General features: G+C 40.7%; 183 protein-coding genes (2 of these 183 running past the window's edge). 79 read left to right on the plus strand and 104 right to left on the minus strand.

Annotation, left to right across the window (positions count from 1 at the left end; genetic code table 11):
* A protein-coding gene (locus AC59IL_RS14145; RefSeq protein WP_496552795.1) for a LytR/AlgR family response regulator transcription factor crosses the window boundary here: on the plus strand, nucleotides 1–499 show its 3' portion. 188 nt of this gene lie to the left of the window's left edge; the window shows 499 of its 687 coding nt (coding positions 189–687); the start codon falls outside the window, past its left edge; its stop codon occupies nucleotides 497–499.
* 106 nt (nucleotides 500–605) lie between these two features.
* Here AC59IL_RS14145 and AC59IL_RS14150 read toward each other — a convergent pair whose 3' ends face one another.
* A complete protein-coding gene (locus tag AC59IL_RS14150) occupies nucleotides 606–1,292 on the minus strand; it encodes a LytR/AlgR family response regulator transcription factor (RefSeq protein ID WP_496552796.1) in 687 nt (228 codons plus the stop codon).
* 28 nt (nucleotides 1,293–1,320) lie between these two features.
* On the minus strand, nucleotides 1,321–2,907 hold the full coding sequence (locus tag AC59IL_RS14155) for a sensor histidine kinase (protein WP_496552797.1): 1,587 nt from the start codon (nucleotides 2,905–2,907) through the stop codon (nucleotides 1,321–1,323).
* Nucleotides 2,908–3,250: 343 nt separating this feature from the next.
* On the opposite strand from AC59IL_RS14155, the gene AC59IL_RS14160 reads away from it, so the two are divergent.
* The 3 genes from AC59IL_RS14160 to AC59IL_RS14170 all read left to right on the plus strand — a co-directional run bounded on the left by AC59IL_RS14160 (nucleotide 3,251) and on the right by AC59IL_RS14170 (nucleotide 7,263).
* Nucleotides 3,251–4,840: a flavin monoamine oxidase family protein gene (locus tag AC59IL_RS14160; RefSeq protein WP_496552798.1), complete on the plus strand. Its 1,590-nt coding sequence runs from the start codon at nucleotides 3,251–3,253 to the stop codon at nucleotides 4,838–4,840.
* A 167-nt stretch (nucleotides 4,841–5,007) separates the two neighbouring features.
* A complete protein-coding gene (locus tag AC59IL_RS14165; protein WP_496552799.1) occupies nucleotides 5,008–6,177 on the plus strand; it encodes a pyridoxal phosphate-dependent aminotransferase in 1,170 nt (389 codons plus the stop codon).
* Nucleotides 6,178–6,267: 90 nt separating this feature from the next.
* Nucleotides 6,268–7,263 carry a Hint domain-containing protein gene (locus tag AC59IL_RS14170; RefSeq protein ID WP_496552800.1) on the plus strand — a complete coding sequence of 332 codons (996 nt, stop codon included), beginning with the start codon at nucleotides 6,268–6,270 and terminating at the stop codon, nucleotides 7,261–7,263.
* Nucleotides 7,264–7,425: 162 nt separating this feature from the next.
* On the opposite strand, the gene rbp is transcribed toward AC59IL_RS14170, so the two are convergent.
* Entirely contained in the window at nucleotides 7,426–7,758 is a 333-nt protein-coding gene (gene rbp / locus AC59IL_RS14175) for an RNA-binding regulator (protein ID WP_496552801.1), read from the minus strand.
* 310 nt (nucleotides 7,759–8,068) lie between these two features.
* Here rbp and AC59IL_RS14180 point away from each other — a divergent pair, with 310 nt between their 5' ends.
* Nucleotides 8,069–8,320, plus strand: coding sequence for a hypothetical protein (locus AC59IL_RS14180; protein ID WP_496552802.1), 252 nt, complete (start codon nucleotides 8,069–8,071; stop codon nucleotides 8,318–8,320).
* 102 nt (nucleotides 8,321–8,422) lie between these two features.
* Nucleotides 8,423–8,860 carry a DUF3592 domain-containing protein gene (locus AC59IL_RS14185; RefSeq protein ID WP_496552803.1) on the plus strand — a complete coding sequence of 146 codons (438 nt, stop codon included), beginning with the start codon at nucleotides 8,423–8,425 and terminating at the stop codon, nucleotides 8,858–8,860.
* Between the two features lie 58 nt (nucleotides 8,861–8,918).
* Here AC59IL_RS14185 and AC59IL_RS14190 read toward each other — a convergent pair whose 3' ends face one another.
* Entirely contained in the window at nucleotides 8,919–10,415 is a 1,497-nt protein-coding gene (locus AC59IL_RS14190) for a M28 family metallopeptidase (protein WP_496552804.1), read from the minus strand.
* A 195-nt stretch (nucleotides 10,416–10,610) separates the two neighbouring features.
* On the minus strand, nucleotides 10,611–12,221 hold the full coding sequence (locus AC59IL_RS14195) for an OmpA family protein (RefSeq protein WP_496552805.1): 1,611 nt from the start codon (nucleotides 12,219–12,221) through the stop codon (nucleotides 10,611–10,613).
* A 271-nt stretch (nucleotides 12,222–12,492) separates the two neighbouring features.
* Between AC59IL_RS14195 and AC59IL_RS14200 the strand changes: the two genes are divergently transcribed.
* From AC59IL_RS14200 to AC59IL_RS14210, 3 genes are all read left to right on the plus strand, one after another.
* Entirely contained in the window at nucleotides 12,493–13,701 is a 1,209-nt protein-coding gene (locus tag AC59IL_RS14200; protein WP_496552806.1) for an acetyltransferase domain-containing protein, read from the plus strand.
* 601 nt (nucleotides 13,702–14,302) lie between these two features.
* Nucleotides 14,303–17,479, plus strand: a complete 3,177-nt coding sequence (locus AC59IL_RS14205; protein WP_496552807.1) for a SusC/RagA family TonB-linked outer membrane protein — start codon at nucleotides 14,303–14,305, stop codon at nucleotides 17,477–17,479.
* A 17-nt stretch (nucleotides 17,480–17,496) separates the two neighbouring features.
* A complete protein-coding gene (locus tag AC59IL_RS14210; RefSeq protein ID WP_496552808.1) occupies nucleotides 17,497–19,125 on the plus strand; it encodes a RagB/SusD family nutrient uptake outer membrane protein in 1,629 nt (542 codons plus the stop codon).
* Nucleotides 19,126–19,357: 232 nt separating this feature from the next.
* Here the strand turns inward: AC59IL_RS14210 and AC59IL_RS14215 are convergent, their stop codons facing one another.
* The gene (locus AC59IL_RS14215; RefSeq protein WP_496552809.1) at nucleotides 19,358–19,717 is read right to left on the minus strand and encodes a response regulator; all 360 of its coding nucleotides are present in this window, start codon (nucleotides 19,715–19,717) and stop codon (nucleotides 19,358–19,360) included.
* Nucleotides 19,718–19,948: 231 nt separating this feature from the next.
* On the minus strand, nucleotides 19,949–20,638 hold the full coding sequence (locus AC59IL_RS14220; RefSeq protein ID WP_496552810.1) for a S24 family peptidase: 690 nt from the start codon (nucleotides 20,636–20,638) through the stop codon (nucleotides 19,949–19,951).
* A gap of 104 nt (nucleotides 20,639–20,742) precedes the next feature.
* On the opposite strand from AC59IL_RS14220, the gene AC59IL_RS14225 reads away from it, so the two are divergent.
* A complete protein-coding gene (locus tag AC59IL_RS14225; RefSeq protein ID WP_496552811.1) occupies nucleotides 20,743–20,949 on the plus strand; it encodes a hypothetical protein in 207 nt (68 codons plus the stop codon).
* A gap of 843 nt (nucleotides 20,950–21,792) precedes the next feature.
* Here AC59IL_RS14225 and AC59IL_RS14230 read toward each other — a convergent pair.
* Nucleotides 21,793–22,116, minus strand: coding sequence for a hypothetical protein (locus tag AC59IL_RS14230; protein ID WP_496552812.1), 324 nt, complete (start codon nucleotides 22,114–22,116; stop codon nucleotides 21,793–21,795).
* A gap of 329 nt (nucleotides 22,117–22,445) precedes the next feature.
* Here AC59IL_RS14230 and AC59IL_RS14235 point away from each other — a divergent pair, with 329 nt between their 5' ends.
* The 5 genes from AC59IL_RS14235 (at nucleotide 22,446) to AC59IL_RS14255 (ending at nucleotide 27,535) form a co-directional block, all read left to right on the plus strand.
* On the plus strand, nucleotides 22,446–23,117 hold the full coding sequence (locus AC59IL_RS14235; protein WP_496552813.1) for a LexA family transcriptional regulator: 672 nt from the start codon (nucleotides 22,446–22,448) through the stop codon (nucleotides 23,115–23,117).
* Nucleotides 23,118–23,526: 409 nt separating this feature from the next.
* Nucleotides 23,527–23,925, plus strand: coding sequence for a helix-turn-helix domain-containing protein (locus AC59IL_RS14240; RefSeq protein ID WP_496552814.1), 399 nt, complete (start codon nucleotides 23,527–23,529; stop codon nucleotides 23,923–23,925).
* Between the two features lie 1,241 nt (nucleotides 23,926–25,166).
* Complete coding sequence (locus AC59IL_RS14245; RefSeq protein ID WP_496552815.1) at nucleotides 25,167–25,667, plus strand: MauE/DoxX family redox-associated membrane protein; 501 nt, start codon at nucleotides 25,167–25,169, stop codon at nucleotides 25,665–25,667.
* A 141-nt stretch (nucleotides 25,668–25,808) separates the two neighbouring features.
* A complete protein-coding gene (locus tag AC59IL_RS14250; RefSeq protein WP_496552816.1) occupies nucleotides 25,809–26,069 on the plus strand; it encodes a DUF6520 family protein in 261 nt (86 codons plus the stop codon).
* Nucleotides 26,070–26,491: 422 nt separating this feature from the next.
* On the plus strand, nucleotides 26,492–27,535 hold the full coding sequence (locus tag AC59IL_RS14255; protein WP_496552817.1) for a hypothetical protein: 1,044 nt from the start codon (nucleotides 26,492–26,494) through the stop codon (nucleotides 27,533–27,535).
* 47 nt (nucleotides 27,536–27,582) lie between these two features.
* Here the strand turns inward: AC59IL_RS14255 and AC59IL_RS14260 are convergent, their stop codons facing one another.
* The 7 genes from AC59IL_RS14260 to AC59IL_RS14290 all read right to left on the minus strand — a co-directional run bounded on the left by AC59IL_RS14260 (nucleotide 27,583) and on the right by AC59IL_RS14290 (nucleotide 37,558).
* Nucleotides 27,583–29,085, minus strand: coding sequence for a TlpA family protein disulfide reductase (locus AC59IL_RS14260; protein WP_496552818.1), 1,503 nt, complete (start codon nucleotides 29,083–29,085; stop codon nucleotides 27,583–27,585).
* A 154-nt stretch (nucleotides 29,086–29,239) separates the two neighbouring features.
* A complete protein-coding gene (locus AC59IL_RS14265; RefSeq protein ID WP_496552819.1) occupies nucleotides 29,240–30,628 on the minus strand; it encodes a RagB/SusD family nutrient uptake outer membrane protein in 1,389 nt (462 codons plus the stop codon).
* Between the two features lie 11 nt (nucleotides 30,629–30,639).
* Complete coding sequence (locus AC59IL_RS14270) at nucleotides 30,640–33,645, minus strand: SusC/RagA family TonB-linked outer membrane protein (protein WP_496552820.1); 3,006 nt, start codon at nucleotides 33,643–33,645, stop codon at nucleotides 30,640–30,642.
* Between the two features lie 590 nt (nucleotides 33,646–34,235).
* Nucleotides 34,236–34,565, minus strand: coding sequence for a hypothetical protein (locus AC59IL_RS14275; RefSeq protein ID WP_496552821.1), 330 nt, complete (start codon nucleotides 34,563–34,565; stop codon nucleotides 34,236–34,238).
* Between the two features lie 100 nt (nucleotides 34,566–34,665).
* Entirely contained in the window at nucleotides 34,666–35,262 is a 597-nt protein-coding gene (locus AC59IL_RS14280; protein ID WP_496552822.1) for an RNA polymerase sigma factor, read from the minus strand.
* A 267-nt stretch (nucleotides 35,263–35,529) separates the two neighbouring features.
* The gene (locus AC59IL_RS14285) at nucleotides 35,530–36,753 is read right to left on the minus strand and encodes a FecR family protein (protein ID WP_496552823.1); all 1,224 of its coding nucleotides are present in this window, start codon (nucleotides 36,751–36,753) and stop codon (nucleotides 35,530–35,532) included.
* Between the two features lie 214 nt (nucleotides 36,754–36,967).
* A complete protein-coding gene (locus tag AC59IL_RS14290) occupies nucleotides 36,968–37,558 on the minus strand; it encodes an RNA polymerase sigma factor (RefSeq protein ID WP_496552824.1) in 591 nt (196 codons plus the stop codon).
* 1,476 nt (nucleotides 37,559–39,034) lie between these two features.
* Between AC59IL_RS14290 and AC59IL_RS14295 the strand changes: the two genes are divergently transcribed.
* Nucleotides 39,035–39,643: a fibronectin type III domain-containing protein gene (locus AC59IL_RS14295; protein WP_496552825.1), complete on the plus strand. Its 609-nt coding sequence runs from the start codon at nucleotides 39,035–39,037 to the stop codon at nucleotides 39,641–39,643.
* A 228-nt stretch (nucleotides 39,644–39,871) separates the two neighbouring features.
* Nucleotides 39,872–40,306, plus strand: a complete 435-nt coding sequence (locus AC59IL_RS14300; RefSeq protein WP_496552826.1) for a hypothetical protein — start codon at nucleotides 39,872–39,874, stop codon at nucleotides 40,304–40,306.
* Nucleotides 40,307–41,796: 1,490 nt separating this feature from the next.
* On the opposite strand, the gene AC59IL_RS14305 is transcribed toward AC59IL_RS14300, so the two are convergent.
* From AC59IL_RS14305 to sufB, 7 genes are all read right to left on the minus strand, one after another.
* Nucleotides 41,797–42,300 carry an RrF2 family transcriptional regulator gene (locus AC59IL_RS14305; RefSeq protein ID WP_496552827.1) on the minus strand — a complete coding sequence of 168 codons (504 nt, stop codon included), beginning with the start codon at nucleotides 42,298–42,300 and terminating at the stop codon, nucleotides 41,797–41,799.
* 88 nt (nucleotides 42,301–42,388) lie between these two features.
* On the minus strand, nucleotides 42,389–42,700 hold the full coding sequence (locus tag AC59IL_RS14310; protein ID WP_496552828.1) for an iron-sulfur cluster assembly protein: 312 nt from the start codon (nucleotides 42,698–42,700) through the stop codon (nucleotides 42,389–42,391).
* Nucleotides 42,666–43,139, minus strand: a complete 474-nt coding sequence (locus tag AC59IL_RS14315) for a SufE family protein (RefSeq protein ID WP_496552829.1) — start codon at nucleotides 43,137–43,139, stop codon at nucleotides 42,666–42,668. Before AC59IL_RS14315 ends, AC59IL_RS14310 begins: the two co-directional genes overlap by 35 nt.
* Nucleotides 43,140–43,141: 2 nt before the next feature.
* A complete protein-coding gene (locus AC59IL_RS14320) occupies nucleotides 43,142–44,374 on the minus strand; it encodes a SufS family cysteine desulfurase (RefSeq protein WP_496552830.1) in 1,233 nt (410 codons plus the stop codon).
* Entirely contained in the window at nucleotides 44,371–45,681 is a 1,311-nt protein-coding gene (gene sufD / locus AC59IL_RS14325; protein ID WP_496552831.1) for a Fe-S cluster assembly protein SufD, read from the minus strand. Before sufD ends, AC59IL_RS14320 begins: the two co-directional genes overlap by 4 nt.
* A gap of 78 nt (nucleotides 45,682–45,759) precedes the next feature.
* Nucleotides 45,760–46,515 carry a Fe-S cluster assembly ATPase SufC gene (gene sufC / locus AC59IL_RS14330; protein ID WP_496552832.1) on the minus strand — a complete coding sequence of 252 codons (756 nt, stop codon included), beginning with the start codon at nucleotides 46,513–46,515 and terminating at the stop codon, nucleotides 45,760–45,762.
* Nucleotides 46,516–46,727: 212 nt separating this feature from the next.
* Nucleotides 46,728–48,173: a Fe-S cluster assembly protein SufB gene (gene sufB, locus AC59IL_RS14335; RefSeq protein WP_496552833.1), complete on the minus strand. Its 1,446-nt coding sequence runs from the start codon at nucleotides 48,171–48,173 to the stop codon at nucleotides 46,728–46,730.
* Nucleotides 48,174–48,894: 721 nt separating this feature from the next.
* Between sufB and AC59IL_RS14340 the strand changes: the two genes are divergently transcribed.
* From AC59IL_RS14340 to AC59IL_RS14390, 11 genes are all read left to right on the plus strand, one after another.
* Nucleotides 48,895–49,437 carry a phage tail protein gene (locus AC59IL_RS14340; RefSeq protein ID WP_496552834.1) on the plus strand — a complete coding sequence of 181 codons (543 nt, stop codon included), beginning with the start codon at nucleotides 48,895–48,897 and terminating at the stop codon, nucleotides 49,435–49,437.
* A gap of 23 nt (nucleotides 49,438–49,460) precedes the next feature.
* Nucleotides 49,461–49,997: a phage tail protein gene (locus AC59IL_RS14345; RefSeq protein WP_496552835.1), complete on the plus strand. Its 537-nt coding sequence runs from the start codon at nucleotides 49,461–49,463 to the stop codon at nucleotides 49,995–49,997.
* 6 nt (nucleotides 49,998–50,003) lie between these two features.
* Nucleotides 50,004–50,552 carry a phage tail protein gene (locus AC59IL_RS14350; protein WP_496552836.1) on the plus strand — a complete coding sequence of 183 codons (549 nt, stop codon included), beginning with the start codon at nucleotides 50,004–50,006 and terminating at the stop codon, nucleotides 50,550–50,552.
* 66 nt (nucleotides 50,553–50,618) lie between these two features.
* On the plus strand, nucleotides 50,619–51,764 hold the full coding sequence (locus tag AC59IL_RS14355; RefSeq protein ID WP_496552837.1) for an ABC transporter substrate-binding protein: 1,146 nt from the start codon (nucleotides 50,619–50,621) through the stop codon (nucleotides 51,762–51,764).
* Between the two features lie 190 nt (nucleotides 51,765–51,954).
* On the plus strand, nucleotides 51,955–54,210 hold the full coding sequence (locus AC59IL_RS14360) for a T9SS type A sorting domain-containing protein (RefSeq protein ID WP_496552838.1): 2,256 nt from the start codon (nucleotides 51,955–51,957) through the stop codon (nucleotides 54,208–54,210).
* 75 nt (nucleotides 54,211–54,285) lie between these two features.
* Nucleotides 54,286–54,774, plus strand: a complete 489-nt coding sequence (locus AC59IL_RS14365; protein WP_496552839.1) for a hypothetical protein — start codon at nucleotides 54,286–54,288, stop codon at nucleotides 54,772–54,774.
* A 284-nt stretch (nucleotides 54,775–55,058) separates the two neighbouring features.
* The gene (locus AC59IL_RS14370) at nucleotides 55,059–58,412 is read left to right on the plus strand and encodes a VCBS repeat-containing protein (protein ID WP_496552840.1); all 3,354 of its coding nucleotides are present in this window, start codon (nucleotides 55,059–55,061) and stop codon (nucleotides 58,410–58,412) included.
* 113 nt (nucleotides 58,413–58,525) lie between these two features.
* A complete protein-coding gene (locus AC59IL_RS14375) occupies nucleotides 58,526–59,131 on the plus strand; it encodes an RNA polymerase sigma factor (RefSeq protein ID WP_496552841.1) in 606 nt (201 codons plus the stop codon).
* 130 nt (nucleotides 59,132–59,261) lie between these two features.
* Nucleotides 59,262–60,539 (plus strand): FecR family protein, encoded by a 1,278-nt coding sequence (locus AC59IL_RS14380; RefSeq protein ID WP_496552842.1) that lies wholly within the window; start codon nucleotides 59,262–59,264, stop codon nucleotides 60,537–60,539.
* A gap of 198 nt (nucleotides 60,540–60,737) precedes the next feature.
* Nucleotides 60,738–64,289: a TonB-dependent receptor gene (locus AC59IL_RS14385; RefSeq protein WP_496552843.1), complete on the plus strand. Its 3,552-nt coding sequence runs from the start codon at nucleotides 60,738–60,740 to the stop codon at nucleotides 64,287–64,289.
* An 18-nt stretch (nucleotides 64,290–64,307) separates the two neighbouring features.
* Nucleotides 64,308–65,864 (plus strand): RagB/SusD family nutrient uptake outer membrane protein, encoded by a 1,557-nt coding sequence (locus AC59IL_RS14390; protein ID WP_496552844.1) that lies wholly within the window; start codon nucleotides 64,308–64,310, stop codon nucleotides 65,862–65,864.
* A gap of 534 nt (nucleotides 65,865–66,398) precedes the next feature.
* On the opposite strand, the gene AC59IL_RS14395 is transcribed toward AC59IL_RS14390, so the two are convergent.
* Nucleotides 66,399–69,071, minus strand: a complete 2,673-nt coding sequence (locus AC59IL_RS14395; protein WP_496552845.1) for a T9SS type A sorting domain-containing protein — start codon at nucleotides 69,069–69,071, stop codon at nucleotides 66,399–66,401.
* A 178-nt stretch (nucleotides 69,072–69,249) separates the two neighbouring features.
* Nucleotides 69,250–69,966: a GDSL-type esterase/lipase family protein gene (locus AC59IL_RS14400; protein ID WP_496552846.1), complete on the minus strand. Its 717-nt coding sequence runs from the start codon at nucleotides 69,964–69,966 to the stop codon at nucleotides 69,250–69,252.
* A 261-nt stretch (nucleotides 69,967–70,227) separates the two neighbouring features.
* Between AC59IL_RS14400 and AC59IL_RS14405 the strand changes: the two genes are divergently transcribed.
* On the plus strand, nucleotides 70,228–70,908 hold the full coding sequence (locus AC59IL_RS14405; protein WP_496552847.1) for an ABC transporter ATP-binding protein: 681 nt from the start codon (nucleotides 70,228–70,230) through the stop codon (nucleotides 70,906–70,908).
* 104 nt (nucleotides 70,909–71,012) lie between these two features.
* A complete protein-coding gene (locus tag AC59IL_RS14410; RefSeq protein WP_496552848.1) occupies nucleotides 71,013–73,568 on the plus strand; it encodes an ABC transporter permease in 2,556 nt (851 codons plus the stop codon).
* A gap of 197 nt (nucleotides 73,569–73,765) precedes the next feature.
* Here the strand turns inward: AC59IL_RS14410 and AC59IL_RS14415 are convergent, their stop codons facing one another.
* Entirely contained in the window at nucleotides 73,766–73,969 is a 204-nt protein-coding gene (locus AC59IL_RS14415; protein WP_496552849.1) for a hypothetical protein, read from the minus strand.
* A gap of 248 nt (nucleotides 73,970–74,217) precedes the next feature.
* Here AC59IL_RS14415 and ligD point away from each other — a divergent pair, with 248 nt between their 5' ends.
* Together ligD and AC59IL_RS14425 are read left to right on the plus strand one after the other, a co-directional pair.
* Nucleotides 74,218–76,368 (plus strand): DNA ligase D, encoded by a 2,151-nt coding sequence (gene ligD, locus AC59IL_RS14420; protein ID WP_496552850.1) that lies wholly within the window; start codon nucleotides 74,218–74,220, stop codon nucleotides 76,366–76,368.
* Nucleotides 76,369–76,726: 358 nt separating this feature from the next.
* Nucleotides 76,727–77,050, plus strand: coding sequence for a hypothetical protein (locus AC59IL_RS14425; protein ID WP_496552851.1), 324 nt, complete (start codon nucleotides 76,727–76,729; stop codon nucleotides 77,048–77,050).
* Nucleotides 77,051–77,096: 46 nt separating this feature from the next.
* Here the strand turns inward: AC59IL_RS14425 and AC59IL_RS14430 are convergent, their stop codons facing one another.
* Both AC59IL_RS14430 and AC59IL_RS14435 read right to left on the minus strand, forming a co-directional pair.
* Nucleotides 77,097–77,597 carry a DUF488 domain-containing protein gene (locus AC59IL_RS14430; RefSeq protein WP_496552852.1) on the minus strand — a complete coding sequence of 167 codons (501 nt, stop codon included), beginning with the start codon at nucleotides 77,595–77,597 and terminating at the stop codon, nucleotides 77,097–77,099.
* A gap of 36 nt (nucleotides 77,598–77,633) precedes the next feature.
* On the minus strand, nucleotides 77,634–78,302 hold the full coding sequence (locus AC59IL_RS14435; RefSeq protein ID WP_496552853.1) for a hypothetical protein: 669 nt from the start codon (nucleotides 78,300–78,302) through the stop codon (nucleotides 77,634–77,636).
* Nucleotides 78,303–78,535: 233 nt separating this feature from the next.
* Between AC59IL_RS14435 and AC59IL_RS14440 the strand changes: the two genes are divergently transcribed.
* From AC59IL_RS14440 to AC59IL_RS14455, 4 genes are all read left to right on the plus strand, one after another.
* Nucleotides 78,536–78,796: a hypothetical protein gene (locus AC59IL_RS14440; protein ID WP_496552854.1), complete on the plus strand. Its 261-nt coding sequence runs from the start codon at nucleotides 78,536–78,538 to the stop codon at nucleotides 78,794–78,796.
* Nucleotides 78,797–78,801: 5 nt separating this feature from the next.
* Nucleotides 78,802–79,443: an ATPase gene (locus AC59IL_RS14445; protein WP_496552855.1), complete on the plus strand. Its 642-nt coding sequence runs from the start codon at nucleotides 78,802–78,804 to the stop codon at nucleotides 79,441–79,443.
* Between the two features lie 282 nt (nucleotides 79,444–79,725).
* Nucleotides 79,726–84,816, plus strand: a complete 5,091-nt coding sequence (locus tag AC59IL_RS14450; protein ID WP_496552856.1) for a PKD domain-containing protein — start codon at nucleotides 79,726–79,728, stop codon at nucleotides 84,814–84,816.
* A gap of 220 nt (nucleotides 84,817–85,036) precedes the next feature.
* On the plus strand, nucleotides 85,037–86,110 hold the full coding sequence (locus AC59IL_RS14455) for a PorP/SprF family type IX secretion system membrane protein (protein ID WP_496552857.1): 1,074 nt from the start codon (nucleotides 85,037–85,039) through the stop codon (nucleotides 86,108–86,110).
* A 68-nt stretch (nucleotides 86,111–86,178) separates the two neighbouring features.
* Here the strand turns inward: AC59IL_RS14455 and AC59IL_RS14460 are convergent, their stop codons facing one another.
* Nucleotides 86,179–86,976, minus strand: a complete 798-nt coding sequence (locus tag AC59IL_RS14460) for an MOSC domain-containing protein (RefSeq protein WP_496552858.1) — start codon at nucleotides 86,974–86,976, stop codon at nucleotides 86,179–86,181.
* A gap of 297 nt (nucleotides 86,977–87,273) precedes the next feature.
* Nucleotides 87,274–87,693: a response regulator gene (locus AC59IL_RS14465; RefSeq protein ID WP_496552859.1), complete on the minus strand. Its 420-nt coding sequence runs from the start codon at nucleotides 87,691–87,693 to the stop codon at nucleotides 87,274–87,276.
* A 418-nt stretch (nucleotides 87,694–88,111) separates the two neighbouring features.
* Between AC59IL_RS14465 and AC59IL_RS14470 the strand changes: the two genes are divergently transcribed.
* The 5 genes from AC59IL_RS14470 (at nucleotide 88,112) to AC59IL_RS14490 (ending at nucleotide 96,608) form a co-directional block, all read left to right on the plus strand.
* Nucleotides 88,112–88,921: an MBL fold metallo-hydrolase gene (locus AC59IL_RS14470; RefSeq protein ID WP_496552860.1), complete on the plus strand. Its 810-nt coding sequence runs from the start codon at nucleotides 88,112–88,114 to the stop codon at nucleotides 88,919–88,921.
* 373 nt (nucleotides 88,922–89,294) lie between these two features.
* Nucleotides 89,295–89,939: an RNA polymerase sigma-70 factor gene (locus tag AC59IL_RS14475; RefSeq protein WP_496552861.1), complete on the plus strand. Its 645-nt coding sequence runs from the start codon at nucleotides 89,295–89,297 to the stop codon at nucleotides 89,937–89,939.
* Nucleotides 89,940–90,067: 128 nt separating this feature from the next.
* Nucleotides 90,068–91,336, plus strand: coding sequence for a FecR family protein (locus AC59IL_RS14480; RefSeq protein ID WP_496552862.1), 1,269 nt, complete (start codon nucleotides 90,068–90,070; stop codon nucleotides 91,334–91,336).
* Between the two features lie 397 nt (nucleotides 91,337–91,733).
* Entirely contained in the window at nucleotides 91,734–95,198 is a 3,465-nt protein-coding gene (locus AC59IL_RS14485; RefSeq protein ID WP_496552863.1) for a SusC/RagA family TonB-linked outer membrane protein, read from the plus strand.
* Nucleotides 95,199–95,219: 21 nt separating this feature from the next.
* Entirely contained in the window at nucleotides 95,220–96,608 is a 1,389-nt protein-coding gene (locus AC59IL_RS14490; RefSeq protein WP_496552864.1) for a RagB/SusD family nutrient uptake outer membrane protein, read from the plus strand.
* 84 nt (nucleotides 96,609–96,692) lie between these two features.
* Here the strand turns inward: AC59IL_RS14490 and AC59IL_RS14495 are convergent, their stop codons facing one another.
* From AC59IL_RS14495 to AC59IL_RS14505, 3 genes are all read right to left on the minus strand, one after another.
* Nucleotides 96,693–96,947 carry a hypothetical protein gene (locus tag AC59IL_RS14495; RefSeq protein WP_496552865.1) on the minus strand — a complete coding sequence of 85 codons (255 nt, stop codon included), beginning with the start codon at nucleotides 96,945–96,947 and terminating at the stop codon, nucleotides 96,693–96,695.
* 156 nt (nucleotides 96,948–97,103) lie between these two features.
* The gene (locus tag AC59IL_RS14500; protein ID WP_496552866.1) at nucleotides 97,104–97,535 is read right to left on the minus strand and encodes a MauE/DoxX family redox-associated membrane protein; all 432 of its coding nucleotides are present in this window, start codon (nucleotides 97,533–97,535) and stop codon (nucleotides 97,104–97,106) included.
* Nucleotides 97,536–98,385: 850 nt separating this feature from the next.
* Entirely contained in the window at nucleotides 98,386–98,652 is a 267-nt protein-coding gene (locus AC59IL_RS14505) for a DUF6520 family protein (RefSeq protein ID WP_496552867.1), read from the minus strand.
* A gap of 1,439 nt (nucleotides 98,653–100,091) precedes the next feature.
* Between AC59IL_RS14505 and AC59IL_RS14510 the strand changes: the two genes are divergently transcribed.
* Complete coding sequence (locus tag AC59IL_RS14510) at nucleotides 100,092–101,132, plus strand: response regulator (RefSeq protein ID WP_496552868.1); 1,041 nt, start codon at nucleotides 100,092–100,094, stop codon at nucleotides 101,130–101,132.
* 349 nt (nucleotides 101,133–101,481) lie between these two features.
* On the opposite strand, the gene AC59IL_RS14515 is transcribed toward AC59IL_RS14510, so the two are convergent.
* Together AC59IL_RS14515 and AC59IL_RS14520 are read right to left on the minus strand one after the other, a co-directional pair.
* The gene (locus tag AC59IL_RS14515; RefSeq protein WP_496552869.1) at nucleotides 101,482–101,856 is read right to left on the minus strand and encodes a phage holin family protein; all 375 of its coding nucleotides are present in this window, start codon (nucleotides 101,854–101,856) and stop codon (nucleotides 101,482–101,484) included.
* Between the two features lie 27 nt (nucleotides 101,857–101,883).
* Nucleotides 101,884–102,105: a YtxH domain-containing protein gene (locus tag AC59IL_RS14520; RefSeq protein WP_496552870.1), complete on the minus strand. Its 222-nt coding sequence runs from the start codon at nucleotides 102,103–102,105 to the stop codon at nucleotides 101,884–101,886.
* 141 nt (nucleotides 102,106–102,246) lie between these two features.
* Between AC59IL_RS14520 and AC59IL_RS14525 the strand changes: the two genes are divergently transcribed.
* Nucleotides 102,247–102,717, plus strand: a complete 471-nt coding sequence (locus AC59IL_RS14525; protein WP_496552871.1) for an NUDIX hydrolase — start codon at nucleotides 102,247–102,249, stop codon at nucleotides 102,715–102,717.
* Nucleotides 102,718–102,722: 5 nt separating this feature from the next.
* Here the strand turns inward: AC59IL_RS14525 and AC59IL_RS14530 are convergent, their stop codons facing one another.
* Nucleotides 102,723–103,115 (minus strand): DUF2784 family protein, encoded by a 393-nt coding sequence (locus AC59IL_RS14530; RefSeq protein WP_496552872.1) that lies wholly within the window; start codon nucleotides 103,113–103,115, stop codon nucleotides 102,723–102,725.
* A gap of 198 nt (nucleotides 103,116–103,313) precedes the next feature.
* Between AC59IL_RS14530 and AC59IL_RS14535 the strand changes: the two genes are divergently transcribed.
* A complete protein-coding gene (locus AC59IL_RS14535; RefSeq protein ID WP_496552873.1) occupies nucleotides 103,314–106,151 on the plus strand; it encodes a PAS domain S-box protein in 2,838 nt (945 codons plus the stop codon).
* Between the two features lie 12 nt (nucleotides 106,152–106,163).
* Here the strand turns inward: AC59IL_RS14535 and AC59IL_RS14540 are convergent, their stop codons facing one another.
* The 4 genes from AC59IL_RS14540 to AC59IL_RS14555 form a co-directional block, all read right to left on the minus strand.
* Nucleotides 106,164–107,180: a LacI family DNA-binding transcriptional regulator gene (locus AC59IL_RS14540; protein WP_496552874.1), complete on the minus strand. Its 1,017-nt coding sequence runs from the start codon at nucleotides 107,178–107,180 to the stop codon at nucleotides 106,164–106,166.
* Nucleotides 107,181–107,239: 59 nt separating this feature from the next.
* Complete coding sequence (locus tag AC59IL_RS14545; RefSeq protein WP_496552875.1) at nucleotides 107,240–109,534, minus strand: GH92 family glycosyl hydrolase; 2,295 nt, start codon at nucleotides 109,532–109,534, stop codon at nucleotides 107,240–107,242.
* A 640-nt stretch (nucleotides 109,535–110,174) separates the two neighbouring features.
* On the minus strand, nucleotides 110,175–111,284 hold the full coding sequence (locus AC59IL_RS14550) for a formylglycine-generating enzyme family protein (protein WP_496552876.1): 1,110 nt from the start codon (nucleotides 111,282–111,284) through the stop codon (nucleotides 110,175–110,177).
* Nucleotides 111,285–111,293: 9 nt separating this feature from the next.
* Nucleotides 111,294–112,712 carry an arylsulfatase gene (locus AC59IL_RS14555; RefSeq protein ID WP_496552877.1) on the minus strand — a complete coding sequence of 473 codons (1,419 nt, stop codon included), beginning with the start codon at nucleotides 112,710–112,712 and terminating at the stop codon, nucleotides 111,294–111,296.
* Nucleotides 112,713–112,898: 186 nt separating this feature from the next.
* Here AC59IL_RS14555 and AC59IL_RS14560 point away from each other — a divergent pair, with 186 nt between their 5' ends.
* The gene (locus AC59IL_RS14560; protein ID WP_496552878.1) at nucleotides 112,899–113,720 is read left to right on the plus strand and encodes a purine-nucleoside phosphorylase; all 822 of its coding nucleotides are present in this window, start codon (nucleotides 112,899–112,901) and stop codon (nucleotides 113,718–113,720) included.
* Nucleotides 113,721–113,791: 71 nt separating this feature from the next.
* On the opposite strand, the gene AC59IL_RS14565 is transcribed toward AC59IL_RS14560, so the two are convergent.
* Together AC59IL_RS14565 and AC59IL_RS14570 are read right to left on the minus strand one after the other, a co-directional pair.
* Complete coding sequence (locus tag AC59IL_RS14565; protein ID WP_496552879.1) at nucleotides 113,792–114,046, minus strand: hypothetical protein; 255 nt, start codon at nucleotides 114,044–114,046, stop codon at nucleotides 113,792–113,794.
* A gap of 161 nt (nucleotides 114,047–114,207) precedes the next feature.
* The gene (locus AC59IL_RS14570) at nucleotides 114,208–114,591 is read right to left on the minus strand and encodes a response regulator (protein ID WP_496552880.1); all 384 of its coding nucleotides are present in this window, start codon (nucleotides 114,589–114,591) and stop codon (nucleotides 114,208–114,210) included.
* A gap of 133 nt (nucleotides 114,592–114,724) precedes the next feature.
* Between AC59IL_RS14570 and AC59IL_RS14575 the strand changes: the two genes are divergently transcribed.
* On the plus strand, nucleotides 114,725–115,624 hold the full coding sequence (locus AC59IL_RS14575; protein WP_496552881.1) for a serine hydrolase: 900 nt from the start codon (nucleotides 114,725–114,727) through the stop codon (nucleotides 115,622–115,624).
* Nucleotides 115,625–115,758: 134 nt separating this feature from the next.
* On the opposite strand, the gene AC59IL_RS14580 is transcribed toward AC59IL_RS14575, so the two are convergent.
* From AC59IL_RS14580 to AC59IL_RS14610, 7 genes are all read right to left on the minus strand, one after another.
* Complete coding sequence (locus tag AC59IL_RS14580; RefSeq protein WP_496552882.1) at nucleotides 115,759–116,727, minus strand: cation diffusion facilitator family transporter; 969 nt, start codon at nucleotides 116,725–116,727, stop codon at nucleotides 115,759–115,761.
* Between the two features lie 699 nt (nucleotides 116,728–117,426).
* Nucleotides 117,427–118,116 (minus strand): hypothetical protein, encoded by a 690-nt coding sequence (locus tag AC59IL_RS14585; protein WP_496552883.1) that lies wholly within the window; start codon nucleotides 118,114–118,116, stop codon nucleotides 117,427–117,429.
* 176 nt (nucleotides 118,117–118,292) lie between these two features.
* Nucleotides 118,293–120,359 carry an alpha-ketoacid dehydrogenase subunit alpha/beta gene (locus AC59IL_RS14590; RefSeq protein WP_496552884.1) on the minus strand — a complete coding sequence of 689 codons (2,067 nt, stop codon included), beginning with the start codon at nucleotides 120,357–120,359 and terminating at the stop codon, nucleotides 118,293–118,295.
* Nucleotides 120,360–120,585: 226 nt separating this feature from the next.
* A complete protein-coding gene (locus AC59IL_RS14595; RefSeq protein ID WP_496552885.1) occupies nucleotides 120,586–121,197 on the minus strand; it encodes a fumarylacetoacetate hydrolase family protein in 612 nt (203 codons plus the stop codon).
* Nucleotides 121,198–121,345: 148 nt separating this feature from the next.
* Nucleotides 121,346–121,921: an aminoacyl-tRNA hydrolase gene (gene pth, locus AC59IL_RS14600; protein ID WP_496552886.1), complete on the minus strand. Its 576-nt coding sequence runs from the start codon at nucleotides 121,919–121,921 to the stop codon at nucleotides 121,346–121,348.
* A 194-nt stretch (nucleotides 121,922–122,115) separates the two neighbouring features.
* Nucleotides 122,116–122,769: a 50S ribosomal protein L25 gene (locus tag AC59IL_RS14605; protein WP_496552887.1), complete on the minus strand. Its 654-nt coding sequence runs from the start codon at nucleotides 122,767–122,769 to the stop codon at nucleotides 122,116–122,118.
* A 142-nt stretch (nucleotides 122,770–122,911) separates the two neighbouring features.
* On the minus strand, nucleotides 122,912–123,856 hold the full coding sequence (locus tag AC59IL_RS14610; RefSeq protein ID WP_496552888.1) for a ribose-phosphate diphosphokinase: 945 nt from the start codon (nucleotides 123,854–123,856) through the stop codon (nucleotides 122,912–122,914).
* A 499-nt stretch (nucleotides 123,857–124,355) separates the two neighbouring features.
* Here AC59IL_RS14610 and radC point away from each other — a divergent pair, with 499 nt between their 5' ends.
* Entirely contained in the window at nucleotides 124,356–125,048 is a 693-nt protein-coding gene (gene radC / locus AC59IL_RS14615; protein WP_496552889.1) for a RadC family protein, read from the plus strand.
* Nucleotides 125,049–125,385: 337 nt separating this feature from the next.
* Here the strand turns inward: radC and AC59IL_RS14620 are convergent, their stop codons facing one another.
* The 4 genes from AC59IL_RS14620 to AC59IL_RS14635 all read right to left on the minus strand — a co-directional run bounded on the left by AC59IL_RS14620 (nucleotide 125,386) and on the right by AC59IL_RS14635 (nucleotide 131,643).
* The gene (locus tag AC59IL_RS14620) at nucleotides 125,386–125,700 is read right to left on the minus strand and encodes a DUF3467 domain-containing protein (protein ID WP_496552890.1); all 315 of its coding nucleotides are present in this window, start codon (nucleotides 125,698–125,700) and stop codon (nucleotides 125,386–125,388) included.
* A 109-nt stretch (nucleotides 125,701–125,809) separates the two neighbouring features.
* Nucleotides 125,810–126,799 carry a DUF1735 domain-containing protein gene (locus AC59IL_RS14625; protein WP_496552891.1) on the minus strand — a complete coding sequence of 330 codons (990 nt, stop codon included), beginning with the start codon at nucleotides 126,797–126,799 and terminating at the stop codon, nucleotides 125,810–125,812.
* A gap of 22 nt (nucleotides 126,800–126,821) precedes the next feature.
* Nucleotides 126,822–128,411, minus strand: a complete 1,590-nt coding sequence (locus AC59IL_RS14630) for a SusD/RagB family nutrient-binding outer membrane lipoprotein (RefSeq protein WP_496552892.1) — start codon at nucleotides 128,409–128,411, stop codon at nucleotides 126,822–126,824.
* A gap of 100 nt (nucleotides 128,412–128,511) precedes the next feature.
* Nucleotides 128,512–131,643 (minus strand): SusC/RagA family TonB-linked outer membrane protein, encoded by a 3,132-nt coding sequence (locus AC59IL_RS14635; RefSeq protein WP_496552893.1) that lies wholly within the window; start codon nucleotides 131,641–131,643, stop codon nucleotides 128,512–128,514.
* Between the two features lie 1,036 nt (nucleotides 131,644–132,679).
* On the opposite strand from AC59IL_RS14635, the gene AC59IL_RS14640 reads away from it, so the two are divergent.
* Nucleotides 132,680–133,474, plus strand: a complete 795-nt coding sequence (locus tag AC59IL_RS14640; RefSeq protein ID WP_496552894.1) for a hypothetical protein — start codon at nucleotides 132,680–132,682, stop codon at nucleotides 133,472–133,474.
* A gap of 80 nt (nucleotides 133,475–133,554) precedes the next feature.
* Here AC59IL_RS14640 and AC59IL_RS14645 read toward each other — a convergent pair whose 3' ends face one another.
* From AC59IL_RS14645 to AC59IL_RS14695, 11 genes are all read right to left on the minus strand, one after another.
* Entirely contained in the window at nucleotides 133,555–133,854 is a 300-nt protein-coding gene (locus tag AC59IL_RS14645; protein ID WP_496552895.1) for a hypothetical protein, read from the minus strand.
* A 43-nt stretch (nucleotides 133,855–133,897) separates the two neighbouring features.
* Nucleotides 133,898–134,197, minus strand: coding sequence for a DUF7683 domain-containing protein (locus tag AC59IL_RS14650; protein ID WP_496552896.1), 300 nt, complete (start codon nucleotides 134,195–134,197; stop codon nucleotides 133,898–133,900).
* 10 nt (nucleotides 134,198–134,207) lie between these two features.
* Nucleotides 134,208–138,293, minus strand: a complete 4,086-nt coding sequence (locus AC59IL_RS14655) for a DUF6443 domain-containing protein (RefSeq protein ID WP_496552897.1) — start codon at nucleotides 138,291–138,293, stop codon at nucleotides 134,208–134,210.
* 231 nt (nucleotides 138,294–138,524) lie between these two features.
* Nucleotides 138,525–139,037 (minus strand): glutathione peroxidase, encoded by a 513-nt coding sequence (locus tag AC59IL_RS14660; protein ID WP_496552898.1) that lies wholly within the window; start codon nucleotides 139,035–139,037, stop codon nucleotides 138,525–138,527.
* Nucleotides 139,038–139,066: 29 nt separating this feature from the next.
* Nucleotides 139,067–142,768 carry a hypothetical protein gene (locus AC59IL_RS14665; protein ID WP_496552899.1) on the minus strand — a complete coding sequence of 1,234 codons (3,702 nt, stop codon included), beginning with the start codon at nucleotides 142,766–142,768 and terminating at the stop codon, nucleotides 139,067–139,069.
* 251 nt (nucleotides 142,769–143,019) lie between these two features.
* Entirely contained in the window at nucleotides 143,020–144,420 is a 1,401-nt protein-coding gene (locus AC59IL_RS14670) for a hypothetical protein (protein WP_496552900.1), read from the minus strand.
* A 525-nt stretch (nucleotides 144,421–144,945) separates the two neighbouring features.
* Nucleotides 144,946–145,872 carry a BT_3987 domain-containing protein gene (locus tag AC59IL_RS14675; RefSeq protein WP_496552901.1) on the minus strand — a complete coding sequence of 309 codons (927 nt, stop codon included), beginning with the start codon at nucleotides 145,870–145,872 and terminating at the stop codon, nucleotides 144,946–144,948.
* A gap of 22 nt (nucleotides 145,873–145,894) precedes the next feature.
* Nucleotides 145,895–147,394, minus strand: coding sequence for a SusD/RagB family nutrient-binding outer membrane lipoprotein (locus AC59IL_RS14680; RefSeq protein WP_496552902.1), 1,500 nt, complete (start codon nucleotides 147,392–147,394; stop codon nucleotides 145,895–145,897).
* Nucleotides 147,395–147,414: 20 nt separating this feature from the next.
* The gene (locus AC59IL_RS14685; protein ID WP_496552903.1) at nucleotides 147,415–150,621 is read right to left on the minus strand and encodes a SusC/RagA family TonB-linked outer membrane protein; all 3,207 of its coding nucleotides are present in this window, start codon (nucleotides 150,619–150,621) and stop codon (nucleotides 147,415–147,417) included.
* A gap of 744 nt (nucleotides 150,622–151,365) precedes the next feature.
* Nucleotides 151,366–153,450, minus strand: coding sequence for a ComEA family DNA-binding protein (locus tag AC59IL_RS14690; protein WP_496552904.1), 2,085 nt, complete (start codon nucleotides 153,448–153,450; stop codon nucleotides 151,366–151,368).
* A complete protein-coding gene (locus tag AC59IL_RS14695; protein WP_496552905.1) occupies nucleotides 153,447–154,271 on the minus strand; it encodes a hypothetical protein in 825 nt (274 codons plus the stop codon). The genes AC59IL_RS14690 and AC59IL_RS14695 overlap by 4 nt, the downstream gene beginning before the upstream one ends.
* A 105-nt stretch (nucleotides 154,272–154,376) precedes the next feature.
* On the opposite strand from AC59IL_RS14695, the gene folD reads away from it, so the two are divergent.
* The 5 genes from folD (at nucleotide 154,377) to AC59IL_RS14720 (ending at nucleotide 159,491) form a co-directional block, all read left to right on the plus strand.
* Nucleotides 154,377–155,252: a bifunctional methylenetetrahydrofolate dehydrogenase/methenyltetrahydrofolate cyclohydrolase FolD gene (folD, locus tag AC59IL_RS14700; protein ID WP_496552906.1), complete on the plus strand. Its 876-nt coding sequence runs from the start codon at nucleotides 154,377–154,379 to the stop codon at nucleotides 155,250–155,252.
* Between the two features lie 129 nt (nucleotides 155,253–155,381).
* A complete protein-coding gene (locus AC59IL_RS14705) occupies nucleotides 155,382–155,963 on the plus strand; it encodes a 7-carboxy-7-deazaguanine synthase QueE (protein ID WP_496552907.1) in 582 nt (193 codons plus the stop codon).
* Between the two features lie 266 nt (nucleotides 155,964–156,229).
* A complete protein-coding gene (locus tag AC59IL_RS14710; protein WP_496552908.1) occupies nucleotides 156,230–158,140 on the plus strand; it encodes an OmpA family protein in 1,911 nt (636 codons plus the stop codon).
* Between the two features lie 158 nt (nucleotides 158,141–158,298).
* Entirely contained in the window at nucleotides 158,299–159,027 is a 729-nt protein-coding gene (locus tag AC59IL_RS14715; RefSeq protein ID WP_496552909.1) for a DNA-processing protein DprA, read from the plus strand.
* Between the two features lie 101 nt (nucleotides 159,028–159,128).
* On the plus strand, nucleotides 159,129–159,491 hold the full coding sequence (locus tag AC59IL_RS14720; RefSeq protein ID WP_496552910.1) for a hypothetical protein: 363 nt from the start codon (nucleotides 159,129–159,131) through the stop codon (nucleotides 159,489–159,491).
* Nucleotides 159,492–159,511: 20 nt separating this feature from the next.
* Here AC59IL_RS14720 and AC59IL_RS14725 read toward each other — a convergent pair whose 3' ends face one another.
* Nucleotides 159,512–159,829, minus strand: a complete 318-nt coding sequence (locus tag AC59IL_RS14725; RefSeq protein ID WP_496552911.1) for a hypothetical protein — start codon at nucleotides 159,827–159,829, stop codon at nucleotides 159,512–159,514.
* A 134-nt stretch (nucleotides 159,830–159,963) separates the two neighbouring features.
* A complete protein-coding gene (locus AC59IL_RS14730) occupies nucleotides 159,964–160,233 on the minus strand; it encodes a hypothetical protein (RefSeq protein WP_496552912.1) in 270 nt (89 codons plus the stop codon).
* Nucleotides 160,234–160,773: 540 nt separating this feature from the next.
* Between AC59IL_RS14730 and AC59IL_RS14735 the strand changes: the two genes are divergently transcribed.
* Both AC59IL_RS14735 and AC59IL_RS14740 read left to right on the plus strand, forming a co-directional pair.
* The gene (locus AC59IL_RS14735; protein WP_496552913.1) at nucleotides 160,774–161,610 is read left to right on the plus strand and encodes a toxin-antitoxin system YwqK family antitoxin; all 837 of its coding nucleotides are present in this window, start codon (nucleotides 160,774–160,776) and stop codon (nucleotides 161,608–161,610) included.
* Nucleotides 161,611–161,664: 54 nt separating this feature from the next.
* Nucleotides 161,665–162,093: a hypothetical protein gene (locus tag AC59IL_RS14740; RefSeq protein ID WP_496552914.1), complete on the plus strand. Its 429-nt coding sequence runs from the start codon at nucleotides 161,665–161,667 to the stop codon at nucleotides 162,091–162,093.
* Between the two features lie 67 nt (nucleotides 162,094–162,160).
* On the opposite strand, the gene AC59IL_RS14745 is transcribed toward AC59IL_RS14740, so the two are convergent.
* From AC59IL_RS14745 to AC59IL_RS14870, 26 genes are all read right to left on the minus strand, one after another.
* The gene (locus AC59IL_RS14745) at nucleotides 162,161–162,637 is read right to left on the minus strand and encodes a phage holin family protein (protein WP_496552915.1); all 477 of its coding nucleotides are present in this window, start codon (nucleotides 162,635–162,637) and stop codon (nucleotides 162,161–162,163) included.
* A gap of 31 nt (nucleotides 162,638–162,668) precedes the next feature.
* The gene (locus tag AC59IL_RS14750; RefSeq protein WP_496552916.1) at nucleotides 162,669–164,411 is read right to left on the minus strand and encodes a hypothetical protein; all 1,743 of its coding nucleotides are present in this window, start codon (nucleotides 164,409–164,411) and stop codon (nucleotides 162,669–162,671) included.
* Between the two features lie 7 nt (nucleotides 164,412–164,418).
* Nucleotides 164,419–164,868 (minus strand): hypothetical protein, encoded by a 450-nt coding sequence (locus tag AC59IL_RS14755; RefSeq protein WP_496552917.1) that lies wholly within the window; start codon nucleotides 164,866–164,868, stop codon nucleotides 164,419–164,421.
* A 15-nt stretch (nucleotides 164,869–164,883) separates the two neighbouring features.
* Complete coding sequence (locus AC59IL_RS14760) at nucleotides 164,884–165,507, minus strand: DUF6712 family protein (RefSeq protein WP_496552918.1); 624 nt, start codon at nucleotides 165,505–165,507, stop codon at nucleotides 164,884–164,886.
* A gap of 7 nt (nucleotides 165,508–165,514) precedes the next feature.
* Entirely contained in the window at nucleotides 165,515–166,819 is a 1,305-nt protein-coding gene (locus AC59IL_RS14765; RefSeq protein WP_496552919.1) for a phage portal family protein, read from the minus strand.
* A 12-nt stretch (nucleotides 166,820–166,831) separates the two neighbouring features.
* Nucleotides 166,832–167,497, minus strand: coding sequence for an NUMOD3 domain-containing DNA-binding protein (locus tag AC59IL_RS14770; protein WP_496552920.1), 666 nt, complete (start codon nucleotides 167,495–167,497; stop codon nucleotides 166,832–166,834).
* The gene (locus tag AC59IL_RS14775) at nucleotides 167,494–167,901 is read right to left on the minus strand and encodes a hypothetical protein (protein WP_496552921.1); all 408 of its coding nucleotides are present in this window, start codon (nucleotides 167,899–167,901) and stop codon (nucleotides 167,494–167,496) included. Before AC59IL_RS14775 ends, AC59IL_RS14770 begins: the two co-directional genes overlap by 4 nt.
* Nucleotides 167,902–167,973: 72 nt before the next feature.
* Nucleotides 167,974–168,504, minus strand: a complete 531-nt coding sequence (locus AC59IL_RS14780) for a hypothetical protein (RefSeq protein WP_496552922.1) — start codon at nucleotides 168,502–168,504, stop codon at nucleotides 167,974–167,976.
* Nucleotides 168,505–168,565: 61 nt separating this feature from the next.
* Entirely contained in the window at nucleotides 168,566–169,513 is a 948-nt protein-coding gene (locus AC59IL_RS14785) for a hypothetical protein (RefSeq protein WP_496552923.1), read from the minus strand.
* A gap of 42 nt (nucleotides 169,514–169,555) precedes the next feature.
* On the minus strand, nucleotides 169,556–170,437 hold the full coding sequence (locus AC59IL_RS14790; protein ID WP_496552924.1) for a hypothetical protein: 882 nt from the start codon (nucleotides 170,435–170,437) through the stop codon (nucleotides 169,556–169,558).
* A gap of 139 nt (nucleotides 170,438–170,576) precedes the next feature.
* A complete protein-coding gene (locus tag AC59IL_RS14795) occupies nucleotides 170,577–171,182 on the minus strand; it encodes an XkdF-like putative serine protease domain-containing protein (RefSeq protein ID WP_496552925.1) in 606 nt (201 codons plus the stop codon).
* A gap of 22 nt (nucleotides 171,183–171,204) precedes the next feature.
* Nucleotides 171,205–173,160: a hypothetical protein gene (locus tag AC59IL_RS14800; RefSeq protein ID WP_496552926.1), complete on the minus strand. Its 1,956-nt coding sequence runs from the start codon at nucleotides 173,158–173,160 to the stop codon at nucleotides 171,205–171,207.
* Nucleotides 173,161–173,236: 76 nt separating this feature from the next.
* Nucleotides 173,237–176,224: a hypothetical protein gene (locus AC59IL_RS14805; RefSeq protein ID WP_496552927.1), complete on the minus strand. Its 2,988-nt coding sequence runs from the start codon at nucleotides 176,222–176,224 to the stop codon at nucleotides 173,237–173,239.
* 2 nt (nucleotides 176,225–176,226) lie between these two features.
* Nucleotides 176,227–177,534 carry a hypothetical protein gene (locus AC59IL_RS14810; RefSeq protein ID WP_496552928.1) on the minus strand — a complete coding sequence of 436 codons (1,308 nt, stop codon included), beginning with the start codon at nucleotides 177,532–177,534 and terminating at the stop codon, nucleotides 176,227–176,229.
* Nucleotides 177,531–178,064, minus strand: coding sequence for a hypothetical protein (locus AC59IL_RS14815; RefSeq protein WP_496552929.1), 534 nt, complete (start codon nucleotides 178,062–178,064; stop codon nucleotides 177,531–177,533). Before AC59IL_RS14815 ends, AC59IL_RS14810 begins: the two co-directional genes overlap by 4 nt.
* A 187-nt stretch (nucleotides 178,065–178,251) precedes the next feature.
* Nucleotides 178,252–179,013, minus strand: coding sequence for a hypothetical protein (locus AC59IL_RS14820; RefSeq protein WP_496552930.1), 762 nt, complete (start codon nucleotides 179,011–179,013; stop codon nucleotides 178,252–178,254).
* Nucleotides 179,014–179,068: 55 nt separating this feature from the next.
* Nucleotides 179,069–180,760 (minus strand): hypothetical protein, encoded by a 1,692-nt coding sequence (locus tag AC59IL_RS14825; RefSeq protein WP_496552931.1) that lies wholly within the window; start codon nucleotides 180,758–180,760, stop codon nucleotides 179,069–179,071.
* Between the two features lie 210 nt (nucleotides 180,761–180,970).
* Nucleotides 180,971–181,552: a hypothetical protein gene (locus AC59IL_RS14830; protein ID WP_496552932.1), complete on the minus strand. Its 582-nt coding sequence runs from the start codon at nucleotides 181,550–181,552 to the stop codon at nucleotides 180,971–180,973.
* 18 nt (nucleotides 181,553–181,570) lie between these two features.
* Entirely contained in the window at nucleotides 181,571–181,816 is a 246-nt protein-coding gene (locus AC59IL_RS14835) for a hypothetical protein (RefSeq protein WP_496552933.1), read from the minus strand.
* 227 nt (nucleotides 181,817–182,043) lie between these two features.
* Nucleotides 182,044–182,814: a class I SAM-dependent methyltransferase gene (locus tag AC59IL_RS14840; protein ID WP_496552934.1), complete on the minus strand. Its 771-nt coding sequence runs from the start codon at nucleotides 182,812–182,814 to the stop codon at nucleotides 182,044–182,046.
* 41 nt (nucleotides 182,815–182,855) lie between these two features.
* A complete protein-coding gene (locus tag AC59IL_RS14845) occupies nucleotides 182,856–183,323 on the minus strand; it encodes a hypothetical protein (protein WP_496552935.1) in 468 nt (155 codons plus the stop codon).
* An 86-nt stretch (nucleotides 183,324–183,409) separates the two neighbouring features.
* Nucleotides 183,410–183,799: a hypothetical protein gene (locus AC59IL_RS14850; RefSeq protein WP_496552936.1), complete on the minus strand. Its 390-nt coding sequence runs from the start codon at nucleotides 183,797–183,799 to the stop codon at nucleotides 183,410–183,412.
* 65 nt (nucleotides 183,800–183,864) lie between these two features.
* Complete coding sequence (locus tag AC59IL_RS14855; RefSeq protein ID WP_496552937.1) at nucleotides 183,865–184,365, minus strand: M15 family metallopeptidase; 501 nt, start codon at nucleotides 184,363–184,365, stop codon at nucleotides 183,865–183,867.
* Between the two features lie 94 nt (nucleotides 184,366–184,459).
* Nucleotides 184,460–185,116 carry a hypothetical protein gene (locus AC59IL_RS14860; protein WP_496552938.1) on the minus strand — a complete coding sequence of 219 codons (657 nt, stop codon included), beginning with the start codon at nucleotides 185,114–185,116 and terminating at the stop codon, nucleotides 184,460–184,462.
* Between the two features lie 23 nt (nucleotides 185,117–185,139).
* Nucleotides 185,140–185,988 carry a hypothetical protein gene (locus AC59IL_RS14865; protein ID WP_496552939.1) on the minus strand — a complete coding sequence of 283 codons (849 nt, stop codon included), beginning with the start codon at nucleotides 185,986–185,988 and terminating at the stop codon, nucleotides 185,140–185,142.
* 55 nt (nucleotides 185,989–186,043) lie between these two features.
* The gene (locus AC59IL_RS14870; protein ID WP_496552940.1) at nucleotides 186,044–186,670 is read right to left on the minus strand and encodes a hypothetical protein; all 627 of its coding nucleotides are present in this window, start codon (nucleotides 186,668–186,670) and stop codon (nucleotides 186,044–186,046) included.
* Between the two features lie 448 nt (nucleotides 186,671–187,118).
* Between AC59IL_RS14870 and AC59IL_RS14875 the strand changes: the two genes are divergently transcribed.
* From AC59IL_RS14875 to AC59IL_RS14900, 6 genes are all read left to right on the plus strand, one after another.
* A complete protein-coding gene (locus AC59IL_RS14875) occupies nucleotides 187,119–188,528 on the plus strand; it encodes a hypothetical protein (RefSeq protein WP_496552941.1) in 1,410 nt (469 codons plus the stop codon).
* Nucleotides 188,518–188,742, plus strand: a complete 225-nt coding sequence (locus AC59IL_RS14880; protein ID WP_496552942.1) for a hypothetical protein — start codon at nucleotides 188,518–188,520, stop codon at nucleotides 188,740–188,742. The genes AC59IL_RS14875 and AC59IL_RS14880 overlap by 11 nt, the downstream gene beginning before the upstream one ends.
* Before the next feature lie 37 nt (nucleotides 188,743–188,779).
* Complete coding sequence (locus AC59IL_RS14885) at nucleotides 188,780–189,046, plus strand: hypothetical protein (protein ID WP_496552943.1); 267 nt, start codon at nucleotides 188,780–188,782, stop codon at nucleotides 189,044–189,046.
* A 255-nt stretch (nucleotides 189,047–189,301) separates the two neighbouring features.
* Nucleotides 189,302–189,742 carry a hypothetical protein gene (locus tag AC59IL_RS14890; RefSeq protein ID WP_496552944.1) on the plus strand — a complete coding sequence of 147 codons (441 nt, stop codon included), beginning with the start codon at nucleotides 189,302–189,304 and terminating at the stop codon, nucleotides 189,740–189,742.
* Between the two features lie 111 nt (nucleotides 189,743–189,853).
* Nucleotides 189,854–190,504, plus strand: coding sequence for an HNH endonuclease (locus tag AC59IL_RS14895; RefSeq protein ID WP_496552945.1), 651 nt, complete (start codon nucleotides 189,854–189,856; stop codon nucleotides 190,502–190,504).
* Between the two features lie 4 nt (nucleotides 190,505–190,508).
* Nucleotides 190,509–191,090 (plus strand): sigma-70 RNA polymerase sigma factor region 4 domain-containing protein, encoded by a 582-nt coding sequence (locus AC59IL_RS14900; RefSeq protein ID WP_496552946.1) that lies wholly within the window; start codon nucleotides 190,509–190,511, stop codon nucleotides 191,088–191,090.
* A gap of 272 nt (nucleotides 191,091–191,362) precedes the next feature.
* Here AC59IL_RS14900 and AC59IL_RS14905 read toward each other — a convergent pair whose 3' ends face one another.
* Nucleotides 191,363–193,141, minus strand: coding sequence for a recombinase family protein (locus AC59IL_RS14905; protein WP_496552947.1), 1,779 nt, complete (start codon nucleotides 193,139–193,141; stop codon nucleotides 191,363–191,365).
* Between the two features lie 45 nt (nucleotides 193,142–193,186).
* Here AC59IL_RS14905 and AC59IL_RS14910 point away from each other — a divergent pair, with 45 nt between their 5' ends.
* From AC59IL_RS14910 to AC59IL_RS14945, 8 genes are all read left to right on the plus strand, one after another.
* Nucleotides 193,187–193,603 (plus strand): DNA-processing protein DprA, encoded by a 417-nt coding sequence (locus AC59IL_RS14910; RefSeq protein ID WP_496553090.1) that lies wholly within the window; start codon nucleotides 193,187–193,189, stop codon nucleotides 193,601–193,603.
* A gap of 748 nt (nucleotides 193,604–194,351) precedes the next feature.
* Nucleotides 194,352–197,675, plus strand: coding sequence for a preprotein translocase subunit SecA (gene secA / locus AC59IL_RS14915; protein WP_496552948.1), 3,324 nt, complete (start codon nucleotides 194,352–194,354; stop codon nucleotides 197,673–197,675).
* Nucleotides 197,676–197,837: 162 nt separating this feature from the next.
* Nucleotides 197,838–198,239, plus strand: a complete 402-nt coding sequence (locus AC59IL_RS14920; protein WP_496552949.1) for a hypothetical protein — start codon at nucleotides 197,838–197,840, stop codon at nucleotides 198,237–198,239.
* A 20-nt stretch (nucleotides 198,240–198,259) separates the two neighbouring features.
* Nucleotides 198,260–199,237: a nitrilase family protein gene (locus AC59IL_RS14925; protein ID WP_496552950.1), complete on the plus strand. Its 978-nt coding sequence runs from the start codon at nucleotides 198,260–198,262 to the stop codon at nucleotides 199,235–199,237.
* A 58-nt stretch (nucleotides 199,238–199,295) separates the two neighbouring features.
* Entirely contained in the window at nucleotides 199,296–199,892 is a 597-nt protein-coding gene (locus tag AC59IL_RS14930) for a Crp/Fnr family transcriptional regulator (protein ID WP_496552951.1), read from the plus strand.
* Between the two features lie 94 nt (nucleotides 199,893–199,986).
* Entirely contained in the window at nucleotides 199,987–200,697 is a 711-nt protein-coding gene (locus AC59IL_RS14935) for a DUF8737 domain-containing protein (protein ID WP_496552952.1), read from the plus strand.
* 321 nt (nucleotides 200,698–201,018) lie between these two features.
* Nucleotides 201,019–201,891, plus strand: coding sequence for a class I SAM-dependent methyltransferase (locus tag AC59IL_RS14940; protein ID WP_496552953.1), 873 nt, complete (start codon nucleotides 201,019–201,021; stop codon nucleotides 201,889–201,891).
* Nucleotides 201,892–201,905: 14 nt separating this feature from the next.
* On the plus strand, nucleotides 201,906–202,415 hold the full coding sequence (locus AC59IL_RS14945) for a methyltransferase family protein (protein WP_496552954.1): 510 nt from the start codon (nucleotides 201,906–201,908) through the stop codon (nucleotides 202,413–202,415).
* Nucleotides 202,416–202,541: 126 nt separating this feature from the next.
* On the opposite strand, the gene AC59IL_RS14950 is transcribed toward AC59IL_RS14945, so the two are convergent.
* The 3 genes from AC59IL_RS14950 to AC59IL_RS14960 all read right to left on the minus strand — a co-directional run bounded on the left by AC59IL_RS14950 (nucleotide 202,542) and on the right by AC59IL_RS14960 (nucleotide 207,936).
* The gene (locus AC59IL_RS14950; RefSeq protein WP_496552955.1) at nucleotides 202,542–203,366 is read right to left on the minus strand and encodes a 3-keto-disaccharide hydrolase; all 825 of its coding nucleotides are present in this window, start codon (nucleotides 203,364–203,366) and stop codon (nucleotides 202,542–202,544) included.
* Nucleotides 203,367–203,507: 141 nt separating this feature from the next.
* Nucleotides 203,508–204,818 carry an amidohydrolase family protein gene (locus AC59IL_RS14955; protein ID WP_496552956.1) on the minus strand — a complete coding sequence of 437 codons (1,311 nt, stop codon included), beginning with the start codon at nucleotides 204,816–204,818 and terminating at the stop codon, nucleotides 203,508–203,510.
* A gap of 31 nt (nucleotides 204,819–204,849) precedes the next feature.
* Nucleotides 204,850–207,936, minus strand: coding sequence for an amidohydrolase family protein (locus tag AC59IL_RS14960; RefSeq protein WP_496552957.1), 3,087 nt, complete (start codon nucleotides 207,934–207,936; stop codon nucleotides 204,850–204,852).
* Nucleotides 207,937–208,030: 94 nt separating this feature from the next.
* Here AC59IL_RS14960 and deoC point away from each other — a divergent pair, with 94 nt between their 5' ends.
* From deoC to AC59IL_RS14975, 3 genes are all read left to right on the plus strand, one after another.
* A complete protein-coding gene (gene deoC, locus AC59IL_RS14965; protein ID WP_496552958.1) occupies nucleotides 208,031–208,711 on the plus strand; it encodes a deoxyribose-phosphate aldolase in 681 nt (226 codons plus the stop codon).
* A gap of 142 nt (nucleotides 208,712–208,853) precedes the next feature.
* On the plus strand, nucleotides 208,854–209,279 hold the full coding sequence (locus AC59IL_RS14970; protein ID WP_496552959.1) for an SPOR domain-containing protein: 426 nt from the start codon (nucleotides 208,854–208,856) through the stop codon (nucleotides 209,277–209,279).
* Between the two features lie 85 nt (nucleotides 209,280–209,364).
* Nucleotides 209,365–210,552, plus strand: coding sequence for a M20 metallopeptidase family protein (locus tag AC59IL_RS14975; protein ID WP_496552960.1), 1,188 nt, complete (start codon nucleotides 209,365–209,367; stop codon nucleotides 210,550–210,552).
* Nucleotides 210,553–210,588: 36 nt separating this feature from the next.
* Here the strand turns inward: AC59IL_RS14975 and AC59IL_RS14980 are convergent, their stop codons facing one another.
* From AC59IL_RS14980 to AC59IL_RS15010, 7 genes are all read right to left on the minus strand, one after another.
* A complete protein-coding gene (locus tag AC59IL_RS14980) occupies nucleotides 210,589–210,798 on the minus strand; it encodes a hypothetical protein (protein ID WP_496552961.1) in 210 nt (69 codons plus the stop codon).
* A 61-nt stretch (nucleotides 210,799–210,859) separates the two neighbouring features.
* Nucleotides 210,860–211,636, minus strand: a complete 777-nt coding sequence (locus AC59IL_RS14985) for an ABC transporter permease (RefSeq protein WP_496552962.1) — start codon at nucleotides 211,634–211,636, stop codon at nucleotides 210,860–210,862.
* Between the two features lies 1 nt (nucleotide 211,637).
* On the minus strand, nucleotides 211,638–212,549 hold the full coding sequence (locus tag AC59IL_RS14990; protein WP_496552963.1) for an ATP-binding cassette domain-containing protein: 912 nt from the start codon (nucleotides 212,547–212,549) through the stop codon (nucleotides 211,638–211,640).
* 2 nt (nucleotides 212,550–212,551) lie between these two features.
* Nucleotides 212,552–213,265: a hypothetical protein gene (locus tag AC59IL_RS14995; protein ID WP_496552964.1), complete on the minus strand. Its 714-nt coding sequence runs from the start codon at nucleotides 213,263–213,265 to the stop codon at nucleotides 212,552–212,554.
* A 95-nt stretch (nucleotides 213,266–213,360) separates the two neighbouring features.
* Nucleotides 213,361–213,732 (minus strand): GntR family transcriptional regulator, encoded by a 372-nt coding sequence (locus tag AC59IL_RS15000; protein ID WP_496552965.1) that lies wholly within the window; start codon nucleotides 213,730–213,732, stop codon nucleotides 213,361–213,363.
* Between the two features lie 17 nt (nucleotides 213,733–213,749).
* Nucleotides 213,750–214,580: a hypothetical protein gene (locus tag AC59IL_RS15005; RefSeq protein ID WP_496552966.1), complete on the minus strand. Its 831-nt coding sequence runs from the start codon at nucleotides 214,578–214,580 to the stop codon at nucleotides 213,750–213,752.
* A 9-nt stretch (nucleotides 214,581–214,589) separates the two neighbouring features.
* Nucleotides 214,590–215,423, minus strand: coding sequence for an ABC transporter ATP-binding protein (locus AC59IL_RS15010; protein WP_496552967.1), 834 nt, complete (start codon nucleotides 215,421–215,423; stop codon nucleotides 214,590–214,592).
* Between the two features lie 248 nt (nucleotides 215,424–215,671).
* Between AC59IL_RS15010 and AC59IL_RS15015 the strand changes: the two genes are divergently transcribed.
* The 4 genes from AC59IL_RS15015 (at nucleotide 215,672) to sucD (ending at nucleotide 221,023) form a co-directional block, all read left to right on the plus strand.
* On the plus strand, nucleotides 215,672–218,002 hold the full coding sequence (locus AC59IL_RS15015; protein ID WP_496552968.1) for an NADP-dependent malic enzyme: 2,331 nt from the start codon (nucleotides 215,672–215,674) through the stop codon (nucleotides 218,000–218,002).
* Nucleotides 218,003–218,263: 261 nt separating this feature from the next.
* Entirely contained in the window at nucleotides 218,264–219,004 is a 741-nt protein-coding gene (locus AC59IL_RS15020) for an MlaE family ABC transporter permease (protein WP_496552969.1), read from the plus strand.
* 33 nt (nucleotides 219,005–219,037) lie between these two features.
* Entirely contained in the window at nucleotides 219,038–219,856 is an 819-nt protein-coding gene (locus tag AC59IL_RS15025) for an ABC transporter ATP-binding protein (RefSeq protein WP_496552970.1), read from the plus strand.
* A 294-nt stretch (nucleotides 219,857–220,150) separates the two neighbouring features.
* Nucleotides 220,151–221,023 (plus strand): succinate--CoA ligase subunit alpha, encoded by an 873-nt coding sequence (sucD, locus tag AC59IL_RS15030; protein ID WP_496552971.1) that lies wholly within the window; start codon nucleotides 220,151–220,153, stop codon nucleotides 221,021–221,023.
* 119 nt (nucleotides 221,024–221,142) lie between these two features.
* Here sucD and AC59IL_RS15035 read toward each other — a convergent pair whose 3' ends face one another.
* Together AC59IL_RS15035 and AC59IL_RS15040 are read right to left on the minus strand one after the other, a co-directional pair.
* Nucleotides 221,143–222,003, minus strand: a complete 861-nt coding sequence (locus AC59IL_RS15035) for a hypothetical protein (RefSeq protein ID WP_496552972.1) — start codon at nucleotides 222,001–222,003, stop codon at nucleotides 221,143–221,145.
* Nucleotides 222,004–222,029: 26 nt separating this feature from the next.
* Nucleotides 222,030–222,716 (minus strand): proline and serine-rich protein 1 family protein, encoded by a 687-nt coding sequence (locus AC59IL_RS15040; RefSeq protein ID WP_496552973.1) that lies wholly within the window; start codon nucleotides 222,714–222,716, stop codon nucleotides 222,030–222,032.
* A gap of 311 nt (nucleotides 222,717–223,027) precedes the next feature.
* Here AC59IL_RS15040 and AC59IL_RS15045 point away from each other — a divergent pair, with 311 nt between their 5' ends.
* From AC59IL_RS15045 to AC59IL_RS15055, 3 genes are all read left to right on the plus strand, one after another.
* The gene (locus AC59IL_RS15045; protein ID WP_496552974.1) at nucleotides 223,028–229,144 is read left to right on the plus strand and encodes an alpha-2-macroglobulin family protein; all 6,117 of its coding nucleotides are present in this window, start codon (nucleotides 223,028–223,030) and stop codon (nucleotides 229,142–229,144) included.
* A 220-nt stretch (nucleotides 229,145–229,364) separates the two neighbouring features.
* A complete protein-coding gene (locus AC59IL_RS15050) occupies nucleotides 229,365–230,420 on the plus strand; it encodes an NAD(P)/FAD-dependent oxidoreductase (RefSeq protein WP_496552975.1) in 1,056 nt (351 codons plus the stop codon).
* A 131-nt stretch (nucleotides 230,421–230,551) separates the two neighbouring features.
* Nucleotides 230,552–230,686, plus strand: partial view of a hypothetical protein gene (locus tag AC59IL_RS15055; protein ID WP_496552976.1) — the 5' portion only. It continues 273 nt past the right edge of the window; only the first 135 of its 408 coding nucleotides appear in the window; it begins with the start codon at nucleotides 230,552–230,554; its stop codon lies beyond the right edge, outside the window.

Here is a 230,686-nt window from a genome sequence, read left to right on the forward strand (position 1 = left end):
AGGAATGGCTTTTTTAAAAACGCTCACTCATTTACCGGCAGTAATTGTTACCACCGCTTATCATCAGTATGCGGTAGAAGGGTTCGATTTAAACGTAACCGATTACCTGTTAAAGCCATTTGAATTTGAGCGCTTCCTGATAGCGGTAAACAAAGTGAAGCCTGCGCAAAAACCGGTATCCACCGAAAGCCCTGAAACAAAAGACTACCTGTTCCTGAATGTTCAAAAAAAGAAGGTTAAAATTCTGTTTTCCGAAATTGTATACGTCGAAAGTCAGCGCGAATACATTCGCATCGTTACCACCAAAACCGCTTATTTGTCGAAGATAAGCACACACGAAATTGAAGAATTGCTGCCTACCAGTTTGTTCAGGCGCATTCACCGGTCGTTCATCGTTTCGGTAAATAAAATTGATTCGTATACAGCCGACACAGTTGAAGTAAATGGCGTTTCTATTCCTATTGGCAGAGGTTACAGGGATATTTTAGAAAACCTGTAGCGTTTTGGTGTGATAAACACAGACATTCTTTTTATTTTATCCGGGTAAAATTATTGCTGGTAAGCTGAACAATAGCTGTGTTTCCGCGGCCCGATTACAACCGGGGTTAAATTATCTTCGCCACTTCACCCGCATAGCTGGCCCCAACAGGCAGTTCTGTTTGTTGTATCCACACACTGTTTTTTTCGAGTTTTGTTATATGTTTTTTCGCAACGATATAAGAGCGATGTATGCGCACAAAAAACAGTTGGGGCAATAATGCTTCCGCTTCACTCATGGTTAATCGGGAAATTATTTTTTTGTCGGCCAGCACAAACTGAACGTAATTGCCATTGCTTTCGGCGTACAAAATATCTTTTAACTCAACTCGTACCTGGCCATAACCACTTTTTATAAAAACAGTGCCCGGCTCAGCCAAATAACTATTGTGCTGCCTTAATTCAAACTGCTCTCTTGCTTTGTTACAGGCTTTTAAAAAACGGGTAAGCGAAAAGGGTTTTAACAGGTAATCAATAGCATCCAGCTCAAAGCTCTGCACCGCATGTTCGCTGTAGGCAGTGGTAAAAATCACCATGGGTGGGTTGGCTATCGATTTCAAAAAATCAATACCTGTAATGTCGGGCATCTTTATATCAAGAAATATCAGATCGATCTTTTCTTTATGTAAATAATCAGCCGCTTCAAATGCATTGGTGAAAAACGCCTTCATATTCAAAAAAGGAATTTTTGCGGCAAGATTTTTTACCACCTCCAGGGCAATTGGCTCATCGTCTATAGCGATAGCTGCAAGCATGTATTATTTATTAAAGTACAAATATCGCTTATGGTTCAATAGAAATCTGTACAAAAAATTCTTTCCCATCTCCGTTCACTGATATTTGAAATTTACCAGGGTACATCAACTTTAAACGTTCCATCACATTCTTTAGCCCAATGCCCGATCTTTCGTTCTCGGTATCATCGGCTTTTTTATCATGCATGCTGTTACGTACTTCAAACAATATATTTTTTTCGGTACAGGTAAGTGCAATACTGATCCACGATCTTTCTTTCATGCTGATACCATGCTTGAACGCATTTTCAACCAATGGGATCAATAACATGGGCGCGATTTTATGAGGACAGCTTTGATCGTTGATATTATCCTCAATAATGATATCGGGCGAAGATTTTGTGCGTAGCTTCTGTAATGCAATATAATTTTTGAGGTAGTCTATTTCTTTATTCATTTCAATATAATCGAGGTTATTTTCGTGCAGCATAAACCGCATCATATCACCCAGCTTTTGAATACCACCGGCGGTAATGGCAGCATTTTCCTGTAAAGCCGTACCATACAGCGTGTTCAGCACATTAAACAAAAAATGCGGATTGATCTGCGACCTCAGGAACTGCAAATCTGTTCTCGACTTTACCAGTGCTTTTTCTACAACTTTTAACTGTAGTATTTTATCTTTTTTTGTTTGATAATACCACCAGGTAACCGGTGTTACAATAAATAACTGAATGGCCCATCCATATAAAAAAAAGAGGGGTGTTGGTTTTCGGTCGGTAATAGAAACCAGGGGCATGGCATATATAAAAGAAGCAGACAATAACCTTATGATTATTTTTTTACTAAAGAAACGATTATCGCCTTTCATAGGAAACAGGTAGTAAACGTTATTTATGAACATGGCAAAAATGGCAGAAACCGCCAAAACATACATGGCATAAAAATGATTCCCCTCAACAATTTTGAAAGTAGCCATCAATAGCGCCACAACAATCAATTGCAGTACAAATGCAGTAATCTTATTACAAATTAAAGTATTGAACGCCCGTTGTTTTGATCTTTCAATCAGGTTGATTATCACTTCTCTCGCACCTGCATACAAAGCGTATAGCAAGAGCATTGAAATGGCATCGAAAAAACCTTTAAATACGTTTAGCTGCGCCGGATGTTCATTGAACTGCCACTCGCCTTTGAAATAAGAGGCGATATCAATAGCACCGGCCAGTATAAGCACAATAAGCGTTACCAGCATAAAAAGCCAGGCGTATTCTTTAAATATTTTTTTGGCGAAGGGCTGAAACGATTCCTTCAACATTGTTATTTCCACTTTTTTGGGGAACAGTATGCGGGGCACAGCATAAAGGCTCAGCAATAAATAAGAAAGATATATAAGTAACCCGGGTATCACATCGGGCAATATCACATTCCTGTATAAACTGAATGGAACATGCCTGTCATTAAAAGGGCCGGCAAATCGCATACTGATCTCGCTGTTTGAAAGATGGTATACAGTCCACAGGTAATTCGACAATTTTGCAACGGCTAATATGGTAACCAGTATAAGCTCATGTTGCCGCCATCTTATTTTCAAATCATTACCTGGTTGCTTTTGATCGGGAAAGCCAGTTGTCATACTACTTATTTTACCGGCAAAATAGCCATCAAACCACAGCCTGTTTTTGAAATGTGATAAAACTGCCGGCAAATGTGATAAAACCTGCATAATGCCGCCTGCATCAGAAATGCAGTGGCTTTAAAAGATCCTTCGACTATGTTCAGGAGAAAAAATCCATTAATTATTTTTCATTTTTATGCCGCTAATCCTGCATAAACAACATTCTTACCTATTCCATCCCACACATATGCGCAGTTTTTTGTAAATTTATCTAGTTTGTAAAGCGAAAGCACCATATACCATTTTTTGCAATATGTTTAGCAAATTGTATATGTTACGAATTACGACCTAAGCAACTGCTATGAATGAATGTTTGACCCGTCGAAATTTTCTCACCAAAATAGGTGTGCTCACTGGTGCTGCTTATCCGGGTATGATGGCTATGGGCATGCTAAAAGCGGCCCCTGTTCATCCGTTCGATCTGCAGGGCCAGGGCAACGGTAAAAAAGTAATTATTCTGGGCGCGGGACTGGCAGGCATGGCCGCAGCTTACGAACTTACCAAATTGGGTTATGTATGCACCCTGCTCGAAGCCCGTGAAAGAGCCGGCGGCAGGGTGTTTTCTATCAGAAAAGGCGCCGCTACCGAAGAAGTGCAAAACGGCAAAGCCATTGCCGACTTTGATGAAGGCGTTTATTACAATGCTGGTCCCTCACGCATTCCTCATCACCACGCCTTAACATTACATTACTGCAAAGAGCTGGGCGTTCCATTACAGGTATACAATAATACCAACGAATCGGCTTATTTTTTCAGCGAAGGTACCGGCAGCTTATCAAATAAAAAGATCCGCAAACGTGAAATTCATAACGATATGCGCGGTTATATGGCTGAGTTATTATGCAAAGCCATTGACACCAAACAATTAGATAGCAGTTTGAATAAAGAAGATGGCGAAAAGCTGCTTGAATACCTGCGTGCTGAAGGCGGATTGAATATCGATGCCTTATATAAAGCCTCTGCCCGCAGAGGTTATATTGAACCGCCGGGTGCGGGTGAAAAAACCGGTAAAATTGCCGACCCGTATAAACTCGCTGATATCATTGCCTCTGGCCTCACCAGTCCTGAATTTTATAATGTGGCTGAATATGTTTACGAACTGCAGGCAACCATGTTTCAGGCAGTAGGCGGTAACGACAGCATCGCCAAAGCATTTGAAAAAAAAGTAGGGCATCTTATCAGGTTTAATACCGAAGTAACCACCATTAATAATACAGCAACCGGCGTACAAATTACCTGTAAAACCAAAGGCGCCGAACAACAGCTGCAGGCAGATTTTTGTATTTGCACCATTCCTTTGCCTGTACTAAGCAATATCGATCATAATTTTTCTTCCGATGTAAGCAGGGCCATCGACAAAATAGTATACATACCCACCGGTAAAATGGGCATGCAGTTCAGGCGTCGTTTTTGGGAAGAAGATGAAATGATCTATGGCGGCATCACCCATACCAATAATATATTGTACCAGCTTTTTTACCCGAGCAACGATTATCTGGGCAAAAAAGGTATGCTGATCACCTATTACAATTTTAACGACAGGGCTAAAACAATTGGCGACATGTCGTATAAAGACCGCGAAAAGGTGGCTTTGGAAAAAGGAGTACTCATACATCCGCAATATGAGCAGGAGTATGATCACAAATATTTTTCTGTTAGCTGGCACAAAACAAAATATTCGCTCGGCGGCTGGGGAATTTATTCAGAAGAAGAAAGACAAACACACTACAAAAAACTGTTAGCGCCCGATAAGCAGGTATATTTTGCCGGCGAGCATTTAACCTATTTAAACGGATGGATGGCCGGCGCTTTGGAATCGGCGCGTACAGTATCAACGGCGTTACATGCACGGGTAACCGGGCAGCGGGTGAGTTATCCTGCAGTAAGTTGAATTGACTTTACAATCTATATATCCTTGTAATCCGATTTGCTTCGTCATTTAGTCTGCCTTCGATACGGGGTATGGCAGACACAGGCATTTGCACATTTGCATATTTGCACATTGACACATTTGTATTTGACATTTTCAAATTTGCTAATTTTCAAATTGATAATCTTATGGCAACAACATTCATGCGCCGCGCTTTTTTGAAAAAAAGCGCCCTGTTAACCGGGGGACTTATTTCTTTACCTGCTGTGTTCAATAATGTAAATGCAGCGCCGGAGGCTGCAGGCAACATGCAGGATGCTCGTTTTTATCATCCTGATCAGCTGGCGTTCGAAACAACGCCTCCCGATATTGTTGCAAGATTACTCGCCAATGAAAATCCTTTTGGTCCATCGGCAAAAGCCAAAAAAGCTATTATCGAATCGATCGATCTCGCCTATCAGTATCCCATGCAAAGTGTAAATGAGCTTGAACAAAAGATTACCGAATACGAAGGTCTTGGGAAAAACCAGATATTGCTGGGCTCAGGATCATCGCCGCTGCTGGCTGCAGCCGCATTACTTTTTGGTAAGGGAACTATTGTTTCGGCTAATCCCACCTACGATGCGCTGCTGGTACAAGCCGAAAGACTGGGTACCAAAGTAATAAAAGTACCGTTGACTGCTGAATATGCCTTCGACCTCGATGCCATGGAAAAAGCCATCGACAGCAGCACGTCGCTCGTATATATCTGTAATCCCAACAATCCCACAGCAACGGTTACCGATAATGCCAAGTTGAAGGCTTTCTGTGAACGGGTGTCGAAAAAAACAACCGTGTTTGTAGATGAAGCCTATATCGATTACCTCGATAATCCGCAGGAGGTTACGCTGATAGGTAATGTAAAAAAAGGCCAGAATATTATTGTAGCCAGAACCTTTTCGAAGTTATACGGCTTTGCCGGTTTACGGTTAGGATATATTATAGCATTACCCGAAATGATCAATAAGCTAAGCCTGTACACGGCAGGGCCCTGGTGCATATCGTCTCTTGCCCTGAATGCAGCCATAGTGGCTTACCAGGACAAAGAATTTTTACAAAGCGCTTTCAATAAAACCATGGAATCGAAAAAATTCCTGTACGAAACTTTAAAGGCCGAAGGTTATGAATACATTCCTTCTTCTGCCAACTTTGTGATGTTCCCGTTAAAAATGGACGGGCCGCGTTTTGCAGAGGAAATGATGAAACGAGGTGTGGGCATACGTTCCTGGAAATTCAACGGCAAAGACTGGTGCCGCGTAAGCATTGGTAAAATGGAAGAAATGCAGGCCTTTGCAAAAGCGTTTAAAGAACTTTCCTGATAGAGTGAATGTTGAATGCCCGCCCGGATGACCAGGTCGGACGGGGTCAACAATTTTTGAATTTGGTTATTAAACTCAAATATATCGTCAATGAATAAATTGATTGTGATTTGTGCGCTGTTTATATGCTCATTACAATTTGTACAGGCTCAAACATCGAAAGGCATTAGCATTGAACAATACGAAAAATCAAAAACCTTCCAGATCAAAGATCTCGATAACGACACTTATATAAAGTTCGATAACAACACCTATGTATTAGACCGCTACGAAGGAAAGAAACCGTATTTTATTACGGGCGATGACAGTTTGAAAAAAAGGATTGACCTGTATACTTTGATCGCAAAGGCCGAAGGTAAAGAACTGGGCACCATCATTTATTACACCAACGAAAAAGGCAAAAGATATACCACCTGCCTGCCCAATCTGTTCGCCGATCGCGCCGTGTGGGAAAAGTATTTCGAAGACATACATGCCATTGATAAAGAAGAAAAGAACTATGTGTTGAAATTATCGTACGTGTTGTCGAAAGAGTACAGCTATCAAACCTACAAATCATCTTTAAAAGGCAAGGAAATCGACCGGTCAGAAGCCGGCACCTATGGTAACGATATTTGCTTCCCGGGCGATGAAGAAATCACCATGGCAGGCGGACAAAAAAAATCGCTCAGAGAAATACAACCCGGAGATGAAATTGTAACCGTTAACCCAATTACACATCAACCGGCAACGGTTACTGTAAAGCAGCTGATTGCGCATGAAGCAAAGAATTATGCCATTACACATTTAACATTAATAGCCGTTAAAACCAGGATCACAAAACGTGGTTACGAAGTACAATTAAATGTAAAGGAAATGGAAGCCACGCCCAATCATCCCATGCTCACCGGAACAGGCGTTAAAAAAATGGGTGCGATAAACGAAGGTGAAGCAGTGCTGTGTTTGAACGATGCAACCGGAAAATATGAAACCTATACCGTATTCAATAAAGAAGAAAAAGCCAACGGCGTACAAAAAGTATATAACATTGATGCCGCCGGCGGAAAAACATTAATTGTAAATGGCGTGCTGGTGATGCAGAAATAACCGGAGAAGATACAAGGTTCAAGGCACAAGGTTCAAGATTCAAGTTTTAAGATGCAGCAATACACAAATTATTAGCCCTTACTATTGACGCCCCTTTGGGGATGGGGGTAAAAAAAGAAACCTCCCGATGCATCGGGAGGTTTACTGTAAAATAGCAATATTTTACCACCTGTTGTTTTTCTTGTAACCGCCGCCGCCGCCGCCATAATCACTTTTGAAGGGGCTTTTACCAGCACCACGAGCAGGTCTGTCTTCTTTCGGTTTTGCTTCTACCACTTTAATGGTTCTGCCATCCACTTCAGCCTGGTCTAATTCAGCGATAGCTTTTTTTGCTGCTTCATCATCAGGCATTTCAACAAATGCAAATCCACGTGATTGACCAGTGAATTTATCATTGATTACTTTGGCAGATGATACTTCTCCATAAGGAGCAAAAGCTTCTCTTAGGTCTGCATCTGTTATATTGAAGCCTAAGTTTGAAACGTAAATGTTCATTTCGTTATGATTAAATAATTAAAAATATCTGAGAAGGCAACAAGTAAGGACTTAATAAAAATGCAGATTGTAAAAACTGATTAATTAACATTACTAAATGCGAAGCTCAAATTTGACACCGCAAAGGTAGTCAATATATTACCAATAACCTATTATTTCCTTCTTTAAATGATTTTTTAACAAAATATAGTGGCAATTTCAGGCGGGTTTATACGAAAATACAGCACATTTCATGGGTAAAACCTTACCTTGCCTGCACCAGCGAATTACAATAACCGTTTAGCCATTATTCAAGCCATATCAATTTCATATGAACAACAACACTGTTAAAAGCAATTATTACGGGCATCACGAAGAGAAATTGTTTCCCGAGCAGAAGCAATTAATCACTTACAGCTATAACCAAAAAGAGCATACGATAATCGGAATAATAGAAGAAAAGAATGGTTTTTATTATCTGTACGAGTACAGAGGCAAATATGTAGGCATTGAATTTTACATTTCTTTTGCTAAAGATTCAAGCGTGTATAAGCTTATTAAGGTTGATGATTACAAAAGCTGATATCCGGATGTTTTTTACAATTTTTTAACTATATACTGCATACGAAATAATCCCCTGATAGCGTAATATTCTTTACCGGGAATTAACCTCCGATTAAAGAATATGGTAATAACCCGAACAAATTTCTTCCTGAGCCTTTTCCTGCTATTGATAATTCCATTACTGGCAAACAAAATTGTTTGGCTGATACAGTCACATAAAACGAAGGGCATTTATGCCTTCCACTCACCCGGTAACGCGCTTGATCAAATCAGAATAACTTACTCGGTCATTTATTTCAAACACGGAAGGGATACGATTTGGATCAAAGGACCGGCCAATCTTTTTTTAAAACCCGGCACCATTGTTCCTGTAAGATACCGGCCGCAAAACCCTTCCGATGCAAAAATCGATAGTTTCTTTGGCATTTGGTTCGCTACTATCATTTATGGTGGTGTACCCTCTCTGATACTACTCGTTATTTTTTTAACTCCGGGAATAGTTCCCTGGCAATCAAAGCTGCGATTAACTATCAAAAATCCTTTTATACAAATTGTATAGCGCAGGCCATAAGGTCCGGGAAAGGGGTAGTATAGCACCGGCCTTAAGGCCCGGGTTATCATCGCTCCAGCTTAAATCCCGGCTCCAGCTTCGGGCGTTGCTGATTGTTAGCAACGGTAAAACCGGTGGCATACATCCAGCGGGCAATTTTGGTAACCTTTTCTACATTGATCGATGAGGCTTCATCGGCGGGTGTATGGTATAAAGGATGCGGCAGCGTACTGAAGAACAGGGCGGGAATATTCTTTTTCGCATATGGAAAATGATCGCTGCGAAAATACCAGCCTTCGGGATGTGATGCATTGTCCCACGCCGTGTCTAACTTAAACTTCGGGCCCTTTGCATTTTCCTGCAACGCTATATTTACCAGGTCGCCTGAACTGCGATGCGGCGGAATAACGCCCAGCAGTGCTGCACTATCGGGTGCATTGGCGCCAATCATATCTCCGTTTAATACGGCTACGATCGATTCGCGCGAAACGGTAGGATGATCGGCAAACCAGGTGCTGCCAAACAACCCTCTTTCTTCTGACCCATGCCACACAAATAAGGCAGAACGTTTGCCCGGCTTTTGATGAAAGGCCCTGCCAATGGCCAGTAATGCCACACTTACGGTTGCATTGTCATCGGCTCCATTTAAAATAGAATCCTGGCCCGGTTGAATGTTGCGTACGCCATCATGATCCTGGTGGCCGCTGAACAACACATACTCTTTCGATAGCACCGGATCGCTGCCTTTTATTTTCGCTACCACATTCACTGAAGGATACGTAAACGATTCGCTTACGATCTGCACCTGCAGCCGTGCGTTAGATTTTACCAGGTCAAGCGCTTCTTTTTTTAACCAGATGATGGGAATATCTTTCAACTGCTGGCGCTGCTGAAATAAACTGCCTTCGATCTGATACGATCCTCTGCTGTTGTATTGCGTTGCCCGTGGCCATGCCTGTTCGGCCAGGTTATCCGATACAAAAATAATGGCCTTCACGCCTTTGGCGCCCAGCTTTCGGGCCCAGGCATTTACAACAAAACCTGTATATCGCCAGGGAATGGTTTTTCGCGGATCGCTGATACCTTTTGATGAAAACTGCAACGCCACCACTTTGCCTTTGATGGTTTCTTCTGCCACCGTATCGGGATCTTCGATAAATACTACCGGCGCATCTATGGTTGCAAACGACGGTTCGTATACAATGGCATCTCTCCATAAATCAAATGAACGCATTCCTATTTTTATGGTACTGCGACTGCTTACGCGCTCGCGTATTAGTGAAAAAAACTGAAAGTACGATCCGTCGTCGCCGGCCGGTTCCAGACCGGCTTTCCGTGCTTCTTCGGCCAGCCAGGCCGATGCCTTTAACTCATCGAGCGTGCCGGCTTCGCGACCGCGAAAATGATCATCAGCCAGAAGGTAGAGGTCTCTTTTAATATCGTCCTGACGAATGGCATCTATCGGCGCTTTTTTTGTTTGTGCATACAGGGTATAGCCGGTTATAAATAATATAATGATCGCTGTAATAATTGTTTTTAAAACAGATAATACACTTCGCCACATATTGAATGATTTGGGTGCAAAAATAAGTCAGGTTTGTACCGGTGTGACAAAATATTGGTAGAATATATAAATCAGAGGGTTTTCTGTGCCGTAAGGCACAAAACATTCCTTTCCTACTTAAAAAAATGAGGTGAGCCCCTTTACAGAGACTCACCTCATTAGCACATTAGCAAATTAGCTAATTATCACATTGATTTAATTCTTCATTATCTTAAACTCAACGCGTCTGTTCAGCTGCCTGTTTTCATCGGTATCGTTGGGCGCTATAGGTTTCGATTCACCGTATCCTTTAGAAGTAATTCTGTTCGGCGCTATGCCTTTCGACAGAATATATTCCATACAGCTTCTTGCACGGTTATCACTGAGTTTGAAGTTGTATTCATCGGTACCATAACTATCGGTGTGCGCGCTCATTTCAATTTCAATAGCCGGATTTTCTTTCAACAGTTTTACCACGCGATCTAATTCAACAAACGACTCCGGACGCAGATCCCATTTATCAAAGTCGAAGAACACATTGTTCAGACGAACGATCTGTCCTATTTCAATGGGCACCAGGTACAGGTCTTTATGAATTTCCTTGTAACCGGCCTTTATCATCGAATCGAGGTTCAGGTTTTCTGAAATAGCAAAGAATTTATCGGCTGTTGCACGAATGCTATAGTTCTTATCGTAAGGCAATACAATTTTAAACGAACCATCGGTAGGGCTCGATAAACCGTTGCCGGCTTCGGCGCCATCGGGCAGGGTTTCGTAAATAAGTGATGCACTAAGCGGTTCTTTTGTTTTGGCATTGAATACATTGCCACTTACCAGTATAACCGGATTTGGTTTTTCGCGCTCCAGCAGTTTCACGCGAACGATGTCGCTTTCGCCATAGGTGTCTTTGTTGCTGGTTAAATACGCATACTCACCACCGGCATCGAGGGTAAAAAACGCATCCCAGCCGTCGGTATTAATAGGGGCGCCCAGGTTTACGGGTTCGCTCCATTTGGTCCAGGTTTTATCGAGGCGGGTGGTCATCCAGATATCGTTATCGCCTAACCCACCGGGGCGGTTGCTGCTATAATACATGGTAATGCCATCGGCGGCAATGTATGGCGTCATTTCATCGCCGGGTAAATTAATCGTTTTGCCCATGCTTTTGGGTTCTGTCCAGCTTCCATCGGGTTGCAAAAAGCACACCCATAAATCGTTGTTGGCGCCGCCGGGTTCGGGCGTCATATATAATATTAATGTTTTACAATCGTGCGTCATGGTAGCGCCCGATGTAGTACCCCGATCGTATTTTGAGTAATTTTTGATACGCAACTCCTCAGGATCGCTCCAGCGGCCATTGGCCTTGCGAACGCACATACTTACCCCTTTTCCAAAATAAGCACCGCCATTTCCAAATGCACCACGTATTAAAATTCGGTTATTGTCGGGCGATATCCAATACACGGCGTTATACTGTACCGTGTTCAATGGATATTTTAAATGGCGTGCTTCCTGCCATACGCCGGCGCTATCGCGCTCGGCATACCATATATCCTGCGAATTGGGCACAGAATTGTATTTGGTGTTGGCCGGATGGTTTTCACAAATAAAAAATAACAGGTTGCCATCGGCCGATACGGTTGGCCGTAACTCAGGCAGATCAGAATTGATGTTGGTTCCTAAATTTTCGATTTTAAGGACCGTGTTCGCGGTAATAATATTATCCTTTTGCGCTATTAACTTGCCGGTATCACTAACGCTGGTTAATTGAGCGGTTGCCTGCTGCAGACACGCCACCAGGGTAAAAAAGGCTATGACTCTTTTCACAAGGTTGGATTTTATTAAAGTAATAACGTACAAACGGGCTGCTGATTGCGCGAATCGCATTGAGTATGATCATCTTCGGCAACCGGCAAACCGGCGGCGAATATATAAAATCAGTGAATTTGTTGTTATTGCAACTAAATCGCAGAATAAAATTCTAAATAAATAATTTTAAATGAATTTAATTCTGAAATTACATATATTCGCAGAACAAAGTACCAGACGAAGGCCCAAAGCTGTCCCCTTTTTATAATCAACAATATTTCAACATTTTATGGTAACCTTAGCCACTGCCGCACCGGTAACACCGGTGATAAGTAAACGCATTCATTCAATCGACCTGTTACGGGGTACCGTAATGATCATTATGGCGCTGGACCATGTGCGGGATTACTTTCATAATGCAGCTTTTTTGTACGATCCAACCGATCTTTCCCAAACCAGTACTACCCTGTTTTTTACCCGGTGGATCACCCATTTTTGCGCCCCCATATTTACTTTTCTGGCCGGCGCATCGGCTTATCTGAACGGCGCTAAGAAAAGTAAAAAGGAGTTATCGATGTTCCTTTTCACAAGGGGATTGTGGCTGGTGCTGGCCGAAGTATTGATCATTACGCTTGGCTGGACCTTCAACCCGGTATATCCCGTATTGATTCTGCAGGTGATATGGTCTATCGGTTTTAGTATGATGGTATTATCGGTAATGATCTTTTTGCCCGAAATACTGATTCTTATTACAGGCCTTGTATTGATTTTCGGTCATAATCTGCTCGATGTCTTTCATGCAACAGGCAACAGTGGCGGCGATTTTGTTTTTTCGGCCCTGCATGAGCAGCATTTTTTCGCGGCACAGCCATTTTCAGTTATGCTTGGCTATCCTGTAATTCCCTGGATCGGCATCATGCTCACCGGTTATGTATTTGGTAAAATGTATCTGCCGTTATTCGATGCCGCCAAAAGAAAAAAATTATTGATTGGGCTCGGCCTGGGCGCCATCGCGCTTTTTATCATCCTTCGGTTTATAAATATATATGGCGATCGTTCGCATTGGTCGGTACAAAAATCACCGGTTTATACCCTGCTTTCATTTTTAAATACCACCAAGTATCCGCCTTCTTTATTATATATTCTAATGACGTTAGGGCCCGCCATGCTGTTTCTGGCCTTTGCCGAAAAACCATTGAACCGGCTTACGGAAAAATTAGTGGTATTCGGTCGCGTACCCATGTTCTATTACATCGTTCACATTTATTTAATTCATGTACTGGCCGTACTGGCAGCAGTTATGTCGGGGTATAAATGGAGCGATATGGTTTTAACCGGCTGGGTAAGCATGAATGCGCAACTGAAAGGCTTTGGCTATAGTTTATGGCTGGTGTATGCATTATGGGCATTATTAATTATTGCTTTATATCCCTTATGCAAATGGTACGATAACTATAAAAGAGCGCATAGAGACAAGTGGTGGTTAAGTTATATTTGATATGTTTGTTGTTTGAGGTTTGTAGTTTATGGTTTGTGGTTGCTACCGCACTTTGGAAAATCATTATTACCCCGCGGCGCCCTTAAATTGTAACAGGATCAAAATCGCACAGTATGATTCACCGAAAGAACCACAAACCTCAAACCACAAACCAGAAACAAAATTTAGTTATAAATGGCCGTCAATTCGCGCTTTTCGTACAATTTATTGTACAGAAAAACGCGCTCCTGGTGCACCCTCCATGGCTTTTTACTTTTTACCTAAAATATTAATAAATAATTCATTACCCCATTAAAGTACCATACTTCCCCATAGCTTCTGAATTTATAACACACAGTTTACAGAACAAAAAAACATAAAAGCAGCAAATACGAACAACTGTTTGTCTTGAAAATATACCCCTGCACCCCGCCAGCAACTACCGCAATCTGCCCCATTCAAAACACGTCCGGCCTATACCTTTAAATCCCTGATCTACACAATCCGCCCCCTCACCTTCGCAAATTGAATCACATACCCCGAAAATGATAGTGATAATGGTGTGCCGTCTCCCGGCAGATCATTACTGGGCATTATTTTGTTCACCCTCAACATGAGATTTATGAAGAATGTATTATCCCTGATCTTCTTCTTATGCATGCTATGCTCAGCATACGCACAAACCAAACCGGTAACCGGCAAGGTTACCGATGCTTCCGGAAATCCCGTTCCGGGCATTTCAGTAACAATCAAAGGAACTTCATCGGGCACCACCACTAACCCTGATGGTACATTTAAACTGAACGTTCCTGAAAGCGCTACGCTTGTATTTTCAGGTGTTGGTTACGAGGCATCGGAAATGGCTGTACGAAACAGGGCCGTATTTGATGTACAGCTTGCCACCGAAGTAAAAGCCCTCAGTGAAGTGATCATTACAGGTACCGGTGTAGCCACCGAAAAGAAAAAATTGTCCATCGATGTAGCGAGTGTAGCGAACAAAGACCTTACCAAATCGGCTTTTTTGTCAATTGACCAGGCGCTTATAGGTAAAGTAGCCGGTGCGCAAATTCAAACCACTTCGGGCGAACCCGGTCAAAAAGCGAACATCATTCTGCGTGGGGTTAACTCGTTAGGATCAACCAACCCCATTATACTGGTTGATGGTGTTCAGGTAACAGATATCAACGGGCTCGACGTTGCGAACGTTGACCGTGTTGAAATTGCCAAGGGACCTTCAGCTGGTATGTTATACGGAGCTCAGGGGGCCAACGGCGTTATTCAGATCTTTACCAAAAAAGGAAGCCGTAATAAACCCATCTCCATTTCACTGGTTTCAAAAGTAAGTATCGATAAAGCCATATTGGGCAAAGACAAACGTTTAAGTGCCAAATACCATCACTTTCAGCAGGATGGCAGCGGCAATATTCTCGACCGCAACGGCGATGTGCTGCAACCCGATAGCAATGGCATGTGGCCCGAACCGGCTGAAGAAGATTTTAATACCGATTTCAATTTAAAGAATGACAAAACGTATCCTTCGAATTTGCCTTTATATAATCACCTTGAACAGGCATATCAAACGGCTGTTTCAACAACCAACTCCATTGGCATTTCAGGAGGCGGCAATAAATCTGACTACTCATTTACCCTGTCGCATCTCGACCAGGAAAATGTATTGGCCAATCACCTGCGGCGCACCAACCTGTCGGCCAACCTGGGCTTTGAATTGTTTAAAGGATTTACTGCACGCAACGCAACACAAGTAATATTGCAGGATGAAAACCTGTTATCGGGAACCTACAATGTTACCGATCGCATTAAATATAATGTCGACGCACTGTTTGAAGGCACCAATAACAACCGGTTCGAAATGGTCAACTCCTATCCCTGGATTGATTTTAAATCGAAATACAAAGGAACCGATCTTATTGTAGTACGGCCACGGGATGAAAACCAGCTGAACGTGTTGTCAGAACCCGACTGGCATAAAAGATATAGTAAAGACACCCGTATCATCAACAATTCGAACCTGAATTATAAGTTTCCGAAATTTCTTGAATTAGATTTTAAATATGGCATTGAATTATGGAATTCGGAATATCAGGACCTGTATAAAAACCAGGAATTAGCCCCACAGGTAGCATTAGGATTTTGGGGCGCCACACCGCAGGGATCTGTCAGAGACGACCATGCGAAATCAATTTATCAGAATGCGTTGTCGACTATTTATCTAAGAACAGATTTCAGGAAAGATTTCAAAATAGATATTCCTATCTCTACAACTACACAACTTTCCTACGACTGGAGAAAGTTGCAGTATACTTCCTTCTTTTCACAGGGCCTTAATTTGCCACAATATCCACCCGCCAATATTTCATCAGCTGCTCTCAAAACCAGTGGTGATGGCAGTTTTGACTACATCACCTATGGATATTTAGTAAACCAAACGATTGATTTCGGTAACTTATTTGGTGTTACAGGAGGCTTCAGATCAGATTATAACTCACAGTTTGGCGATCAGAAAAAGGCATTCACATTTGGTAGGGGAACGGCTTATTTCAGGTTGTCGGAACTGCTGAAAGCCAATAAGCTTACTGAGTGGAAACTGCGTGGCGCATATGGTGCTGCCGGTATTCCGCCAAATGAATTTGATGGAGAATATTATTCACGCCAAACAACGCTCGGCTCAATACAATTGGGCGAAGGGGTTGGGCTGTACGTGCCAAACATTCTCGGAAACCCCAAACTGAAAGTACAGGAAGTACGTGAGCTTGAAGTAGGAACAGATGTAGTTGTTATACCCGGTGATAAAAACTGGGTGAACCGGGTTAGCTTATCTTTCAGTTACTGGAAAAAGAATAATAAAAACAACATTCAATACGTAGATCTGCCTGCATCAAGTGGTACTCAGCAAATCAGAGATAACCTCATAGATCTGAGTGTAAAGGGCGCCGATGTTAGCCTGGATGCCAATATGTATACCAATAAAATGATCGACTGGACCCTTGGTGTTCGCTTTGGCACCTTTAAAACCAAAGTGCTGAAAGTTGCCAACGGGCGCAATTTTGTAAGCGGCTTATTTGTGGTAAAAGAAGGCGAATCGCTGGGTAATTTTTATACAGTTACTCCACTAACCAGCATCGACCAAATACGGCCCGATAAATCGAGATACATTCCCGAAGCCAATGCATCGCAATATGAATTAGTGAATGGCATTGTGGTAAATAAAGTAACCAAGCGCGCAACGCTTACAGATGCTACTGATCAGCGTATAACAGGTAATGCTTATCCTGATTTTACCATGTCGTTTATCAATAGCGTAACGTTATGGCAAAAACTAAATATTTCATTTCAGTGGGATTGGTCGCATGGCAATGAAATTTACAACCTTACCAGGCAATGGATGTACCGCGACAGGCTGCACAAAGATTTTGATAAGCCAATAACAGTTAACGGCGAAACGGGGGCCTTTGTTAATTTCTACAATAGTTTATACAATAGTGTGCAGCGTACCGGCTGGTTTGTTGAAGACGGATCATACTGGCGCTTACGTGATCTTACACTTACCTATCAGTTAGGAAGTTTATTGAATGTGCCATGGGTAAAAGGATTTGCCATTACAGCATCGGGAAGAAACCTGATAACGATCACCGATTATGAAGGGCTCGATCCTGAAGCAACATCTGCACAGGACAGCCAGGGTAACCGCACATTCGGGGCCGGTTCAAATATAGGAGCAGATTATTTTGCCATTCCCAACCTGCGCTCTTTTCAGTTTGGTATTAATATTCAGTTCTAAATATTAATAAGAAATTTATGAAACGATATCTCATATATATATTAACAACCGTGCTGATTGTACAGGGTTGCAAAAAAACGACTCTCGAATTAAATAATCCGAATCAGCCGCTGCCACAGTTTGCACTGGCTACCGAAGCAGGGTTGAAAAATTTTTCTTTGGGCATTTTACAAAAAATGATGGCGAATGTTCCCGACGAAGGAAACACCAACATATTTCATATTGCATTAACAAATCATAGCATACTGGGCGATGAAGCCTATTGCCCCTATGGCAACTATGGATTTCGTTGGGTTGACCAGGTGTATAAAATAACATTACCAAGCGGGCAGGTGGTAGTTAATCCCAATACGAATGATCAAAAAACGCAGTTAAAAGGATTTGATTCACGCGATGCAGGTGAAAGAAATGCCTTTCAGTACGAATGGTCGGTAAGCTATTATCTCATTGCACAGGCCAACCAGCTATTACAGGCACTAAAAAGCCCCACCCTTTCATTAACCGGCGATGCGGCCAATAAGATCAATGTATTTAAAGCATGGGCATTATGGTGGAAAGGATATGCCTATTCGCGCATTGGCTCCATGTATCTTGGCGGTGTAATTACCGATTCATTCGGTTTGGTGAACCACAACTTTATAGATCATACCGCTATTTTAGCAGAAGCCGATAAGGTATTGAATGAGTGTCTTACAACATTAGATGCCATCAGTGAAGGAGACGATTACGATAACATCATGACGGCCATTGTGGCTTCATTTGATAACAATAAAAATATTGTTACACCAGCCATGTGGAAAAGGCAGATATACACCCTGAAGGCACGCAACTTACTGGTAAATAAAAAAGTCGCAGATATGACAACTGCCGACTGGCAACAAATAATGACGCTTACCGACCAGGGTATACAGTCGGCCGATAACATCTTTTGGTTTGGTATGGACCCCAGCGGTACCAATGATGTATCATTAGGTCAATTTCATCCCTATGCATTTATTGGTGAAGTAGTTCAATTCACCTTTGTTAGTGAACGACTGATACAGGAATTTAAGCCCAATGATAACAGAATGAAAAAAGGTTTTGTACCCTTCACTGTACCAAAGGTAAATGAAAGAGGTCGCGGCTTACAGTTTGGCACACGCTGGAACCCTGTTTTTATTGAAGATGGCGGCCTGTATGCAACCGGTAATAACCAGGGCCTGGTTCCATTTGCCTGCAGCTTTGAAGAAAATCAATTGATGAAAGCCGAAGCATTGATTCGTTCAGGCAGTACCGAAGCCGGGTTACAGATCGTTGATGCCATTCGCGATCGTCAGGGATCGGGACTTGCACATGTTGCAGGTACAGGATTGAATGCAACACAGGCGTTCGAAGAATACCGGCGCGAAAGAAGGGTTGCCCTGTTTTTGTGGGGTACTGCATTTTATGATGCACGCCGGTGGGGAATTACCCAACCAGCATCAGCAGGCGGCGGAAGAGCCAATGCTATTGTTGTTGTGCCGGGAAATTTACTGGTTCCTGCACAAACAGGTTCAGCAGCCGTTCCCTGCTTTATGGAATATAATTATATGGACTACTGGGACGTACCGCAAAATGAACTTGACTTTAATACGCCCGCCAGTGGATCAGTACCGCTTAAGAATTGATTTAAAATTATAGTTCACAAAGTGAGGTGGATTTAAGATTGTTTGCGAAGGCCGGCTCTTCTGCCACTCCCGCACAAATACTTTGGGAGATAAGGTGGAAGAGCCTTTTTTTGTGGAGATGGCACTAATAACCCGCCTTCGGCGGGTGTTCATCGGGCAGCAGCATAAGCTGTTCCATTTCAGCAATGAGTTCAAGCGCCTCTTCGGTGTATTTGGCTTCGAACGGGGTCATTTAACCGATCATTTGTTTTACGGTTGAAATCAGCTTTTCGCTCAACATGTCTTTCGACAGCAAGGCAGTAGCGCCCGATTGTTCGATATATTCTTTATCATCGGCATTGTGCGAATCGAATAATACAATAGGTATATTCTTATAAACGGGTTGTAACCTGATGTTGCTGATGAGGTGCAGACCATCCATATTAGGCATGTTCAAATCAGTGATCATGAGATCAATGGGCTGGCCGTCGAAGTGCTTCAGCGCGTCCACGCCATCGGTACCTTCGAGGGTAGCATATCCCTCCTGCTCAAGCGTAAACCGGAGCATTTGAAGAACAAAGTCTGAATCATCAACAATAAGAACTGTTTTCATAAAATACCGTTTATACGTTACAGAGAAACCATTACTGCACCAGCCGCTCTGCGTTCACGGGTATGAAACGCTGTTCATGGCCGCATTACCTATTCGCAATGGGTCAAATTTTCAGGTGTTAGTAGAAATTGCTTAGCGGGGGTTGGGTAAATATGGAGGGGAACATCAAGTTGAACAGCTCGTGTATATAATACAGGGGTTTCAACAAGTTACAGACATCATTTGAAGAGATTACTTAATAACCACTGCCTTTACACTAAATATGGCTAAGATATCGTCCATACTACGGGTGATAGCTGGATAAACTGCATCGTTTTCAGATAATAAGGTAATGCTATTGTTTTCACCGCTGGTACGCACTTTTCGCAGGAGCGCTTCATTATTTTTGTCGATGATGTAGTAATAGAACCCCGCGTTGATGATACGGGTGTATTTCAGTTTTTTTATGGCAATCCAGGAACCACTTTTGTACCGCGGTTCCATACTTTCGTCGGGAACGCTGATCAATCCATCAACTTCACCAATCAAAGGCAGGTTATTGCCGTAGGCAATGAGTGCGGGTTTTCCGTTGATAGTAATTACAGAACCCGGAACAGCTTTTTCATCGGTGTAAGCAGTACCGTCGTCTTCATCTGACAAATGAATACTTACCAGCAAAGGTTTTGCGGGTTGTGCATCACTTTTGGATTGGGTAATATAATTTCTGCGGGGATCTTCGGACCTGGTTTCAGATGTACCAGCCAATAAATCATCCAGCTTTTTGACCATCATTTCATATTCCTTATGATCACGAGGATTGGAGGCATCTTTCCATTTATACATATTATTACTCGAAACTTCCAACTCTTTGGCCAGACGTTTATAATTCCACCCTGTTTTAGCAATTACACTTTTTATTTTTTGCTGTAGCGTTTCGTCCATTGACTACAATCAATTTATTATAAAACAATACAATATTTTATCCTATTTTACAATTTGTTCGTCTATCTTTGTAAAGCAAATTTGCTGCACCAAATTAAGCAATAATGAAACTCAGCCAAAAAGCATTAAAGGCAATAAACAATCCAGCTACCCGGCGGCGCCTGATGGATGTACTTGGTTGTACTGAATTTACCATTGCCCGATATATTCAAAAGAACAGCGATAACCTTACAAAAGCGGCTGCCATGCAGATTATTCGCGAAGCAACCGGATTATCTGATAGTGAAATACTTAACAAAGAAGGAAACTAACACCCGCGAAAAATCAACTTTTACAATTGTATTCAGAGGGTAAAAGAATTGATTTCTACCAATCGTATAAAAAGATAAAACAGGCTCAAGTATTGCATTGAACCTGTTTTACAATTACACTAAAAAATAGAAATGAGAAGTTCGCAACTGCACTTCACCAGGTAGTGGCATTGTCCGGCGAGGGATTTTTGCCAAAACTGAAGATGTACACTATTAAAACAGTTCAGCAGTATTGCTGTACTAAAAGAGTGCAAAAAAAAGTTGTGCATTTTTAGGGTTTTTCATTTGACCTAAAGCATCCAACGAAAACTGACTTTCCCAATCAATTAATTTCGATCAATAAATTATAACTTGTTCCACAATATTTACAATAAAGTATATTTTTTATAATTTTATATGATACCTTTATAGCCAGAAATAGAAAAGTGGTAAGGACAAGGAGTAATTTGTTTCCTATTTTTTAAGAAGTAATACAGAATGAGGATGAGGATCCAAATTATAATGTTTACTTGTTTATAAATTTCGACATCGGGGCCACCGGAAAAGTTATAAATGTTCATGGTGTTTATATTTGCGATTTAAAATTTGATTTTACAATATGCATTCTGATAATGACGACTTCCGCCTGTTTTTATCAGCGTTAGCATACCTTCCACATAGCGTGAAATACCGCAAATACCCCTTTCGGGAATTTTGTTTAGATAAGAGAAACATCTAAACAAAAATTATCTTTAGTAACCTGAAAGATATCAGATTTAACCTGAGATTAAAATTTTAAAAGGTCCATTTATTTTTTCTTGATTTAAATAAAGAAAATCCTGAATTACTTTTAAGATGATCTTATCAGGGATTAATTTCAACACTTTTCAGGTAACCCCAAATTTTATTTTCTTTCAAACGAAATATTACGTCATCGACAATTTGTTTTGGGATATCTGATCCTTGGGATATTTTAAAAACTTTTTCGATTTCACGGGACGCTTCTGCGTCAATCGTGAGTAAAACCCTGAAAATATTATATAGATCAGTGGGATCCCTTGACATTACCAAAATAGACCACATAATCGGCCGTAGCTCTTTTGATAACAAACAATAGCCCTGGATAATCATATGAAAATCATCAGGAAGTCGAATGTTCTCATTTTCAAAATTCTGATTTTCAACCATGACAGGTAATTAATTAATATAAAACTAAGATTTATTTTATAAAATTTTACATTAATATGGAAATATTTAAAATAAATAAATCCTGATCGAATAAAACTGGCTTTTTGATAGAAAGATTTAAACTTTTTTTTGGATGTTCTCAGCATACATCGCTAAACGTAATAAGTACACAACATTATATAAATCAATTATTTACCGACAATTTTATGAATAAACCACTGATATTCAGCTATTCGTTATAACTATTTCGATTATGAAATAAAGATAAGATTAAAATGTAACTATTTACATCCATTTGTAATACTCTACAACTAAATTGATTTAGGTCAATGGACGATACACTTCAGAAAAAAATAAAAGAGGTTATAAAAAAAACCGGTATGTCTGTGATACAAATCGCTAAAGCTACTGGTGTGCCTAAAGAGAACATGTATAAATGGTTCAAGGGCACGCGACCAAGTGATGCTGCGGTTTATAATAAACTAATGAATTACCTGGACAAATTCCTTTTAAATGTTCCAGAGAATGCTTTGCCGGAAAAATCACCTGAAGAAGATATTCTGAGGCATCAATCATTAAAAGTAAGGATACCACTAAAAAAATACGTCAAAACTGTATTCCAAACGAATGAAAAAGCGGTTGCGGGAACTGTTTTGATAATTGACGATGAACCTCAATTGATTGCAGAGCGTATCGATCTACCATTTCTGGGATACATAGATGGAGCTATTGAAATACCCGATGATAGTATGGAACCAGTATTTAAACGCGGCTGCAGAGTAGCAATTACAAGATTAGCAGATTACCGGATTATCAACTGGGGTAAATATTTTTTTACTATTGACAAAAACTGGAATGGCATAATAAGACGAATTTATCCTGGTCAGACAGAAGACACAATTCAATTAGTATCAGAAAATGTACACTACCCACACATTATCAGACAATGGGATCAGTTGGAAGCAATTTTTGAAGTAAAAGCTGCTATATTAAAGCATTAAGACGGATAGGCTGTTTCCCTTATATAACTCCGTTATGCACTGCATGTGTCAAAGTGCAGTGCCAGTGTGCATTGCACCGCAAACAGGTTCTACATAAAACATATATTAAAAATGCGCATTCCTATACGGTTTACAGTGAGTGTGTTTCACCGTTATTTAACAGATCCCACAAAATAACAACAGTCAAATCCTAAGCAGAAGCATGTATAACCTGAAAATTCCGTAACAATTTTTTAGATTTTAACCTTTATTGGTAAAAAGAAAAAAACTAAATTTGATACAGATACAGCAACTCCTCCTCCAAGCGTCATCCGTCCTATAAAACATCTTCGATTTTTGTGTTGATATAGTAATAGCGAGTAGACCATTTTGTTCTGTAGCAATTCAGTAATTACAAACCTTATCCATTATGACCAGAAAATCAGCCCAGACGAACATTATTTTCGACGCAGCCTCCACTATCAGAAATGCCATCGACGCCACTCCCCTAAGCAGAAAAAATATTCACGACCTGGTTCCCGACATCCACATTGGCCGTAATCAATTACAACGGGTATTTAAGGAGATCACCGGCATGACGGTAAAGCACTACCGCCTGCAGAAACGCATGGAAGCCGCGCGGGATATACTCATGACGGGCGTATCGGTTAAACAGGTAGCCTCGAAATGCGGTTATAAAAAACAGAACAATTTTACCAGGGATTATAAATCTGTTTTTTTCATGACGCCATTGGAATGGATTCGTCAACATTATGCTAATGATATAACGGTTATACAAATAGGCACTGAAAAGAAAGTGCAGTTTTGATAAAAAAATGTGCAAATACGATAAATAGGAGGTATTAACTTGCATACAGGTTCACAACAAAAAAGAGCTGAGACAGCAGAAAGAAAAAAAAGTGCAGAAATGATAAGAAGTTGTGCAAATACGATAAATGCGAGGTAGTAACTTAGATAAAGATTAAGGCACAAGAGACAATAAACAAAGGAACAAGGCTCAAGGAACAATGAACAAGAAAGAATTAAGCTCATTAATATATAAGAATTTCAGACTGATGAGTATTCAGTTTGTTGACAACCTACCGTAACGCCTTTTCTTTTTAGTAAGGGCAGCTGCGGTAAGCTTACAAAAAAAGTTTACCCGTACTTTGATAAATACACGTGCCATTATTTCAATTTTTGACCATTATCTGACCAATGAAAACACTACAGCAGGAAAGGGATGCCTGCAAACTCCACCTAATTCACTATAAAGGACAAGACATTTTTTTTTGATGGATTGATTTTTATTACGATTACACAGCAATACATTAGGCTATAACCCGGGTTGACCGGTGATGTGTTGTGTATTGTATGAAGGGATTTACCTTAAACATAGTGGGGGTCAAATTCGCTATACAATACAATGCTACACACGTGGTACAACACATGATGAATTAAACCGCTGCTTTTCGCTCGGGCAGACGGTACCAGGCAAAGTATAGAATGATTTTCACCGGCGTCCGGCTTATGGCTGCAATAAGATTTTTGAACATATTCAACTTATGCCGGTATCTGACAGGCATAGATCAGACCGGCTAATTGCCCGAGAGGGCAATTTACAAGGTTGTTATTATACTGCCTTTTCTGTTTAGTTGAGGCACTATAATAGCTTATCACAGGAATACAGTAAACGGACGGTTATACTCATATGGGACTTCCGGTTTTAGCCAACCAGTAAACATTGGAGGTGCTCTAATTACAACAGTAGATAGAGGCTGTGCTGCCTTGTTTATTTAAGCAGGGCGGCCAACAGCCGAATAAAAAAACAGAACGGTTGTAAGTGTATTGATGATGAGAATCAACAATGGCCTTTCTTGATCTATTATAGAAGGTTTTTAACAGTGGCTTGCTGTCTGCCTTACTTGTCTAAGCGGAGGCAGTTTACAGTAAGCTTTTTACCCAGGCATTTGTCCATGCCCTCAAACATATATACATTTCATATTTACATTTATCAAGTTACCGGGAGCATGATGTAGCGTGTTCCCGGGTTTTAAAACCTTGTTCGTTATGAAAAGCCATGTTTTGTCAGCTAAGCTTCGAGGAAATAACCCACATGAAAAAAGAAACACTTTCACGACGATAAAAAAAAATACAATCGTTGAGATTATTTGCTTCTTGCTGATTCTACTTTTCGTATATGCGGCAATCAGTAAATTGCTCGATTATCAAAAATTTACGGTACAGGTTAGCAAATCACCAATACTTACAAAGTTTACCAGTATCATTACCTGGGCAATACCAGTCGTTGAAATTCTGATATCACTATTGCTGGCGATTGCGAGATTTCGATTAGCTGGTCTATATGCAGGTTTCTGCCTGATGCTGATTTTTACTTTTTACATCGTGGATATTACGCAGTTTAGTGATGGCAACATTCCCTGCTCGTGTGGTGGTGTGTTGCAGAATATGAACTGGGATCAGCATTTGGTGTTTAATATAATTTTCTCACTGCTAGGTTTATCAGGTATTTTCTTATACAATCCCGGAACAGACAACAAATCCAGGTAGTGCGTCATCCACATAGCAAATTTGATCGGCCCAACTTATTAAGGGCTTTATAAATGAAAAATTATTTATTGCGGCAATAAACAGGGGTAGCTGAAAACCTGTAACAGAGTAAGCAGTTCATTAATCATTTAAACATTTTTTATGAAAAAGTCAGTAATTCTTATGTCTGTAGCTTTTGTATTAGCCATCGGTAGCGCATTTACAACCAAGTTAGTAAATCCAACAGGTTATGCTAATGTTGGTGGTACTATCTTCAGTGGAGAAACAAACAATTCTGGTTGCGTGGTTAAATCTACCGGCACTGATTGTACGATTCTTGTTGCGGGTTCTCCAGTTTCTCCGGTTTATGAAACCTCAAACGATGCGACAAATCAAACTTCCAGCAAAATTCTGAGATTCTAATCTTTGGTGTAGAAATTGGAGGCGAATGCCTCCAATTTCTCTATTTGAAGGTTCATTGATCATTAAACATTTTTTATGAAAGAGTCGACACTACTAATATCTGCAGCGCTTATATTAGCACCAGTGCCAGTGCTTTTTCGACCAAAGTTAGTAACCCCAACAGGATATGCTAATGTTAGCGGCACTGTTTTTAACGGCGAATGCGATAATCCTAATTGTGGGGTTAAAGCAACCGGACAGATTGCTCAATTTTAGTTAATGGTTCGCCAGTTTCACTCGTTTATGCAACGGCAGAAGATGCAGCGGATCAGATTTCATTTAAAAGATTGAGGCACTAATCTTTTAAATGAAACCGGAAGCGGTTATTTGCCATTTGTTTACTTACGGTCTTTCATTATAGTTAACAGGTATTGAAAACAGTTATGAAAAGGAAGCTAATCTATGTTTCGGTTGTTTGTATTTTTAGTTTCACCATTATTGCGGGGTTGCATTTTGTATCAGACATAATGACCATGCAACCGAATAATTTTAACCGTTCACTGCGCAGCGATTTTATTCAACTAATCAAAGCCCGGGAGCTACCTTCCAGTGGTTATAGGATAGTTGGAGGGTCAGAGAAGAACGTTTATTTGTCAGACGAAGGGAAACCATTCACTGTAATAGTCGCAGATAAAGCATCTTCCGAAATAGAACAAAGAATTATCGTCAATAAAACGGGAAGGAAGATCGTTCTGGGACTGCTCCGGGTTGATTCGCCACGGGTATATCTTTCAGATCCGTTTTCGCACTCATTGTTTATGGGGAATCTGGAAAACATGCAAATAGATAAACTCCTGTTTAAAGATGACACCTGTGACTTTATTTTGCCCATAACCCCGTCGACATTTGCCATAAGAGCGTTCGATAATAAAAAAATGGAATACAATCTTGGAAGGAAAAATAAAGACTCAGTCATAAAATGCTTTTCAAACCTCCTAAAAAAGCAGGTTGACGGGATCTTTAGTGTTGATGGAATGCTTAATTATAATCCTCATTTATCCCGCATTACATATCTGTATCGATACCGGAATCAATTTCTTTGCCTGGATACCAACTTCAATTTAATTTATGAAGGAAAGACGATTGACACGACGACAACGGCGAAGCTCAAAATTGCGAAAGTAAAATCCGATAATACAATTACGCTTTCTGAGCCGCCGCCAATTATAAATAGAAACTGCTGTACGGATGGCAACTATTTATTCGTGCAATCGGAGCTAAAGGCAGACAACGAAACGCAAAGTAATTTCCGTAAATCAAATGTGATTGATGTTTATAATCTCCTAAATGGCCAGTATACATTTAGTTTTTATATTGGACGTTACAAATCGACGAAGGTGAATGAGTTCAAGGTTTTTGGAAACACACTATACGTAGTGGCCGACGAGTTCCTACTTACATACAAGTTAGCCAAAAGCTTATTATAAAAAAACCTCCCGCAAGTTAGCAGGAGGTTTTTTATAATGTAAAATGGTCAGTTTCCCTTTTTGGAGTCTTTGATAATGATGACCTTCATTAACTTTTCACCTTTTACCAAGTCAAGACCCAACCCATGCAAAAACTGTATAGCCCTGTCCCAAGTGGCAAATGCCCGTGCATCTGCAAGGGTAATATCATAATCAAAATCATCGGTGAAACCTGTAGCATCAATAAATGGCGCCTCTTCCTTTGGCGTTTGATCAAAAGTCTTATTGCTATAGCTGAAACTCAGAATGAGCCTCATTAAAATATCCCGTGTGATGGCGTTGCTTATATGAAACAGGGTGTCATTCATAGCCATGCCCTTAAATTTCGCTCCTGGTTCCTTTGCTTTTAGCAATGTCTTAGCTTTTTCTGTGGTTACCAGTTTCCAGCATGGCATCATTTTATCCTCTACCACGACTTCATAACCAAAATAACCTTTCAGATCCTGACGCATTATCTCCTGTAATTTGGTTGCCGTAACATGATCCTCTGTTGTAAGCAAACTATAGATGTACTTGTTTTCAATTGAATTCGACGAGGTTTGGAATGGCGTTTTATCACTTACTTCAAGTATAGGCCGATACCAGTATCTCCCGTAAAAACTTCGAGTGTGGGGCCGGGCTATTGTATCCGGATATTCCGCGGTTTGAAGCTCCCTTGTAAAAACGGTTCTTCCGAGTGTATCTTCATAGGCCATAAAGTAAAGATTTGCCAACGAAACCCCTACTTCCTGAACTCCTTTTAATGATTTTCCTGACGATGTAATAATCCAAGGGATAGTATGAACATAATTGTAACCGCTCCGGTTTTTTTCGCCCTTATATTTAGAAATGACGGAACGATACAGAAAATCGTTTTCACTGCCGTTACCATCTGTGAAAAGGACCTTGGATTCATCCAAAGATGGCTTCTCGTAAGCCTTCTTCATTTCACTTCCAATAATGGCATCCTTTATATCATATGAATCGCTCTTTACCAAGTCAAGCACCTGGGTCAGCATCTTTTCATCGGGAGTTCCGATCCATGCTATAATGCCGTTCCTGTCAATAACAAAGGACTGTGGAATCCCGTTTAATCCAGCGGCTTTTAGCCAGTCAGTTTCGATGCTTCCTTCCGGTTTATCGACCGCGACATTGTACTTCATGGCATCACCTTTCTGCCTTACATATTGTTCTACTCTTGATATATACGAAAGGTCTTTTACGTCTTTTTTGGCCTCCATAACAAAAACACCTATTACCTCAACGTCATTTTTAAAGCTCGCTGCAATGTCGGTCAGATGTGGAATGGCCTGAGCGCAGGGCACGCACCAGGTTGCACCAAAATCCACCAGATAGACCTTTCCTTTTTTAAATTCAGGCACAGCGGAACCTTTTACCCATTTAAATGCATCGAGAGAAGGCGCTTTGTCGCCGACTTTCAATACCGTTTTTACACTTGTCTGGGCAAAATTAGCACATGACACGGATAGCAGTACGCTCGTCATCAGTATCCTTTTTAATTGCTGCATCATCTTTAAATCGTTTAATGTTTAAGTTACCCTTACTGTCTTCGAATCTTAATACGTCTGAACAATGGATAGGCAAATCGGTTAATAGTAAATCCGTTCCCCGGAGGGCTTTCAAAGGGATGTATTCTCTACGATCTTCAGCATAGGGATAGTATAGTTAGTATCCGTCGTTTTGGATAATATTTTTATCGTTGGTTATTTCTGTTAGTGGTATGGGGTATAGGTTTTGATAACTGTTCCAGGTTCCACCCTTTTGAGGCGCTATCACAGTCATTACAGGGTTTATCATTTGGGTTCTTTTAAGGTCTAGCCATCGGTGTCCCCATTCGGTAAACAGTTCAACTTTTCGTTCCTGTGCAATAGCGGCAAGGAGGTTATCTTTATCGGCCGCGCTTGTATTGCCGAGTCCCGCCCTGTTGCGAATGGCATTCAGATCGCTCTGTGCACCTGTCAGATTGGTATTTTGCTGAGCCCTTGCCTCCGCCCTGATCAAATATTGTTCAGCAAGGCGCAACACCATAGAGTATTCGGTCAGATTGGTCCCTGTTTGCACTTTGTATTTATTGGGATAATAATACACGCTTGTTCCACTTGTAAATGTGCCTACCCATTTTGTTTTCCTGTTATCTCCGGTTTCAAAGGAATTGTATAATGGCAGGCTGAGGGAAGCATTACTGGGTACAGTAGTAAGTACGAATACATTGCCCTCGCTGGTATTATAGGCTGTTCCGGCAGGTTTCAATTGGAGGATGGTTTCGCTGCTGTTTTTCAGAAAAACGGCATCCAGATCGGTTGGCAAACTGAAATTTGGATTGGATATAACAGTGGAGGCCTGTGCTTCGGCCTTTGCCCATTCGCCTGTAAACAAATATACCCTGGCGAGCAAGGCGGTTGCAGCCCATTTATTGGGCTGATCCCTTTCGTTTTTTGAAAATGAATAATCGGATGCAAGGAGGTTTTGGGCATCTGTAAGATCAGCTATGATTTGTTGATACACTTCAGTCTTTGGCGTTTTAGATAGTATAGCATTGACGCGATAATCTGTAGTGGTTACCAGAGGAACGTCGCCGAAAAGATTAACGAGATAAAAATGACAAAACGCGCGGATGAACTTTGCTTCACCTAAAAGTTGATTCTTTGTAGCGGTCGTCACACCTGATGACCCATTTAAACCTTCAATGACAGCGTTGGCATTATTGATAAATTTATAGGGGGTTGACCACAATGTCGAGTTGATATTAGTCGATGTAAGGGAATTTGTATAATAGGGCAGATATCCGGATGAATAGGCGATTAATTCATCTGCTGACAACCCTGCGACAAATGTGACGCTCGAAATCGTGCCGCTTGCGAATCCGCCGCCATTGATCATATCGCTATAAATACCCCGAATTACAGCGGTTGCAGTCGCATCGTTTTCGTATACAGTGGATGCATCAATCAAATTTTTGGGTGAGCCAACATCGATAAATTTTTTACATGAGCTGGCAAGTAAGAGTAACCCGCCGAATAACAATAACGATGGTATATATTTAAAGCTTTTCATTGCAGTATATTTTATAAGGTTATCTGAATTCCGGCTGTCAGCATTTTTAATGGAGGAATGGACTGAAAGCTTTGGGTTTCGGGATCTAGCCCTAAATAGTTTGTGATCGTGATCAGGTTCTGTCCCTGAATAAATAGTTTAGCTGATTGTGCTTTTATGCGAGATAGCCATGCAGCTGGGATTTGATAGGATAAATAAATGTTTTTGAGCCGGATGAACGATGCATCGGATACGATAGCGTCGCTGGACAGAAGACTGGAGTATGCTGCAGATGCAGCCGTTCCGGAAAAAGCCTGGGTATATTTCTGAATGTCGGTGCTGGTTTGCGTGGCTTGCCATCTATCCAGCACATAATTAGGCTGGTTTCTGATCACACCAGGTGAGCTAAATGATTTCAGATAATTAAGCCCGGTCTGTTTCACAAATTGAAAGAAAACATCGAGTTGAAAATTTTTATACTTGAAATTATTGGCAAATCCACCATAGAATTTTCTCTCAACTGATTTATACGCTTGCAGATCGTCGGGGTAAGTGATTTTGGTATCCTTGTTTACGTCCTCAAAAGTATAGACGCCGGTTTGGGGATCAACTCCGAGAAAGTGATAAGCTTTCAGGAGATAAAGCGATTTACCTACGACATAAGTGTTGGCATAGGACGATTTTTCGATACCGGGGTATGAGATGAGTTTATTCCTGGGAAGTGTCACATTAACCGAGGTCGTCCAGGTAAAGTGTTTTCCATTGAAGTTGACGGTTCTCACATCAAATTCCCAACCAGTATTTTGTACAGTTGCAGGCAAATTGAAATACTGCAGGGACGACTGACCGGTTATAGTTGGAAGTGGATATCCGACCAACTGATTTGATGAACGGTTGCGATAAAAGCTGGTGGTAAGTAATATTCTGTCGTTTATGAATCCCAATTCGATACCTGCTTCGGCTTTCTTGTTCGTTTCCCAGGCAAAGTTTGCATTAAACAAACCATTTACCAGTAATCCACCGGTGCCATTGTAGGGATTTGATGTAGATGAATATGTATTCAGGTACCCATAATCCGGAAGTTGGTCGTTTCCTGTTGTTCCGTAGCTGACCCTGATTTTACCATAGCTCATCGCAGGCAAAAAATGTTCGATAAATTGTTCATTTGTGAATATCCAGCCAAGCCCCACGGCGCCGAAATTGGCAAACTGTTTTCCAGGGCCAAATCTGCTAGAGCCATCGCGTCTTCCGGTCAGGTTGACCAGGTACTTATTATCCCAGTTATAGTTAATACGCCCGAATATCGCATTGTAACGATATTTGATATAGGTTAGGTTACCAGGTGATATGGTAGGTGCCGAGCCTGGGTTATTCAGAAGAGCGTCACTGGTGAATCCCCTTGCAGTATATGCCTGAGCATCGGTTAGATTCTGCTGAAAGGTGGTTCCAATCAGCACATTCAAATTACCTTTTGAAATTCCGCGTTGATATTCTAATTGCGGTTCGACTATCCAGCTCGTATAGCTTTGATGGCTGAAGGCAGCCTGGCCTGTAGGATTAAACGCAGGGTTTTGCGAACTGATAGGTGTAAGCTTGGTTTGATCCATCTGCATCTTGTTGTAGCCAAAGCTGGTTCTTAGTTGCAGGCCAGATATAATCTGATAGCTTAATGTACTATTAGCGATTAGATTATTTGTATTGGCATCGTAGGGCCTCAGAAAAGTTGCGTATGGATTATTGAAATTGGGCCATGACAGGTTAGCCCAGTTGAGGGTGCCGTCAGGATTAAACATAGATGGGGCAACGGGAGCCAATATCAGCGCTGCATTCGTTGGGTCTTGCGTGGGTAAATTGTTTTTATCCAAAATATAGTTTACAGTCAGCGAAGAATTAAAGCGTTTATTTTCTGAAGAGTGGTTTAAATTGAAATGTACAGACGCTTTCTTATCAGCAAAGTCGCCTGGGAATACAGTGCTTTGGCGGAAATAACCAGCGCCTAGTAAAAATTGCGTGCGCTGGTTGCCGCCAGATAAATTAACGTCGGCACGTGTTGTATGCGAGGTGCCGCCGATTAACGTTTTCTGCCAGTCAGTGTAGCGTGTCGAATCCCAATAACCATTCAGGTCATATGCAAACGAAGGAATGCTGGTAACGGCATCATTGGAAAATGCTTCATGGCGCATTTTCAAATATTGTTCGGTATTCAGCAAATCCATTTTATTGGAAATTTTACCTGCACCCGTATACAGGTTAAATTCAACCTTGGTTTTACCAGCTTTTCCTTTTTTGGTGGTGATGATGACAACGCCGTTGGCACCACGGGAACCGTAAATGGCCGTGGCATCGGCGTCTTTAAGTATTTCGATGCTCTCGATGTCGGAAGGGCTTATCGTATTCAACGGACTTATTAAGGGTGTGACCTGGCCCGCAATGCCGTTGTACTGATCGAGAGAAGATGATGTAATTTGAACGCCATCCACAATAAACAATGGCAGGTTGCCATTATTGCCACCGAGTGTCTGCCGCAAACTGTTTAGGCCGCGGATCTCAATATTGAAACCACCGCCGGAAACGCCGGTGGTTTGTTGTATGTAAACGCCGGCCATTCTGCCAGATATGGCCTCAAGCGGGTTAGATACCGGCTGTTTCTGGATATCCACCGCCCTGACAGTGCTGACGTTGCCCGTATTGAGGCGTTTGGTCGTTGTGCCGTAGGCGATAACCTGTAACTCGTCCAGGGCGCTGACTTTTGATTTAAGACTAATAGCAAGTTCGGTTTTTCCACTCACCTTCAACTCAAAACTCTCCATGCTCACATGCGTAAACACCAACACCGCATCTTGCTCTACCGTTGCCAGTGAAAACTCACCATTTTTATCAGTCATCGTATTTTTTGAACTCCCTTTCACTGTCACCGTAACCCCTTCCACCGGATCTCCATTTTCATTCACTACCCTACCCCTTACATCAATTAATGGCGGAGCCACGCCCCCAAAACCTTCTGTTGAAATAACAGCCAACGCCCTCTCCTTCACCACTATCACCTGGTTAACAATCGAAAATGAAAATGGCTGGTCCCTGAAGCAGACATTGAGGGCTACTTCCAGTTCGGCATCGGTAACCTGAATGGAAACCGGTTTCGATTTGCTTAATTGTTCCTGGTTGTAAAAAAAGCGATAACCTGTTTGCTTAGTGATTGATTCAAAGACTTTTATCAAAGGAGCATTCTTTGCCGAAAGAGTAACCTTTTGTGAATACCCATTGGCACTTACCTGCATACAGGCCGCTAACAATATGAATGCAGTCATCTTCATAATTCGCAGAATAGGCAGTTTTGGTTTAGCAACCCCATACCCGGGCGCTTTGCCAAGATCGAAATCTTGCATAGTTTTGCTTTGTTAGGTTAATAATGAAATAATTACGCTTAACGTTATTTTAGTTAACCTTCCCGGCCGGTAGTGCTCCAACACTTCCGGCTTTTGTTTGCCTATCGGTGGCAAAAATGGTCAACACTGCGAATAATGGTTATAATGGGTAATGGTCCTTTTTTATATGGTTCGCAAAAGTGTTAGCGAAGGATAAGTATTACGAACAAAGTAACCAGATGGTATTTCAAACGGATATTTCTTTACATAGATAAAAGCCGGTAGCTTGCCCGGCTTGTTTTATTGGTAAGTCCCTGTTCAAAATATATTGATGCCTGTATATTATTCTTATTGCTGATGTCTTGTTTAAATGCAAAAACCACTTTACCAATGGTAAGTGGTCGTGTTATATAAAGCAAATTATTTAAAACTGTTGCAGAGAGATTACAAGTGGCTTTCGTCAGTTTGCATGCTGAAGAAGTTAAACTACCAATTAATACCAAACAACCTAAAGCAACGCTTTCAGGCATGCGAAGTACTGCACCAATCATAGCAAGAAGTTTTTCAATTTGTTGACAATAGATGCTTTGCATCCAACCTTAAATAACGCCCGTACCAGGGGCGTGGACAAGGGTTTTAATGTGTAACCAACTATCGAATAAGCTTACGTGTAATATAAGCAATAATCATGTATCAGTCAACCGACAATAAGGAACTTTTTTTAACAGTCATTTCTAACCGCTCACAAACATAAGTCCGCATTCTTCTTCGTGCATCATTCAGAATATTACTAACCGTTGTATAGGTTATACCCAATCTTTCTGAAATAGCATCCCTTTTTATACCGTAATAATTTAATAAGTAAATTTCGCTCTGCCGTTGTGTTAAATCATTGAATGCCTTCGTAAATAACACCTCACATTCTTTCTCCAGCAGGGCATCGTGGTTCCACATCATACTTACACTTCTGAAGTAACCGGTTTTACTTTTCACTTCCCTGCCCTGCTTTCTTTTATAGTTCAACGCTTCATTCTTTGCCATTATAAACAGATAGTTCTCCCACCCCTTCCAGTTTTCGATCTTTGCGGTTAAGCGATCTATCTGATTCCACACTTTCATAAATACATTCTGTGTAAGATCTTTGGCCGTTTCTTCGGTTCCACAAACCTTATAAGCCGACATGCAAACCCTGTCGAACAAACCGGTGTAAAGACAATTAAAGATCTTTTCTCTGTCGGTTTCCTTTTTCAACCCTCGCTCAATGGCAGTATGGTAGTTTTGGTTTAGCATACAATCGCAGGCTAATGTTGCTGTTAATGTTTACCATTTCAGTTTCCCCCAGCTCATGCATCCCGAACGGACCATCGGGATACATGACCGGCAAAATCGTGAACCATATAGGCAAGGTGGTAATCGGCTAATAGTAACGGGCACGCAGTAACACAGGGTTTTTCACTTTAATAAGGTATCGTACTACATGAAAAAACCAAACTCACATCAAAACATGTTACTATTATTTATACAAATGAATTACACTTTTTTCATAGCTATACTTTACTACTGTGGCTGCGTAACGGTAACCTTATTTCCTGCAACGGTAAAACGCAGCCTGCTGTTGAGCTCAATGATCTTCAGTACATCGCTCAAATTCACCGTACGTGGTATTTCGCCAAAGAACTCCGGTACTTTTATATCGCTTGTGTATTCTATATCAACATCGTACCACCGGCTCACCTGTCGCAACACTTCTTTTATATCGGCAGAACTAAATACGATCAATCCGTTCTTCCAGGCAAGTGCCGCATTAACATCAGCATTTTTCACCACATCAATCCTACTCTCTTTTACCTGCGCCTGCTGACCAGGCATTAATATTACTGGTTGCTGATTGCCCGTAGTTGCTGTTTCCTTTCGCGCATTGCCTATTCTCACCTTTCCTTCTACCAGTGTTGTTTTTACAGCCGACTCATCATTATATGCATTCACATTAAAATGCGTACCCAACACTTCTATCTGTGTACCATTGGCCAATACCCGAAATGGTTTGGTGGCATCTTTTTTCACTTCAAAATAAGCTTCGCCTGAAATTGTTACCTCGCGGCTGCTTTCGGTGAATGCCGTTGGAAATTTTATTGTTGATGCTGCATTAAGCCATACATGACTGCCATCGGGCAACGCCAGCTGAAACTGCCTGCCACGGGGTGTACTTAATGTATTGTAAAGAACTTCGGTACTTTTTCCCTGGCTATTGTATGCCAGCAACCCACCTTGTTTGGTGATTTGTGTGCTTCCCTGTTTTGTAAGATTTCCGTTGGCCGCTTCATCAAGCACTATCTCTTCGCCGTTAGATAGCTTTAAAATGGCGCCATCACGCCCCGGCGCTTTGTCGGTAACAGCTGCATGGGTTTCGGTTTTTACAATCTCTTTGGGGGTGTTACTTTTAAACCATAAATACCCTGCTGCCCCTATTACAATCATTACCGCGGCGGCTGCCGGTATCATTTTAAACCAAACTAATTTGCGCATTGGTACCACCGGGGCTGTACCTAACAGTGCTAATTCGGGATGTTTTTCACGAATTAACCTGGCTATCTTCTCTTCGGCAATGGCCGACTCTTCTTTTAATTCAAAAAGCTGTTTTCCATCTGTTAACCGGTCAAATAATTTACGGTTATGCTCCGATTCGTTTACCCACTGGTCAAGCTCAACCCTTTCGCTGTTGTTCAGTTCCTGAGCTAAATATTTTTCTATTAAATCTTTTATTCTTTGTACGTCATTCATAAAGCAAATTGTTAGGGATATAAAACATTCCATCCTCAGGCATCATTACTTCCCCCTGTTTTAAACCAGACTATGATTCGCGGCGCTGGTTTTTAGAATCCCCCTTTATATTAAAACAGGCAAGGGGTTTCATTTGTCCCGAAATGTTCAAAAAAAAATAATACAATCTTAATATGGCGAAAAACAAGGAAGTATTGTAGTATAGTTCAGCTCTTTAGTACAATCTGTACAAAAAAATGGCAATAAAGCTGATCTGCATGTTCTTATCAATGAATATAGCTTTTAATGATTTGAGCGCGAGCGATTTGAGGTTGCGCACGGTTTTTTCGCTCATACCCAGCATGGTAGCTATTTCCTGGTTGGCATAGCCGTCGTAATACGACAGCTTGAGGATTCTTTTATGCTGATCGGGCAGTTTTTCTACTTCTTCCCGTATGCGGGTAATAATATCGGCTTCTATTTCAGCATTTCTGATAAAGATCTCTTCGTTGGTCAGTTCACTGATCTCCTTTTCTTTCTGAGATCTTACTTTTATATGGTTCAGGTAATTCAGGCAATTGTTGCGGGCGGTTATAAAAAGAAAAGCCTGTATATTTTCCTTCGTATTGAATTGCGTATGCATTAACCACAATTTCGAAAAGCAGTTGGCCGTAATGTCAATGGCTTCGTCGGCGCCCACCAGATTTTTACAAAAGAAGTAAATACGCTGATGCATCCTTTTGTACACCTCGTTAAACGCGTGTACATCTCCCGCCGAAAATCGGGACATAAGATCATTGTCCTGGTATTGCATCAAGCTTTTCAATTTGGGTAATTTTACCTATATAACAAACAGGAATAAGGTGTTATGCGATGAAACTGTTGAGGATATAGGTTTCGGATAAGTTTCGGATAAGAGTGTGAGGCAGGAAAATATGAGTACTATAAATATAATAAAAAGAATGGAATCTTTTCATGCAGGTACATGCAATACCTGTTACAGTATGTTAACTGCTGTTGATGGAGGTCATTGGTTGAGTTGCTATTTCCGCCACTAAAATAATTGCTTTTAAAAATATAAACCAAATTGTTATCGATTTTTCACAGTCGTAGTGGATAAGATTAGCTATATTATAGTTGCCTTTACGAGGCAAAAGGTAATCAAATTAGTTATATATTTTTTTTACCGACGTGTAACGTGATGCTAACGAAGTTCATCGAAAAAGAAATAAAAGCCGCCGGCAAACCATCTTCGGCAACGAAATTTATATACGCGGAATAAACCTTTTTTTGTTGAAACAGCGTAAAGGACAACAGCATTTTTGCTGTTGTAGGATTAATTGAAGGCATCCGTTTTCAGGAATTTTTAAAACGAATTAATTGATAGCCATTTTTTGTTTCGATTTCCCAAAACGAAGTACAGGGTCTTCAAAAGGCTTCTATATTATAGCAAAAGGAAATTACTTTCGGTCAAAAGGAAACAACTTACAGCCATTACTTTGTTCGATTTCCCAAAACGAAGTTTCCCGTCGCTCTCTTTAATTTCAAATTCAGAAAAGGAACTTACTCATGGCGGGCAGTGATTACATTTTCAGAAAAATGAAATAACGGATGGCCATCTTTTTTTTCAAACTGCCGATACGAAGATCCTTTTCGCCTGCCGTAGTTTCAAATTATAAACACGAATTTTCCCGTGACCATCCCGAATTACCTTTTCATCAAAATGAAACAACCGGCGCCTCCGGGGAAACAACTTATCGCCATCCTTATTTTCAAATTCATAAAACGAAATAACTTTTCGGCATTTTTAATTTCAAATTCCGAAATCGAAAGTACCGGTTGCCATCGAATGTTTCTGGTTTGTGGTTTGTAGTTGCTCAAACTATAAACTGCTTTGCCTTTGCGCGAAACACTCATATGTAAGTCATACACGAAACACCCCTTTACAGCCCTTAATTGCCCCGTATCCGCAGGGTTATAACTCAAATTTCTGCCAATTCCGCCAATACTGCCACAAATTTGGATTTGGGCCAACAGCCACCCTACATTTGTATCGAACAAGGGAACTAACATGTATAACCGATTTTAACGGCACTGCACAAGTTTAAAGTTTATAGTTACAGTTAGTAATAAAAACTGATCGCAAACTATAAACCACAACCTCAAACGTAGTAAGGATCCAACCGGTAAAACCGGCAACTCAAATCGGTAACCTTGTATGCAATACTATTGGCCAATAGTTTGTAAGCGATGTTTAGTAGCACGTTCATTAACCAATTTGTTCACTTAAAAAATTCATTTTATGAATAGAATAGTTTTGGCATTCAAAGAAAGCCGCGACAGCGAGCTGGCGAAAAAAGGAAATCACATACTCAGCAGTATAAAAGGCAATTCCTTTTTTCCCGATACCACCCTTGTACAGGCGCTTGAAAAGAGCCTGCAGGAATACCAGGCAGCATTAGATGCTGCCGGCGATGGAAGCAGAAAATTAATTTCCATCAAAGACGACAAGCGAATGGCCCTCGAGGAAGTTTTAACCGAAGTGGCCTTCTATGTATCCCGAATTAGCAAAGGAGATAAATCGATGTTATTAAGCAGCGGTTTTGATCTTGCAAAAGAAAGGGGTATATCGGCTCCCTTGTTGCCCTTCAGGCAGGTAGCGGTACAAACCAACCAGCCGGGCGAAGCCAGCATTATCGCAAGCAGAGTTGCAGGCGCCAGGGCGTACATACACCAGTACACCACCGACCTACCCAACGCTAACACCGTTTGGGTGAGCGAAACAACAGCCCATCGAAAGCATACCTTTAAAGGTTTGAAGTCGGCTGTTGCGTACTGGTTCCGCGTTGTAGCCATTGGCCTGTACGGACAATCTGTTACGTCGGACCCGGTTCCACGGTTAGTTAAATAACCAGGCATCGGTTATTGAAATCCCGCCTCCGGCGGGATTTCGTTTTGCACCTATAGCCGCATAAAATCATAAACCCATCATTTTTCCTTATTTTTATGCTGCTCCATCTTTCATGTAAAACCATAAATTACCAGTCTTCCCTCTCATAACTACAATCGAAAGCAACCAACATCGCCTGCGCTATGTACCGGCGATTTTTCTGTTCATTAATCAAAACCGGGGATTCTGATGAAAAAACTTGTACCAACGCCGCTGGCGGCAACCGCTGCTATTGCTATTATTTTAACTGCCACGACGCTCTTATTTTCTGCCTGCAAAAAAAACTCCACACCGTCTGTAACAGAAAGATTGATGCACAAATGGAGCGTAGTGCAAATGATCGACTCGGTGTATACTTCCGGCTCCTCTCCGCAGGTTATTCCTTACACCGGTATAGCAGCCGATTATGTTGATTTCAGAACCGATGGCAAAGTGTATTCTTTCGTAAACAGTAAGTACGATACGGCCAATTACACATACTCTGAAATCAATTTACAGGTGTATACCAACGGGCACACTTATAATATGCTCATATTAACGGATGAAAGCCTCATACTTCATGAACCGCATTATACCAACTCAACATCGGGTTATTCGGCGTATAAAATCACTTTGAAAAGATAAATACAAAAGGCACAAGGCTCAAGATTGAAGACACAAGCCCTCAAGGCACAATAAAAAAGGCTCAAGGAACAAGGCACAAGGAGCAGGTGGCCCTCTACGAATAATTATTGCTGTTAACTTTCCTCACAGCAAGGGAAACAGGTGATTTACTGTACCAATGAATAATAAAAAATACATATACTAAAAAAGCGTAATTCCCGTTAATAGTAAGCTATTCCATAATCTGTTTTCCAATAACCTGAAAAACAGGTTAAAGTACACCCTAAAAATCTGAACCTCATGAATTCCAAATCAATAGTTACGATATGGTCGTATACAGGTATCGTAATTTTACTAATTGCCTGCCATTCTACCCAAACTGTCGTTTATACCAACGCACCTCCACCAACCAGGGTAATTGTAGTAAAAGAGCAGCCTAAAATAATTGTGGTGAAACAGCAACCCCAGGTAGTTGTTGTTAAAGAACAGCCTAAAACGATCATCGTAAGGGAGCAACCCCGTGATACCCGTGTGGTAACAGTGAGCAATACGCAACAAACTACTACCAACAATACCAAAACAAACACAACCACAAATACAACTACCAATAAAACCAATAACACAACTACCAATACAACCATAAATACAACTACAACCCAAACTAATACACCGCCTCCCGGCGATAAAGACCATTTACCAAAAGGAAATGCCTGGGGTACACATAGAGGGCTTCCGGGTAACACTTCTGTTGAAAATGTATTTAAGGAGAAAGTAGACCGTGACGACAAAGAACGCATTGCCAAAGAACAGAAGGACCGTGACGACAAAGATCGCGCTGCCAAAGATCAAAAAGATCGTGACGATAGAGATCGCGAAGAAAAAGATCGCGTTGCCAAAGAACAAAAAGACCGCGACGATAAAGATCGCGCAGATAAAGAGCAAAAAGATCGTGCAGAAAAAGATCGTATAGCTAAAGAACAAAAGGATCGTGACGANAGATAAAGAAGAAGAAGATCGTATAGCTAAAGAGCAAAAAGATAAGGAAGATAAAGAACGCGCTGATAAAGAACAGAAAGATCGTGAGGAAAAAGATCGCATTGCCAAAGAGCAAAAGGATCGCGAGGACAAAGAACGTGCAGCTAAAGAACAAAAAGATAAGGAAGATAAAGATCGCGCCGCTAAGGAACAAAAAGACAAAGAAGATAAAGAGCGCGCCGACAAAGAGAAAAAAGATAAGGAAGAGAAAGATAAAAAGGACGCTGATGACAAGAACAAAAACGACAAAGACAGCGGCGCAGAAAAAGATAAAAAAGGACCCGATAAGAAAGATAAATAATTGCGAGCCTTCTTCTATTGCACCTTATTCCACCAAAAGAATAGTCCCGCCGGTTGGCGGGGCTTTTTTTATGCTAAGTTGGAAGCGTCAGGGAGCAAAATAAAAATGCGAGACTTCACGTCTCGCAAAATACATTCAAATCTTTTTGCGCCTTAGCGCCTCTGCGCGAACTTATTTATTGCCCCGGAGAAACAATGCTCATAATACTTCTCTTCAACGCAGGATCGGGTTCCAGCATCTTGTACAACAGCCGGGCCGATTCCTCTTCAGAATTAACCAGGTCGTGCAGGGTAACTTTATCCAATAACTGATCGAGCGTATATTGTATCATCTGCCACAATGAACGGGCGCTGCAATCAACCGAATTGGTGCACAGCTTCATTGTTCCGGTATGCGAACCACAAAAGGTATTATTGAACATGGGACCGCCCAATGCCTTCAACGCTTCGTTTATAATAATTTCTTTTGCCGGTTTGGCCAGCACATATCCGCCTTTATAACCGGGTGTGCTGTTTATAAATCCTTTCAGGCGCAAAATACGGGTGAGCTTCGCTACATAAGTACCGGTAAGCCCTTCCGCTTCACTTAACTGCGGAATGCTCATTCCATTCGTATCCTTGCAGGCCGCAAGGCGAATTAATATGCGTAAGCCGTATTCTTCCTGTGCAGTAATTTTCATGTTTTGTTTTTGTGGTCAATCGTGAATGGTCAATGCTGAATTTGTCTGACTTTTTTCTATTGCCTATTGCCCATTGCCTATTGCCTTTTTATAAAAATCCCAGTTGCAGCTGCGCTGCTTCCGACATCATGCTTTTGTCCCAGGCCGGTGTCCAGGTTACAGCAACATGTACGTCGTTCACCCCTTCAATTTCCCGCACTTTCTGATCAACTTCAACCGGTAACGACTGCGCAGCCGGACAACCCGGCGCCGTTAATGTCATTACGATCTGAACGTTGTTGATCGGCAGTATATTTATTTCATATATCAATCCCAGTTCCCAGATGCTAACCGGTATTTCGGGATCGAAAATGGTTTGTAAAACCTCAGTTACTTTTTGTTTCAGCGCTTCGTTCTCCATGCTGCATCGAGTTTTTGATTTTATAAGCCAGCGCAAAATTTTTCATTTGCTTTACCATGGCCAGCAATCCGTTCGAACGGGTTTGCGCCAGGTGCGTGGTCATTCCAATCTGTTGAATAAATCCCAGGTTAGTTTGTATTATTTCATCCGGCGTATGGCCGCTCAGCACCCTGATCAACATACTGATCAGTCCTTTTACAATCACAGCATCACTATCGGCTTTAAAAAATACTTTTCCATCGTTATAATCAGCTACCAGCCAAACGGTGCTCTGGCAGCCCCTCACCTTGTTCTCATCTAACTTATGCTTGTCTTCCAGCACAGGCAATTTCTTTCCCAGGTCAATGATATATTCGTACTTATCATCCCACGAATCGAACAGAGAAAATTCTTCTACTATTTCGTTCTCAATTTCCTGTATGGTTTTATGATCGCTCATGCTTATAATAACATTTTAATGGCCTTTTGCAATCCCGTTATCAACTGGTCAATTTCTTCTTTGGTGTTGTACATCGCAAAGGAAGCCCTGATGGTTCCGGGTATTCCAAAACAATGCATCAGCGGCTGGGCGCAATGGTGACCGGTTCTTACGGCAATGCCGCGATTATCTAACAAAATGCCAATATCCTGCGGATGTATTTTATCAATCACAAATGAAACCACGCTCACTTTACGGGCTGCATTACCAATGATTTTCAATCCGGGTATATGCTGCAGTTGTTCTGTAGCATATGCCAGCAATTCATTTTCGTGATTGCGTATTTTTTCTTTTCCAATCTTAGTTACGAAATCCAACGCTGTTTTCAATACTACCGCATCGCCAATATTAGGCGTACCGGCTTCATATTTATAAGGAAGGTCGTTAAAGGTGGTTTTTTCAAACGTTACTTCTTTAATCATCTCTCCCCCACCCTGAAATACAGGCATTGCTTCGAGCAATTGTTTTTTGCCATACAAAATGCCTATACCGGTTGGTCCATATACTTTGTGCGATGAAAAGGCAAAGAAATCGCAATCCATTGCCTGCACATCTATATCAAGGTGTACCGAAGACTGCGCCCCGTCGATCAACACCACAGCGCCCACCTTATGAGCGGCTTCAATGATCTGCTCAACCGGGTTTACAGTGCCCAGTGCATTGGATACATGTACAATTGAAACCAGTTTGGTTTTCGGGCTCAGCAGCTTCCGGTATTCATCCATCAGCAGTTCGCCGTTTTGCTGCGGCACTACTTTTAATAAAGCTCCTTTTTCTTCGCACAGTATCTGCCAGGGAACAATATTCGAGTGATGTTCCATTTCAGATATGATGATCTCGTCACCTGCTGTAATATTTTTACGCCCCCAGGTATATGCTACCAGGTTAATGCCTTCGGTTGTTCCCCGGGTGAAAATGATCTCTTCGCGTGAAGCGGCATTGATAAATTGGCGGGCCGTATCGCGACTGGCTTCAAAAGCAGCTGTAGCTTCTTCGGCCAGTGTATGAATACCCCGATGCACATTCGCATTAATGTTGGTATAATAATCTATCAGCGCATCAATTACCACCTGCGGCTTTTGCGAAGTAGCGGCATTATCTAAATATACCAGCGGATGGCCTTTTACCAGCCGGTTCAACGCAGGAAACTGCCGGCGTATGGCATAAACATCCAGGTCTTTTGATAGTGTTATCATGCTATATCAAATTCCAAACGTTCTGAAATCAGTTTATCAACATACTCTCTGATGGGTGCGGGCTTAATCTGATCAAGAATATCAACAGCAAAGCCATGTAACAATAATGAACGTGCTGTTTCTTCCTGAATACCTCTCGAACGCAGATAAAATAAACTTTCTTCGTCGAGGCGGCCGATTGTACAACCGTGCGAGCACTTTACGTCATCGGCAAAGATCTCGAGCTGCGGTTTGGTATTTACACTGGCGCCTTCGCCCAGCAATACATTTTTATTGCTTTGATAGGCGTTGGTTTTTTGCGCATCGGGCTTTACAAATATCTTTCCATTGAAAACTCCCGTACTTTGATCACCCATAATTCCCTTATACAATTCATTGCTTTCGCAATTGGGTTTGGCATGATCAACGATAGTATGGTTATCGATATGGCTTTGTCCCTGTTGTAAATAAAAACCATACAAATGGGCTTCACAATGCTGATCGTCGAGCACAATATTCAGGTTGTTACGAACCAAACCGGCGTTTAACGAAACAGTTACCGTGTGCGTATAGCTTTTGCCAATTTGCTGAATATGGGTAGTAGCTACCTGGCTGGCGTGCGACGCGTCGTTTTGTATTTTGTAATACTCGGTTACGGCATCTCTTTCAACCACAATTTCAATCACCCGGTTGGTAAAGCTTTCCTGTGTGCCCAGTGTGTTAAAGGTTTCAACAAACTGTACCTGTGCTGCCTGCCCAACATAAACCAGTGTACGCGGTTGCGCCAGAATGCTGGCCTGCCGTGAATCGGTAATATTATAAATGTAAACGGGATGCTCAATTACCTGGCCCTTTTTCACATGTACAAATACACCGTCCTGTGCAAACGCGGTGCTCAGGGCATTGATACCGTCTTTTAAATAATTGCTGCTATGACCAAGATGTTTGCTAACGATTTCGGCGTACTCATTTTTTGCAGCCTCCTGTAATGGCTGAACGGTCAATCCTTTTGAGCGAACAACCGAAAACTCATTCGAGTAACGGCCGTTTATAAAAAACAGTTCATTGGCCTGTTCATAACCCGGTAAGCGAAGCGCGTTTATATCGGCAGCGCTTATCGAAGCTATTTTTTGATTTACCGGGTATTCGTATTCTTTATTAAAGAAGCTACCTATGCGGGTATATTTCCACTCTTCGTGCCTGGTAGTAGGAATACCCATTTTGTTTAACGCCTCAAATGCTTTCTGACGTATAACGCCCAATCCATTCAGGCCGTTTACAGAAGGTAACTGATTATACTGCTCTTTTAAATATTCTAAATTGTTCATTGTTAACAGTTCAAAATGAGGTGTTCCTCTTTTTTTTACTCGTTTTACTCAGCATGTAACAATCCTGCACTTCAATGCTTATGCCTCAACATTCTCGCTTTTAATAAAATCATATCCTCTTTCTTCCAGCTCAAACGCCAGTTCTTTGGGACCCGATTTTACTATCCGTCCATTATACAGTACATGTACAAAATCAGGAACGATATAATCTAACAGGCGCTGATAGTGAGTAACTAACAGTACTGCATTGTCTTTTTTGCGTAATTTATTTACCCCGTTGGCTACAATGCGAATGGCATCGATATCCAAACCTGAGTCGGTTTCATCGAGGATGGCGAGCTTGGGTTGCAGCATGGCCATCTGAAAAATTTCATTGCGCTTTTTTTCACCGCCCGAAAAACCTTCGTTCAGGGAGCGGCTCAGTAAAGATTGGTCGATGTTCACCAATGCCATTTTTTCTTTCATGAGTTTCAGAAAGGCAACGGCATCCAGCGATTCTTCACCACGATACTTGCGTACCTGGTTAACGGCTGTTTTTATAAAGTTGGTGGTAGTTAAACCTGGTATTTCAACAGGGTATTGAAAAGCCAGAAACAATCCTTCAGCGGCTCTGTCTTCGGGCGACAGTTCAAGCAGGTCTTTTCCTAAAAACTCAACAGAACCATTGGTCACTTCATAGTTTTCGCGGCCGGCCAGTACCGATGCCAGCGTGCTTTTGCCTGATCCGTTCGGGCCCATGATAGCATGCACTTCGCCGGCTTTTATTTCGAGATTAATCCCTTTTAAAATTTTCTTTTCTTCAATACCTGCGTGCAGGTTGCTAATTGATAACATAACTTGATTATATATATTTAAAACGTCTTATAAGCAAATTCATTCCTGTATTCAATTGATCGATTGTCTGATTGTTCGATGGTTATGTCTCAAACTTCAGGCTTGTTTTCCATCGGCTGAGTATCCGAATATCAACGCCCCAACCATCAAACCATCTAACAATTGAACCATTGTATTTCATTTTCAAATTTTCAAATTGGCTAATTTTCAAATTATCCAACGCTTCCTTCAAGGCTAATGGCCAGCAGCTTCTGTGCTTCTACAGCAAACTCCATTGGCAACTGGTTCATTACTTCTTTGGCAAAGCCGTTAATGATCAGTGCTACGGCAGTTTCGGTATCAATACCGCGCTGGTTGCAATAGAATATCTGGTCTTCACCAATTTTCGAAGTGGTGGCTTCGTGTTCAACAACAGCGGTGCTATTTTTTACTTCAATGTATGGGAAAGTATGCGCGCCGCATTTATCGCCCAGCAACAATGAGTCGCATTGCGAAAAGTTACGGGCATTGGCTGCGTTTTTACCTACATGCACCAAACCGCGATAACTGTTGTTGCTAACACCGGCCGATATACCTTTCGATACAATGCGGCTACGGGTGTTTTTTCCGAGGTGCATCATTTTGGTACCGGTATCGGCCTGCTGGTGGTTATTGGTTACGGCAACTGAATAAAATTCACCTACCGAATAATCGCCTTTTAATATTACGCTGGGGTATTTCCAGGTAATGGCTGAGCCGGTTTCTACCTGCGTCCACGAAATTTTTGCATGAGCACCCTGGCAAATACCGCGCTTGGTTACAAAGTTGTAAATACCGCCTACACCATCTTTATCACCGGGATACCAGTTTTGAACGGTGCTATATTTTATTTCGGCATTTTCCATGGCGATCAGCTCAACCACAGCGGCATGCAGCTGGTTTTCGTCGCGAATGGGGGCAGTACAACCTTCGAGGTAGCTCACATAGCTGCCTTCGTCGGCAACGAGTAGCGTACGTTCAAACTGACCGGTATTCTCTGCATTGATACGGAAATAGGTACTTAATTCCATGGGGCAACGAACGCCTTTTGGAATGTAGCAGAAAGAGCCATCGCTGAAAACGGCAGAATTCAGTGCCGAAAAATAATTATCGGTAATAGGTACTACAGAACCTATATATTTTCTCACCAGTTCGGGGTGTTCCTGAATGGCTTCGCTCATTGAGCAGAAAATGATGCCCAGTTCTCCCAGTTGCTCTTTAAAGGTGGTACCTATTGATACACTGTCAATTACCGCATCGATGGCAACACCAGAAAGGCGTTTTTGCTCGTCGAGCGAAATGCCCAGTTTTTCGAATGTTTTTCTTAATTCAGGATCAATTTCGTCGAGGCTATTAACAGTCTTTTTCTGTTTGGGGGCAGAATAATAGATAATATCCTGATAATTAATTGGTTCATACTTAACATTGGCCCAGGTTGGTTCTTCCATTTTCAGCCAATGGGCATAAGCTTTCAGCCTCCACTCCAGCATCCACTCCGGTTCTTTCTTTTTGGCCGAAATAAAGCGGATCGTATCCTCATTTAGGCCGGGAGGCGCCTCATCCGTTTCGATTTCAGTTACAAAACCGTATTTATAATCACTAAGAACCGTTTTTTCAATAGCACTAAGCTCATTATTCATAGCAAAATCTTTTATTCTTATTTAAGCAGGCACAAAGGTACAACAATCTATACTAAAAAGTATAAACAGTGTTATATCATTTATGTTTATGACGGGATAAATTCTTTTTATAAAGGCATTTTGTTGAAGGTGACCATCCCCCCTCTGGCGGGAGTCCTGTAAGTTTATTCAGCTGATGGGAGTTTGCCTGTTTTCGGGCGCAAATGTAGGACAGAATTGTGATTTGGGGGGTTAACAAGGTAAATATTATAGGATTTTTGGGGGTTAGGTGATTATCTAACCAATAAAATATAGAGTCTCAGGCTGTTAACGGAAATTAATTGTAAAATGTCTTATCCTGGGTAATAGGTTATTTTTATAAAAATGATCACTCTTTGCTTTGCCGAAACCAGACCAACATATAAAAACTTCCAACATACGTAATTGCTATAAAAATTTCTCACACGTCCATTCTGCGTTTATCTGCAACAGTTGTTTTACCTATGGGTTTTGGGTATTTTGTTAAACCAACAATTATTTTTTTTACCAACTCCCTATCACGTTTTTCACATACAAAATGCTGTAGTTCACCCATAAAGCCTGGGTAGACAAAAGGGGTATTAGTATTTTTATCAATTGTATAGTAGCTGATGATGCAACACCTACACATGTCGTTTATAAAATATGATAATTAAAAGTATACATTTGCATTTACGTATCCCTAATCATAACTGCTTATTCTATGGATGGATTTATCGCTGAGATTCGCCTTTTCGCTGCCAATTTTGCTCCCAAATACTGGGCCTATTGCCAGGGTCAGCTTTTAGCAATTAATCAAAACCAGGCTTTATTTTCATTACTCGGTACCATGTATGGTGGCGACGGCCGTGTCAACTTTGCCCTACCCGATCTGAGAGGAAGAACAGCCATCGGTGAAGGCACCGGATCTGGTCTTTCCGGTTATACCATAGGTCAGGTAACGGGCAGCGCCACCAACACATTAAATATTAATCAGCTTCCTTCCCACAATCATACAGTTACCGGTACCATTACCATGCGCGCCACCAGCACGGCTGCCAATCAACAAAGCCCTTCCGGCAATTATTTCGCGAACGACGGCAGCCAAAAATACGATGTACAAAACGACGGCGTAACCATGCAACCGGCCAATCTGAATCTTATTGTTGCCAATACCGGATCGGGTACAGCCTTTACTAATATGATGCCCTATCTGGTACTTAACCACATTATTTGTATGCAGGGTATTTTTCCATCAAGAAATTAATATTACTCTTTTAAAAAATTATCATGTCTGATTATATTGGAGAGATCCGCACGTTCGGCGGCAATTTCGCCCCGGCTAGCTGGTTGTTTTGTAATGGCCAGCTACTGCCAATTTCCGAATACGAAACGTTGTTTAATTTAATAGGCACTACTTACGGGGGCGATGGGGTTGAGACTTTTGCACTTCCCGACCTTCAAAGCCGGGTGCCTGTTGGTGCAGGTACAAGCGGTGGTGTCACTTATAATTTAGGCGATGTAGGGGGCACCGAAACAAATACACTAATTACCGGCAATCTGCCTGCGCATAACCACGCCATTAGCGGTACAGCGGCGTTGCTCGTATCGGGCGAAGATGGTCATAAAACAACTCCGGGCAATAATTATCCGGCTGTAAACGGTAAGAATATTTATTCAACCACAACCGATAACAGCCTGATGCCGGCAACGGCCGCTTTAACTACAGGAAGCACAGGTGCAGCGTTGCCTATCGACAATACTCAACCTTACCTCGCAGTTTCTTACATTATTTGTGCATTTGGAATTTTTCCAACATCCAATTAAATTATTATGAACGAATATATAGGTATAATACGATGGTTCGCAAGCAACTTTGCTCCAACAGGCTGGGCGCTATGCTATGGACAACTGCTTTCGATAAGCTCAAATACCGCTTTGTTCTCGCTTTTAGGTACTACGTATGGCGGTGATGGAAGAACCAATTTTGCATTACCCGATTTTCGGGGCCGTGTTGCAGTTGGTTCAGGACAGGGAACGGGTTTATCGCAATATGTTTTAGGACAAACCGGAGGAAGCGAAAGCAATACACTCCTCACAAACAACCTGCCGCCACATACTCATGCAATAACAGGAACTGTAACCCTGAATGCTAATGCAGGCGCAGGAAATACCGATACACCGTATAATAATTATCCGGCTGCATTATCAGGCACATCAACATATAACAATGCCAATGATGGCAGCGCTTTGCAAAATCTGCAGCACAACCTGAGTTTAGCCAATACAGGAGGTAGTGGAACGCCGGTAAATAACATTCAACCGGTGCTGGCGCTTACCTGCCTCATTTGCACACAGGGCGTTTTTCCGCCACGTTTTTAAGCAGTTGAAGTTATAAGATAAAACTTTGTAAATATTTCATTCATAAGCACCCAACCAATTTAAAGTATGCCCGCTATCGGAATGCTGTTACCTGGTTCAACGCTCTATCCGTCTATCGGCATAGATTTTTTGCAGGGTATCCGTGCGTGTTTTAAATACTATGAGGCTGCCGATATCACGTTGCATAATTTTCCTGTAGGATTTGGGTTAAATGAGGAAGAAATATATAAAGAGACAGAAAAATTTTTACTGGTGAACGACGTGGATGTGGTGATTGCCTATGCAGATGATCGTTTGGCAAAAACACTGTCGCCCCTCGTTACGGCAGCAAATAAATTATTGATCATTACCAATGCCGGAGCCCACTACCCCACTACAGGCGCCGATTTCACAAATACCATTTTTCATTCACTGAACGACTGCCTGTATTCGTACATGACCGGGCAATTATGCGGCCGGTTAACAGGCGATAAAAAAGCAATTGCCGCTACTTCGTATTACGATGGCGGTTATCAGCATGGCCATGCCATGACGAATGCTTTTATATCAGAAGGCGGGGAAATACAATTCAATTTCATCAGTCATTTTAAAAAGCAGGAGTTCAATATTAATCCGCTGGCTGCTTTTATTCAAAATAATCCGGCGGTAAATACATTGCTTTGTTTGTATTGCGGTGATATGGCGCGGTGTTTTTATGAACAGATAGCTCCCCTGCAGGAAAAATATGATCTGCAGTTATACGGATCGCCTATGCTGTTCGACAACACACCCGGCGATTTTACCGAAACAAATCCATATGTAAAACACATAAAAGGCTATACAGGGTACACAGCTTCGTTACAAAATGAGCAGAACCTGAATTTTATGGCCTTTTTGAAAAAAGAAGGTAATAAAGAAGCAAACCTGTTCTCATTACAGGGATGGGAAACTGCTTTGCTGATAATAAATTATTTACAACAACTAACTGCCGGCGCCACGGTAACAGCAGGGATAGAACTATTGAAAAAACAACCGGTACACAGTCCGAGGGGAACGTTACGGATAAACAACAACATGATTACCGGCCCTGCTTACTTAGTGAATGCCACAGGAATGTTGAACGTACAGGTTGAAGAAGTGATAGAAGATACCATACAGGTACATAACGAAATGATGGCTCAGATACCTGACACCGTATTTTCGACCTGGCAAAACACGTATTTGTGTATTTAGATGAAAGACCTCTTTGTTCAGAATTCAATATTTTATAATTAACCCGGGGGTTCGACTGCGCGCAATGCCTGCACCGGTGTTTTCGCACAAATTGCGGAACTCAGGACCGGAAGCATGTTGCCGTTAGCCGATTCACGTTTCATACCGCCATAGCGGAAACGATTCACCATTCACGTATAAATCCTCATACATGCAAAAATTTTACAGGATAGTCAGCTCCTGCATGCTTATCTTATTGTGCACGGCAACAACCAGCCATGCCCAAAACAACCTGTCGGCCGGTGATATTGCCATCGCAAGTTACCAAAGCGATAAAGATCTCAGCAATAGTGATCTTGGCGGTACAACCCGCTATACCGATCGTTTTTCAATCGTTGTATTAAAAAGCGGCGGACTCGCAGCCGGTACCGTTATTTATTTTACCGATAACGGTTGGAACGGTAATACCGGCAATTTCATTTCGGGACTTACAGAAGGCTTTATAAAGTGGGTAGTGCCCACAGGCGGCATTCCCTTAGGTACCGAAGTATATTTTATCAGCAGCTATAACGACCCCGTTACAAGCTGGGCAGCTTATTTAAATGAAAACGGTTCTTCATCTGCAGGTACTGTTACTACCGAAAGCGGCAGTAATTACATGGAGCTGAGTTCGGGCGGCGATCAGTTGTTCGCATACCAAACCGGCCCAACCGCCGGACCTGAAGCAGCATATAACAATGCCACCCGTCGTTTTATTACGGGTGTGCATGCCAATGTAGAAACAAATGTTACCACCTATGCCGCATGGGATGGCAACACACCCGCCGGTCCCCATCAAAGCAGTGTTCCTGCCGATTTAACCGTTGGCGTTAATGCTTTTCTGTTATCACAGTCAGCATTACCCGTAAGTACAGTCGGTGCAGGCGAATGGGACAATGGAAAATACAATGGTACCGGATCAACCGCCTGCAGTACCACCGCTTTATCTACGGCTGTTAATACTGCCGCCAATAATGTGCTCAGCAATACGGCCTTTGCTATTGGCTCCACTTCGGGCCACAATACGTTTACGCTTAATAATCCTGTTACTTTTTCTATAAACCCGATAAATGCATCGGTTTGTAATGGTTTAACAGCTGCTTATATTGTGTTGGCCTCCGGTACCGGACCATTAACGTATCAATGGCAGGAAAGCACCAATTCATCATTTACATCGCCTGTAACGCTTGGCAACACCGGGGTTTACAGCGGCGTTAATACTTCTACTTTAAGTATCTCTGATAATACAGGTTTGGGAGGACGATATTACCGTGCTGTTGTTACCGGTACCTGTGGTCCGGTTAACAGCAATACAGCATCACTTTCATTGAATGCCACTTTGCCGGCAACAACAGCTTCCATTACCCAGGCTGTTAACACCAAAAATAACCTGTATTATAGTTCACCCTGCGAACTGGTGGCAAAGATTGTTCCTTCAGGCGCCAGTCAGTTGACCGGCAATGTTACCAGCAAAGTATGGATCGAAGGCAGTGTACCCACTTACAGCAGCCAGCCGTTTGTGGCAAGGCATTACCAGATTACGCCTGCTACCAATGCAACTACTGCAACCGGAACAGTTACCCTGTATTTTACACAGGCTGAATTTACCGCCTTCAATGCGGCAGCCGGCAGTACGCTCGATTTGCCAACAGGACCATCTGATAACGCAGGTAAAAGCAATTTGCGCATAGGAAAATATTCAGGCAGCAGCAACAATGGCACCGGATTACCGGGCACATATACTTCCGGCGCTATAGTGATTGACCCATCGGATGCCAATATTGTATGGAATTCGACCTTCAGCCGCTGGGAAATCACGTTCGATGTTACCGGCTTCAGCGGGTTTATTGTACAAACTTCTGCCAGCGTATTACCGGTTAATTTAACTGCTTTTGATGTTCAGTTAAACAACAGCGACGCGTTGCTTCAATGGAAAACAGCACTTGAAGTAAACAACGATTATTTTGAAGTGGAAAGAAGCACCAACGGACAAACCTATACACCCATCGGTAAAGTAGCCGGCAACAACGGAACCGGTATTCAGAATTATACGTATACCGATAAAAATGTTGCATTGTTATCTATCCCCAAAGTATACTACCGCCTTAAAATAGTAAGTACAACAGGCGAAGTTGAATATAGCAGCATTATTACGCTCCCGTTAAGCGAATCTGCTTCACCGGTTGTGGCTGTAACACCTAATCCGTTTACCAGCAATTTAAAGGTTACGGTGCAAATGCCCGAAGCAGCAAAGCTGGCCATCAGGCTCAGTGATATTACCGGCCAGGTGTTGAAAACCGACTATGTGAAAGTACCCAAAGGACAAACCATTGTTCCTGTTACGGGAGTTGGTAACCTGGTTCAGGGCATATATATCCTTTCTGTTCAATTGAACGGACAGGTGTATACCTATAAAATAGTAAAATAAAAATACAGGCATTGTGCCCCAATGCGAGCATTTGCGGTACAATGCCATTCAACCTTAACAGCTTAAATATATACCATGCGCCGTCGCGATTTTTTATATAATACCGGTTTATTGTTTCCCGCCCTGCTGGCATCGCCTGCACTGGCTTTGGCGTCACAAAAAACCATTAACGCCGAACTGCTGATCGTTCACGATGAAGAAACAACTCCTGCTCATGTATCGGCTGTTTTCAATGATACGTCACTGAATGCCCGTCAGCTGAACAGCAGGGAAATCAGTTCCCTCAGCTATTCAAAAAATGGTTTTGTGGTTACCACTTCCGATAATACCACTTTCGTGGCGCAAAAAATTGTGGTGAATACATCGCACAAAATAAACACGCCGCAATCGTCTGTTGCCATCAATACAGGCAACAGAACCTTTCATATTGAATATGTTTCGGAAAATGAAAGCAAGGCCACGCCCGAGTTCTGGTTCTTCAAAACGAAGCAATTTCATATAAACAGCATACAACCATTCATAAACCGCAACAGGCATGCTGTATTATGCCTGTCGGGTTCGTAACAGATTATAAAGCAGTTAACTACAAGGTGAGTCACTCTTTCCGGGGTGGCTCACCTTTTTTAATGTGAGCCCATGCCGCTTAAGGGAAGGCCACCCCGGAAAGGTGATCCCCCACCCGCCCCTTACGAAACCGTTTTCGTAAATAAAAAACAATTACTTAATATGTAGGGGCTCTAAAAATGTGCAACTTCAGTGATCGGCAAAATATTGCACTATAAACCCATACATATAAAAACCTGCCTGTAAAGATTTTTAACCTGGTTACATTGCCATAATTAACTGCCATGAGGTCTAAAAAGATCTGGTTTTCGCTACAGATATTGTATTTGCTCGCACTTTCCTGCAAACAGGAACCAAATACCTTATTTACCGAAGTAGCCCCATCCCATTCCCACATCGATTTCACCAACACCATTAAGGAAAATAAAGACTACAACGTTCTTACGTATGAGTATATATATAATGGTGCAGGCGTGGCGGTTGGCGATCTGAACAACGACGGATTGCCCGACGTAATGCTTACCGGTAACATGACGCCCAATAAACTCTATTTGAATAAAGGCAACCTGCAGTTTGAAGATATTACCGAAAAAGCCGGCGTTCAGGGACGGCCCAAATGGAAGACCGGCGTTGTTATGGCCGATGTAAACGGCGATGGACTGCTCGATATATATGTATGCTACTCAGGCCCCGGTACCGATGAAGAAAGGGCTAATGAACTATACATCAATACCGGCGTACAGAACGGCATTCCTGTTTTTAAAGAACAGGCCAAACAATACGGAATAGATGCGCCCGGCACCTTTACCACCACCGCTTCGTTTTTTGATATGGATAACGACGGCGACCTCGACATGTTTATGGTGAACCATGCCGACATGTTCTTTAATCCGTTCTTTAATTCAACCAAACTGCGTAGCACCCGCCACCCTAAATTCGGCAACCGGCTTTACCGGAACGACAATGGCGTATTTTCAGATATCAGCGAACAGGCTGGTATCGATGGCAGTGGTTTGAACTTTGGATTGAGTGTGGCAGTAAGTGATATCAATAACGACGGATGGCCCGACATTTATGTAACCAATGATTACGATGAACGCGACTTTCTATACCTGAACAATCACAACGGCACATTTCGCGAAGTGCTTACCAAAGCAGCGGGCCATATGTCGGAATTTGCTATGGGGTCAGACATTGCCGACTTTAACAATGATAACAGGCCCGATATTATGGTGCTGGATATGTTGCCCGAAGACAACCATCGCCAGAAACTATTAAAAGGCCCCGATGCATACGACCGGTATTCGATGCGCGTACAAAATGGATACCATTACCAGCAAATGCGCAATACCTTACAACTGAACAATGGCACCGACAGCAGCGGCATTCCTATATTCAGCGAAATGGCACAAATGGCGGGCGTATCAAATACCGACTGGAGCTGGGCGCCCCTGTTTGCCGATTTTGATAATGATGGATGGAAAGACCTTTTTATATCGAACGGAATATTTAAAGATATCAATGACCTCGACTTTGTAAAATTCACCTCGGGCTATTCGCAAAACCCCAATGTTGGCAAAATAAACGATAAGGATGCCATGTGGCAGCTGATACAACAAATGCCATCGACCAAACTCAACAACTACCTGTTTAAAAATAATCAGAACCTGGGTTTCACCAACGTTACAGCCAGTTGGGGACTTACCAAAAAAACAGTGAGCAATGGCGCTGCCTATGCCGACCTCGATAACGATGGCGACCTTGACCTCGTTATAAACTCGCTGAACGATAAGGTATCGGTGTATCGTAACAACAGCCGCGAAACATCCCCGGCACATTATATAAAGCTCCGGTTAAAAGCATTGGGCAAAAACACCTATGGCGTAGGCGCTAAAGTGTTTATTAAAACAGCGCATAATAAGCAATTTCAGGAGCAATATATAACACGCGGTTTTCAATCGAGTGTTGACCCCATAATGCACATTGGTTTGGGTGCCGATAGTATTATTGAATCGCTAACTATAAAATGGCCGCAGGGCAATACAACCAATATACAACAAATAAAAGCCGATACGCTGCTTGTTATAACTGAAACTGCAACTGCGCCGGAAGGCCCAGGCCACAGCGAATATCCTGCAGCGCCTTTGTTTCAGGATGTTACACAAACATCAGGGTTAAATTACGTTCACAAACCATTGGGGTTTGTTGATTTTAAAATATTCCCCCTTCTCCCCTACCAGTTATCAAAAACAGGACCGTGTATAGCTAAAGCCGATGTAAATGGCGACGGCCTTGAAGATGTGTTTATTGGCGCATCTAACGGTTCGGCCAGTGTATTATATCTGCAAACCAAAGCAGGCACCTTTACACCCGCAGCAAACCAACCATGGAATAACAATACAAACATCACCAATACCGACGCCCTGTTCTTTGATGCCGATAACGATAAAGACATGGACCTGTATATCGTGAGCGGCGGCACCGAATACAATCCGGGTAATAAAAACTATCAGGACCGTTTTTTTGAAAATGACGGCCATGGAAACTTTGTGTTACGGGAAGAGGCGCTACCTGCCGAAACTGCCAGCGGCGCCTGTGTTCGCGTATCAGATATCGATCACGATGGACGGCCCGATCTGTTTATCGGAAATAAAATATCACCGGGCTCTTTTCCGCAGGCGCCCGAAAGTTTTATTCTTAAAAACAAAAGCGCCAACGCTCATATTCAATTTGTAAAAGACGTACAAAAAGATACTACACTGGCACATGCCGGTATGGTTACCGATGCTGCATGGGTTGATCTTAATAAAGACGGTTGGGATGATTTGATTGCCGTAGGTGAATTTATGCCCATTACCATTTTTGAAAATCACCAGGGACAACTGGTAAACGAAACAACCGATTATGGCCTTGCCAATACCGAAGGCTGGTGGTGCCGCCTGTTGACCGGCGATTTCGATAACGACGGAAATACCGACCTCGTTATTGGTAATATGGGTACCAATACCCAATTCAAAGTATCTGCAGAACAACCACTAAGCATCGTGTACAAAGATTTTTTCAGCAATGGCAGCATTGATCCTGTTTTATGCTATTATAATGGCGGCAAACAATGGCCCTATTACTCGCGCGATGAAATGGCCGAACAAATTCCGAGCATCAATAAAAAATTCCTGCATTATAATGATTATGCCGACGCACAGTTAACCGACCTGTTTTCGGAAGATCAGTTGCAGGATGCACACACGGTTAATATCAAAACACTTACTTCGGTGTTTGTAAAAAATACGGGTAACAAAAAATTCATATTGCAGCCATTGCCTCAATATGCACAAATGAGCGCCGTAACAGGCATGGCTGCAACCGACATTGACGGTGATGGCAACAGGGATATTATAGTAGCCGGTAATTTTTATCCTTTCAGGGTACAGTTAGGTCCGCTCGATGCCGGTATTGGCCTCGTATTGAAAAACAATGGCAAAGGCCAGTTCACGCCATTATTGTATGAACAAACCGGTTTATGCATCCGGGGCGATGTTCGCAACCTGATTGCAGTGCAGGGGGGCAACAATCACTTTATTATAGCAGCTAAAAATAACGGACAGTTACAAATATTGCAACAAAGGCACTTTAATTAGAGAGAATTAAGGGATTTATTGATTTAGAGATTTAGGGATTTTGAGATTTTGTCGGAGAATCTGCTACGACAGAAATCTCAAAATCAAAAAATCACAAAATCGCAAAATCAGCAATGACGGCCAGCAATGACATATTGCCCACTATTTCGGTTAAAGCACTTTTTGAAGCTATTGCTCAAAACGATGAGCAGGCATTCAAAATGTTGTTCAACATATACAAGTCACGCACCTATGCGGTGGCTTTTAAGTTAACCAAGCTGGCTTATGCATCGGAAGAGATCACGCAGGACGTGTTCATCAGTATTTGGGTAAGCAGGGCACAGCTGGCCCATGTAAAAAATGCCGAAGCATATATTTACACCGTCATATACAATAAAGTAAGCAGGTATTTAAAAAAGGAATCCAACCAGGCACGCATACTGCAGTTATCAATATGGAATACCAAACCATTCAGCAATGAAACCGAAGAAACTGTTTTTGTGCATGACCAGCAAAAGCTACTTAGTGAAGCTGTACAACAACTATCGCCGCAAAAAAAGCTGATGTATGAATTGCACGAGGTGCAGGGAAAAAGCTACGATGAAATTGCCAAAACACTCAATCTTTCTCCACATACCGTAAAAAGTCATGTATTACAGGCTATAAAATTTATTCGTAATTGCCTCAAAGACCGGGTGTTGTTCATTTTGATACTGCTGGCTGTTTTACTTACCCGATAATTTTTTTATTTCCACTCATCCGTTTTACGCTAAGCTTACTCTATATGTGTAAGGAGTATAGGTGTGCCACATCAGCGGCTGATTACTGCCGGTTATTATGGTGTGGCGCACCTGAATTTCCGATCTGTTTATGAGTAAAGAAAGAATACAACATTTACTACAGCTATATGCCGCCAACCAGGCCAGCCGCGAAGAAGTGGAAGAACTATTCGAATGGCTGAAAGAGCAGGAAGGCGAAGACTTATTAAAGAAGTTCATATTTGATTCTTCACATAAAGAAGCTCACAGCACACCCCTTCTTCAAAGCGATTGGGATAGAATATGGCATTCGGTTGAATCAGCTACTACAACAGATAATGCACCCGCTAAAATTGTTCGCCCTTTTTGGTCACGCGTTTCACGCGTGATGGCAGCGGCCGTATTGCTGTTAGTGATATCGGGCAGTGCCTGGTTCTATTTTTCACGCTCAAAAACATATTCAAAACCTGGTATTTCTTCGGTATCTATTAAGAAAGATATATCTCCCGGCGGTAATAAAGCCCTTCTTACGCTGGCCGATGGCACCACCATTGAGCTCGATACCGTACAAACCGGTTTGCTGGCATTGCAGGGCCAAACCAAAATCATAAAGGAAAATACAGCACAGCTTATTTATAATTCTCTTTCTACATCAGAGCAAAAGGCCGGGGAAGTATTGTACAACACTGTTACTACTCCACATGGCGGTCAGTTTCAGTTGGTATTACCCGACGGTACCAAAGTATGGTTGAACGCAGGTTCGTCACTATGCTTTCCGGCCACTTTTTCATCTCCCACAAGAACGGTGCAATTAACAGGTGAAGCCTATTTTGAAGTTGCGAAACTACCCTTATCTTCTGCCAAAGGCGAAAAAAGAAAAAGGCCGTTCATCGTATCTGTGCTAACGGCCAAAGGAGCAGTGCCACGCGGACAAATCGAAGTATTGGGCACCCACTTCAATGTGAATGCTTATAGCAATGAAGCAGTAATAAAAACCACATTGCTCGAAGGCTCGATAAAAGTTACCAGAGATGCGGCATCAGCTGTACTGAAACCTGGTCAGCAGGCATTCCTATCCCAATCATCCCAAAAATCCAATGTCATCCCAGTCAAGACAGCCAATACCGAACAGGCTGTTGCGTGGAAGAACGGATACTTCCGCTTTAAAGACACAGACATTCATGATTTGATGCGGCAGGTTGAAAGATGGTACGATGTGGATGTTGAATACAAAACCGATCGCACCGATCAGTATTATACCGGAGTGGTATCGCGCTCACAAAATATTTCGGCCCTTTTACAAACGCTGGAGTTAACCGGAACCGTGCATTTTCAGATCGATAACCATCCGGAGCAGGGAAAAAAGGGAAAGATTATAGTGTTGCCGTGAATAGTCAATGGTGAATGGTGAATAAGAACCTCGTTTTTGCCAATACCCATTGCTTTTGACGATTCACTATTGACCATTGACCATTCACCGAAAAAAAACCGGAAGCGTTGGAGCCGCTCCCGGTAACATTAAGGTGTTTCAAAACAAGTCAGACTGTTGAACCGACATTGAATTGTTAAACCAAAACTTTACAAAAGTATGAAATTGACAATTTACTGCGCACCATGGCAATCGAACAGGGTGCCATGCAGTAATGAACATGTATCCGGCGAAACCCGATCGGCCAACCGGTGGCTGCCGGCCAAAATGCTGCTAATTATGAAATTAACTGCTTTTCTGTTACTTGTAATTTCCCTGCATGTGAGTGCCAGGGGCTTATCGCAGAAAATCACCATCGTTAAAAAGAACGCTACGCTTGAACAGATCTTTGAACTGATTCAGCAACAGGGTGGTTACGATTTTTTAGTCAGTAGCCAGGTGCTTGCCAAAGCGCATCGGGTCGACGTCGAAGCACGCAATGCCACCGTAAAGGAAGTACTTGACCAGTGCTTTAAAAATCAGCCCCTCGTTTACATTCTGCACGAAAGGACCATCATCGTAAAAGAAAAGAAAGAAGAAAAATCCACAGTACAGACAGTAACCATTGACGCTGCACCTGACCCAAAACCAAACAGCTCAGGCAATGTAACAACAGCCTTTGCCATAACTACACAGCCCATTTCGGGAACGGTGAAGGATGAAAAGAATCAGCCTATCGAAGGAGCTGCTGTTTCTATCAAAAAATTAAACATCGGCACCGTTACCGACCGTAACGGTAAATTTCAGTTCACAGTGCCCGATGGCACCTGGGAAATAGAAATTTCTTCAGTAGGATTTCAGTCAATTACAACAACCATAACTGTTGGCGAGTCAGCCGTACCCGCTTTGAATGTGAGTATGAAACTGGCCGCTACCGGTTTGGCCGATGTGGTAGTAGTGGGCTATGGCACCCAACGCAAAAGGGATGTAACAGGAACCATCAGCCGCGTTAAAGGCGAAGACTTTCAAAACCTGCCGGTTACCAATGCAGCCCAGGCATTACAGGGCCGTGCATCGGGCGTTGATATTGTAAGCGGCGATGGCGCTCCCAACAGCACACCCGCCATACGTATTCGTGGTACCGGTACCATCAACAGTTCCGATCCGCTGGTAGTAATTGATGGTGTACCTGCCGGCAGCCTTACCGATGTAAATCCCAACGACATCGCATCCATTGAAGTGTTGAAAGATGCCTCTTCATCGGCTATTTATGGTACCAGGGCCGCCAATGGCGTAATACTCATTACCACCAAAAGGGGAAATTACGAAGAGAAATTAAAGACCAACATAAACGCCTATACCGGTCAATCGAAAGTTTTAAAGAAACTCGATCTGCTAACAGCACCCGACCTGGTAACATTAAAGAAAGAAGAATTTACCAACGATGGCTCTCCTATTCCGGCCATCTGGAACGATCCCTATTATGCCGTGCAACGCACCAACTGGCAGGATGCCCTGTTTGGTACCGGTAAAGTAAATAATGTAGATGCGTCGCTGAGAGGAGGTAATAAAAATTCCAACTTTAGCTTATCGGGCAATTACTACGATAACAAAGGGATGATACAAAACTCTTTCTTTCGCCGTTACAGCGCCCGCTTTAATTCAGAACATAAGATCGGCAGTCGCATTAAAGTAGGTGAAAACCTTTTGTACTCATCAACCAATGATGCCGGCCCCAATACACGTTCGGCACAGGATGGCCTTGTATGGAGCGCCCTGCGCTTTAACCCTGCTATTCCGGTTAAAAAAGACGATGGCACCTGGGGCAGCTCAAAGGCCGATAACGAACTGGGCGACATCAATAACCCGGTATTTACGGCCGCCAACATCGACCAGTCGAACAGAAATTCACGCGTGCTGGCCAATGCCTATGCTGAAATAGAAATTTTAAAGAACCTGAAGTTCAGGGCGAATTATGGCTTCGACCAAACGCTGAATAATTTTTATAATTTCTCCATTGCCACTCCCGATCAAACAAGGGTAAACTCGCTGGCCATATTAACACAAACATCTTCGAAAAAAACTTCTTTGCTGGAAGAATATTACCTTACCTGGGACGGCAAATTTGGTAAAGACCATAATCTTTCCGTAGTGGGCGGTTATTCGGCGCAGAACCTGAAAAGCAACTGGTTCACGGCCGAACGCAGAGGATACGACGATGCCAACCCCGACCAGCGGGTATTAAATAGCGGTAGCAGCGGTAACCAGTTTTCGAGCGGCAACAATAATCCCGACGAAGGACTGGTATCTTATTTCGCACGGGCCAACTATGGTTTCAAAGGAAAGTATCTGTTAACCGCCACCATGCGCGCCGATGGATCGAGCAAATTTCCAAAGGGAAAACAGTGGGGCTACTTCCCGGCCTTCTCAGCCGGCTGGCGCATTTCGGATGAAAACTTCTTCAAAGACAATATTTCATCCATCAATACATTAAAGATCACCGGCGGCTGGGGTCAGCTGGGTAACCAAAACGTTCCCGCTTATCAATACCTGGGTATTATAACGCGTGGAGGCTCATCAACCATTTACGCCATTGGTACCGGTACCAATGTAGTCGACGGTGCATTTATTACCAGTCTTGCCAATCCTGATATTACCTGGGAACGTGCTGAAATGACCAACATCAGCCTTGAATTTGGCGCTTTAAATAATAAGCTAACCGGTACCGTTACCTGGTTCAATAAAAATACAAAGGACATGCTGATCCCCTACCCGCTGGTTGAAACCTATGGCGCCGGAAACGGCTACATACCCGGCGGTGTAGTGACCGTTCCCAATCAAAACATCGGCACCTTAAATAACAAAGGGGTTGAAGTTGAGCTTGGCTACCAGGATAAAGTGGGTGAACTGGGTTACTCTGTTAGTGTAAATGCAGCCTTCATTAAAAATAGAGTGACCCGGCTGTATGGTAATAACAAAGATTATATAGGCGCTGCTTTTTACGGACGTGAGTCGCTCGAAACTTCGCGCACCTACGAAGGACAGCCCCTTGCTTCGTTCTACGGATTTAAAACCGGCGGTTTGTATCAGAACCAGAGCGACATTGATAAAGATCCCAATATTACCAACGATCCCAACAAAACGAATATTAAACCCGGTGATGTAAAATTCCTTGATCAGAACGGCGATGGAATTATTGACGATAAAGACCGGGTGAATCTGGGCAATCCCAATCCACGTGCTACTTATGGCATCAACGGCAGCGCCTGGTACAAAGGATTCGATCTTAGCTTTTCTTTTTCCGGTGTAATGGGTGTACACCTGTACAATGCCGATCGCATGGCCGGGTTGGATGCCACACAGGTATTTAACATGTACCACGACGCATTGGGTCGCTGGCATGGCGAAGGCACCAGCAACAGCATTCCACGTTTAAGCCGCACCAATGCCAACTTAAACTACCGGTCGAGCGATTTATGGATCGAAAAAGGAAATTACCTGGCCCTTAAAAACATTTCATTAGGATATACTTTTCGTAAACTAAAAATAGCCGACGCATCATTACCCGATACCAGAGTGTATGTAAGTTGCTACAACGCATTCATTCTTACTCCGTACAGCGGTTATACACCTGAGTTGGGTTATACCGATGGCAACAAACAAAGAGGGGTTGATGTGGCGCAATACCCGCCTTCGCGAACACTGATGATAGGCGCCTCTTTTAATTTTTAGTTTTAAAACAACAGTATTATGAAACTTAATCTGGTATATATATTTTTTACAGGCTGCATACTTTTTATTCTGGTAGCAGGATGTATAAAAAAACCGTTGGACAGTGATCCCACCGGCTCTTATACAACAGCCAACTACTGGCGTAATCAAAGCGATGTAATTGCCGGCGTTAATGGTATATACAATGTGCTTACCCAGGAAGAAGGTGTAGGCCATAACAATTACGCATTCGACGATGCAAGCGACGATATTTCGGTTGACGGCGACCACCCCGATTTTTGGGAAATAGAACGGTTTACGGCAACGCCAACCACCTATCAGCTGCGTCCTACCTGGTCATGGTCGTACGAACAGATAGCCCGTGCCAACAATGCCATTATGTATATTCCCAAAGTGCCCACTATGGACGAAGCCATTCGCAACCGTTCGCTGGGTGAAGCCTACTTTTTACGCGCTTACGGATATTACATACTGAACCAGATCTTTGGCAGCGTGCCATTGATACTGGAAGATAATGTTGCAGCCGGTAACTACAACGTTCCCAAAGACTCGGTAACGGTGATACGTGCACAGATTGAAGCCGATCTGATAAAAGCGGCCAACCTGTTGCCCGAAACATACGGCGATGAAGATAAAGGACGCGTGCCTAAGGGCGCCGCCTGGGGTATGCTTTGCAAGTTGTATATGATGGAAGACAACGTAGACAAGGCCATCGAATATGGATCAAAAGTGATCACCAATTCAAACTATGCACTGGCCGCCAGTTACCGCGATAACTTTACACTCGGAAGCCAGGAAAGCAATTCGGAACTTCTTTTTGCCGTATGGAATAAAAACAATTTCAACAACGCTCCTATTAATATTTACTTCACACCACGTGCATGGAATGGATGGGGTTTTCATCATCCCACGCAGAACTTTGCCGATGAGTTTGAAACAGCCGATTCGATTCGCAAAAAAACTACGTTGCTCGCAGTGGGTGATTCAATTCCTTATCAAACCACACTGATCGAAATAACCGATAAAGATGCTTATCAGATGTTTGCCGGTAAAACAGGTCAGGTAACAGGAAGAATGTTGCCGAGCAATTCGCTCACAACAGGTTATTGCCTTAGAAAATATACCGCTTACAATCCTGATGGCTCAGGCAGTTTGGATGGCGATTTAAAACAACCCCTGTTACGTACTGCCGATATTTATTTGCTGGTAGCCGAAGCCAAGATCAGAAAAAATGGCGCCGGCGCCGGTGATGCCGAAATTAATGTAGTTAGAAAAAGAGCAGGACTTACCACCATAAGCGGTGCAGGTATAAAACAACTGATACATGAACGTCGTGTTGAGCTGGGGGGAGAAAATGTTCGCTTCCAGGACCTGTTGCGCTGGGATAAAGCCGGTCTGGTTAACCTGGATACCATTTTCAACAAACCCAAAAAAGCTTCTCCGTTGCAACCGTACAATGGAGCAGTAGTGGTACCTGCGCGTGTGTTTCAGCGGCCAAAGAATTATTATGTGCCCATTCCGCAGGTTGTAATCGATGAAAGCAAGGGCATTATAACACAGAACCCGAATTATTAACCAATAAGCAATACGCAATAGATAATTGGCAATGAACCCCATTTTTTGTTTTGCCTATTGCCTATTGCTTATTGCCAATTGTTTTCTCATAGGTTTTAACAAGTGTTAGTTCGTCGTTTAGTTTGCAGTTTTAGCTTGGTGTTCCGGTTCATTTATGAGCCGGAACCTTTTTTTCATATTGAAATGATTTTGTATATTGCTTACCCCACTACCACATTGACCATTCACCATTGAACATTGCCTATCGACCTGATAAACCCAAAGTATAGTTATGTTACCTCTGAACATGATGTTATTCGAAACAGTTTTGTTTCGTACCACTTTGGAGTTTTATCATGGAACCTTGAACAATCCCTAAATCACGCAATGATGGGGCCTGTAAAACTTCTCTTAACCGTCGTTTGGTGAATAGCCGAACGGCGGTTCTTTTTTACCCATCCCCTTCACCTAAAGGGGTGTATACAAAGCGGTGCCACGATCCCGGGCGAAGTCGAGGGGGAAACCGTGGCACCGCTTAAATTTTAAAGGCTGCTATTATTGTTTAATCAGCATGACTTGTTTATTAACCGAACTACCTTTTATATCTAAATAGTACAATCCTTTCGGCAGGCCGCTCATATCGAATGATAACGAGTTGTTGCCCGAACTCAGATTCCATTGTTGCGATTTCATTACCATTCCTGTATTATCAATAATGCGCACCTGCACTTGTTGCGGTTTATTGACTGTTACAGTAAAGTTTGCCTCGCTGTGAACAGGATTACCATACAAAACAACCATGTTGGCCTGTTTGTTAACCGGCAATGCTACAATGCGCGAATAAGTAAACTTACCATCGATATCTTTCTGTTTGAGACGATAGTATACAACCGAAGCGCCCAATGAAGCAATGTTATCATCGGTAAAATTGTATTGCTGAACACCTGTTGCATTTATAGCAGCAACAGAACCTGCTGTTGTATACTTATGGCCATCAATACTTCTTTCTACAATAAACTCTTTTGTGTTTTCTTCATTATCGGTTTTCCACGCAAGCAGGGCGTTGTTTTTGAGCAATTGACCTGCAAATTCAACGAAATGCAACGGAAGCGTAGATTCAATAATTGTTTTGGCAAAAGCATCATCGCTGCTGTAAACAACTACCGGATTGTCGTTTGAACCGATCGCAATAGAAGTATAATCGGCCTCGCCAGTCGAAAAACCCGGCGTTCCTACATCGATCCAGTTTGTACCGTTGAATTTTTTTACGGAGGCTTTACCAGTGTTGAGCCAATCTTTATATGTTACATAAGGCACATTATTACTATTGAACGCTATAGAAATATATTCAGCACTACTATTTGTTGCAATAGTACCTACATCATTCCAGCTATTGTTAACAAACTTTTTTACAGTAGGTATTGCTTCATTTCCATTTTCATCATCGAATGCTACATACGGAATATCATTGCCATCAAATGCTATAGAAACATCTAAAGCAGTTCCCGACGAAAACCCTTCTGTGCCTACCGTTACCCAATCATTGCCGTCGATTTTTTTAACAGTTAACTTATTACTATTAGCCACATCCTGGTAGGCTACATACGGAGTGCCATCGCTTTGAAGGGCTATAGATGTGTAATTAACAGCGCCGGCCGAAAAACCAGGTGTGCCCACATCTACCCAGGTTGTACCATTGTATTTTTTTACGGTTACCTTTTTATTCCTTGATCCATCCAGATACGCTACATAAGGTGTGCTGCCAACTATCGCTATAGTGGTAAATTCAACGTATCCATCTGAAAAACCTGCGGCGCCCACTATTTCCCAGCTGCTTCCATTAAATTTTTGCACAGTAGCTTTACCACTATTCACTGTACCATCCCGGTATACAACATAGGGAGCACCAGTTGCGTCAATGGTCAAAGAAGGCGAACCGATAGTTCCTGTTGAAAAACCGGCAGTTCCTACATCTGCCCATGTATTGTTATTATATTTTTTTACGGTGACTTTACTACTGTTTTGGTTTTGGTTGTCCTGATACACTACATAAGGTGTGTTGTTAGCATCAATCTTTACTGAAATATCATTAGCGCCTGAAGAAGTAAAGCCAGGAACTCCAACCGGGGCCCAACTGCCGGCATTGAGCTTTTTCACAACACCCTTATTTCCCAGGTAGTTGTCACTATATGCTATGTATGGTATATCGCTCGAATTTGTAACAAGGGCCATGGTTTCAGCTGACCCTAAAAGGGTTCCTGTTCCTGCATCTATCCAACTGCTGCCGGATAGTTTTTTAACTACTGGTGAGCCATCGATGCCATCATTATAGGCGAGATAAATAATGCCGTGAACACTAATAGCCATTTTAAGCAGATAAGGAAACAACGACGACAAGCCGGTTGTGGGCATTGTTACCCAGGTACTGCCATTAAATCTTTTTACAGCTGCATTAGCCCCGTCCAAATACGATGCATAAAGCGTATTACTATGTGCCCGGTCGAATGCAATGGTAATATCATCGACACTATTTGTTGAAAAACCAGCCGTCCCCACGGTTGTCCAACTGCCGTTATTAAACTTTTTAACTGTTATTTTATCACTATTTGCCGGATCACCGTAGGCTACATAAGGAATATTGGATGGATCGATGGCTAACGAAGTATAATAAGTGTTTGAGATAAAACCAGGCGTTCCAACATCTGTCCAGTTCCCATTGTCAAATTTTTTTACAGTGACATTATTACTATTCTCTGCATCATCGTACAATACATATGGGATATTATTGCCGTCGATTGCTATATTGAATCCACTGGAATTACCTGCTGAAATGCCGGCCGTTCCCACATCTTCCCAGATGCTGCCGTTTAATTTTTTAACCGTTGCTTTATAGCTATTCAATCTGTCGCGGTACACTACATAAGGAATACTGTTTCCGTCTACAGCAATGCAAGGTTCAGCACCATGTCCGGCGCCAAAACCAGGTGTACCTACGAACGTCCAGGTACCGTTTTCAAATTTTCTTACCGATAAGGCGTTATCATTCATTACATCCTCAAATACCACATAGGGAACTCCGTTACTGTTCATTGCGATTGAGATGTAATTATGGCCATAAAATGTTGGCTGATTGTCGTCATTGGGCCCTAAAGGTTGCCAGCTTTGGGCGTTGATTTGAAAGGAAAATAAAATCAATGCAAGGGTGCATAAGACCTGACATTTTTTCATAAGAGGAATTACTGTTTTCGATTAGGTATTTTGGTATCAGGCGCAAAGAAAGTGAAAGAAAAAGAAGGGAGGAAACCTGCAGGTATTAATATTTTTCACGAATGACCGTCCTGGTATGGTTAATAGCCAAACCGAAAACTATCAGTTATCAATATTCTAAAGTGCTACTTACAACTTATTACTTAATAATTACGAATTGCTGCAGCACCTTCCACACATTTTCTGCAACAATTTTATGTCCTTCGGGATTGGGATGTATGCCATCGCCCTGGTTCAGCGATGCAATACCGCCTACATGCTCTAATAAAAATGGAATGAGCGTAATATTATTTTTGGCAGCCAGTTGCTGAAATACTTCGCGAAATGCCGTAGTATACTTTTTACCCATATTGGGCGGTATTTGCATGCCAGCCAATATGATCGTAGCGTTGGGATATTTGGCTTTCACTTTATCGATGATCGCCTGCAGGTTTTTTTCTGTTTCTGAAATCGGAATGCCGCGCAAGCCGTCGTTACCACCCAGCTCAAGCACAAATACGTTCACCGGCTGGCGAAGTATCCAGTCGATCCGGCTTCTGCCACCAGCCGTGGTTTCGCCGCTTAAACCGGCATTGATAACTTTATATGGCAGTTGCAGTGAATCTATTTTTGTTTGAACGATGGCCGGAAATGCTTCTGAAGGGTCTACGCCGTATCCGGCCGTCAGACTATTTCCGTAAAACACAATTGTTTTTGCTTTTTCCTTATCAGGCGATGGGGTGGTTTTTTCCCTTTTTTGTTCGGCGGGAGTATTGGGTTTTTCAGAATTATTTGCACAACCGGCCAGTAAGGCAATTACCAGCAACCAACCCAAAACATTTATTTTCATATTGTAATTACCTGTTAATTGTTCCATCCTTATCCTGTTTTTCGTGCGTCTAACAAAATAACATTAATTTAAGCAACTTTATTACCACAAAAATGTAATAAAAGTTTGTGTGCGCTACTATTGTGCAGGAACAGAAATTATGTTAAATTCTTACCGTGAATGGTGAGTGGTCAATGGTGAGTAAAACCCATTGCCCAATAACAACCTGTGTGCCGGCAGTCAGGTTCACTATTGATCATCGACTATTCACCACTGACCATTCACCACTGACCATTCACCACTGACAACATGGATACAATTCTGAACGTACAAAACGTAAGTAAAACCTACCAGGGCGCCGGTCAAACATTAACCGTGCTCGATAACGTTAATTTTTCTGTTGAGGCCGGTTCTACCGTTTCAATAGTTGGGCCATCGGGCAGCGGCAAAACCACTTTGCTGGGTTTGTGCGCCGGGCTCGATCGCGCCTCGAATGGTTCGGTTGAATTAAATAATATACGGCTCGATCAGCTGACCGAAGACGAGCGGGCACAGATTCGCAACCGCTATGTTGGTTTTATTTTTCAAAACTTTCAGTTGCTGCCTACATTAACCGCACTTGAAAATGTAATGGTACCGCTTGAATTGAGAGGCGAAAAAAATGTGCGCGCCCGTTCGGTGAGCCTGTTAGATAAAGTAGGGCTCAATAACCGCCTGCATCACTATCCGGCGCAGTTATCGGGTGGCGAACAGCAACGCGTTTCCCTCGCACGCGCATTTGCAAACAATCCGCGCATTTTATTTGCCGATGAACCAACCGGCAACCTCGATGTTGAAACCAGCGATAAGGTGATCAGGTTATTATTCGACCTGAACCAGGAAGCAGGTACCACCTTAATTATTGTAACACACAACCTGGAGCTGGCTTCGCAAACCAAACGCATAATAAAGCTCAAAGGGGGTCATGTAGTAGCTGATGAGAACAATTAAAGGATTTAGAGATTTTGAGATTTATTGATTTTGGGATTTATTTCATTCAGAGCTGCATTTAAATCGCAAAATCCCAAAATCCCTAAATCAAGAAATTCAAAAGAATGGACAAAACAATATTCAAATATAAAAGGCATCTCCGTTTTGGCTGGCTGTTACGAATGGCCTGGCGCGATAGCCGCCGTAACCGGTCACGACTTTTTTTATTTGTTTCGTCGATTGTACTGGGCATTGCCGCACTGGTGGCTATTTTTTCACTGGGCGATAATGTGCGTAGCGACATAGACCGGCAGGCAAAAACACTGGTAGGCGCCGACCTGGTTATTGAAAGCAATAAAAGAGTAAGCTCCCGCATTCGCCCCCTGCTCGATTCACTGGGCGATGAACGTTCTGTTGAACGCACCTTCGCCTCCATGATCTATTTTACCAAAAACGATGGAACCCGATTGGTACAGGTACGCGCACTCGAAGGCGATTATCCATATTACGGCTCTATCGAAACCACGCCTGCTCACGCAGCCCGAACATTTCGCAAAGAACGGCAGGCGCTGGTAGATAAAACGCTGATGCTGCAGTACAATGCCAAAGTGGGCGACTCCATTCAAATAGGCGACGTAACCTTTGCCATTGCCGGCGTTATTACCAAAGCGCCGGGCCGCACCGGTTTATCAACCACCGTTGCCCCACCCGTGTATATTCCGTTGAAATACCTCGATTCAACCGGACTTATTCAACGCGGCAGCCGCATTGCCACCACCTATTATTACAAATACAACCGGCCGGCAGAAATTGATAAAGTGATTTCGGATATTGAACCCCGTTTAGATAAAGAAGGGCTTGATTATGATACCGTAGAAGAACGAAAAAGAAATACCGGGCGCGCTTTTGAAGATTTCAACCAGTTTTTAACCCTCATCAGCTTTATTGCACTGTTGCTGGGCTGTATAGGTGTGGCCAGCGCCATTCATATTTATATCCGCGAAAAAATTGCGTCTATCGCCATCCTGCGTTGTTTGGGTGTAAACTCGTCGCAGGCATTTTTGATTTATCTGATTCAAATTACCGGCATTGGCCTCATAGGATCGATATTGGGCGCCGTTTCGGGTATTTTAATTCAGCAGCAATTGCCTGCCGTGCTAAAAGATTTTTTGCCGGTTGAAGTAACCACAATCATTTCATGGAAAGCGGTGAGCCAGGGTATTGTATCGGGCATTGTTATTTCATTATTGTTTGCCCTGCTGCCGTTGGTCACTGTTCGAAATATTTCACCCCTGTATACGCTGCGATTATCGGTTGAACAGATACGCTTTCGCGATCCGCTGAAATGGCTGGTATATGCGCTGATACTGTTTTTTGTGGCGGGATTTACCTGGTGGCAAATTCATAACTGGCGACAGTCGATCATATTTACTGTAAGTATTCTCGTTGCATTTTTATTACTGGCCTCTGTAGCGTTGCTGTTGCGATGGCTGGTACGGCGCTTTTTTCCATCATCATGGAATTATTTATGGCGGCAGGGCTTTGCCAATTTATACAGGCCCAATAATCAAACCCTTATTCTGATTGTTACCATCGGATTAGGTGCGGCCTTTATTGGTACCCTGTATTTTATTCAGAACATTCTGATCAGCCGGGTTACGTTATCGGGCAGCGGCAATCAGCCAAATATGGTTTTGTTCGATATTCAGAACAACCAGAAAGACAGTGTAGCAGCGCTGGCCACTACATACCATTTACCGGTGATGCAACAGGTGCCCATTGTTACCATGCGCGTTGAAGAAATCAATCATCAAACAGCAGCACAGGTTAAACAGGATTCGGTAGGTTACCGTTCCGAAGCTTTTGAATGGGAATTTCGGGTTACCTACCGCGATACATTAACCAGTTCAGAAAAATTAACGGCCGGTAAGTTATACGGTCCGGTAAAATCGGTTGAGGATGTTATTTATATTTCCATGGAAGACCGGTATGCCAAACGCATTCATGTAAACCTGGGCGATCATATCATATTCAATGTACAGGGAACTTTGATCCCTACGGTGGTGGGTAGTTTTCGTCAGGTCGACTGGCAACGGGTACAAACCAACTTCAGGGTTATTTTTCCCACAGGTGTGCTCGAAGATGCGCCGCAGTTTCATGTATTGGTAACCAGGGTGCCCTCGCCCGAAGTATCGGCCCGCTTTCAGCAGGCTGTTGTAAAAAAATATCCCAACGTATCTGTTATTGATCTGAACTTAATATTAACGGTGCTTGATGAAGTGCTGGATAAAATAGGTTTTGTGATCCGCTTCATGGCCGGGTTTAGCATAATAACCGGTATTATTGTACTGATCGCATCGGTGCTTATTAGTAAATATCAGCGCATGCAGGAAAGTATTTTGCTGCGCACCCTCGGCGCCAGCCGTAAACAGATCCTTGTGATCACTGCTCTTGAATATTTCTTTCTGGGAGCGCTGGCAGCGGCAACCGGCATTCTGCTTTCTTTGGCAGCCAGCTGGGCACTGGCCAAATACAGTTTCAATGCGCCCTTTACTCCTCAATGGATTCCTGTTTTGCTGTTATTTGGCGCTATTTCTTTACTAACAGTGATCATTGGGGTTTTCAACAGCTGGAGCGTATTGAACAAACCACCGTTGGAAGTGCTAAGGAAGGAAGTGTAATAATTAAAAATCTCGCTAAGGCGCAAATGTATTTGTTTCTGGTTTCTGGTTTGTAGTTTGTGGTTGCTGCCGCACTTTGGAGTTTCATTATTAAGATCAAACACCTTAGCCTGTTTAACAGGATCAAATTATACGGCAAAGATTCACCTAAAAAACCACAAACCATAAACCACAAACTTCAAACTGAATTAACTGAATTACCCGTCTTCTCCATCAGTTATCTCACTCCCTGTTTTACCCTGATTCTTACTATCAGGAATATTCGTTTTCTTTTCATTTATCTGAGAGGGATCTACATGTATGGTAATCGGCTCTTTTTTATCGGGTTTCTTTTTCTGATCACCTGCTTTGGCGGTATCATCAGCAGGCGGTGGTTCAACATGTACCTTATCGTGTTTCATAACAACTCTTTATGAAAACCGGTAAAAACCCTGTGCCACATTATAAATCAGTAAGGTAGCATGGTTACTGAGGAATTTTATCGGCAGGTAATAACGCTATCGAAGAACAAGGTTAATGTACCCAATGTTCCGTGCCTACGGCACGATAAAACAATCACACATCGATTTTCTACCAACATATTGTACCTGACGGCACTAAGGTTTAGGCCCGGCACATATTTTTTACTCATTCAGCCGGGGATTTAGTTATGAGTATCGCAACCACACGAAAAAAACGGGCAGGCAAAAGCAGCACCGAAAAACGTAATAGAATTAAACAGGCACTGCGCACCATTACTGAAGGCAGGCCGGTTAAACCAACCGGTTCACGGGTAAAAAAAGTGTCACCGGCAGCCGGTAAAAAAGCGCCGATGCCAACGGATCTGGCGCCTATGCTGGCCACACTGGTTGATAAACCGTTTGATGACCCGGGATGGATCTATGAAATAAAATGGGATGGCTACCGGGCCCTCGCTTATCTGCAAAACGGGAAGGTTGATCTGCGATCGCGTAACAACAAATCGTTCAATGAAAAATTTTATCCGGTTTATGAAGCGTTGAAGAAGTGGAAGATCAATGCTGTTTTAGATGGTGAGATCATTGTGGTAAATGAAAAAGGCATTTCCGACTTCAGCACTTTGCAAACCTGGCGTAGCGAGGCCGACGGTCAGCTGATGTTCTATTTATTCGATGTATTATGGATGAACGGGTACAACGTCACGAATTTACCACTTGTTGAACGGCGTGCATTGCTGCGATCGGTGCTGCCTGCCAAAGAAAACATCTTTTTATTAAGTGAGAATTTCGAAACATCGGGCACTGAATTTTTTGAAGCGGCCGGCAATATGGAGCTCGAAGGCATCATTGCCAAAAAAGCCGACAGCGTGTATACACCAGCACTTCGTTCAAAAGATTGGGTGAAGATCAAAACCGAAAAACGACAGGAAGCCATTATTTGTGGCTATACGCGTAATGAAACAACCCACCGTTTATTCAGCGCCCTGCTGATGGGCGTATACGAAAATGACGAGTTGCAGTTTATTGGTCCGGTTGGAACCGGTTTTTCTGATCAGTTCCAGGCCGAACTGCTCAAAAAGCTGAAGCCCCTCAAAACGGCAAAATGTCCGTTTCGCGAAGTGCCCGATTATAATAAGCCATCGCGGTTTCGTCCGAATCCGCCGAAGGCTGAGGTTACCTGGGTAAAACCCAAACTGGTGGCCGAAATCAGTTACCGCGCACTTAGCGGCGATGGCGCCATGCGCCAGCCCTCGTTTAAAGGATTGCGTGAAGATAAAGAGCCGCATGAAGTAGTGCTTGAAAAACCAATGCATACCGAACAGGTGGTGAACAAAGAACATGCAAAAGAACATGCATGGGTAAGCAGCAAATTAACGAAGCGGGGTAACCGAAAGGAACGCAAAACATTATTAAATCCGAAAGACGAAACACAGGTACGCACCATCGGCGGACATGAACTGAAATTTACCAACCTGAGTAAAATATACTGGCCGAAAGAAAAGGTTACCAAGCGCGATATGCTGAACTATTATTACCAGGTGGCGCCTTTTATGCTGCCTTATATGAAAGACAGACCGCAAACGCTTAACCGTTTTCCGAATGGTATTAATCAGGAAAGTTTTTATCAGAAAGATATTACCGGCAAAGTACCCGACTGGATCACTGGTTTTCCCTATTACAGCGAAACCGATGAACGTGAAAAGAATTTTCTGGTATGTAACAGCGAAGCCAGTCTGCTGTACATTGCATCACTGGGTTGTATTGAAATAAATCCCTGGAGCAGCCGCATACAATCGCCCGATCACCCCGACTGGTGCATCATTGATCTTGACCCGCATAAAAAGAACACTTTTGAACAGGTTATTGAGGCAGCGCAGGTAACCAAACAAATACTCGATACCTACAACATTACCGCCAGTTGCAAAACATCGGGATCAACAGGTTTGCACATTTACATTCCGCTTGGCGCCCGGTACACTTATGAACAATCGAAAGAGTTCGGCCGGCTGATCGCCAAACTGATACATGCCGAACTGCCTTCCTTTACCAGTATTGAACGGTATACCGATAAACGAAAAGGAAAATTATATATCGACTTTCTGCAAAACCGCCCACAGGCAACAGTGGCTGGTCCTTATTCGTTACGCCCCAAACCGGGTGCGCCGGTATCGGCGCCCTTACATTGGGAAGAAGTAAAAAAGGGATTGCAGATTCTTGATTTCACCATCTTTAACATGATTGACCGCCTGAAAAATGAAGGCGATCTGTTTAAGCCGGTATTAGGCAAGGGTATTAATTTGCCGAAAATGATGAAACAGCTGCAACAGGCAATAGCGCAATAGGCAATGGGCAATAAGCAATTGGCAATGGGCAATTGCAAAGCCGTACCACGGTTTTTACTGGCGGCATTAAACTAACCGTGGCACAGGTATCTGTAAGGCAATTGGCATTCATGATAACTACTCAAAAAGGTGTACCGCATATTACCATCATAGTGTAATCTACCTCTCTGCTACCTCTTTTGATCCTCGCATCCTTGGGTCATCTTAGGGTCTTCTTAGGTTATTCTCAGGATTATCTCAGGTTGAAAAACCAACAATGAACCTGAGATAAACCTAAAATCACCCAAAAAGAGGAGGTATCAAAGAGGTTCCTCATAGTACCTTTAGTATATCATTTCATCATTGTAAAAAGGTTATTATGGCTATCAGTGAAAATATATTGCTAAAAAAACTGTCGGGACAAATAGGCAGGCAACTTGTAATTAAACAATATGGCGACAAAACAGTGGTATGCAAATACCCCCATATGAAAAAACGCAAACCAAGCCGTAAACAATTGCGCAACCAGGAAATTATGGAAACTGCCAATTATGAGGCGAAGTATATTTTGGCCGATGATGAACTCAGAAAAGAAGCGCAGGTACGCCTGAACGTAACCCGCAATAAATTGTATCATGCGCTTATACGGGAATACTTTGCAGCAACGAAACAGGCCGATATATTGAAGAAGAATGAAGGTTGAAGTACAAGGTAAGAAGTAAGAGAATATCTCTAAGAAAAAGATTGTTTTAAAACAACCCACCACTTTGAATTTCATTCATCACATCTGCCTGATCTTTCAGTGTTCCTTTTTCCGTAATATGCTTAACAGGAATTTTATCGTCGAACAGAACGCGCCCGATCAGCCGCGTCCGGTGGCATTCGGCAGGATTTCGCTCACTGCACATAATGGCTACCGGCAAATCTTTTGCAAAGGCGGCTTTTAACCGTTCGATGCCGATTTTAAAGAAGTCTTTTGTTTTCACGATATCATAATCAACCTGCCCCTGTTTGTAGCAGGTTGGATCAGTAGGCCTGCCGCCCAGTGTATCGCCCATAAACACATACCTGATATTATGGCTTTCGAGAAAATGCTGCAGGTTGTTTTTACTAAACTGCGGATGATAGCGTGAATACGGCACAGAACGTACATCAATTAAATACTGAATGCCGTATTTGTCAAGAAGTTCCAGCAACTCTTCGGCCCTTCGGTTTCCATGTCCAATAGTGTATATTGGCCTCTTCTCCATATGGCAATTTACTAATCGTATGCAAATTTCGTATGACTACAAAATTCTAAATACCAATCTGGCACCTGCCGGAAAAGCAGGTGCACCTTCTCCGTTAAAATCATTAATTCTGAAAATGCGGTTCCTGTTTTCATTTTTGTAAATGCTGTTCGAAGGAAATTCGAGATGTTGCCATTTGAAATGCATGCCCACCCCCCAATAAAATTCTAACCAAAATCGCCGTTTCTTATCCATGGGTAATTTAATACCTCCCATGGCATGTGCACCGATCACCTTTCGGTCGAACCGGTTCTGTGTACGTTCACCATAAGCCGGGGTGGTAGCCGTTGCTTCATAAGTAAGTGAATCTGATAACAGGTAGGTTACATTTTTATAATGAAACTGTAATTCAATAAAAAAATTTTCTGAGTCGTTCAGGTAGCAACGTATAGAAGGCCTTAGGATTATACCCGAAGTGCTGGAAGTATGAGGTGCGTAAAAAGAATAAAAAATCCGCGCTGCTTCCATGTTTATTGACCAGTTTTTAAGAAAGCAGTATTCGGCACCAAACGACAAATTACCATCGAAAGGATTGATGATACCCAATGGACTAAACTTAACAAATACGTCGCCTTTAGCCATTGAAGGCCAGGTTGCAGTCTGTTGCGCCATGCCTGTGGTACCGGCAAGCAGTACCAGCATGCCTAAAAAAATCCTTTTTTGCATGTAGTTAGTTTTGAAATAGTATGACGCAGCAGCGGTTGTTTGACACTTTGATGCCTGGTTCCGTTGCAACCTTTTATTTTAATTGGCTGTTTGGCGAGCCTTTAACAGTAATGCAAGTAAAATATTGAATAATATGTAGTTATATCTACCCAATGGAAGACTCGCCTTTGACACATTCGGGTAAATTCAGTATATTTGAGTATACAAAGATTGAAACATACCAGCTATTTATTATGCCAACAAACGAATTGAAAATAATGGAAGCGAAGGGGAATGATGCAGTTAAAGAACTACGCAAGGCAAAGTTTCAAAAGGGATTGCCTTTTATGATCAACTCTTTGGATTTACCTGACAACCAATGTTACCTCGAATATGCTGATGGGCGAATAGTACTTGTATATTTAAAATCTACTAATTCACGTGATTTCACTCTTATACGGGAACTAACAGATCCGGAGAAAGATGTAGTCCGTAAAAAGTTTCATTTAGCATAAGAGTTATGCCCGAACTTTATATTATTACCGGTTCAAATGGTGCGGGCAAATCAACAATAGGGTCAATCTATTTACCTCAACATATTCAGGAATCCTGTTCAATATTTGATGGTGATAAGCTTTTTGTGAATAAAAGAAATGAGCTGTGGCAAACTATAAAAGCTCCTAAAGAAGTTAGAAAATTAGCATATGAATTTACGGTTGAAACCTTCGAAAAACAGGTAGCAGAAGCATTATCTTCACGAAGTAACTATGTATATGAAGGTCATTTCACAAACGATAGTACCTGGGATATTCCGAGAAAGTTTAAATCGCATGGATATTTAGTTAACTTATTGTATTTGGGTTTAGCCAGCCCGAATGTATCTGAATTACGGGTAAACGATCGATCTAAAGAAGGAGGGCACTGGGTAGATCGCGCCACAATCGAAGATAATTTTTATGGTAATCTTCAAAAATTAGAGCAACATATTGATGCAGTAGACAACATTCGAATAATTGATACAACTGAATTTCATATTGCCCTCGCGCATTTTACTAATGGTGAAGTAGTCTCCGCAATTCCTTATGCTGAATTACCGGAATGGTTTACCAAATATCTGCCCGATTTATCGCGGAAAATCGAAGAGTGGTCTCCACCCCAATAGCCACTCATTGTAAATTGCCCACATTCTATTGCCCATTGCCTTTTGCCTTCTGCCTTTTATTATTGCCCATTGCCCCTTTTTGTTTATATTAGCGCCCATCTTTATCTATTACCTCCACCTCCACAAAAAGTAACCGGTTAAGCGAATGTAATTGCTTAAGCGAGGCAGTACAATATGCCTGCGCGAAAAGTGTTTCAGACATGCTTTGGCTTACAGGCATAACCGCAAGGGTATAGCACCACAAACCTTTCCAAACCCTTAATCATCTAACCCGGAGAAACTATGCGACAGACCTGTAAGCCGTCTGCCTTGTTATTCAGTTTATTTATTCTTGCCTGCCTGCCGTCATTTGCACAGGTAACCGCAGGTATCAGAGCCAATGGCAACATCGTTAGCAACGGCGATACTGTACGGGTATGCGAGGGCAGTTCTGTGTTATACCAAAGCGCGGCACAGGGCTCCATGACTATCAGCTGGCGGTTTAATAACGGATCGCAATCAACAGGCACTGGTTTAGGCCCCATCCCTATCAATTACGCAACTGCCGGATTTTATACTACATCGCAAACGATCACATCGGGTAACATGATGGATTCAATGTCAATTGTAGTACATGTATCCAACAGTAAACCGGTAGCCGGCTTCAGCTTCTCGCCCGATAATGTTTGTGGAAATATAAATATTCAGTTTGCCAATCAGTCAACCGGTAATAGCTTATCGTATTTCTGGGATTTTGGCGATGGCAGCACCAGTACGGCTGCTAATCCTTCGCACCAGTTTTTAAATGCAGTAGGATTGCCGGGTACAACTACCTACCCCGTAAAGCTGGTTGTTACGAATATGTTTGGCTGTAAAGATTCTCTGGCCCGAAATGTAACCATTAAGAAAGTGCCCGACGCAGCTGTAGGAAATGCCGATAATTTGATAACATACGGCACATTCAATGGCGTACCAACCTTTAAACGCTGCTCCAATATTGCGCACTACGTTTTTAGTTTCATCAATCAGTCAACCACCACCTCAATTAATACCAGCTATGCCATTCAATGGGGCGATGGTTCGCCGGATACTGTTTTTACTTCATGGCCCGCCGCTACCATTATAAAACATATTTTTCCGCTGGGCAGCAGCACTATGACGGTGAGTGTAACGGGCTCGGATGGTTGCATTGGTATCAAAAAATACATCGTTTTCCTGGGTTCTACACCGGCCGGTGGCTTATCGAGCCTGGGGAATACCGACATCTGCGCATCTGATTCTTTACGATTTGCCATTAACAACATATCGGGCAATCCGCCGGGCACCCAGTACTCATTTATGATCAATGATAACTCGGCTCCGGAAGTTTTTCAGCATCCGCCTCCATCAGTTGCAGCGCATTTCTTTTCACAAGGCTCCTGCTCCTTTAACAGCAGCAGCGGTAATAATACGTTCGCCAATGCTTTTGGCGCCTATTTAACTATTGAAAATCCCTGTGGTACCACCAGTCCGTCGGTAGTGCCCATATACGTTTCGGGTAAGCCGAGGGCAAGCATGTATATCTATCCTTCCGAAACAGTTTGTACCAACACCACCGTTTCGGTGCTCAGTACCTCAGCTTACGGATCGGTTATTACCCCAACCGGAGGCTCCGGTTCGGTTTGCACCAACTCGGGCAAACAGGTATGGACCATTTCACCTGCAACCGGTTATTCTATTGTTTCGGGTAATACCGGGTCGTTAAACGGCAGCTCATCGAACGGCCTTATATGGACAACAGGCACCAACAACCTTGATATCAATTTCACAGCAACGGGAACCTATACGGTAAAACTGTATGTATTTAACGACCGCTGTGGGTTAGACAGCACGGTAAAAGTAATCTGTGTACGCAATCCACCGCAGGCGCAATTTAACATGAGCCGCACAAGCAGTTGTGGCCCCGGAAATGCCGTATTTACCAATACCTCGCCCGCGAACGGATGCCAGGGCGATAGTTACAAATGGAAGGTAACCTTCAACGATCCGCTGGGATGCGGCGGCACCACCCAGTCGCCACGCTATCAGTTCATCAACGGATCAACCGACACCACGGCGTCGCCCGATATTCAATTCAATACACCCGGACAATACATCGTTCGCTTAACTGTAACGGCCGTATTCGCCGGTTTGGCATGTCCTGAATCGTATAAAGAAGACACCTTTTACGTAAGAGGATTACCAAAGGCAGCCATCAATGCCATCAATGCCGTTTGTATCACCAACGGACTTACACCAACAGCCACTGCAGCTACCTGTTATTCGCCTGGTCCGCTGGGCTATCAGTGGACGTTCACCAACGGCACGCCTTCCACATCTGCATTGCTTAATCCGGGTAATATTCATTACACGGCTACCGGCACGCAGGCTGTTCAGTTAATTGTAACCGACAGCAGCTGCAATACCACTACCATCGTAAATACAACGGTTACCATTACCGATAAACCAATCGCCGATGCGGGAGCCGATAAAATCATTTGCAGTAAAGAAGCAGTTACCATCGGCGCTGCTCCGGTAACAGGTGTAACCTATCTATGGTCGCCCGCAACTGGCCTCAGCAACCCGGCTATTGCCAACCCGGTGGCACAACCGGTATACAATGGTACCGGGGCCGATACAACTTTCGGATATATGGTTACCGCATCGATAGGCGCCAACTGCGCTACCGAAGATTCGGTTTACATCACAGTTAAGCGCCGCCCTTCGGTGTCGGTATCGGCCACGGCATCAACGATATGCATAGGCAACAACACACAACTAACTGCCACCGGGGCTGATATGTACACATGGAAGCCTCTTGCTTCATTAACTGCAGTTACGCCCGACACCATGATCGCAACACCTGCAGATACTACCTTGTACAGTGTTGCAGGCACTTTATCGAACGGCTGTTCCGATACTACTACCATACAAATCATCGTAAACCCCGATGCGAAAGCACAGTTTACCGCCACAGGCACCACCAAATGCGCACCGGTAAATCTTGATTCGGTAATAAAAACAGTTCCCTTTCCAAAAGGTAACGGAACCTATAACTGGTATGCCAACGGAACACTCATCGGTTCCAATACCACCGGTCAGTTTCCTTCGTACCCCATGAACGGGCAGTCGCAAACTGCTATTATAAAGTTGGTTACCACCAGCGCAGCCGGCTGTAAGGCCGACAGTATGCAAATGACCTTTAACACGGTTACCGGTGTAACGGCAGGCTTTACCAAAGATGTGACCAACGGTTGCGGGCCGCTTGCTGTTACGTTTACCAATACATCGACCCAGTTGAATGGCGTGCAGTTTTTCTGGAATTTCGGCAACGGAACAGGCAGTACCCTCCCCGCTCCTGCCCCGGTTACCTACAACGCCAATGCAGCCTGGCGCGACACTACTTACTACATTACCTTAAAAGCCTATAACGGTTGCGATACTACGTACTGGCGCGACAGCGTACGTGTATACCCCAACGCCAAAGCCCGCTTTAGTGTTGATACCACAAAAGGCTGTTCGCCGTTTGATGTTACCATCACCAACAAATCGGCAGGCAACAACTTTGCCTGTTACTGGAATTTTGGCGATGGCTTTGCCGATACCACTTACACCAACAATACCTTTGTTCACGTTTATCATACCGGCGTAATCAGCACTTTCGATATCAGGCTGATTGCCCAAAACCAGTGCGGGCGCGATACCCAAACCATTAGTTTGCTCGTATTGCCCAATACCATCGACGCACAGGTTGCCATAAACGGTAACCAGTTGCAGGGCTGTGCACCACATACTGTTACCTTTAACAACAGCAGCACCGGCGCTTCGCAGCTCACCTGGAACTTTGGCGATGGCACTTCACCGGTGATAACGCCCAACTCACAAAATACCCTTAGCCATACTTTTACCACCGGCGGTGTGTACTCAATTAGCATCAAACTCGAAAATGAGTGCAGCGATACCATCATTTATCGCCAGGTAACTGTATTCAGTAAACCGGTTGCCGCATTCAATATCAGTAATGCGCTTATTTGTACCGGCAGCAATGTGCTTACAACCAATACAGCGCAAAATGCAACAGCCTGGGAATGGTTGTGGGGCGATGGGTTGTCGTCGGCTGCAGTAAACGATGCACATAGTTATTCATCGGCGGGCACCTACACCATCAGGCAAGTTGCCAAAAAAATAAACAATGCAGGTCTGGTATGTACCGACACAGCATCACGCACCATTGTAGTAACCGATAAAATCAAATCGCAGATTACCGTTCGCCCCGGCAAAAGCTGTATACCCTATACGCTGCAAACAACAGCGCAGGGCGCTGCCGGTGCCATGCTGGTTGAATGGACGTTTTACGACAGCAGCCAGGCGCCCTATATCTTTAATGGCACAGGTGTTTCGGCAGCACATATTTATAACAAGCCCGGTAACTATTCGGTAAAGCTCAAAGTGCATACGGCAGCAGATTGTATTGATAGTTCAACCTATTTGTTTGAGGTGCATAATACGCCGGTTGTGCCTGTACAGGCCAGCGGCATGAGCACCTGTAACCACGATACCACTATTACATTCAATGCCCTGGTACGATATACAGGCAATGATCCAATACATGTGAAATGGTTTATAAACAACCAGCTCGAAGGGATGGACAATCCGTTTACTTACCGGTTCAAAGCGCCGGTAACGGCTACCAGTACCACTTCTTATGCTATTTCGGTACTTCCCGAAAATGAAGCGGGCTGCGGCGATACCATGGCAGCTGGTACGTTAATGATACAACCATTGCCACGCCCGCGTATAGAAGTATCTCCGTCGAAAGTGTTGCAACAACCCGACTACACATTTACTTTTTGGGATACCATGCCCACCAATGCCAATAAAATTTACACCTGGGATATGGGTGACCGTACGCGACAGCAACGGTCGGGACAAAAGATCAGTTACCAGTATGCCGATACAGGCGCCTACAAAGTACAGTTACTGGTGCAGGATTATGGAACTGGTTGCAGCGGGTACGATACCGTTCACGTACGCATATTGTATTCACCGGGTTATTTGTATGTACCGAATGCTATCTGTCCCGGTTGCAGCAATCATTCGTTGCGGCAGTTCTTGCCTATGGGCAAAGGGCTGGCGCAATACCGCCTGCGCATATTCAATGCCTGGGGGCAAAAGATTTTTGAAACCACCAGGCTCGATGCCAACGGGTCGCCCAGCGAACCCTGGGATGCCCGGTTTAACGGACAGAGCCTGCAACAGGATACCTATGGCTGGCAGATAGAAGCAAAATATATCAACGGTACCGAATGGAAAGGCATGCAATATCCCAACAGTGATAAATATGTAAAAGCCGGGTTTATTACTGTAGTTAAATAATGAATATCGAATGATGAATGTTGAATGTTGAAGGAAATACAGAAATGAAGAATTAAAAATGAAAAACAGAGAAATGAGAAAGTGAAGTAAGAAGGCGTTAACAAGTTGACAAGTTAACAGGTTGACAAGTTAACAGGTTGACAAAGTTGATAAGTTAAAAAGAGCAGAGGGCTTTGGATATTGCCTACTGCCCATTGCCTATTAGCCCAAATTACAGCTTATGCTTAAAAATATACTTTTATCTATATTGACAATACTCGCCACCCTGCCATCACTGGCGCAGGACCCGGTATTTTCGCAACCATTTTTATCACCCGTTTACCTGAACCCCGCAGCCACCGGCGCAGGCGATTACGATCTTCGCTTTAGCGCCATTTATCGCCGGCAGTGGTGGTCGATCCCTTCACAAATTTCCTACAGCGCGGTTTCGGTCGATAAATACATGCCTTCGCTGCACGGAGGTTTCGGCTTACTGGGAACGCATTCAACCGAAGGATATTTAAAAAAAACAGGCATATACGGTTCCTATGCCTATACCATTTGTTCAGGCACCCTTTCCCCTGCCGAAAACGGCGATGAGCCCAGGTGGTTTGCCAGCGGCGGTTTACAATTTGGCGTTGTACAACGACGCATCGATTACAGTAAATTGGTTTTTGCCGATCAGATCGATGTGGGTGGCGTAATGCCGGGCAGTGTATCGGCTGCCGACCGGGCGGTGAACAATGGCAAATGGTATCCCGATTTTTCGGCCGGATTATTTTTCAATTATAACCACAACGATAACAACCGTATACTCATCGGCGGTAGCGCCCATCATATAAACCGGCCCGATGAATCGCTCACCAACACAGCCGATACGTTTCGCAGCCAGTTACCGGTTCGGTGGACGGGTAATGTAATGTACACCTACACCAATCCCGAACAAACATGGTCGTATAGCGTGGCGGGCATTGTATATAACCAGGCGCAGCACAACTCATTGCAGGTAGGGACCGAAATAACGCAGAACCGGTACGATATAAGTTTGGGTATGTGGTATCGAGGCAGCATCAACTTTCAAAATTACGATGCCTTTACGGTTACACTATCCATTAATCTCGCAGGCCGCAACAACGATAACTATAAACTCAGGGCCGGCATTTCGCACGATGCCCCGCTGGGTCAAAACCGCTATTCCTATACCACCGGCAGTTCGGAACTGGGTTTTGTATGGGACCAAAGCACATACAACCAGGATGCCGGCAATGCCTGCAAACCACGCATCAACAGCAAAAGCGCCTGCCCCATTCAATAGACAATGGGCAAGCCGAAAACAATTAACTCACGGGAAATAGAAGAACCTGCGGTAATAAATGAGTGATTTTAAATTAAGGTAATCGTGTCGCCGATCCGTACAGTGCCATTACCTTGAAACAACAAATTCTGACCAAAATAAATGTTGTTGTTCCCCGACCTGTACGTACTGAGGGTTTTTAAAGGCTCTTTTGCTTTTTCACCGGTTTGCTGATCGATGGTGGTTATCAAACAGCGTGCGCACGGTTTAACCCCAAAGAACTTTATATCGCCAATGCTGAACTGTTTCATATCATCTTCCTGAAAAGGATACCCTCCGGTAAACACCATATTGGGTCTGAACCGGTTCATGTGTAATGGAGTTGATAACCGGCTGTTCAGGTCATCGAGCGAGGCCTGTCCGATGATCAGTAAAGGATATCCATCCGAAAAACTGGTAATTTCTTTATTGTGGGCATACCGGCCATCTACATAACGGTGGGTATTATCGGGCATATACACCAATCTGCATGCAATACCCAGTTGTTCACTGAACCAGGCATCGGCTTCAGGGCTTACCCATTTCGCACGGCAGCGATCGCTCCATACCGAAACCATAGTAGTTTCAGTAGCGGCAGTTTGAAAGGGAATTATAAAAGAAGAATTGGAGTTGCTGATATTTTGAACCAACAGCCCATCGGTATGTATGCTTATTTTTAATAAAGCCATGGTGGCCACTTCGCGTTGCGATAAAAAACGGTTATTTTCATCAACAAGCATCCACCGGCGGTCGTATTCAAACCCGCGGTCAGTAAGCGAGGCTTCGTTTAACGCAATTCCTCCAAGAGATTTTACAGGATATATATATAATTCGCTGACAGTTAACATAGGCAGGTAATTATAGGCATTCAGTCTTTTTCATAAACCGCAAAGGTATGAAATACAGATGGCCCCGGTCTGTTCCACTTTTGGTATTGTAAGTAGGCCACAATAAAAAAGCCACCTGTTTAAAACGGGTGGCCCTCCGACTTTTCGTCGGAGCAGATATTTTGATGGATCATACTCCGGTTAGGCGATACCAACCGAAAGTGTCCATGAATGATCTGTAGATTTCATGAATACCTCCTTTTCTTTGGTGAAAAACGAATATACGCAAAAATTGCCAGTGAAAGTAAAGGCAAACTGTCAACTATCGGGATGTTTGCACCTGCCCCAGTATTCAAGCATCAGCCGAACGCTTTCTTCTATTTCTTTGAGGGTATTTTCCTTAACAAAAAAGCCCTGTACCGTCATTTCATAGGCTTTATCAACCACTATTCTGTTTGCGGTAGTGCTTAAAAAAATAAAAGGAATGCTTTTCCTTCGTAATGTGGGGTTGTTAAAAATGGCCTCTCTTAACTCAAGGCCATTCATCAAAGGCAAATTAATATCGCTGATGATTATAAAAGGTTTTTGGGTTGTGGTGATCAGGTAATCGAGAATCTGCCGTCCGTTTTCAAAAAACTTTAGTTCATTTTGAATACCCAGCCTTTGAAAAACAAGTTGCAATATTTCCTGTTCTTCCTGATCATCTTCTGCAATTATTATGGGTCCTTTGGAGTTCATACCGGAAATCCTTAAATATTTGTACCACCCTGTTATTCAAATAACTATGTGCTAACCTTGTGTATCCTCGTGTTAACCCAATTTCCTGTTGTATTATTTGTAGAATATTCACCACGCAACATTTATTGCCCGCCTTTGGCAATAGAAGATTTGCTTTCGCGAAAAGTTCTTTTTCTTATAAAACCCCACACGGTTTTTCTGGTATCAACTTTGCATTATCAGTAGGCCTGGTATGATTGTAACATTGGGGAAGCATGCCGGCAAAAGAGTGTGCACCCTGAAAACTATTCATGCACATACTCACTCGTTGTGATTAAATTAAATATCCCGGGAATCTGATTTATAATAATTCAGCTGTTCAATGCTGGTAAAAAGGCTTGATTAATTTATTGCCCGAAATCTACGCAAACACATTTCTATGATCCTTTCGCCTTCTGCAAAAAATATTTGCAGCACCTGTGGTGCGCGCTATGGTACTTCATTTCTTCCTGCTATTTGCGAAATATGTGCAGATGAACGGCAATACGTAGGTTTTAGCGGGCAGGTATGGACGAGCTATACCGAGCTTGCAGCCAAAAGCACCATTCGTTTTTCGAGGTTACAGTCTACTATATACGATTTGCGCATAGCGCCAACTTTTGCCATTGCGCAAAAGGCGCATCTGATATTATCGTCATCGGGTAATGTGCTGTGGGATTGTATTCCTTTTATCGACGATCCTACCATTGCGTTTATCAGGTCGCTGGGAGGAATCAGCGCTATTGCCATTTCGCATCCGCATTATTACAGTCTGATGCAGGATTGGGCCACCGCATTCGACTGCCCTATTTATTTGCACGAAAAAGATAAAGAATGGATTAAAGATCCGGGCGGATATATTAAGTTATGGTCGGGCGCTTCAAAAAAACTGTGGGATAATATCAGCATTATTCATGTAGGCGGCCATTTTGCCGGCAGCACTATATTGCACTTACCCGATCATGGAAGATCGGGCTGCCTGCTTACAGGCGATAGCATTTACATTGCCCCCAGCCGTAAGCACATGACCTTTATGTACAGCTATCCCAATCATATTCCTTTACCAAAAAACGATATCGAATTTATAAATGAAAGGGTGCAACCTCTGAATTTTGATGCCATGTACGGCGCTTTTGAATGGATGAATATACCGGAAGGCGCCCGTTCGGTATTTGAAAAATCAATTAGCCGTTATCTTTCGATATTCTGATACTTCCAGCCAACAAAATTTTACGGTTTAATGACATTTTAAATTGGTTATTTTCTGTCCCGGAAAATAGGTGGAATACTTATGCCTGTTAGAAAAAACACTTAAGCAGATTTTTAATATATTTTTGTAAACTTGCATCCGCCAGATAGCTGCTGTTCACACAAAGGCAGCTACCCGTTTTTTTCAGGATCTACGCTACCCGGTATCATTGCAACCTCCGTTATCTGAACCGGATTTTTTAATCCTGTACTGATGGCTTTTTTATGTGACTACTACCATTATCTTTATAAAGTTTACGTGTAAAAACAAGACTTTTGTAAAGGTAAATCAGCGATACATGGTTCCCGTTCATGGATGAATTAAATTAAACCCGATGAAGAAGAAAATTCTGGATAAGGACGATTGGCTTTCAGCATTCAATGAAGGGAATAATAGTGCCTTTCGAACCATTTTTGAAATTTACAACAAGGTTCTGTTTACCTGTGCCATACAACTGGTAAAGGAAAAGGAGCAGGCCGAAGACATTGTGTCGGAAACTTTCGCCAAACTATGGCAGCGCCACGAAAATTTTCAAACAGAAGATCATGTTAAGGCCTTTTTATTTGTTACTACCCGTAATGCCTGTTTGAATTATCTGCGGCACATTCAACGTAAAACGGCTTCGCAAAGTGAACTATCGTATTTGCAAAAGGATAAAGACGATCAGGATGTGATAACCGACATGATCGAGGGTGAGCTGTTAAGAAAAATATATCCGTTGATCGAAAAGCTGCCGGGTAAGTGCAAAATGATCTTTAAGCTGATTTATTTTGAAGATGCCAGCACCGATGAAGTAGCAACCAGGCTAAAAATTTCGCCCCGGAATGTTTTGAACCAGAAAAGGCGCGCCATTCAACTACTTAAAAAGAAGTTGCTGGTTGCTGCATTGATTAGCCTTTGTTTGAATAAATCGATTATTTCGCACAAAGACATTGCAGATTATTATTATAATGAAGCCTATTTTTCGGTTTCTGACTAAAAAACACCCACTTCCCATTATTTTTTAAAAATTCTTTTGTCAAAAACGACCACCGATTGTTTTTATAATAAACAAGGTCTTAAAGGCTAAGGGAGTTGATAAACTTTCAAGTTTTAATACCACGTACTATGCAGGAAAAGGTAAATAGAATAACAAGTCTGATTGAGAAGTTCCTGGAGGAGCAGTTGCCGCCTGAGGAGGAAAGGGAGCTTAATGAATGGCTGGCAGAGGATGATCAGAACCGTGTATTTTTCCAGCAGATCACAGATAAATCAATTTTACGCGAAAAACTGAAGATATATCAAAGCACCAACAGCGAAGCCATCTGGCAAAAAACGGTTCAAAAAATTGATGGCGGAAAGCTGATAAATCTTTATCCCGAAAAGAAAGTATACAGAATACCATACGCCAAAATCGCCGCCGCTGCAGCAGTTATATTATTCATTTCTGCCGGCACATGGTATTATTTCGGTCAACCTGCACAAAAACAAACAGCCAAAACTGATAATAATACAGTTTCACCGGTAAGCAATCTGATCGTACCGGGAAGCACCAAAGCTATATTGACCCTTGCAGACGGATCAACCATTGATCTAAACGGTGTACAAAACGGAGCGCTGACAAACCAGGGTCAAACACAGGTAACCAAAACTGACGGACGGTTAATATATAACAGGGAGCCGAATTCAAATGGCCCTCAAGACAGCCAGAACGTATACAATACAGTTACCACCCCAAAAGGTGGCGAGTACCAGATAACTTTACCTGACGGAAGTAAAGTTTGGTTGAATGCGGCTTCATCATTGCGTTTTCCTATAGCCTTCGCCGGGAACGAGCGAATTGTTGAACTCACCGGCGAAGCTTATTTTGAGGTAAACCCTCAACACCAAACAGTTACAACTACCTCAATTCAAAAAAATACCAAAACTCCCTTCATTGTAAAAATCACCACGCCATCCGGCAACCTCAATGAAGTAGAAGTATTGGGCACCCACTTTAACGTAATGGCATATACTGAAGAAAATGCCGTTAAAACCACCCTTGTAGAGGGAAAAGTAAAAGTAACATCCGGAAATAGTGTCCAAACCATTAAACCCGGTGAACAGGCCAAACTGAAAGATGGTGGTATAACCGTAAGAAATGTAGATGCCTCTGAAGTTATATCCTGGACGAAAGGTTATATCCCTGTCGGAGGTCCCGATCTTGATTATACCATGCGCCAGATTGGCCGTTGGTATGATGTAAATATTATATATAAGGGAAAAAAGCCCGAAGTATCATTTGAGGGTAAGCTTTCCCGTACGGCCAGCATTAAAGGTGTAATAGAACTGTTGAACGCCAATAATATAAAGGCCGAATTAAACGAAAAAGAGCGGGCGATAGTAATAACATCATAACTGTCAATCAGTTGAAACCATAAAAATAAAAATCACCTCCCCCGGTTACAATATTTTTTTCCGTTAATCATTAAACCACATCTGACGCTGTTCTTCCATGAAATATTTACGGGCAGCGTTGAGCTACCCTGCGACCATGAGCTATTCGGCTCATGGTTCGCAGTTAGGTGGCTTAAATCTTTTTAGTAACCTTCATCCTGCCATCAATTTGAAAGTGTAATTTTATTGATAGGATGTTACATGTGGTGCCCTCAAGTAAAAAAAATGCTGTATTTAGTCAACTTTTTTCCGCATATGCGGGATTGATGTTGGCTATTTTTATTTTTACAAAAAATCAGCATATATAATCTAAAGGGAAACTGCATATTTGTGTTCGCATTTGGAGGAGGTTCTGATTATGAAAAAAACAACTGCTTTTCTAATCATTGCTTGTTTGCTGCTGAGTGTAACAACTTATGCGCAACAACTTTCATTCTCCAAAAAGAATGCAACGATTGAGGATTTACAAAAAGTCATAGAAGAAAAAACCGAATACACGCTCTTTTACCAACGCCAGTATTTACCCCTGCTAAAACCCGTTTCCATTCACATAACCAATGGCACTTTAGAGCAACTGCTCAATGAATACTTTAAATATCAGGCATTTACATATTCATTTATTGAAAAAACAATTACAATAAAACCCCGCGAAACGCAGGCTTCGGGAGCTAAACTTGTAAATATAAAAGGTAAAATATCCAACGAAAAAGGCGAGCCCATACCCAATGCTACCGTTACAGTAAACGGTAACAAACAGGTTATTACCAACGATAATGGCGAATTTGTACTGAATGGGGTAAATAATACCAATTTAAATATTGTAGTTACCAGCGTTAATTATGAACCTGAAGAAATTAACCTGCAGGGACAGGAAGAATTAGATATACGTTTAAAACAACATATCAGTGAACTGAGCAAGGTTTCGGTTTATTCTACCGGTTACCAAAAACTGGTAAAAGAAAGAACACCGGGTTCTTTTACAAAAATTGATAATGAACTGCTGAACCGCCGCGTATCTACCAATATTCTCGACAGACTTGAAGGAATTACCAGCGGACTGGTGTTTAACAAAAATATCAACCCCGATGTAAATCAATCTTCTATAACCATTCGAACCAGAAGCACCATTTACGCCAATCCCAACCCTTTAATTATTGTTGACAATTTCCCCTATACCGGCGATATTAATAATATAAACCCCAACGATGTTGAAAGCATTACGGTATTAAAAGATGCCGATGCCGCATCTATCTGGGGTGCTTATTCGGGTAATGGTGTAATAGTGATAACCACCAAAAAAGGAAAATACGGCCAGCCCCTGAAAGTAGCGTTTAACAGCAATGTAACCCTTGGCCGGAAACCCGATTTATATTATACCCCAATATTAAGCTCAAAGGATTATGTTGATGTTGAACAATACCTGTTCGACAATAATTTTTATAAAACGATAGAGAATAACCCAGGCCACCCTGTACTATCTCCCGCAGTGGAAATAATGATCAAAAAAAGAGACGGGAAGATATCTGCCGCGGAAGCCGATGCACAGCTGGATGCATTAAAAAACCAGGACAAACGAAAAGACTTTGATAAGTATTTTTACCGTACTCTGGTTAACCAGCAATATAACATTAGCGCCACAGGTGGCAGCTATTATAACAACTACTATTTTTCGGCAGGGTATGATAAAAACCTCGATAACCTCGTAGGAAACCAGTTTAACCGTATTACCCTAACCGCCAACAATTCCTTTGCCATGCTTAAAAAGAAGCTGGAATTAAATACAGGAATTGTTTATACTGAAACTGCCATAAAAAACAATAATAACCCGGGCAATCTGCCTGTACGTTATCCTTATCTGAAGCTGGCAGATGATAACGGCAATCCCCTGACAGCCAATGTTGATCTCAGGCAACCGTATAAAGACACGGCAGGCAGCAAATCCTTGATGTCAGACCGGTTATTAGACTGGAATTACAGGCCATTAGACGAATTACGGCTGAGCGACAATACTACGAATGCATCTGACTATCGCATAAATGCAGATATTAAATACTCTATTATAAAGGGGTTAGACCTTACCGCGTTATATCAATACAACCGGGGATTAAGTGAGCAACAGGATTATAAAAGCCTTCAAACCTATTATACCCGTAATCTGATAAACCAATATACCCAAGTCGATTCAACTGGCAAAGTTTTCAGGCCGGTACCATTGGGTGGCATATTGGACCAGGTAACGAAGCGATACGAGGCCAATAATACCCGTGTTCAGTTAAACTATAATTATAGCTGGTACAATACCAATCATACCAAAAACCATTCAATTACCGCCATCGCCGGTTCTGAAGTAAGAAGTTTCGAAACACATACCGAAACACTTCGTTATTATGGCTATAACAGAGACCAGCAATCAAATACCGAGGTGAATTACAACAGAGCTTATAAACTATACAATGACCCGCTGAGCCCTCCCAAAAAGATTGAGTATAAAAATAAAAACAATAGCACAACCGACCGCTATATTTCGTATTACGTGAATGCCAAATATATTTTCCAAAAGAAATACATTTTGTCGGCCAGCGCACGCAAAGATGAAAGCAACCTGTTTGGCGTTGACGCTAATCGAAAAGGCGTACCGCTGTGGTCAGTTGGCGCCAGTTGGGATATAAGCCAGGAAAATTTTTATCATATTGCATGGCTGCCCTATATGAGAGTACGGGTAACCAACGGGTATAATGGTAATGTTGATAAATCAATATCTGCTTATACAACGGCTTATATTAACACGCAAAACTCATGGGGAGTTCCTTTCGGCACCATTAATAATCCCCCGAATCCTATGTTACGCTGGGAAAAAAATCATACGATCAACATAGGCGCCGATTTCGCCGTAAAGAAAAATATTATAGAAGGCAGTCTTGAATATTACCTGCGTAAAAGCACCGACCTGATTGGTAATAGTTCATTAGACCCCACCACAGGAACCTCCACTATCAAAAGCAACACGGCCAATATGAAAGGCAAGGGAGTTGATATTACCTTACGCACCAAAAATATAAACAGGCAACTGAAATGGAATACCAATATATTGTTTAGCTATGCTGCCGACAAAGTAACTAATTACAAACTTAAAGAAAGTGCGATCTGGCATTATACCGATCCCCAATACTTTTACCCTTTAGAGAGCAAACCGGTTTACTCCATATCAGGTTTAAAATGGATGGGGCTCGATCCGCAAAGCGGTGATCCGCAAGGATACCTGGATAATCATATTAGTACGGCATACAGCGACATTGTTAATTCATCCAACTTCGATAACCTTGTTTACAAAGGAGCTGCCAACCCTACTTTTTTTGGCAGCCTCAGGAATGTGTTCGACTATAAGCAATTTGAATTATCATTCAACATTACCTGGAAAATGGGGTACTATTTCAGAAGGAATTCCATCCGTTATTATAACTTATTCTATGGAGCAGCCGGGCATTCCGATTATGAAAAGCGCTGGCAGAACCCCGGTGATGAAAAATTTACCTCGGTTCCTTCCCGTATATATCCTGCTAATCAGACAAGGGACGATTTTTATTCCTACTCAGAAATTTTAATTGAAAAAGGAGATCATATCAGGTTACAGGATATTCAGTTCAGTTACGATCTGTTGAAAGATAATTATAAAAAACTGCCCGTTCAGACGATGCGGTTTTATGTATATGCCAATAATATCGGGCTTATCTGGAAAGCAAATAAAAAAGGCATCGATCCGGATTATATTTTTGATACACCACAACCCCGAACCGTGGCCGCAGGCATTAAAATAAATTTTTAAAAAAATAAACAGTTGAAGGTTATGGTAAGATTAGTACTGTATATTACTTTTCTTGTTTGTGCAGGCTGTTTATTAGGTTGCAATAAAAAAGAGTTCCTGGATGAAAAGCCCAACTCAGAATTATTCATACCCACTACACTGGATGATTTTCAAAAACTGCTCGACAATGATAATGTTATGAGCGAAACGCCCGTATTGGGCGAATTGTCGGCCGACAATTATTATATTACCGATACATACTGGGAATCGCAATTTCTCACCGTCAAAGAGCACAATGCCTACGTTTGGGCAATAGATATTTACAATGGCGAAGGAAATGTGGATGACTGGAATTTACCTTATAAACAGGTTTTGTATGCTAATGTAATATTAGATGGGTTGAAAAAGATAACCATTACAGCCGATAATGCACAAACGTATAGTACGATAAAAGGATCAGCGCTGTTCATAAGAGCCTATGCATTTTATAACCTGGCGCAGGTTTTTGCCCCTATTTATGATTCTGCTACAGCCAACAGCGATTTAGGCATTCCGTTACGGTTAAACCCCAACATCGATGAAAAAACAGAACGGTCAACGGTAGAAAAAACTTATGACCAGATTACAAATGATTTACGGGAAGCAATAGCGCTGTTACCGCCAAATATACAGGTGAACAATCTTAACCGCCCCTCCAAACAAGCCGCTCTCGCCCAACTTGCACGCACCTGGTTAAGCATGCGCAGGTATGATGAGGCCGGCTTATATGCCGATAGTTGTTTACAGTTGTATAATTCACTGTATGATTATAACCAGGTAATTCCAGGCAGCCTTATTCCGTTTAAAAATAATAACCCGGAAGTGATCTATCAAAGCAAATTGCTTTCCAGTACAAGTGTTTTACAAGGAATTGCAGTTCCGGATTGTATTGTTGATTCAACTTTATATAAATCCTATGCCGATAACGACAAGCGGCGGTTGATCTTTTATTTGGTTAATACCGACGGTAATATCAATCTTAAAGGAAGTTATACCGGAAACGTTTTTTGTTTCAGCGGCCTGGCTACCGACGAAATGTACCTGATACGGGCCGAGTGTAATGCCCGGGCGCAAAAAACAAGCGAAGCCATGAGCGATTTAAACCATTTATTGGAACAAAGATGGCTGACCGGAACTTTTGTGCCTTATAGCGCTTCAACGCCTGATGCAGCCCTTGACCAGATATTGTCAGAAAGAAGAAAGGAATTACCTTTCAGAGGGGTAAGATGGTCGGACCTTCGGCGATTAATTAAAGAAGGAAGATTTACAGCTACAATAACAAGGAATTTGAATGGTCAAACATATAGCCTGCCGCCTAACGATCCGCGATATACACTTCCCATTCCTCCCGATGTGCTTAAATTAACCAATATTCCAGACAACAAACGGTAGTTGGTAATGCTGCCATGCTTAATAAAACGATAAAAGCCAGCCACCTGTTGCATGACCAGCTTTTACTGTTTACTCTTCATTTTACTAAAAAGGAGTATAAGCTCCTGTTCTGCAAGGTGCGTAACCCGACCCATTCCAGTAATAGGTGCATGTTCCGGAAGAACCCAGGCAGGTATAGTTTACGCCAAATGTTCCGGTGATTTCTGTATACCCTGTTCCATTATAATAATATTGAGTACTGGCCCGGCAGTCCTGACACGGTTTTGGTGCAAATGCAAATGCACCACCTATGCCGGCTAATATTGCTGTAGCAATAAATGCTGACTTAATTTTTTTCATACTTGTCCTTTTTTAATGGTTAATTTTTCATGCCTACTCTGTTGTTCAGGTTTTCGGCTTTCCCTTACCCGTTGAACTTTTATTGAGCACGCTTACTCCGGAATAAGCGAAGCAGCAATAAACGGGAAAAAGTTATGTGCATTGTAACTTGTCTATTTATACCCCTACAGCATTTACTGGTTCACGTTTTTTAAGAACAATGGCCACCAGTGAAATCCCCACAAAGAAAAGATTAAAGAAAAGGTGTTGCGACCAGGTTAGATTTCTTATTACACCACCACACGAACAGGGAACATATTTTAATGCATGCATCAATACAATCGCCGTATATATAGTAAATGCAAGCATCAAAAACAATGAGGCATATAATGCTTTTAACCTGGTTCGTTCAAATATCAGGGCAGCTGCAATCAACACTTCAATAATTGGTATACTCCAAACCAGATAAGGCGTCATCCAGTTGGGAAATGGCTGGTTATTCATTTCGCCAATAAAAAGTTGAAATGCAAGCCATTTGCTAAAGCTCGCATACAAAAAAAGCAATATCAGTAAAGAAGATATTATTTCGATAATTATCTTTCTTCTCATAGTACCTAATGGGTTATAAGGGGGCAAGTTATTGACGAATGGAAGTACTCCAAATCCTCTAAATCTTTCAATACGTTAGATTATGTAGGTTAGAATAAGGGTGCTCAGGGGGGATAAGGCAGGTATTGTAAGTTAGATTTGAGGGCGATGGTAGCTAAAGTTATATACTTAAAAACTATGTTCAAAAATTTATATCAGTTATTTTTAGTTTATTTCTGTAACCAATATTTGTTTAACAATTTATCCCATAAAATTCCCACATAAACTCTTAATGGTAAAAATTATTGTTTGAATTTTAAATTGGTTTAGCGCAACGTATCCATTAAAAATTTTTCTTATCACTTTTTACATGATGACTATTGCTTTGGTCATTTACGGTCGGTTTTCTGCTATTGATCCATTCCATTATGTAAAGAACTACTCATTCTATTGCTAACGGTTTTAGCCATGTAAAAAATGTCAATTATACAGGCAAAAAACCGGCCATTATAAACCGGCCGTTTCTCAATTCAAAAAATACCGGCAACTATTTAACCACATCCCGGGATTACCAATAATACTCCCGGCATTTTCTTATTTTTTTACTTTGCTCCCCATTAAGGTTTACGCTTACATTTTCATACTGGTTTACAATTATGCACGACTATTATGCTATCGATTGTTAGTTATTGTGCATAACAATCACCCGGTTTGGTAACCGTAAGGCATCCTGATCAATTCTAACAGATACGCTGTATCAGCTGTGTGAGTTGCCTCGAAGATGAAGAGGGGAATTATATCTTTTTACATAATACAACTATCCATTACAGTTATATACACGATAAGATTAACAAAGAAGTGATGACTGATCTTATTTCTTTACAGGAACATATTGACCTTTTCGACAAGGTGCAAACTCAGTGGGCCGGTTAACTGAATCGGGCCGGCAAAAAGTACAATCACCTTTTGATTCGTAACAATTATAATCAACACCATACTCCCCTGCCGGCACATAACCGTCATTGGCCGGAATATATTGCGGATGATTTTCAGGTTGCATACAAAAACGCGTTGCCAAAGCCCCTGCAATGGCAAGAGTAATTGCAGCCACATTTAATACGATCTTAACTTTTTTCATCTTTAGGGCGTTTAATGGTTAATTTAAACTTCCGTACAAACGGAAGCCATATATACATGTCGTTTAATTGTGGGATTATGACTATACGCATGCATTCATTCATGTGCATACTCAAAATCTACCAACACCATTTTTAAGTTTTGCAATAATGTGTATCAGTTGGAGAGTCACATAAGTCAGAGAACGGCATTACTACTACGTCTACAATCAGGCCGTTACCTGCTTAGGTCATTAAAAAAGCAGAAACACCGGTTTATTCTTATCTACTTTCGTTTACATGTACCGGAGTAAAGGAATCTGATGCAATATTCAGTTTATGGTAAAATGTGCTACTGCTTTTGTAATCGATTTTTTCCAGGGAATCCGGTTAAAAGTAAAAAGAAAAATTTTGATTCAAAAAAATTCATTAAACAATATCTTACCTCATTTATATAACAGAATACATATTCATATTTGTTAGTAGTACATAGCAATAAGGTACGTAACTATTCATTATATATGTAATACAGTATAGCCTTAATTAAAATAATAACTAATGGTTTAACTGGTTTTTAATACAGTCGCTTATAAAAGTACGTGCTGCTGTTGTATAGTTTGCAATAATACTATGGGATATTTACGATGCTCATTTGAATGATGATTACTGCATGTGTATAACTTATTCAATGCTACTTTACTTTACCGGTCGTTGTACAACAAAAAAACCGCTCTGGAAAGAGCGGCCCAATTGCATAAAACAAGGTTTAATACCAGAACCTTAACCTGCCGGCAAACAATATAAACCGGCATTGTGAAATCATAGAATATTGGATATGAAACGGAAAAAAAGTACGGATTACAAGAGGTGTTTTCAATGGTCAGGAATACACATCACAATCATCATCGCTTAATTCAAAATGCAATTTGAAAATAGTTAACACAGGGTACAGATTGCTTACGATTTCACGGTTGGTTCTTCTTATAGTACATTCTGTGAACAATCAACTTTTTATTCATACACACGCCTTCCCTGTTCCGGCACCTGTTAGTGCGAAACGCAAAACAACATAATCAATATAACAGTAAGGAAAATCGGGCAACATCTTGTACAGGCTAACTCTTTCCTTTCTATAGGCCATGCCCAACGGTGCAAAAAAACTGTGGCGAAACAAAGAATTCTATTGCTTTAAAAACCTGCTGCAAAGTAGAATGTTTTTAAACAAAGAGGGAGGGATAAACTCACTTTAATAAGGGGGCAATTTCGTACCAAAAATAAGTTTCATATGTAACCAACTGCATTATCAGCCGATAATCAAACATTTGGCACCCATTTTCTTAAAATTTCCTGGCAATCTTTCACCACCGGGATGCAAAAAATCAGGTGCTTCCATGATAAACGTCACCATGTATACATTATATATTTCGAAAGTTTGCGGTAATAACAGCAAACCGGAATAAACATGAAAAAAGTAATACTGATTGAAGATAACCAGGATATTCGCGAAAACACAGCTGAGATCCTTGAACTGGCCAACTACCAGGTATATACTGCTGAAAACGGAAAAGCAGGTATTGAAATAGCATTAAAAGAACAACCCGACTTAATAATATGTGATATAATGATGCCGGTATTGGATGGTTATGGCGTATTACATCTGTTACATAAAAATGCTTCGCTTCAGAATATTCCGTTTATTTTTCTATCGGCCAAATCAGAAAGAATCGATATCAGAAAAGGTATGGAAATGGGTGCAGATGATTATATAACCAAGCCCTTTGATGAAACAGAATTGTTGAATGCCGTTGAAAGCCGGTTAAAAAAAGCCGATCTGTTAAAGCATGAAATTGCCGGTGGTTTGGAAGGACTTAGTCAGTTAATGCAACTTACCGATGGAAAGGATGCCTTACAATCATTGATAGAAGATCGAAACATAAACCGATATCGTAAAAAACAGGTTATATACCAGGAAGGCAACCGCCCGTCGCGCCTGTATTATGTACTTAAAGGAAAAGTAAAGACCTATAAAACCAATGAAGATGGTAAAGACCTTGTAATTGGCTTACACAATGAAGGCGACTATTTAGGGTACGTTGCTTTGCTCGAAGGGTCATCGTACAACGAAACGGCTGAAGCTATGGAAGAAACCGAACTGGTTATTATTCCACGCGAAGATTTTGAAAAGCTCATCAACAACAGTCATGAAGTAATGCGAAAGTTCATTACAATGCTTGCCCGGAATGTGACTGAGAAAGAAGAAAAATTACTGGGGCTTGCCTATAACTCCCTGCGTAAAAAAGTAGCCGAAGCATTGATGGTGTTGCATAAAAAATATAAAGCGCCCATTGATATAAGTCGTGAAAACCTGGCCACCATAGCCGGTACAGCCACCGAATCGCTTATCAGAACCCTGAGCGATTTCAAAAGCGAAAAACTGGTAGATATAAAAGATGGCGCTATTGTTATTTTGAATGAAAAGAAGTTGGGCAATATGCTGAATTAAGGCACGAGGCTCAAGGCTCATGAAACAAGACACAAGTAGGAAGTAGGAGTTGAAAGGTTAATAAGTTTAAAAGTTGAAAAGTTGGCAGGTTGAAAAGTTAACAGATTCGCCACATTTCACGATTCACCATTGACCATTCACTATTCACCATTCACCATTCACAAAAAAGTCCCGCTGCCGACGCAACAGGACGTATATCACCCGATTGCATGTTCCTTATAGAACCGCAATAATTTTTTTGATTGTGATTACGCCAAAGTTACATTGAGGCACGGCCTGTAAATAACGACTGTGATCAGGAAAAACAATGAGAAGAATCAGGGCAAAAAACAGGAACCAGGAAATGGCTTTAATTACTTTGATCGTTTGTGTCCTCTTCTTCGTTTTTGTGCAACTGCCTGATAATGGCATTCATTACCGGAAACCTGATAATGCGTTGCCGGGCCAACCATACAATAATTGCTACCAGTAAATAAAAGCCGGCGACTATTAAAAACCCTGCATAACGTTTCCCTAACCAGTCGCTTAAAGCCCAGGCACCTGCCAAACTGCCAAAAAAAATAACAAATAAAAATAATACAGCTACAACGGCAACGGCAATTATGTTGCCAATGATCAATGAGGATTTTTCTGCTATGCGCAACTTTGCCAGTTCTATACGGGTATTTACATACTCTTTAACATGCTCCGTTAAACCCTCTATTTTTTCTAATGTATCACTCATACCAGCTGTATTAAGTTACTAAATTGGTTATGCGAACTCTTCTCTTTTGTTCTTATCATCTTTTGCCGACGCCATTTTTTCTTTCACTTCATTGAATTTGCTTTTAATAGCATCCGACATCTTCTTACCTTCTTCATTCACTTTCTTCCTGGTTTCGGATCCCTTATCTGGTGCATACAAAATACCCAATACAGCACCTACCGCAGCACCGATAACTAAAGCAGTAAGTATTTTTGAAGTGTTATTCATAAAAATATTTTTAGGTGAGAAAATAATTTACTGAAGCAAAAAACTGTTCCTATACAAAGTTAACGGTATAGGGTTTCTTTTACGATGATTATCATCATTAAGTGTTTGATTATGCTCAAAAAAAGTTGCTAACTTACTGTTATGAACAAAAAAAGCGCCGGCATATTGATGTACAGGGTACGCAACAAAATACCGGAAGTTTTACTGGTTCATCCGGGCGGACCGTTCTGGAAAAATAAAGACGAAGGCGCCTGGTCTATACCTAAAGGCGAGTTCAACGATGAAGAAGCACCCCTGCAGGCAGCACTGAGAGAATTTGAAGAAGAAACCGGGTTACCGGTTAAAAAAAGCCAATACATTCCACTAACACCTATAACTCAAAAAAGCGGTAAGCAGGTGCTTGCCTGGGCCATAAAGGGAAATGTGAATACCAGCGATATTAAAAGCAACCTGTTCGACCTTGAATGGCCTCCCAAATCGGGCAAAAAACAACAATTTCCTGAGGTTGATAAAGCCGCCTGGTTTACTATACCCCGTGCAAAAGAAAAGATCAACCCCGCTCAAATTGCACTCATTGATGAATTAGCCGGAATACTAAACACCGGAACCTGAACCGGTCAGCTTTGCAATGTATCATTAACCCTGCGCTGCCGGTAATCACGAATATTCAGCCAAACGCTGCCCACAATACTAATGAGGAAAACTATCAGCGTTACGGTTTCGGTTAACCGGGCCGATACATTTTTGCCTGTTAACTGCAAAACCAGAAAATGAATATAGGAATGCGATACATCATGATAACCCAGCTTTCTTCGAACCGCCCAATGCCAGTCGGTACAAAAACAATAACCCCATCCATACCATATTCCCATCACAAACCATGAAAAGGCGGTGGCGCCCAGGGTAATCAAATTCCATTTACGGGTAACAGAAAATAACCATCCGAGCGTATTAAAAAAAATTAATACAGTATGAAAAATGAAAAAGAAAATATTCAGCAATTGATACACACAAGTCATTTAAGACACTGAAGATATAGACCCAAACACATAAAATTGCCTTAATTCGGCCCCAATTTTCGAAAAATAGTGGGGAAGTGAGCTTTGTGATATAATGGTTTAAATGACAATCGATTATCAGTAATAAAGGAAGTAACGCACGGTGGCATGGTATTTTTAAAAATATTATACATTACGTTCATCTTCAACATGAAATCAAAGCAAATACCGAATGCTGAATTTTTGCCTGAAAAGGAAAATGACCCCATAACCAGTTTCATATCAGAGAACAGTTCGTTTACTATGAATGATTTTGGAGCCATAGCCGCTGTTATTGGTGAAAAAGCAGCCAAAACAGAAAATACACAACAAGAGGTTTTTTTTCAGCAATTTCTGAACACGTTTCCGGTAGCTGTTTATACCTGCGATGAAAAGGGCTATATTAAGCATTTTAATTATGCAGCCGTTGAGCTTTTCGGACGTATTCCCCAACGGGGCAAAGACCTGTGGACGGCTTCATGGAAAACATACGATATAGCAGGAGTTCAGCTTAGTAAGGATGAATTTCCCATGGCCATTGCAATAAAAGAATGCAGGAGTGTTTTTGGTCGCGAAATAGTTATTGAGCGACCCGATGGCACGCGCCGCACTGTAACGCCTTACCCGCAACCTGTTTTCAACCAGCAAAATAAAATTGTTGGCGGTATTAATGTGGTTATTGATATCACCGCGCAAAAAGAAACTCAATATGCCTTGAAAGAAACCGAAAATTTATATGAGCAGTTAATACAGGCGCTGCCTGCCGCCATTTATACCTGTGATGCCCGGGGATACATTTCACTTTACAATAAAGCAGCCGTTGATCTTTGGGGTCGCGAACCGGCATCAGGAACAGAATTATGGTGCGGGTCATGGAAAATTTATAAGCCTGATGGAACACCCATGCCGCTTGAGCAATGCCCGATGGCCATTGCTTTAAAAGAAGGCAGGATAGTTTCGGATGAAGAAATTATTATTGAACGCCCCGACGGTGTTAAGAGAAATATAATGCCCCATCCCCGCCCGTTTTTTAATGCAAGTGGCAAAATTGCAGGAGCCGTGAATATGCTGGTCGATATTACCGACAGCAGGGTCGTTGAAGAAAAAAAAGGTCATTTTGCTTCTATTGTTCAATTTAGTGACGATGCTATTATAAGCAAAACATTAACCGGCGTTGTAACCAGCTGGAACAATGCTGCAGAAAGAATATTCGGCTATACGGCCGATGAAATGATCGGGCAGCCTATTACCAAAATTCTTCCCCCCGATCGCCTGACTGAAGAACCACTGATACTGGAACGTTTAAAGAAAGGTGAACGGGTAGACCACTTCGAAACCAAACGTATTACCAAAGACGGAAAACTGCTCGATATTTCTTTAACCATTTCTCCGGTTAAAGACAGCAAGGGACGCATCATCGGCGCATCGAAAATTGCCCGCGATATAACCGCCCAAAAGAAAGCCGAGTTACGAATACGCGAAAGCGAAGAACGGTTGCGGCAGGCTACCCATGGCGCCGATCTCGGCACATTTTCATGGGACATAGCCAACCAGGTATTTAATTTTTCAGACCGGCTTGCGCATATATACGGTTATACGCATACTGCCCGGTTAACATATGAAGACCTGAATGATGCTATTTATCGTGAAGACAAATCAATTGCAGAAACAGCATTCGAAAAAGCGCTGAAGACAAGCATTTTGAATTACCAGGTTCGCATTGTTTTACCCAACATCAACCAAACCATTCGATGGATACGGTTAAATGCAAAAATTTCTTTCGACGAAACGCTGACCCCCTTAAAAATACAGGGCATTGTAATGGATATAACCGAGCAAAAGGAATCTGAACAGCGGGTAAGGGAAAGTGAAGAACGGTTGCGCCTGGCCGCAGAAGCCGCCGAATTAGGCATGTGGGATGTTGACCTGATAACAGGCGTAACAGTGGCGTCGCAGGAACATCGCAGGATACTCGGATACGCAAAAAATGAACAATGGGATTACGATAAATACCTGCAATATATTCATCCCGAAGACCAAGACATGGTGCAAAAAGCCTTTCAGCTGGCGCTGAAAACCGGCAGTATGGCTTATGAAGCACGCATTACAAAACCCGATAAAACCGAACGCTGGATCAGGGTAAACGGTACCACGATGTACGATAAAAAACATGTTCCGGTTCGTTTACTGTGTACCACCCTTGATATTACCGATCAAAAGAAAGCCAAAGAAGCGCTTGAGAACATGGTGCTGGAACGCACCCAGGAATTGCGGCACACTAACGAACAGCTTGAAAGATCGAATCACGAGCTGGAGCAGTTTGCTTATATAGCCAGTCACGACCTGCAGGAGCCGTTGCGCAAAATTCAAACTTTTGCCGACCTGGTTAAAGATCACCTGCACGACAGGGCAATCAGCGAACGGTATTTCAATAAAATAAACTCTTCGGCCCAGCGCATGTCGATGCTGATCAACGATGTGTTGAATTACTCACGTCTTACAAAAACAGACGAGCAGTTTACAGATACCGATCTGAACAGGATATTAAAACAGGTAATGTCTGATTTTGAATTACTCATCGAACAAAAACAAGCTGTTATAAAGTATTCCGAATTGCCGGTTATTAAAGGAATACCCCTGCAATTAAACCAGCTTTTCTCGAACCTGATCAGTAATTCACTGAAGTTTTCTGAAAGTAAACCCGAGATCAGCATCAGCTGGAAAATACTCCCTGCCAATGAAATTGAAAGAAAATACCCGCGCCTGAATGTTGATAATACCTATATGGAGCTTATTTTTAAAGATAACGGCATTGGCTTTGAGCAACAATATGCCGAACAGATATTTATTATTTTCCAAAGGCTGAATAATTTGAAAACATATTCCGGCACCGGCATTGGACTGGCCCTTTGTAAAAAGATCGTAGATCACCACGAAGGCATTATTACCGCCAGCAGTGAAAAAGGCCAGGGCGCCATGTTTACCATTATATTACCGGTTAAGCACTAAGGTATTACTACACTATGTACTTCCACGCACTATTAAATTGGCTTCCAGCTCAACCTGAGTTTTTTGAAAACCGGCGTCGATATTTTCGCATTGCTCCATGAGCATGGCTACTGCTTTTTTGGCAATAGCTTCAACAGGTTGCTGAATACTGGTTATGCCCGGTGGATACAGTCGGAAAATATCATGATCGTCAAAACTGATCATGGCAATATCCTGCGGTATTGCCATTTTTAACCGGTTAATGCTTTCAAGCCCTAATATGCCCAGGTAGTTGGTGGCAAAGAACAATGCATCCAGTTGCGGGTTGGTTTGTAATAAAGCAGTAATGAGCTCAATAGCTTCTTCACGCTGATGCACATATGGTATTTTCAAAATAAGATCTTTATTCAACCGTATATTCTGTTTACCCAGTGCTCCTATATACCCATCGAGGCGTTGCTCCATTTGAATAATATCAAGGTCAACCGTAACAAAACCTATTTCACGGTAACCGCGCGAAAATAAATGCATCATGCCCTGTTCAATAGCATCGGCGTTATTAACCAGCACGCACGAGGCTTCTACTGCCGGCAAATACCGGTCGAGCAAAACAATAGGCCGGTGCAGCTGAACCAATTGCTGCAACTCTTCTTCCATATGCGGTACAGGCGTAATTAAAAAGCCATCTACCTGCCTTTGCGAAAGCATATTGATCAATTCCTTACCCTTTCCTGCATTGTTTTCGGTACTGCAATACACCACCCGGTAACCATACTGCTCGGCTTCTTCTTCAATGGTTTTTGCCAGTGATGCGAAAAATATATTACCGATATTTTCCACAATCAACCCCAACGTTTTCGATTTGCCGGTTCGCAAACTTATAGCGAGCTGGTTGGGATAGTACCCTTCTTTCCGGGCAATTTCAAGCACCCGCTTTTCAACCGTTTCACTAATACGCATTTTACGGGCCTTGCCGTTTAATACGAATGACACTGTAGACGATGCCACGCCCGCCATTTGAGCAATATCCTTGATAGATAGTTTTTTCATATTGGAATTATGCCTGAGTTAAATGCTGATTGATACTGTTAATTCCTGCTATTTATTAATCAGAAGCCTTTTACTTCAGATGATACTGAAAACGGAAATGCAGCCGGTGCTGTTCCCCGGGTATAGCTGGGTTCTTTTTTCAAATCGAACACAAGCGTACCGCCTTTTTGTAACTCGTTATGACCGATCCAGTTTTTCGTATGCACTGCACCGTTCAATAAAATATTATTTATATAGAAGGTGTTTTTATCTGCAGCCGGCGCCTGTATAACCAGTTTATGGCCATTTTCAAATGTAAGCGTTGCCTTGCGGAACAACGGAGTACCAAAAACATATTGGGGCGTACCAGGACAAACCGGATAAAAACCCAACGCCGAGAACACATACCAGGCCGAGGTTTGGCCATTATCTTCATCACCACAATAACCATCGGGCGTAGCGTGATACAGCTTATTCATCACCTGGCGTATCCAGTACTGCGTTTTCCAGGGTTCACCGGCGTAGTTGTATAAATATATCATATGCTGAATGGGCTGATTGCCATGGGCATACTGTCCCATATTCATGATTTGCATTTCGCGTATTTCATGAATTACGCCACCATAATAACTTTCGTCGAACACAGGCGGCAGGGCAAATACCGAATCGAGCATTTTAGCAAATTGCTTACGGCCACCCATCAGGTTAGCCAGCCCCTGCACATCATGAAATACACTCCAGGTATAATGCCAGCTGTTTCCTTCGGTAAATGCATCACCCCATTTATACGGATTAAAGGGCGATTGAAATTGTCCATCCTTATTTTTTCCACGCATCAGTTTGGTCGAACTATCGAACAGATTGCGATAGTTCATACTGCGGCGGGAAAAGCGTTCAATTTCATCTTTGGGCCGGTTCAATGATTTTGCCAATTGGCTGATGGTGAAATCATCATAGGCATATTCGAGTGTGCGGGCCGCATTTTCGTTTATTTTAACATCATAAGGCACGTAACCCAGCTCGTTATAGTACTGCGCACCCTTGCGGCCTACCGATGTAAGCGGCCCTTCATTCTCAGTATTTTTTAATATGGCCTTGTAAAGGGTATTGATATCATAGCCCCTGATGCCTTTAATATATGAATCGGCAATGAGCGATGCCGAATTGGAGCCTACCATACAATCGCGATGACCCGGACTTGCCCATTCGGGTAGCCAGCCGCTTTCGTTATAGGTATTTACCAATCCCTGCATGATCTGGCTGTTTAAAGTTGGGTACATGAGCGTAAAGAATGGAAATACGGCCCTGAACGTATCCCAAAAACCATTATCGGTAAACAGGTAACCGGGCAATACCTGACCATTATAAGGACTATAATGAACAACCTCATTGGCTTTGTTATATTCAAAAAATTTGCGTGGGAATAACAAAACACGATATAAGCACGAATAGAATGTTTGCAATTGTTCAGGTGTACCACCTTCAACCAGTAACCGGCTCAGCTCGTGATTCCAGGTCTGGCGACCTTTTGTACAGGTGGCATCAAATGAATCGTTGCCTATTTCGCGTTGGGCATTTAATTCGGCCTGTTCAAAGCTGATAAATGAAGACGCTACTTTCAGGTGCACCTGCTCGCCTTTTTTCGTTTTAAATCCAATCACAGCACCTGTATGATCGGCCTTTAACTCCAGTGTATCTTTTGCCAGTGATTTATCGTGCCATGTGTGCGCTATGGAAAAATCCTTATCGGCATATATAACAAAATAATTTTTGAAGTTATCGGGTACACCACCGCTATTGGCAGATGTATAGCCAATGATCTTTCTTTCAGCGGGAATTACTTTTATATAAGACCCCTTGTTGAAGGCATCTACCACAATAAAAGAACTGTCGCTTGCCGGAAAAGTAAACCGCAATTGCGCCGCACGTTCGGTGGGTGTAATTTCGGTGGTAACATCTGCGTCGGCCAGGTAAACGCTATAGTAGTAAGGCGTTGATTTTTCTGATTTATGCGAAAACCAGCTTGCCCGTGCATCCTGATCGAATTGCATTTTATGGGTAACGGGCATAATGCTGAATTGGCCGTAATCATTGATCCAGGGCGAAGGCTGATGCGTTTGTTTAAAACCACGGATCTTGTCGGCAGCGTATTGGTAGGTCCAGCCGTTGCCCATGGTATTGGTTTGAGGCACCCAAAAATTCATCCCCCATGGAAGTGCTATAGCTGGATACGTATTTCCGTTAGACAGGCTGGGTTTTGAATCGGTGCCCATTAATGGGTTTACATAATCTACCGGGTCGGTTGTTGTTTGAATGATCTGAGCATTCGCAAACAAAGAACCGAAAGCAATCGCCAGGCAAATGAAAACTCTCATTTTCAGTTAATTTTTAATATAATTATACCAGTATCAGGCCGGTAAAATTTGTAACAATGTTACACTTCTAAAACGATTTTGCAAAAATTTATTTTCGTAGGGTCCGATTTTAATGGGAGCAGATTTTTGTGTAAGGCGGGGAGAAAGTCAATGGGCAGTGGGTAGTGGGCAGTAGTCGGAGGCCAGGAGGCAACAGGCGGTAATCAATGGGCAGTAGGCAGAGGTTAAGAGGTAACAGAAAAAGGCAACAGGAGGCGGTAATCAATCAATAGGCAATAGTCAAGGATCAAAGGTCAAAGGCTCAAGGCTCAAGGCTCAAGGCTCAAGGATCAAGGCTCAAGGATCAAAGGGTTAACGACCAATGGCAAAAGCAATCAATGCTGTTTTAGTTAGCAGTTGATGGCCTGGTGGTGCGGCAGGCACAAAATACAGGTAGAAAAATCATAAAGTGTGTTATTGTTCCGCTTTACTTCGCTAAAGCTTGTCGACCACGTATCTATTAAGCTTTATACGCCTGCGCCAGCATTTTAACGCCGCATCGCAGTAGCGAGGATCAGTACAAACGAAACATGAGCGTTAAGCCTCAGGAACAAAAAACTCAGAACTCAGAACTTAAAACTTAGAACTTATTACTTAAAACTTAATTCCTCACGCACCTGAACCCGGTATGCTCCAATCCGGTATCAGGAGAAGTTTTCATACGTGCCGAAACGCGGTAGCTGGCGCAATAGGAAGCATGGCATAAAAACGAGCCGCCGCGAACCACTCTTTTGGGAACCGTTGGCTCTTCGGGATCGTAACTGGCAGCAGGACCTGCAGGGTTCACCAGTTTTCTACCACCTGCCTGGGTATAATAATCCGAACGGTACCAGTCTGAACACCATTCCCATACATTACCGGCTATATCATATAAACCATATGCATTCGGCGCAAATGATTTAACCGGCGCTACGCGATCAAACCCATCAGCCTTTGTATTTCGATCAGGGAAATGACCCTGCCATACATTGGCTTTCGGTTGTCCTTTGTCTACAGGTTCGCTACCCCAGCTATAGGGCTGGTTGGTTAAACCCGCCCGGGCGGCAAATTCCCATTCAGCTTCGGTCGGCAATCGCTTACCGGCCCATTTTGCGTAGGCGTTCGCATCATCCCACGACACCTGTACAACCGGATAATTATCTTTTCCTTTTATACTGCTGCCGGGTCCTTCGGGATGTTTCCAGTCGGCCCCTTTAACCCAGCTCCACCACTGGCTAACATCATTAAGCGCAACAGGAACTGATGGTGGTGTAAATACCAGAGAGGCCGCTACCAGCAAACTGTCGGCTGGTTTTGGTGTGCCGGGTGGCAATTGCTTTTTTAATGCTTCCCAATCGGGTTTTAGTTCTGCAGTTGTAACATAACCGGTAGCATCTACAAACTTTTTGAACATGGCATTGGTTACTTCGGTGGCATCCATCCAAAAAGCATCAACCCGCACGGCATGCTGCGGATACTCATCGGGCCTCCCCTCTTTGTCGGCCGCCCCCATTAAATATTCACCACCCGGAATTTTTACCATGCCAGCATAGGAAATACTATCAGTTGCACGAATGACAATAGTTGATTTACCTGCAGTAAAACGTGCCGGTACATTCGACGAGCACGACATTACCGTATCTTTTGCAGGAATGCTTTTATTACCGCTTGCCTGTGCGCAGCCTGTAAGCGATACAACTATTACCCCTATCCAAAACTCATGTAACTTCATATGCTACTTTTACTCGGTTTTCGATGCACCCGTAAACAATGGAAAGTCTGCACTTTCGCGGTGCTGTTGCTTCATTATTTTTTTGATCGCCTGTACCACATCGGGATGTTGATCAGCTACATTATTTTTTTCTGCAGCATCCGTTTGCAGATCGTATAATTCAATGGGACCATCCGCATCTTTAATAACGTTTAACTTAACGCCTTTCCATTTACCCATACGTACAGCCTGTTTACCGCCCTGCTCATGAAACTCCCAATACAACCAGGGATGTGATAGCTGATTTTTTTGCGATAACAAAACAGGTACTATTGAAATGCCATCAATGTTTTTGGGAGCAGGCGTTTTCGCAAGCTCTGTAAACGTGGGCATAAAATCCCAGAAGGCGCCGGTAAAGTTTGACATACTGCCGGCTTTCACTTTGCCCGGCCACCAGGCGATCATCGGCTCGCGAATACCACCTTCGTACAAATCGCGCTTTATGCCACGCAGCGAGCCGTTGCTGTTAAAATAGGAAGGATCGTTACCACCTTCTTTATGCGGACCATTATCGCTGGTAAAAATCACCAACGTATTTTTATCAATTCCAAGTTGTTTTAATTGTTGAATGATCTGGCCAACATAAGCATCGAGGCGGCTCACCATGGCAGCATAGGCAGCACGGGGATAAGCCTGGTCTGCATATCCGCCTGCATCGGCAGATTTTACCTGCACAGGCTGTTCATTAAATTTCCCTTTATATTTTTCAAACAAACTGTCGTCGGGCACCTGCAATGCCGCATGGGGTAACGTATACGACAGGTATAAAAAGAATGGTTTGTTCTTTTGCTGACCGATAAACTGCAACGCCTTTTGCTGTATGAGCTCAGCCGAATAGGTGTTATGCTCACTAAAATCAACACGACGATCGTTTTCCCACAAATGATCGGGATAATAATCATGCGCCAGGCTTTGACAATTGTAGCCGTAAAAGAAATCAAATCCCTGCTTAATGGGATCGCCCGATGATGCTACCGATCCCAGGCCCCATTTGCCAAAATCACCGGTTGTATAGCCTGCCTTTTTCAATACTTCGGCAATCGTAATTGCCGAATCAGGGATGGGCCACTGCCCTTCGGGCTTAACACCCTTGTTGCCCCGTATGGGCGTATGGCCCGTATGCTGCCCTGTTAGTAAAGATGAACGGGATGGTGCACATACCGCAGTACCTGCATAAAATTGCGTAAACCGCATGCCCTGTTTTGCCATGGCATCGAGGTTTGGAGTTTCGATCAGTTGCTGACCATAACAACCCAGGTCGCCGTAACCCAAATCATCGGCCAGTATGAAAATAATATTCGGCCCTCTTGCAACATTGCTCTTTTGTGCCTGGCTGCTGTTAACCAGCAGCATAATACAAATAAAAAATCCAATATAAGGTTTACCCATGACTATTGTATTTTGTTACCGGATTATCCCACTAAAATAGTAGATTTTATAATACGTGCATTTATTAAGCGAAAGGTATTTTATTTATTGAAGAATGCCAATGCATACTCTTAACAACAATTATTAAAATATTTTAATAGCGTAAATACCGGCATTAATACTTTATTTTGAAACAAAAATCAGGGCATGAACCATATCACGGAAAAAATAAATGAAACCGCGCGCTTTTTACAGGATAAAGGTTTTACCGGAGCTTCTGTTGCAATAGTACTGGGCACCGGCCTGGGCTCGTTTATCGACCGGGTTCAGGTGATTCAGCAAATTGATTATAATGAAATTCCGCATTTTCCGGTATCTACTGTTGAATCTCATAAAGGACGACTTATACTGGCTTCTACCGGCAATAAAAAATTGCTGATCATGCAGGGAAGGTTTCATTATTACGAAGGTTACAGTATGCAACAGATCACCTTCCCGGTGCGTGTATTTAAGCAATTGGGTGTACCCAATCTGTTATTGAGCAATGCAGCCGGTGGCATGAACCCCAACTTCCGCAAGGGCGATCTGGTTGTACTTACCGACCACATCAACATGCAGCCTGAAAATCCGTTGCGTGGTTTACATGAACCCGCATTAGGTCCACGCTTTCCCGATATGAGCCAACCATACGATGCACACTTAAATGAATTGCTGATAAAAGCAGCTGCAGGCTTATCAGTTCCGCTTAAACAAGGCATTTATGTTGCCGTGCCGGGACCCAATCTTGAAACCCGGGCCGAATACCGTTTTCTTCGTGCCGCCGGTGCCGATATGGTAGGTATGAGCACAGTGCCTGAAGTAATTGTAGCCAATCAGATCGGACTGCGATGCGCAGCAGTGAGTGTAATTACCGATGAATGCGATCCTGATAATCTGCATGCCGTGAATATTGAAGATATAATAGCAGTGGCTGGCAAAGCCGATCAACAACTAAGTCCGGTATTCAAAGCGGTGATAGAATTATTATAATAAAAAAACCTCCCGTACTTTCAGTGTGAAGCGCGGGAGGTTGAATTGCAGAATCTACTCCGGAAACTAACTTATGAATCTTTTCGAAGGGCAGGTATCTTTTTTTCAGTTTTTTGCGGAGGGTTCAATGGCGGATTAACTTCAGGTTCCCGTTTATTATTATCTTTTGACTGCCTGTTAATTTTATCCGACTTTTCTTCAACCGGTTCTTCGTTTTCATCAATATGCCCACCCTGCGGTACAACATTATCTCCTTCGATAAAGCCCTTTTGCTGATCACGGTCTTTATCTTTATCCTTCGTGCTCACTTTTTTATTGGTATGCATAAAAACAGATTTTGTTTTAGTAATCAGTTTACCGGTATGAAAGAAAAAAATATACCATTTGTAAACCAGTTAGTTACTAAAGCGGGCAGGTAAACGATGAGTATAATTCTCCACGAAGAGAAGTTGTAAGTTGTAAGTTCTAAGTTTTAAGTTTAAGTCCCTTAGCTTAAGAGGGTTTGCAATAGCTGGCAGAGGTCTGAGAAGCGGGATGGTTTGGTGATAAAATCCTCTGCACCTAATTCACGGGTTTTTGCAATATCATTGGGATTAGAGCTGGTAGTATAAACAATTACCGGTATGTTCTTTAACGTATTATTGCTTTTAATTTCCTTTAAAAACTGTAATCCGCTCATGCGGGGCATATTCAAATCTACAAAAATATAATCGGGTAACACTTTAACCGACGCAAGAACCTGCAGAGCATCGTATCCATTGGTTGCTGTTAATAACGCAAGATCTTCATCAACTTTTGCCAAAGCCGATTTGAATATTTCCTGATCATCCATGTCGTCGTCTACAAGGAACAAAAGCTGGTTCTGAAGCATTAAGCAAGGTTTGAGAATAGTACATACTGGCTGGATCAAGGTAATCATTTTTGCACATACCGAACTTATCTTTTTTAGAGGCGGCACTTCGAAAATGCATTTTCCATTATCTTCGGCATTATAACTTTCGGTTATGTTGAACAACTACCGCATTTTCCTTTTCCTTAGTACATTATTTATTTTTACTGCCTGTTCAAATCGTATGACGTTAAACAAACTAACGGACCAGATCAATGAGAAGCTGAGTGAACAAAAAGGCGATTTTGCTGTAGCCTTTAAAGACCTTAGCACGGGCGAACAAATATTAATAAACGATCAAACTTTTTTTCATGCGGCCAGCACCATGAAAACGCCTGTTATGATAGAAGTATACAAGCAGGCTGCGGCTGGTGCTTTTTCGCTGCAGGACTCGTTCGTAATTAAAAATGAATTCAGAAGTATTGTGGACCGCAGCGTTTTCACCTTAAACCCTGCCGACGACAGCGACTCAACATTATACCGGCATGCAGGTGAAAAAACAACATTGTACAATCTTGTATATGACATGATCATTAAAAGCAGCAACCTCGCAACCAATATGGTTATTGAGCTGGTCGATGCACGAAAAGTTACACAAACCATGCGGCAGCTGGGCGCGCAACATATACAAATATTGCGGGGCGTTGAAGATTCAAAGGCATTTGAAAAAGGGTTGAACAACATAACTACCGCCAGTGATCTGATGCTCATTTATGAAAAAATGGCAAAAGGCGAAATAGTCAACAGTGCAGCCTGCCAGGCCATGATAAAAATATTGATTGATCAGCAGTTCAATGAAATCATTCCGGCCCGTTTACCAAAAGAAGTTAAGGTAGCTCACAAAACCGGTAATATCTCACACGTTCAGCACGATTCGGGCATCGTGTTCTTACCTAATGGGAAAAAATATGTGCTGGTATTGTTATCAAAAAATCTGCAAAACGAAGAAGCTGCGACTAAGGCGATGGCCGAAGTGTCGGAGATGATTTATAAGTACGTGAATCGGCAATCGTGAAACGGCAGTCTTATGTTACAGGTTTCAAGTTGCGGGTTTCAGGGCTTCAGAAGCAGTTATTCCCTGCAACATGTAACCTGTAACCTGTAACCTGAAACTGGTACTGGTACCCATTAACTTGTTGACTTATCAACTTATTCCTGCTTCTTACTTCCAGCTTCCAGCTTCATCTCCATCTCTTCCGTCGAACAATGAGTAGTCTCAGATTCCAGCTCAATAGTGCTGTGATGAATATTGTGATGCAGTAATTCATGTTTCAGATGCTGTATCACTTTCAGCTTTTCGTCGAACGGCAGGCGATCATCGACAATTACATGGGCCGTAAGCGCATTTTCGGTTGTACTTATAGGCCATATGTGAATATGATGTACGTTCACAATATGTTTAACCGACTGTATAACAGCAGTGATCTGCTGCAGTTCAATGCCTGAGGGCACGGCATCTACCGACATTTTAAAACTATCGGTAAACAACGACCAGGTGCTTATAAGAATAATGATCATTATAACCAGCCCGATAATGGGGTCTAACCAAAACCAGCCGGTATAAGATATCACAATACCGCCAATCACCACGCCTACCGATACCATGGCATCGGCCAGTAAGTGCCAGTAAGCGCCTTTTATATTCAGGTCGGCATCTTTATTCTTAAAAAACAAAAACGCCGAAATACCATTAATGGCTATACCAACTGCAGCCACCCAGGCAATTCCGTAGCCCTGTACAACCGGCGGATGCTGCAACCGTTGAAACGATTCATATCCCAGAATACCTATTGCAATCAGTAAAAGCACAGCATTTACCAGTGCAGCCAACACAGTGGTTTTCTTATATCCGTATGTAAAGCGGTCGGTAGCCCGTTTATGCGCCAGTTTAAAAGCAATGTACGACAACAGCAAACTCAGTACATCGGCGAGGTTATGTCCGGCATCGCTGAGCAACGAGATAGATTTATACGCTAATCCGGCAAAAACTTCAACCAGCACAAATGAAATATTCAATACTATACCTATCTGAAATGCCCTCAATCCTGCTTCGCTGAATGAAACAGCATGCGAGTGAGAATGGCCATGTGAGTGATTATGTGAATGATCGTGCGCCATAATAATGAATTTCCTGATTTTGAGATTTGGTGATTTTGAGATTTAATCCCAAAATCCCTAACGCTCTGAAATTGGCTCTGCGTTGCATCCTGAAATCAATAAATTCCGGATCCGTTAAATTGCAAAATTTTCTATGTGGAATTTATTCCCCAGGGCTTAATGCTTTTACAAAGCAAAATAAAATTTGTTTCAAACTACAATCTTTTTAAATATGGCAATGACTTACAAGAAAGGCACAAGAACCAAGGTACAAGGTTCAGGGTACAAGGTCTTGCGGTTTAGTCAGGCTGACTAAATTTAAACGTCTTGAGCCTTGTTCCTTGTGCCTTGATTCCTGTACCTTGAATATTGTGCCTAACATACAAAAGCAGGTGGTAGAAACCACCTGCGAGTCACATGAGAAAAATTCTATTACCGCAACTGGTTTTATATGATCCAGGGATGAGTTGCGATAGGAAAAAAAGAAATCCCCGGAGTTCGTTAATGAAATGCTTTGATGATGAAATAGGATGCCTTCTTAACATCGATGTTGGCGAATGTTAACAGGACAGGCTGCTTTGAATAGCCCCAATGATCAGCGGGGGGCTGGACAGGATAAAAGTAAAACGTGAATCATGTATCGTGAATCGTGAAGCACCCGACAATTCAGGCGTTTTAAAATTTACCGATTGCTCCCGGCTCAACCGGGCCCGATTCACATCAACGAATTGCTTTGGAATAATGCAAGGGATGTTTATGTAAAATTTCCATGAGCATTTCAAACAAATCGTTATCCCTGAAATTGTACCGGAATTCGGTTTCCTTTACATGCAGGTACAGTGTGCCGCTGTTAAGGCCGCGGAATTTTATTAACCGCGATTTCAGCATGCCCCAGAACATATCGATTTCGTCGATATGTGACTTACCTCTGGTTAAACTGGGCACTGCTTCATTAATACGGTATAACCTGATGCTGTTAAAGTCGGCTATACCATTGTACACATGCAGACGATTTTTTTCAATGATCTCTTTATCGCCGGCTGTTTTTCCTTTTAACCAATCGTACATCCACTCTGCATCGATGTTTGCGATTTTGTCGGTGTGAATGGCAGAATCGTTTTTAAAAATGCCGTAAAACGATTTCTTTGAAGCAGCACCATTGGTACCTGCTATTCCATTTTCCGACGCATGAAAGGTAATTGATCCATTTGTAAAATGGAACGGATTTCTTTCTTCGCAAAATTTCGCAATGTGTGTGCGAATCAGTTTAAAATACGCATTTACTGTTATGCGACTAATCCCTGTAATGTTGGCGATCTGTGTGGCTGTCAGATCTTCCGAGAATAATTTAATAAGTTCCCTTACTTTCCGCTCAGAAAGATGGGCCCCCTTCAGGTATCTGTTTTTCATGGCTGCTTAGTAGGTTTGAAGTACGTAACTCTACGTAAATAAGACAATTTTTATTATACCCCGCGTGTTAAAATTTTATAAACGGCAGAGTAATAGGATATACGATTCAACCTACTTATCATGTAGATTAAAGCAGCCAAATAAAATTATCTTGTGTAATTTTTTACTGATCTAAATCATGAAAACAATAAGTGTTGAATTACTGCTGACACTTTTTCACTATCAGGTAACATAGCCTGTTCAAGACGTATGTTCATTGGTACAGCAGGCACATTGGCTGCACCCAATACTTCAACGGGAGCATCGAGCCATTGAAAACAGGCGCGCGAAATTCGTGCAGCGAGCGCTTCGGCAAATGAATTATTTTGTTGCTCTTCGGTTAGTACCAAACATTTACCATGTTGTTTTACAGTTGTAAAAACCAGTTCTTCATCGAGTGGGAACAGCGTTCGCAGATCAATAACATCAATGTGGCCGGGGAATTTTTTTGCAGCCGAGCGTGCCCAATATACGCCCATACCATAAGTAATTATACAACACGATTCACCTGAATCGACTTTTTCTTTATCAGCTTTTAATACATGTGTGCCTTTTCCTAAAGGCAAAACATAATCACGGGAAGGCTCAATGGTTTTAGCTTCTTCGGTTCCTGGCAGTTTACTCCAATAAAGGCCTTTGTGTTCAAGCATTACTACCGGGTTGGGATCTAAAAACGCAGCTTTCATCAATCCTTTCATATCTGCCGCATTTGATGGATACACCACTTTAATACCTTTAACAGATAACAAAGTTGTTTCCACACTTCCGCTATGATAAGGGCCACCGCCGCCATAGGCGCCGATAGGTACCCGAATGATTGTTTGAACAGGGAATTTTCCACAACTCAGATAACATGATTTTGATATTTCTGTTACCAGCTGATTAAATCCCGGATAAATATAATCGGCAAACTGTACTTCCACAATTGGCTTCACCCCTACTGCACTCATGCCCACTGTTGAACCAATAATATATGCTTCCTGAATAGCTGTATTAAAAACCCGGTGATCGCTGAAGCGCTCGGCCAATGTGGCTGCTTCGCGAAAAACACCTCCGAGCCGGCGGCCTACATCCTGCCCGTACAATATTGCTTCGGGAAACTCTTCCATAATTTCGCGAATGGCAAACAAAGCCGCATCAACCATAATTATTTTACCGGCGCCCGGTGGCGTTCGTTGTCCCTTTTCTTCCGTAACCGGTGTTGGCGCAAAAACATGATCGGTTACCGTTAACGGGTCAGGCTCAGGCGCCTGCACAGCCTGCAGAAACTGATGGCTCACTGCAGCACCTGATTCATTTTCGATTTGCTGTAATTGTAGTTCATCAACTCCCATATCCTGCAGGCGTAACCGTAATTTTGGCACGGGATCGTTCACTGCATGTTTTTCAAGGTCGTGCAACGTGCGGTAAAATTCTTTTCGCACACCACTGGTATGATGGCCCAGCAAAGGCACTTTTGCCTGAACCAGCCAGGGACTTCTGTGCTGCCGCACGTATTGCACCACGCGGCGTAGTACATCAAAGCTTTCTTCAAAATTACTACCGTCGATACGTACCCGTTCAAGCCCCGGAAAACCGGCTGCATAATCAAAGGCATCCATTACCCTTGCTTCTTCGGCGCTGGCGCTGATGCCCCATTCATTATCCTGCACCAGGTAAATAACAGGTACTTTTTTTAATATGGCGAATTGAAAGGCTTCACTCACTTCGCCTTCGGTTACGCTGGCATCGCCCAGCGAGCAAACCACCACCGGCAGTTCGCCGCCGGGGCCTTTTCGCTGTAATTCAGAATTAATTTTTTCGAGGTAGGCAATACCCTGTGCAATGCCGGTAGTAGGAATTACCTGCATGCCGGTAGCACTGCTTTGATGAATGATATTGGGTTTATCGTTGCCCCGGTAATTGGGATGTGAATAGTATTCGCGTCCACCGGTAAAAATATCGTCGCGCTTTGCCAGCAATTGCAGCATCAGCTGGTAGGGCGTAAAACCCAATCCGAGCAGTATGCTTTCATCGCGGTAATAGGGACTTATATAATCGCAGGGCAGCAATTGAAAGGCGGTGGCCAGCTGAATAGCTTCGTGCCCCCGTGAGGTGGAGTGAACGTATTTACAAATGGAACGGTTGGCTTCATAGGTGTCGGCCATAGCTCTGGCCGTACACATGAGCTGGTATGCTTTCAACAGAACGTCGGTATGAATCATAAACTAAGGCAAATGTAATAATAACAAATGTTAGTTTAGCGAAAAACTGAGGTCGGAAGTCGGAGGTCGGATGTCAGAAGAACCTGAATTTTATAGATACCTTTTTTATTTATAACGTGAGCTTCGGGCTTCGGATTTCTGACTTCAGATTTCTGCTTTAGGGCAACAAAAAAGCCCTTCCCGAAGAATCGGGAATGGCTTTTTCCTTGTAATGATGATCTATTTGTTATTTGATCTCTAAACTTAACAGGCTGTCGTCTTCAATAAAAGCTTCCAGCTCGTCACCAACCACACATTCGCCCACACCTGCGGGTGTGCCGGTAAAAACGAGGTCGCCGATGTTCACTGAAAAGTAGTTGGAAATATATGCAACTACTTTATCGAAGTTATTGATCATTAAACCTGAATTTCCCTGCTGCACCAGCTCTTTATTTTTATATAAACAGAAGTTGATGTCTTTTTTGTTTTTGATATTCCCCAAAGGTATCCATCGTCCTATAACGGCAGAATTATCCCATGCTTTTGCTTTTTCCCATGGAAGGCCTTTTTCTTTAAGCTCATTCTGAATATCACGAGCGGTAAAGTCGATGCCGACTGTTACTGCATCATAATACTTACTGGCAAATCTATCCTGGATGTATTTGCCGTTTTTAGAAATGCGCAATACCAATTCACATTCATAATGTAATTCATTTGTGAACTCGGGATAATAGAACGGTGTATGAGCCTGTAGTAAAGCACTTTTGGGTTTCATAAAAACGATTGGTTCGTCTGAAACCTCATTACCCAGTTCTTTTGCGTGAGCCACATAATTACGGCCTACACAGAAAATTTTCATACTCAACAAAGGGTTTAATTGAGATAATTGTTTTCAAGTTTCATGAGCCTGGAAAAGCCGGGGGTACGTGCGCATAGAGATATTGAATATCAAATTAGTAATCACCAAATATATCGGCTTTGCGAAAATAAAGATTCAAATTAACAAATCATAGTGTAAACTCCAATTTATTCGCTTCATTCATAGTTCGTTCGAGGCCGATGGTGATAAAATTCTCTATCACTTCTACACATTTTTCAATCTTCTGTTTTACTAAGGGCAATTCCTCAGGCGTCCAGCGGTCAAGTACAAAATCCGCCTGCCCTCCTTTGGGGAAATTGTTACCGATACCAAAGCGTAACCGGGGGTACTTATCGGTAAGGAGGGTCTCCTCGATGCTTCGCAATCCGTTATGACCGGCACAGCTACCCGAAGGTCGAAGCCGTATCCGGGAAAGCGGTATTGCAATATCGTCTACTATTACCAATAATTGTTCCAAAGCGACCGATTCTTTTTCTAACCAGTACTTTACAGACTGACCGCTTCGGTTCATATAGGTGCTCGGTTTGACTATTATCAATTTTTTACCCTTCCATTTCAATTCACAAACCGCCGCCAAACGACCCGATGCAAAAAAACCGCCATGCTTCTGAGCAAAGGCGTCTGCCACGTCGAAACCAATGTTATGACGTGTGTATGCATAGTCGTCTCCAATATTACCTAAACCTACAATCAGGAATTTCATAATGGCAATAGTTGAATCTAAAGCGGCAGGGGTAAGCAGAAGGAAAAAATGATCAAATCAATCAAAACAGTAAATTCAGTCAGATCGGTTAACAGGTCAAATGGGTTTAAACCTTATTTGACTTTCATGGCTCATTAACTTATTTATGACTTAAAAGCCCAGCTAAGCTGGGCTTTTAAGTTATTGTTGCACTACTATTTTTTGGCTGCAGGAGCTTTGGCAGCAGCAGCAGGTGCTTTAGCTGCGGCAGCGGCTGGTGCTTTTGCTGCGCCGGCTGCGGGAGCTGCGGCTTCTTCCTGTTTCAGCTGACGTGTCATAACTACAGAAGCAATAGGAATACGGGGCGAATTGAGAATTTCATAATTCGCTTCCTTTACATCTTCAACACGAATATTACCATTCAGTTCAAGGTTGGTAATATCAACCTCAATGTTTTCTTTCAGGTATTTCGGTAAAGTTTTAATCTTTAAGGCTTTCATTTTGGTGATCAGTTTACCACCGTCTTTTACACCTATTGATACACCGGTAAACTTAAGAGGGATAGTGGCGATCACCGCTCTGTCCTGAACCAGTTCCAGAAAGTCTACGTGCGCAAGATGATCAGACACTTTATCAAACTGAAGGTCTTTTAAAATGCACTTGTAGCTTTTACCGTCAACCAGAATATCAGCTAACTGGAATTCAGAAGTGTATACGATGGATTTGAAAGCCAGCACAGGGGCTGTAAAATTAACTTCCTGTGCACCGCCGTAAATTACACCAGGCACCAGTCCCTGAGAGCGAAGTTCCCGGGCGGCTTTTTTCCCGGTTCCGGTCCTCAGTTGTCCTTCGATTGTAATTGTTTTCATTGTTTATTTTAATTTAAGAATTTCCTTTGTCGTCAATGGTCAATGGTGAATGGTCAATCATTTAAATATTGTCTCCGCCCTGAAGGCCGGAGCTATACCTCCATTGAACCTTGTGTCCTGAGCCTTGTGTGCCTTGAGTCTTTTACCGGTTTCTCATCTGGCTGTGTATAAACAACCCTGTGATACTTCTGTTTTCGTAGGCATTGCGAATGGCTACTGCAAACAGTTCGGCAACACTTAGGATTTTTATTTTCGAAATCTTTTGCTTCAGGGGAATGGTATCACAAACCACTATTTCCTCCAGCACGCTGTTTTCGAGATTTGAGTAGGCATTGCCGCTTAAAACAGGATGTGTACATAATGCTCTTACACTCCGGGCGCCTTTCTCTTTTAATAATCCGGCTGCTTTTGCCAGTGTACCGCCTGTATCGCAAATATCATCTATCAAAACTATGTCTCTGTCGGTAACATCACCTATTACCACCATGCTGGCAATTTCGTTGGCACGTTTGCGGTGCTTATCGCATATTACCATTTCAGCATTGAAATAGGAGGCTATTTCGCGAATACGGTTTGCACTTCCCACATCGGGGGCGGCAAAGGTAAGGTTTTCCAGCTGAAGTTGTTGTATATAAGGAATAAAAATAGCCGAACTGTCGAGGTGGTCAACGGGAATGTCAAAATACCCCTGAATCTGGGGAGCGTGCAGGTCCATGGTAATTACCCGGTCGGCGCCGGCAGCCACTAACATATTGGCCATCAGCTTAGAACCAATGGCTACGCGGGGCTTATCTTTTCTATCCTGCCGCGCGTAGCCATAATATGGTATTACCGCCACCACTTTATAGGCCGAAGCCCGCCGGGCGGCATCGATCATTAATAACAATTCAAGCATGTTTTCGGCCGGTGCAAAGGTACTTTGCACCAAAAAAACCATGTCGCCACGGATACTTTCCTGAAAAACAGGCTGAATTTCACCGTCGCTAAAGCGCGAAATGGAAATTTTTCCAAGGACAGCCCCGAATTTCTGGGCTATTTTTTCGGCCAGGTACTGTGACCCTGTACCCGAAAAGATCTTAACAGACATTTGCATACCGCAGTATAATCTAATGTGCGGCGAAGATAACGTTAAGCGTGGGAATTGCCCGACAACCTTTGTACAAAAAATTTATTTCACTTTTTTGCCGGGAAAATAGCATTTCACTGGTTACTGATTAATCGGTTTATCCCCCGAATTGAACGTTACTTGGTTACTGTTAACAACATTCGCGATCCGCCCGGATTCATTACTGCAGCTTTATGCGAAACCTCGGTAGCTTTTGCAACCGGTTTTTTGGGATAAAACGCATAAAAAATGGCTGAACAGATGAAAATCGAGAAGAAAAGGGCAACAAAATACATTCCAATGCAAAAAAGGAAGGGTTGATAACCTCCAATAGCGGCTAAAGTAGTTTTCCGATTCATAGGGGATAGATTAAGTTTTAAAATAAGATGTGGATTTCTACTTAAATAACGCACAATTTAGTACTTAAAGTACATTTTGTGGTTATAGTATTTGTGCGAAAATTAAAAGAAAATTTTGAACTATGCAAGACCTAAAATTTTCAATAAAGAAATGGGCCGAAGACGATCGCCCGCGGGAAAAGCTACTTAGGAAAAATCCGTCGGTTTTAAGTGATTCGGAACTGCTGGCGATACTTATCGGCAACGGTACACATCAGCGGAATGCAGTTGATCTGGCAAAGGATGTTTTACGGCTTGGTAAAAACAACCTGAACGAGCTGGGGAAAATTCCCATTGCCGAATTGATAAAAATTAAAGGAATTGGTCCGGCAAAGGCTATAATAATTGCGGCTGCCCTTGAACTGGGTCGCCGGCGGCATGCCGCTTTAGCAATTGGCAAGCCGGTAGTTAAAGGCAGTAAAGACATTGCCAATTATCTGCAGGCTATGCTGCGCGACCTGCCTTATGAGGTATTTGCCGTAGTTTTTTTAAACCGCGCCAACCGTATTAATCATTTTGAAGTGGTAAGTGAGGGAGGCATCACCGGCACCGTTGCCGATCCAAGGGTTATTTTAAAAAAAGCCCTGCAGGAAGATGCCGTAAGTTTGATTCTGTGCCATAACCACCCTTCGGGCGATTTGCATCCCAGCCGTGCCGATGAAGAACTGACCCGCAAAATAAAGGAAGCTGCCCGGTACCTCGATATTTCGGTACTCGACCATATTATAGTAAGTGAAACGGGCTATTTCAGTTTTGCCGATGAGGGACTTTTGTAGAAAACAGGCAATAGGCAATAGGCAAAAGACAATAGGCAAAAGGCAATGGGCAATGGGATTCATGGGTAAGGTGAAGCGCTTTATGGTGAAGTGAACGAGTTCATGGTTGTTGTGTACAACCTCATGCATGAACTGAACGATCTCATACATGAACCGAGCGATCTTATATATTAAGTCGACGAGTTCATGGTGAAGTGAGCAACCTCATGTTTGAAGTTGGCGAGTTCATGTATGAAGCCGCTGGCTTCATGATTGAACCGTGCGATCTCATTATTAAAATGAGCGATTTCATGATTTCGGAAAACTACAAACTTCAAACCATAAACCACAAACAGGTTTATGCCTGAGCGGTGGGACCGCCGAAATTCATCGGGATCTGTACTTCTTCCAGGTCCTGAATTTTACCATTGGCGGCTTCAAAACGCTGGATATTCTCGGTCAAAGCCTTCATAAATCGTTTGGCGTGTTGGGGAGTTAATATGATGCGTGATTTTACCTTGCTTTTTGGGGTGCCCGGCATTACGTTTACGAAATCGATCACAAATTCAGCATGGGAATGGGTAATGATGGCAAGATTGGCATATTCGCCCTCTGCTACTTCTTCAGAAATTTCGATATTTAACTGGTTTTGCTGTTGATTTTTATCTTCCATCATTGATTGTTTATGGCCCAAATGTAAGAAACCGGGCGGTAACTGCACAAAAAAGCCCCTGCTTCAGGAGCAGGGGCCATCATAAAGATCGGATCAAATGGTAGTTTAATTATCTGGGTTCTACATAAGTAAATTTCTCGTAGAAATAAGTTCTCGGCGCATTGGGTGATGAAACACTTTGGGTCATAATATAATTCACTACAAAACTTTTAATGCTACCATCTGCATTAAAAGTTATTTTATTTGTTCCCGTATTCAAATAACACGATCTTTTATTTCCGCCCGATTCCTGTCCATAATAGTTCGTAGTGGTGGTTATATTACCACTTCCATCAAAAAAGAAAACAGGGCTAAAGCTGCCATAATAGGAGTCGCCGCCGGTACCGGTTTTTATGGGATGTCCATAAGTATCTATAATATCTGCCTCATACAAGGCAACCGACTTATCGGTATATGTTCTTAGTTCCACTTTAAGAGGATAATTACCAGTTAAAGCCGGATTGACAATGTCAGACATGGGTGCAATTGCTTCCATTGTGTAAATACCATCATATTTATTACGGGCCGAGAAAGAATATACGGCCTTACCAAAGTTTCCGCTTAAAGTACCCTGTGTTGCGGATGCAATTTTTAAAGGCAGCGCATAGTTAACAGCAAAGCTATAGTCACTGTTAACGGTAACAGTTATTTGTCCCTGTGCCATTTGAGTTCCTTTCTTAATTACCAGAGACGAAGGGAAATTAATAACACTTGAAGGCGGCGCAGTATAAGAGGTGCCGTTCTGGGTATTAAAAAGAGTGAGTGCCGCAGTATCCAGCGCCAGGTTTACGGTAATATCGTCAGGCGCGCTATTGGCTCCTGAGTAACTTACGTTTACATTAAATTTATAAGTACCCCCTAAAGCTACAACACCCATATCTGTTGCAAAACGGGGATATAATGATGTGCTTGTGGAAACGTTATCGCCGGTATTGGCAAATTCAACCACGTTAGCCAAACCATTGGCTGGATCAGCATTCATAGCATCCTTCTTTAAACAGGAAGATAAGCCGGTTACCAGCATTGAAAACAATAATATATTTATTCTTATTTGTTGCATGATTATAAAATTTTATAACAAACTATTGTGCCCAAAAAATTAATGAAGAGAACGGACTGATACTTTTAGGAACGTTGGAAGAATTATAAGCGCCTTCGGATGACGGATACATAATTCTGGTAGGCAACCGGTCTGTTCTGGTTGACTCAGATTGAGTCGAAGCAAATGTTTGCGTTCCTGTAGCACCCGCAGTATTTACTATTGTAGGATAATGGGTGCGGCGATACTCATTCCAGGCTTCATCGCTGTTCACCATATTCAGCGCTATATATTTTTGAGTAAGAATAGCTTCGAGTTTATTATCTTTTGATGTGGCTAAAGCAAAGTTTACCAACCGGCTTGATACATTATCTGCTTTGTAAGCAGAATCCATGTAATGCATTTTAAGATCATTCGTTGCAAACAGCGTATCCTTTGCATAAGTTCCATCAGGTAATTTGTATAAATAGCTGAAAGAAGATTTAATGCCGTTGTAGAACAAAGTTTCAGCATCTCCAGAAGTCACTATTCCATTTACTACGGCCTCTGCCTGCAGAAAATAACTTTCAGCTGCAGTAATTACCGGCATGCCTGCATCGGGTCCTTTTAATGTTCCGGTAGTGTCGTTACCTGATGTCGCCCCTCTGTTAGTAGCAGTATACCAGAAACTACCTTCAGGGCTCGAAACCACGCTGTTATTTTCATAACCCAGTTTGTTGGTAGATGTAGAGGGATATAGATAATAGATGGCGGCACCTCTTCCGGGGTCAGACAATTTTGCCCCGGTATAAAACGCCATAATGAACGTACTGGGCATCCAGGCTTTGCTACGTGCAGACCCCGAATAGCTCCATGTCCATTGGTCCCATTTTGGATTTTGTTTGCCGTTATCGCGAACGTACCCCGGATTTATGATCGCATCAGTAGTCAAAAAGCCGTCGCTGCTAAAAGTGGTATTTGCAAAAGTCACTTTACCGCTGCTATGGATAATTAAACGCAATTTGAGTGTGTTAGCCAATTTTTTCCAGGCGCTCATATCACCTTTAAACAAAACGTCTGATGTACTCAATGCTTTCACTGCAATTGTACTACTACCGGTATTAATTGTACTGATCGCTGTATCGAGCTGACTTGCGAGATCTTTATATATCGCTTTCGCATCGTCATATCCGGGACTTAATTTTGAAGCACCCAGCAATGCCTGGCTATAGGGAACATCATTATACGCATCAACCAAAAGCTGAAAATTGAGCACCTTCATAATCCTCGCTGCTGCATTAAAATAGCTGTATGTAGCAACCCCTGCAGTTTGATTTATGATAGCCTGGTAGTCTTCGAGGTTATCGTACGCGCCCGACCAAAGACCTGTCCAGCTGGAAGAAGTGAAATTATAGGTAAACGAAACCCCAAAACCGCCATAACCACCTGCATTGGCCATATAGCCAACTAACTGCGCACCATATGTGTTAAATGCGTTCAAATTAGATGCAGTTGAAGTAATGGCCTGAGGCAATATCAATTCGGGAGTAGCTGTCGTAGCGTTATTAGGATTGGTATTTATATCGAAATACTTTTTACAGGATGTGCCCAGCACAACCAGGCCTGTAAAAATTATAGCATGTATTCTTTTCATATTTATTTTATTTTGACTTTCCTGTTTGCACCACATTAACTTCGATTTACTTACTCTTTACAAACAGTATTATAATTAATGAATGCTTCAGCGTTATTGATTAAAATTTAACGGTAATGGTACCTCCGTAGTAACGCGAAGGAGGCGTTTGATCGATGCTGTTCAAACCGATACCATTGTTATCGGTACCGCCGGCGCTGAATTCGGGGTCGGTATAAAGATTATCCTTAGCCAGCCACATCATTAAATTACGTCCCTGTACACTGATAGTAACACCCTTGATATATTTGGTCTTTGCCAGAAAAGTTGAAGGAACATCATAGGCCAGGGTCACTTCTCTTAACTTCCAGAAATTGCCTGAAGTAATATAGTTCGAAGTAACATCACGGTTAATACCATCGGTCCAGAAACCATTGTTTCCATTACCATTTTTAATCGTAACGTTTGTATTGGTTATATACTTACCGCTATTAGACGGGTCGGCAATAACCGAGTTGGGGAATACAAAACGCTGACGGTTATAAACAGCTGTACGGTAACCGGTTCCCGACCAGTCGAGCTCGGTACCTATACCATTAAATACTTTGTATCCACCGCGATATTCAAACAGGAAATACAATCTGAAACCTTTGAATTTGATAGTACCATCCAAACCAAGGCGATTTTTAGCAACAGCGTTGCCGAGTATTGATATGGTATCTGATTTGGTTGGTAAACCTGAAACGCCGTCAACGATCACATGTCCGTTGGGATCACGTTTATAATCATATCCCATAATTACCGGGAAAGGCTGACTGGCAACTGCATAAGAGTTGGCCGAACCGCTCGATGACAGGGACAGTTTTGGTAAATCGGCGCTGATGAAATTCACGTTATTATCGAGATAAGTATAGTTACCACCCACAGTAACCTCAAGGTTTTTGGTTTTAAAAGCAGTATAGTGTGCGCTAACCTCAAGACCACGGCTTTGCGTTTGACCGGTATTGGTAAGCAGACTTGTAAAACCGGTTGCATTCGATATGCTGGTACTTACCGTTTGATTATCGGTTTTTGTGCTGTACCAGGTAACGTTTGTGTTCAACCGATCTTTAAACATATTCAGATCAAAACCCACTTCATATCCTTTGGTGATTTCGGGTTTCAGGCTTTTCGCAACAAGGCCATTGCCCACGGTAAAACCGGCCAGTGATCCGAACGGAAATCCATTGGTTTGATAATAAGTGGGCAGAAGGCGGTATGCACCATAATTATCTCCGAGATTCACCTGACCTACTTTCGACCAGCCAGCCCTTAATTTCAGGTAAGTAACAGGTGTTTTTTCAATTATTTCAGGCAGGGCGTCTGTAGCTATGAAAGACAGATCTACCGAAGGATAAAAGAAAGAACGGTTTTCAGGATCTAAGGTCGAAACCCAGTCGTTACGTCCGGTACCATGCAGGAACAGGTAATCGCGGAAGCCAATTTTAAAATCAGCATAAGCACCGATCTGGCGGGCTTTGTAGTTCACTTCACCGGCTCCGGGTGTACCTACCCCGTTGCTAACATTAAACAAACCGGGTACCACTAATCCGCTGGCTGAAACGGCTACAAATTTCGACTGGTCCTGGCGCCACTGGCCACCGGCGATCAATTTAAATTCAAAATCACCTTTCTTTTTAACGTATTGCCCAAATAAATCACTCAGCAACTGAGTAGTATAACCGCTATAGTCAGAAACAGAAGCCGGTATATCTGATTTGGAACTGGCATCAGTATGTTTCGCAAAATCGGTGTAGGTAAATGCACCTACAGTATTTTTATTTGAATAGTTTCTTGTTACAATACCCTGCCGGGCAATCAGGTCAAGATTTTCTATAGGTGTAAATTTTACCTCTACGTTTGCAGTGAGGTAATCATTCCTTGTATTCTGTCTGTAATTGTCTGCAGTAAAATAAGGGTTCTGGTACCAGGGATTGTAAAATCCGTTGGGGTTGGCGAATTTATTGTTCCGCCAATCTTTGTATCTGGTGATGTCAACATTCGAAGGCATGTTCAGCAGGTTCACATACATGCTTCCTGTTTGCGAAGTAATATCGTAGCGGTTTTGAATATAGGCTGTGCTGTAAGTAGCAGTGATAGTATTTCCTAAACGGCGGGTACCATTAACACGAAGAGAAGCGCGGTTAAATTTGTCGCCGGGGGTTGTACCTTTTGTATTGGCATATTGACCTGAAAGGAAAAGCGTAGAACGGTCATCGCCATTTTGTAACGAAAAGTCAGATTGATTGGTAATACCCAACTGCCAGAACTTTAAATGACCGGGGTTGTAAGCATAAATAGAGGAATCCTGTGAACCATCTTCCAGTGCGGGCCCAAGCGGTCTTTTAGTACCGTCAAATGCAGGTCCGTACGACTGGTTTTCGAGATAAGAAAATAGCGGGTTACCGTTGACGTCTGTACCATACCCCGAGCCACCTGCGCCAAACTTCTTCTGCATTTTGGGAAAATAGCTCAGCGACTGCAGCATGGTAGTATTCGAAACAGTAACTTCTGTGAATCCTCTTTTTCCTTTTTTAGTAGTAATTACTACAGCACCGTTCGATGCTTGTGAACCATACAGGGCGGCAGCGCCTGCACCGTTTAATATAACCACTTCTTCAACATCTTCGGGGTTCAGGTTACCCAAAATTTCGTTGGGCACAATTATATTATCCAAAACAATCAGCGCCTGGTTATTACCGGTAAGCGATCTTTGTCCGCGCAAAGTAAGACGAAACGTAGGGTTTACACCACCACTTGTTCCGCTGATTTGCAAACCGGCCACTTTACCCTGCAAACCACCGGCGATATTGGTTGATTTACCAGCCACCAGCAGGTCAGCTTTAATAACCGTGTTGGCTGTACCGATTTCTTTTCTTTTTGATTTAATACCTCCGGCAGTAACGATCACCTCATTCATCAGGTTATCGGAACTTTCGAGCGAGATAACCATTGATTCGTTCTGAGGTTTAACAGTAAAAGTTTTGTAGGTAATAGCAGAAACCGTGAGAACAGCACCCGGATTTACCTTGATGGTAAAGTTTCCGTCGTTATCGGCTACAGTAGCCGTTTTGGTTCCTTTAATTGAAATGGTAGCGTTGGGGATTGGCTGGCCTGTTTTGTCGAGCACTCTGCCTGAGACTTGTTTGGTTTGGGCAGATACCTCTACAACAAAGCATACCAGCACTGCGAGCAGTGATAGAACTTTTCTCATGTGAGTTTAAATTTTGGTTTTTGTGACTTTACAGGAACTTTTAATATTCCGGTAATTATTTTAGTAGCAAGCGGTCCATATCCCGATACGACAGCTTGAACCTCGCATCAAGACAGGTTTGCAATTTATCATGATATTCGATACAAAATGCAGGATTAACAGGATAATTTTAACAAGTTCTTATCATATTTTAACCTGAAATATGTGGATAAATTGTGTTTGGAGTTTATTTTAATACTTATTTGGTTGTTTTTGAAATGATTATGCGCTAAAGCAAAAAATAATTGGTGTTTTTTTTGCCGGATTTTAGCATTTAAGTATAATAATTGTTTTAATGTAACAGAGGCTTATGGAGTGAGGTGGATCCTGATTGAATGACAACACATGTAAATATTATATTATGTCCTTAACCGGGGTAAAATAGATTCGGGGAATAAGCGCATAGCATTTTACGCCCGGTTAATTGCAAACACGTAACAAACTATGCAATCTAACGCTGCCCTGTAGTGCGGCAGCAGTAAGGCCAAAATATTTAATATTTCTTTTCATAGCCAAGTATAAGATCCAACGCTTAATGCTATTCAATGGTGAATTGCTCACAACCTGCATGTAACAAATATTTGATGATAAAAATGTTTAATTCACTTATGTATTTCGTATTTTTTAAGCATGTATTCGTTTATATAAAACAGCAAGTATGTTTGCTTCAAAGTACATAATACAAACTTCCCTCTTAATGGCCCTGTCCGGGCAAATTTCATGACCCTTTCTCTTACTATTCCGTTACTATTCTCTTACTATTGCCTTACTTATTTTTTGCTTATACTATGGGATTGCTATGGCGCAGATACGGCGCAACTATGGCTTAGATATGATACTGATACGGGTGCCATATGGAACTGATATGGGTTGGATACAACAGGGAGAGGGCAGCCTCGCAAACTGCGTACATACAACACATGTAGCTTATTTAAAATTTCTATTTAGAAGTATTCCATGCTGTTAGAATGATGTAACTTTAAGAAAACCCATCATTATGGCAAAACAGGTTGGCCCACACCTGCTAACAGGTACCATAGGTGATGTTACCTATTTAAAAAACGACTTTGGGTATATTGCCAAAGAAAAAAGCGGACCAGACCGCAACATGGTGTTAAAGAGTGAACGCTTTGCCCACACGCGGGAGAACGCTGCCGATTTTAAAACTGCAGTCAGCGCCGCCACCCTGCTGCGCCAGGCAGTTTATCCATTATTGAAACCTATTGCCAACATGCGGCTGAGCGGACGCATGAACCGTGTGTTGTTGAATATAGTAAGATCAGACGCAGAACATGTTCGCGGCACACGACAGGCAACCGGCGGCCCTTTGCATAAGCTGACTGGCTTTGAGTTTAACAGCAATCAAACGCTATCATCGATGCTACACGTTTCATGCAAGACAACCATTCACCCTGTGAACGGAACAATGCAGGTAAACTTTGCTTCATTTATTCCCCAAAAACATATTACAGCTCCTGCCGGAGCTACGCATTTCAAGATAGTATCAGTTGGTGCTTCCATTGATTTTACAAATCAAAAATTTGCGAACAATCATTGCCAAACACCTATGTTGCCCATAGATAAAAAAACAGTGAAGCCGGTTTGTATGCAACATCAACCTGAGGCCATTCCGGGTCAGTATTTGTTGCTGGCTGCAGGTATTGTATTTTATAAAATGGTGGATGGAATTGAACAAATGATAAAAGGGGGCGCATTGAAGATTGTGGAGGTGAGGGAGGTGGTGGAGAAAGGGGAAGTGACCTGCTTTTCCCAGAAAAAAAACGCAACATAGCAACGCAGTTTTTTTAGTTTCACTCCCGACTGCGTCACAATGTTGCGTTAATAACAGATTTTGATATACTACTATTTCATTTAAATACCGAGAAACACTTTTAAATCCCCGATTAGTTCCTGCTCAGTAGCACTTCTTACTTCTTTTACAACATCAAGTTTGTCAATCTGTTTCTCATTTAACAATTCGAAATCGTAGTCATACCCATTCACTTTCCCTTCCGAAAAATTATAGGTTGATATATATACAAGTCGATTATCTCTTTTTATTCCAATGGCGCAAAGATCACCATCCCAGTAATCTACAATTTCTGTTTTAGCAAAATCTGTCTGTAATCTTAATTGCTCAATTAAATCAAATATGGTTTTATCTTTTATCATTTGACAAAACGTTATCCAACATCATACAACAACTTTACACATATCATTTTATTATTTTTCCTGTAATAGTATCAATATAAATTCCAAAACATGCCAAATTGTAATCATATTTAGTAATATCGTAAGATATAGGTTTTTCCAAATAGATATTAAGCTTGTTTACCTGTTCTTCAGTTACATCATAAGGGTCATAGAGAAAGGGATCCTCTTCATAAGGTTCAAAAATCTTCAAAAGCTCCTCCAATGTTATATGATCAATATTTATTCTTTCTATTACCTCATTCGTTCCTTTCTTGTAAAGTTCTAAGATCCTTTGTACCCTTAATAATTTTTTATTTTTCATGTTCTAAATTTTAAGGTGTTGATACAGCTAATACCAAAGATGCACCACCTGTTTCAGGAGCAGCAACAACTGCGACCCCCCATTTTACAACTTCCCACAATATCATTCCCGCAGTGACGAGAACAGTTGTATTTGTCAATGTACTTGGCGAAATAGGATATGTCCATCTTTTTCCCACAGGAGGTGAAATTTGTTCCCCCGTTTCAGGATCATAGCCACCCCAATGTGATCCAGGTTTACCACTTTTATCATATTTTTCAACCTCCCCTTTTTTACTATCCCATTCTAATATTTTACCATCGTTATCATACCATCTCCATCTCTTACTTTGCGGGTGTTTTATAGCAGGACCGGTACCCGGAAAACCGGGTAGTCCGTTATCCTTATACCCTTGAGGCACCGGCTTATAATAGTTTGCAAAAGGGCTTATTTCTTTTGTCACCCAACTACCTTTCGTCCAATAACCCTTATCAATAACAGGTAGCAGTATCTCAATATCTTCTCCCGTCGCTGCATTATAATCTTTTTGAGCTTGTTTATACCTTGTTTCTGCCTGAGCACCAATACCATAATAACCAGAAGTATAGGCATTAATCAAACCAGAAGAAAATTCTTCTGACTGACTCGTATAATAATTCATATAGCCGCTTCCACTCGATCCTGCCTTATGCCATTCGCCACCAAAAGGGCTGTCCCATAATTGATTTAGTATTTGGTCCAGCTCCTGTTGTGATAAAGCCCCTGTAGGATCACAGTAATATATAGGATCATTCAAAGCAAACTGGTAAGGTGACACATTAATATTTTGCTCGCTCAACAGATCCACCCCTGCAAACCGCCCTATCTGTGGATCATACTTTCTAAAAAGAGTGTTATAATAATTTAATCCATAATCTTCCTCCAGCTCAGTTCCTCCATTCGCTTTGTAAGGGGTGCTTTGTTTAAGTAAAGCCTTGTCGCTTATGCCAGCCATGGGTAAACCAAACGGATAATAACTTTGCTCCTGAACCAACGGGCCTGAATAGTGCTTCACAATCAGATCGTCAAAATAAACATTCTGGGGGCTTTCATTGCTTACATAAATATACAAATATCCGTTTTTACTGATGGTTTGCAGCGGTGAAACCAATGGCTGTTTGCTGCTCCCCTGCTGAGCCTGTTGTACACCCGAATTTGACGACACATAATTAAACTGGTTATCGAATAATACCCAGTTTAAATAAGCTTTGGGCTTTGTACTGTCGTAGACTTTATCGGTCTTCAAAAACTGAAGCAAATTGGGGCTTAAGGTGCTACTGATGCTACTTACATCTCCAGATCCGAATTTACCGCCGCTACTGCCAACCACCCCACTGCCAAGTATTGTTAAAAGTTCGGGCAACAAATTTATTCCATCGGATGGGAGCTGAACCGTTGAATTATAATATGAGTAAGTACTTATTCGCACCTGATCACCGGCCATCACTTTTAAAACCATCGACGGACCGGTTTTTATATTAACAGCTGTTGAAGCATTTAAACGGGCTACAAAATGATTGCTGGTGTCTGTATCAAAGGCATCGGGTTTTGGATATACGGTTCTTACAGGCGTATATACATTGCTGAATAAAGCATTCACTACGGCGCTGTCGCGGCTTTCCATGGTAGCAGCATAGGTAGCGGTATCCTTTCCTTCTGTTAATACTGTGCGAACATTATTTAAATGATCCTTAATAAAATAGTCGTACTCATAAGCATAATAAACTGACCCGGTTTGGCTGTTCACTTTGCGGGCATACCTTATTCTTCCTTCTTCCTGTAAAATATATTGTAAAGTATCATTTAAGTATACAAACCCGTTAATGTACAAGTAATCTTTAACAGCAGCTGTTTTACCTGTGTAATCGTTTATTTGCTTTCTTAACTGATTTCCGGATGCATCATAATAATAGTGAATTCCTGCTTTTCCGTTTATTGAGATAGAATCCGCTTTATCCAGCATATTATATACAGCGCCAGCACCGTTTGTGCTGGTATGCATATGCCTGTTATAATCCTTTATAATATTTCCGTTAGCATCATAGCTGTAATCATCACCGCTTAAAGCAGTATCTTTAAAATCACCAGGCATATTATTATCCGTAATGCCGTCAGTTACTTTTTGTAATTGATTGCTATTGGCAAAATATTGGTATGTGAGAGAGTCTATTGTGGCTGAGGCGCCTATTTTTAACCCCCGTTGCTTTAACGAAAGAATATTGCCTCCAGCATCATAACTCAATCCATTAACAGTAAAATCAACTTTATCATTTGTCCAATTGGAAGCGGCCCCTTCATTCTGTTGAGCAAAGTCTGCCTTTAAAATCCTATTTGTTTTATCATAATCAAATCCGTAAGCCCTTGCAATTCCATCTCCCGCCGCCTTCCATTTTATACCAGCAATATTGCCGTTTAGCTGATTTTTGGTAAACCCATAGTCGTATGAAATAATTTCTCCAAAATGATTATTTGCATTACCAGACGAGTTTAAATATTCACCATTGATGCTCAATAACCAGCCACGTAAATTGTATGCATAGGCTTGCGATTCCAACCCACCTCCCAATACTTTTGATTGTATCTGCCCCAACTCATTATAAGTATATTCACTTATGGTTTTGTCTATACTGTTATCAAGATTTTTAATCAAGGTTTTAAGACGCCCTGCATGGTCATAAACGTATTTACTAAGTACTGTATGGCTTTGAGCATTGTTTCCTGATTTCTGATGCTGCAAATGTTTACGCAACAATTTTCCATCAAAGGCATATTGCATTGTTTCAATATCAGTACCTCCTGTATAATTGGTTTGCGAAGATTGAACCAGCCGGCTGTGATCATCATAAAAACGGATATTATAAAGGTAATTGCTGCTGTTTAGAATGATCTTTTTATAACCTGTAATTATTCCGCGTATGCGATTACTGGCTGTAACAGGCTGTGCATATTCTGGTGAAACATTGTAATTGGTAATAAAGTTCGAGCTGTTGATATTTGCCGAAACCATATTAGCATTTACCGGGGCGGCGGTAGCGGCAACCCAGCTATAGTCATCATAATACAACTCGGTTGTAATAGTATAGGCCCCTGATAAAGAAGGATAATTGGCAGATCGTGCCGACTGAGCAATTATACTATCTTTTGTAAGCGTTGTTGTAATAACACCTGTTTTACTTAAGCGATTCTGTCCATCATACAATGAAAATGCCCATTGATTAGTGGTTCTTAAACCTGCATCCTGTGTCATTACAAGACGGTCTAACATATCATATGCAAAATAGATCTTTCCCTTCCCCGGAACCAGCTTCATGATTGTTCTACCTCTTGCATCGTAATAATAACTATAGCATAAATTGGTAAAAATTGCTATGTTGGATGATAAATTCCAATTTAATGACGCACCGCTTAATGATTCTACCGCCTTAGGTGTAATTACGCACCTTAAATTATTCATTTCATCATAAACATAATAAGTGCAAAGCCAGCCGCTATGGCCAGTTGAAGGTAAGGATGCTACCTGTTTTTTTGAAAGTATGATCCTCGCCAGTTGATCAATGTATGCAACTGTCTTATTTCCATTTTCATCTGTAGTTTCCTGTACTACTAATGAACCAGCCTGATAAGTAGTGGTAGTAGCAGGAATATCATCTTCTCCATTTATATTTATTGTCCATAATCGAACACTATCCGATACAGAATTGGTACGAAAAGCAGAAACCGGGCCCACACCAGTTCCGGTCCAGCTATTTCCCGGAGCTGTTACTTTTGTTGGTATATTTAAAGGAGATCCATCAAAAAACGACTGGCCATAATTAATTTGCTCATTAGGAAAGGCAGCCTTGTAAAAAGCCGAATCCTGCCTAAAAGGGTTTGTTTTAAAATTGCCATCATTAGTATTTCCAGATTGAGCAGGAAAAGGTAAATATTGAACACTTACATTTCCAAACTCATCGTAAAATACTGGCATTACCAGATCTTTTTTTGATGGTGTAGCCTGGCGGGCAACCGTTTGCAAAGTGCGTCCATAAGAATCCGAATAGATGGATGTGATTGTCATATCCTCTACCGCAGCAGACATATTTATCAGAGCGGTATCCTGTATTGGTTTTAAAGGCGAATATATTCGTGTATAAGAAATCGGGGTGGACCAATAATTGTCAGGAAGTTTCCTCGCCAGGGCAGGAACCGGTGTTGTATTAGAGACGGGAAGATTTACCTGTCCATAAAATCTGGTTGCACTACCAACAAGGATAAATATTAGGAAAAGTATGTGTTTTTGCATAAAGTAAGTGCGGTTTAGAGAACTATTTTAATTTGCTACAGCTTCTTCCAATTCACTCTTAAGAGGAGAAACAGATGGGTTAAAAACACCTATAATTTCTCCGTCACCACTAACAAGGAATTTGAAAAAATCCTGTGTAATATCATTATTGACAACGCCATTCTCTGCGTAATGAGTAAGCCATTTATAAACGGGCGCGATATCATTTCCATTAACCGACACTTTTGAACACAGGATATAATGAATGTTATACTCTTTTTGTATAGTACTTTTTATAAAACTATCGTTCAAGGGCTCATTCTTAAAATCATCCGAAGGAAAAGCCAGTATCACCAGGTTTTTATTATACTTCTGGAATAAGACCTCCAGATCGGCATACTGCGTGGCATACCTGCTTTTACTGGCTGTATTTACAAACAATATTTTTTTCCCTTTAAATTCATTAAGTTTTATGACACTACCATCAATAGTAGTTGCTGTAAGCGAATAAATACTCGTTGTAAACAGATAATACGACAATAAGAATAATTGACTGATCATATAAATTAATTTCGAATTATTAATACCGCTTACTGTATACAGGCGGTTATTACCTGACAGGCCGAAGTGTTATATTCGGTATAAGCAGCACTTACACTACAATCACTCCATTGATACACCCACCTGCATTGCCACATATAAACTCCATTCACCAGTACCCGAACGCTTGAAATATACTTTTTGATACCCTCTTCACATACACAGTTTAGTGACTTGTACTTTGGATCAGAGCCACAAGCAGGCCCACACAACGTACAGTCAGTACGATCATATACCCATTTGGTGTCGGTATATTTTGGACTATAAGGATTATTGTCGCGGTACAAAATGTCTACTTTACCATTTCCTGCACTTTCACACTGCCAGGTCGCCGTCGGTTGCCAATTGGGCGTACTGTTTGTAGCAATTGTAGTATCTCTATAATCCGTTTTTTTAACAATATTGAAATCTTTATCCATTACCAGGTTCATCCTGTTCAATACATCATACCCGTAATAAAATATTGTATTATTGGCATCGCAGGTAGCTGTAGCCCCTACCATTGGCTCATACGTGGTGGTAACCATATTGGCATCTTTCGGATGCAAACGCAACTCATCTATTAAACCAGTACCACCGATAGTAACGACAGTTATTCCGCCAAGGTTTACCTGGTATAGATTCCATCCGTTTTGGCTGGCTATTGCACTACTTAGTAAGGTTCCGTTAACGGTTACAGCAGCTCCTGATTTGCACCATACTGATAATAAATACGTTTTTGATGCCGATAAACCCGATTTGGTAATATTACCGCTGCTAATATCATAGCTGTTTTTCCCCGTTATGGCCAGGGTTGTATTTCTGCTGGTACCGGCAATATTCCAGTTACCTGTGCCATCCGACTCAAAACTGGTATACGCAATGTCACTGAAGCTGGCATTGGAAACTTTGCCAACCGGATACTGATTATTATAGTCCATTATAACCGCATCACTTTTACCCGACACCGCATTTTGCGTTTCAAGAAGGTGGCCATCATTATCATAGGTTGCAAACTTTTGTTGCGCTACCAGGTATTTACTATTACGGATCAGTGTAGCCGGATCAAATGCGCCTATCGTTCCCTGGAGAATTGGGGCGCCTGATTGTAATGCGTATACACGTAGTGGTTTTATATATCCCCTGGACAATTGTTGGTATTCGGTAGTCAATGCATTCACCATTCTCGGATTACCGTCTCCGGTTAGCCAGCTTTCTGTTGAAATAACCGGGCTGATTATATTACTATCTTTTAATATTTTTAATGCTCCCGTTGATACGGTATAGTTATAAGGGTAATAAAGCCTTTTTTCTAATTGTAACCCACGTGTGACATCATATGGATTTGTAACCTTTATTAAATTATAATTACTATCATACACAAAGTCCTGCCTGTTTACCTGCACTGAACCATCAGAATGGAAAAAAGAATCAATCCGGGCAACAAGGTCTGCTCTTCCGGTTTGAGGGTAATAGCTTTGGCTCTCAAAATATTCGGTATATGGCGTAGAGGATGAGGCGGGATCACCATGAAATGTAACGGCTGATCTGCCAAGCCTTGCTGAAGTAAAATTGGAGTCGTTGTAACTGATGGAAGTGATGGAAAATGAGTCGCGCTTTACTTCTACCAGCCGGCCGGTACTATCGTAAACAGATATTCTCTTGGCCAAACCCATGCCCCAATCCGGTTGTGTTTGAGGAGCATAAGGAAATAAAGCCTCTTCCATGTTTAAATTAGCATCCTGCAAACTGGTAAATTCATATATTTCTTTACCCAGGTTATGCGTTGGGCCGCCTTTGTAAACAACAACCCTGCTATACCCCACAGGGCTTCCCTGTGTATAATTGAGCTCATTAACAGGTTCGCTCGAAATAGCGCTGTAGTATTTTGTAGTCGTACTGCCATAAATAACCGTTTCTTCATAGGGATAAATATAAACCGGAAGCGCCCATAAAAAACCAGAGCTTTTACCATCCGGTAACTGATACTGATAACTGGCAATTGTATCATATTTTAAAGTAACCGGATCGAAATGAATCAAATGCTTTAGCCTTACCCCACCGCTCATTACTGCAGTTTCGACCGACTCCTGATTTGCCCAAGACATATAAACATTCAGTGAATCGTTCGTTACTGTACAATTCGTTAAATTTGTTTCCAGCTTGTAATTACCGTTCGGTGCATTAAAACTAAATGACATTATACCCAGATTATGTAAATCGGATATGCTTGTAGTATAGGTCGCGTATGTTGTTAACCCATCGGTGCTTTTTACCCGGCATTCAAAATTACAGGCACCTGTGGCTGGAACCGTGGTAGCTGAATTATACAAAAGCTGGATATTAATAGTATGCCTGTTGGTAAACAAATTTTGCAACACAATATTATTGGAAGTAGTTCCTTTAGCATTGATCTGGATACCTGAATAAACTGTTTTATACTGCCACGATTCGTTTGGCTCCCAAACATAAATAGTATGGGCAGTAGTAGTTCCATTGCCGCCGTCTATGTCGCCGGCAACCCCAACAGACGGATCGACAATAGTATTAATGGAGCCACTCTCCATCCATTGTTTGGATGGGTTTCGATCAGCGCCGTTATACATTCCTGCCGATGGAATGCTTTTTGTTCCATTATTGGCATTGTTATAATATCCCCAATGATCTCTATTATTCCCAAGCGTATCCCCGGAGGAACCGACTGGAGGGAAAGAAATAGGAGAAGAAATAAAGTTAAACATCGGCCTTACAGCCCTGGTGGTAAAATATTGGATATCTTTTAAATCGGCTTTGGAATTTGGGTAAAAATGAAATATATACCCATATCTGAATGTAGTGTCGCTTATCCTGATCTGTTCAATTACAGAATCAACCCCATCATATTTTAATGCGGAAGTATAAATTACGCTAACCTTTTTCTTATCAGGAAAAACAATGGAGGATAATTTTTTCCTGTATAGTTCCTGACTGCCAAAAGGCGTAAAACTTCGATAAATACTTGAATTGGAAGCAACATATATTGTTTGGGGAAAAGCAATATCTTTAGTACCCTTAATACTGCTATAATTCAGGCGAATTGTGTCTGTACCAAATGGAGCAATGATCTGACTTAAATGCCAGGTAATAGTATGGTTTATACCGTTATATCCACATTTAAAGTCCTCATTAACTATTCGCTGGTATTCAATCTCTTCAAAAACATACTTTATTCCTTCCTCCGTAATGATATAAAAAGAAGTAATAGGCGTATTATTGCCGCCGGCTGCAATAAAACCGATCCGCATTTTTGATAATGGCACGGTTACAATCTGCTTGTTTTTTCCGATAAAAAATTTCCCGCTCCGCCCGTTAAAATTGAATTGAAAAACGTCCTGTTCTGCATCCAGGCTGTCGTGATAATATTTTGAACCATCAGAATCGAAGTTGACAGGCAGTGGACCCGAATACATATATCCGTTCGCCGAAATATCATCCGGCATACCCCGCACAGTTCGGGTAATTAATCCTCCCGCATCAAGATACCAACCGAGTCCCGCCGGCGTTGGAAGCTCTCTTACTTTAGTACCACCCGACATGCGTCTCAGCGAAACATTTAAATTAAGTCCGTTATGATTGGTGTAATTGTACAACGGAATAGATATATCCGGTATACCGGTGTATAAATTCATAGGTGTACTGGCAAATTTATTGGCAGCTGTGGCAATACCACTCATTGGAGCAGCATTGAAATCATTAGGTGGGGTCTGGGCTAATAAGTTAATGCTACATGTTAGTAGAAACAGTGTGCAGAAGATTCCATTTTTCATCATACTAAAAATGCTTTTATCCTGAATCAAAATCTTCCCCAGCCTTGTTTTGTAAACCTTTGTAGCAGGGGGATAATATATTAAACATCGTGAAGGAAGCATTAAAGCATTATCATTCATCTTATTATAATTAGTAATTAATGTTTGCTTTTAAAAAATCAAAAATTATATCCCACCCTGAACTTCACCGGCTGTGTTCTCGGCACCTGCTGATAACTCATAAAATCCCACAGCAACTGAAGCTTTGTCTTTTTAAAAAAATTGCTCTTGACAGAAACAATCTTACTCACGCCTATCAATCCACTTTGCGTCCACTGATCGGCGTTCACCATTCCTCCTCCACCGGAGGGGGCCGGGGGTAGGCCTGGCTGATAATTATATTCATATCCCCCACTGGCATAAAAGCTTCCCTTAAGTTTCATATCTAAGTATGACCTCAACCCAACACCTTCATGTGTAATTGAAATATGGCGAAAGTCTTTACCCCAGCCCATTTTGTAACTGGCGCCAATGCCAATGCTGCTTTTATCACTTAATTTATATCCAACAGATAAACCCAGATCAGTTGTGGTGGGAAAGAAATTTGATTTGGCTGTTTGAAAATTGGTGCCGTATTCCAATCTGTTCCAAAAGGTTTTTGTTTTTTGATTATTGGGTTTGAAATCCGGCATATCCACATCGCTACTGCCGGCGCCTAATTTATTAAGCTTGTCTTTGAGCTGATTGAGCTGTGATTGTGCTGCCTGTATATTTTGCTGCACATATTGCTGCGCGTTTGGTCCGGCTGCTGCCAGCTGCGTTTGTATCTGTTGTTGTACCTGGGCCCTTGTTTGCAAACCGGTCAAACTTTGCCCGCTACTATAATTATCAGGCAACCGGAATAAAGAAGCCAGCTGACTGTGCTGCTGCATGAATTGCTGAAAGACAGGTAATTTGTTTAATAATGATAGCCCTTTTTCAACCATTCTATCAGGTTCTTTCAGCATATCCTTGTATTCTTTAACCTGTGCACTATAATAATATGCCTCTTTATTAAAATCAGTTATATCGTTTGTAATACCCTTAGGCAGATTGGAGTATTTGCTCAGTGCATCTTTCATTTGTTGTTTGCGCTGCTGTATAAATGCTTTTACCTCGTCGGATTGTTGCAGTTTGTTTTGCAATTGATTTACATTACCCAATGAACCTTGTACCTTTTGTTGCAAATCCTTTGAATTGGCAAGTAGCTGATTGTTCTGTTGTAAAAAATTTAAAGAGGTTTTGAGAGAATCTATAGCAGGAAGATATTCGCCTGCCTCCCCCTGGCCTCCTCTGGCGGAGAGGGTGTCGTTCATCACCCTGCTTGTTAATTTAAGATACTGTTGCTCAGAGTTCGCAAATAACTGTTGCGCTGCCGCAGAATCTATTTTAGAGAGTTTGCGTTGTAATTTCTTTTCACGCCTGGATAACCGTTTCAGATATTTTTCGGTTTGCCTGGTTAGCTGTGCCTCAAGATAAGTGGTCTTATTATTGACTTTGGTAAAAAATGAAGAAGGGAAATTAACAATCTTATCGACCAAAGCAGGCTGGTTTTGCGAAAGGACTGCGACAGGAACACAAAATATTAGAATAAGGCCTGCTAAGGGTTTAAGGTTCATTTTCGGATAAGGTTAGTTTCGGTGTCTTGGTTAGTGCGTTACAAATACTACGCAATCGTATATTTTTCAAAAGTATGATAAAGGAAAATATCTTTCTTAATATTCGAAATCAATTTATAGCCACATAATATTGATTTAATGCAAACCTAACCTATACGGTCAAACTTAGCAGGGGAAAAACAACAGTATTTATTGTTTTTTTCCTCTTACATTAAATATAAAATCACTATAAAGCAACAATTGCCCGTACAAGAAACAGTGTAGTACCACATCATTCACTTCAAAGTGATTCTCTGGCAAAACTGCTGTCACTGTATATCCTTGAAACGGGTACGTGCATGACGCACACAAAAAAACCGGGCCGAAGGCCGGCCCGGTCATCCTAAAAACAAAAGAGGCTGCCTTAATTGAAGACAGCCTCTTTATATTATGTTCTATCAGATCCGATTATCTTGATCCTGTATAAACCACCTTTTCTCTGATGATCCTCGTAGGAGTTGACGTAGGAGTTGCCATGGGGTAACCATAACACAACATGAAGGTTTTTGTAGCCGGATTATACGTGTTATTGTATTCGGGAAAACCGAGCTGGGCATAATTGTTAACAAGCGCAGTGCTGCCGCTGGCTCCGGGACCCGGACCAATAGTAACCGTATTATCGGCATTAATTACAATATTAACAGGTGTAGCATCACCTAAATCGCCCAACGCTTTGGAAATTGTATTGGCATTAAATGTTTTCACCTTTTCACCGGTGATATTAATTGCCCTGGAATTTGTAGGGTGCGTGAAATAACCGGTTACATTATATAAACCATCATACTGATTTTTGATGGCAACATTTACTACTGCCGTGTTAAAATTACCACTGATGGTGTAGGCCGGTTTATCGATGCTCTTAATTACAAAACCCAGCGCCCAGTCATGACCGATAAAATTAACAGGTTTCATTTTTATTTGCAGGTAGCCTGTAAATGAACCTTTTGGAATGGTAACAACACCATTGTTAACCAGGCTGAACATAGAAGATGTAGGTATATCGTATGCTGTTCCGTTGTTATTATTATAGGAAGTTACCAGGGTGTCCTGTAATGCTACCGTTACATTAATATCTTCAGAAGCCGGCGAGCCCCAGGCTAAAGTAACCGGCACCAGGCTAACTACTGTATCATTGTTACCATTGCTAAATGCCAGGGTTACAAATTTCGTGAGGTCGGTTGCACTAACTTTTAATTCAATGGCCATAGGCTGGCCATCTAACGGGCGGGTTGATTGTGTTTTGTTATCATCATACAAATTATCCTTCAAACATCCCGTCATGCCCAGCGCTATCAAAGACAGCGCAAATGCTGATTTAATTATATTAAGTTTCATACTTCTTTAATTTGTTTTTCGGTTAAGGTTGCCAGAATAACTTTGTAGTAAACAGCTTGATATCGCCCTGCGCCCTTACATTGGTCGAATTGGCGGTGTACTCACTTTGCGGGTATAGTAACCTGTTAGGAAGCACGTTCGAAATTTTAGATGGATTTACAGTAATATATCCTTTATCGGGAAGCATATTTAACCTTCTCAGATCAACCCAGGCTTCTACCGGATCAATACCGCACAATGCTATATATTTCTGATAGGCAATAAACTTAACCTGTTCAGAAACTGAGGAACCTGCATTAGCCCAGTTGGCAATGTCGGTATCAGGTATATAACCATTTCTGGCAATTGAATCCCCTTTTGGCACACCCAGCCAAACAAAAGATCCAGCTACAGCATCCTCATAAGTAGTTTGTGCACTACCAGTTAACCATCCCCTGGCAATAGCTTCTGCTTCAAGAAATTTACTTTCAAAAGCAGGGAATATCCATTGGTCCTGTTTAGCGCTTCCGGCAAGGCCCGGACCAATTTTTGAACTGGCTGCGCCAAGCGGGTTTCCTTCAACAAGTCCATACGTATCGCCTACATAGCTTGAACCAACAGGCTGATAAAAGCGGGAGATCCTGTCATCATCGGTACTCTGCAAAAGGTTCACCATATAAGCATTGGCTCTTGTACTGGTACTGGCCTCATTGCCTGCAGGCGTTAAACCATAGTTGGCATAAAAAGGAGATTGTTTGTTTTCATCATTTACATATCCCGGGTTTACACCAATATTTTCACCAACCTGCAATACGCCACCATTATCGGTGATTTTTTTAAGCTCTGCAGTTGGGTCAAAACCAGCACGCTCAGATTGATGGATCAACAGGCGTAATTTGAGCGTATTGGCAAATCTTTTCCATGTGGCTACATTACCGTGATTTACAATATCAACATCTCCAAACTTCTCTGTGGGCGTGCCTTTGGTAAAATAAATAATAGCAGTATCTAAACTTGCCTGCAACGCTTTATAAACATCTTCTGCTTTATCATATGCAGGCTGTCTGTAAACCAGGGTTTGAAATGCCTGTGAATAGGGAAGGTTTCCATAAACATCAACCATATCCTGGAAAAGCCTTGCAGATAACACCATGGCACAACCGGCCAATACAGAATCCTGTACACCCAAAGCTTTTACTTTGGTAAGATACAGGTCGTAAAGGGCATTGTAATTATTCGACCACAATGCATCCCCGAAAGAGAAATCAACATTATAAGATGTTTCATCCTGCTGTATGGCAAAATCGCCGGGGGCGGCAAAATATCCCATCCAGTTTTGAAGGAACCTTAAATTACCACTGGCCAGCCGGGCTCCCACACCATGCGCTCCCTGTGGAAAAAGCAGGGCGGCAGAGATGTTTTTATCGGTCGATCTGTTTGTTTCCTCGTTTACATCCAGAAAAGTCTTTTTACAACTGGTGCATACCACAATGGCCATCAGCACCATTCCAATCATCGATTTATTTATATTATAATATTTCATCTAAATAGCTTTTAATATGGTTAGAATTGAACAGTGACCGATCCTCCGAACAATCTTGAAGCGGGAGACTGGAACGAACTGCTGATACCAAATGTGTTGTTGGTAGAAGAGTAGTTGAATTCAGGATCACCCCATTGATTTGATTTCGGAACAAAAAGAAGCAGGTTCTTTCCAATTGCACTTACTGTTACTCTTTGAATGATTTTGCCTCCGCCGATCCATTTAAGCGGTAAATTATAAGAGATGTTAACCTCTCTTAATCTCCAGGCCGCAGCGCTGGCAAAATAATTCGTGGCTATCTGGTTGTTAGTGGCAGCACCGGTCCAGAACGCATAGTTACCATCCTGTACCTGAATGTTGGTATTATCTACGTACTTTCCGCTGGCATCTTTATACACTGAATTGGGGAATACAAAACGCTGACGGGCGTATTGAGCACTGCGTGCAGAAATTCCGGCAAAGTCCATATCAGATCCCATACCGGCATAAAAATTATGACCGCCTTTATAATCCCATGTCATACTTGCCGAAAAACCACCGATTGTATATGAAGGTGTGAAACCCAATACCCACAACGGTAATGAACGACCCATTACTACCAGTTCGTTGGCCTGGGAAGGAAGACCTTTTACAGGATCAATAATTACTTTGCCCGTGGCAGGATCTCTTTCATAATCGGTTAACTGAAAACCGAAGGCAGGTTTACCTACAACAGCAATATTGTTGGCGGTGGGAGAACTTACTGAGTTCTGAATAAAGCCCGAGTTACCACCAATCACCACAGGCGCATCGTTCAATGTGCGGGTAACCTTGTTATCGTTGTATGTAGCGTTCATTCTGAAATCAATTCTTCCTTCACCGATCTTTACCAGCGGGGTCAGGTTCAGGTCCAGTTCCAGGCCTTTGTTTTTAAAATCAGCAGCGTTAGCCAGGCTGATGGGATAACCGGTTGAGGCAGATTGTGTAACTGCCAGAATCTGATTGGTATTATTTTGATAGAAATAAGTTGCTTCTACATTAATTCTGTTACGTAAAAAGCCTAATTCAACTCCAACTTCTGTAGTTTTTACGAACTCAGGTTTTAAATTAGGATCGGGATAAACATCATCAGCAGTAAAACCCGATGTAGTACCATAAGGAAAACCACCTGATTGCGAGAAAGTAGCTTCCAGGGCATTCACACCAAGGTTTACGTTCCCTGATTTTGAAAGGGCACCTCTCACTTTTACAAAAGAAAAGATCTGGCTGCTTTGAATGGCAGGTATGGCATCAGATAGCACCACCGAAGCGTTGGCGCCGGGATAGAAGAAAGAACGGTTTTCTTTTCTTAAACGGCTGTCCCAGTCGTTTCTTCCTGTAAATTCAATATTTGCCCATCCTTTATAACTGAAACCTACACTTCCGTAAGCCGATAACAGTCTCGACTCAACAGTATAATTGTTACCGCCATTCACGGTAGTACTGCTACCGGTATATTTCGGTACCGAAGCATCACCGCTACGAACGGCAACATTGTACAGGTAAGGTATAACCAGGTTATTACCACCAATGGCCACATCTTTTGCACGATTTTGACGCACCATACCACCGGCCAGATAACGAACGGTTAAATCTTTATTGATCTTCTTGTCGCCGCTTAAGAAGTAATCGAGGTTAATTCTTGAAGAATACGACTGATCATCAAACACACTTCCCGGTCTTGGGCTGTACTGTGTTTTGCTTCTGTTTGCCTGCGCCCATTTTGAAACAACAACAGGGGCGGTGGAATTTTTATAACTATTAAACCCTAAGTTGGTGCTGAGTCGTGCAGATGCTTTTAACCAATCGGTAAGTTTATAACTAACATCCAGATTACCAATGAAGTCATCTTCACGGCCACGCTGGCGAATGTTGCCGATTACCCAATAAGGGTTTACTGCGAATTCATTATAGTAGTTCGAATACTGTGCAAACTTGCTGTTTTGCCAGTCTTTGTAATCGAGCAGGGGAATGTTGCTTGGCGTTTGCATTACGAGGAAGAAGATACTTCCGTTGTATGCAGGGAACAAATTAGCAAAACTGTTCTCATTTACCACATTGTAGTTCTGCAATACATAGTTCAAACCATAGTTAACCGATAATTTACCATAGTTTTTTGAGGCATTGAAACGGAAGCTGGTTCTTCTGTTTTCATCATTTGGCATCAAACTTTTGATTTTAGCATCCTGCACACTGGCGTAAAAATCTTCACCCGATACTGAGATGGTATTCTGCCAGGTTAAACCGGTGTTCCAGAATTTAACCTTGTCTTTGTAATGCCCGTTACTATAGGGTCCCTGTTGAATGGAACCATCTTCAAGCTTAACGCCTATATCTCTTGTTGTGCCATCGAATGCGGGACCGAATTGCTGGTTTTCATATGGCACGTAAGTATAGTTACCGTAGTCGTCGGTAGTTTCACCGGCGCCTGCTCCAAAACCACGTTGCATTTTTGGAAAATAAGAAACCCTGGCGGCCTGCAAAGCAGAGCTAACGGTTATATTCAGTTTTTTGGTAGTACCTTTTTTGGTATTAATTACAATTACACCATTCACCGCATCAGGTCCGTAAATGGCTGCAGAAGCCGCACTTTTTAATACAGTCAGCTCCTGAATATCATCCGGAGGAATGCTATTCAAAAAACCAAGTGGTGTGGGCGCTCCGTCTACCAGCAACATAGGCTGGTTGTTACCGGTAAGCGAGCGGATACCTCTGATGCTGATTTTGGCATTTTCAAACACGCCGCTATTTACAGTGGTAACCGATACACCCGATACTTTACCATTTAATGCCTGTTGAACATTCACAGCTTTAGCCTGGTTAAGCACTTTGCTGGTTACAGTAGTAGCTGCATAACCCAACTCTTTGGCTTGTCTTTTAATACCCAATGAAGTGGTAACTACAACTGTAGACAATTCGTTAGTAGTTCTTGTAAGTGAAACGTTAATTACAGCCTGTCCTGCTGTACTTACCTGCCTTGTCTCCAAACCAGAAGCACTGATCTCCAGAATGGCATTTCCGGTAACAGTTAACTTAAAATTGCCGGCTTCATCTGCGGCGGTTCCAATCTTTGTTTTTTTGATTTTGATAGTAGCGAAGGGAACTGGGTCTCCTTTATCGTCTGTGACTTTGCCCGTAATCTGACGGTCCTGTGCAAGTGCCACAACTGATAGTACTAACACTACCAGTAGTGATAGAATTTTTCTCATGAGGCTTGTAGTTTTTTAAAGTGAATGAATCCCCAAAAACAAAAAACGTGTTTTTTAAATTTTTACAAAAAAAAGTTAAACTAAGGAGAAATAAAAAAAATTTACTAACCGGTAGACAAACCGAATTCTGAAAATGCTGCAAACAGCCTGTTCACATTATTTTTTAACATGAAAACTTTTCATCGCTATCGCCATAGCAGCATAAACACGTCAATTGTATTGTAAAAGCCGCTACCAGACTGCATTACAAAGGAATAAAAATTTCACATGACACATTTCCTGTTAATCAATTTTTAATCTCACGACAACTTTATCAATTTTACATGAACGGAAACCTGATATAATTTTTAAATTGATGTATGACGCATAACCGAAGTTAACAGATGCCTTTTAATGAAGTTTTAATTTTTATCATGATAAGTATAACATCAACCTGCGTTCTTTTACTTACGAAAAGCTTATTCCTTTGATTGAACAACCGCTTCAAACACACCCGCAACAAATTACTATGTCAATCAGCAATATCATCTTTGTGATTGACAGAAAACAATTTGTAAGGTGTAAATGACAATTAATTGCAGGATGAAGTCAGATGTTCCCGAATCCCCTCATTAACAAAACCATTCAATTAACAATATATATTGTAAACATTATCAGCCGGTAAGACATTCAGTAACCATTAAACGCTCATTACATTAAAAAATAATTAATATAACGTTCGACATGCATTACCGCTAAAAATCTTTATCGCGTTGCAAAAATAATCTGCAACCTGATATCAGATCTTTTCAAATCATCAAATGCATTATTCGCCGAACCAACTGTTGTTTTGGATGGATAAACCGATTGCGCGAAAGATAAAGATAACAGGCAGTTGAAATTATTTTTTTGCGGCCTTACCAAATGGTTCGTTAACCGGTAATTAACGCTTAAAACATAACGGAGGGCTTTATCATAAAAGGCAGGTATATAGTAATTGTATAGAACGGTGTTTTCCCAGGCATATATTCGTGCATTATACCCATCGGTTTCAACATACTGCACACGGCCGGTGAATGAAAATGGTTTAAATGCAGGTTTAACATGAACATCAGTGAAAAATAAAAAACCGGTTTCTTTCAATTGCGGGATATTGTTCGCGTACCACACCGCTTCGACCCTGCTGCGCAAAACAATTGCACTATTAACGCGGTAACTGATCTGTGTTCGCCAGCTTAGCTTTGAAACATCGGGCAATGATTTTATAGCTGAACTGCTGTCTGACATACCCGCAGATTTTGTTTCGCTCCTGAAACGGCTGTATATCTCTGCATTCTTATTAGGATTAAATGTAACCTGAACAAGATATTCATGCCCCCCCGATGGAGCATTGACCTGATACTTTAACCAGGGAAATCGAAAAATATCTGCATAAGCATCCAGCTTCACACCATGCCGGAGCCTGATGCAAATTCCCGCATACCATCCGTTTTCATTAACCGGCAAACTGTTTTCGGTAAATGCATTGCTGAACATCGACTGGTACCGGCTGCTGATGTTACGATATACAATAGCCATATCAACTGCCGGATCAAGACTTGTTAACAACCCATGTATCATTGCCCGGTTAAATTGATTATCTGTTGCTACTTCACCAAAAACATGCATGTTTCGAAAAGTATAACTGTAATCAAGACTGTAATTGCCAAAGCGGCTGCCATCCATCGCATACAAATCGTAGGGATCGCCTGATGGTTTCATTGGCTTCGACCAGGCATATTCCACCGCATTAATGCCAATATGTCCTTTGGCGTTCATTATTTTTAAACTGCCGCCTGCTGTTTGCAGTTGCACGTTATTGCGGTCGCTGATCTCTGATAAACTGCGGTGATAACCGGATGTATTTATTGAGGAAATATATGCGTAATCATATAGCAACAAACTATCAACTATTATATTGGCTGTTAATTTTCGTAACGAACCAAACAATGTGCATTCGACATTTTTTTTGCGAAGGGTTATTCCAACACCCCGGTGAAAATTATATTCACCGGCCGAATTATATGGTTGCAACGCCGGCCCCTGCCGCTTTACATTCAATACTTCGGCGCTTTTTTTAAAAGCCAGTCCCTGCCATTGAATCAGTCCCTGACCAAAATGTACGGTGAAATCGCCAAAAGCCAGCGATTGAACGATGCCCAGTTTACGGGCAAAAAAATGAAATGAATAAAAATCGAAACCTGCACGCTGCGTTCCTTTAAAAAACGATTCACCCGCATCTTTGTCGCCCGTGATGCCATATTGCAATAAATTTTTATAATTGTATTTATACCTGAACAGCATTGCGGCAGCACTTCCTGCATAGGTGCTCATTGTTTTTTTGTATTCAGCCGACTGGTTAACAGCTTCAGCATATCGAAACAGCGCACTATACTCTCCGCCTGATAACCGTTTACCTAAATTTTCAATGATTGCTTTTTCATTGCTTACTGTAATAAATGGCAACAGTCGTTTAATGGTAAGTACATCCCACCCGGGCACTGCCTGCAGTTCGTACACACTTATCAACGGTCCCAGCATTTTCTTATACTGCAAAAAATTAGTGATCTGCAAATCGGTTAGCAATTGCAACTGTTTCAAATCATCTGCATCTGCATTATTAACATTCAAAGGATGCTTTTGGAAATACTCCAGTTGCTGCCATTGGGTATCATCTTCGGTAACACCTTCCTGCCGTTCGGCCTGGCTTTCGAGTTGTAATTCATTAACCGGTGAACCGGTTTGTTTATCCTGCGCAGTAGCAATCGTTGCTGCAAACAATGCCGGCAATATGGAAAAAACCCGTTTCACTGTTCGGTTTTTGTTTTACCAAAAAATAACAGCAAAAGTCCTGGGGTAAAGCCCAATTGGGGATGGTAACGCAGATTTATATCGGCCCGGCAATTCTTCCATTGGCAGCCAATGCCCGCAAAAGGCTCGGTGGTAGCTGTTGAAAGACCGGTTCGTACAAATAGCCGGTTGGCTATTACATTATATTGTATGCCGGCCTGCACGTTTACCGGTTTATCTTCTTCTTTACTCACTTCGGCACTCAAAAACAATTGTTGCGACACCTCGTATCCTGCACCAAACTGGTAAACAGCCGCCAGCTTTTCGTTGCTATTGTTCTTAAACCTGGCACCCAGCGGATTTGCTATATGAATACCGGTAATAAAACGCTGCGAAATCTGCCATTGACTGCCCAGTTCAATGCCCAATGCCGCATCGTCACCATAACCTGCTATGTGAATCATATTATAATTGCATTGAACACCGATGCTTATTTTGCCCAGGTTTTTGCCATAGGCAAGGCCAATGCAGCTTTCGTTATAATCACCAAAGCCTGCATATTGCATGGCAAGCCCTACCCCATCGCGCCCAACCGGAATAGCTACAGTAGCCATGTACATGGAAAGCTCCTTTAACCCATATTTTTGTTCGGCATATAATCCTGCACTGGTTTGAGGAAGACCGGCCAGCGCGGCCTGATTCGAAAGAAAGGAAAATGACTGGGTAAACGTGCGGCTATAAGCCCCCAAACCGGTATATAAAGTACCGGGAGAGTAATGAATTGACTGGGCATAAGTCGCCAGACAATGGATAAGATAAAATGGCAATAGCAGTTTTTTCACACAGCAAGCTTTGTAATACAGTAGTTAAACATATTGAAAATAGATAATATAAAAAAATTTTGTTCCGGTTTAGGGCAGCTACCATCAGCCCTTTACCTTTGCGCCATGAAAATTTTAGACGGGCAGCTTGTATCGCAGGCAATAAAAGATGAAATGAAAATAAAGGTGGCGCAGCTAATAGCCGAAGGCAAAAAGGTTCCACACCTTGCCGCCATATTGGTTGGCTCCAACGGCGCCAGTGAAACCTATGTAGGTTCAAAAGTAAAAACCTGTGAAGAGATCGGTTTTCATTCAACCCTCGTAAGACTTGATGAATCTATCAGTGAGTTTAAGTTGCTCGCCGCTATCGAAGATCTGAACAATGATCCCGATGTTGATGGCATTTTGGTGCAACTGCCTTTGCCCAAACATATTTCAGACGAAAAAGTGATCAATACCATTCTTCCCTCGAAAGATGTGGATGGATTTCATCCGGAGAATGTAGGAAAAATGGTTCAGGGATTGCCAACGTTTATTCCGGCTACGCCGCATGGCATTATGCTTATGCTGGAATATTATAAGATCAATACCAAAGGCATGCATGCCGTGGTGATCGGCCGCAGCAATATTGTTGGCCGCCCCATGAGCATTTTGCTCAGCGCCAATACCAATCCCGGCAATTGTACTGTTACCATATGTCACTCGCATACTAAAAATGTAAAGGAGCTGTGCCTGGAGGCCGATATCGTAGTAGCTGCTCTTGGTAAACCCGAATTTGTAACAGCCGACATGATCAAAGACGGCGCAATTGTTATTGACGTAGGTATTACCCGGGTACCCGATGCTACCAAAAAAAGAGGCTATTCGTTAAAAGGTGATGTGCAATTCGACACCGTTTCGCCCAAATGCTCCTGGATAACGCCGGTTCCCGGCGGCGTAGGCCCCATGACCATTGCAGCCCTGATGAAAAATACTTACCGCGCGTGTATCGATAAAAACTAATGTGATAATGTGATAATTTGCTAATTAGCTAATGAGAAACCTTAACGACATTAGCAAATTAGCACATTGGCCAATTAGCTAATTTTGTATTCAATGTCAATCGTTTCAACTGATATAAAACTTCCCGTAATGGAATCCTTTTATACCCTGCAGGGTGAAGGCTTTCATCAGGGAAAAGCTGCTTACTTTATTCGCCTCGGCGGTTGTGATGTAGGCTGTGTGTGGTGCGATGTAAAAGAAAGCTGGGACGCTTCGCAACATCCTTTACAAACTATTGAAGAAATGGTGCAGGGGGCTGCTGCTCATCCCGGCCGTCTTGTTGTGATCACCGGCGGTGAACCCCTTATGCACAATTTAGATGCATTAACGGCAGCATTGCACGAAGCCGGTTTTCAAACCAATATCGAAACTTCCGGCGCCTGGCCGTTAAGCGGTTCGTGGGACTGGATCTGTCTTTCGCCCAAAAAATTTAAGGCACCCCTGCCCGAAGTTTTACCAAAAGCGAACGAGCTGAAAGTGGTGATCTATAACAAAAGCGATTTTGAATGGGCCGAAAAATATGCCGCCCTCGTTTCGCCCGGTTGCAAACTGTTTCTGCAACCTGAATGGAGTAAATCATCTGTAGTAACCCCGCTGATCATCGATTATATTAAAAATAATCCCCAATGGGAATTTTCCCTGCAGCTGCACAAGTATATTCATGTGCCCTGAGATAATTTGAAAATGTGATAATTTGAAAATTTGAAAATTCGCTGACAGCTGATTTTCAGACATTTACATTTTCCAAACAGCCATCGTCGAAAGCACAATTTAACAATTGCGCCACCCACCTGTTGCAGTCATTTTAGCGTCTATACATAATATCAATTGCTTTATTTTGACAGCTTTAAGCAATTTTTATCTTTAACGCTCAAAAGTGGACTGATTTTGTGTAATCATTCACGATTGACCATTGACCATTCACGAAAATACTTGTGATGATTAAAACGCTAATTACAATATCCTTTTTAGTGGCATGTATTTGCCCCCTCAAAGCACAGTACGACCCCAATAAAGTAAATAAAAAGGCAAAGGCGTTGTATGAAAAAGCCTATAGCCTTGCCATGGAAAGCAAGTTTAAAGAAAGTATCAATTCGCTGCAGGAAGCCATAAAATTAGAACCACAATACGTTGATGCCTTGCTATCACTTGCGGGGTTATACAGCGAACAAAAAAACTACCAGAGCGCCATCGACAATTACGAAAAAGCAAAAGCAATCGACAGTAGCTGGTTTAAGGATTATAATCTTCCTTACTCTATTAATCTGGCCGGCAAAGGTGATTTTCAAAAAGCATTGCAGGCGGTTGATGAATTTTTATCTATTCCTAACCTGAATGAACAAAGCCGCAAGGCAGGCGATTACCGCCGCAAAACCTACCAGTTTGCGGTTGAATATGCCGGCCAGCACCCCATGGGAAATTATCATTTTGAACCCCAAAACATGGGCGACAGCATCAACAGCCAATACCTTGAATATTATCCAACCATTACCATCGACGATAAGCACCTCATTTTTACACGAAGGATCTATAGCAACGAAGATTTTTATGAATCGTGGTTTGTAAATGGTCACTGGACGAAAGCCAAAGCCCTTGCAGGTAACATTAACACCAGTCAAAACGAAGGCGCACAAAATATTTCGCAAGACGGGCAGTGGTTGATATTTACCGGATGCAATTTTCCGAATGGCCTCGGTAGTTGCGACCTGTACATATCATGGTTAACGCCCGACGGATGGAGCACCCCCGAAAATATGGGCAACCGCATCAATACCGAAGCCTGGGAATCGGCCCCCTCACTGTCGCCCGATAAACGCGATCTGTATTTTGCCAGTGGTCGGCTTGGCGGTTATGGCGGTAAGGATATTTATGTAAGCCACCAGCTGGCCAACGGCCGCTGGAGCGATCCCGAAAATCTGGGTCCCGAGGTAAATACCATTGGGGATGAAAGCACCCCCTTTATTCATGCCGATAACCAGACCCTGTATTTTACTTCGGGTGGGCATTTGGGATATGGCGGCAGTGACCTGTTTATGGTAAAAAAACTGGGTGCTAACAAATGGAGCAAAGCCATTAATCTTGGTTATCCCATCAATACCATCGAAAATGAAGGCAGCCTGGTTATTGCAGCAGATGGTAAAACGGCCTATTATGCCAGCGACCGTGCCGACACTAAGGGCGGACTGGATCTTTATACATTCGAAATGCGGGAAGACATTCGTCCGGCGCGCACCCTTTGGGTAAAAGGAAAAGTGTTTGATAATAAAACGCAAAAAGGATTGCCTTCGGCTGTTGAGCTAACCGATTTAAGTACACAGGAGGTATTAAGCAAAATACAAACCGACGAAAGCGGCAATTACCTGATCACATTACCGGTTGGAAAAGATTATGCATTTAATGTAAAACGCAAAGGCTATCTGTTCTTTTCAGAAAACTTTTCTTTAAGCCAGAAAACACCCGACAGCACCTACAATATCGACATTCCCCTGCAACCGATCGAAGCCAATGCAAGTATTGTATTGAAGAATATTTTCTTCGACTTTAATAAATACGATCTGAAGCCCGAATCGACCATTGAGCTGGATAATATTTTTCAACTGTTAAAGGAAAATCCAACGGTTAAAATTCAGATCAGCGGACATACCGACAATATTGGTAAGCCGGCCGATAATATGACCTTATCGAATAACCGCGCGCAGGCTGTGGTAAAATATCTTGCCGGGAAGGGCATTGATCCGCAACGACTCACTTTTAAAGGATATGGCGCCACACAACCCATTGCCGACAATACTACCGAACAGGGAAGAGCGCAGAACCGAAGAACCGAGCTGAAAGTGATAAGCCAATAAAGGCAATTGACAATTTGCAATAGGCAATAGGCAATAAATGAAGCCATGGCGCGGTTTGAAACTGATCCATGGCTTTTTTTAGTCCGAAACCTGTAACTTGCGCAATTGAACGATCCATTGACCATTGACCATTGACCATTGACCATTGACCATTGACCATGACTAACGATCTGCTATACCAGCTTGCTTTAACGCAGGTGCCACATATTGGCTGTGTACATGCCAAACTGCTGGCACAACATTTTCAAACAGTCGAAGCTATTTTCAAAGCCCGCATGGCCGACCTTGAAAAAATTGAAGGGATCGGTACGGTTCGCGCAAAATGTATAAAAACATTTAATCAGTTTGCGTATGCCGAAAAGGAAATAGCGTTTCTGGAAAAATATAAGATCAAACCCCTGTTTTTGAACGATGCCGATTATCCGCAGCGGCTGTTACATTGTTACGACTCGCCCACCCTGCTCTTTTATCGCGGCACGGCCAACCTCAATGCTTCGCGTATCGTAGCCATAATTGGCACCCGAAGCAATACCGAATACGGTAAAATTGTCACGGAAAAATTAATAATGGAACTGGAGCCATTAAATATTCTCATCATAAGCGGCCTGGCATTTGGCATTGATGCCATTGCCCATAAAACAGCTGTTAAATACAATCTGCCTACAGTTGGAGTGCTGGCTCACGGGCTCGATTCCCTGTATCCGCCCGAACATGCCCACCTGGCAAAAGAAATGGTTAAACAGGGAGGCGGATTACTCACAGAATTTTGCAGTAATACAGTAGCCGACAAACATAACTTCCCAACCCGTAACCGCATTGTGGCAGGCATGAGCGATGCAGTAGTTGTTATTGAAACGACTATTTTTAAAAGGCGGCTAAGTAACTAATTCATTATCAATAATTTAAAGATAATATTAAAATAAGTCTTTAGAATTATTGAAACTAATTGAAGGAATTATTGACTTATCTTAGGTAATAAGTTCGTCCTATGGCACAAAGGAATTATCCAGTTGTACTAGTTTGTAAAGAGAAATTTAAACACTATGTTTTGGGTAAGCCCATAAATGAGCAACCTGATAAGGAATTTATTTACGAGAAGATTGTATATAACGATACTGAATATAATTCATTTATTGACCATCATAAAAATGATGATAAAAACTACTTTGGACTTTCACATGATCTTTCAGAAAGAAAACCAACTTGGAAAGAACTAAAAGGCAATATTTTCAAAAAGACTTATAATTGGCTTCCTAAATGGGCAATAGCAGGATTAGCATCAGGTTCAACCTATTTAGCCTCTCACTTTAAGGAAATCTGGGAATTTGTAAAGACCTTTTTACATCATTAAAATTTAAACTTATTCAGAAATCAATACGCTTTCCCCATATTATTAGTGGTTAAATATTTGTCTAATTCGGTATATAAAATATGTCCTCCCCATGTATCGAGATGGACCAAAAGAACATTCACTGCACTGGTATCACAACCTGTTCTATTTAATGCTATTCGATAGTCCTCAGTTTGATTAAAAACATCCAAGAAAGTACTTAACCGATTGTTGTCGGAAGGCGCAATCAGAACATGAGAAATCTTATAGCGTGAAGGTCTATCAGAAAAGAAATCCTTACCAATTAAACCCTGATAATGTCTGGCTATTTTGGTGGCAGTATTGAATTCAAAATTCATGTGAATCTAATTTACCCAAATCTAAACCTTTAAATCCTAATATTTTTAGTTTTTTATGCACGAAAAATCCCGGCTTTAATTGCCGGGATTTTAGTCCGAAGGAGAGGACAATTCGTTCTTCTATCAAATATAAATTATTTATCATTTCTTTCAGAAACAAATTGAGTGTGAGCCAGCTTCATTATAACCATTGCATCAATTTCTAACAGTTCTGCCAATTTGGTCATATTCTCTAACGTCAAATCTCCTAAATTTTCGAGGCGCTTATCGAACGTACTAAAGTGGATGTTTATATCCTTAGCAACTGTAGACTTAGGAACATAGTCGAAAATATCTCGGAAGGTTTTAATAGTTCCGTCCTGAATTAGAGATTTTCCAATTTTATATTGCTTATCCTCTGCCATTTTTCAAAGAAAACCGTTTCCCATTAAATTATAATAGGTCACTACACATTTTATATATACAAATTCATTTTTTATATATTCTGACTACATTTTTTATACATAAATCTTCACATATTATATTAAATTTGATTTCGGATTTATTTATAATCACAATTATGGTAAAACGATATAATCAATTCCCAAATCAAAATAAGGCTTATTAGCAATCATAAATTTTCTTTTTGAAATCTTCTCACAGAGCAATTTAATCCCCCGATCCCCGATCAGCTTAATGATCGGGGATTTTTAAAAATCTCAATTATGGATATAATATGTATGGTTTCTTTTCCAATATTGGTGTTTATATCTCTTGGGATTGCACTTGTTTGGGGAATTGACAGTAAAATTGGCTTTACAAAAACCTTTCTCCTTTGCCTTTTCCTTACTCCACCAATAGGATATTCTTTGGCCATCTTATTCAATAATCACCTCTCCAAAACAAACAGTGAATTATAAATAAGGGTATCATTCAAGTTAGTCCACTTTAAAAACTTAAAAGCCATGTACAGCAAATTATTCGCCTTCTTTTTTTTCTGCGCTTATGCAGCAAGAAACTATTCTCAGACAGGGTGTGTTTCTGGCGATTGCCAAAATGGATATGGTATATCCATTGAAGATGATGGAAGAAAATGGGAAGGTAAATTTATAGAAGGTAGATGGAATGGTTATGGTATCCTTACGTATCCTGACGGACATTTATATTTAGGTTATTGGAATGATGGTAAAGATGATGGGAGCAAAACATTTGATAGCAAAAGCAACCCGTATAATAAATTTAACAAGGAAGGATTGCCGGATGGTTTGTGGATTACATTTTACATTACAGAACACTATTCACCATACGCAGAATTTCCTGCCAATCCGAGTCATATAAAAACAATAGGAAGATACAGAAATGGAAAGAAGGATGGTAAATGGCTATATTTCTCAGATGCATCGGTTATAAAGGAAGAAAATTATATCAATGGCATAAAAAATGGGCAGTGGATTACGTATTGGCAGGATGTTTATGTTGGTTATAATCGTATTCAGTACGTCGAAAATTTTAAAAACGGTATCCAGAACGGGTTATATCAAGAATTCAGCCATTATGGGAACCTCCTACTTCTACAATGTAATTATGTTAATGATCAAAGAGATGGTGAGGAAATAGAATACTATGATCATTCCAAATGGGGCGGGGGTGAACAAACTGACCCTAATCGAATAATTAAGTCAAAGAAGAAATATACAAGAGGAACATTAAATGGTGAGAGCTGCTTTTACAGGGAAGATGGTGCTGTGATTGAGAAGCACATTTACGAAATGGGGGTTATTAAATATAGTTACACATTTTAACTAAACGCTATAGTTGCTTTATTCTTTTTCGCTAACAAAAATAAAATTTAAGCTATGAACTTTTTCAAAAGAAATCAAATAATACTCCTTTTGCTTGCCATTATACTTATACCATTGGGAGTATACCTTAAGGATTCGTTCAGCAACAAAAAATCTCCTACAGTTAGCCCTACTTTCATAAATGAAGGCTTGGAAGAGAAGAATGAAGAAAAATTAGGAATTTATACGAAGGTAATGACGTATAAATATTGTGAATGTGAAGACTATTGTCAGTCATCTTTCATTGATGAGAATGGAAACGAATTTAATTTTGGAGACCCAAGCATGGGTAATATTCAATTCAATTGTAAAATGAATATGGATGGTTCACCCAAAAATGATACGTGGTTGGGCAAAAAATTTAAAATCAAGTATAAAAAGGATTCAACAAATCATTTAGAAATTTTGGGCATATCGCTATTAGATAATAGCGCAAGTAAATAATAAAGCTATTCATAAATGTCGGAACACTATTCCGGCATTTATCATTGATACCTGACATCAACAATTACTATTCGCTATCGACAAGGTCTTCCACTTCCTTTTTTACATGTTTAACGCGAAATAAAATATCCTTAAACTGTTGGAATAAATTAATTCCAAATCCTCTTTGAACATTCTCGTTAATACTTACTATTTCAACGCTGCAAAAAAATATTGCAATAATCTTGGTTATTAATAAAGGGATTGAACTTAGAAGTATTACAAATTCATACAATAAATATTTTTCCAATACAAAGACAGAAATCAATGATAGATTATAGAGAAGTAGCTTTGATATCAGTGAAGCAAATTTCCTTGAAGTAAATCCTTCTTTATTCTTGATTACACGAATAATACCAGTAGCTGTATCCAAAAATATAAATAAAAACACCAGTATTATCAGTGTTTGTATTGGGAAAATAAAGGCTGAAATAATTGAAATCAGTATTCCAATCTTTGCTTTTAAAGCAATAAGTATATAATTAAAATCTTCCATTAAGTCCATAATTAAAAATTGAAACACTTAATTTTTATTATTAAATAACCCAAGTTCCATTTGGTGTATTAATTGCAATCCATTCAACCGAATTAATTGCAACTAATGTAATTGTACTACCAATATCGGTTGAATTAATTGAACCATTTGCGGCAGTTACATTTAAACCTGATCTAATTGTATCACCAGTATTCGCTGAAACAGTAATTCCATCACCATCTTGAACAATGAATGTATAATTAAGATTCACAACAGCAGTTGGTAATGTAAAATTAACTGTTCCAGAAGCACCTTCATTGGTAAAATATTTACCAGAATCAGAAGAAGTTAAATTATAGTTAGTTGTCTTTGCAGTTACAATTATTCCAGTATTAATACCAGTTAAATTACTACCATCACCATAATATGTAGTAGCAGAAACTGTTGTTGCAGTTAATGAAGCATTAAATACAATTGTATTGGAATTGAACAAGGCTAAATTACTTCTATTGGCATTGGAAGTACCATTACCAATAACCATCAATGAAAATGAAGTATCTCCAGTTGAATTCCATTTACCTTGAACATGTTGACCATCAGCATTAGTTATCGTACCAATACCTTCAGCATGTGATGCAATACCATTGGCTGTTGTACCAGAACCTTCAGTATGTGCATATCTTGCATTTGCTGTAGTTATAGTATTAAAACCTTCAACATGAGACCATTCACCATTTGCTGTAGTTACACGACCTTCAGCATGAGATTCTGATGAATTTGATGTTGTTATAGTATTGAGACCTTCAGCATGTGAACCATATCCATTTGCTATTGTTAATGTACCTTCAGCATGTGAACCAGTTGTTGTTGCTGATGTCGCATTGCCCTCCGCATGAGAATATACACCAGAAGCTAATGTAAATCCTCCTTCACTATGTGCATTTGTTCCTGTCGCAGTAGTTGAATCGCCTTCAGCGTGGTTACCAATACCATTAGCTGTTGTATTATAACCTTCAGCATGTGAATGGCTTCCAGTTACCCTTGTCTGATATCCTTCAGCATGACCATATGTTGTTGTTGCCGATGTTTGAAATCCTTCAGCATGAGAACCTTGACCAGACGCTACAGAAACTTGGCCTTCAGCATGTGAATATTGACCAGAAGCTATTGTACCTTGGCCTTCAGCATGTGAACCTTGACCAGAAGCCATTGAAACTTCACCTTCAGCATGAGAATATTGATTACTTGCAATTGTTGAATTACCTTCAGCATGTGAATAACTACCTGAAGTTATTGTATTAAAACCATTTTTTAAACTACCATTAATAGTTAAACCACTTAAATTATTAATTAAGGTAGTATACGAATTACCATTGTTATTATTTACATGAAGTGTATTATTGGTATCAAAAGTTACGGCAGTAACTGCTGTATCAAATATTCCTGATAAATGACTACCATCTCCATAGTATGTCGTACCACTTATACTACCATTAACTGTTAAACCACTTAAATTATTGATAGTAGTTGTAAATGTTCCACCTGTTGAATCAAATATGGATAAAATATTATTATTAAAAGTAATTGCAGTTACAGAAGCTGTTGGAATACCCCCTGTACCATTTGAATATAACCCATCTCCTGTAATACCAATTACATTACCAGCAACATTTGAAATTCTTACATTGGCAGCTAATGGATCACATATAGTACCAGAACCTGAAAATATAACACTTGGCGTAATAGCAGTATAGACTGTTTTACCACAAGGAAAATTATTTGTATTATAATTAAAATTCGACATAGTTCATTTATTTAACAGGCACATCACAAGGGCCAAATTCTTGAGGTGTTATTATTCCGATATCTAAATACCAACCTGCTACGAAATCATCCAAATATTCTTCAACAGGTGTTGCTGTACCACTTGATACCACATCCAAATCAAAAACATTTTCCAGCCATTGTCTTACATCCCAAAGTATTCTTATAGTATCTGATTGAACTTCCAATTCATTCTTTTTATTCTTATCAACTAAATCCAATACATAAACCCTGAAGTTGTATTGAATTGTAATTGAGTCAAAATTGGCAGGTAATATTGTTACAGCTAATAAAGTATAATTCTTTACAGTTTCTGCTGTTATATCCCATGCTTCACCCTGAAAGAAACTATTAATCTGTCCATGCCTTTCAGCAATGATGTTGAATGTTTCAATCAATTGATTCAATGTCGCATTTGTACCGTTATACGATGGCATAGTCATTAATATTATTTAATAATCATTAAAACATCCATATCTACTATTCCAATAGATATATCCATTATTATTTAAATTCCTATATACTTTTGCTCTTTGTTCCGGTGTATATGGGTTACTTAATGCAATTCTGCTTCTATATCCATGCCTCTTTGGTAATACATCAACTGGACTTTCTATTTGATTATAACTTGGATATTTATTCTGATTAAATAATAAATACCTTATCAATCTTTCACTATAGAACCCAAACTTCGATTCAGCCATATCAGCCAACATTTCTAATTCATCCTTTCCGGCAGGTTGAGAATTATCAGAAGACATTTTTTCAATTCCTTTCCCGGCAAACTTATATGTCATGTATATTGGTGCCTCCTTCATAATACCCCAAATCATGCATGGCTGTATATAGGCTTCAAGCAAGAATAATTCATCAGCGGTTAAACCACTTGAAGCAATTGCATCTTGAAGATGAACATATAATGAGCTTCCGAGTAATTTTTCAATCTGAATTTCTTGAACTAAAGAAATAATTGGAGTAAGCAATAGCATATCTATATTATCATTGATAATTGAATTATCCTTCAATGTTTGTTCTGATATAAATAAATTCTTAAATGAAGTGCTATTAATAGGCATGTTATTATTAATTAGTAATTACGTTGTTATCTGTAGTTGCACCACTGGAAGGTGCATTTACATTCTTTGGAATATCACCGATTAATTGCTGGCCTTCAGGAATTGCCACATCAGTAATAAAACCCTCCTTCTTTAACTTGATTCTTACTTCTTCCGTTGTCATATTATCAGTAATTATCTTTTCATCCTTAAATACAATATCCAATGGTTCAGAATCCTTGATTCTTAAATCAGCATTTGGAAAATTTGTAGATATAATTCTATTGAAGATTCTTAATAATACTTTTCTTGCTGGTCTTACATATGATTTCATGAACACTTGAACACCTTGATTGAATTCTTCAGTATTCCCAAGTTTACCAGCAGTCATTACACCAAATATGTTTGGAGCTGAAATTCTATGACCTACGAAAATGGCATCACGTACACTATCCTTTAAGATGGTGAACATCTTATCCAAATCAGGTTGTTGTATTGGAGTAATTTCAGGGGAATCATTATCTGAATCGCTGAAAGTGATTAATACTTTTCCTGTATTGGAACTACCACCAAACTTTTTATTAATTTTTGCTTCAATTTCTTCTTCTTCCTCTTCTGTTTCTGGCTGACCATTTTTGAAGTTGATCATCATTGAAGGGAAAAGACCATTTTTAATAGATTGAAGATTGAAATTTGTAATTTCAATATCAGTTTCAATTGCAGCAGAAGAACTTATATAATAAGGAATTGGATATTGATCTACAGTTAAACTTCCACGGTAATAAAATATTTTTGTGCCTGTCTTATCATTTTCATCATACAAATCATATTCAATTGTCTTAATTGAACTACCTTTTTTTGTCCAATGCCTTGAATATTTTAGTTTATCGGCCTCTAAATTGAACCTGAAATTGGGTATAGAAACATAATTTATTTCAGCTATTCTTCCTCCAATTCTTTCATAAACAACTTGCAATGTGAAGCCACCATATATTTCAAAATCTAAAACGCACTTAGAAAAAATATCATCAAGTGAATCACCTCTATTGTTACATGAATTGATAAATTCTTCAATATCTTGATTCCCTGATTCACTTTCCAATCCTTCACCACATATAAAATCCCTCTTACCAAGTATCAATGAGCTATGAACAGCACTGTTATAAAACATATCCCTTAGAAATTCAGGATAAGCATTATCATCACCCCAAGTTAAATATCCACCGGAAGATTTATTTTCTTTGACTACAGGTAAGACATAATCAGCTTTGTTGATTGAAAACAACATTGCTTTCATCTTATTCTTTAATTCAGTATCATTATTTACATTCATAGGGTTTTTGGGTTACGAATATTGTTTCTTAGTTTCTTGGTATTTCCAAATAAAACCACCAGAAGAATTACTTTCACCTCTGCAACATGTAGTTATACAACCATGTTTTATTTGTAAATTATCGCTTACCTCTTTAGCTGAAGCCCATTGTTTTATAAATTCTCCATTCAAAGAATATTGAATTACTTTTTTAGCTCTACTAGAATTACCCGTAGCCTTTATTCTCATTTTTTTTCTTGAATCGCCACTGTGCTTTCTACCATAAAATGGATTTGTTGTACCTGTTAGAGCTTTATGAAACTCAGACATCTTTTTTCTAGTACCAACACTATGTTTTTTGCCTTTGTTAGACATTGATATTTTCATTTTGGTTTCTTCACTATGCTTTCCCTTGCTTCCTGCTGCTCTAATGTTCATTAGTTCAATTCCACAATCTTTATATAAATCCATGTATAATTGTTCGTATCTATTCAATACTTCTTGTTCAACATCATTCGGCAGTTCATGAATAATTTCAAATTTATGATTAGCTATCCCATACTTTAAAAACGAATTATTCAAAATAATTTGTCCTTTCGCTTTAGTGCATCTATACTGTTTAAATCTGGTTTTTATATCAGTCGATTGTCCTATATAGACTTTACCTGTTGGTGACGTTATTTTATATATTACAGTCATGAATGCCATAGTTTAGGGTCGAACACCTTTCTGGTATTATCAGCAGGTTCAAATGTTGGTATTACTTGTGATTCACCGATACATTTCATTCTTCCAATTTCAACTAAGTTCAAGTCTGTTGGAATAAGTAAAGAATCTGGATTCTCATAAATATTATATTCATAAAAACCTTCAAGTTGCATATTAACCTCAGATGCTAAAGGGTCAACAGAACCGAATTTATGTGTAACACAAAATCTTTGATATCGATATGGACTATCGGAATTATCAGTACAAACACAGTAAAAGCTTTCATTACTAACTGTATTGATAAATTCTAACAGATAAATATCAGTATCATGAACTTTCTTTTCTGAAAGTGTACACACCACTTGGTTCTTACTATTTTGGTATATGATAATCATCTTATTGTCTTACTAAAAAAGCCCTACCCAAGTACCGGGAAGGGCTTTTTATAATTAATTTATAATGGTCGATTAATGAGCTACAAGTAATCCTGCAATCAATGCAGAAGGGACTTCATAAGCCAAATCAGGTTCTTCACCAGTTAAAGTAAACTTGTACCCGTTGAAATCACCAGCAGCTTTACCAGCTTCTGAACTACCAGCAGAAAGTGTCAAACCATTTGCAGAACCAACCAACCAATATTTACCAGCATTAGTGAGAACTACAGCAACCACATCTGTTTGTGCTAATTGCTTAAACTGATTCCTCTTGGTTACTTCTTGCTTAGAGAATTGAAGTTGAATTTCTGGTTTATAGAATACTGTATTATTTTCAGTTGATACTTCTGAAGGTTCAGTAAAACTTCCTGTATGCTTAACAAAATTATAAGTGTAGAATTGAGCGCCACTGGTCATTGTAATAGCAGAAACAGTATCAGCACTATTATTCAAGGTTACACCAGTAACAGTTGTATATTCTGCGATATAAACTGTTTTGATACCACCTTGTTTTTTATCATCACAACCAATTGTAATATTTGAAAATGAGCCACAAATAGCCATAGGATATAAGATTTATAAAAATAAGAGGGTTAATAACCCTCCTATTTATTATTATTAGTTATTAAGGTATTTTGAAGAATACTACTTGATCAGGGAATGCAATTTGGGTTCCTGATCTCCATTCTACTGTAAAAGAGAATGTTTTTAATTTTGGATCATAATAGATATCAAATTCTTCTGAATCGCTCATTAAGTCGGTACCATAGAATAAGTTGCTTAAACTAGCTGCTACAATTATTCCTTTACCTGTTAATCCTTTAACTGCAACAACCCGTACATCTGTACCCGGAATAGTAAATTCCATTGAAGCTTGCGTACCATTAGAAGTATATGCAAATAAATTTGCAGAAGTAAGAGCCAATACCCAAAGTTTATAAACATCTGTACCAACAAATACTACTGTATCAGGTTTATTGATGATAGCATCAGGAATTGCAGCATAAACAGTATTCAATACTGAAATAACATTCGCCTGTGTAATTGAAGTATAAGTATATGCAGAACTTGCAGTGATATAAGTATTACCAGTAATATAGCCAGTAGAACCAGTTATAATCTTGTTCAATCCATCAAATCTATTTAAATCGGGATTGGTACTATTTGTATCACCATTCCAAGCAGCAATTTCCATTTTTGAAATAATTTGCTCAAGTTGACCATTAACTAATTCAGTTTCAAAAGGCAATTCACTTGAATTAGCACCAGCCATTAATTGCGTCTGTAAGTATTTTGGTTCAAGATCTTTAACACACCATTCTTTTTGTACTTTAAGTCTACCTGTAACAAGTGTTCGTTGAGAGAATGTTGTTGAACCAGAAGCAACATATGTACATGATGAACCATCTTGGAATGATACAGTATCATCAATTATATTTAACGTTTCAGATGATTTAATACCCAATCGTGGGGTTAACATTGAAATTGTCTTAGAACCGAAAATTGCTTTTCTTAAAAGTGGAAATTTATTCTGTTCTACGTATGCGGGTAACGCTGATACATCAAAAGCCATAGAATATAAGGTTTAATTTTTTTATTTATTTGTTTCATGTTATTAAATACCATGAAGTATTTTATAGGCATTGCTTTCTTTTATTTCTTTTGGCACTGCCGTAAAAGGATTTATTTGTCTTTCAATTGGTGCTGAACTTGGAGCTTTAGAAAGTTTGGTAACAGTCTCAGCTATTTCATCAACAGCTTTAAGTGTTTCTTCATGACTTTTATAAAAAGCCGGATAGTTCATAATGCAATTCTGAATTGCATTAATAGCATCCCATACTGGAAGTAATTTTTTGTCGATTATTGTTCCAATTGCTTCAAGTGTGAAAACTGAACTTGCTACATCAGTAGGTTCTACAGGTTCTGCTTCTGGCATTGCTGTATCACCACTTGCGGGAGGCATATCAGTTGGCATTGCAGCAGCTTGTTTAACTGGTGCAGCTTCTGTAGCAGGAACTAATTCATCTGCTGTATACCATTCATGAATGCTTCCATCAGGTAATTTTACAGCATATGCATTCCCATTAACTTCAGCAATTTCCATTGTAACACCAGCATGTGAAGGATCATGTTCTTCTCCGGGGATTACTTGAACTTGATCACCAACTTTAAAGGTAGCTGTATCAGCACTTGTAGAACCTGATTTTGCAGCTTGTGCTTGTGGTTTCGGATTGCTTGAAAGTTTTGGAGAATCAACTTTTGAAGTATCAACAGAAGCGAAAACACCATTTTTAATGGTGAATTGTAAACCAGATTTAGCTTTGTAAGAACCATCAGCCAAAAGCGAAGCATTTCCAGCAGAATCTAAAAGCACAACTTCACCACCAACTTCTAAATTTGTATATTCAATCAAGGAGCCATCAACAAGAGGTTCATTTGTGAATTTTACAGAACTAAGCAATTGCTTTGCTCTTTTTAATTTTGAAAGTAAATTCATAGGATATTAATATATAGGCAATAGACTATCATATACTATGTAGTACTTTCTTCAATTATTTGTCATAACCTCAAATAAATAGTGAGGCCCAATCCTAATTAAAGAATTGGGCCTTGGCAAATAAAGACACTATTAATACTTATACGTCTTTAAATAATTCTTCCAATGCATTTAAAATCTCAATATTGGATTTTTTCATAGATAATTTGACTTCTGCCATATTGAATAGACCAGAAATAGAAAAACCATTAAATGTTCCATCTTTACAGGCTTTCCATACTTCATCAGAATTAACTTTATAGGAAGCATACCATGTACCATCAGGTAATGTTTCAACATAGGTATTTGGTGTATTAATGCCCCTTGCTTTGTCAATAATAAAGCTTTCAAATAAAGTAATACCATTTAATAACAATCCATCATGTTCAATATCTACGTTTTGTATTCGATTTGTTTTAAAGAATTTCAATACAGTTTCTTCAATTGTTTCTTTTGTTACGAAGGCATAATATTCATACCCATTATCATTCCTGTATATCATTTTATCCGGCACTAATACAGGCCCCGATACGATTCTTTTTTCTTCATTGGTTATACTGAAATTTATCTTCTTATTATCTTGATTGAATTTTAAGAATCTCAATTCAATAGCTGGTGATTCAACAAATGATATTGAGAATACACCAGTTGAATCATCTTCATTTTCTGATATAAGCATTTCGAGAATTGGCAATTTCTTTTCCATAGGTTTTGATTAAATTTTGTTATTATATTGTTCCTTGTGTTTCATAACCTCTTACCCTGCCTTGGGCATTAGTTACATCTGATTCAACAACTACAGCCCTTATTGGTGTGTTTGTTCTACTATTTATTTGTTCCAGTGAATTACCCGATAAATTTGTTGTATTTGTTGCAGCCGCAACAGATGGTGCTGAATATGACGCAGCTCCACCAACAGACCCAAATGCTCCACCACCACCTTTTGCTGGAACTTTGACAGCCACAATTGATTTAACAGTTTTTAAACCTGTTGCTACAACAGCAGCGACATTAATAATCTTTGCAGCTACATCAAAAGGAGATGGTAATACAGATTTAGCGGCTAAAGCTTCAGAAACGCCTATATAAGTATTGATAAGAGCCTGAGCAATACCAAGAGCCTTACCAGCTACAGTTTGTTGACCCACTATATCCCCCAATTTACCAAGTGCATCACTATAAGCTTCTAGTTGGGCGATTTTTCCATCAGTTTCAGTTTTAGCAAGTTCAATTTTTGATTGTGTAATTTGTTTATCAAAATCTAAAGTATTTTCACCATTAGAAATTGCAATTTGTCTTTGAGCTTCTAATGATGAAATTTGAAGTTGTAATAATTGTTCTTGATAATCTTGTTCAGAAATTAATTTTTGTGCTTTTTGATCAAGCAAAATATTCTCTTGTAATTTAAAATCGTTTTCAGTTTTCTCTTTAGTCTCCTTTTCTGTTAATCCTGTAATTGGATTTCTTATATCTTCTATATTACGTTTATCTTTTCCAGTTGCTTTGGAAACATCAAATTGTGATTTATTAAATTGGTTTGGGTCAACAAATTGTGTTTGTTGGAATTTGATTTTAGCATCAGTTGCTTCAGCCCTTTTCTCCAATTCATCAAGAAATGCTTGATAATTTGCAACAGCTTTTACATAGTTATCATTCCTTGTGCCAGTAGGATCACCACCAACCTGATCAAGTTGTTTTTGTAATTCGCCAATAATTTGTAAAACTGGTTCAGCTCTTTTCTTTAATGCTACTAATTCTTCATCGTTACCTTGAGCAATCCTTTTTCTTAAACCTTCAATATTTTTTTGTTTTCTTTCTTCAGAATCAAAGATTTTATTTGGTAAATCTGCTAATTCAGTTTGTAATTTAATTTGTCTTTCAATAATTGGCTTTTGAGCTTCAACAAGTTTATCTTGTGCTGCTTGAATTTGAGCTTTAATTTCAATTGCTTTGATATATTTTTGAACAGCAGCAGTAGCTTTATTTTGGAGGTCTTCTTCTGTTCTAATACTATGAAAATAAAGTGGAGAAAGTTTATTCAATTCCTGAATAATTTCTTTCTTTCTTTGTCTTGTAGTATTATCCTTTTGTGCCTCAGCTAATAATGATTCAACAGCGACCTTTTCTTTTAAAAATCCATCAATAGATTTTACTTGAACATCATTAAATGCTTTTTGTTTCTGTGTTAATGTATCAAAAGATTGACTTAAATAAACGGCACCACCAGCAATAGCAGCCAATGCCGTAATTAATATAACCATTTCAGCATTAGTCAATCCCAATAATAATTTCAAATCTCTTAAACCATCTTGCATGGATTGGAATCCACCAAGTAATGCTACAGCACCATTAACTTTAATTAAAGTCTTTTCTAATTCTTTATTTTCTGCTCCAAATAAGGCAACAGCTCCTACCGCAGAAGCAAAACCACCAACTAATCCATTCAATATACCTTGGAATGCTCTAAATTGTTGTTCAGGGTTTAATTGGTTCAAATCATCTCTGAAGTTTCTAATTTCTCCACGTAAGTCACCCAAACGATGAACAACAGCATTATATTCTTCACTGTCTCTGGTAAGTGTTTGAATTCTTCGTGATAATTCGGTAAATTCTGCTCTAACTTCGCCTAATGTTTGTGGTAGGTTTCCAAAATTTATATCTATTTCTGCATTTACACGTGACATTTTATATTATAGAATAAGATTTGTTTTTTATTATTAGTCTCACGTACCAATGAGACACTATTAATTACAGCCTTTATTAAGGCGCATCCAGTACTTCAATTATAACATCATTTAAAGATGAAAAAACTGTATTATTAAACACCCATGATCCACTTCCACTAAATAAAATTGGGATTACAGAATCACTTACTGTTCCCAATGAATCAGTACATCTTAAATAATGATATCCGTTACCATTTGTAGTAAAATATATGGCAACATTCCATGTACCAGCTTTGTATTTAGAAAACCTATTGTGTGAACTATAAGGAATTGGTTTGCCATTAAAAATTATCACATCGTCATAACCGGCCCCATCATCAATTTGTACATTATCAATGGTTAATCCAGTACTTACTTGATTATAATATCTAATTGTTGATAAATCACTTTTTGTTGAGGCTGTATAAACAGGATTATCAATTACATCTTCAAATGGTTTTCTTATTAATTCACATTGTGTTGTCAAACTATTATCAGCTTTAAAATCTTTAATTTGATTAATACGATATTTAATTCCATCAATAAAAATTGTATCATTTAAACCAACATTTGAAATATCAAGAGAATTTAATTTTAAATTGGCAGTTAATAATTTAGCTTCATTATCTAATATTTCATTAGTTGTATTTTTCCAATAGCCAGTATACAAATTAAATATTGGATATTGTGCCGGATAATTGAAGAATAATTGTTTTGGTTGTTCAAATAATAAATCTGTTGTTGCGCCACTATTACTATTAAGATGTGAACAATAAGGATAATACTGTAAATGATCCCATGTTTGACTTATTACCCCCGGACTAAGGAGTGTTTTTTCTTCCAAAACCCAATCATTACAAGAAACATTACCAGCCCAATATAAAATCCTTGGATTAGCTTTTAATGGCTTTCTGGTAACATTATTATCACTTGTCTGATAAATTGCGGGAAATGATTTGTCATTATTAGTTACATAAGTAAATGTATCCGCTACGGTATACCATGTTCCATCATGAGCGCCACCTGTACGACCAGATAAGTCTGGTGTAACATCTATTCTAAAATTATATGGCGTTAAAAGGACTGTTGTTATCGTATATAAACTACCAAAATATCTGATTTGAGCACCAACCCTTGCTTTTAAAAATCCACCTTTGTCTGGTTGGGTATTATTACTTTGTGTGATATTATTATATCCACTGACATAAAGAATGCTTTTATTGGAATTCCTACATTCAAATGTTTCTTCGCATGGATATTCAATATTATCATACTGAATTATTGGTGTTGGAGAGAAAATTAATTTATCCAATACATTTTTAGTGTCTTTAGTAAATTCATATCCTGTATCAAGTCTTAAATCGCCATAGATACCACCATTAAGCGCAGTATACTGAGTATTAAACCAATCTTTATCTTCCTTATAAGTAAAGTATAATTGCTTAGCATCCAGATTTGGAATAGGAACTATATCAATATTATCTGATTTATCAATTTTATCAGTCCAATTTTTATTATCTCCAAGTCCAAAATATTCATCTCTTGTATAAATATTAAAATGCTTAGGTCTATCCTTGTCAGGAACTATATAAAGATTGAATAATTTAAGAATACTTGAGACATAATCAGCGCATTTCACATTTTTTATTGCAAAATCATTATATGTTAATTCATAAGGTGCCAATCCATATGACTTAGATATTCTAATGTATGGGTTACTTCCATTTCTAGTTTCAACAATAGTATTGGTATTGCCACTAACATAAACAATTTGAGCATGAGGCCCTTGAGGCCCCGGAACATAAAGATTATATTTCCACATCCTTTCTGGACTACCAGTAAAATTTGCTTTTAATCTGAATTTTAGATATTGATCAACAGTATAATTGATTGCAACATTTGAACCCAGAAGATTTAGTGTTGAAGAAGTAAAATCAGTTGCATATAAAACAGTATTATTTACTGGTGATGTAAATGTTCCTATGACCTCATTACTACTTATTGTATTACTTACTAAATCTGCATAGCTTGCATATTTATCAACTGATAATTCAAATGATATTGCAGCACTATTTAATAATGGATGTCCATCATATGATTGTGCATGAAATTCAAAATGAAATGGAATATTAAAATCAAATTTATATACATCAGTAGTAGAAACAGCATATACTTGTGTAGTTGCTGTATAATGATTCTGTATATCACTTATTTCATTATTAAAGAAATTGGTATTAACTGTTGTTGCAGATACATTAGCAAGACTTAATGTTGAACCTGAATGTGTAATTGTTGTATTATCAGCCGCTCTTGTTATATTACCATCACTAAATGGTATAATCAATCTTTTAAAATAATCTGAATTGATAAATCCTGAATCATATGTATATCCACCAGCAGAAAATACCATATCAAAATATTGCTTAGCAAACAAACAAGGTCTTAAATTCTCTTTATAAAAATTAACACCATTTAATGTATCATAATCTCCATAATCGCAGAGAGGATAAAAATAACTTGTACATGGCGTTTGATTCCAACTATTTTTAATATTGATATTACTGAAGTTATGTGTATAACCAGAGGTTAATTCAGGAACAAATAAATCAAGGTCTTCTAATTTTTTATCGCCCAAATCACCAATCAATGCGCCTAATTCAGAAGTTATTTGAATATTATAAGTTATATAACCATTCTTAATATTAGCAGATTGTAATTTTGCATAACCATTTAATATAACCTGATTATCTTGAACAATATATGTCTTAGCCTTTCTTTTAAAATTGAAATTATAACCAATATTTGGAAGTGTATCATCAAGATCAGCTTCTTCACCAGTTGAATCTATTCTATATAACCAATTAAAAAGTTTATTATTATTCTTTGTACCCGGAAGTGTAATGGATTTTGAATAATTAGAACTAATCTTACTTATATCTTGTACATTGGCAATAGTATATGTCGTAGCTAAATCAATCGTATCAGCTAAATCAACTTCATATCCTTCAATAAAAATTCTTAAATTAAATCTAGTATCAGCCATAATCATCCAATTTGGGTATAATCGTTATGAGCATATTTGAAATTTACTTTCAATGAATAAATCTTTTTATTTACCCTCTTGTTTATTTGAAATTCGTTATCAGGTATCGTTACAGCAATTAATTTTCCAGTATTATCTAAATCCTCAATATAAATTTCAGGACTATTAAATAATCCTTCAAAATGTAATACTTGATTATCAGTTAAAAAATCCGTTGTTAATAAAATTGACCTTTCAATTGATGTATAAAAAGTCTTGGCATTTCTATCATAACTATTAATTACATAATTACCATTGCTTTCAAGTTGCCCATAAATCTTTTTATATTCACTTTGATTTTTATTTATCTTTTCAAAACTTTGTTTATCAAATCTCCATGAACTATAATTTCCATATTTGTCTAACCAATACACATTCCACCTTTTATATTTTGAACAATTGGGTTTAATATAGAATCTATTTATTGCTGGTAATAAACTTCCCGGTGATTGATTTCTTAATTGGATTGTATAGGATGCAACATTCCCATTTATAATTGTACTTGCACCTGAAACAACTGTATATGCTGATGTAGCTAAATTCTGTAATTGTGTATAACCACAAGCAATATATTTCAATCCAGTATTTCCACTTGTAAATGTATAGCCGGTTAAGGTTCTATATATTCCAACAAGAGAACCATTGATATCATACGTTGTTATATCTGCTTGAAGTTTAAATGAATTATTTTCATTTAAAAAGAAATATAAATATTGCCTCATTTCAGGCCAAGTATAATTATCCTTTGTATTAAATATTGGGTCACTATAACCTAAATAATTTCCACTTGTAGTACCAGTTGGATAAACTTGAGATATTGTACTTGCAGATAATCTTACATTATCCAAAAATTCTAAAGATGAATTAATATAATTAATCGAATTACTTTGTAATTGATTTTTATCACTTACATAAACACCATCTAATAAATATTGCTCACCAATACTTAAAAAAACATTTACATATCCATTATTAACTTCACCAAATAATGTGGATAATGATGTTGAATATCCATAAGTAAAATCAATATAACTATTTATAAAAGTTGGTAATACATTATATAAATTGAAAACACCAATATTATAATTTGGGTCAGGAAATGATTTTAATGTTGCAACTAAATCTGTGCTAACATAAATATCCGCGACATATTTATAATCTGTTAATGCCGTACCAGCACTAAATGTTGTTGCGGATACAGTAAAATATGAATCATTTCCTGCTGATTGCAAACTATCATGTGAGGGCTGGTTAAGAATCACTATGCTCATTTAGATTTTATAATTTTAATTCCTTTTTTATTATTTGTATTAATAGCCGAAATGAATTCATCTTTAATACTATCAGCAAATGCCACATTAATAGCCTTACCAATATCAACAACAAAATTATTTACAGTCTTATCGACAATTGGGGTTACAACCGGTTTACGCTTTATACCTTTATTTGCTATGCTCTTTGCAATGGCAAATGACATTCTCTTTTGTTTGTCGAATATTGATACCTTAGATTTTCTTGGAAATCCTTTTGGCTTAATTCCCTTGGTGATTACCCATTGGATTATATTTTCTAATGGTGGCATCTTTCCAGCTTTCCTACCTGATTCCATCCAATTCAAAAAATCAGCAGTCAAAATCTGTAACTTGATTGAAGTATCCAACTTCACAATATTAAATGTTACACTTCCCGGTATCTTGTCACTTGCAACCTTACCTGATAACTTACCCTCAATGGCATTAACAATGGTTTCACCATATGATTGAAGAATATTTTCTACACTATCTATTATATTATTTGCCATTATTTTTTAAATTCTTTCATTTGTCTTTCGTATTCTTGTTTATCATGGATTCGTTTATCCTGATAAAATATTATTGTCGTTAAAAAATCCCTTACTGGTATATTCAATAAATATGGCCATTTGGTAACATCCCCCTCAACAATGCTATCTATCGTTGCAATCCATTGCCATTTTAATTGGAACCATCCTACATCTCCTGCATTATCTTCTTCATCATCTCCTGCTCCTTCGGATTCTGTAACATCGGAGAAACTAACTTCAACTGATTCTTCACTTCCTGTTTCAAAAAATCCTTTGTAATCTGAAAAGAGACCTCGAAAAGAAGGCAAAAAAAAACTGCAATACCCATAGCATCACTTACCTTCATATTATTAAATAAATTTTCAGCCGTTTCCTCTTGAGGTGTTTGCAAATATGCCTCTACAGGTAAATTGATAATATCAGATTGATATTCCTTAATCCCAATAGAAGCCATAAAAGCCTTATCCTTGGGATGTTTTATTTTCTTAGCAATCTTATTACTTAATCTTTTTAGTCTTCCCAATGGCTTTGCAGCAACATATGGAGCAGGTAATAATAAGGTTGCACATATCAAGTGTAGATTCTCAATAATGTCATCAGCCGTCTTTGTATAATTGGATAAATCAATAAATTGAGCAGCAGTTAACTTATTCACTTCCTTGATAAACTTATATCGCTTACCACCAATAACATAATAATCCTGAATATTACCCTTGGGTTGTTCATATATAAAATCACATTCCCTGAATAATTGATGAATCTCTTGGATTGGATAATTATCTAATTCAGATTCATTCACACCAGCCAATATTGCCAATACACCAACCTTTTTTTCCAAATCATTTAATACATCATCTTTTATAATTGATGTAATCTGAAAAAATTCAGCAATTGTTACTTCCTCCCAACTTTGTTTAATTTTTATCATAACCTTCTATATATTGTAGCCCTTCAGCCGAATATTTGTATTACACCGAATAATCTTATCTTATACTATACTTACCATAGTTCTTAGACTTAACCAACTTATCACTTACAGCCATTGAGAAGCAATCCCTTTGATCATCATGGGCTGGTGAATCACTGGTTACTTCACTTATAAACACCTTATTCCAATTCCCCTGAACTATTATCACCTTTCCAGCTTCAACCTTTGGAGATATCGCATTTAACCTTTCAATTTTACTTCCTTTAGGTACTGCTCCTTCAATTACATTCAAAGCTGTTTGTGATTTCATAAATTGAACAATGCTCTTACCTGATGCTTTTGGTTCAATGTATATCCTGCTCCTATTGGTGTATCCATTATTAACTGTAAATGTTTTGATGTATTCAATAAGCTTTGGAAATTCCAACCATACCTGTGCAACATTCAAGATGTATAGTATCTCTCCTATCTTGGCACATGCCAATATTGCACTTGGGTCATTTTTCGTTTTTTCGGTATAAGCTGTATCCGCGTAGAAGTCAATTACAGGATTTGCGTCTTTAATAATTATTTGGAAATCGGCAAAAGGGATGATTTGTAACCAAGATTCTCTAATAATACTGTCTTCATCATTCTGTGGTGACTGTTGGAACTGTGTTTTAAATCCTTTTGAACCTAAATCAATCAGCTTTTCAGCCAATACAGAACGACTTAATCGAACTACATCAAGTAAACCATCTCTATAATTATCCTTTAATTCGCTTGGAAGAAGGCTTTTATTAAGTTCAGCAGGTAAACAAATGTGTTTATACTGCTTATTCTTGGATAATAAATATCCTGTAACATCTAATGGATGTAATCTTTGTTGAACTGTAATAGTTACTGCTATTTCAGAATCAATCTTTCTGGTTGATAAGGTTCCTGAAATCCATTCATTAGTCTTATTCCTCTCTATATCACTATTAGCAAGCTCAGGGTTTTGGGGGTCATCTACTATAATGATATGTGCATGTAACCCCGTAACCATTGCACCAGTTGAGGTTGTCAACCTTGCACCACCTGTACTTGTTTGATAGTTTGATTTTACATTCTGATCATCTTTTATCTTAACAAATGGGAAATATTTTTGGTACTTGTCGGAAACAATAATGGTTCTGCTCTTGGTGGATTGCTCCATTGCCAATGCAGCAGAATAAGATGCACTAATTATTTTTATCGTGGGGTCTACAGTCCATAGCCATGCAGGAAACATTATTGAACAAATGGTAGACTTTGAAGTAACAGGTGGGATATTAATAATTACATCATTAACTTTCTTTTCTCGATGTGCTACATGCAAACCAATTTCCTGAAGCTCCTTACACAAGTATTCAATATGCCAATTCCATATAGGGGTTTCATTAATTATAATTGACCAAAATTCCTTTACAAAAAAATAGAAATCCTTTCTACACAATTCAGCTTTGGCAGCATCAATGTTATCGAATATGCTTTTCAGCGCATCATTATTGAATGGAATTTCCCCATTTGAATTTTCTGGAAATTTTTCAGCAGCAGATTCAATTGCTTTTACCTTTTTTTTACCTTTAGCTGGAGCTTTTGGGAGGCCCCCATTTGAATTACGCTGTTGCTTTTTGGGGCTGGGTATAACGTTTTCAGACGGCGAGGTAGAAAAATCTATTTCATTTTCTGTATTTTCAATATTTTTTGAAAGTTTAGGTTTTATTTTACGTCCTTTGGAGGTCATTCATATCATATTAGATTTATTTGTTATTTGGTTAAGTGGGAAAAGTGAGCAGAAATCCTATTTAACATAATACCGATTATAAGGACACTTTTTCTCAGTGGGAAATTATATAGTTATTACATCAGCTTTTACCTATCAAGTGGGAATATCAGTTTTTCATGTATTAGTATATTCATCACTGTTATTAACCCAGTTAATTTAGTCTTATTTTTACCCGTTATCCAGCTTTGCTCTTTCCGCTATCGCTATTAATACAGCCAATTCATCTTTAGAAAGGTTTGTGAAGTCATATGTCTTTGTATGGTTAATCTCAATCTGTTTCTTTACCCTACCTGTAACTTCATTATATGTCTTTATAGCTAACATCTTTGCTTTCAAATCTGCATTCTGTGTAGCTACTAACAAGAGCTGCTTATCCATAAACTGATCATTAAAGCCTTCAGAATCCAACAGGATATCAATCAGCATTAATATAGCAGCATGTTTGAGGTTATTAGAAGCATATACAGAACACCTATTCCTTTCGTTCTTATTGTCTGGATTTAGGCCATATGCCTTACCAGCGGCTCTAACACCATTACCAAAGTATTCTTCAGTTGTATAATACCGCGCAAAGTCTACTTGTCTTTGGGTTAGTTTAAGCTCCTTACCTATCTCAAGTATGGTTGTTTCACCATTGGCCAATTGCTTTGATTTCATCCTTATTAATTCCATCTTGGATAATTGCTTTGGCTGTATTACAGTTGGAATTACTGTTTCATAATCGTTATATATCGTTACACCTGTTTCCATAATGCGTTTAAAGCCTTATTACTGAGCTATATTTTTCTCTTGATATTCTTTCATCTTGTTATACATTCTGGTCATAGCTGACTTTACACAAGCTCCACAGTTACTTTTAAATGGTTCATTAAAGTATTCGCTGAATAGATTACCAAATTTACCCAGCCAATTACCATCTATGTTAGATATATACTGGCTATTTATTAATGAATCAAATTTGTCCCTTTGTTCGTTTAGAAATTCATATTCAGCTTGTGTTAATTCTGTTTTCATATTTAAGACTATTTTTTATTATGCAACCAAATGGTTTCATTTATTTTTGAAAAAATAAAACTGTTTTTAAGTTTTTTGAAAATTCTGATTGCATTTTGTACTTACGGAAAAAAAATGCAGTGGTGGTTTATAATGTATTTATTGTGTTATTGCTCTACTACTATGTAGCATTTTTAATAATTAATTATAAATCTTGATTAAATGGAAATCTTGATTAAACAAAAATATTACTGAGGTATTTTGAAATCCAAGAAATCCACATGCTCAACATGTACTTTAGTATTTTTGAAATCGGAATAAACACTGGTATCTAAGCCGGGATTAGTCATTATGAACTTCATTCCTGTTTCTTTCTTTAGTTTGGTTATTTTTCTATTTTCACATTCTTCATAGTATGGCCGTCCTGAGTATCTGAAGGTTATTGAGTTTTTGGGAAGAAGCATTGATACATCTGGTGTTTGTCTTAGAGCTATTTCAATGGCAGCAATATCAATATCAGCTCCTTTATATTTCAACCAGCTTCTATCAGCATCAGTTTTACTTACCTTACCAAATGGGGGATTTGACACAATACAATCTATTCTTCCGTACTTGGAATGAATGTTATCCCAAATGGATTTGTCGAATATATCTCCAATTATCCAATCAGCTTCAGGAAGCAGTATTTTACCAATCCTTACGAATTCAGGGTTTCGCTCTATACAAATCTGGTACTTAATATTGTGTTCACAGGTATCTCTTACCCTTGCACAGAAGGAAAGAATACCGAAGCCAGCACACATATCAACCATTACCCCATAACGCGGAGATAATAGGGCAAAATCATAAGCAAGATCAAGGGGTGTGAAATAAGCAGATGCTGTTGTTATTTCAGCTATAGCAGCTTCATTATAGTTTTCGTAAATGTATTCCTTGTCTTCGACGGTTAAAGGTTCAGGTTTATTGAGTACAGCTTCTACTTCTTTTTGAAGCTTTAATTGGGCTTTGGATAGTTTCACTTAGGGTCATGGATATTATCATAGCGGTCTTATTTTGATTATTAAATTACAATGCAGTATTGGAGAATAAATGGTTTATTGAAAATGTGAAGCAGGAAGTTGTTTTTATCGTAGATAACTTTCTTTTCTTTCAGTTTATGATTTTCACAGAGTGATTTAAGGATATCAACTTTAATAAGATAGAAGTTGGTGTCATCTTCAAATTGAAATACTACGTAATTAGCTTTGGTAAGTGATAAGCCACATGGTATTGAAATGTTGTCTATTATTCGAGCCGTTTCGATAACAACAGTTTGTCCTTTTAAGTCATGGTCATAGTATTTAGCTTGGCGTTTGATTTCAAACCTTATGACCCTACCAGTTTTTGCTGTACTTGAGATATCCCAGTCACTAAATTGGCCCTTATTACTTGAGTTCTCAGTTTTTAGTTTGAATTTTTCTTTTAGATAATTTTCGAATTGAATTTCACTTTTTCTGCTTCTTTCATAATCTGATTTATAATTTCCCATATTGAAATAAATATGGAGATAAAGGGAAAAAATCAAAATATCTTTGGGTTGGGATGTTTGATGTGTGATATTATGATAGAAGATCATTAGCTTTTTGGTTGATAATACATTTTATCATACAATCTTATTTCATATTCTCTAACAATCTCAGCTACGGTTAATAAACACACTTCTTTGCTGTCTCTTATTTCAATAACATCACCAGTTTCGGTGTATTTAATCAAATCTTGCAAGTTCATTGCGATTTGATGGGTTCTTTGGTTTTTAAAGATGTAATTCATTTGTTTTTTTATTTTTCTAAAATCAGTTTTTTTATATCCATCAGGATAACTAACATATGCCATACTGCTTACGAGATAATGAATATTTGGTTCTTCACCAGAATAACTATCTATTATATCATCATTTTGAATGTTATTCCATAAATCGTTAAAATGGCCACGTTCTCCGGTTCTTGTATTTAAGTAGTATCCCATAAGCTTTTATATTGATCTTTTTATTTCTTTATATAAATATGTTGAAATTCCCAAAAGGGCTAAAATTAGATATTGACGTATTTAATGCCATTTGAATCGGTGATTGTATCACCAGCATTATATTTTTCAAGTAATTGTTGCCATTTATAGCCCATTGTCATTTGGAAATGAGGATTATCTTTTATTGTTTTCCAATTTCCGCCCCATTCAAAACCTAATGATTCAAATACCTTCACCACTTCCATCCAATCAGATGAACCATCACCATCAAAGTCCTTGGTTAATGACCATGATACCTCTTTATTGTCGATTAGAAGGGCGAAGTCGATAGCTAATCCATAGTTATGGAAACTGCTGCCACCTTTCGCATTGGTCACTATAGGGCCTTTGGTGGTACGTCCTTGAGCGTATAAGGTGTTTTGTTCAGCAATTGTTCTTAGTCCTTGTACGATTCTTACCTTGGCATTACCGGTTAGTTTGGTATTAGATTCATTAATTGCATCAGTTACTTTTTGTCTGATTTTTGGGTGTAATTTTTCAATAGCTTTTTGTGTTGTTATATCCATAGGATAAGGAGTTATTCTGTGAGGTTATTAGAACCTCATTACTGATCTTATTTATATTATCAATCTCAATACATAGTTTTAGATTGAGATGGTTTTACGAGCTTAATAGAGCGTATTGATGATATATATTCTTTTTAGGTCTGAAATTCTTTAGTTTTTTAATATCATCGATGTTTTCTCCATTTTTAATTCTTGCAATGATATACTTCAGGTCATTTTGGATTGATTGGAAATACCACCAGTTCTTACCAAGGTTTCTTTCTTTTATTTTTCCTGCCAATACTTGACGAACATCGTTTTGTCTCTCGGTTGGAAGACATTCGATTGCCATATTCAATAGCTTATGCTGGTTTTCCATATCAATTTTATGTTCGATTTGGGTGTAATCGTTATAATCTTCCAATTCTCCATCATAATATGCATCATCAATTGAGATGATTTTATACCTTTCTTTGATAAGGAATTCTTTCGACCTTGATAGGCTAATGATTTTATATTTAAGTGTTGTTATGGCATAATTTTTATAATCGCATATAAACGTATTAGACACCGTTCTTTCGCACATCTTATTCCATATATCAATTGTTGCATCATTGATTACAGTGTCTATAATGTCATTAGGATAAGCTCTGACAATAGGAATAGCCTGTGACCAGTGAAGCAATTGTTTTCTGAGCACATCAGGTGTTAATCCATTTATTGGTGTTGGTTCAAGGTGAATAAATGGTCTATCTGAATTATATCTTGACATATTTAATAAATATGTCAAGAATTTCAGGAAGTACTTTTTTGTTTAAATTTCTTATTATAATCGCAGACGTTATTTCTTGTGCAGTTCAGGATTTTCGCTATAGATCGCGTTGAGAAGCCATTCTTCAACAAGTAAGGAATCTGCTGATCTAACTTCAATAAAGTATCAAGATGTTCGTAAATCTTTTTTAATTGCGCCTTGGAGTGCTTCTTTGTTAGACTAAGGAGATAGTCTTTATCTATACGTTTTGTTTTTTTGAATTTGGAATTGAAATAATTTGGATTCTCTTGAATGTTCGTTGCATTTTCAATAAGTTCCTTCTTTAGTAAGGGCCAGAATTGACTACTTCTCTTTAGTTCCTTTGCAATATCTTTTGGGTCTTTATCCTTGAAATATTCTTCCAGAAAATATTGCTTTTCCTTGGACAAAAGAAGAATGGCATTTCCAAGAATTTCTTTTTTTTTATTAAATTCTTTCAGTTCCTGATCATCTAAATCAAATTCGTCAAAAGGTTCAAGAATACTAAATTCATCGCTTATAACATTATCATAGCAATAAGCTCTACGAATTATATCTGTATGATGATATTTCTTTTTTTCAAATTGGTTTAGCAATCTATACTTAAATGCAACAAAAAGGATAGACCTAAATTCATCAAAATTATATTTTGGTACATGGCCCATTTGCATTTTACCGTATATTTCTATTACAGTATTATGGATAGCTTCTTTCCATTCATGTTGGTGAAGATCATTAGTTAATTTGTAGATGTTGTGTGACCTATCTTTAAGCTGATGTAGGTATGAGATTAACTGTTCAGGTGTAACCCCGTGTATCTGGTCTATATTATCAATTGTTATATAATCATTCATATTTATATAAATATGCACACCTAATTGTGACATCATTTATTTTTTTCCTTTTTCTTTAATTCTTATTTTTTTCATTGTTTGATTGGTAATTAGGATTATTCATTAGATACTTTGCTATTTTTTTCAGCCTACTTTTGATGTTGGAAACATACTGCTTGGTTCTTTTTATTTCGTTTGCCACTTCGTATATGGATTTTCCTGTCATTAATGAATTAATGACAAGTTTGTGTTCATCATTAAGAAGATTAATTGCTTTATGAAGAATATTTCTTCTTTGGTTTAAGAGATATTCATCCTCTTCATTTTGGAATGGATTGAAAATCTCGAAGTCATCATTTATATCCTGATAGGGGAATGCTTTTGTGAGCATTTGAATCTTATTTGGTTTCCTTAGTTGGAATTGTCTTCCCAAGGAGTGTGAATAGGAGATGAACAGGTATGATTTGAAATCATCGTAGTTATGTTTGGGAACAATTCCCTGTTTCATTTTATCCAATATCCTGAATGTGGTATCATGAATTGCATCCTGAATTTCAACTTCAGTTAGATTTCTTGCAAGCTTCCAATGGGAGATGTATGTTAATTGGTTTAGATGATTAATCAATTGTTCAGGTGTAACACCAGTATCTGGGTTGATATTTTCAATCCTAATTTCATTTGGGTATGATCTGTTTCGTTCCATATACTATAAGTATCTCGGAACAATAGCAGAAGTACAGATTTCAAAAAAAGAAGCAAAAAATTCTGCATTAACGTATTCATTATCATAATAGATACAAAGGTTTCAGGAACAATAGAGGGATAGATATTAATGAATACAAATTATCTACTAGCTCTCTATTGTTCCTGAAACCTTCATAAGCGTTTTGATTTCCAATAAGTTAATACAGAATTTTCAGTCTTTTTTATAAAACCACTTGACTATTTAATAGGATCATTACATTAATGCATATCCAATATTTTTTGGCTTTTTCCATAAGTCTGGATATTTATAATATATGGCAGTGATGTCATATTCTGGTGCAGGGGGTAATTACCCCTGCTTCTTCTCCAGAATGGAAGAACCAGAAATAAACCCGAAAGGGCATTGAATAGAAGAATACTAAATGAACTTATTAAGACGGTCTACAGTGGTAGAGCACACCGTAAATGTACCATCATCAATCTTCAATATCATTGAGAGATTAAACTACGAAAGGAAAGAGCAACTTTACATCATCATTGGCACCATTTATTCCAAGAATTGTTATTTCAAAAATGAAGCCCAAAAAAGGTATGGATATACCGAATTATCATCTGCATATTTCCAAAAACTGGTTGGTGGTGATAAAACCAAAATCACCACAGACATAAATTATTTGGTTGATAACGGTTACATCATAAGAAATGACTTCTATGATGTTGATACTGGTAAGTGTAAGGGATATAAAATAGCTTCTGAGCATCTAACCAAATTGGTTAGATATACCTTAACTAACCCAAAGTTAATCAGAACTAGAGAAAAGAATGTTCTGGATGACCAGAACACACCAGCTTACAAACTTGAGCCACACAAACATAAATACTTCCAAACCCTCAAGATTAAGTATAAAGAGGCTATGGAGTGTATTAAGAATCGTACATCCAAAGGGGTTTCGGTATTACTATTCAATAACCACATTAACTATGGTGTATTTGAAATAAGTGATCTGGTGGAAAACAAAGGTAATTATGCTGCATTGCATAATATCATCATGAAATCACCTGCAAAAAAGGAATTTTTATCAATCATGCATAGGATGGTACAATACCAAATGTCAGTGGAAAGGATTAATGATGGTTACCTATATTTTAAGAGGAATAAGAATAATGGTAGATTAGACCATAACATCACTTCATTACCATCATTCTTGAGGAAGTTTATTGAATACCGGGATAACCTATTTCAAATTGATTTAAAGAGCAGCCAGCCCTTCTTCTTATATACCATGATAAAAGATGAACCAGAAATTGGTAAGGCAGAATTGGGTCTATACGGAAGTTTGGTTTTAAGTGGCGAGAGCGCAACCGGGTTATATGAATACATGGTTGAGAAACATGATAATGTTAAATGGGATGATTTGGATGTTGAGACGCAGAAGAAGAGAAGAAAGGCCATGAAAGACATTCTCTTTAAAATCTATTACAGCAAGAATCCTAGTTTCCCTTTGGAGAAATACTTCTTTTCCTCATTATTTCCGACCATTGGTGAATTCATTAAGGAGAAGAAAAAGGATGACCACAAACTGTTTGCTAAGGAGCTTCAGACACTTGAATCCAAAACAGTGCTTGATGTGATTTTGGACAGATTGAAAGGTCTTGGTATCATTCCATTAACAATTCACGACAGTATAATTTGTGATTCTGAGGAAGTGTTAACCGTAATTAATATGATAAATAGCGTAATGATTGAGCTATATGGTTGCAATCCAAACCTGCACACCTATTATTTAGAGACTGAGGAAGAAACCAATGATAATAATGAATTTGAAGAGATAGAATATTTCGAATATGAAAAATAAAGAAGTTGAATTAACCAGTATGCATCTTGAGTTGCTTCAAGAGATAAGAACATCAAGAGGGCCATTTATTTATTATAAGAACAACTACACCAAGAAGGAACAGAAGGCTATTAATGAGCTTGTGGCAGCTTCTGAAGTATATAAGGTAATTGAGAGATTCCAATATAATGGCAGATTCTCATCCAAGGTCACACTTTCGGTTAGAGCAAAATAATTTGGCTTTTTATAAGAATTGAGATATTTATTTAGATATGAATAACGTACTACCAACCGAAACATACCTTGAGCAGCAATACCAGAATACTTGTCAATTTATAGTTGCAGCCAATCAAGACCTTCATGATTGTGAGATTGAAGAAAAGTATGAACAATGTGCATTCATTCAGATGGCAATTGATCTTCATCTTACCAACCAATCACAATTATTATCTGAATTAACAGGAAAGAAACCAACTGCAATATTCAAGATTTTAAAAGAGGAATCAAATTATATTCTCAATCAAATCCGTAACCATTAAACCAATATCATTGAATATTTTGATGAATGAATTGGGGTGTTTCTATACCCCATTTTCATTTTATACTCTAAAAATAAGATTAGATTTAGTTATTAAATTTCGGATATCCCTCTTATATATTTTTTAAAGATTTTTGAAAATATTTTCAAGTTATAACATGGTGATTATCATAAGAAGCAGCACTAAAAATAAGGCTATATTTACTTCGTACTAACGGTGCTTTCTAATCTCAAAAATTGTTGGTTGCTTTGTGAAATGAAACAGATTATTACTACATTATTAGCGGTTATAACCTTGGCATCTTGTTCCAAGACAAATGAATCATTGGATATTCCATCTGATGGATTTAAATCAAAAACCTATTCCATTGCCACTTGGGAAGGCAATAATTCACAGATGGTTGTTACACTTGATAATCGTATAAATGGACATGTTGATTTGGGATGGCTGGCTGATTCAAGTTTTAAAACAACTTTGTTAATCACAACAAATACCGCACATAATATCGGAACAGATGTAATTTATACCAGAAAAGATTATGTCATTAGTGATGGCTATGAATATTGGAATATATATTCCAAGGGAGCTTTTAAGGTAAAACTCCGTGAGGATGAATATGTGGTTACCATTAAAATTTTAAATCACAATAATGGTGTGTCACCAACCAAACAATATTTAAATGATGTAATTAAATAGATTATCCGTTTCTTTTTTATTCTGCAAGGTGCATTTTTATGCACCTTTTTTTATTTAAAAAATGATCTTTTTGATTTTACTGCATATTTATATTATAACAGTTAAATAATTATGCAGGAAAAGACAATCACATTAACTGAGGCTGAATATTTGGCCTTAAAGTATCAATCCAAACCAAACAAACCACGCACAAAAGAAGTAGATTATATTGAGGGTGAAGTTTGGTTACCAATTGCCAATACCAATAATTTATACTTTATAAGCAATTTTGGAAGGTTAAGAAAAACAGTTGAGAAAGGTGGAATACTACATGATTTTTTGCTTCAGAACCCCAAGAGAACGGCAGGATGCACAGCTAAGTTAAGTATAACCCCAACATACCAGATTAACACTTATGTTCATAGATTGGTCTTAGAAACCTTCCAACCCCTTCTTGAAGGTTCAGGTAAAATGTCAATCATTCATAAAGATTGTGATTTAACGAATAATAGACTTGATAACCTCAAATGGGCAATACATGGTGATGCAATTAAATACAAAAAAGATAATTGTGGACTGCTTAAATCAAAACTAAAATCAAAAACTTATATCAGTAAAGCAGGTAAGAAAAAAGTTAAACAAGTATTTTTTTCTGATAAGGATTTGGATAAAATGAGAGAATTAAAAGCTCAGAATATTTCACAGGCTGGTATTGCCGAAATAATGGGATGTTCTCAAACTTACGTCTCAAAAGTATTGAATTATCGTGTGAGGGTAGACTAAGTAAATGATGATTAAGTTAGATAAATTCGATATTATTCCAAGTCCGACCAAAGAACAAATTATTTTTCAATTAACCAAGAGGAAGGATATTAAAAATTATATTGCCAATCTTACAGGTAATTCTTATTATCAAAAAGAATTGTATCAGGAATTATTCTTGGCATTATGTGAGATGAATGAAAATAAATTAATTGAGCTTTATAAAGGCAAATTGAATGGATATATTGCCAGCACCTTGAATAAAATGTTTAAATTAAAATCATCACCTTTTTATAAAAAGGTAAAATCATTCCAAAATAATAATTCTAATGATAATATAATTGAATCTGTTCTTGATGAATTTGATTTTACAATTGAAACCAAACATCAATATTTAGATCAATTGGAAATAGCAATAGATAATCTGCCTTATTATAATAAAAATATACTTAAGGATTATATGAAGCAAAATTTTTCAATTAAGAAAGTATCTGAAAAATATAAATTGACCAGTAATCACATTTCTGAATGTTTAAACCAAACCAAGAAAATATTGAGAACAGAAATAAGTCAAAAAATAAAAGAGATTGAGGATAACAAAATATGATGTTACTGTTAATATTATTTATAATTCCTCTTGGGATTAACTTCTTCACAGAATGGAGCGGAATAATAGACCAATTGAAGTATTTCTTATTTTATCGATTATACACCAAACAAACCCAGTACCGATACTTCCGAATTAAACCGCTCGATTGCTCTCCATGCGCCTCATTTTGGACTACATTGATTTTCTTGATAGTAACCAGCCATTTCAACTTATTTATAATTATCGTCTTTAGTCTTGCATCAGGAGCAATTGCATTAATAATGAATAAATTATTTAACAGGATTTAGTTCGTCTAAAGTGTTAAGTCTGGTAAACGGGATTAATTGAATCTTATGGGATGGTTCAATTAATGATTTTTTCCCATCTCTTGCTGTACCGATATAGGGCTGTCTGAAGCCTTCAACTACTTTATTAACATCAAAATTAAATAGTCCTTTTTCATCGTATTCAATCCTAAGTTTACCGTATGGGCTATCATATACTTCAAAGGTTTTTTTATTAAATAATACAGACCTAAAAGGCATTTCTGTATCACCAAACATATAAGCAGTAAAAATAAACCAATTGCAGTTTTCACCTGTGGTTACAGAAGTTATAATTAACTTATCAAGGATATGCGGTAATACTTCATTAATCTTAACCCTATCTGTACCAATATCCTTTAACATACTGGAATAAGTATCCAAAGTATTATGTTTCTTTATCCATTCCTGTTTGATTTCAATGGCCTGTTTGGTATTAGCAATCTTATCATTGAGATTATTCAATGTTTTTTTAATACTGTTATCTTCCTTGTTCAATTCTTCCTCAGTTATCCTTTCAGTGGTGAATAACCTCAACCATTTGCGTCGTTCTTCAGTCTTTTTCTCAATTTCAGCCTCATAAGAATCAAGTTGAAGTTGGAGATTCTTTATGTCTTGCTCAGTTCTTATTACCTGTTGATTACTATTCTTTAAATATTTAATGATTTCATCGCCATTTTTAACAAGTGACCATGCAAGTGATTCAATGGCACCAATACCAATTCCACAGTTATCACATTTTTTACCATTCATTCTTGTGCTACACATATAATGGGAATGCTTCTTTGGTCTGAACTTAGCACAATACAAACTACCGCACCGGGAGCAATAAACCTTGCCAGAAAGAAGATATAAATATTTGACATTCCGCGCAGGATTCACATTACGAGCCTTGCTTGCTTTATTAGCAGCTTCCCATTCTTCTTTGGAAATAATAGCTGGAACTATACCTTCATAAATCTCTGTTGATTCAATTACACGTTCCCCGGCCTCATTTTTGCCATAGATATTGTATCTTCTGTCACCATAATAAATTGTATTTGCAAGTATTTGCGCAATACTTCCAATTTGCCAATCAAAGCCACCTTTAGTCTTAATTCCTTTAGAATTGAGATAATTTGAAATAGCTTTCATTCCAGCACCTTCAATAGTCATACGAAAGATAGTTTTAACCACTTTTGCTTCTTCTTTATTTATTATTAGTTTGGCAGCTTTGTATTCATCATCTTTATTACCCTTTTCGTATCCATATACAATAAATCCACCACCCATATTTCTACCTTCCTTAAAATTCTTTTTCTTTCCACTTTTCATGCGGCTGGATATATATTCCAATTCAGTTCTGGCAAATTCAGAAAGGATACCAAGAATTAAAAAAAACATGCTGTTCCTTGTTCCGTTGGAATTCATGGAAGACAGGTTGTTCATATTCTGAATTAAAGTACCAACTTTTAGTTTAAGCAATTCCTTTATATAATCAGTTGCTATATCAGGGTCACGGGCTATACGTGATACTTCACTTGCAAATACCATTTCTATTTTCTGTCCTGCATGAATGTCAGAAATTAATCTATTTAATTCGCCTCTGTCATTTCTGTCAGCCATACCTGAAATTCTTTCGGCATATATATTATTATCAGCTACGTTATAACCAAGAGATTTTGCCAAAGATTTGAGATCGGCAATTTGGCGTTCAAAATTTTGCGTTTGCGTTGAAACGCGGGCTATGATTGCAGCTTGTTTCATACCCAAATATAATCTTATATTTTATACCCCCTATTAGTATTTGTTATTGAAACCGGCGTAAAAGGAGGCAGCATGATCACGGCCGACCTCGCCAACGGGTATAACCGCGATGTATTTGCGTTTCCCGGAAAAACCACTGATGCAAAAAGCGCGGGTTGCAATTACCTTATCAAAAGCAACAAGGCCATTTTATTAACCGAGGCACAGGAGCTCACGGAAATTATGGGCTGGTGCGCTCCGGCAAAAAAGAATGCCAATAAGCAAAAAGAATTATTCATTGAGTTAAATGCCGATGAAAAAGCCATTGTTGATATTTTAAACGAAAAGCCGCTGGTACATATCGATGAAATAAATCTGCGTAGCGGTTTAAGCAACAGTTCAATGGCCGCCGCTATTCTGAATCTCGAATTGCAAAATGTGGTGCAGGCGCTCCCCGGAAAAATGTACCAGCTGGTACCCTGAGCCCCCTGAGCGAAGTCGAAGGGGCTGTGCGGTTTAATCCTGAACGCCCTGAGCGTAGTCGAAGGGTCGAAGGATCCTGACGGTTCAATCCTGAACGCAGTTCGCCCGACTTCCATGGGGTTTTCGTGGGGTTGTGGTCGTATTGTGGTCGTATTGCCTTGCCCTTTTCGTGCCCCCTTAGGGCACAAAAAGGGCAACAAAAGGACAAGACAATAGCACGCAAATACGAACAGGAGGGCACCGTTAAGGCACCACGAGGGCACGAAGGGGGCACCAAAAGGGCAAGCCGGGGGCACCATTAAGGCACCAGGAGGGCACGCAGAAGGCGCCAATAGCCTTTAATATATTGAAAAACAATTCATTGAAACTCAGGAAATGTCCTGTCAGGGACATAATGCTGACAGAAAGATTAAAAACACAGGAATTTAATCAACGAGGTTTCATCATTTCGGAACAACATCAATCCGGACCATTTTTCTACCAATATATGGGGCCTGGCAACACCTTTCAGGCCCTCTACCCTTTAACTAACGCGACATTAATTGCCTGCCCTGCCTACTGCCAATTGCCTACCGCCCATTGCCTATTCTCTATTGATCCTGAACCGAATCGAAGGATTGACTCTGATCATCCCGCTGCTTTTTCTTACCTTTGATGTCCCTGTCAAATTGGCTCACTACCAAAGTGTAGCACCCTTTTTGACCAGCTATTTATTTTACGTTTTTTTAAATTTATTAATCGCCATATCATGTTAGGTTTTTTTTCAAAAATGTTCGGAGCAAGCAAGTCGGAGAAAGATATTAAGCTGATTCTGCCAACTGTAGAACAGATCAATAAAAACTTTGCTGCTTACCAGTCATTGACCAACGACCAATTGCGCAATAAAACACAGGAATTTAAACAACGCATTAAAGCGCACCTGCAAAAAACAGACGATGAAATTGCCGATCTGAATAAACAGGCCGAAGCCCTGCCCTTCAGCGATATCGTAGGCAAAGATGCTTTTTACCAGCAGGTAGATGCTCTGATCAAAGAGCGCGATAAGCAAATTGAAGAGGTGCTGAAACAAATTCAGCCCGAAGCCTTTGCTTTGGTGAAAGAAACAGCCCGCCGCTTTAAGGAAAATGCCGAAATAGTTGCTACCGCTACCGATCTCGACCGCGACCTCAGCGTAAAAAAAGATTACATCACCATCCAGGGTAATCAATCTATTTATAAAAACAGCTGGACAGCAGGTGGCGGCCTCATTACCTGGAACATGGTTCACTACGATGTACAGCTTATTGGTGGTACCGTATTGCACCAGGGTAAAATATCCGAAATGGCTACCGGTGAAGGTAAAACTCTCGTGAGTACCTTACCCGCCTACCTCAACGCACTGGCAGGAGAAGGCGTACATATTGTAACCGTGAACGACTACCTGGCCAAACGTGACTCTGAATGGAACGGAACTATTTTTGAATGGCTTGGACTTACCGTAGATTGTATTGATAAACATCAACCCAATAGTGCTGAAAGAAGAAAAGCGTATAAGGCAGATATCACTTACGGTACCAACAATGAATTTGGCTTCGATTACCTGCGCGATAACATGGTAAACACGCCTGAAGAAATGGTGCAACGCAAACACCATTTCGCTATGGTTGATGAAGTGGATAGCGTATTGATCGATGATGCCCGTACACCGCTCATTATTTCGGGCCCGGTGCCCCGTGGCGAAGATCAGCAATATCATATACTGCGCGACCGTGTACGCAATCTGTTCGAAATGCAAAAGCAGGTTATTAATAAAAACCTGAACGATGCTAAAAAACTGTTTGGTGAAGGAAATGATGATCCTAAAACCGGCGGTTTGTCGTTGATGCGCGCCTGGCGTGGTTTGCCCAAACACAGCGCCCTGATAAAATTCCTGAGCGAACCCGGTATAAAAGTAAAATTGCAAAAAGCCGAAAACTACTACCTCGCCGATCAGCAAAAGCAAATGCCGGTGGTAGATGAAGAGCTTTTCTTCCATATAGATGAAAAAAACAACTCGGTTGATTTAACCGATAAAGGTTTGCTGGCGATTACCAAAGCCGGTGAAGATCCTGAATTCTTCGTTCTGCCCGATATCGGAATACACCTGGCCGAAATAGACAAATCCGATATAACGTCCGAAGAAAAATTGCAACGCAAAGAAGCCGTTCTGAACGAGTACACCATAAAAGCCGATCGTATTCATACCGTTCAGCAATTGCTGAAAGCCTATACCCTGTTCGATAAAGATGTGGAATATGTAGTAATGGATGGACAGGTAAAAATTGTAGATGAGCAAACCGGTCGTATTCTTGATGGCCGCCGCTACAGTGATGGTTTACATCAGGCCATTGAAGCCAAGGAAAGTGTAAAGATCGAGGCGGCAACTCAAACCTATGCCACCATTACTTTACAGAACTACTTCCGTATGTATCACAAGCTGGCGGGTATGACGGGTACCGCTGTAACCGAAGCCGCTGAGTTTTGGGATATTTACAAACTCGATGTGGTAACCATTCCTACCAACGTACAAGCCATTCGTAAAGATCAGGAAGACCTGGTGTATAAAACCAAACGCGAAAAATACAAAGCAGTTATCGATGAAATCGAAAACCTGCGTAATGCCGGCCGGCCCGTGCTGGTAGGTACTACCTCGGTTGAAGTAAGTGAATTGCTGAGCAAGATGCTGCAGGGTAAAAAAATTCCGCACAACGTATTAAACGCCAAACAACACGCTCGTGAAGCACAGGTTGTAGCCGAAGCCGGATTGGCAGGCGCCATTACGATAGCCACCAACATGGCCGGTCGTGGTACCGACATCAAGCTCGGCCCCGGTGTAAAAGATGCCGGTGGTTTGGCCATCATTGGTACCGAACGTCACGAAAGCCGTCGTGTTGACCGCCAGTTACGCGGTCGTTCCGGCCGTCAGGGCGACCCCGGTACTACACAATTCTATGTATCGCTCGAAGACGACCTGATGCGTTTATTCGGCAGTGAACGTATTGCCAGTATCATGGACCGTTTTGGTTATAAAGAAGGCGAAGTGATTCAGCACAGCATGATCACAAAAAGTATTGAACGTGCGCAGAAGAAAGTTGAAGAAAACAACTTTGGCATACGTAAACGCCTGCTCGAATACGACGATGTAATGAACAAGCAACGTAACGTGGTTTACAAAAAACGTAGCCACGCATTGTTTGGCGACAGGCTGGCGCTTGACCTCGATAATGCATTTTATATCGTAGCTGAAGGACTGGTAAATTCGTTCCAGGAGCAAAACGATTACGAAGGATTTAAACTGGCCGCTATTGTAAACTTTGGAATCGATAGCGCCATTGCAGCCGAGGAATTTGAAAAGGGCAAACCGGCCGATCTTGCCGAAAAATTATATCAGGAAGCTATTGGCCGTTATCAGCACAAAACATCTGAGCTGCAACGGCAGGCGGTGCCCGTTTTCCAGAATATACGCAATGAACAGGGCAGCCACATCGAAAACGTGGTGGTTCCGTTTACCGATAACAAAAAAGGATTGCAGGTACTGGCTCCCCTGAATAAAACACTCGAAACCAGCGGCCGCGAACTGATCAGCGCCCTGGAACGCCAGATCACCCTGGCCGTTATTGACGAAGCGTGGAAAGAGCATTTGCGCGCTATGGACGATCTGAAACAGAGTGTGCAAACCGCTTACCTTGAACAAAAAGATCCGCTGGTTATTTACAAGATCACCGCCTACGATCAGTTCAAGCAAATGGATAGCGATGTAAACAAAGATATCATCAGCTTCCTGTGCCATGCCGCCATACCGATTGAACAACGGGGTGATGGACAAATTCGTGAAGGCCGCGAACAAAAAACCGACATGAGCCGCATGCGCGCCAATAAAGAAGAGATTGAACACCGTGGAGAAGATTATGCTGCCAACGAAAACGACCAATATGATCCCAATCCTGTTAAACAGGAACCCGTTCGTGTAGGCCCCAAAGTTGGTCGCAATGATCCTTGTCCGTGCGGCAGTGGTAAAAAGTTTAAGAACTGTCATGGTAAAGATGTAGTGTAAAGAAACAAGGCACAATACACAAGTAAGAAATCAGTTATAAAAAGCATTCACGAAAGTGGATGCTTTTTACGTTATAAAGGGTTAGTTTTTAAATAGGTTTCCGGAAATGGTACTGCTGTAGAAAAATTTATAAATTACAGGCAATCCTAAACCAACCTTATTATGACCAAAAGAACTATTGCATTCCTCATCCCATTAGTTATCATCATTTGTTTGCTGGTGCATTCGTGGTTTGTACTGCTTGTAAATGGTTATACTTTGCGAATTTCTCATTACCTCGCCCTGATTTTATTTATCCCCGTTTTATATTTCTGGTATATAGATAAAACCCTGAAAAAAGGACTTATTGCAACAGGCATCTATTTTTTGCTTGCAACAATAAATGTTGTTTCGTTAACGGTAAGTATATTAACCAGCTTTAGTTTTGGAATCGGTCCATTAACCCTTTGGACACCGGCATTGAATCCGTTTGGATTATTGTTATTAATAATATTCGTTGTATTAAACTTTGGCAGTTTGGTAGAAATGTACCTTGATTATAAAGAATCAAAGGGTAAATTGTAGCTTAATAATTTATACCAGCCATGCAAAATATCAAAATAGCCACCGCGCAATTCGAACACAAAAGCGGTGATAAAGCATATAACCTTTCTGTTATTGATCAAATGGCAAAAAATGCTGCTTCGAAAGGAGCGCATGCCATTGCCTTTCATGAATGTTCTGTAACCGGTTACACATTTACACGCCATCTTTCAAAAGAACAAATGCTTGACCTTGCAGAACATATACCAAATGGAGAAAGCATTAAACAACTAACTGATATTGCCCGGAAATATAATATTGCCATACTTGCCGGACTTTTTGAAAAAGATGCCGGTGATAACCTGTTTAAACCCTATGTATGCGTTGACAAAAACGGACTGGTGGCAAAATACCGCAAGCTGCATCCTTTCATTAATCCGTATTTAACGCCGGGAAACGAATACTGTATTTTTGAATTGAATGGATGGAAATGCGGCATACTCATTTGCTACGATAACAACATCATCGAAAACGTAAGGGCTACCCGCTTACTGGGTGCTGATATTATTTTCATGCCCCACGTTACCATGTGCACCCCCTCGACCCGGCCGGGCGCCGGTTTTGTTGATCCTGTATTATGGACAAACCGCGAAAAAGATCCCACCTCATTACGATTAGAGTTTGATGGCATGAAAGGACGCGACTGGTTAATGAAATGGCTGCCCGCCCGCGCATATGACAATGCCGTTTATGTAGTTTTCAGTAATCCCATTGGCATGGATGACGATCAGTTGAAAAATGGATGCTCGATGATCATCGATCCGTTTGGTGATGTAATTGCCGAATGCCGCACACCCGGCGACGATTTTGTTACCGCTACTTTAACACCCGAAAAACTTACACAGGCCGGTGGTTACCGATATATAAAAGCCCGGCGCCCTGAGTTGTATGGTAACATTATAGCACAGCCGCATAAATCGGAACAGCATGTGGTTTGGTTAACCCCAAAAGAGTTATCGGCCAATCAACCAGGCAGTTAAACAGCATCACTGAAAAAATAGTAACTTTAAAAAGTAAGCATAAAGGCTGCTCCTGTTAATGCCACAAACGAACCCAGCACTTAACCAGTTTATTCAGGCAACATTTCCGATGCCGCAACAGCATTCGGAAACGATTGTAAATTTGTTTCAGGAAAAAGAATTATCTAAAAATGATTTTTTGCTGGCCGAAGGAAAAATCTGTAACGAGTATTGTTTTCTTGAACAGGGTTATATGCGCGCCTTTACCTACGATCACGAAGGCAATGATGTAACTATAGCATTCTGTTCAAACAACCAGGTGGTTTGCGAACTATTTTCTTTTTTTAAACGGCTGCCTGCAAAAGAAAATATTCAGGCGCTTACCGATTGCAAACTGCATTACATCACATTTGAACAGTTGCAAACCATTTTTCACGCCATGCCCGAATTTCGTGAGTTTGGAAGAACCATCCTCGTTAATTTGTATGCCCAGCTTAAACAAAGAATGTTAAGCATGATACAGGAAACCGCCGAGCAGCGATACGCCACACTAATAAATACCAATCCTGATATTTTTCAAAATGCACCGCTGAAATACATAGCCTCTTACCTGGGTATTACCGATACTTCATTAAGCCGCATCAGAAAAGACTTTGCTAAAAAACACAACGCATGAATAAAAATGGTGCAGGTGAACAGAACTTGCCAAATGGCAAGAGATAAGTTCGGTATCTGTTTTTCCTTTGTAGTGCAACACAAAAGCACAAAACATGAAAAACTTACCTGATTACATCAGCATTATTTTTATAATTACCACATTAATACCCGTTTATTTCTTTTATGCAGCAAGCCATAAATCAAAAACTGTTCTCATAGTACTTGTTAGCTGGTTGGCAATTCAGGCAGCAATTGGCCTCAGCGGATTTTATACCATTGCCAACACCACTCCTCCCCGCTTTCTTTTAACTATACTTCCACCATTGCTGCTGATTATTATATTGTTTGCAACACCCAAAGGCCGCGCATTTATAGATGGGCTCAACAAAAAAATGCTTACGCTTTTACACCTGGTAAGAATACCTGTTGAACTGGTATTGTTGTGGTTATTCATACACAAAACAATACCGCAAATAATGACTTTTGAAGGACGAAACCTTGATATATTATCCGGCATCACAGCTCCTGTTATTTATTATTTCGCATTCACGAAACAGGTGCAAACCAAAGCAATTTTGTTAATATGGAATTTTATCTGTCTCGGATTACTGATCAATATTGTTACCCTGGCAGTTTTATCGGCGCCCCTACCCTTTCAACAATTAGCATTTGAGCAACCCAATATTGCCGTTTTATATTTTCCATTTGTTTGGCTTCCGGCGTGTATAGTTCCGTTGGTATTATTTGCACACCTGGTGGTTATCAGGCAACTTTTACATGAACACAAACATTATAAATTAAATCAAAATATAGCTGTTAGTTAAAAACCAGGGTTGTAAAAATGCCTTATATCCCGACGGATTTTTTTTCGCGAACTTATCTACCTAAAAAAACCGGATACAAACCGACGGAAATTTTGGAGTAATAATTGCAATTGCTGCCAATACACGGTAAAGGTCATCAATGAAGGTTTCAGCCGGAAGTTTCTGGTAATCAAGGACTGTTTTTAAATTTTTAATTTTCATTGATACAATTAAACATCAGCATGCTATTTTCGTCGTACTACTTACTGGTAATTTTGTAAATAAAGCACACCAAATTGTATCAAAACGGTGTATATTAGATTTTCAAATGCAGATTAGGAGATGAAGGCAGACAAGGCAAGCCAAACAGCTCAATATATGGCTTTATTCCGGGCACTTGAAACAACGCTTCCTGAGAATCAAAGACTTTTTATTGACCCTTACGCTATATCATTTTTGGATGGTAAACTAAAGGTAGCCACCCGCCTGGCTCCTATTTCATTTGTACGCAGGTATGTTCAAAATACTATTCGCAAAAAAATACCCGGGGCCATGTCGTCGGGTATTGCACGAACCCGGTATATCGACGACCTGTTGCATCAAACAGTTCAACATAAAGCAAAACAGGTAATTATTTTGGGTGCCGGTTACGACACCCGGGCATTGCGACTCGACTTCTTATCCACTATACCTGTTATTGAAATAGACCATCCTAATACAGCCCGCAAAAAAACGCAGAAACTGAAAAAGTTACTCGGGCACCTGCCAAACCATATCCGATACTGGCAAATTGATTTTAATAAAGAAGGCTTACAGGAACTGGCAGCGAGGGAACAACTCGATTTCTCCATACCAACAACAATCATCTGGGAAGGAGTAACCAATTACCTCAATGAACAAGCCATTAACAGTACCTTTGCCTTTGCACAGCAATTTACCAGTGGGTCCTATATCATTTTTACTTATGTGCATCAACAGGTTTTGCATGAACCACAACATTTTTTTGGTGCATCGAAATTACTGAAAGACCTTGAGGCACTTGAAGAACGCTGGACCTTTGGATTCAATCCTGAAGAACTATCCGCTTACCTGCAACAATATAATTTCGTACTACTTGAAGACTCCGGAGCATCAGATTACCGCGATAAATACTTGCCCGACCGCCCTGAGAAGGGATATGAATTTTACCGTGTAGCTTTTGCAATTAAAAATTAAAAACCCACTGAGTTATGGAGTCGCCGTCGATTTTAAAACATTTACGTGATATCATTTTGTTGCCTTTTACCGTTACGTTCATTGTTCCTTATTTTTTATACGCGTATGAAGTGAAGGATGGATTGATACCGCATAGTTTAGGCATTAAATTAACAGGCTGGCTGATAGCAGTTGCCGGTTCTGCCATATTTGTTTACACTGTTTTTTTGTTTAAAGTAATCGGACAGGGAACATTGGCGCCCTGGCAACCCACCCAAAAACTGATCGTTGAAGGGCCTTACCGGTATTGCCGCAACCCAATGATACTGGGTGTATTTTTTATGCTGATTGGTGAAGGTTTAATGTTGTATTCTGTAAACATCATTGCCTGGTCAGTACTGTTTTTTATTATCAATACTTTCTATTTTATATTGTTCGAAGAACCCGGCCTCATGCAGCGCTTTGGAAGCGATTACCTCAGGTACAAAAAGCATGTACCCCGGTGGTTTCCAAGGTTAACGCCGTTCAGGTTGCTGAATTCATAGATGCCGATGTCGGAAGTCAGAGGTCGGAAGTTTGAAGAACCTGCGGTTTTAATCCTGGTTAGGATTTTCAAATTTCTGAGTATTCCGACATCTGACTTCAGACCTCCGACTTCGGACCTCAATTTCCTACTTCTTTCGTCTTACTTCCTGCTCCAAATCCATAATCTCAACTTTGCGGAAGTCAACCGGCTGCCCTTCGCTTTGCAGGGCAATAAATCCTTCTGATAATATCTTGCCATCCTGTTTGATCTTCGGGTCATAATTGGTTACTACGCCACCACCAATCTGCGGTTTTGAATACTGCAATACCGTATCACCATTAATGATATGCGTAATCAGCGAATCGCCTAATACAATCAGCTCTGCCCTCACCCACTGATCGCCATCATAGGTTTTTGAAGATGATTCAATGCAATGCCTGGTATCGAGCTGGCCTTTATACACAATATTAGTTCCCGGCGAACACATATTACCGGTAGGCCGCGGTTTGCCATCACCTAAACCGCCAAGCAATTGAAATTCGATCGAAATAGGCCAGTCCTGATCTTTAGGCATAGTGCGGGGATCCTGCGAGTGGAACATTACACCACTGTTGAGTAAAGTATACGAAGGCGCATCTTTTCTCCATTCACCGGTAAACCGGTACTCCACTACAAGATGATAATAAGAAAACGGCTTTTTAAAATACAGGTGGCCGAACTGGTTGTTAAAAGCGCTATATTGATCGTACCGTACTTTCAGTAAACCATCTTCAACCCTGAAGGTGTTTCCGAAATTATCACCAACTTCATGGTGATTGATCTTAACGATCCAGTCGTTGATATCGCGGCCATTAAAAAGCGATACCCAGCCCTTTTTATGGGCCTGTACGTCATGCGGACTATGACACGAAGCGATTGCTATTATTGCAATTAAACAAATAACACAATTACGTATGCAAGCTGTATTCATAACGGATAATGTTTATCATGATGAAGATACAGGATTATAAAATACCTGCGCTATCAAAAAAAAAGTGGGTCACCCTTTTATGAGGATGACCCACTCTGTATTTTTCTTGTGCCTTGATTCTTGTGCCTTGAGCCTTGTATATTATTTCAGCTCATATTTATACTTATACCGCTCATACAGCTGCTTTTGCTTGTTATCCAAACTCACCTCGCGGCCCTGGATAAATGCATGCAAAATGATGCTGGTACGCATATCGAGTATATCGCCTTCGCTTATAACAATATTGGCATCTTTACCGGCTTCGAGCGAACCTGTTTTATCATCTACACCTAATATTTTGGCCGAATTAAGTGTAATAGCCTGTAATGCCTGCTCTTTGGTTAAACCATAGGCAACAGCAGTACCCGCATTAAATGGCAGGTTGCGGTAACGGCTTTCGGCATGCTCGTCGTTTAAAGCAAACAACACCCCGGCTTTTTGCAACATGGCAGGTGTTTTAAACGGCTGATCAACATCGTCATCGTCGGTTGCAGGTAAAGCATGTTCATCCTGCAGTATAACGGCAATATTGTTTTGCTTTAACAGGTCGGCAATCTGAAAACTTTCGCTGCCGCCAACGATCACTACATCAAAACCAAACTCCTTTACAAAATCAATAGCTATCAGCATTTGTTTTACCTGATCGCCATGCACAAACAACTTTTGTGTTTTGTTGAACAATCCCTTTAATGACTCATAGTTCAGATTGGTTTCTTTATGCGTAGTTTCCTGCAAATATGCTTTGGCTGCGCGGAAAAGTGATTTGATGTCATCAATTTTCTTCAGCGCTTCTTTTGTTGGATCGGTTTGCGGTTGCTGTATTCCCAAAAAGATAGCAAACCGGTTAGGACGGCTGATGAATGTAGGCATGTTCAAATGAATGCCATTATCCATTTTATAGGCTGCATCTTCATAATTCCACGCATCCAGCTGAACAACCGAAGAAGAACCGCTGATGGTGCCACCCTGCGGTGTTACACCGGCCAGCAAAATACCATTTGCTTTTAATGTGTTAGTGATCTTTGAATCGGTATTATAAGCAACTATCGAACGAATGCTGCTGTTATAATCACCCAGTTCCTGAAAGTCGTTGGAGCCTCTTACACCGTTCCCGATTTCCTTCAATCCCAGATCGGTTACCGGTAAAATAAGACCGGGATATATCTGTTTGCCTTTGGCATCGATCACTTTGGCATCACCTGCCTGCACACTAACATTGGCCCCTACCTGAACAATTTTGCCGTTGTTTACTTCTATCGTTCCATTTTCAATTACCTGACCATTGCCTACATGTATGGTACCGTTGGTGATATATATTTTGCCTGCATAGGCTTTGGCCGGATACACATCTTCCTGTGCTACCGCTGCCATACCAAACGCTATGCAATGCATTGCTATAATTAATTTTTTCATTTTTAAATTTTCAAATTGTTACATTTTCAAATTAATTGGAGTTGGCATCGTTTTCATCCACATCAACAGTGATCAATCCATCGTGATGGCCATGATCGCCACAGCTTAACACCACCTGAAAACTGGGTGTAGCAGGTTGTACAGGACCGCCGCTCTTTTTTTCACCAAGCATCTTTTGCACCAAACGGTTTCTTTCTGCTATAATCTTTTTACGCAACTCCTGATCGTGGTCGAGGTCAAAATAAATGACGCCATCAACAATTGTTTTTTCGGCCTTTGCGTAAATGCTCAACGGGTTATCGCTCCAAACCACCACGTCGGCATCTTTGCCGGGTTTTAAGCTTCCTACTTTATCATCTACATGCAATGCTTTAGCAGGATTCAACGTTACCATTTTAAAGGCATCTTCTTCGGCCATGCCACCGTATTTCACGCTTTTGGCAGCTTCCTGATTTAAGCGACGGGCCATTTCAGCGTCATCTGAATTGATACAAACGTTCAACCCTACGCGTTGCATAATGGCTGCATTATAGGCAATAGCATCCTGTACTTCCATTTTATATGCCCACCAGTCGCTGAAAGTGGAGGCATTGGCGCCATGCGCTTTCATTTTATCGGCCACTTTGTAGCCTTCGAGAATATGTGTAAAAGTATTCACCCTGAAACCGAATTTTTCGGCTACCCGCATGGTAGAAGTGATTTCACTTTGCACATAACTATGGCAGGTAATAAAGCGCTTTTTGTTCATGATCTCAACAAGCGCTTCCAGTTCAAGGTCCCTTCTTACGGGAGCAACAGCCGTGGTAACAGCACCTTTTTTCTTTGTAGTAGTGGCTTCTGCTTCTTTGCAACCTTTTTCGTATTCACAGGCGCGGGTAAAGGCGTCCATCAATACTTCCTCAACGCCCATACGGGTATCGGGAAAACGGTTGTTGTTTTGTGAAGTAGTACGTTTTACGTTTTCGCCAAGCGCAAACTTAATAAAGGGATCGGCGCCTTTAAATTTCAGCTCTTCATCATTTGCGCCCCAGCGCAGTTTGATCAGCTGTGTTTGTCCGCCGATGGTATTGGCCGATCCGTGTAAAATATGCGAAGTGGTTACGCCGCCGCTGAGCTGGCGGTAAATATTAATGTCTTCAGGATTGAGGTTATCGCCTATGCGCACTTCTGAAGTAACCGACTGAGCGCCTTCGTTGATAGAAGCAGCTGCAATATGCGAGTGCTCATCTATTACACCCGGTGTAACATGTTTGCCGGTGGCATCAATTATTTTGGCAGTAGCGTCTGACAAATTTTTTCCGATCTGCGCTATTTTACCATTTTTTATAAGCACATCGGTGTTTTCGAGCTTGCCTTCTTTTTCGTTGGTCCATACGGTACCGTTTTTAATAAGAATGGTTTGCGTCTGAGGCAGGCTATCCCATCCATATCCGTCAAAAGGATACACTACTTTACCCAATGGGGCCGATGGTTTTTTCTTACTGGTATCGGGTGCAGGCGTACCGGCTTTTGAAAAGCTGGCCGTCCACAATAAATTATTGCCTTCGGCATCTACTCCGTTACCATTCCAGGCATCACCGTTCACGGTGCCGCCTAATCTGATGGAAGCAGCACGCGGGCGTTTTTCGGTTGCAAAGCTGATGTTTACCAGTTTGCCGTCGTAACTGAATTTTGCTTTGATGGTATCTTTTGCAATGATGCTTGCATCGGTAGTGCTTTTTACATCCAGTGTGTAGCTGGTGTTGCCTTTTGCCGATTTAAGGTTGATGGTATACTGACCGGCAACAGGCGACCAGTTCTCATCTTTTACGTTGTATTTATCGCCCTGGATCCAGTTTTGAAGGATCACCGTTTTTTCGTTGAAAACAGGTCCGGTAGTAATGATGAAATTGGCCAGCTTACCGGCTTCGAGGCTTCCAACTTTATCATAAACACCTAATGCAACAGCGGGTGTTTTAGTCAGCGCTTCAAAGGCTTTTGTTTCACTTAACCCATTATCGATGGCTTTGCGCAGATTGGTTAAAAACTGTTTGGTATCTTTTAATTCTGCAGCGGTTAAGCAAAAGGGAATATTCGCTTTTTCGAAAGCTGCTGCATTGGTTGGCGCCAGTTCCCAGTGTTTCATATCGGTCAGCGACACAAAACGGGCTTCATTGGGATCTTCCACATCCATAGCCTGTGGATAGTTTAACGACAGAATATAAGTGGCTTTGGTAGCGGCAATATCTTTTATGCGCTGGTATTCGTTACCGCCGCCTTTAATAATATATTGCACGCCAAATTCATCGCCTATACGATCGGCACGCAGATCGTTCCATTTATCACCGGCATCAAATATCTGCGGCAATCCCTGTATATCGTTCCATGCTTTCAGGGAAAGATTTACCCCTTCGGCGCCCGGATTGGTTTTATACCATTGGGCATCGAGGTAAGTTTGCCTCAGCAAAGCAATGGTTCCCATCATCGACGAAGGGTAGCTTTGGGTTGAAGTACCTTTACTCAGTGAATAGTGCGCTGAAGCTTTTTCTTTTACCATCACCAGGTTTTCTTTTTCGGTGGCCAGTGTTACCAGCGCACCGGTTCCCCGGGCAATACCGTCTTTCAGATGCGTTAACACAGTACCAAAACCAGCTTCACGCAAAGGTTTCGCTTTGGTATCGTCGGTAGTAAACAACCGCGCACCATCTGTTTCGCATTTAATAGCCTGGTTCCATCCAAACGCGCCTTTGGTATTGGAGGTTAACTGGGCTGGTGCGCGAAAATCAAAGCCGGCGCCTGCTCTTTGCGGAACCGGAATACCATAATCACTGTAAATGTCAATAAACGATGGATAGATGTATTTGCCGCTGCAGTCAATAACAACTGCATCTTTGGGAACGGCTACCGAATTGCCGGCAGCAATAACCTTACCTTCCCGAATAACCAGTGTGGCATTGGTAATGGTGGTTTGTACATCTTTTACAATAGTGGCGTTGGTGAAGGCGTAACATTTAACCTGAGGATCGGCGATGCCGTTAACAGGGAACGTTACCTGCGACAGGGCGCCTGAATAAACTATCAATAACAGGCCCACCAGGAAAAAAAGCTTTCCCCGTGGAAAGAAACAGTACTTTCTCATGTGCATTTGGTTTTAAAATCGGAACAAAGGTCGAATTTAGGTAAATGAAGTAATTTACACGGGTTAAAAACTTATTAACCGGTCAATACGCTCCATGAACATCGCACAATACATCGATCATACGTTGCTAAAGCCTGCTACAACCATGCAGGAACTAAAAAAATTATGTGAAGAAGCGCTTCAGTATAATTTTTATGCCGTTTGCGTGCCTCCACCTCTTGTTAAAAATGCCAGAAATATTTTAAACACTGCAGAAAGCAGCATCAAAACGGCTACGGTTATCGGTTTTCCGTTTGGATATTCCATTGCCCGTGCCAAGCTGGCCGAAGCTCAACAGGCAATACAGGATGGTGCCGATGAATTAGATGTGGTGATTAACCTCATAGCGTTAAAAAATAACGCATGGCAATACCTTAAACTTGAAATGAAATCGATTGTAGAGGTTGCCCATGCCAATAACAAACTGGTGAAGGTGATCATCGAAAGCGGCATATTAACCAATGAGGAAATTATTAAATGCTGTGAATTATATGCCCAAACCGGAGTTGATTTTTTGAAAACATCTACCGGCTATGCCGAAACAGGGGCTACAGTAGAAGCGGTGCAACTGATGCGGGCGCACCTTCCGTCTACTATTAAGATCAAGGCCTCGGGTGGTATTCGTACCTGGGAACAGGCCGAACAATATATTAAGGCCGGGGCTAACCGGCTGGGTTGCAGTGCCAGTGTGGCGATTGTGAATGGGGAGAAAAACAGCTCAACAGGAGGCTATTAAAAAGTTACCGGTTACCGGTTGCCAGATTCCGGGTAACTGGTAACCGGTAACCAACGAAAGCTTGCAACCTGTAACCCGTTAAACTATCTTTGGCGAACATTTTGCATAAATAACCGTAGAGCCTTTAAAATTCACATGTCAGATGAAATATATATTTAGTAGCGTATTATTAATCCTGTCCCTGTCCCTGGTAGCCCAAACAGATTCCGGTTCGGTGGTAGTGCATAAAGATCCCCGGATCGATTTGCTGGTGAAAAAGCAAATTCAGGTTAATGAATTGACTACCCGCGACGCACGCCGTTTTGTTCAGGGATATCGCATCCTGGTAATGAATACAAACGACCGCAATAAGGCTACGAATGCAAAAACAAAAATTTACCAGGAGTTCCCCGAATTAAAAGCTTACCTGATGTGGCAGTCGCCTTTTATGAAATTAAAAGTGGGCGATTTTAAAACCCGTGAAGAAGCAGAACCATACCTGTCGGCCATACAACGATTTTTCCCTACGGGCGTATATATCATTCGCGATGTAATTGAAGTGAATCCTGATAAGTCGGGAAGTTTGTAATATAGTCCGAAAGACGGTAAGTCTGCAAGACCGAAAGATGTTTCCGACTTTTCGTCTTTCCGTCTTTCCAACTATCTTTGTGGCTATGAGCACCTTACAGCAAAAGATCCAAAGCCTGGCAAAAACATACGCATCCGAATTTATTGACATACGTCACCATTTGCATGCGCATCCCGAACTGAGCTATCAGGAATTTGAAACTTCGCGCTTCATTCAGCATAAATTAACTGAATTTGGTATTCCCTATAAAATAATGGCGCAAACCGGCGTAGTGGGTTTGATAGAGGGAAAAAATCCACAAAAAAAAGTAATTGCGCTGCGGGCCGATATCGATGCATTGCCCATTACCGAACAAAATAATATTTCCTATAAATCGAAACACGACGGGGTAATGCACGCCTGCGGACATGATGTGCATACCACCTGTTTGCTCGGCGCCGCCAAAATATTACAACAGTTAAAAAACGAATGGGAAGGAACCGTAAAACTGATCTTTCAACCCGGTGAAGAAAGAAATCCCGGCGGAGCCAGCATTTTAATTAAAGAAGGCGTTCTGGAAAATCCCAAACCACAGGCCATATTTGGTTTGCACGTACATCCGCAACTCGAAATCGGCAAACTGAGTTTTCGCGCCGGACAGGTAATGGCCAGCGCCGATGAAATTTATATTACCATCAAAGGCAAAGGCGGTCATGCCGCAGCCCCGCATTTAACGGCCGATATCATTCTCATTGCATCGCATCTGGTTGTTAGCCTGCAGCAGATCATCAGCCGCAACAGAAATCCTTTAGCACCTTCGGTGTTATCTATTTGTTCAATCCAGGGTGGACATACCACCAACGTAATACCCAGCGAAGTAAAACTGATGGGCACCTTCAGGGCCCTTGATGAAGAATGGCGTTTTAAAGCCCATGAACTGATTCGCAAACTGGCTACCGAGCTGGTGCACAGCATGGGCGCTGAAATTGATCTGCATATCGATGTTGGCTATCCGGCCGTTTATAACAATGAAGCATTAAGTAATGCAGCCCGCTCACTGGCCGAAGATTATATGGGTAAAGAAAAAGTAGAAACTACCGAAGTACGCATGGGCGCCGAAGATTTTGGTTATTATACACAGCATATTCCCGGTTGCTTTTACCGGTTAGGAGTTATGAATGTGGCCAAAGGCATTACTTCGGGTGTGCATACACCTACTTTTAATATCGATGAAAATGCTATTGAAACAGGTATGGGCATGATGGCCTGGCTGGGAGGAAAGGCTGAGTTCTAAGTTCAATGTTCTTAGTTCCGTTTGTTAATGGCATCATCAAAGAAAGCTGTCATAAATGGCAGGGGCGCCATAAATGCAAAAATCATCATCGCTCTCCTCCTCGTCTTCTGTTATATTAGTTTTGTTTTCCTGCATTTTTTCCATCTGCATTAAAATGGAGTTGTTTGCATCTGTTGCTCCATGGTACTTTTTATCAGCAATACCAACAAGCAACAAAATGGCCAATGCCAGCATAAGGTGTTGCATAAAATAGGTGTTTATTCATTCATAATTATCTACTCCTGTTTTCCGGCTTCCGGCATCCTGCTTAACCCTTTTCCATGCGTCTGGTCATATCCCAAAACGCCGCCAGCAACACAATCACAAACCAGCTCACATTCAATACCTGCGCTTTAAAAACAAATCCTGAAATTTTTTGAAAAGAAGGCAGGAAAGAAATCAGGGGGTACATATACGGATGAAAATACAGATGCTCCCATTCGTGAATTATAAATCCTGTTATCAATAAGCCCAACCCGATGCCAACCGGTATAATAAAATTTCGAAAGCGCAGACTTAGCCAATATTGAATGGCAGTAATAGCCAGAATAGAATAATAAGTTTTTCCAATTAACAAAAACAAGCCCTTCCATGGAACCGGATGATCAAAAAACGTATACTGCCTTTGAACCAGGCTGGCAGCACAGGAAGAAAGAATGATGGCTGCACTAAATAATATAAAACAAAATAAAATGAGTGAATGAATGACAATGAACCTTGAAAAAAAGATATCGGCCATGGTTCGTGGAGAAGCATACACCTGCTTCCAGGTGTTATTCTTATATTCTATTTGCACAACAAGACTTGTTGCCAGTATAACATACATAGGCAACAGAAAAAAGGTGGCGTCCTGCCAGTTATCATTTATAATAAGTTGCCAGGGATCCTCCTTAAAAGCGGGCACAAAATGATCGGGACGCGCTACCAGCTTAATAAAATTTACAACAGGTATAAAAACAGCACCTATAACGGTTAGCCAAAATGCCGCGGTTTGCCTGCTTTTCAGGAATTCAGATCTTGTATTAAGTATAAAAGAGGTAACCATATTATTGGGCAGTGATTTGAATGAATAAATTTTCAAGGTCGTTTTGAGTAACAGCCAACTGATATACTTCCACTCCCTGCTGCACCAGCAGTTTATTCAGTTGGGCCGATCGCTCCCGGCTTTCATAATTTACCACTACCCGGCTGCCATTTATATGCTTTACCGGAAAATAATCCTGTATGGCCAGTTGCGCCATAGCCGTATCATTTACTTCAACTTCAACAGCCGATTTTTGTGATTGTAATTGCTGCAACTGTTGCAAACTGCCCTGAAACAACAACTTTCCCTTATGTATAATGCCTACATGTGTAGCCATTTTTTCAACTTCGGCCAGCAGATGGCTCGAAACAAGAATGGTTTTTCCGAATTCGCGATTCAGCTGTTTGATCAGTTCACGGGTTTCAATAATGCCGTTGGGATCTAATCCATTGGTGGGTTCATCGAGTATCAGCAGTTCGGGATCGTGTAACAGGGCAATGGCAATCGCCAGCCGTTGTTTCATACCCAGCGAATAATTCTTTGCTTTTTTATTGGCTGCATGTACCAGGCCAACAATTTCAAGTACTTCGTTTATGCGTTTTTTATCGCAACGATAGGTTAAGCGAAACACTTCGAGGTTTTCTTTGCCTGTTAAATGCAGGTAAAGCGAAGGTTGTTCAATAAGAGAACCAATGCGCCTTAATATTTCCATGCGGTGTTGCTGAAATTCTCTTCCAAATAAAGTGATATTACCCTGCTGCTTTTTTAACAAGCCCAGCAATAATCGCAATGTGGTGGTTTTACCGGCGCCGTTTGGACCTAAAAATCCGTAGATACTGCCGGTGGGCACCTGCAAATTAAGATCGTCTAATATCTTTTGCCCTTTAGTAAAAGCAAAATGAAGGTGCCCGGTTTCGATAATGGCTGTTTTCATGGCTATTCTTTTACAACTTGTACATCTTTTATATTTTTACCATCGAAAGTAATGGTTGAGCTGCTATCTGTTTTCAATTGAAAATGGCTGATATGAACTGTTTTGGTATTGATATTTGATAAGGCAGATTCCAGATTCAATTCTTTAATGACCGTTTCTCCATCGAATGTGACATTTGAACCAAGGGCATAAACCTGCAATCCATTTAAAAAGACTTTTTTATTGCCCGTATCGCCTGTGTTTAAGATCGTGTGACCAAAAAGATTAATTACATAGGATTGAGCCGATATTGAATCCGGAGCGCCATTCAGAACCAATTCGGTAAAAAGTGCATTAATTTTTGGTGTTCCGGGCAAATACAAATTCACCGTTTGGTATCCCCGCCTTTCTTCATTAAGGTCCTGGTTGGTAAGCGCCGTATCGCCGATAATGATCAGGGTATCATTTACAATGCTATACTTCATCCGGCTTGCGGGCATATGAACTATTTTCATTTTTGGTGAAGTAGCCGGATAAATATTACATCGTTGCTGGCCCGTTATTGATACATATTTTATACCGGGCAATGAAATTTCGTCCATACGTTCTTCCCGTACTTTATCGAATGAAACATACTCACCGCGTTTGTATTTGGCGTACAACGTAAGATGTACGGCTGTAATACCAAGCAATGCAAAAAGAAAATATGTTAGTAGTATTTTATTGCTCTTTTTCATATCAGCTTAATTAAAATTCTGAGTGTTAAGTGTTGAGTTTTGCGTTCAGCGTTCAGCGTTTTGCATTTAGCGTTCAGCGTTCCGCCTTCAGCCTTTTACGCAAAATGCTGTTTCTTGAACTTTTCAAATCTTGGTTTCAGCTCATCAGGCTCCATACCCAGCAGGTACATAGTGCGAAAAACCTGCGGCAGATCTTTTTCAACGAAATCGTTCCTGCGGTATTGCTGGGCATTCTTTACTGCCTGTGCAGCTACGAAATAGCCAATACCCCGCTGGTTATAAATTATTTCCTGTTGCTGTAGAAATTCAAAAGTGCGCATTACCGTATTCGGATTTACCTCAAGCTGCACCGCCAGTTCACGTACAGATGGTATACGCTCTTCGGCCTTCCATTCTTTCAACAAAATCTTCTCGCACACATAATCGGCAATTTGTAAGTATATAGCCTGCGATTCGCGGAATTGCATAGTTAATTATTTAAGCGTTAAACTTCTTTTTCTTTTAAACGGAAATACGTGACAACCCAAAAAACGGGCGCTAAAGTGTACTTAAAAAGAAAAAGCAAAATATTACTGAGCCACTCAGGTAATAATATAGCCACCTGGGTACTATCAGGTTGCCACACCCGGTAAATACTGAAAGGTTCATAAAAATTACCCATCGGCATAAAAAGATCCATTAACTTATGTACTACAAGCATAAATGCAACGAATATGATCAGTACCGAAACAGTGGTTTTAATAAAATTAAATTTCACAAAATATACCGACCCCAGCAGAAAAGCTGATTGCACGCCTACGAATAGTGTTAAAAAGTATAGATAGAAATTATCGCCCTGTTCGGGAGGTGACTGAAAAACATTTATAACATTCTGTATTATAGCCGGAACATGATCGCGCTTTGCAGCCGCTTCAGTAAGGCTGTTAGATAGTTTTACCATTGAAAAATCAGTCACATAAAAAATCAGCGTGTAACTGATAAAAAACAACACCGCACTAAACAACAAGGCACACAATAATTTTTCCAATGTCGATGCCGGCACCAGTAAAAAATGAATGCCCGTTGCCCCTTCATTCAAATCAGAAAACATCAAACTGGCATATAAACAACCGGTTAAAATCAAACCAACATAATAAGCAATTACCTGCGTGTCAGATCTCAAAGAATGATTGAAGGCAAACAGAATAACAAACGAAAACCAAAGCACCAGCAATCCGGCGATGGCGCCAAGCGATAGCAGGTATTTCTTTTTATTTTCATTCCAGTGCTTACCAATGTATAATAACCAGCGGTTGAAGTCAAAAACAGCATTCATAGCAATAGTTTAAGCGTTAAAAACAGATTCAATGGCTTTTCCGTTAAGAATAATGGCCTTGTACAATAGTTCAAGATCAAGTTTACTATCCTGCTCTTCGGTATTACGGGTAACAACAGCACTGCCCCGCAACGACGATTCGCGGTACAGGGCCTGTTTTACTTCTTCACTGTCGAATGAAATATGGAATGATAATTTGCGGGTAATGTTATCAACCGTTTGATCGAATAAAATGCGGCCTTCATCAATGATGGTTATACGATCGATCAGGTTCTCAAGGTCTTTTACCTGGTGCGTGCTGATAACAATACATTTGTTTTCATCGATACAGCCGGCCATCACTTTTCGAAACTGGCTTTTACTCATTATATCAAGGCCATTGGTAGGTTCATCCATCAACAACACCGATGTATTGCAGGCCAAACCAAAACTAATAAGCACTTTCTTCTTCTGGCCATAGCTCATTTTCTGCAACGTGTTTGAACGGGGTATGTCAAATTCAGTAATGTACCTGTTAAACTGATCGTCGTTGAACTTAGGATAAAAAGGAGCATGGTATTTAACAAGATGCTCTATGTGCACATCGGGCAAATAAAACTCTTCGGGCACCATGAATATGTCTTTCAAAAAATCGGGTTGTCTTTTGCCTGGTGCAAAACCAAGCACATCAACAGTTCCTTTATCGGGAAATAACAAACCAGCCATATTTTTTAACAGGGTCGATTTGCCGGTGCCGTTCTTTCCCAGCAATCCATAAATATGACCAGCCTGTAGCTGCAAACTGAGTCCGGTAAATATTTTTTTACTACGGTACCCAAAGTGAAGGTCATGTATGTTTATCATGCCTGGCGTTTTAGTGTATTAGTTAAATAGTACACACAAACATAAGTTCTTTTTTTGTTAATCCAAATCTTTCTTTAAAAAACCAGTTGTTTGGGTATTGCTTGATTGATGAGTGGTTTGAAGCACGGAAAAACGGTTTTTTGCTGCTTTTTATCCCCTTTTCACATGATCTTAATCATTTTCCTTATTTGTCTTTACTCGCCCATTAGTTCGTAAATTGCGCGCCAATTGTTGATTAAATCGTTAATATGAAAAAAGAACTGCGAAAGGAATCAGCATTAGAGTACCATGCCAAAGGACGACCCGGCAAAATAGAAGTGATCCCTACTAAAGAAGCTAAAACCCAACGCGATCTGTCGCTTGCCTACTCACCAGGCGTTGCAGAACCCTGTCTTGAAATTCATGCAAATCCTGAATCTGTTTATAAATACACCGCCAAAGGCAATCTCGTTGCCGTTATAAGCAATGGCACCGCTGTTTTAGGTTTGGGCGATATAGGCCCCGAAGCCGGTAAACCGGTAATGGAAGGGAAAGGGGTATTATTCAAAATATTCGCCGACATCGACGTATTTGATATTGAAATAAATGAAAAAGACCCCGAAAAATTTGTTCAGATCGTAAAAGCACTGGAACCAACTTTTGGTGGTATTAACCTCGAAGATATTAAAGCACCTGAATGCTTTTATATTGAACAGCATCTGAAAAAACAGATGAAAATTCCGGTGATGCACGACGATCAGCATGGTACTGCCATCATCAGCGCAGCCGCCCTGCTGAACGCACTGGAAATACAAAAGAAAAAAATCGAAAAATGCCGTTTTGTAGTAAATGGCGCCGGTGCAGCAGCTATTGCCTGTACTAAATTATATCAGGCCCTTGGCGCCAATAGCGAAAACTTTTTGGTGTTTGATAGTAAAGGACTGATCCATGAAAGCCGTACCGATCTGGATGAGCTGAAAAAACAATTTATTGTAAAAGGGAAAAATTACACGCTGGCGCAGGCTTTTGAAAATGCGGATGTTTTTATCGGCCTCAGCAAAGGCAATATAATATCGCAGGAAATGGTAAAAAGCATGGCCAAAAATCCGGTTGTATTTGCTATGGCCAATCCCGATCCTGAAATTACTTACGAAAATGCCACCGAAGCCCGTAAGGATATTATTATGGCAACGGGCCGCAGCGATTATCCTAACCAGGTAAACAACGTGCTTGGGTTTCCATTTATATTCCGTGGTGCACTGGATGTTCGTGCCACGCAAATAAACGAGGCCATGAAGCTGGCCGCAGTTAAAGCCCTTGCCGAACTGGCTAAAACGCCGGTACCCGATATCGTGAACATTGCCTACAACGAAAAAAGTTTATCGTTTGGCCCTAACTATATTATTCCAAAACCCCTCGATCCGCGGTTATTATCTACGGTAGCCCCTGCTGTTGCCAAAGCAGCTATTGAAAGTGGTGTGGCGCAGACTACCATCGATAACTGGGATACCTATTCGATTGATCTGAATAAGCGACTTGGTATTGATAACCAACTGATGCGTGTATTGGGTAATAAAGCTCGCAGTAATCCCAAACGGCTTGTTTTTGCCGAAGCTGATAATCAGAAAATATTAAAAACAGCGCAGATCGCTTTTGAAGAAAAAATAGCATATCCCATTTTGCTGGGCGACGAAAAAAAGATCAAACAAATTGCCGCTGAAAATAATATCGACATCGATGATATGCCGATCATCGATCCCCGTAACGATGAGTATGAAGATAAGCGTAAGCAATATGGCGAATTGCTTTTCGAAAAACGTCAGCGTAAAGGGGTGAACCTGTACGAATCGAACAAGATCATGAAAGACCGTTTATACTTCGGTTGCATGATGGTGGAGAACGGTGATGCAGATGCGGTTATTTCGGGTTTAACCCGCAACTATGCCGAAGCTATTCGTCCGGCTTTACAGGTTATAGGCATGGAAGAAGGGGTGAAAAAAATTGCCGGCATGTATATGCTGCTTACCAAAAGAGGTCCTCTGTTTTTGGCCGATACCACCGTGAATTTTAATCCCACGGCCGAAGAACTGGCCGATATAACCCTGCTGGTGGCCAAAGAAGTGCGCAGTTTTAATTTAACGCCCCGTATTGCCATGCTCAGTTATTCGAACTTCGGCAGCAGCGATTCGCCCGAAGCCAAACTGGTAGCACAGGCAAAAGACATTGTAAAAGAAAAAGATCCCACACTTGTTATAGATGGCGAAATGCAGGCAAGTCTTGCTTTTAACCAGGAGATCCTGCGCGATAACTATCCTTTCAGCGACCTGGTAGACCAGGAAGTAAATACGCTCATCTTCCCTAACCTGGCAGCAGGTAATATTGCCTATAACCTGATGAAGGAAATAGGTGGCGCCGATGCTATTGGCCCTATTTTGCTCGGTTTAAAAAAGCCGGTGCATGTACTGCAGCTGGGCAGCTCGGTACGCAGTATTTACAATATGGCGCTGATTGCGGTAATCGACGCACAACTAAAATGCCGCAACAACAATTCCGATACATCGAAGAAACCTGCGTGGTGGAAAAAGAAGAGTAAGGTTTAATTTTTTTGTTTCAGGTTACAGGTTTCAGGAACACCCTTTCGGGAAATCCTGTAACCTGAAACCTGCAACTTTTTGTTGGTTTCGATTGTTGAGCTTCACATCCCCGAATCTATCGGGCGTGCTTCATATTTCATCCCCGTCATAACGGGACCGACGATTGCCGTTTGCCGACTTAAATGTATTTTTACGGATAAACTATTAATTAACTTGTCAGTAATGAGTTAGTTAGCTATTATTGCTTCTCATTATTGCTTAATTATCATGACTTTATTTACTGAGTTCGGCCGTTACCTGTTGATGATAAAAGGCATGTTTTCCAAACCGGAAAACTGGAAAATGTATTGGAAGGAGCTCATGCATCAATGTAATGAAATTGGCATCGGGTCATTAGGCATAGTAGTGATCATATCGTTTTTTATGGGAGCGGTATCTGCATTACAAACAGCCTATCAGCTGGTTAGCCCCGTAATTCCCATGAGCACCGTTGCACAAATTGTACGGGATACAGTTATTCTTGAGTTTGCACCTACCCTTGTATGTATCGTGCTTGCAGGTGTGGTAGGCAGCAAAATAGCCAGTGAACTGGGTAATATGCGGGTAAGTGAACAGATTGATGCACTGGAAATTATGGGTATCAATACCAAAACATATCTGGTTTTACCTAAAATACTGGCAGCCCTGATCACGATCCCCCTGCTGGTAGTAATTTCAGCTGCATTGGGAATTTATGGCGGGCAGTTGGCAGCTACCTTGTCGGGCATTCTGTCGCCTAATCAATATGAAACAGGTTTGTTGTATAATTTTCAACAGTACAACGTTTTTTTTGCGCTGGTAAAAGCGTATACGTTTGCCTTTATTATTTCAAGCATTCCGGCTTTTTACGGGTACCATGTTCAGGGCGGCGCTCTCGAAATAGGTCGTTCAAGCACCAAAGCCGTAGTCGTGAGCTGTGTGGCCATATTATTTGCCGATTATGTGCTGGCGGCGTTGCTGTTACAATAAAACGAAGAATCAGTGGTAATGAATTTATAAACAATGATCGAAGTAAAAAACATAAAAAAGAGTTTTGGCGATAGAACCATTCTCAATGGTGTAAGCGCTAATATGGAAGCAGGTAAATGTAACCTGATCATTGGCGCCAGCGGTAGTGGAAAAACGGTTTTCATGAAATGCATGGTAGGTTTGTTTACACCCGATGAAGGCGAAATTTGTTACAACAACAAAAACTTCATTACGCTGAACGATGAAGAAAAAAAAGAAATACGCCAGCAGATAGGTATGCTATTTCAGGGATCGGCATTGTTCGACAGCTTAACGGTTGAACAAAATATCATGTTCCCCCTGAATATGTTTACCCGCGACACCTATGCTCAAAAATTAAAACGGGTAAATGAAGTGCTTGATCGGGTAAATCTGAAAGATGTAAATAAAAAATTCCCGGCCGAGCTGAGTGGCGGTATGAAAAAGCGGGTAGGTATTGCACGGGCCATTGTATTAAATCCTAAATATCTGTTCGTTGACGAACCCAACTCGGGGCTCGATCCGCAAACCTCGCTGGTTATTGATAAACTGGTAAAAGAAATTACTACCGAATACAATATTACCACTGTGGTAAATACGCACGACATGAACAGTGTAATGGAAATCGGCGACCACATTGTTTTTATGTTCCAGGGAAAAAAAGAGTGGGAAGGCAGTAACAAAGAAATCATCTTCAATAAAAACGAACGCCTCAACGAATTCATCTTCGCCTCAGAGTTTTTAAAAGATGCCAAAGACATGCGTATGCTTGAACAAACCGGTAAAATTGATGAAAACCGGGATATGAATAAGCTGATGGGCAATGGGCAATAGTCAATGGGCAATGAGCAATTGAAGCCGCGCTTTATAATTTACTAATTGAATTTGACCAGGCCGGGGATGATGCATTTTCTAACCGGAAGGCTGCAACTGTTGAATAGCGAACAAGGCGTATTCCGCACTTTGTGGGACGACGCAACCACAATATTAATAGTAATACAGCGGCCGTGTACATAATTGTTATAAATATTAATTACCAAACATTCCCCATTGGATTGCATATTGTCGATTGCCGATTGACGATTGCCGATTATCCCCTATTTTTGCCCAACTTTTAAAATTCCGCTGATGAGCATTTTAGTAAATAAACAATCAAAGATCCTGGTGCAGGGCTTTACCGGCACAGAAGGTACCTTTCATGCTACCCAAATGATAGATTATGGTACCAATGTGGTGGGAGGCGTTACGCCAAACAAAGGGGGCACATTGCATTTAGACAGACCGGTTTTTAATACCGTAGCGGAAGCAGTGAAGGAAACGGGCGCGAATGTGTCGATCATATTTGTACCACCGGCTTTTGCATCAGATGCTATTATGGAAGCAGCGAATGCCGGAATTGAACTGGTAGTTTGTATTACCGAGGGTATTCCCGTACAGGACATGGTTAAGGCAAAATTGTACCTGCAAGGCACCAAAACAAGACTGATAGGCCCCAACTGCCCCGGTGTAATCACCGCCGGCCAGTGCAAAGTGGGTATTATGCCAGGATTTGTGTTCAAAGCTGGCAAAATTGGTATTGTTTCAAAATCGGGAACACTCACTTACGAAGCATCTGACCAGGTTGCCAAAGCTGGTTTAGGCGTTTCTACTGCGGTGGGTATTGGCGGCGACCCTATTATTGGCACCACCACCCGCGAAGCATTGGAAATGTTTATGAATGATCCTGAAACCGAAGGCGTTGTTATGATTGGTGAAATCGGCGGTGGTATGGAAGCTGAAGCAGCCCGCTGGTATAAAGAAAATGGTAAAAAACCGGTTGTTGGTTTTATTGCCGGTCAAACTGCACCTCCCGGTCGTCGTATGGGCCATGCCGGCGCTATCGTAGGCGGAGCCGAAGATACTGCTGCAGCCAAAATGAAGATCATGGAAGAATGCGGTATTTACGTAGTACAAAGCCCGGCCGATATTGGCGTTACTATGGCCAAAGTGATCAAAAAGTAATTACACGATATTGTATATTCCAGGGTGAGCCTCCTTTTCCGGGGAGGCTCACCCTTTATTTTAAAAGTGAAACGGGTGAGCCACTTTTAAGAAAGTGCCCTACCCGTATCCAAAAATTGTTATTTATTGTAGTAAGAAAATGTAAACGGTAACCTTACCTGCTTACCCACTTTATTTAACAGAATGAGATGCCCTTGCTTTTCAATCACCCCTTTACCGGCATCATTAAAGTACACCAGTATTTCATTTCTGTAATCGGGAAAAAATTGCTGATATCCCATATCAACACTTTGTATGGTGTTTTCGAGCTTACCCTTCAATTTCACCAGGCCAAAGAAAGTGCCTTCAATAGGAAAACCCGAAGGTTTGGCTATTGAATCTACTACGATCGCGTATTTCTGTTTTAACGCAGCTTCTTCCTCTTCGAAATATTTTTTTGAATACGATTCGATACCATCAATTAAAGCGGTTACCACTACAGAATCCTTATCAAAGCCGTCAATGTTGTTTGGGGTAGATGATATGTAATATAATTTACAAAGTCCGTCATCAAAAAAACGGGTACCTGCATAGGCAATGTCGTAAACCTTACTTTTTTTACGCCAGGTAATATATCCATAGCCCGAAAAACCCTTATACCGCACCGGGCGTGTTGCCTTAATTACTATACTATCACCGGCATAACGGTTAATTTGTTTTATGATGGCATTGGCCACGCTATCCTGGTATCGCTGATCGGCATTTTTAGGGGGCAGCCCCGTAGTGATTTGTATATACGTTTTACTTCTGTTGGGAAAAGTATACGAAAAACCATACGATTCGGTACCGTATACCGAATTCGTAAACCTGTCTTTAGGTTTTACCAGGGTACTATCGTACTTCAAAGAAACATTCGGTTCAATAAACTGGTAAGCATTGGGTGTTTGTGCTGTGATGCGACCTGAAATAATGGCAAAAACAGTAACAAAAAGCATTCGCATGACATCGGATTTTGTATATAACGCAATTATTTGAAATTCCTGATATACTCTGCCAATTCTTCTTTGCTTTTGCTGAATGTAAATGCGCTGTAAACCACAAAATAGTTATTCTTATCTATCGTTTTGCCATACATATATTTGGCTATCTGTACTTTGTTCGATTCAAAAACAAACAATTGTACCAGTTGCTTTGTCTGGGCGGCAGTAAAATAATTCTGATCGATCATCGATTTGGCGATTGTTAGCCGCGAATCATCAAAAGATTCATGACTTATGGTTTCTTTTAATGCGGCAAACGTTTCATCATTTATGGCCCGGGGAATGTTGTCATCTGTAATAGGCACCGTTTGCTGGTTGTTATCTTTACACCATGAATCATTCATCATTTGTTCATCAACCAAAGTCCTTCCAAACCGGTTAACTATAATATCTACATAAAATTTAGGTTTTACATACACGTTTTTATTAAAGATAATAGTTGGCTTTAAAAACCCACCTACCCGTGGCCTGTCGCCATAGATCTTTACCATATGATATCCCGTAGTAAGATCACCAATAGTGATGCTATTGTTATCAGTATAACGGCGGCCATCTACCTCAATTGTTATTCGCTGCGGGCTTAAATTGGTAATGCTTATAATGCCATCATCGGGATTTGCATGGGCAGTTAAAGCAATTATAAAGAAAAAGAAAGGGGTAAACAGTTTTTTCATGATGTGTTGTATTGGGTTAAAGGCCAATGTTGCTTTTCTTTAAACGTAATTTCAATCCCCAACGTTGCATAAAATCAAAAAATACCGGCACCCATATTTTTTATTATCATATCACAGGTCCGAAGTCGGAAGTCGGAGGTCCGATGTCGGATATTCGAAATTGAGCGTACGAAAAATATAGTAATGTTTAAACCGAAAACTCTTCAGACTTCTTACTTCCGACTTCCGACTTCAATTTTATGCAATATGTTTACTAACTGCATCGTAGAGTATATCCATGCAATTTGATAACTTGTATAAAATTTGGACTAATGATATTTAAGAGAATTTTATCAGTAGTGTGTGCAACCTTATTCACATTAATCACCAACGCCCAGCAAAAAATGAAAACTTACGACACGGAGTGGAAGCAGGTTGACACCTTAATACTAAAAAAGGGACTTACCGAATCGGCTCTTACAGAAGTAAATAAAATTTTTACGCTTGCCAAAAAAGAAGGAAATGATGCGCAGGTAATTAAAGCATTATTATATCGCCTGGAGTTACAAAACATAAAACAGGAAGATGCGACAAAAACGAACATACAGCAACTGGAGGCAGAAACAGCCACGGCCAAAGAACCTGTTCGCTCCATTTTACAAAGCATAACCGCCGGTAATTACTGGACCTGGTTTCAGCAGCATCGCTGGCAATTATACCGGCGTACCGAAACTGTTAACTTTAAAAAAGATGATATAGCTACCTGGAGCACCGATGATTTTCATAAAAAGATCAGTGAATTATACCTTGCTTCGGTTAGTAATGAAAAAATATTACAGCAAACCCGGCTCGATGTTTTTGACCCCATTATTATAAAAGGTAGTGCCCGTTATTTACGCCCTACCCTGTTCGATCTGCTCGCTCATCGTGCCATTGATTATTTTAAAAATGATGAACGCACTATTTCAAAACCGGCATATGCATTTGAAATAGATGATGAAGCCGCTTTTGCAGCTGTTAAAACTTTTACAAAACATACATTTACTACCCGCGACAGCTTATCACTATACTTTAAAGCGTTGCAATTGTTTCAACGTATTTTATCGTTTCATATCAATGACGCCAAACCCGATGCCCTGTTAGACGCCAACATTGAACGGCTTGCATTTGTAAACGATCACGGGGTAATGGAGAACAAAGACAATCTGTACAAACAGGCGCTTGACCAAATAACCAATGAATATGGCCTGATACCCGCCGCTGCACAGGCATGGTATTTAACAGCTTTGTGGTACAGCAACAAAGCACAACAGTATAATCCGTTAAAAAGCGATTCGAACCGGTTCGATTACTTAAAGGCAAAAGAGATATGCGAAAAAGTAATGGCGCAAACCGAAAACAGCGAAGGAAAAGCAAATTGTGTAAGCCTTCTGCAACAGATATTGGATAAAGAGCTGAACCTGCAAACTGAAAAAGTAAATGTACCCGATCAGCCGTTCCGCACATTGATTACCTGGCGCAATTTTACACAACTGAATTTTCGCCTGATAAAAATGGACCGCAAAACCCACGATGTCATAGGTAACGACACCTGGGATGATGAGTACTGGAAAAAATTATTGAAATTACCGGTACTTAAAACCTTTGACCAAACATTACCTGATACCAAAGATTATCAGCAACACTCAACCGAAATAAAAACCGATGCATTGCCCGCTGGTGAATATGCACTGATTGCCAGCGTAAACAATAATTTCGGCTTATCGAATAATCAGCTGGCCGTACAATTTTTTTATGTTTCGAACATTGCTTTTATCAACAAAGGCACCGATTACTTTGTGCTGCATCGCGAAACAGGCGCCCCTATTGCCAATGCCCAGGTGCAGGTATGGTATCGTTCCTATGATTATAACGTAAGAAAATATACCGAAAGCAAAGGAAATAGCAGCACTACCGACGCAAACGGTTATACAAAAATAATTACGGGTAAAGCCAATGATCAAAACAACTATAAACTCGAAATAACCACCGGTAATGATCGTTTGTTTTTGGATGATTACCAGTATAACTACCGGTACGATTCTGAAACAGAAGCACAGGAAAAAGAACTAAAAAGTACCTTCCTGTTTACCGACCGTTCGATTTACCGGCCCGGACAAACCATTTACTTCAAAGGAATAATCGTAAAAAGAAATACTAAAACCAGCGAAAGTTCGGTTGTTCCCAATTATGCTACCAGTGTTATACTTTCTGATGCCAATGGACAACAGGTAGATACCATTCCTGTTACCACCAATGAATTTGGCGCTTATTCGGGCAAATTCACATTGCCAACCGGATTATTAAACGGCGCGTTTAGTTTAACGGATAATACTACGCACAGCAATATTTCTTTTTCGGTGGAAGAATACAAACGGCCAAAATTTTTGGTTGAGCTCAGTAAACCTTCCGGCACCTACAAAATAAACGATGATATACAGGTTACAGGTACAGCCAAAGCTTATGCCGGTAATAATATTGATGGCGCTGTTGTAAAATACCGGGTAGTAAGAAAAGTAATTATGCCCATGTGGTTGTTCGGCTCATTTTATAAAATGATATGGCCGCCATACGGCAGTGAGCAGGTTGAAATTGCGCATGGACAAACAACCACCGATACCAAAGGCGAATTTCATATCACCTTTAAAGCATTACCCGACAGAGCCATTCCGAAACAGGAACAACCCATTTTTTATTATGAAATTACCACCGATGTAACCGACGCAGCCGGCGAAACAAGAAGTGGTAACACCCAGGTGGCGGTTGGTTACCAGGCGTTAAAGCTTACCCTTACTGTGCCTGAAAAATTGCATGTCGATAGTTTGAAAAATATCAAACTAAGCAGCACCAACCTGAACAATGTATTCGAACAAACAACCGCAACGGTTTCTATCTATAAATTAAAAACGCCCGACCGCCTTTTCCGCGAGCGCTACTGGCCACAACCCGACACGTTCGTACTATCGCAGCAGGAATATTACAGCCTGTTCCCTTATGACGTGTATAAAGATGAAAACAATCCCGCCCGTTGGCCTAAAGAGCAAAAAGTTTGGGAAAAAACAGGCGCCACATCAAAGAGTGATTCATTCACCATCGATCATTCATCATTCGCTGCCGGATTTTATGTTATTGAAGCTGTTACCAAAGACAAATATGGTGAAGAAGTAAAAGATATAAGATATGTGCAGTTATATGATCAGTCTATAACAAGTCCAATGGCCTCGGGCGGTATCGAAAGCAATAAAACAGTGGCCGAACCCGGCGAAACTGTTAAATACCAGGTTAGCACTACGGTAGCCGATGCTTTTGTAATTCATGAGGTAACTAAGAAAGATAATAAGGATGAAAGAACATTTCTGACCTTATCTAAAAACAGCCGTTCGTTTGAGCTGCCGGTTACCGAAAAAGACCGTGGCGGTTTTGGCGTACAGATCGCTTTTGTAAAACATAACCGGGAGTATACCGACAATCAAACCTTTGTTGTTCCTTATAACAATAAAGAACTTAATATTTCCTACGAAACCTTCCGCGATAAAACCCTGCCCGGCAGTGAAGAAAAATGGAAAGTAAAGATCAGCGGTTATAAAGGCGATAAAGTAACCGCCGAAATGTTAACAGCCATGTACGATGCGTCGCTCGACCAGTTTAAACCGCATAAGTGGGAAAAACCATCATTATGGGATTATTTCAGCCAGATGCATAAATGGGACGGCGCTGCTGGCTTCATGAGCGTTCAGTCGATTGAAAAATATAATAACGACGAGAAGTATAGTTACTTTGATAAAACATATGACCAGTTGGGCGTGCCTGGTTTAGAAAATGGAAGTATGCTTGCCCGTGCAGGAGGTGGCCGCCTGATGAAAAAATCAATCGTAAATGATGGAAGAGCAAAAGATGTAGCGCTCGAAGCCGCAGCACCTGCCGCAGCAGGTATATCTTACAATTTTAAAACGCAACAAAGCGACATGAATGTTCAGGGAGAAAAAGTAAAAAAAATGGATACCCTGCAACAACCAAAAGCGCAGGATGCTGCTGTTCAGATTCGCAAAAACTTTAACGAAACCGCTTTCTTCTTCCCCGATTTACATACCGATGCCAATGGCGTGATTGAATTTTCGTTTACAATGCCCGAAGCAGTGACCCAATGGAAATGGATGAGCCTGGCACATACCAAAGAGCTGGCGTTTGGTTATGATGAAAAAACCATCGTTACACAAAAAGACCTGATGGTTCAACCCAATGCCCCCCGCTTTTTACGCGAAGGCGACCGCATCGATTTCAGCGGTAAGATCGTTAACCTTACCGATAAAGAAATTACCGGGCAGGTACAGCTGCAATTATTCGATGCTACCAACAACCAACCGATCGACGGATGGTTCAGGAATATGTTTCCCAACCAGTATTTTACAGTTGGCGCCAAACAAAGCGTACCGGTTAGTTTTTCTCTTGAAATTCCTTATCAGTATAACAAACCGGTTACCTACCGGATGGTTGCCAAAGCCAATGCAGCCGCCGGTCAGGAAGGTGCATCAGACGGAGAAGAGGCTATGCTGCCTGTAGTAAGCAATCGTATGCTGGTAACAGAAAGCCTGCCCTTACCGGTTCGTGGCAATGGCACCAAAAACTTTGTATTTGAAAAATTATTGAAAAGCGGCAACAGCGAAACCCTGAATCACCATGCTGTTACGGTAGAATTTACTGCCAACCCGGCCTGGTATGCGGTACAGGCGTTGCCTTACTTAATGGAATATCCGTATGATTGTGCCGAGCAAATATTCAACCGGTATTATGCCAATACACTGGCCAGCACCATAGCCAATGCATCGCCCAAAATCAAACAAATATTTGAAAAATGGAAAACAGCCGATACCGCAGCCTTACTGAGCAATTTGCAAAAGAACCAGGAGCTGAAATCGGTATTGCTCGAAGAAACACCATGGGTATTGCAGGCAAAAAGTGAAAGCGAGCAAAAAAAGAATATCGCGTTATTGTTCGATCTGGTACGCATGAGCAAAGAACTTGAAGCCAATATCAATAAACTGCGCGAGCTGCAAAGCACCAATGGCGGTTTTGTATGGTTTAAAGGCGGACAGGACGACCGGTATATGACACAATACATTCTTACCGGCATTGGGCATCTTAAAAAACTGCATGCACTGCCGGCCAATGATCAAAACATAAATACCATTATCAAAATGGCTATCCCCTACCTTGATGCGCGGATTAAAGAAGATTACGAAAACATGCTGAAATATAATAAGCAGCAGCCGTTGAATGATGGCATCAGCGCTTTGCATATTCAGTACCTGTATATGCGTAGCTTTTTTATCGACAATGGCGTTCCGGCCAATGTATACAAAGCATTCAATTATTATCGTACCCAATCACAGAAAAACTGGGTTAATCAAAGCCGGTATTTGCAGGGCATGATTGCATTGTCGCTCTTTAGAACCGGCGATGTGCAAACCGCCCGCAATATTGTTGCTTCATTAAAACAAAATGCATTGAACAGTGACGAAATGGGCATGTACTGGAAAGAAGTTACCGGAGGTTATTACTGGTACCAGGCGCCTGTTGAAACACAATCGCTGCTGATGGAAACATTCAATGAAGTTACGCAGGATACCAAAGCAGTGAATGATATGAAAGTATGGTTGCTAAAACAAAAGCAAACACAAAACTGGAAAACGACCAAAGCCACCGCCGACGCCTGCTACGCCTTGCTGTTACAGGGAACAGACTGGCTCACAGGCACACCCGAAGTAACCATTGACCTTGGTAATACGGCCATTCGCAGTAAAGACCAGCAACAGGAAGCGGGAACAGGTTACTTTAAAAAGGTAATCGATGGCAAGCAGGTAAAACCCGAAATGGGCAATGTGAAGGTAACCGTATCTTCACCCACCGGTGGAAATGGTGCGGGAGTAAGCTGGGGAGCCGTTTACTGGCAATATTTCGAAGACCTCGATAAAATAACACCTGCCGCCACACCTTTACAATTAAGCAAAAAACTGTTTGTTGAAAAGAATACCGATCGCGGTCCGGTGTTACAACCCGTTAATGAAGGCGATGCTCTAAAACCAGGCGATAAAGTAAAAGTGCGTATTGAACTGCGAGTTGACCGCAACATGGAGTATGTGCATATGAAAGATATGCGCGGCGCCTGTATGGAACCGGTGAATGTGATCAGCGAGTACAAATGGCAGGGTGGCCTTGGTTATTATGAAAGTACCAAAGATGCCAGCACCAACTTTTTCTTTGGCTGGTTACCCAAAGGCACTTATGTATTTGAATATCCTTTATTTGTTACCCATACCGGTACATTCAGCAATGGCATAACAACCATTCAGTGTATGTATGCCCCCGAATTTACCAGTCATAGTGAAGGAGTGAAAGTGAAAGTGGAGTAAAGAAGTCGGAAGTCTGACGTCAGAAGTCGGAAAGGCAGCCTGCCTTGCTTCGCTGAAGCTACGCGCGCAGCCGGCAGATCCGGAAGTCCGAAAGAAAGGTATTTTCTTTCGGACTTTTCTTTTTTAAAATCCTGTTTTAAACCCCATTTAGCAATTATAGTCCTCCGGAATTTCCGACTTCAGACCTCCGACTTCTGACTTCCGGACTTACTTTTGCACCATGCATGTTGACTTTCTTTTAATAGGCCAGGGCATTTGCGGAACATTTTTAAGCCATGAGCTACAAAAGGCAGGATATTCTTTTCTGTTGATTGATGAGGTGCGCGATGATACGGCATCAAAAGTTGCAGCCGGTATTATCAATCCTGTTACCGGCCGGCGCATTGTAAAAACATGGATGATAGATGAGGTAATGCCCTTTGCGCTTCAGCAGTATACCCAACTGGGTAATCTGCTGCAAATAACAGCCATCGAACAAAAAGACATTGTTGATTTTTTTCCTACCCCACAAATGAAACATGCATTTGCCAAACGCTATGAAGAAGACACTCAATACCTTTCCCTGCAGGGCGACGCCGATAGGTGGAAAGATCACTTCAACTACGATTTCGGTTACGGTACCATAACACCCTGCTATCTGGTAAATTTACCGGAGCTGCTACCGGCTTATCGCCGTTACCTGAAAGCGGGAAACCATTTGCTCGAAGAAAATTTCGATCATTCTTTACTGCAGATCGAAAAAGAAAAGATCCATTATAAAGACATCACTGCACAGGCCATTATTTTTTGCGATGGCATTGCCTCATTTAATAGCCCCTGGTTTTCAAAACTGCCCTTTGCACCCAATAAAGGCGAGGCATTGCTGGTAGAAGCGCCCGGCATGCCAACACAACATATTTTTAAAAAAGGTATTAACTGGGTTCCCTGGCGTGAAAATATTTTTTGGGTTGGCTCATCGTACGAATGGCAATTCAACAGCGATCAGCCTACCGATGCATTTCGCGAAAGAACCATGGCCACCCTGCAACAATGGATAAAAGCCCCCATAAAATTGCTCGATCATAAGGCATCGGTGCGGCCCGCCACCATTGAGCGAAGACCATTTGTTGGGTTTCATCCTGCCTACCCGGCCATTGGTATATTTAACGGTATGGGAACCAAAGGTTGTTCACTTGCCCCCTGGTTTGCGCCCCAACTGATTCAACATATTCAGCACGGGCAGCCATTGCAACCTGAGGCAGATGTAAGGCGATTTCAGCGAATGCTGTCGAGGTAACTTGTTCCCGGTTACCAGTTACCAGGCTTCCCGGAACGCGGCATCTGGAAACCGGCAACAGGTAACTGGTAACCGGCATCTGGAAACCGGTAACCGGAAACTGGTATATTTGCTGCCTTAAAACGGGGATCATGTCCAACTCAAAAATGTATTCCATTCCTGCGCGCTTCAGGCGTACCGAAAACCTGCACATTTTATTCTGGCTGATGAAAGATGTTAGCTGGGCTATGTTATGGAGGCCCTTGGGCATGGCCATGCTGGTACCT

The organism is Niastella sp. sgz303648 (genome assembly GCF_059587045.1).

Coding starts and splice junctions, on each gene's coding strand:
- AC59IL_RS14940 (WP_496552953.1), top strand. CDS start 201,019: ATGAAGGCAGACAAGGCAAGCCAAACAGCTCAATATATGGCTTTATTC.
- AC59IL_RS14495 (WP_496552865.1), bottom strand. CDS start 96,947: ATGAAAAAAATTAAGTCAGCATTTATTGCTACAGCAATATTAGCCGGC.
- AC59IL_RS14180 (WP_496552802.1), top strand. CDS start 8,069: ATGAACAACAACACTGTTAAAAGCAATTATTACGGGCATCACGAAGAG.
- AC59IL_RS14790 (WP_496552924.1), bottom strand. CDS start 170,437: ATGAATTTACTTTCAAAATTAAAAAGAGCAAAGCAATTGCTTAGTTCT.
- AC59IL_RS14680 (WP_496552902.1), bottom strand. CDS start 147,394: ATGAAATATTATAATATAAATAAATCGATGATTGGAATGGTGCTGATG.
- AC59IL_RS14855 (WP_496552937.1), bottom strand. CDS start 184,365: ATGGATATAACAACACAAAAAGCTATTGAAAAATTACACCCAAAAATC.
- AC59IL_RS14655 (WP_496552897.1), bottom strand. CDS start 138,293: ATGTCTGCTGCGGTAGAGGATATGACAATCACATCCATCTATTCGGAT.
- AC59IL_RS14990 (WP_496552963.1), bottom strand. CDS start 212,549: ATGAAAACAGCCATTATCGAAACCGGGCACCTTCATTTTGCTTTTACT.
- AC59IL_RS14155 (WP_496552797.1), bottom strand. CDS start 2,907: ATGACAACTGGCTTTCCCGATCAAAAGCAACCAGGTAATGATTTGAAA.
- AC59IL_RS15050 (WP_496552975.1), top strand. CDS start 229,365: ATGCATGTTGACTTTCTTTTAATAGGCCAGGGCATTTGCGGAACATTT.
- AC59IL_RS14780 (WP_496552922.1), bottom strand. CDS start 168,504: ATGGCTATTTGTGGCTCATTTTCAAATATTACAATTGGTTGTGATGAT.
- AC59IL_RS15010 (WP_496552967.1), bottom strand. CDS start 215,423: ATGATAAACATACATGACCTTCACTTTGGGTACCGTAGTAAAAAAATA.
- AC59IL_RS14515 (WP_496552869.1), bottom strand. CDS start 101,856: ATGAGTGATACATTAGAAAAAATAGAGGGTTTAACGGAGCATGTTAAA.
- deoC (WP_496552958.1), top strand. CDS start 208,031: ATGAACATCGCACAATACATCGATCATACGTTGCTAAAGCCTGCTACA.
- AC59IL_RS14445 (WP_496552855.1), top strand. CDS start 78,802: ATGCCCGAACTTTATATTATTACCGGTTCAAATGGTGCGGGCAAATCA.
- AC59IL_RS14235 (WP_496552813.1), top strand. CDS start 22,446: ATGGACGATACACTTCAGAAAAAAATAAAAGAGGTTATAAAAAAAACC.
- AC59IL_RS14710 (WP_496552908.1), top strand. CDS start 156,230: ATGATTAAAACGCTAATTACAATATCCTTTTTAGTGGCATGTATTTGC.
- AC59IL_RS14300 (WP_496552826.1), top strand. CDS start 39,872: ATGAAAAAACTTGTACCAACGCCGCTGGCGGCAACCGCTGCTATTGCT.
- AC59IL_RS14405 (WP_496552847.1), top strand. CDS start 70,228: ATGGATACAATTCTGAACGTACAAAACGTAAGTAAAACCTACCAGGGC.
- AC59IL_RS14450 (WP_496552856.1), top strand. CDS start 79,726: ATGCGACAGACCTGTAAGCCGTCTGCCTTGTTATTCAGTTTATTTATT.
- AC59IL_RS15025 (WP_496552970.1), top strand. CDS start 219,038: ATGATCGAAGTAAAAAACATAAAAAAGAGTTTTGGCGATAGAACCATT.
- AC59IL_RS14850 (WP_496552936.1), bottom strand. CDS start 183,799: ATGGGATACTACTTAAATACAAGAACCGGAGAACGTGGCCATTTTAAC.
- AC59IL_RS14510 (WP_496552868.1), top strand. CDS start 100,092: ATGAAAAAAGTAATACTGATTGAAGATAACCAGGATATTCGCGAAAAC.
- AC59IL_RS15045 (WP_496552974.1), top strand. CDS start 223,028: ATGATATTTAAGAGAATTTTATCAGTAGTGTGTGCAACCTTATTCACA.
- AC59IL_RS14355 (WP_496552837.1), top strand. CDS start 50,619: ATGCCCGCTATCGGAATGCTGTTACCTGGTTCAACGCTCTATCCGTCT.
- AC59IL_RS14230 (WP_496552812.1), bottom strand. CDS start 22,116: ATGGTTGAAAATCAGAATTTTGAAAATGAGAACATTCGACTTCCTGAT.
- AC59IL_RS14345 (WP_496552835.1), top strand. CDS start 49,461: ATGTCTGATTATATTGGAGAGATCCGCACGTTCGGCGGCAATTTCGCC.
- AC59IL_RS14540 (WP_496552874.1), bottom strand. CDS start 107,180: ATGAAAAAACTATCTATCAAGGATATTGCTCAAATGGCGGGCGTGGCA.
- AC59IL_RS14190 (WP_496552804.1), bottom strand. CDS start 10,415: ATGTGGCGAAGTGTATTATCTGTTTTAAAAACAATTATTACAGCGATC.
- AC59IL_RS14275 (WP_496552821.1), bottom strand. CDS start 34,565: ATGCAAAGCATCTATTGTCAACAAATTGAAAAACTTCTTGCTATGATT.
- AC59IL_RS14795 (WP_496552925.1), bottom strand. CDS start 171,182: ATGGAAAAGAAATTGCCAATTCTCGAAATGCTTATATCAGAAAATGAA.
- AC59IL_RS14905 (WP_496552947.1), bottom strand. CDS start 193,141: ATGAAACAAGCTGCAATCATAGCCCGCGTTTCAACGCAAACGCAAAAT.
- radC (WP_496552889.1), top strand. CDS start 124,356: ATGCAAGACCTAAAATTTTCAATAAAGAAATGGGCCGAAGACGATCGC.
- AC59IL_RS14490 (WP_496552864.1), top strand. CDS start 95,220: ATGGTAAGATTAGTACTGTATATTACTTTTCTTGTTTGTGCAGGCTGT.
- AC59IL_RS14265 (WP_496552819.1), bottom strand. CDS start 30,628: ATGAAAAGCTTTAAATATATACCATCGTTATTGTTATTCGGCGGGTTA.
- AC59IL_RS14745 (WP_496552915.1), bottom strand. CDS start 162,637: ATGGACTTAATGGAAGATTTTAATTATATACTTATTGCTTTAAAAGCA.
- AC59IL_RS14835 (WP_496552933.1), bottom strand. CDS start 181,816: ATGAAAACAGAATTAACACAAGCTGAATATGAATTTCTAAACGAACAA.
- rbp (WP_496552801.1), bottom strand. CDS start 7,758: ATGAACATTTACGTTTCAAACTTAGGCTTCAATATAACAGATGCAGAC.
- AC59IL_RS14440 (WP_496552854.1), top strand. CDS start 78,536: ATGCCAACAAACGAATTGAAAATAATGGAAGCGAAGGGGAATGATGCA.
- AC59IL_RS14770 (WP_496552920.1), bottom strand. CDS start 167,497: ATGACTGTAATATATAAAATAACGTCACCAACAGGTAAAGTCTATATA.
- AC59IL_RS14160 (WP_496552798.1), top strand. CDS start 3,251: ATGAATGAATGTTTGACCCGTCGAAATTTTCTCACCAAAATAGGTGTG.
- AC59IL_RS14645 (WP_496552895.1), bottom strand. CDS start 133,854: ATGATAAAAGATAAAACCATATTTGATTTAATTGAGCAATTAAGATTA.
- AC59IL_RS14945 (WP_496552954.1), top strand. CDS start 201,906: ATGGAGTCGCCGTCGATTTTAAAACATTTACGTGATATCATTTTGTTG.
- AC59IL_RS14470 (WP_496552860.1), top strand. CDS start 88,112: ATGATCCTTTCGCCTTCTGCAAAAAATATTTGCAGCACCTGTGGTGCG.
- AC59IL_RS14955 (WP_496552956.1), bottom strand. CDS start 204,818: ATGAAAAAATTAATTATAGCAATGCATTGCATAGCGTTTGGTATGGCA.
- sufC (WP_496552832.1), bottom strand. CDS start 46,515: ATGTTATCAATTAGCAACCTGCACGCAGGTATTGAAGAAAAGAAAATT.
- AC59IL_RS14620 (WP_496552890.1), bottom strand. CDS start 125,700: ATGGAAGATAAAAATCAACAGCAAAACCAGTTAAATATCGAAATTTCT.
- AC59IL_RS14800 (WP_496552926.1), bottom strand. CDS start 173,160: ATGTCACGTGTAAATGCAGAAATAGATATAAATTTTGGAAACCTACCA.
- folD (WP_496552906.1), top strand. CDS start 154,377: ATGAAAATTTTAGACGGGCAGCTTGTATCGCAGGCAATAAAAGATGAA.
- AC59IL_RS14550 (WP_496552876.1), bottom strand. CDS start 111,284: ATGAAGTTACATGAGTTTTGGATAGGGGTAATAGTTGTATCGCTTACA.
- AC59IL_RS14720 (WP_496552910.1), top strand. CDS start 159,129: ATGGCACAAAGGAATTATCCAGTTGTACTAGTTTGTAAAGAGAAATTT.
- AC59IL_RS15000 (WP_496552965.1), bottom strand. CDS start 213,732: ATGCAATTCCGCGAATCGCAGGCTATATACTTACAAATTGCCGATTAT.
- AC59IL_RS14630 (WP_496552892.1), bottom strand. CDS start 128,411: ATGAAAAGAATACATGCTATAATTTTTACAGGCCTGGTTGTGCTGGGC.
- AC59IL_RS14685 (WP_496552903.1), bottom strand. CDS start 150,621: ATGAGAAAAATTCTATCACTACTGGTAGTGTTAGTACTATCAGTTGTG.
- AC59IL_RS14210 (WP_496552808.1), top strand. CDS start 17,497: ATGAAACGATATCTCATATATATATTAACAACCGTGCTGATTGTACAG.
- AC59IL_RS14715 (WP_496552909.1), top strand. CDS start 158,299: ATGACTAACGATCTGCTATACCAGCTTGCTTTAACGCAGGTGCCACAT.
- AC59IL_RS14365 (WP_496552839.1), top strand. CDS start 54,286: ATGCGCCGTCGCGATTTTTTATATAATACCGGTTTATTGTTTCCCGCC.
- AC59IL_RS14735 (WP_496552913.1), top strand. CDS start 160,774: ATGTACAGCAAATTATTCGCCTTCTTTTTTTTCTGCGCTTATGCAGCA.
- AC59IL_RS14465 (WP_496552859.1), bottom strand. CDS start 87,693: ATGAACTCCAAAGGACCCATAATAATTGCAGAAGATGATCAGGAAGAA.
- AC59IL_RS14400 (WP_496552846.1), bottom strand. CDS start 69,966: ATGGAACAATTAACAGGTAATTACAATATGAAAATAAATGTTTTGGGT.
- AC59IL_RS14810 (WP_496552928.1), bottom strand. CDS start 177,534: ATGAGCATAGTGATTCTTAACCAGCCCTCACATGATAGTTTGCAATCA.
- AC59IL_RS14995 (WP_496552964.1), bottom strand. CDS start 213,265: ATGAAAAAGAGCAATAAAATACTACTAACATATTTTCTTTTTGCATTG.
- AC59IL_RS14305 (WP_496552827.1), bottom strand. CDS start 42,300: ATGAAAATTACTGCACAGGAAGAATACGGCTTACGCATATTAATTCGC.
- AC59IL_RS14545 (WP_496552875.1), bottom strand. CDS start 109,534: ATGAGAGTTTTCATTTGCCTGGCGATTGCTTTCGGTTCTTTGTTTGCG.
- AC59IL_RS14555 (WP_496552877.1), bottom strand. CDS start 112,712: ATGGGTAAACCTTATATTGGATTTTTTATTTGTATTATGCTGCTGGTT.
- AC59IL_RS14435 (WP_496552853.1), bottom strand. CDS start 78,302: ATGCAAAAAAGGATTTTTTTAGGCATGCTGGTACTGCTTGCCGGTACC.
- AC59IL_RS14590 (WP_496552884.1), bottom strand. CDS start 120,359: ATGATTCATACCGACGTTCTGTTGAAAGCATACCAGCTCATGTGTACG.
- AC59IL_RS14785 (WP_496552923.1), bottom strand. CDS start 169,513: ATGGCTTTTGATGTATCAGCGTTACCCGCATACGTAGAACAGAATAAA.
- ligD (WP_496552850.1), top strand. CDS start 74,218: ATGAGTATCGCAACCACACGAAAAAAACGGGCAGGCAAAAGCAGCACC.
- AC59IL_RS14245 (WP_496552815.1), top strand. CDS start 25,167: ATGAAAAGCCATGTTTTGTCAGCTAAGCTTCGAGGAAATAACCCACAT.
- AC59IL_RS14635 (WP_496552893.1), bottom strand. CDS start 131,643: ATGAGAAAAGTTCTATCACTGCTCGCAGTGCTGGTATGCTTTGTTGTA.
- AC59IL_RS14425 (WP_496552851.1), top strand. CDS start 76,727: ATGGCTATCAGTGAAAATATATTGCTAAAAAAACTGTCGGGACAAATA.
- AC59IL_RS14820 (WP_496552930.1), bottom strand. CDS start 179,013: ATGATAAAAATTAAACAAAGTTGGGAGGAAGTAACAATTGCTGAATTT.
- AC59IL_RS14845 (WP_496552935.1), bottom strand. CDS start 183,323: ATGGGAAATTATAAATCAGATTATGAAAGAAGCAGAAAAAGTGAAATT.
- AC59IL_RS15035 (WP_496552972.1), bottom strand. CDS start 222,003: ATGCGAATGCTTTTTGTTACTGTTTTTGCCATTATTTCAGGTCGCATC.
- AC59IL_RS14415 (WP_496552849.1), bottom strand. CDS start 73,969: ATGAAACACGATAAGGTACATGTTGAACCACCGCCTGCTGATGATACC.
- AC59IL_RS14460 (WP_496552858.1), bottom strand. CDS start 86,976: ATGTTAACTGTCAGCGAATTATATATATATCCTGTAAAATCTCTTGGA.
- AC59IL_RS14165 (WP_496552799.1), top strand. CDS start 5,008: ATGGCAACAACATTCATGCGCCGCGCTTTTTTGAAAAAAAGCGCCCTG.
- AC59IL_RS14255 (WP_496552817.1), top strand. CDS start 26,492: ATGAAAAGGAAGCTAATCTATGTTTCGGTTGTTTGTATTTTTAGTTTC.
- AC59IL_RS15020 (WP_496552969.1), top strand. CDS start 218,264: ATGACTTTATTTACTGAGTTCGGCCGTTACCTGTTGATGATAAAAGGC.
- AC59IL_RS14825 (WP_496552931.1), bottom strand. CDS start 180,760: ATGACCTCCAAAGGACGTAAAATAAAACCTAAACTTTCAAAAAATATT.
- AC59IL_RS14570 (WP_496552880.1), bottom strand. CDS start 114,591: ATGCTTCAGAACCAGCTTTTGTTCCTTGTAGACGACGACATGGATGAT.
- AC59IL_RS14880 (WP_496552942.1), top strand. CDS start 188,518: ATGAAAAATAAAGAAGTTGAATTAACCAGTATGCATCTTGAGTTGCTT.
- AC59IL_RS14395 (WP_496552845.1), bottom strand. CDS start 69,071: ATGAAAAAATGTCAGGTCTTATGCACCCTTGCATTGATTTTATTTTCC.
- AC59IL_RS14205 (WP_496552807.1), top strand. CDS start 14,303: ATGAAGAATGTATTATCCCTGATCTTCTTCTTATGCATGCTATGCTCA.
- AC59IL_RS14675 (WP_496552901.1), bottom strand. CDS start 145,872: ATGAAACTTAATATAATTAAATCAGCATTTGCGCTGTCTTTGATAGCG.
- AC59IL_RS14340 (WP_496552834.1), top strand. CDS start 48,895: ATGGATGGATTTATCGCTGAGATTCGCCTTTTCGCTGCCAATTTTGCT.
- AC59IL_RS14475 (WP_496552861.1), top strand. CDS start 89,295: ATGAAGAAGAAAATTCTGGATAAGGACGATTGGCTTTCAGCATTCAAT.
- AC59IL_RS14575 (WP_496552881.1), top strand. CDS start 114,725: ATGTTGAACAACTACCGCATTTTCCTTTTCCTTAGTACATTATTTATT.
- AC59IL_RS14525 (WP_496552871.1), top strand. CDS start 102,247: ATGAACAAAAAAAGCGCCGGCATATTGATGTACAGGGTACGCAACAAA.
- AC59IL_RS14610 (WP_496552888.1), bottom strand. CDS start 123,856: ATGTCTGTTAAGATCTTTTCGGGTACAGGGTCACAGTACCTGGCCGAA.
- AC59IL_RS14935 (WP_496552952.1), top strand. CDS start 199,987: ATGAAAAACTTACCTGATTACATCAGCATTATTTTTATAATTACCACA.
- AC59IL_RS14385 (WP_496552843.1), top strand. CDS start 60,738: ATGAAATTGACAATTTACTGCGCACCATGGCAATCGAACAGGGTGCCA.
- AC59IL_RS14665 (WP_496552899.1), bottom strand. CDS start 142,768: ATGAGTGGTATTGCCACAGCTGCCAATAAATTTGCCAGTACACCTATG.
- AC59IL_RS14150 (WP_496552796.1), bottom strand. CDS start 1,292: ATGCTTGCAGCTATCGCTATAGACGATGAGCCAATTGCCCTGGAGGTG.
- AC59IL_RS14430 (WP_496552852.1), bottom strand. CDS start 77,597: ATGGAGAAGAGGCCAATATACACTATTGGACATGGAAACCGAAGGGCC.
- AC59IL_RS14260 (WP_496552818.1), bottom strand. CDS start 29,085: ATGATGCAGCAATTAAAAAGGATACTGATGACGAGCGTACTGCTATCC.
- AC59IL_RS14215 (WP_496552809.1), bottom strand. CDS start 19,717: ATGAAAACAGTTCTTATTGTTGATGATTCAGACTTTGTTCTTCAAATG.
- AC59IL_RS14170 (WP_496552800.1), top strand. CDS start 6,268: ATGAATAAATTGATTGTGATTTGTGCGCTGTTTATATGCTCATTACAA.
- AC59IL_RS14320 (WP_496552830.1), bottom strand. CDS start 44,374: ATGATAACACTATCAAAAGACCTGGATGTTTATGCCATACGCCGGCAG.
- AC59IL_RS14565 (WP_496552879.1), bottom strand. CDS start 114,046: ATGCATACCAATAAAAAAGTGAGCACGAAGGATAAAGATAAAGACCGT.
- AC59IL_RS14240 (WP_496552814.1), top strand. CDS start 23,527: ATGACCAGAAAATCAGCCCAGACGAACATTATTTTCGACGCAGCCTCC.
- AC59IL_RS14760 (WP_496552918.1), bottom strand. CDS start 165,507: ATGCCTATTAATAGCACTTCATTTAAGAATTTATTTATATCAGAACAA.
- AC59IL_RS14660 (WP_496552898.1), bottom strand. CDS start 139,037: ATGATCAGTCAATTATTCTTATTGTCGTATTATCTGTTTACAACGAGT.
- sufB (WP_496552833.1), bottom strand. CDS start 48,173: ATGAATAATGAGCTTAGTGCTATTGAAAAAACGGTTCTTAGTGATTAT.
- AC59IL_RS14970 (WP_496552959.1), top strand. CDS start 208,854: ATGAAATATATATTTAGTAGCGTATTATTAATCCTGTCCCTGTCCCTG.
- AC59IL_RS14865 (WP_496552939.1), bottom strand. CDS start 185,988: ATGAATGATTATATAACAATTGATAATATAGACCAGATACACGGGGTT.
- AC59IL_RS14605 (WP_496552887.1), bottom strand. CDS start 122,769: ATGAAAACAATTACAATCGAAGGACAACTGAGGACCGGAACCGGGAAA.
- AC59IL_RS14505 (WP_496552867.1), bottom strand. CDS start 98,652: ATGAAAAAAGTTAAGATCGTATTAAATGTGGCTGCAATTACTCTTGCC.
- AC59IL_RS14595 (WP_496552885.1), bottom strand. CDS start 121,197: ATGAAAATTTTCTGTGTAGGCCGTAATTATGTGGCTCACGCAAAAGAA.
- AC59IL_RS14830 (WP_496552932.1), bottom strand. CDS start 181,552: ATGGAAACAGGTGTAACGATATATAACGATTATGAAACAGTAATTCCA.
- AC59IL_RS14650 (WP_496552896.1), bottom strand. CDS start 134,197: ATGAAAAATAAAAAATTATTAAGGGTACAAAGGATCTTAGAACTTTAC.
- AC59IL_RS14960 (WP_496552957.1), bottom strand. CDS start 207,936: ATGAGAAAGTACTGTTTCTTTCCACGGGGAAAGCTTTTTTTCCTGGTG.
- AC59IL_RS14485 (WP_496552863.1), top strand. CDS start 91,734: ATGAAAAAAACAACTGCTTTTCTAATCATTGCTTGTTTGCTGCTGAGT.
- AC59IL_RS14980 (WP_496552961.1), bottom strand. CDS start 210,798: ATGCAACACCTTATGCTGGCATTGGCCATTTTGTTGCTTGTTGGTATT.
- AC59IL_RS14625 (WP_496552891.1), bottom strand. CDS start 126,799: ATGCAACAAATAAGAATAAATATATTATTGTTTTCAATGCTGGTAACC.
- AC59IL_RS14315 (WP_496552829.1), bottom strand. CDS start 43,139: ATGAGCGATCATAAAACCATACAGGAAATTGAGAACGAAATAGTAGAA.
- AC59IL_RS14285 (WP_496552823.1), bottom strand. CDS start 36,753: ATGAATGACGTACAAAGAATAAAAGATTTAATAGAAAAATATTTAGCT.
- AC59IL_RS14765 (WP_496552919.1), bottom strand. CDS start 166,819: ATGAATGTAAATAATGATACTGAATTAAAGAATAAGATGAAAGCAATG.
- AC59IL_RS14225 (WP_496552811.1), top strand. CDS start 20,743: ATGAAACTCAGCCAAAAAGCATTAAAGGCAATAAACAATCCAGCTACC.
- AC59IL_RS15015 (WP_496552968.1), top strand. CDS start 215,672: ATGAAAAAAGAACTGCGAAAGGAATCAGCATTAGAGTACCATGCCAAA.
- AC59IL_RS14370 (WP_496552840.1), top strand. CDS start 55,059: ATGAGGTCTAAAAAGATCTGGTTTTCGCTACAGATATTGTATTTGCTC.
- sufD (WP_496552831.1), bottom strand. CDS start 45,681: ATGAACAATTTAGAATATTTAAAAGAGCAGTATAATCAGTTACCTTCT.
- AC59IL_RS14885 (WP_496552943.1), top strand. CDS start 188,780: ATGAATAACGTACTACCAACCGAAACATACCTTGAGCAGCAATACCAG.
- AC59IL_RS14185 (WP_496552803.1), top strand. CDS start 8,423: ATGGTAATAACCCGAACAAATTTCTTCCTGAGCCTTTTCCTGCTATTG.
- AC59IL_RS14930 (WP_496552951.1), top strand. CDS start 199,296: ATGCCACAAACGAACCCAGCACTTAACCAGTTTATTCAGGCAACATTT.
- AC59IL_RS14480 (WP_496552862.1), top strand. CDS start 90,068: ATGCAGGAAAAGGTAAATAGAATAACAAGTCTGATTGAGAAGTTCCTG.
- AC59IL_RS14900 (WP_496552946.1), top strand. CDS start 190,509: ATGATGATTAAGTTAGATAAATTCGATATTATTCCAAGTCCGACCAAA.
- AC59IL_RS14890 (WP_496552944.1), top strand. CDS start 189,302: ATGAAACAGATTATTACTACATTATTAGCGGTTATAACCTTGGCATCT.
- AC59IL_RS14985 (WP_496552962.1), bottom strand. CDS start 211,636: ATGGTTACCTCTTTTATACTTAATACAAGATCTGAATTCCTGAAAAGC.
- sucD (WP_496552971.1), top strand. CDS start 220,151: ATGAGCATTTTAGTAAATAAACAATCAAAGATCCTGGTGCAGGGCTTT.
- AC59IL_RS14390 (WP_496552844.1), top strand. CDS start 64,308: ATGAAACTTAATCTGGTATATATATTTTTTACAGGCTGCATACTTTTT.
- AC59IL_RS14755 (WP_496552917.1), bottom strand. CDS start 164,868: ATGCCATCGTATAACGGTACAAATGCGACATTGAATCAATTGATTGAA.
- AC59IL_RS15040 (WP_496552973.1), bottom strand. CDS start 222,716: ATGAAAAAACTGTTTACCCCTTTCTTTTTCTTTATAATTGCTTTAACT.
- AC59IL_RS14250 (WP_496552816.1), top strand. CDS start 25,809: ATGAAAAAGTCAGTAATTCTTATGTCTGTAGCTTTTGTATTAGCCATC.
- AC59IL_RS14640 (WP_496552894.1), top strand. CDS start 132,680: ATGGCAAAACAGGTTGGCCCACACCTGCTAACAGGTACCATAGGTGAT.
- AC59IL_RS14455 (WP_496552857.1), top strand. CDS start 85,037: ATGCTTAAAAATATACTTTTATCTATATTGACAATACTCGCCACCCTG.
- AC59IL_RS14895 (WP_496552945.1), top strand. CDS start 189,854: ATGCAGGAAAAGACAATCACATTAACTGAGGCTGAATATTTGGCCTTA.
- AC59IL_RS14975 (WP_496552960.1), top strand. CDS start 209,365: ATGAGCACCTTACAGCAAAAGATCCAAAGCCTGGCAAAAACATACGCA.
- AC59IL_RS14740 (WP_496552914.1), top strand. CDS start 161,665: ATGAACTTTTTCAAAAGAAATCAAATAATACTCCTTTTGCTTGCCATT.
- AC59IL_RS14410 (WP_496552848.1), top strand. CDS start 71,013: ATGGACAAAACAATATTCAAATATAAAAGGCATCTCCGTTTTGGCTGG.
- AC59IL_RS14280 (WP_496552822.1), bottom strand. CDS start 35,262: ATGCTAAACCAAAACTACCATACTGCCATTGAGCGAGGGTTGAAAAAG.
- AC59IL_RS15005 (WP_496552966.1), bottom strand. CDS start 214,580: ATGAATGCTGTTTTTGACTTCAACCGCTGGTTATTATACATTGGTAAG.
- secA (WP_496552948.1), top strand. CDS start 194,352: ATGTTAGGTTTTTTTTCAAAAATGTTCGGAGCAAGCAAGTCGGAGAAA.
- AC59IL_RS14750 (WP_496552916.1), bottom strand. CDS start 164,411: ATGTCGAATTTTAATTATAATACAAATAATTTTCCTTGTGGTAAAACA.
- AC59IL_RS14950 (WP_496552955.1), bottom strand. CDS start 203,366: ATGAATACAGCTTGCATACGTAATTGTGTTATTTGTTTAATTGCAATA.
- AC59IL_RS14805 (WP_496552927.1), bottom strand. CDS start 176,224: ATGGCTGATACTAGATTTAATTTAAGAATTTTTATTGAAGGATATGAA.
- AC59IL_RS14860 (WP_496552938.1), bottom strand. CDS start 185,116: ATGTCAAGATATAATTCAGATAGACCATTTATTCACCTTGAACCAACA.
- AC59IL_RS14775 (WP_496552921.1), bottom strand. CDS start 167,901: ATGATTATCATATACCAAAATAGTAAGAACCAAGTGGTGTGTACACTT.
- AC59IL_RS14730 (WP_496552912.1), bottom strand. CDS start 160,233: ATGGCAGAGGATAAGCAATATAAAATTGGAAAATCTCTAATTCAGGAC.
- AC59IL_RS14360 (WP_496552838.1), top strand. CDS start 51,955: ATGCAAAAATTTTACAGGATAGTCAGCTCCTGCATGCTTATCTTATTG.
- AC59IL_RS14725 (WP_496552911.1), bottom strand. CDS start 159,829: ATGAATTTTGAATTCAATACTGCCACCAAAATAGCCAGACATTATCAG.
- AC59IL_RS14560 (WP_496552878.1), top strand. CDS start 112,899: ATGAACCATATCACGGAAAAAATAAATGAAACCGCGCGCTTTTTACAG.
- AC59IL_RS14925 (WP_496552950.1), top strand. CDS start 198,260: ATGCAAAATATCAAAATAGCCACCGCGCAATTCGAACACAAAAGCGGT.
- AC59IL_RS14350 (WP_496552836.1), top strand. CDS start 50,004: ATGAACGAATATATAGGTATAATACGATGGTTCGCAAGCAACTTTGCT.
- AC59IL_RS14310 (WP_496552828.1), bottom strand. CDS start 42,700: ATGGAGAACGAAGCGCTGAAACAAAAAGTAACTGAGGTTTTACAAACC.
- AC59IL_RS14375 (WP_496552841.1), top strand. CDS start 58,526: ATGACGGCCAGCAATGACATATTGCCCACTATTTCGGTTAAAGCACTT.
- AC59IL_RS14200 (WP_496552806.1), top strand. CDS start 12,493: ATGGTAACCTTAGCCACTGCCGCACCGGTAACACCGGTGATAAGTAAA.
- AC59IL_RS14585 (WP_496552883.1), bottom strand. CDS start 118,116: ATGAAAAACAGATACCTGAAGGGGGCCCATCTTTCTGAGCGGAAAGTA.
- AC59IL_RS14500 (WP_496552866.1), bottom strand. CDS start 97,535: ATGAGAAGAAAGATAATTATCGAAATAATATCTTCTTTACTGATATTG.
- AC59IL_RS14580 (WP_496552882.1), bottom strand. CDS start 116,727: ATGGCGCACGATCATTCACATAATCACTCACATGGCCATTCTCACTCG.
- pth (WP_496552886.1), bottom strand. CDS start 121,921: ATGAAATTCCTGATTGTAGGTTTAGGTAATATTGGAGACGACTATGCA.
- AC59IL_RS14920 (WP_496552949.1), top strand. CDS start 197,838: ATGACCAAAAGAACTATTGCATTCCTCATCCCATTAGTTATCATCATT.
- AC59IL_RS14380 (WP_496552842.1), top strand. CDS start 59,262: ATGAGTAAAGAAAGAATACAACATTTACTACAGCTATATGCCGCCAAC.
- AC59IL_RS14295 (WP_496552825.1), top strand. CDS start 39,035: ATGAATAGAATAGTTTTGGCATTCAAAGAAAGCCGCGACAGCGAGCTG.
- AC59IL_RS14535 (WP_496552873.1), top strand. CDS start 103,314: ATGAAATCAAAGCAAATACCGAATGCTGAATTTTTGCCTGAAAAGGAA.
- AC59IL_RS14815 (WP_496552929.1), bottom strand. CDS start 178,064: ATGGCAAATAATATAATAGATAGTGTAGAAAATATTCTTCAATCATAT.
- AC59IL_RS14220 (WP_496552810.1), bottom strand. CDS start 20,638: ATGGACGAAACGCTACAGCAAAAAATAAAAAGTGTAATTGCTAAAACA.
- AC59IL_RS14520 (WP_496552870.1), bottom strand. CDS start 102,105: ATGAATAACACTTCAAAAATACTTACTGCTTTAGTTATCGGTGCTGCG.
- AC59IL_RS14870 (WP_496552940.1), bottom strand. CDS start 186,670: ATGGAACGAAACAGATCATACCCAAATGAAATTAGGATTGAAAATATC.
- AC59IL_RS14705 (WP_496552907.1), top strand. CDS start 155,382: ATGGAATCCTTTTATACCCTGCAGGGTGAAGGCTTTCATCAGGGAAAA.